Origin of the sequence: Flavobacterium yafengii, assembly GCF_030010375.1 — a bacterium.
Classification (GTDB): domain Bacteria; phylum Bacteroidota; class Bacteroidia; order Flavobacteriales; family Flavobacteriaceae; genus Flavobacterium; species Flavobacterium yafengii.
In genome coordinates this window covers 1-165,493 of the sequence record NZ_JASCRY010000006.1, presented here as the reverse complement: position 1 = coordinate 165,493, position 165,493 = coordinate 1, and the positions used below count along the sequence as shown (strand labels likewise).

The 165,493-nt window shown below is 34.1% G+C and carries 146 protein-coding genes, 4 tRNA genes, 2 pseudogenes and 1 riboswitch; of the genes and pseudogenes, 70 read left to right on the top strand and 82 right to left on the bottom strand.

Annotated elements, in window-relative coordinates; translation table 11 throughout:
* The 4 genes and pseudogenes from QLS97_RS16480 to QLS97_RS16465 all read right to left on the bottom strand — a co-directional run.
* A pseudogene (locus QLS97_RS16480) lies at positions 1-1,112 on the bottom strand (IPT/TIG domain-containing protein); the annotation flags it as partial.
* A gap of 442 nt (positions 1,113-1,554) precedes the next feature.
* Entirely contained in the window at positions 1,555-7,281 is a 5,727-nt protein-coding gene (locus QLS97_RS16475; RefSeq protein ID WP_282718192.1) for a choice-of-anchor D domain-containing protein, read from the bottom strand.
* Between the two features lie 409 nt (positions 7,282-7,690).
* Complete coding sequence (locus tag QLS97_RS16470; protein WP_282718191.1) at positions 7,691-13,321, bottom strand: T9SS type A sorting domain-containing protein; 5,631 nt, start codon at positions 13,319-13,321, stop codon at positions 7,691-7,693.
* 503 nt (positions 13,322-13,824) lie between these two features.
* Positions 13,825-17,652: a M14 family zinc carboxypeptidase gene (locus QLS97_RS16465; RefSeq protein WP_282718181.1), complete on the bottom strand. Its 3,828-nt coding sequence runs from the start codon at positions 17,650-17,652 to the stop codon at positions 13,825-13,827.
* Positions 17,653-18,098: 446 nt separating this feature from the next.
* Between QLS97_RS16465 and QLS97_RS16460 the strand changes: the two genes are divergently transcribed.
* Complete coding sequence (locus QLS97_RS16460; RefSeq protein ID WP_282718180.1) at positions 18,099-18,773, top strand: TonB-dependent receptor plug domain-containing protein; 675 nt, start codon at positions 18,099-18,101, stop codon at positions 18,771-18,773.
* Positions 18,774-18,888: 115 nt separating this feature from the next.
* On the opposite strand, the gene QLS97_RS16455 is transcribed toward QLS97_RS16460, so the two are convergent.
* The 3 genes from QLS97_RS16455 to QLS97_RS16445 all read right to left on the bottom strand — a co-directional run bounded on the left by QLS97_RS16455 (position 18,889) and on the right by QLS97_RS16445 (position 24,129).
* A complete protein-coding gene (locus QLS97_RS16455) occupies positions 18,889-19,518 on the bottom strand; it encodes an MCP four helix bundle domain-containing protein (RefSeq protein WP_282718179.1) in 630 nt (209 codons plus the stop codon).
* Positions 19,519-19,791: 273 nt separating this feature from the next.
* Positions 19,792-20,898, bottom strand: a complete 1,107-nt coding sequence (locus tag QLS97_RS16450) for a YaaC family protein (protein ID WP_282718177.1) — start codon at positions 20,896-20,898, stop codon at positions 19,792-19,794.
* 12 nt (positions 20,899-20,910) lie between these two features.
* Entirely contained in the window at positions 20,911-24,129 is a 3,219-nt protein-coding gene (locus QLS97_RS16445; protein ID WP_282718175.1) for a type ISP restriction/modification enzyme, read from the bottom strand.
* Positions 24,130-24,619: 490 nt separating this feature from the next.
* Here QLS97_RS16445 and QLS97_RS16440 point away from each other — a divergent pair, with 490 nt between their 5' ends.
* From QLS97_RS16440 to QLS97_RS16400, 9 genes are all read left to right on the top strand, one after another.
* On the top strand, positions 24,620-25,960 hold the full coding sequence (locus QLS97_RS16440) for a sigma-54-dependent transcriptional regulator (protein WP_282718173.1): 1,341 nt from the start codon (positions 24,620-24,622) through the stop codon (positions 25,958-25,960).
* A gap of 164 nt (positions 25,961-26,124) precedes the next feature.
* Positions 26,125-26,406, top strand: a complete 282-nt coding sequence (locus QLS97_RS16435) for a DUF7674 family protein (RefSeq protein ID WP_282718171.1) — start codon at positions 26,125-26,127, stop codon at positions 26,404-26,406.
* 156 nt (positions 26,407-26,562) lie between these two features.
* Entirely contained in the window at positions 26,563-26,640 is a 78-nt protein-coding gene (gene kdpF / locus QLS97_RS16430; protein ID WP_144889189.1) for a K(+)-transporting ATPase subunit F, read from the top strand.
* A gap of 19 nt (positions 26,641-26,659) precedes the next feature.
* Positions 26,660-28,381 (top strand): potassium-transporting ATPase subunit KdpA, encoded by a 1,722-nt coding sequence (kdpA, locus tag QLS97_RS16425; protein WP_282718169.1) that lies wholly within the window; start codon positions 26,660-26,662, stop codon positions 28,379-28,381.
* Positions 28,382-28,390: 9 nt separating this feature from the next.
* Entirely contained in the window at positions 28,391-30,424 is a 2,034-nt protein-coding gene (gene kdpB, locus QLS97_RS16420) for a potassium-transporting ATPase subunit KdpB (protein ID WP_282718167.1), read from the top strand.
* Between the two features lie 50 nt (positions 30,425-30,474).
* Positions 30,475-31,029, top strand: a complete 555-nt coding sequence (locus QLS97_RS16415; protein WP_282718165.1) for a K(+)-transporting ATPase subunit C — start codon at positions 30,475-30,477, stop codon at positions 31,027-31,029.
* Positions 31,030-31,186: 157 nt separating this feature from the next.
* Positions 31,187-32,269, top strand: coding sequence for a porin (locus tag QLS97_RS16410; RefSeq protein ID WP_282718163.1), 1,083 nt, complete (start codon positions 31,187-31,189; stop codon positions 32,267-32,269).
* Between the two features lie 32 nt (positions 32,270-32,301).
* Positions 32,302-33,429, top strand: coding sequence for a sensor protein KdpD (locus QLS97_RS16405; protein ID WP_282718160.1), 1,128 nt, complete (start codon positions 32,302-32,304; stop codon positions 33,427-33,429).
* A gap of 1 nt (position 33,430) precedes the next feature.
* Positions 33,431-35,155 (top strand): HAMP domain-containing sensor histidine kinase, encoded by a 1,725-nt coding sequence (locus tag QLS97_RS16400; RefSeq protein WP_282718158.1) that lies wholly within the window; start codon positions 33,431-33,433, stop codon positions 35,153-35,155.
* A gap of 463 nt (positions 35,156-35,618) precedes the next feature.
* On the opposite strand, the gene QLS97_RS16395 is transcribed toward QLS97_RS16400, so the two are convergent.
* Positions 35,619-35,695: transfer RNA gene (locus QLS97_RS16395), tRNA-Met, on the bottom strand.
* A 156-nt stretch (positions 35,696-35,851) separates the two neighbouring features.
* Here QLS97_RS16395 and QLS97_RS16390 point away from each other — a divergent pair.
* Together QLS97_RS16390 and QLS97_RS16385 are read left to right on the top strand one after the other, a co-directional pair.
* Positions 35,852-36,244 (top strand): START-like domain-containing protein, encoded by a 393-nt coding sequence (locus QLS97_RS16390; RefSeq protein WP_099716121.1) that lies wholly within the window; start codon positions 35,852-35,854, stop codon positions 36,242-36,244.
* Positions 36,245-36,299: 55 nt separating this feature from the next.
* Positions 36,300-37,139 carry an aminotransferase class IV gene (locus QLS97_RS16385; RefSeq protein WP_282718156.1) on the top strand — a complete coding sequence of 280 codons (840 nt, stop codon included), beginning with the start codon at positions 36,300-36,302 and terminating at the stop codon, positions 37,137-37,139.
* Here the strand turns inward: QLS97_RS16385 and QLS97_RS16380 are convergent.
* From QLS97_RS16380 to QLS97_RS16360, 5 genes are all read right to left on the bottom strand, one after another.
* Complete coding sequence (locus QLS97_RS16380; RefSeq protein ID WP_282718154.1) at positions 37,136-37,696, bottom strand: YqgE/AlgH family protein; 561 nt, start codon at positions 37,694-37,696, stop codon at positions 37,136-37,138. The genes QLS97_RS16385 and QLS97_RS16380 overlap by 4 nt on opposite strands.
* Before the next feature lie 117 nt (positions 37,697-37,813).
* Positions 37,814-38,086: an HU family DNA-binding protein gene (locus QLS97_RS16375; protein WP_073017033.1), complete on the bottom strand. Its 273-nt coding sequence runs from the start codon at positions 38,084-38,086 to the stop codon at positions 37,814-37,816.
* 179 nt (positions 38,087-38,265) lie between these two features.
* Positions 38,266-39,213, bottom strand: a complete 948-nt coding sequence (fmt, locus tag QLS97_RS16370) for a methionyl-tRNA formyltransferase (protein ID WP_282718152.1) — start codon at positions 39,211-39,213, stop codon at positions 38,266-38,268.
* Positions 39,213-41,108 carry a RecQ family ATP-dependent DNA helicase gene (locus QLS97_RS16365; protein WP_282718150.1) on the bottom strand — a complete coding sequence of 632 codons (1,896 nt, stop codon included), beginning with the start codon at positions 41,106-41,108 and terminating at the stop codon, positions 39,213-39,215. Before QLS97_RS16365 ends, fmt begins: the two co-directional genes overlap by 1 nt.
* Before the next feature lie 58 nt (positions 41,109-41,166).
* The gene (locus tag QLS97_RS16360) at positions 41,167-41,706 is read right to left on the bottom strand and encodes an AAA family ATPase (protein ID WP_282718148.1); all 540 of its coding nucleotides are present in this window, start codon (positions 41,704-41,706) and stop codon (positions 41,167-41,169) included.
* A gap of 148 nt (positions 41,707-41,854) precedes the next feature.
* On the opposite strand from QLS97_RS16360, the gene QLS97_RS16355 reads away from it, so the two are divergent.
* The 4 genes from QLS97_RS16355 (at position 41,855) to QLS97_RS16340 (ending at position 45,346) form a co-directional block, all read left to right on the top strand.
* Positions 41,855-42,139, top strand: coding sequence for a DUF493 family protein (locus QLS97_RS16355; RefSeq protein WP_282718146.1), 285 nt, complete (start codon positions 41,855-41,857; stop codon positions 42,137-42,139).
* 89 nt (positions 42,140-42,228) lie between these two features.
* A complete protein-coding gene (locus QLS97_RS16350) occupies positions 42,229-42,954 on the top strand; it encodes a DUF4290 domain-containing protein (protein WP_282718145.1) in 726 nt (241 codons plus the stop codon).
* 99 nt (positions 42,955-43,053) lie between these two features.
* Positions 43,054-44,364, top strand: coding sequence for a UDP-N-acetylglucosamine 1-carboxyvinyltransferase (gene murA, locus QLS97_RS16345; protein ID WP_282718143.1), 1,311 nt, complete (start codon positions 43,054-43,056; stop codon positions 44,362-44,364).
* Between the two features lie 115 nt (positions 44,365-44,479).
* The gene (locus tag QLS97_RS16340) at positions 44,480-45,346 is read left to right on the top strand and encodes a cation diffusion facilitator family transporter (protein WP_282718142.1); all 867 of its coding nucleotides are present in this window, start codon (positions 44,480-44,482) and stop codon (positions 45,344-45,346) included.
* A gap of 107 nt (positions 45,347-45,453) precedes the next feature.
* On the opposite strand, the gene QLS97_RS16335 is transcribed toward QLS97_RS16340, so the two are convergent.
* The 3 genes from QLS97_RS16335 to QLS97_RS16325 form a co-directional block, all read right to left on the bottom strand.
* Positions 45,454-47,940, bottom strand: coding sequence for a DUF5686 and carboxypeptidase regulatory-like domain-containing protein (locus QLS97_RS16335; RefSeq protein WP_282718140.1), 2,487 nt, complete (start codon positions 47,938-47,940; stop codon positions 45,454-45,456).
* 97 nt (positions 47,941-48,037) lie between these two features.
* Positions 48,038-48,451, bottom strand: coding sequence for a type II 3-dehydroquinate dehydratase (aroQ, locus tag QLS97_RS16330; RefSeq protein ID WP_282718138.1), 414 nt, complete (start codon positions 48,449-48,451; stop codon positions 48,038-48,040).
* 77 nt (positions 48,452-48,528) lie between these two features.
* Positions 48,529-49,092, bottom strand: coding sequence for a porin family protein (locus QLS97_RS16325; RefSeq protein WP_282718137.1), 564 nt, complete (start codon positions 49,090-49,092; stop codon positions 48,529-48,531).
* A 330-nt stretch (positions 49,093-49,422) separates the two neighbouring features.
* On the opposite strand from QLS97_RS16325, the gene QLS97_RS16320 reads away from it, so the two are divergent.
* From QLS97_RS16320 to QLS97_RS16305, 4 genes are all read left to right on the top strand, one after another.
* A complete protein-coding gene (locus QLS97_RS16320; protein WP_282718135.1) occupies positions 49,423-50,013 on the top strand; it encodes a porin family protein in 591 nt (196 codons plus the stop codon).
* 157 nt (positions 50,014-50,170) lie between these two features.
* A complete protein-coding gene (locus QLS97_RS16315; RefSeq protein ID WP_282718133.1) occupies positions 50,171-50,770 on the top strand; it encodes a hypothetical protein in 600 nt (199 codons plus the stop codon).
* Between the two features lie 80 nt (positions 50,771-50,850).
* Positions 50,851-51,747: a site-specific tyrosine recombinase XerD gene (xerD, locus tag QLS97_RS16310; protein ID WP_282718131.1), complete on the top strand. Its 897-nt coding sequence runs from the start codon at positions 50,851-50,853 to the stop codon at positions 51,745-51,747.
* A 181-nt stretch (positions 51,748-51,928) separates the two neighbouring features.
* Positions 51,929-53,455 (top strand): PAS domain-containing sensor histidine kinase, encoded by a 1,527-nt coding sequence (locus QLS97_RS16305; RefSeq protein ID WP_282718129.1) that lies wholly within the window; start codon positions 51,929-51,931, stop codon positions 53,453-53,455.
* A 110-nt stretch (positions 53,456-53,565) separates the two neighbouring features.
* On the opposite strand, the gene rny is transcribed toward QLS97_RS16305, so the two are convergent.
* The 3 genes from rny to QLS97_RS16285 all read right to left on the bottom strand — a co-directional run bounded on the left by rny (position 53,566) and on the right by QLS97_RS16285 (position 55,928).
* Positions 53,566-55,128: a ribonuclease Y gene (gene rny / locus QLS97_RS16300; RefSeq protein WP_131915207.1), complete on the bottom strand. Its 1,563-nt coding sequence runs from the start codon at positions 55,126-55,128 to the stop codon at positions 53,566-53,568.
* A 207-nt stretch (positions 55,129-55,335) separates the two neighbouring features.
* The gene (locus tag QLS97_RS16290; protein WP_282718127.1) at positions 55,336-55,629 is read right to left on the bottom strand and encodes a cell division protein ZapA; all 294 of its coding nucleotides are present in this window, start codon (positions 55,627-55,629) and stop codon (positions 55,336-55,338) included.
* 8 nt (positions 55,630-55,637) lie between these two features.
* The gene (locus tag QLS97_RS16285) at positions 55,638-55,928 is read right to left on the bottom strand and encodes a hypothetical protein (RefSeq protein ID WP_131915205.1); all 291 of its coding nucleotides are present in this window, start codon (positions 55,926-55,928) and stop codon (positions 55,638-55,640) included.
* Positions 55,929-56,102: 174 nt separating this feature from the next.
* Here QLS97_RS16285 and QLS97_RS16280 point away from each other — a divergent pair, with 174 nt between their 5' ends.
* From QLS97_RS16280 to QLS97_RS16270, 3 genes are all read left to right on the top strand, one after another.
* Positions 56,103-57,800 (top strand): M23 family metallopeptidase, encoded by a 1,698-nt coding sequence (locus tag QLS97_RS16280; protein ID WP_282718126.1) that lies wholly within the window; start codon positions 56,103-56,105, stop codon positions 57,798-57,800.
* A gap of 12 nt (positions 57,801-57,812) precedes the next feature.
* On the top strand, positions 57,813-60,284 hold the full coding sequence (locus QLS97_RS16275; protein WP_282718125.1) for a TonB-dependent receptor: 2,472 nt from the start codon (positions 57,813-57,815) through the stop codon (positions 60,282-60,284).
* Positions 60,285-60,393: 109 nt separating this feature from the next.
* Positions 60,394-61,116, top strand: coding sequence for a hypothetical protein (locus QLS97_RS16270; protein WP_282718123.1), 723 nt, complete (start codon positions 60,394-60,396; stop codon positions 61,114-61,116).
* 11 nt (positions 61,117-61,127) lie between these two features.
* Here QLS97_RS16270 and QLS97_RS16265 read toward each other — a convergent pair whose 3' ends face one another.
* From QLS97_RS16265 to QLS97_RS16245, 5 genes are all read right to left on the bottom strand, one after another.
* Positions 61,128-61,829 carry a hypothetical protein gene (locus QLS97_RS16265; protein ID WP_282718120.1) on the bottom strand — a complete coding sequence of 234 codons (702 nt, stop codon included), beginning with the start codon at positions 61,827-61,829 and terminating at the stop codon, positions 61,128-61,130.
* Between the two features lie 80 nt (positions 61,830-61,909).
* Complete coding sequence (locus tag QLS97_RS16260) at positions 61,910-63,757, bottom strand: ABC transporter ATP-binding protein (RefSeq protein ID WP_282718119.1); 1,848 nt, start codon at positions 63,755-63,757, stop codon at positions 61,910-61,912.
* Positions 63,758-63,837: 80 nt separating this feature from the next.
* Positions 63,838-65,565: a phospho-sugar mutase gene (locus QLS97_RS16255; RefSeq protein ID WP_282718118.1), complete on the bottom strand. Its 1,728-nt coding sequence runs from the start codon at positions 65,563-65,565 to the stop codon at positions 63,838-63,840.
* A gap of 239 nt (positions 65,566-65,804) precedes the next feature.
* Positions 65,805-66,764 carry a glycosyltransferase family 2 protein gene (locus QLS97_RS16250; protein WP_282718117.1) on the bottom strand — a complete coding sequence of 320 codons (960 nt, stop codon included), beginning with the start codon at positions 66,762-66,764 and terminating at the stop codon, positions 65,805-65,807.
* A 6-nt stretch (positions 66,765-66,770) separates the two neighbouring features.
* Complete coding sequence (locus QLS97_RS16245) at positions 66,771-67,301, bottom strand: DUF4199 domain-containing protein (RefSeq protein WP_282718115.1); 531 nt, start codon at positions 67,299-67,301, stop codon at positions 66,771-66,773.
* A 240-nt stretch (positions 67,302-67,541) separates the two neighbouring features.
* Between QLS97_RS16245 and QLS97_RS16240 the strand changes: the two genes are divergently transcribed.
* Positions 67,542-67,793, top strand: coding sequence for a type B 50S ribosomal protein L31 (locus QLS97_RS16240; RefSeq protein WP_039109118.1), 252 nt, complete (start codon positions 67,542-67,544; stop codon positions 67,791-67,793).
* A gap of 162 nt (positions 67,794-67,955) precedes the next feature.
* Positions 67,956-69,131, top strand: a complete 1,176-nt coding sequence (locus QLS97_RS16235; protein WP_282718113.1) for a GlmU family protein — start codon at positions 67,956-67,958, stop codon at positions 69,129-69,131.
* A gap of 67 nt (positions 69,132-69,198) precedes the next feature.
* Here QLS97_RS16235 and QLS97_RS16230 read toward each other — a convergent pair whose 3' ends face one another.
* Positions 69,199-69,732: a murein L,D-transpeptidase catalytic domain family protein gene (locus QLS97_RS16230; RefSeq protein WP_282718112.1), complete on the bottom strand. Its 534-nt coding sequence runs from the start codon at positions 69,730-69,732 to the stop codon at positions 69,199-69,201.
* A gap of 373 nt (positions 69,733-70,105) precedes the next feature.
* Here QLS97_RS16230 and QLS97_RS16225 point away from each other — a divergent pair, with 373 nt between their 5' ends.
* Positions 70,106-71,740 carry an ABC-F family ATP-binding cassette domain-containing protein gene (locus QLS97_RS16225; protein WP_099716090.1) on the top strand — a complete coding sequence of 545 codons (1,635 nt, stop codon included), beginning with the start codon at positions 70,106-70,108 and terminating at the stop codon, positions 71,738-71,740.
* Between the two features lie 223 nt (positions 71,741-71,963).
* Positions 71,964-73,127, top strand: a complete 1,164-nt coding sequence (locus tag QLS97_RS16220) for a hypothetical protein (protein WP_282718109.1) — start codon at positions 71,964-71,966, stop codon at positions 73,125-73,127.
* Between the two features lie 61 nt (positions 73,128-73,188).
* On the opposite strand, the gene QLS97_RS16215 is transcribed toward QLS97_RS16220, so the two are convergent.
* Together QLS97_RS16215 and QLS97_RS16210 are read right to left on the bottom strand one after the other, a co-directional pair.
* The gene (locus QLS97_RS16215; RefSeq protein WP_282718198.1) at positions 73,189-73,473 is read right to left on the bottom strand and encodes a GNAT family N-acetyltransferase; all 285 of its coding nucleotides are present in this window, start codon (positions 73,471-73,473) and stop codon (positions 73,189-73,191) included.
* Positions 73,474-73,502: 29 nt separating this feature from the next.
* On the bottom strand, positions 73,503-74,219 hold the full coding sequence (locus QLS97_RS16210; RefSeq protein WP_282718107.1) for a pirin family protein: 717 nt from the start codon (positions 74,217-74,219) through the stop codon (positions 73,503-73,505).
* Between the two features lie 113 nt (positions 74,220-74,332).
* Here QLS97_RS16210 and QLS97_RS16205 point away from each other — a divergent pair, with 113 nt between their 5' ends.
* Both QLS97_RS16205 and QLS97_RS16200 read left to right on the top strand, forming a co-directional pair.
* Positions 74,333-75,001 (top strand): alpha/beta fold hydrolase, encoded by a 669-nt coding sequence (locus QLS97_RS16205; RefSeq protein WP_282718105.1) that lies wholly within the window; start codon positions 74,333-74,335, stop codon positions 74,999-75,001.
* 41 nt (positions 75,002-75,042) lie between these two features.
* Positions 75,043-75,936 carry a lytic transglycosylase domain-containing protein gene (locus QLS97_RS16200; RefSeq protein WP_282718103.1) on the top strand — a complete coding sequence of 298 codons (894 nt, stop codon included), beginning with the start codon at positions 75,043-75,045 and terminating at the stop codon, positions 75,934-75,936.
* 129 nt (positions 75,937-76,065) lie between these two features.
* On the opposite strand, the gene QLS97_RS16195 is transcribed toward QLS97_RS16200, so the two are convergent.
* A complete protein-coding gene (locus tag QLS97_RS16195; RefSeq protein WP_282718101.1) occupies positions 76,066-76,581 on the bottom strand; it encodes a DUF2892 domain-containing protein in 516 nt (171 codons plus the stop codon).
* A 163-nt stretch (positions 76,582-76,744) separates the two neighbouring features.
* On the opposite strand from QLS97_RS16195, the gene rpmH reads away from it, so the two are divergent.
* Together rpmH and carB are read left to right on the top strand one after the other, a co-directional pair.
* Entirely contained in the window at positions 76,745-76,906 is a 162-nt protein-coding gene (gene rpmH, locus QLS97_RS16190; protein WP_007136275.1) for a 50S ribosomal protein L34, read from the top strand.
* 157 nt (positions 76,907-77,063) lie between these two features.
* On the top strand, positions 77,064-79,916 hold the full coding sequence (carB, locus tag QLS97_RS16185) for a carbamoyl-phosphate synthase large subunit (protein ID WP_282718099.1): 2,853 nt from the start codon (positions 77,064-77,066) through the stop codon (positions 79,914-79,916).
* 66 nt (positions 79,917-79,982) lie between these two features.
* On the opposite strand, the gene QLS97_RS16180 is transcribed toward carB, so the two are convergent.
* From QLS97_RS16180 to QLS97_RS16170, 3 genes are all read right to left on the bottom strand, one after another.
* The gene (locus QLS97_RS16180) at positions 79,983-80,591 is read right to left on the bottom strand and encodes a YkgJ family cysteine cluster protein (protein WP_282718098.1); all 609 of its coding nucleotides are present in this window, start codon (positions 80,589-80,591) and stop codon (positions 79,983-79,985) included.
* 312 nt (positions 80,592-80,903) lie between these two features.
* Positions 80,904-81,797 (bottom strand): dienelactone hydrolase family protein, encoded by an 894-nt coding sequence (locus QLS97_RS16175; RefSeq protein WP_282718097.1) that lies wholly within the window; start codon positions 81,795-81,797, stop codon positions 80,904-80,906.
* Between the two features lie 153 nt (positions 81,798-81,950).
* A complete protein-coding gene (locus tag QLS97_RS16170; RefSeq protein ID WP_282718096.1) occupies positions 81,951-82,583 on the bottom strand; it encodes a phosphoribosyltransferase in 633 nt (210 codons plus the stop codon).
* A gap of 293 nt (positions 82,584-82,876) precedes the next feature.
* On the opposite strand from QLS97_RS16170, the gene QLS97_RS16165 reads away from it, so the two are divergent.
* The 7 genes from QLS97_RS16165 to QLS97_RS16135 all read left to right on the top strand — a co-directional run bounded on the left by QLS97_RS16165 (position 82,877) and on the right by QLS97_RS16135 (position 89,569).
* Positions 82,877-83,830, top strand: coding sequence for an ion channel (locus QLS97_RS16165; protein ID WP_428831797.1), 954 nt, complete (start codon positions 82,877-82,879; stop codon positions 83,828-83,830).
* Positions 83,831-83,901: 71 nt separating this feature from the next.
* Positions 83,902-84,801: a MerR family transcriptional regulator gene (locus QLS97_RS16160; RefSeq protein ID WP_282718095.1), complete on the top strand. Its 900-nt coding sequence runs from the start codon at positions 83,902-83,904 to the stop codon at positions 84,799-84,801.
* Between the two features lie 36 nt (positions 84,802-84,837).
* A complete protein-coding gene (locus tag QLS97_RS16155; RefSeq protein ID WP_282718094.1) occupies positions 84,838-86,313 on the top strand; it encodes a phytoene desaturase family protein in 1,476 nt (491 codons plus the stop codon).
* A 2-nt stretch (positions 86,314-86,315) separates the two neighbouring features.
* Complete coding sequence (locus QLS97_RS16150) at positions 86,316-87,155, top strand: phytoene/squalene synthase family protein (RefSeq protein WP_282718093.1); 840 nt, start codon at positions 86,316-86,318, stop codon at positions 87,153-87,155.
* Positions 87,156-87,203: 48 nt separating this feature from the next.
* On the top strand, positions 87,204-87,644 hold the full coding sequence (locus tag QLS97_RS16145; protein ID WP_282718092.1) for a sterol desaturase family protein: 441 nt from the start codon (positions 87,204-87,206) through the stop codon (positions 87,642-87,644).
* 168 nt (positions 87,645-87,812) lie between these two features.
* Positions 87,813-88,274, top strand: a complete 462-nt coding sequence (locus QLS97_RS16140; protein WP_282718090.1) for an SRPBCC family protein — start codon at positions 87,813-87,815, stop codon at positions 88,272-88,274.
* Positions 88,274-89,569 (top strand): cryptochrome/photolyase family protein, encoded by a 1,296-nt coding sequence (locus QLS97_RS16135; RefSeq protein ID WP_282718089.1) that lies wholly within the window; start codon positions 88,274-88,276, stop codon positions 89,567-89,569. Before QLS97_RS16140 ends, QLS97_RS16135 begins: the two co-directional genes overlap by 1 nt.
* An 82-nt stretch (positions 89,570-89,651) precedes the next feature.
* Here QLS97_RS16135 and QLS97_RS16130 read toward each other — a convergent pair whose 3' ends face one another.
* From QLS97_RS16130 to QLS97_RS16090, 9 genes are all read right to left on the bottom strand, one after another.
* Positions 89,652-91,070, bottom strand: a complete 1,419-nt coding sequence (locus QLS97_RS16130) for an SDR family oxidoreductase (protein ID WP_282718087.1) — start codon at positions 91,068-91,070, stop codon at positions 89,652-89,654.
* Positions 91,071-91,094: 24 nt separating this feature from the next.
* Positions 91,095-91,706, bottom strand: a complete 612-nt coding sequence (folE, locus tag QLS97_RS16125; RefSeq protein WP_282718086.1) for a GTP cyclohydrolase I FolE — start codon at positions 91,704-91,706, stop codon at positions 91,095-91,097.
* A 41-nt stretch (positions 91,707-91,747) separates the two neighbouring features.
* A complete protein-coding gene (locus QLS97_RS16120; protein WP_282718083.1) occupies positions 91,748-92,431 on the bottom strand; it encodes an SDR family NAD(P)-dependent oxidoreductase in 684 nt (227 codons plus the stop codon).
* A gap of 49 nt (positions 92,432-92,480) precedes the next feature.
* Positions 92,481-92,765, bottom strand: coding sequence for a TIGR03643 family protein (locus QLS97_RS16115; protein ID WP_428831796.1), 285 nt, complete (start codon positions 92,763-92,765; stop codon positions 92,481-92,483).
* 112 nt (positions 92,766-92,877) lie between these two features.
* Positions 92,878-94,287: a cryptochrome/deoxyribodipyrimidine photo-lyase family protein gene (locus tag QLS97_RS16110; protein ID WP_282718082.1), complete on the bottom strand. Its 1,410-nt coding sequence runs from the start codon at positions 94,285-94,287 to the stop codon at positions 92,878-92,880.
* Between the two features lie 7 nt (positions 94,288-94,294).
* Entirely contained in the window at positions 94,295-95,602 is a 1,308-nt protein-coding gene (locus QLS97_RS16105) for a DASH family cryptochrome (RefSeq protein WP_282718080.1), read from the bottom strand.
* On the bottom strand, positions 95,578-95,712 hold the full coding sequence (locus QLS97_RS16100) for a DUF2256 domain-containing protein (protein WP_082014130.1): 135 nt from the start codon (positions 95,710-95,712) through the stop codon (positions 95,578-95,580). Before QLS97_RS16100 ends, QLS97_RS16105 begins: the two co-directional genes overlap by 25 nt.
* Positions 95,712-97,019, bottom strand: coding sequence for an ABC1 kinase family protein (locus QLS97_RS16095; RefSeq protein ID WP_282718079.1), 1,308 nt, complete (start codon positions 97,017-97,019; stop codon positions 95,712-95,714). The genes QLS97_RS16100 and QLS97_RS16095 overlap by 1 nt, the downstream gene beginning before the upstream one ends.
* On the bottom strand, positions 97,019-97,678 hold the full coding sequence (locus tag QLS97_RS16090) for a TetR family transcriptional regulator C-terminal domain-containing protein (protein WP_282718078.1): 660 nt from the start codon (positions 97,676-97,678) through the stop codon (positions 97,019-97,021). Before QLS97_RS16090 ends, QLS97_RS16095 begins: the two co-directional genes overlap by 1 nt.
* 117 nt (positions 97,679-97,795) lie before the next feature.
* On the opposite strand from QLS97_RS16090, the gene QLS97_RS16085 reads away from it, so the two are divergent.
* Complete coding sequence (locus tag QLS97_RS16085) at positions 97,796-98,710, top strand: TIGR01777 family oxidoreductase (RefSeq protein ID WP_282718077.1); 915 nt, start codon at positions 97,796-97,798, stop codon at positions 98,708-98,710.
* Between the two features lie 2 nt (positions 98,711-98,712).
* Here the strand turns inward: QLS97_RS16085 and QLS97_RS16080 are convergent, their stop codons facing one another.
* The 4 genes from QLS97_RS16080 to QLS97_RS16065 form a co-directional block, all read right to left on the bottom strand.
* The gene (locus QLS97_RS16080; RefSeq protein ID WP_282718076.1) at positions 98,713-99,252 is read right to left on the bottom strand and encodes a YceI family protein; all 540 of its coding nucleotides are present in this window, start codon (positions 99,250-99,252) and stop codon (positions 98,713-98,715) included.
* A 165-nt stretch (positions 99,253-99,417) separates the two neighbouring features.
* Positions 99,418-99,963, bottom strand: a complete 546-nt coding sequence (locus QLS97_RS16075) for an acyl-CoA thioesterase (RefSeq protein WP_282718075.1) — start codon at positions 99,961-99,963, stop codon at positions 99,418-99,420.
* Entirely contained in the window at positions 99,964-100,329 is a 366-nt protein-coding gene (locus tag QLS97_RS16070) for a 6-phosphogluconate dehydrogenase (RefSeq protein ID WP_282718074.1), read from the bottom strand.
* Positions 100,330-100,336: 7 nt separating this feature from the next.
* The gene (locus tag QLS97_RS16065) at positions 100,337-101,707 is read right to left on the bottom strand and encodes a DNA recombination protein RmuC (protein WP_282718073.1); all 1,371 of its coding nucleotides are present in this window, start codon (positions 101,705-101,707) and stop codon (positions 100,337-100,339) included.
* 136 nt (positions 101,708-101,843) lie between these two features.
* Between QLS97_RS16065 and QLS97_RS16060 the strand changes: the two genes are divergently transcribed.
* Positions 101,844-102,506: a Pr6Pr family membrane protein gene (locus tag QLS97_RS16060; RefSeq protein WP_282718072.1), complete on the top strand. Its 663-nt coding sequence runs from the start codon at positions 101,844-101,846 to the stop codon at positions 102,504-102,506.
* Between the two features lie 72 nt (positions 102,507-102,578).
* On the opposite strand, the gene QLS97_RS16055 is transcribed toward QLS97_RS16060, so the two are convergent.
* A complete protein-coding gene (locus QLS97_RS16055) occupies positions 102,579-102,944 on the bottom strand; it encodes a hypothetical protein (protein WP_282718071.1) in 366 nt (121 codons plus the stop codon).
* 171 nt (positions 102,945-103,115) lie between these two features.
* Here QLS97_RS16055 and QLS97_RS16050 point away from each other — a divergent pair, with 171 nt between their 5' ends.
* The 3 genes from QLS97_RS16050 to QLS97_RS16040 all read left to right on the top strand — a co-directional run bounded on the left by QLS97_RS16050 (position 103,116) and on the right by QLS97_RS16040 (position 105,905).
* Positions 103,116-103,700 carry a pseudouridine synthase gene (locus QLS97_RS16050; protein ID WP_282718070.1) on the top strand — a complete coding sequence of 195 codons (585 nt, stop codon included), beginning with the start codon at positions 103,116-103,118 and terminating at the stop codon, positions 103,698-103,700.
* Between the two features lie 24 nt (positions 103,701-103,724).
* Complete coding sequence (locus QLS97_RS16045; protein ID WP_099716059.1) at positions 103,725-104,180, top strand: tRNA (cytidine(34)-2'-O)-methyltransferase; 456 nt, start codon at positions 103,725-103,727, stop codon at positions 104,178-104,180.
* Between the two features lie 114 nt (positions 104,181-104,294).
* Entirely contained in the window at positions 104,295-105,905 is a 1,611-nt protein-coding gene (locus QLS97_RS16040; RefSeq protein ID WP_282718069.1) for a class I SAM-dependent methyltransferase, read from the top strand.
* A 32-nt stretch (positions 105,906-105,937) separates the two neighbouring features.
* Here the strand turns inward: QLS97_RS16040 and QLS97_RS16035 are convergent, their stop codons facing one another.
* The 4 genes from QLS97_RS16035 to QLS97_RS16020 all read right to left on the bottom strand — a co-directional run bounded on the left by QLS97_RS16035 (position 105,938) and on the right by QLS97_RS16020 (position 109,246).
* Positions 105,938-106,720, bottom strand: a complete 783-nt coding sequence (locus QLS97_RS16035; protein ID WP_282718068.1) for an ABC transporter ATP-binding protein — start codon at positions 106,718-106,720, stop codon at positions 105,938-105,940.
* Entirely contained in the window at positions 106,720-107,751 is a 1,032-nt protein-coding gene (locus QLS97_RS16030; protein WP_282718067.1) for an iron ABC transporter permease, read from the bottom strand. The genes QLS97_RS16035 and QLS97_RS16030 overlap by 1 nt, the downstream gene beginning before the upstream one ends.
* A gap of 1 nt (position 107,752) precedes the next feature.
* Positions 107,753-108,895 carry an ABC transporter substrate-binding protein gene (locus QLS97_RS16025; protein WP_282718066.1) on the bottom strand — a complete coding sequence of 381 codons (1,143 nt, stop codon included), beginning with the start codon at positions 108,893-108,895 and terminating at the stop codon, positions 107,753-107,755.
* 90 nt (positions 108,896-108,985) lie between these two features.
* Complete coding sequence (locus QLS97_RS16020) at positions 108,986-109,246, bottom strand: hypothetical protein (RefSeq protein ID WP_233206937.1); 261 nt, start codon at positions 109,244-109,246, stop codon at positions 108,986-108,988.
* On the opposite strand from QLS97_RS16020, the gene QLS97_RS16015 reads away from it, so the two are divergent.
* From QLS97_RS16015 to QLS97_RS15985, 7 genes are all read left to right on the top strand, one after another.
* Positions 109,164-109,370 carry a C1orf53 family protein gene (locus tag QLS97_RS16015; protein ID WP_240723460.1) on the top strand — a complete coding sequence of 69 codons (207 nt, stop codon included), beginning with the start codon at positions 109,164-109,166 and terminating at the stop codon, positions 109,368-109,370. The genes QLS97_RS16020 and QLS97_RS16015 overlap by 83 nt on opposite strands.
* Positions 109,371-109,372: 2 nt before the next feature.
* Positions 109,373-109,888 carry a bifunctional adenosylcobinamide kinase/adenosylcobinamide-phosphate guanylyltransferase gene (cobU, locus tag QLS97_RS16010; protein ID WP_282718065.1) on the top strand — a complete coding sequence of 172 codons (516 nt, stop codon included), beginning with the start codon at positions 109,373-109,375 and terminating at the stop codon, positions 109,886-109,888.
* Positions 109,885-110,532: a Dph6-related ATP pyrophosphatase gene (locus tag QLS97_RS16005; RefSeq protein WP_282718064.1), complete on the top strand. Its 648-nt coding sequence runs from the start codon at positions 109,885-109,887 to the stop codon at positions 110,530-110,532. The genes cobU and QLS97_RS16005 overlap by 4 nt, the downstream gene beginning before the upstream one ends.
* Positions 110,533-110,550: 18 nt before the next feature.
* On the top strand, positions 110,551-112,227 hold the full coding sequence (cobT, locus tag QLS97_RS16000) for a nicotinate-nucleotide--dimethylbenzimidazole phosphoribosyltransferase (RefSeq protein ID WP_282718062.1): 1,677 nt from the start codon (positions 110,551-110,553) through the stop codon (positions 112,225-112,227).
* 56 nt (positions 112,228-112,283) lie between these two features.
* Positions 112,284-113,090, top strand: coding sequence for an adenosylcobinamide-GDP ribazoletransferase (locus QLS97_RS15995; protein WP_282718060.1), 807 nt, complete (start codon positions 112,284-112,286; stop codon positions 113,088-113,090).
* Positions 113,075-113,611, top strand: a complete 537-nt coding sequence (cobC, locus tag QLS97_RS15990; protein ID WP_282718058.1) for an alpha-ribazole phosphatase — start codon at positions 113,075-113,077, stop codon at positions 113,609-113,611. Before QLS97_RS15995 ends, cobC begins: the two co-directional genes overlap by 16 nt.
* A gap of 46 nt (positions 113,612-113,657) precedes the next feature.
* Positions 113,658-113,921: riboswitch (cobalamin riboswitch) on the top strand.
* Between the two features lie 76 nt (positions 113,922-113,997).
* Positions 113,998-115,908: a TonB-dependent receptor plug domain-containing protein gene (locus tag QLS97_RS15985; RefSeq protein WP_282718057.1), complete on the top strand. Its 1,911-nt coding sequence runs from the start codon at positions 113,998-114,000 to the stop codon at positions 115,906-115,908.
* Positions 115,909-116,061: 153 nt separating this feature from the next.
* Here QLS97_RS15985 and QLS97_RS15980 read toward each other — a convergent pair whose 3' ends face one another.
* On the bottom strand, positions 116,062-117,513 hold the full coding sequence (locus QLS97_RS15980; RefSeq protein ID WP_282718055.1) for a S41 family peptidase: 1,452 nt from the start codon (positions 117,511-117,513) through the stop codon (positions 116,062-116,064).
* Positions 117,514-117,633: 120 nt separating this feature from the next.
* On the opposite strand from QLS97_RS15980, the gene QLS97_RS15975 reads away from it, so the two are divergent.
* From QLS97_RS15975 to QLS97_RS15960, 4 genes are read left to right on the top strand one after another with little or no spacing between them, the layout of a single operon-like run.
* On the top strand, positions 117,634-118,143 hold the full coding sequence (locus QLS97_RS15975) for an RNA polymerase sigma factor (protein WP_282718054.1): 510 nt from the start codon (positions 117,634-117,636) through the stop codon (positions 118,141-118,143).
* Positions 118,130-118,603, top strand: coding sequence for a hypothetical protein (locus QLS97_RS15970; protein ID WP_282718051.1), 474 nt, complete (start codon positions 118,130-118,132; stop codon positions 118,601-118,603). Before QLS97_RS15975 ends, QLS97_RS15970 begins: the two co-directional genes overlap by 14 nt.
* A gap of 54 nt (positions 118,604-118,657) precedes the next feature.
* Positions 118,658-119,233 carry a DUF4252 domain-containing protein gene (locus tag QLS97_RS15965; protein WP_282718050.1) on the top strand — a complete coding sequence of 192 codons (576 nt, stop codon included), beginning with the start codon at positions 118,658-118,660 and terminating at the stop codon, positions 119,231-119,233.
* A 1-nt stretch (position 119,234) separates the two neighbouring features.
* Positions 119,235-119,768 carry a DUF4252 domain-containing protein gene (locus QLS97_RS15960; RefSeq protein WP_282718048.1) on the top strand — a complete coding sequence of 178 codons (534 nt, stop codon included), beginning with the start codon at positions 119,235-119,237 and terminating at the stop codon, positions 119,766-119,768.
* An 89-nt stretch (positions 119,769-119,857) separates the two neighbouring features.
* Here QLS97_RS15960 and rclC read toward each other — a convergent pair whose 3' ends face one another.
* From rclC to QLS97_RS15935, 5 genes are all read right to left on the bottom strand, one after another.
* Positions 119,858-120,421 (bottom strand): reactive chlorine resistance membrane protein RclC, encoded by a 564-nt coding sequence (gene rclC / locus QLS97_RS15955; RefSeq protein WP_282718046.1) that lies wholly within the window; start codon positions 120,419-120,421, stop codon positions 119,858-119,860.
* Between the two features lie 71 nt (positions 120,422-120,492).
* The gene (locus tag QLS97_RS15950; protein ID WP_282718043.1) at positions 120,493-121,341 is read right to left on the bottom strand and encodes a helix-turn-helix domain-containing protein; all 849 of its coding nucleotides are present in this window, start codon (positions 121,339-121,341) and stop codon (positions 120,493-120,495) included.
* 278 nt (positions 121,342-121,619) lie between these two features.
* Positions 121,620-121,702, bottom strand: a tRNA-Leu gene (locus QLS97_RS15945).
* Positions 121,703-121,744: 42 nt separating this feature from the next.
* A tRNA-Lys gene (locus tag QLS97_RS15940) sits at positions 121,745-121,817 on the bottom strand.
* 38 nt (positions 121,818-121,855) lie between these two features.
* Positions 121,856-121,928, bottom strand: a tRNA-Lys gene (locus tag QLS97_RS15935).
* Positions 121,929-122,055: 127 nt separating this feature from the next.
* Between QLS97_RS15935 and QLS97_RS15930 the strand changes: the two genes are divergently transcribed.
* The gene (locus tag QLS97_RS15930) at positions 122,056-122,574 is read left to right on the top strand and encodes a shikimate kinase (protein ID WP_282718042.1); all 519 of its coding nucleotides are present in this window, start codon (positions 122,056-122,058) and stop codon (positions 122,572-122,574) included.
* Here the strand turns inward: QLS97_RS15930 and QLS97_RS15925 are convergent.
* On the bottom strand, positions 122,566-123,066 hold the full coding sequence (locus tag QLS97_RS15925; protein ID WP_282718041.1) for a phosphoribosyltransferase domain-containing protein: 501 nt from the start codon (positions 123,064-123,066) through the stop codon (positions 122,566-122,568). The genes QLS97_RS15930 and QLS97_RS15925 overlap by 9 nt on opposite strands.
* 84 nt (positions 123,067-123,150) lie before the next feature.
* The gene (locus QLS97_RS15920) at positions 123,151-123,537 is read right to left on the bottom strand and encodes an RNA-binding S4 domain-containing protein (protein WP_282718040.1); all 387 of its coding nucleotides are present in this window, start codon (positions 123,535-123,537) and stop codon (positions 123,151-123,153) included.
* A 79-nt stretch (positions 123,538-123,616) separates the two neighbouring features.
* Here QLS97_RS15920 and bamM point away from each other — a divergent pair, with 79 nt between their 5' ends.
* Entirely contained in the window at positions 123,617-124,597 is a 981-nt protein-coding gene (gene bamM / locus QLS97_RS15915; RefSeq protein WP_282718039.1) for a BamM family beta-barrel-assembly machinery protein, read from the top strand.
* Positions 124,598-124,662: 65 nt separating this feature from the next.
* Here the strand turns inward: bamM and QLS97_RS15910 are convergent, their stop codons facing one another.
* The 7 genes from QLS97_RS15910 to QLS97_RS15880 form a co-directional block, all read right to left on the bottom strand.
* Positions 124,663-125,616, bottom strand: a complete 954-nt coding sequence (locus QLS97_RS15910) for a transketolase family protein (RefSeq protein ID WP_282711353.1) — start codon at positions 125,614-125,616, stop codon at positions 124,663-124,665.
* A 62-nt stretch (positions 125,617-125,678) separates the two neighbouring features.
* On the bottom strand, positions 125,679-126,530 hold the full coding sequence (locus QLS97_RS15905; protein WP_099716040.1) for a transketolase: 852 nt from the start codon (positions 126,528-126,530) through the stop codon (positions 125,679-125,681).
* A 215-nt stretch (positions 126,531-126,745) separates the two neighbouring features.
* The gene (locus tag QLS97_RS15900; protein ID WP_282718038.1) at positions 126,746-127,309 is read right to left on the bottom strand and encodes a YciE/YciF ferroxidase family protein; all 564 of its coding nucleotides are present in this window, start codon (positions 127,307-127,309) and stop codon (positions 126,746-126,748) included.
* A gap of 210 nt (positions 127,310-127,519) precedes the next feature.
* Complete coding sequence (locus QLS97_RS15895; protein ID WP_282718037.1) at positions 127,520-127,804, bottom strand: rhodanese-like domain-containing protein; 285 nt, start codon at positions 127,802-127,804, stop codon at positions 127,520-127,522.
* A 21-nt stretch (positions 127,805-127,825) separates the two neighbouring features.
* Positions 127,826-128,332 carry a MepB family protein gene (locus QLS97_RS15890; protein ID WP_282718036.1) on the bottom strand — a complete coding sequence of 169 codons (507 nt, stop codon included), beginning with the start codon at positions 128,330-128,332 and terminating at the stop codon, positions 127,826-127,828.
* 37 nt (positions 128,333-128,369) lie between these two features.
* On the bottom strand, positions 128,370-129,080 hold the full coding sequence (locus tag QLS97_RS15885) for a DUF4328 domain-containing protein (RefSeq protein ID WP_282718035.1): 711 nt from the start codon (positions 129,078-129,080) through the stop codon (positions 128,370-128,372).
* A gap of 10 nt (positions 129,081-129,090) precedes the next feature.
* Positions 129,091-130,410 (bottom strand): serine hydrolase domain-containing protein, encoded by a 1,320-nt coding sequence (locus tag QLS97_RS15880; RefSeq protein ID WP_282718034.1) that lies wholly within the window; start codon positions 130,408-130,410, stop codon positions 129,091-129,093.
* A 421-nt stretch (positions 130,411-130,831) separates the two neighbouring features.
* Between QLS97_RS15880 and QLS97_RS15875 the strand changes: the two genes are divergently transcribed.
* A complete protein-coding gene (locus QLS97_RS15875) occupies positions 130,832-131,767 on the top strand; it encodes a nuclear transport factor 2 family protein (protein WP_282718033.1) in 936 nt (311 codons plus the stop codon).
* An 86-nt stretch (positions 131,768-131,853) separates the two neighbouring features.
* On the opposite strand, the gene QLS97_RS15870 is transcribed toward QLS97_RS15875, so the two are convergent.
* The 4 genes from QLS97_RS15870 to QLS97_RS15855 form a co-directional block, all read right to left on the bottom strand.
* On the bottom strand, positions 131,854-132,276 hold the full coding sequence (locus QLS97_RS15870; protein ID WP_282718032.1) for a DoxX family protein: 423 nt from the start codon (positions 132,274-132,276) through the stop codon (positions 131,854-131,856).
* Positions 132,277-132,373: 97 nt separating this feature from the next.
* Positions 132,374-132,760 carry a ribosomal maturation YjgA family protein gene (locus QLS97_RS15865; protein WP_282718031.1) on the bottom strand — a complete coding sequence of 129 codons (387 nt, stop codon included), beginning with the start codon at positions 132,758-132,760 and terminating at the stop codon, positions 132,374-132,376.
* Positions 132,761-132,792: 32 nt separating this feature from the next.
* A complete protein-coding gene (locus QLS97_RS15860) occupies positions 132,793-133,350 on the bottom strand; it encodes a YdeI/OmpD-associated family protein (RefSeq protein WP_282718029.1) in 558 nt (185 codons plus the stop codon).
* Between the two features lie 215 nt (positions 133,351-133,565).
* Positions 133,566-134,483, bottom strand: coding sequence for an alpha/beta hydrolase (locus QLS97_RS15855; RefSeq protein WP_282718027.1), 918 nt, complete (start codon positions 134,481-134,483; stop codon positions 133,566-133,568).
* Positions 134,484-134,892: 409 nt separating this feature from the next.
* Here QLS97_RS15855 and tgt point away from each other — a divergent pair, with 409 nt between their 5' ends.
* The 9 genes from tgt (at position 134,893) to QLS97_RS15810 (ending at position 143,485) form a co-directional block, all read left to right on the top strand.
* A complete protein-coding gene (gene tgt, locus QLS97_RS15850; RefSeq protein WP_282718025.1) occupies positions 134,893-136,023 on the top strand; it encodes a tRNA guanosine(34) transglycosylase Tgt in 1,131 nt (376 codons plus the stop codon).
* Positions 136,024-136,089: 66 nt separating this feature from the next.
* Positions 136,090-137,178 (top strand): LptF/LptG family permease, encoded by a 1,089-nt coding sequence (locus QLS97_RS15845; RefSeq protein ID WP_282718023.1) that lies wholly within the window; start codon positions 136,090-136,092, stop codon positions 137,176-137,178.
* The gene (locus QLS97_RS15840) at positions 137,165-138,046 is read left to right on the top strand and encodes a DMT family transporter (protein ID WP_282718021.1); all 882 of its coding nucleotides are present in this window, start codon (positions 137,165-137,167) and stop codon (positions 138,044-138,046) included. Before QLS97_RS15845 ends, QLS97_RS15840 begins: the two co-directional genes overlap by 14 nt.
* A gap of 121 nt (positions 138,047-138,167) precedes the next feature.
* A complete protein-coding gene (locus tag QLS97_RS15835) occupies positions 138,168-139,121 on the top strand; it encodes an acetyl-CoA carboxylase carboxyltransferase subunit alpha (RefSeq protein WP_282718020.1) in 954 nt (317 codons plus the stop codon).
* 140 nt (positions 139,122-139,261) lie between these two features.
* Positions 139,262-140,806 (top strand): replicative DNA helicase, encoded by a 1,545-nt coding sequence (gene dnaB, locus QLS97_RS15830; RefSeq protein WP_282711325.1) that lies wholly within the window; start codon positions 139,262-139,264, stop codon positions 140,804-140,806.
* Between the two features lie 180 nt (positions 140,807-140,986).
* Positions 140,987-141,379: a hypothetical protein gene (locus QLS97_RS15825; protein ID WP_282718018.1), complete on the top strand. Its 393-nt coding sequence runs from the start codon at positions 140,987-140,989 to the stop codon at positions 141,377-141,379.
* A gap of 7 nt (positions 141,380-141,386) precedes the next feature.
* The gene (locus QLS97_RS15820) at positions 141,387-142,025 is read left to right on the top strand and encodes a hypothetical protein (protein WP_282718016.1); all 639 of its coding nucleotides are present in this window, start codon (positions 141,387-141,389) and stop codon (positions 142,023-142,025) included.
* Complete coding sequence (locus tag QLS97_RS15815) at positions 142,022-142,813, top strand: sensor histidine kinase (protein ID WP_282718014.1); 792 nt, start codon at positions 142,022-142,024, stop codon at positions 142,811-142,813. Before QLS97_RS15820 ends, QLS97_RS15815 begins: the two co-directional genes overlap by 4 nt.
* A 3-nt stretch (positions 142,814-142,816) precedes the next feature.
* Positions 142,817-143,485: a response regulator transcription factor gene (locus QLS97_RS15810; RefSeq protein ID WP_282718012.1), complete on the top strand. Its 669-nt coding sequence runs from the start codon at positions 142,817-142,819 to the stop codon at positions 143,483-143,485.
* Between the two features lie 28 nt (positions 143,486-143,513).
* Here the strand turns inward: QLS97_RS15810 and QLS97_RS15805 are convergent, their stop codons facing one another.
* On the bottom strand, positions 143,514-144,194 hold the full coding sequence (locus QLS97_RS15805; RefSeq protein WP_282718010.1) for a DUF547 domain-containing protein: 681 nt from the start codon (positions 144,192-144,194) through the stop codon (positions 143,514-143,516).
* Between the two features lie 346 nt (positions 144,195-144,540).
* Between QLS97_RS15805 and QLS97_RS15800 the strand changes: the two genes are divergently transcribed.
* Both QLS97_RS15800 and QLS97_RS15795 read left to right on the top strand, forming a co-directional pair.
* Positions 144,541-145,800, top strand: coding sequence for an asparagine synthetase B (locus tag QLS97_RS15800; protein WP_282718008.1), 1,260 nt, complete (start codon positions 144,541-144,543; stop codon positions 145,798-145,800).
* 66 nt (positions 145,801-145,866) lie between these two features.
* Positions 145,867-146,778 carry a glutaminase gene (locus QLS97_RS15795; RefSeq protein ID WP_282718006.1) on the top strand — a complete coding sequence of 304 codons (912 nt, stop codon included), beginning with the start codon at positions 145,867-145,869 and terminating at the stop codon, positions 146,776-146,778.
* A gap of 243 nt (positions 146,779-147,021) precedes the next feature.
* On the opposite strand, the gene cphA is transcribed toward QLS97_RS15795, so the two are convergent.
* A complete protein-coding gene (gene cphA, locus QLS97_RS15790) occupies positions 147,022-149,646 on the bottom strand; it encodes a cyanophycin synthetase (protein ID WP_282718005.1) in 2,625 nt (874 codons plus the stop codon).
* 258 nt (positions 149,647-149,904) lie between these two features.
* Between cphA and QLS97_RS15785 the strand changes: the two genes are divergently transcribed.
* Positions 149,905-150,777, top strand: a complete 873-nt coding sequence (locus tag QLS97_RS15785; RefSeq protein WP_282718004.1) for a cyanophycinase — start codon at positions 149,905-149,907, stop codon at positions 150,775-150,777.
* A gap of 73 nt (positions 150,778-150,850) precedes the next feature.
* Positions 150,851-151,693: an isoaspartyl peptidase/L-asparaginase gene (locus QLS97_RS15780; protein ID WP_282718002.1), complete on the top strand. Its 843-nt coding sequence runs from the start codon at positions 150,851-150,853 to the stop codon at positions 151,691-151,693.
* 226 nt (positions 151,694-151,919) lie between these two features.
* On the opposite strand, the pseudogene QLS97_RS15775 reads toward QLS97_RS15780, so the two are convergent.
* The 12 genes and pseudogenes from QLS97_RS15775 to thrS form a co-directional block, all read right to left on the bottom strand.
* Positions 151,920-152,719 (bottom strand): annotated as a pseudogene (locus QLS97_RS15775) (endonuclease/exonuclease/phosphatase family protein).
* Positions 152,720-153,502: 783 nt separating this feature from the next.
* On the bottom strand, positions 153,503-153,808 hold the full coding sequence (locus tag QLS97_RS15770; RefSeq protein ID WP_282718001.1) for a hypothetical protein: 306 nt from the start codon (positions 153,806-153,808) through the stop codon (positions 153,503-153,505).
* Positions 153,809-153,993: 185 nt separating this feature from the next.
* A complete protein-coding gene (locus QLS97_RS15765; RefSeq protein WP_282718000.1) occupies positions 153,994-154,281 on the bottom strand; it encodes a hypothetical protein in 288 nt (95 codons plus the stop codon).
* Positions 154,282-154,476: 195 nt separating this feature from the next.
* A complete protein-coding gene (locus tag QLS97_RS15760) occupies positions 154,477-155,145 on the bottom strand; it encodes a DNA-binding transcriptional response regulator (protein ID WP_282717999.1) in 669 nt (222 codons plus the stop codon).
* Positions 155,146-155,156: 11 nt separating this feature from the next.
* On the bottom strand, positions 155,157-156,833 hold the full coding sequence (locus QLS97_RS15755) for a tetratricopeptide repeat-containing sensor histidine kinase (RefSeq protein ID WP_282717998.1): 1,677 nt from the start codon (positions 156,831-156,833) through the stop codon (positions 155,157-155,159).
* A gap of 226 nt (positions 156,834-157,059) precedes the next feature.
* Entirely contained in the window at positions 157,060-158,784 is a 1,725-nt protein-coding gene (locus tag QLS97_RS15750; protein ID WP_282717996.1) for a tetratricopeptide repeat-containing sensor histidine kinase, read from the bottom strand.
* 305 nt (positions 158,785-159,089) lie between these two features.
* A complete protein-coding gene (locus QLS97_RS15745; RefSeq protein WP_282717995.1) occupies positions 159,090-160,802 on the bottom strand; it encodes a zinc-dependent metalloprotease in 1,713 nt (570 codons plus the stop codon).
* A complete protein-coding gene (locus QLS97_RS15740; protein ID WP_282717994.1) occupies positions 160,754-161,698 on the bottom strand; it encodes a DUF5117 domain-containing protein in 945 nt (314 codons plus the stop codon). Before QLS97_RS15740 ends, QLS97_RS15745 begins: the two co-directional genes overlap by 49 nt.
* A gap of 191 nt (positions 161,699-161,889) precedes the next feature.
* On the bottom strand, positions 161,890-162,234 hold the full coding sequence (gene rplT / locus QLS97_RS15735; protein WP_091205336.1) for a 50S ribosomal protein L20: 345 nt from the start codon (positions 162,232-162,234) through the stop codon (positions 161,890-161,892).
* A gap of 172 nt (positions 162,235-162,406) precedes the next feature.
* Positions 162,407-162,604, bottom strand: a complete 198-nt coding sequence (gene rpmI, locus QLS97_RS15730) for a 50S ribosomal protein L35 (RefSeq protein ID WP_022827375.1) — start codon at positions 162,602-162,604, stop codon at positions 162,407-162,409.
* A gap of 99 nt (positions 162,605-162,703) precedes the next feature.
* Positions 162,704-163,261, bottom strand: a complete 558-nt coding sequence (gene infC, locus QLS97_RS15725) for a translation initiation factor IF-3 (RefSeq protein ID WP_369800971.1) — start codon at positions 163,259-163,261, stop codon at positions 162,704-162,706.
* Between the two features lie 16 nt (positions 163,262-163,277).
* On the bottom strand, positions 163,278-165,224 hold the full coding sequence (gene thrS / locus QLS97_RS15720) for a threonine--tRNA ligase (RefSeq protein ID WP_282717993.1): 1,947 nt from the start codon (positions 165,222-165,224) through the stop codon (positions 163,278-163,280).
* Positions 165,225-165,493: the final 269 nt, after the last annotated feature.

The following is a 165,493-nucleotide window of genomic DNA, read 5'->3' as shown; positions in this document are numbered from 1 at the left end:
GCATTATCACTGGTTACGGTCATTGTTAAAGTAACAGAAGTTCCAGCATCGGCAGCTGTTGGTGTATAAGTTGGCGTAAGTGTTGTAGCTCCTGCAGTTATATTTCCTGCTCCGTTTTCAGTCCATACGATTGTTCCGTTAGTCGCGGAAGCTCCACTTATTGTTGCCGTTGCATTTGAACAAATGGTTTGTGTTCCTCCTGCAGTTGCAGTTGGTAATGGATTAACAATTACTGTATAGGTTGCAGTTTCAGTTTGCGGTGCACAAGCATTATCACTGGTTACGGTCATTGTCAAAGTAACAGAAGTTCCAGCATCGGCAGCATTGGGAGTATAAGTAGGAGTTAGCGTTGTAGCCCCTGCAGTTATTGTTCCTGCACCGTTTTCAGTCCATAGGATTGTTCCATTAGTAGCGGAAGCTCCACTTACGGTTGCGATTGCATTTGAACAAATGGTTTGTGTTCCACCGGCAATTGCAGTTGGTAACGGATTAACAATTACTGTATAGGTTGCAGTTTGAGTTTGTGGCGCACAAGCATTATCACTGGTTACGGTCATTGTTAAAGTAACAGAAGTTCCAGCATCGGCAGCAGTGGGAGTATAAGTAGGAGTTAGTGTTGTAGCTCCTGCAGTTATATTTCCTGCTCCGTTTTCAGTCCATACGATTGTTCCGTTAGTCGCGAAAGCTCCACTTATTGTTGCGGTTGCATTTGAACAAATGGTTTGTGTTCCTCCTGCAGTTGCAGTTGGTAAGGAATCTACTGTAAAAACACCGGTACTCGTAGCAGTTCCTAAAAGAGTAACTACTGAAATAAATCCAGTTGAGGCACTTGCGCTCAGTATTGCAGTTATTTGGGAGTCATTATCGACAGTAAAAGAAGTCGCAGCTACACCATTAAAGGTGACAGAAGTCGCTCCAGTAAAATTAGTTCCAGTTATGATAACTGAAGACCCAGAATTGGTACAGGCATTAATTGGATTAAAACTCGATATGGATTGGGCAAAATTATCCAAACTGAACAGAAAAAGAATCAAAACAATCAAAAGAGAATTCTTCGAATTTAGTAATACAAAAAATGAATTTATATTGAATCTAGAGTATTTTTTTTTCATAATAGGCACACTTTTTAATCAAACAATTAATGATTTTGTAAACTGGACATAGAATAATCTATGGTTTTTACAGAAGTAAATAAAGTTTATTGTAGTGGTATTATTTGCAATGAAAAAATGAATCAAACTGTAGTCATTCTTTATATCTTATCTTTTTAGAATTGATATTCAAAAATGACAATAACTATGATTTTGTTCGGATTTTATATATTGTTTTTTTAGATGTTTTATCTTAATTGACTTAAAATTAGTGATTTATAACGATGTATTGTCTAAAAGAATCCTTTTTTCGATAAAAGGATTTTATCTCCCGACAAACTACTCGTTTTAAAAAAATTAAACTCGAAGGTTTTCTTTTTTTCCTTTTTTAGAAACAATTTTGACATAAAAAAAACTGTCTTTTCAGACAGTTTTCTCTTTTTTTAGTTTATTAATTGTGGAATTATTTTACTATTATTTTTTTAGTGAGATCTCCTTTAGACGTTTTTAGTTTTACAATATACACTCCTGAACTTATTTTTTTAATTGGAAGTTGTATGTCATATTGTCCTTGGTTTTCAATTTTCCAAGTGGTTATTGATTGTCCAATAATATTGAATAAACTTACTTCTTGAACAGTCGTGTCTAGTGTTTTGTTGTTGATTATTATTGTGTTTTTGCTTTGTGAATGGGCTACTCTTATTACATTATGAATACTGGTTTCATCGTTAACACTTAATGTCTTGTCTTTGAATCGTAATGAAAAACGAGAATGATGTTCACCTACTGTTAGATTGATTTCAAAAACTTCATTTCGGATATTATGGTATATTTTAGTTTCATCATCGTATAGAAAAATAGGCTGGTTAGCATCAAAATTTTCTAAACCGTCAATCATGAATTTTACTTTCCCAGCGGCATCCGTTTTTACACCAATAGGGTAGGAAGCATCGAGGTCAAAAAAACCTTCACCTTGAATTACCAGTTGATTTTCCCCATTCAAAAAATACATATCATTAGGAAAGTCATCGATATTTAAACCGTCATAACCGAGATCCATTTCGCTGGTCGCTTTCTCATCCATAAATCCTAACAATACCTGTCTGTGATGGTCATTATGGGAATTGAATCCTAATCGAATTTTTTTATAAGTATCATTTATTACTACATCATTATCATTGTTATTCCAGGCTTTCTCTTTACTGGATGTAGTTTTGTACATTACATTTGAGTTCAAAGCGTCATTTTCTTTATGAAAACCCCTTTGACTATTGTTGAAAATAACCGTTCCTCCAGAACCAATTTTTCCATTTACAAAAAAGCCTTGCCCAACCGGAATATAGCGGTTAGGAATACCTCTTGACGGAGTTCCTGACTGGCTGATAAAATCAACACCAGCCGCTGATGGGGCTAATCCTCCTGTTAAATTTCTAACGGCATAACCTCCTTGGTAATCACGTAAAGTATGGGTGTTGTTGCTGTCATAATGTTCCCAGAAATATAATGTTCCATCTGTGGAGGGATTTGAATTTATATTGGCTGTTATGAAAGCTTCGGCATCCAGTGCCGATGGATAAGGATTACCGGTTAATAACAGTTGATCATCACCTACAGTATTTGTTGTTATTGATCCATTATTTGGTTTTCCAATGAAAGTATAGTTTTGAGTTCCTAATGCACCACCACTTCCTTTTAAAGTGAATCCTTGCCCTACTCGTATTGGATCATTTTCAGTTATTTGAACCCAATTTGCATAATCATTAGTATAATCATCAAATTTATATAGCCAATATCTGGCTAGACTAATAGGAAATGTAGGAGCTCCGTCATATCCGCCAATCCAATTTATTGCTGTTGGTGCTATAGGATTTGTTCCATCTTTCAAACTGCCAGAAACGGTATAATTAGTGTTATTTGTAGTTGTATTTATTGGGCTGACTGGAGAGCTCCAATAATTATAATTGTATAAATTTGATTGTCCTTTTTGATCTCTTTCAATATATCCTGAGCTTGTAACGTCTAAATCGCTTTCAGCAGTTTGAACTAATTGTGACATGCCGACTAAATCAATTTTTCCGTCTAATTTTAAATACCAATCATTTTGTATTTTGGTATCATTATTCATTATGATATTTTTACCAGCATCTACCATCATTCCTAAATCAATATTGTTTGCGGTTTCTGTAATGTCATGTTTTACATGGACAATCGACCAGTCTTGTTCCATGATATCTTCACCTCTGATTTCTTTAGTGGGGCTGTTTACCGCAGTTGCAAAACTTCCATTTCGTTCTGTTAAGAATGGCATTGGTGCTTGTTGAACGTGAATGTTTTTATGGTTGTATATTTTTGTTCCAATGATATCAATTGCTGGAGTCGTCAGGTCATCAATGATATCATCTTTGTAATTATCCATTCTGTAATATCGAAGCAAATTACTAAAAGGCAAAGAAATAGGAGAGGAGGCTACGTTTTTTGGAACAATTAAACCTCTAATTTGGGAACCTGTATCTTGAATTTCCTGGTAGACCATTCTTTGTAATTGGGATTCGGTCAAGGCCAAATTGAATACTCTTACTTCATCTATTTTTCCTTTAAAATATTTTGTATTTGTGCCAGGATCTCTTCCTAAAGTAAGCAGCGATGCATCTGCTGGAATACTTCCTGTTTTAGCTTGGCTCGTCACCAAAGTACCATTTAAATATAACTTGATGTTTGATCCGTCATAAATTACGCCAACATTGTACCATTGTGACACATTTAAGGTGGTGTTAAAAAGGACTGATGTTCCATTTACAACTGCTTCTAATTTCTTGCCGGCAGTAATTCGTATTTGAAAATTATTTTGTCCTACAATGACTCCTTCTGAAGAAAATGCAGGGTTTAAATTAATCCATGCCATGAGCGATGCATTGGCTAAACCACCAAGAATTGCGGTGCTTTGTCCATAATCATTTCTTCCGTCAAAATCTAGAAATAGTTTGGTTCGGATGTCTCTTGGTGAACCAAAAGAAGCAGTATTAGTATCAAATATGTCTAGGATTCCATCTTTATCAATGTCAGTTGTACCATCAATAATTCCATTATTATTAGTATCTAAAGTTTTATAGTCATAGATTAATAATGTGTTTGCAATATCAAATGTACTTCCATTGGACATGACATCTAAATAATCAGGTATTCCGTCGGCATCAGTGTCTTTTAAATAAGTAGTAGCAGGATTTCCAGTTGCAATGCCTTGGTCTAAATTTCCATATTGAGCATTGAATGTAGCTCCGGTACCATAATCATAAATATCTAATATTCCGTCGCCAAACCCTTCAGTTATTCCGTCTCCATTAATGTCTTTACTTCTAAATGTTTCTGATTCCGGACCATCACCAACACCATCACCATTGATGTCTCCATCACCATTATTAAAACCGGGATCAATTGCATGAATATTTCCAGCTCCAGATTCGTCTACATCAAAGAGACTATCGTTATCACTATCTAAATCAATATAATTAGGAATCCCATCACCATCAGAGTCTAATGCAGGTAATGCTGCCACTGATTCGCTACTATCATGAAGTCCGTTTCCATTTGCGTCAGCCCAAGCTACATCTATTTTCCCTCTGGCATTACTTAGGCTTCCTAAACCAGCTTCAATAACATCTTCAATACCATCATTATCGGCATCAAGATCAAATAAATCTGCAACGCCATCATTGTCTAAATCACATAGAGTTTGTGAAATTATAATGTCGTCTAATGCAAGATCATTACCACCACCACCAGGTGCATTGTTGATGAAGCGGATAGTGAAGGCATTTACATTACCTAAATTTACACTAGTGGTGAATTGTTTCCAAATCCCTGTAGTACATGTATTATCTGTTACACTTCCCGCGCATCTCCCAATATCTCCTGTACTGAAAGTGGCAAGTACATTATTTGATAAGTCAACAAATTGTACAGTTATATTTGGTAAAATTGAGCTTGGAAAAGTGGATTGTGCCATTATATTTAACGCCCAAAAACTATAGGTTACCGGAAGATTAGACAGTATTCCTGTTATGGTTGTTTCATAAAATACTCCAGGAGTAAAACTGGCATTAAATACAGCCATTCTTCCGTTAGCATCTCCTGTTGTATGATCTTCCCCATTGTACCAAGCTAAATCACCATGAATGTTTTCAGGGTCACTTGCTACTGTACCGGTTATTTTACTAACTACGCAATACTCTCCGTCATCAAGTATTTTTGATGATTGAAACGGACATTCTGTAGTATTAGAACCTACAATTCCATCTTCATAGCAATAAGTTGTTGTTGCATTATAAGCAGCAGTAAAGCTTGAAGTTTTTCCTCCTGTACCAAAGGTTTCATTTAAAAACTTATAATCTACTTTATGTCCATTGGAACTATTGCAATTTATTTCCTCGGTGGCATCCAGAATGCCGTCGTTATCATCATCAATATCAAAATTGTCATAAACGCCATCCCCGTCGCTGTCAAAAAAGGTTTGGATTCCCGTGCCTTGAATGGAAAAATTATAAGGATTCTCATCAGTATCATCGTTTACAATAGAAATTGCGGCAGTTTTCAAACCTAAGGTATTAGGGTTGAAGGTAACTGAAAATGTAGTACTGCCTCCTGCAGGAATTGAAGCACTCGGACTTGTGGTAAGTGCGAAATCGCCAGCGTTAGTTCCAGAAATAGTTATGGCTCCTATGGATAAGGCTGAAGTACCCGTATTTTGAATAGTGTATGTTTTTGTGATGATTCCCGTACTGGTTTCCATTGATCCAAAGTCTGTCCAATCTGTGATGCTTGGGGTTGTGTCGCCATCAATAATTGAAATAGCATTTCCCAGAATATTTATTTCGGGTAAATTTACGGTTGCTATTATAGCTGTTCTTGCTGCAGAAATACATGATCCATTAACCGCTTCAACATAATAGGTTGTAGTTGTAGCAATAAATGGCGTAGTATAACTGAAGCCTGTTCCTAAAGTACTTCCGCCTGTAGCGACAGTATACCAAGAAATGGTTCCGGCAGAAGCTGTAGCTCCAAGTACAACAGTTCCAGAACTAATTCTAGAAGCGGGAGTCGTACCTGTAATCGTAGGAGAGGTATTTACGGTTACATTTGTTATATTATTTGTGGTAATGTTAGAACTACAGTTATTAGGAGTAGTTCCACCACTTGCCAGATTTGTAATTGTTATAGTAGTTGTACCGGAAGTTGATAGCGTGCTTGTAGAAAAACTTCCTAAACCAGCGGTTGTAACAGTCATAGATGCTGTATTTGCTGTTGCTGTATTTGCTCCTGTTAAGTTGTATGTTACAGTATAAGTTCCTACTGGTAGCCCTGCTGCTGAGGATGTTATTGATGTGCTGGCTGTGTTGCCTGGACAGATTGGAGTTGCTGATAGAGTTGACGTTAAACTATAAGTAGGACAGGTCCATGAGATAATTACTTGACCTTTATAGCCATCTCCTCCTGATTTATCTGCACCGATTCCTGTTCTAGCCCCTGCTCCAGCACCGCCTAAAGCAGTACTTGAATTTCCGTCGCTAGTGATATCTAATCCTGTTGCCCCAGCGCCACCTCCAGTAACTGCAGCACCTCCAAGCATGATAAGAGCACTATTTCCATTTGACGTTGTTCCTGCGCTTCCGCCACCACCGCCACTTGATACTCCTAATATTACACCGGTTCCACCTGCTCCTCCATAATAATTAAAACCAGAAGACCAGCCAATATTACCACTTGTGGATGCAATTGCACCACTAGCAGTTGAAAGATTACCACTTGCACCGTTACCACCATTACCGCCAACAGCTAATAATGTGGTCGTTGACCCAAACCAAGATGAGTTTCCTGCACCACCTGTGCCTGTTGAACCTACTCCGCCATTTCCAACAGTAACGGTATATGTAGTGCCTGGAATTACTGTAAGGGATGTATTTTTAACATAGCCGCCACCCGCACCACCACCACCAGCAGATGGATTTCCTGTTGCACCACCACCAGCGCCACCACCTCCCCAAGCTTCAACTTGTATGGAGGTTATCCCAGCAGGAACAGTAAATGTTCCAGATGTGGAAAAGGTTTGAGTTGTTTGTGAAATTCCAAAAAAGGTTATAAAAAGTAGGCTAATCGTAAAAACTAATTTTTTGCTTATTAAAGTAATTTTATCCATATTTTAATTACTGTATTTAATTAAGGTTCAGTTTTTTATATTTTGATAGGAATGTATTTGAGTGTGTTTTTATTAATCACAATAAATTTAAATTTATTATTGCAATTAATCAGCTTAAGTACTAATAAAATCGATAAAATACATGTTTATTTAATTATTGTAAGTTAATTACTATTTTTAAATAATTAATTTTTTTATAAGAATTTTAGCTCTTGTTGTTGTAAATAAATAATAACTGTTTTTAGAATTTTTGAATAATTTCGCATCTATTCAAAAAAATGTAATTATAAATGGTAGCTGCTCTTAATTAAGGATTTAAGATTTCAATAAATAATTTTTAGTTGGTGTAATAGTAAAAAAAAAGACTTCCCTGTTATGAGAAGTCTTTCTTAAGTTACTTTATTTTAAATTATTTGATGATAATTTTTTTATTGATATTTCCTTTAGTAGTTTTCAATTTTACAATATAAACTCCTGATGTTTTGTTTTGAATAGGGATTTTAATGCTGGTTTGTTCCTTGTCAGACAGCTCCCATTTAGACATTAATTTTCCTTGAATGTTGAAGAGTGATACAGCAGCAACTGTATTGTCATTTGCACCATTTGTTATATTCAAAACATTATTAGAACTTGTAAAGACTACTTGAATGCTATTCTCATAAATTAGATCCTTTACACCAAGTGTTTTATCTGTAAAGCGTAATGAGAAACGATCCGTAAAGTATCCTTGAGGAAGTTCTACTTCATAAAGCCTGTTTTTTATGCTATTATAGGTGTCAGTTTCTTTATCGAAAATAAAAACATTTTGGCTTTCATCAAAGTTTTCTAAGGCATCTATACCAAACGATACTTTTCCAGTAGCTTCTGTTCGAACAGCAATAGGGAAGGAGGCATCTTCATCAAAATAACCTTCTCCTTGAATTGCTAATTCATTTTCTCCATTCAATAAATACATATCGCTTGGTGAATCATCAATATTGAAAGCATCGTAGCCATTATCCATTTCACTAGTGGCTTTTTCGTCCATAAAGGCCAAAAGTACTTGTCTGTGGAAAGTTTTGTCGATAACATTAAATCCTAGACGTATTTTTTTATGGGTGTCTTTCTCAATTGGAGCATTGCTATTATCCGTCCAATGGCTAGAAGCTTTTGGACTAACAGGAATTCTATACGTTGTTTGGGAAACTCCAGCTTCATCTTCTTTATGGAAATCTCTTTGACTATTGTTAAAAGTTACTGTTCCTCCTGTTCCTGCTTTTCCAGCAACAAAGAAACCTTGTCCAACAGGAATGAACTGATTAGGGATCAACTTGCTTGCTGCACCAGATCCACTTATGAACTCTACGCCTGTGGCGCTTGGAGCGACCCCTCCAGATAGATTTCGTATGCCATAACCTCCTTGGTAATCCCGTAAAATATGGGTGTTGTTAGTTGTATAATGCTCCCAGAAATACAATGCTCCATCAATTGCGGGATCAGTAATAGATGTGCCTATTGAACCAATGTTATCGGTTATAAATTTATCAGCATCTAATGCAGATGGATAGGGATTTCCTATAAGTAACAATTGATCTGCGAGTACTGTATTTATTATAGTACCGTTATTTGGTTTTCCTAAAAAGGTAAGGTTTTGTGTTCCTACAGTTCCTGGCCCTTTTAAGGTAAATCCTTTACTTGCTGATAATATTCCTGTTTCACCTATTTGAGTCCAATTGGCATAGTCATTCGCTAAATTATCGAATTTATAAATCCAATAGCGTGCTAAACTAAATGGAGATGTTGCTCCATCATAACCGCTAACCCAAGTTATCGCTGCTGGTGCTGCAGGGTTTGTTCCATCTTTTAAAACTCCGGCTACAGTAAAAGCATTGTTATTTGTAGTGGCGTTCATTGCACCCACAGGTGAACTCCAATAGTTGTAATTATATTTGTTAGATTGCCCTTGCTGGTCTCTTTCTAATGAACCCGAACTAGTTGCATCTATGTCGCTGCCTAGTTTTTGTATCAATTGTGATCTTCCCACTAAATCAATTTTTCCATCTAGTTTCAAGTAATGGGAAACTTCAATTTTAGTTCCGTCAGTTTGTAATCCTCCAGTGGTTGTAGCAATTAAATTTGCTGTTGGTTCAACAAATAATCCTAAAACTTTTTTATTTCCTACCGAAGTAATTGTGTGCGTGTTTTTAACTTTTACAATATTCCAATCTATAATTTTTGTAGGATCTTCTATTGAAGTACTGTACGGTAAATCTTGTACCGTACTGTTTGTCCAGACTCCTATAGTTTCCCAATTTCCGTTTATAGCTGATTCATAAGGTAAAGGAGCTGTTTGTAAATCTACAGTTGTTAAATTTCGTAATGCAGCTGTATATTTATAATTAGAAATATCTTTCGCATTAGTGTACGTGTATGTTGACATTGGATAATACGCATTCAAATTTGCCCATGGAACACTACTAATATCATTCAATGTTATTGCATTAGGTACAATAGCTCCATTAGTTAGAGTAGTATTACTTAGTATTTCTTGGTTCATCACATAACGAAATTGTGCTTCAGTAAGTGCAACGTTCCAAACACGGACTTCATCAATAGACCCATTAAAAAGTGAGGTAGGTGATACACCATCGGCAGCAGCAATCAAGAAGGATTCGGTAGTTGCAGGAACGTTTGGCATACTAGTGTTAGTGATTGTTGTTACACCATCAATATACATTTTTGCAGTTGTAGTTGAACCATCATAAATGACACCTATATGATGCCATTTTCCTGATGGAATAACTGCGTTAGAAGTAATAGTATGTTTTGTCGCTCCAACCATCCAGCTCATTTCTGCTTTTCCGGCACTGTTAATACTTAAATCATATCCTTGAGAGAATGTGCTGTTTCTTTTAGAAAGGATGGTTTTATCACTGCTATTTCTATTTACCCAAGCCGAAACGGTGAAAGAAGTATTTAAGTTTAACACCTTTCCTGCGTCTAAATAGTCATCCACACCATCAAATTTTATACAACGTACAAAAGTTCTTTCTGGAGCATACCCAAAAGTAATGTATTTGGTTCCATCAAAATCATAGGTGGTTTCCAGATTTGAACCATTAACAGTCATCACACGGTATTCAGCTGTAGGATTAAAAACAGGAGTATCTGATATAAACATTAAATAATCTCCAGGAGGTGTTATAGTAGCTGTAAGCATTGTTGAAGGAATAGATACTTTGACAATAGGGACATTTCCTCCAGTTTGTATTACTTTCCAGGTTCTTCCCACAGAGACAAAACTTACATCACTGGTTAAAGTAGATGGCGAAGTTATTCCCGAACTAATATTTACGATAACAGGAGTTTGAGCTGCCAGAGTTCCTTTATTATTACCCCAAACTAAGAATTTCTTGTCCGTATCAAAGGTGTTTGTATTTGCTGTATTAGTTGTATAAATATCAGCTAAACCAATTGTGATTTCATCAGATGTATTAACACTTTTGGATTGTTTTTGATTCAGTTTTGATAGGTCATCTCTACCAATTCCAGTAATATCATTATTATAACCGGTATTTGCGGTTGCATCCCAAATGATTGCTCCAGCTGAGTTGGTATAGTTCATGGAAGTACCATTAACACCTAAGGTTATACCATATTTTATAGCCAAATAACTTTGAATATTACTTCTTTGTATATCTGTAGCTCTTGAACTAAAAGTTATTATTTCACCTACTCTTCCATCTAAACTTCCATCCCAACCTTCACTTCGACCTATCCAGAATTGAGAATTATTGACATTAGCAAATGATCCGGAATCCGTGGTAAAAGTACCTACATTATTAGCATTAAAATATAATTCTGTACCGGTTACACCAGCATTATTTCTTGCATTTATAATGCCTGGAGAACTGTATGAAGCAGTTGTGCTTTGATGTGCTACTCCGTAGCCTAATCCCAGCCCAGCCGAAGTACCTAATGCATAGGTCAAAACTTCATTATTCATTCTACTGGTATAGGCTCCATAACCAATTCCTGTTCCATCAGTTTCTTGAGCACCTGAATTTTTATCTCCGCAAAAAATATCCATACTTGCTAAAGCTGAGGTAACGGTTACATCAGGTATCATTACTGCAAAAATATCCTGACTATAAAATCCGGAGGAGCCTTTTAAATATTGTCTAGTCGCATCGTTGTCCGTATAAACTTGAGGAGCAGTATTATAATTATTTGTAAAATCAACTACTGAGTTGAAATTGATATTGTGTGTTGCAATATTTCTGTATTTTGGAGCACCAATTGAAGTAGGCTTTGTAGCATTACTGCCCCGACCTTGCGTAATCCAAGTTGTTACATCAGTATTGTCAGCAACACTAGTTGTGCCATTGAGTAAGTCAGATCTTAACCATAATTGTAAATCAGTAGTTACACCTCCGGGTCCATTTGTTAATGGTGCCGGAGATAAAATATTTACTATATAATCCTCAGTTTCTCCACTACCAAATGTAGTACATGCATCACCTGAACCATTAGCACTTCCTGAATTTCTACTTCTAACACGCATTAATGTATTACCATCAATTGCTGCCATTGGAATTATAATGCTAGTATTACCACTAGTTGAAGAAGTATAGACTTGTGTCCATTCAGATGCTTCAAAGCTTCCATTTTTATTGTAATCAATCCATACTGAAACGATTCCTGTAGTAGCTGTATTGACACTAATGTTGTAGCTGGAGCCTTTGATAATAGAAGTTGTTGGAGATCCTGTTGCGTAGTAATTATTGTAAGCATTTCCATCTGTATTCGAACAAGTGGATGTATTATTGATGGTATTGAAGGTGATATTTGTTATCGTAGGGCCATTACAAGCGCTATTGCCGGGTGTACAATAAGTAAAAGACGATGTTGTTTTATTTCCGTTTAAAGGGGAAATGGAATTGTATGATGGTCCTCCATTACACGATACGGAATTATAAGAAAAAATATAGATATAATATAAAGTCGATGCATTAAGACCGGTAGTGGCAAAAGTATTGTTATTGTCATTATCTACAACAACATTAGTACCGCCAAGAGTAGTTGATCCTATGGTATATGTTGTCGCATTTGATGGAGAAGGAGCAATGCCTGAAGTATTAAGTACTACTAAGTAATTATCTGAAGCTGGACTCGGTAGAGTAAAAGAACCATTTATAGTGCTACTTGTTGGGGTTAAAGATAAAGCAGTGGGTTGTGCAGTCGGATTTGTACAAGTTGGAGTATTATAGGTAATTCTAATTTCTCCTCGTGCTCCTGCACCTCCAGTACTAGAGCAACCACAGCTACCTCCTCCTACTGCTGATCCACTACCACCACCTCCCACGGCAGAACCTGGATTTCCAGAGGGAAAACCATTATTTGAAGCTCCTACCGCCGCTCCACCTATTCCTCCGCTATTTCCGCTATTTCCACCAGCAGAACCATTTGAATTCGTTCCTGCTGCTGTTGATCCACCAACCATAATGGTTGTTCCAATACTTCCAGTTGTAACTGCTGCTCTTAAAGCTCCATTTGCAATTGAATTTCCAACTAACCCTCCTAATCCTCCATTAGCAAATAAAGTTCCGGTAGTATTAAACCAAGTTCCTTGCCCGTTAGTTCCGTTAGCTGCACTAGTTCCTGAAGTAGATGGTGCTACAAATACGTTGTAAGTAGTTCCAGATGTAATACCAGTAAAAGTTGAACTGGTATAAGTTCCACCAGTTCCACCAGAACCACCTTTTGAATTTCCATCTGCACCACCTCCAGAACCACCACCTCCCCATGCTTGAACGGTTATTGATCCGGTTACTCCTGCAGGCACAGTCCAAGTTCCTGAGCCAGTTGTAGAAATTGTTACGGTGGTAGTTTGAGCGTCGATCTTGCTTCCCAAGAAAAGCATCATGAAGAGACTTAAAAAGGCGACTAGAGATTGGGTTTTATTTTGTTTTTCTTTTTTGGTAGCAAAGAAGGAAAGAAGATAGGTTTTTTTTGTAAATCTAAGAGAACCTGTGTTTTTTGAAAAGTAATTTTTGGCCATAAACTTTCGGGTAAGATATTTAGGCCATAAAACTACTTGTTTGTTTTTTGCGAAACAACATTTTGTTGATAAAATGTTATAATTTTTAGCTGTTTATCGGATTTTTTGTTTCACTTGTCGGTGATGTAAGTGTGGTGAAGTTATTATGGAACAATCTTGTTTCTTGTAAATCCTTAAAACTACCACTATCAGACCCCTTTGGGATTGCTCCGATAAGAGTCAAATTTGTGATAGAAATAATAGGACTATCCGTAACGAATTACAATAATAATTTTTGCCACAGATTTAAAGGGTTTTCACAGATTAAAGGAAAAATGAATTAGATGTATTGGAGAAATCCATTAAATCTGCGACAAAAAAATAAAGTTAGCCCACAAAGCGGACAGCCATATACTTTTTTATCGGACAAAAATGTTTTAATAGAAAAAACACTTTTTTGTCCACATAGCAAAAAAAAAGCTACCTCGAATCGAGATAGCTTTTTAGTATAAAATTTGAAATTATTATTGCTTAATGAAACGTTTTATTACAACTTGTCCGTTTGTAGTTATTTCTAGTAAATAAGTACCGGTGTTAATATTTGTAACTGAAATAGCTCCATTTTCAACTTTTCCTTTTGAAACTTCTTGTCCAAGTAAATTAATAACTCTGTAGGTAGCGTTTTCGGCTGACGATACATTTAAGACAGCACCTTTTACAGGGTTCGGATATATATTGATCTCTTGTAGCTTAGTAGATTCAATTAATCTGGCAGTAGAAGAAACAATATTTACAGTATAATCTTCAACTTGTCCAGCAGTAAATGTTCCACATGAAGAAGGAATTCCGTTATATCTCATAGAAACTCTCATTCTCGTTGCGCCAGTTGCCGCGGTTGCGGGAATCGTAAATATTCCGGAAACAGGTGTTGTTGTTGATGCCGCTTTTGACCATACTAGTTCCCCAGCATCTGTAAAATCGCCATCTCTATTGTAATCGATCCAAACGGCATATCCTTCTTTGTATTTTGTTGAAGTCCAAGATGGAGTGATGGTAATTGTATTGGCCGTTCCTCGAGTAACATTTGTTGAAATAGCAGTGTAATTTTCATAACCCGTTCCGCCAGTTGAAGTATTGTTGATTGTTCCGAAAACTACTTTACCAATTTTTTCACGAGTAACACTACTTCCCATGGATGCACAATACGTTACAGTGTTAGCAAGTGTTGTTATATTTACAGCATCACTAGAAGGAGAAACATTTCCTACTGCATCTTTTGCTCTTACGGAGAACGTATATGCGGTTGTAGCTGTTAATCCAGTTACAACATAAGAATTAGCGGTAACTGTTCCTAACAATGTTACTCCTTTATAAACATCATATCCAGTTACACTACTGTTATCTGTTGAGGCTGTCCAAGATAAATTGGTAGTCGTTTGAGATGTTCCGGAAGCAGTTAAATTTGTAGGTGTTGATGGGGCTATTGTATCAGCAATAGTTATTATTTGATCTTGAGTGGAAGTATTTCCATTTCCATCGTTATAGGTCCAAACAACAGTATAGGTTCCTTGAGTTGAATACGTCAAAGGGCTGGTAGTTGTTCCGGTAATAGTTCCGATACAGGCATCAGTAGCAGTAGGGGCAGTAACCGTAGCCGAAGATTGTCCGGTTACTGTAGCCAAAGAAGTCACGTCTGCAACTGCCGCAATAGTATCATCAATAAGGATAGTTTGGTTTTGGGTGGATGTATTTCCATTACCATCATCATACGTCCACAGGATAGTGTAAGTGCCTTGAATTGTATACGTTAAAGGATCAGCCGTAGTTCCAGTAATTACGCCGGCACAAGTACTAGTAGCTGTTGGAGCTGTTACTGCAATGGAACATTGTCCGGTTACAGTTGGTAAATTGGCTAAATCAGGAACAGGAGAACAAATGGATTCGATAGTAAATGTTTGACCTCCAGTTGTAGTGTCGTTACAGGTATTGTATAGTGTGACATTTGCTGTTCCGCCTGAAGCAATATCATCAGCGTTGATTATAGCAGTAAGTTCTGTTGCGCTTACAAAAGTGGTAGGTCTATCTGTTCCATTCCATCTTATAATAGATTCTCCATTAACAAAATCAGATCCATTTACCGTTAATGTAAAGGCACTGCTTCCTGATGCTATTGAGGTTGGAGAAACAGAAGATGCTGTAGGGTTTGGTTTTACAGTTACCACTACTTCATCACGATTGCTTTTTAAGGGACTAAATTTCCAATTAAAAAACGGAAAGAAAGTTCCTGAACCGCTATTAGCAGTAATTGAAACTGTTCCGTTTGTCAATGGATACGTAATTCCAGAAGTTGCAACGGTTAAGTTTGTATACGATAATTGTCTTGAAACTAATCGTAAGTTATTTTGCGCAGGCAAAAAGAAATCTAAATCGATATCTTGGCTACCAGAAGCAGTAATCAGAACTACTTTTGATTCTAACATTGTACCTGTACTATCTTGTAATTCTACAAGAATTTGACCAACTGCAGAAGCATTTACTAGTACCGACTTTAATTTTGTAGGTATAGTACAATTGAAAATCAAATATCGGTTAGCAACGGCAGTATTATTGGAAGAAGTTCCAGATGCAGTTGCAGGGCCTATATTGGCTAGAGTAATTTCGTTTTCTGTAAAATAAGAAGTATTCGTATGTAATGATGGCGTCGTATAGATAGGACCCGTTGTTATAGGAGTAGTTGCATTTGCGGAAGCATACCATTTTACAGTTCCGGTTCCGCTAGCAGATAATGCTGTGGTCTGACCTTGACAAATTGTAACGTCATTAGCAACTGCCAAACTAGAAGTTGGTACCATTGTAATATTAAGCAAAGTAGCGGATCCATTAGAAACGGTTACTGATTGTGTTTGCGAAGTATAACCCGGAGCTTCAAAAATAATAGTGTAGGTTCCAGCGATTAATACTTTATGATAATCTCCTTTAGTTGTAGATGTTTCAACCCAAGATCCCTTTAAGTCATAACCATTAATATATACTTTAGCGTGAATTGGATTTCCTGAAGCATTGGTAACGACACCATTTAAACCATAACTTGCTTGTTTTACATAGTTTAAAATAGCTTGTCTGTTGTTGTTCCAAAAGGTTGGAAGTGTTGATGCAGCAGGGAATTTGGTTGCAGATACTTCAATGGTTACCTCTTTGCTATGGTTGAAATAGTTGTTGTAATCTTGTCTTCCTCCAGCAACGGTATACCAAGCTGAGCCATTTGTAGTCCCTGGAAATTGACCGGTTCCAAACACATCATCCATATATAAATTATTTCCATCAGCAGTTTGACATAATGAGGCATATTCGGTAGAAATATATTTAAAATAGTTGTCATGAGGATGTATGTTGGCTCCGCCAGTTGTAGGATAAGTATCCCATGGAAAATTTACAACTTCAGCTCCACCGTGATAATTTGCCGCTAAAACAAAGTTACGTGTTCTTTCAAAAGCAAGAAATGCTTGGGTTTCCGGTTGGTAAACAGGATTAGTTTGTAACCCACTATCAGGATGTAATCCATTTAACGGATCAGGATAATTTCTATTTAAGTCATATCCATTTGCATTGGCTCTGGTTGCAGTATTTCCAGTAGAATTCATAATGTCATTTCCCGCTGTTTTGTATGAACCATCTGGATTTGCTAATGGACAAATGAAAATCTCGGTACCATTAATGATGTTTGCAACTTCTGAATTTGAACCATAATTGGTTAACAGATAATCTATAAATCTCAGCATGGTTGGGTAACCTGTGATTTCATCACCGTGCATTGATGAGGTATATAAAAATTCCGGTTCTGTTTCATCTGATGAAGCATTGTCAGAAATTTTAAGAATATATAATGTTCTGCCATTTGGAGTTGACCCAATAGCTTGTAGCGTACATAAATTTGGATAAGTTGTAGCCCAATATTGCATTTTTGCCACATATTCTGAATATTTTGGATAAGCGTTCCAACTGGTATCCCATGCGGCTGTAGTTCTGCTGGTTAGGGAAGTAGGTTCTTTTGGAATTTCATTATCAGTTGCAGTAACATTGTATGGTAATCCAAAAGCAAGAAATTTTTTAAATTGCTCACTGGTTGCATATGCTTCTGCTTGTAAATCTTTACTGTCAACTTTTTTATGGCTTATGGAGACAATTTTATTTATTTCTTCAAATTGACTTTGGCTATTGGCTTTAAAAGTAAAAACTACTTCTCCTTTTGCCTTTAAATATTCTTGAGCTTTTTTTAGTGTTGTTTTATTCTGGGCAAATGTTACGCCATTAAAGAACAATAAAAACAATGCTACATAGGTAATTTTTTTCATGTTGTTAAATTTAGGTGCTCAAATCTAAATTAAATATTTAATAAAAACAATTTGATAATCGATAAAATACATTATTTAACCGATTAAAAACACTTAAAGTTGTTTTTAAGTTGCTGTGAATGTTAAATAATTGAGTTTTAGATAATTTTTTTTATAAATAGCTACTCAGTAAATCTATTGAATAGATTTAATTTCATCTTTAAATTCTATTCTATATTTGTTAAAAATCAGTTAGTTATGTTTTTATTGCGGTATTTCGTGCAATATTTTAAAAATTAAATTCAGTAAAAGAGATACAATGAAACAGGTGGGATTTTATTTTTTTTTAAAACCGTATTTAACTATTTGCTGTTCAGTTACTTAATGTTTAAATCTATTTTTGGTAAAAAAAATATTTTGAGATTACTTTTTTAGTACATTTAATAAAATTTATAAATTATAGCATTATGAAAATTTCTAGAACATTGGTAGTTATATTCTTCGTATTCGTTGGTTTTGGTCATGCGCAAAATAAGCTGACGGGAAAGGTTATGGATAACAAGAGTAAACCAGTAGCAAATGCAAGGATATATTTGGATTCTATTTATTCAAATGTTTCGACAAATAGTAAAGGGGATTTTGAAGTTTTACTTCCTGAAAAAGTAGCTGCTATTAATGTGTACTCCTATAAATTTGGTTTGTTGTCTTCTAAATTTAATAATGAAAATGTAATGAATTTCATGTTTTTAGAATCGCAAAAATCCATAAAAGATCGAGCAAAAAATGGCGATAAGATTAGTATCGGTTATTCTGAAGTGGATAAGCAATATAAAGTTAATACAGCACAAAGTTTAGATGCTCAAAACGATAAAAACTCAAGTATTTATAATACTATTTATGACCTTATAAGAGGGCGCTTAGCAGGAGTTACTGTTACGAGGGACAATAGAATAACCATTAGAGGAGTGAGTTCAATTCGGAATATTGGAGATCCATTATTTGTTGTTGATGGCGTTATTGTATCAAGTATTGATTATATTTCTCCAAATAATGTTAAAAGTGTAAGTGTATTAAAAGATGCTGCTGCATCTATTTATGGAGCTCAAGGTGCGAGTGGCGTCATCCTGATTAAGACTAAGTAAGTCTTGATTGTGCTTTTAATTTTATTCATATGAATAAAATTTAAGCCTTATATCTTTTAGAATTTAATTTCTGTATATAATTTTAGATTAGAATAGAAATACTTGGAACCTATAATTAATTCATACTTTGAGGTTCAGGTATTTTTATATTTATCTTGTTTTTCTTTGCCATTAATAAATATAAGGAGATACCACCTAAAATGACCAGCAACGCAATCTGAAGTTGTCCTAGAATGTTATTGTCGTTATACAAGGTATTTGAGTTTGTCAATTTTGACTTACCCTCCTTACTTTGAATTTGCGATAGTAATTCTAGTGTTTGTAAAGCTTGATTACCAGAATGACTTACTTGATTCCAGTTTTTATTTTGGGTATCTTTATTAATAGCAGAACAAGAGGCCAAAAATGCAGCAAAGGATGTTTTTTCTTTAGAAGTTAAAACAGTTTTTAGATATAATTCATCTATGTTTTGAATGTTTTTCAATGCTGCTATAATCTGCTCCTTTTTTTGAGTGTCATTTAGTTTTGTTTCTACTGCGTTTGCTTTTATGAAATAAAGCTCATTTGCATACTGAAAGATATAGCGAGACACAACTAATCGGTCATTATAGATGGCGTTGATATTCTCATTCGTTTTTTTAGAGTTTTGTAATGTATTAAAATTACTCAATAAGATGATAAACATAACAATCAGTAAAACAAAAGCGGCTTTTATTTTATTACTATACTTTTTTAGATCTTTCATCGCAATAGCATTTATTAGTATTGCAATATAAGCTATTGTCTTGAATTGTTTTTAACTACAGCAAATATTGCTAAAAAGTATACGATTTGGTGACGATTTATTTAAGTATACAATCGAGTAACATGCAACAGTGGCGATTTTCATTTGTAGAACAACGAGATATGATGATTGCTTTTTCCATAAAAATAAATTAAAGAATTATATTGGTACATTTACTTGTATCATTTATTGCTGACAGTAGATTTATTTTGATACAGTTTTGGTTTTGATACGTTAATCTATTTTAGCCATTGGAATAGCGCATATTTGTTTAGTTATATGGCTAACCATTAAGTAGAAAAATTGATTTGGGCATGATATAATAGCTTCGTTAATTATTGATTGATATTTACCTTTTAATATTTCTTCATTTAGCGAAGGGCGGTACCTTGCAACGGTACCAAGATAGTAGGCAAATGCTAGTACAGAAGATAAACGATGTAATCTTGTCGGCTCTAAATCTAAATAAAAACGATATCCTTGACGAGTCAACATCGGTGTGAGGTTTAGTTCGGAAATATCACTAACAATTTTTGGATAACAAATATTCCAACTTGTGCCAGAGCTATGAGTATAGCTAACATTGAAGTTTGATTTAAAATGGACTCTCGATGAATCGTTTTCGATATCAAGTTTTGTTAGTTTTTTTTTAAAGACACCCTTTGTTAGCTTGTCGACTTTCATTTGATTGTCGAATCTCTTTTCATAAGATATTGTATAGTATATGGTTTTTCTATTGGCGCTTGTTCTAATTGTCAGTTCGATTGGTAAAAACCTTCTTTTGGTATTTGGGAATAATCCTAGGGCAAATCCAATCTCATGAACTTCGGGTAAACTATTTAATAGGTCTTTAAATGAAATGTCGGCTCCTGTCGTATTATCTACCTCTTTTCCAATTAATTTTGCAAATTCATGAAAAATAGATATTCCATCGCCAGCTGGGTTTATTAACTTCAATTTATCTTTATAAGTTGAAGGTAAAGAAATACCATGATGTTCCGTTTTTGTTTCCAACTTATGACCATTCATTAAAAGATAGACTTTCACGAGATTAATGAATGAGTAATATAGTAGTGTTCCTTTTGATGGCATTTTAGCACTTAGTGCTGAATTATAAAAGTCTTGCGAAAGTTGGGTAAAATAAATTGCCTTTGTTATAGAATCTCGTTTTGAGCTCCCATCCCGCTTGATTGCGCTAAGTGAATTTTCCAACCAAGCTTCGAGATAGCCCAAAGGGTCAGATGTAAGTATAAATGGAGCACCCGCCCCATTGTCAAATGGAAAATATTTTACAGATTTATAATCCCTTAGTACTTGTTCTCCTAATTCTTCTAATTTCATTGGTCAAGTTATTTACTCTAATTTTATTATATCTATTTCCTTCATAATCCTATCCGTTTCACTTAGGGCCACGATAATTTTTTGGTAGTGCAATATGTCGTCATAATTGAGTTCTCGGTTCTTGCGGTCTTTTAGCCATTTCTGAGCGGGTTGATAGCCACCGATGTAAAAGTTCCAAGCTACTTCTGGAACGTTCGCAAAATGTTGGTCATCGTTAATGTAAACGTTACCATTTTTATACACTGGTTTGGTCACGATGTTGTCCCCGTCTTCTGGATATTGGGTAATGTATTTCTCGACAGTAGGACTTTCCAGTAAATGAATTTGACGTAACTCACCGCCTAAACGAACCAATTTCCAGAATTGGTCTGCATCGGTTGGAGCAGGAACACGAGGAAAATCTATCTTTAAAAATTCTTTGTATTTTTCTCGGTATGTTGGCGAATGTAAAACCGCATAAATATAATCTAGCAAATCAATTGGTGCAAAACTTTGTCTAAACTCTGGACGGACCTCGTCACTATTAGCAAAACAAACATTACTTTCTGTTTCCTTTTCGTAGGTGAACGTCATTCTTAAGCCGTCAGCAATTTGTTTTATAATTGTTGGGTTAATATTGGGTACTCTGGTGTTGTTGCCTTCTAATGTTTGTTGTATGTTTGATTCTGGGTAGAGGTATAATGGGAATAACATTCCGCCACCTCTGTAATACATATTAAAGTCCGTAATTGTATTTGTTATAAAAGATAAATTCCAAGGCATTGAGCCAACAGCTTGCCCTTGTCTACCAATAATTAATCCCAAGTTATTTTCATTTATTAAATGTTTCATAACTTTAGGTTGAGGACTAGAATATAGTCCTCTTGAATTTCCAGTATATAAACTCCATCTTATATCAAATGGTCGGTAGGAAGTTTTAACATATTTTTCATTATCATTATTTTTTAGAGCATCATTGTACGCAGATAAATATGTCCAATCTCTTGCATCCTTAGCTCTTTTGTATTTCAATCTCCATAGATTTTCTGGAATACTTAAAATATCAATAATTTTATTTTTTTGTTCTTCTTTAGTAAAAGAAATATTTAAACCATCATTTGCACTGACTGAACCTACTGAATTTATAGTGAAAATTTCATTTACACCAAATCCTTGTTTATATTCGGATGCGCCTTCATTATTTCTTGCAACAAATAATAAAAATGGTTTTTCGGGTTTTAACTCATTAAAATTAATTGTATTTAATGAATTTTCTAATAGAAAATCATATTTTAAATCACGTTTGCCAAATAAATCATAATGAAAAACTTTTCCTAATTCGTCTACCTTTTTCGTATTAGTTTTAACAAAAATATTTATGGAAACACCTTGCATAATGTCGAAAACATTTTTGTCGGGTGACCCATCGGGACAAACTTCTTTTTTTGTACTGTTTCCGTGTAAGTCTATTGTGTAAATTTTGTCAAAACTTTGTAATAAATGCCAACGCATTCCCCTAAAAGTTGGATTGTCTAAAAAGCCATGAGGGTTAATAAAAGCTAAAACACCGCTTCCATTTTTATCAATAAAATGTTGCCCAAAACGCATAAATTTTACATAATCATCATTCAACCAATGCTTACGTTCTTTAAAATGTTCGCCATCAATGTATTTATAATCATCAATTAATTTACTAATCCATTCCCCATTATTTGAGGAAACACCACTATAAGGTGGATTACCCATAACCACCATTACTGGTGCATCACGTTTTATAGCATTAGCTTGGTCGGCTTCATCAGATAGCCAAGAACTAAAAAGCGTTCCCGTGTCGGGATGCGCTTCTTCAAGTGAGTTAGTTAAAAAAATGCGGAAACGCTGGTCATCTGTTGGTTTATATCCTGTCTCGGTCAATAGCATGTCCATTTTTAGATGGGCCATTGCGTAACTCGCCATGAGTAATTCAAAACCATTCAATCTTGGGATGAGGTCTTTGGTTACATACTTGCTCCAAATGCCTTGTTGACCTTCAAATTTTTTATGGATGTGTTTCACTACCTCAGCTAAAAAAGTTCCCGTTCCAGTGGCTGGGTCCAATATTTGCACTTTGTGTACTTCGTGTTCTACCTCAACTTCTTTTATTACGGCATTTTTTTTGGAAGCCGTTTGGGTAATTGCTTTTTTCTTGATTTTTATTTTGCTGGTGTCAGCCAAACCTTGTGGTAAATCGAATTCAGTTTTTAGAATGTCATCAACCGCTCGAACTATAAAATTTACTACGGGTTGCGGTGTGTACCAAACACCTCGTGCTTTGCGCAAAGCGGGATTATACTCCCCCAAAAATGTTTCGTAAAAGTGAACCACAGGGTCTTCCTGTTTAGTGCTTTTACCAAAGTTTTTCATAATGAGAGCCACATCACTAGCTAAGAAAATATTAACCAACTCATCTACAATCCAAGTTAAACGTGTGTCTAAATCAAAACCCGCTATGTCTTGAAATAATTTACGCAAAAATGGGTTGCTTTTAGGGATTAACTCTGCGGCTTCCATACGAGAGAATGTCGGTAAAGTTGGGTCGTGGTATCGGGCTGCAAACATGCCATAGGCGATGGTTTGAGAATAGATGTCGGCAAATGATTTGTTGTCAATATCGTGTATCAACATTTGTTGGAAGGACAGCATTTGCGATTTGATGGTGGAGCGTTTCCCTTCTTGGTCGTCATAATTTAGTGACTTCTCAATAACATCCGCCATTAATTTTGCCTTGCCCGCCATCATTTGAGCCAACTTAGTTGGTGACTTGATAGTTTGTGATACGGTTTGAGCAAAATTCTTTATTAGTTGTGTGAACTGGTCAAAGTTTTCTGGTTGTGGTACAATCGTACCATTTTCCAACTTAGCGATTGCAATTTTCGTGGTTAGTTCTCCGTCTTTATAAAAATGAAAATCCATATAATCGGTAAATACCAAATTTGATAGCCCGGATTTATAGCGGTCAAACTGTTCTTTTAGGGTTTTGCTTCCTAAGTCCACTCCAATATCTTTTGCTTCAATATAACCAACAGGAATGTCTTTACGGGTCAGTACATAATCGGGCGCACCACAAGCAACTCTTGCGGGTTCATTGGTCACCAGAATATCTGGTAAGATTGCCATGATGAGGTTTTGAAGGTCGCCACGATACGAATGTTCACGAGCGTTTCCTGTTTTATAAAGCGTTTCAACTTTGGTAAGATATTGTTGGATGGTCATTATTTAGGTAGTCGGATTTATTTTACTAATGTAGGATATTTTATTAATATTTAAGTACGGATGATTTAGTTCTAATCATTTATTTTCAGAGTTTCACTTGATACCATTTAGAAAAGAAGTATATTTTGGATATATGTTTTTTAAGGTAAATTTCGATCTTTGGAGTTTAATACGTCACTACTGGGGTTGAGGTTTGAAGAATATACTGAATTTTAAACATAAAAAAAACCTAACATATTGATTTTAGGGTTTTTGCTTTGGTAGCGAGACCAAGATTTAAACTCGGGACCCAGGGTTATGAATTTGATGTTTTTATAAAAAACCCTAGTTATTTGCCATTACATGACATGAAAATTTTGTAATTGTATGGATTTGTACTCGGTTAATATTAAAGTTTTAACCTAAAATAATGAAAATTTATTAATAGATTATAACCTCTCTAAAGAGGCAAAGATGTAATTTTGTTTATTAAATTTATATAGAGCCTGTTTTGAAAAATATACTTATTATTGACGACGAACAAAAACTTCGCGGACTTCTCGCAAGAATTATAAAATCCGAAGGTTTTGAAGTTCTGGAAGCACCGGATTTAAAAACAGGTTTCAAAAAACTCGAACATAATGATATTGATGTCGTGCTTTGTGATGTCAAACTTCCCGATGGTAATGGTGTCGATTTTGTTCAAAAAATAAAGCGAAGTTTTCCATTAGTGGAAGTTATCTTATTAACGGCTTTCGGCAAAATTTCCGATGGTGTTCAGGCAATGAAAAACGGGGCATTTGATTATATTGTCAAAGGCGATGACAATGAAAAAATCATTCCGCTCTTATACAAAGCATTGGAAAAAGTGCAATTGCAAAAGAAAGTCAAACAACTCGAAAAAAGAATCTCTGATAAATATTCCTTCGATAACATCATCGGGAAATCAAAAGCATTGGAACAAGTAATTGATTTAGCCAAAAGAGTATCCAAAACAGATTCCACTGTACTTTTAACTGGCGAAACTGGAACCGGAAAGGAAGTTTTTGCCCAAGCCATTCATGAGAACAGCAACCGTGTCGGTAAATCATTTGTGGCATTAAATTGTAGTACTTTCAGTAAGGAAATCCTGGAAAGCGAATTATTCGGACACAAGCAAGGGGCTTTTACCGGTGCTTTAAAAGATAAAAAAGGATTTATTGAAGAAGCCAATGGAGGAACCTTATTTCTAGATGAAATCGGTGAAATGCCTATAGAATTGCAGGCCAAATTATTAAGGGTTTTAGAAACTAGTGAATATATTCAAATAGGTGATACCACTTCCAAAAAATCCAATTTCAGACTAATTGCCGCAACCAATCGCGATTTAAAAACCGAAAGCGAAGAACACCGTTTCCGTTCGGATCTGTATTTTAGGTTGAATATTTTTGAAATTAAAATTCCACCTTTGCGAGAAAGGATAAAAGATATTGCGCCATTGGCTCATAGTTTTGCATCGCAATTTTCGGCTAAAACAAATAAAAAAACGGTGAGTATTGATACTGAATTTCTCCATAAACTAGAAACCTATCACTGGCCGGGAAATGTCCGGGAACTTAAAAATGTGATTGAACGTTCCGTTATTTTAGTAGATGGTGAGATTTTAAACGAAGAATTGTTGCCTTACGAAATACAACACCAAATCGATAAAACAAACAAAATAGTATCTGCTTTTTCGATGCAAAGTGTCGAAAAATTACATATTCAGAAAGTATTGAATTATACCAAAGGCAACAAAGCAGAAACCGCACGCTTATTAGAAATAGGAATTGCAACGCTTTATAGAAAATTAGACGAATACAACATTCAATAGGAAACCTATTGTTTTGAGAAAAGCCTATCATTTTGATAGGCTTTTTTTATGGCTTTTTATGGCATATAAATCACAAAGGTTTAATTGGCAATGCTTTGACGGTTATGATGGCTTTTTGGAATGTATTTTGGCATAAGCGATGAAGAACATAAAAAAACATTCTTATGAAAAATCAAGTCACCACGATTTACAAACAAGCAGAACGCTTCGCCGAAATCACCAAGACTGCAATTATTACGGGAAATATTTCCAGAGCAAAAAAATGTTTGGCACTTGCTGAACGATTATTGACAACAGGAAGCAACGAAACAAAAATGGCTATTTCCAATGTCTATCTTTTTTCGGTTTCCTCTTTTATGGAAATGCGCCATTGCAATATTTCAAATCTTTTCCCAAAATCGTTAAAGGCGGAATACATCAAGCAAATAAATACCTCAGGAGTTTAACATGTTTAATCGATTGAATTATTTGATCGATTGTCTATAATTCTAATAATCCAATAAACTACAGATATGATAATTACAATCCTTTTACTCGCATTAGCCATTTTGCTATTTGCAATTTGTTTTAAATCTGTCGAATTTTTTGAAAAAATCTAAACCATGACTGCACTATTTATTGTCGCACTGGCCGTTTTTGGCTATTTGATTTATGTATTAATCAAGCCCGAAAAATTTTAACTAAATAAACTATTTTTTTATGAACACAGAATTATTTGGTGTCATTAGTATTTTTATTATCTCTATAATTTTAGCGGTTCCTGTCGGAAACTATATTGCTAGAGTTTTTACGGGAGATAAAACATTCCTTGACCCGATTTTCAATCCAATTGAGAAATTTATTTTCAAAATCAGCGGCATCAACGCAACTGAAGAAATGAACTGGAAACAGCATTTAAAAGCGCTTTTAAGCGTCAACATGGTTTGGTTCTTTCTTTGCTTTTTTGTTTTGTTATTTCAGGGTTCAATGCCTTTAAATCCGGATAATAATCCAAACATGACTCCCGATTTGGCATTCAATACCGCTATTTCGTTTGTGGTGAATTGCAATTTGCAGCATTATTCCGGTGAAACAGGTGTTTCCTATCTGTCGCAGATGGTTTTGATGTTCCTGCAATTTGTTTCTGCGGGTGTGGGAATGGCAGCCGCAGCAATGGTTTTTACTGCAATGAAAGAAAGAACTACAGATACATTAGGAAATTTTTATAATTATTTCATCAAAAGCTGTACCCGTATTTTACTGCCGCTTTCTGCTATAGTAGCAATTGCTTTGTTATTTAGCGGAACTCCAATGACTTTTGAAGGAAAGGATACAATTACCACTTTACAGGGTGATTCTGTTTCAGTTTCCCGTGGTCCTGCCGCAGCATTTATCGGTATTAAACATATCGGAACCAATGGAGGTGGATTTTTTGGAGCCAACTCGTCACATCCATTAGAGAATCCTACTTATTTTACCAATGCGGTTGAATTGTGGGCACAATTAATAATTCCGTTTGCGATGATTTTTGCATTGGGTTTTTATCTCAATAAAAGAAGGTTATCGCAGATTATTTTTGGCGTAATGACCGTTGGATTTCTACTTTTAGTAGTGCCAACAGTTATCAGCGAAATGAACGGAAATCCAGCTATCGAAAGAATGGGGATTATGCAGTCTACAGGTGCTATGGAGGGTAAGGAAGTCCGCTTCGGACCTGCTATTTCCGGATTTTGGAGCATAGCAACAACGGTGATTTCAACAGGTTCGGTCAATAGTATGCACGATAGTTCGATGTCGGTTTCTGGTGCTATGCAGTTACTGGCCATGATGGTCAATGCGTTTTACGGTGGATGCGGAGTAGGATTTTTGAACTTTTATATTTTCATTATTCTCGCCGTTTTCATATCTGGATTAATGGTTGGTCGAACACCGGAATTTTTAGGGAAGAAAATTGAAGCCCGTGAAGTGAAAATCGCCGCTTTTATTGCTATTCTTCATCCTTTATTGATATTATCCGGAACCGCTTTGGCTTCTTATTTTGCGGCAAATGATACAGCAATGGGGTACTGGTTCAGCGGAAACGCCACTGGATGGCTCAACAACCCCGGTCATCATGGGTTTTCGGAAATGTTATATGAATATACCTCAAGCGCAGCCAATAACGGTTCTGGATTTGAAGGTTTAGGAGACAATAATCCGTTTTGGAATATCACCACAGCAATTGTTTTGTTATTGAGTCGTTTCCTTCCGATAATTGGACCTTTGGCAATCGCAGGATTATTGGCCAATAAAAAATACATTCCGGAAAGTGCAGGAACTTTAAAAACAGATACGACCATTTTTGGAGTCATGGTTTTTGCCGTAATCGCCATTATTGCCGCTTTATCGTTCTTCCCGGCGTTGGCTTTAGGACCATTGGCAGAATACTTTTCATTAAAATAATTGATCAAGATGACTAAAAATAAATCCAACTCATTATTTGAAGGTAAGCAGGTGAAAGATGCCTTAGTGCAGTCTTTTGTTAAGCTTAACCCTAAAATAATGTTCAAAAATCCGGTAATGTTTACCGTAGAAATCGGGACTGCCATTATGCTTGCAGTATGTATTGCCATTTTATTTGGCGCACAGGATCAAGGCAGTTTTACTTATAATTTCATAGTATTCTTAATTTTGTTAGCAACGCTATTGTTTGCCAATTTTGCCGAAGCTATTGCCGAAGCCAGAGGGAAAGCACAAGCCGACAGTTTAAGAAAAACACGAGAAGAAACTCCGGCGAGGCTGGTTTTAGCCAATGGCGAAATCAAAAATATCAGTTCTTCCGAATTGAAGAAAGGCGATGTTTTCATCTGTGAAGCTGGTGATTTAATTGCCACTGATGGTGAAATTATCGAAGGTTTAGCCACTATAGATGAAAGTGCCATTACTGGAGAGAGTGCTCCTGTCATTCGGGAATCAGGAGGTGATAAATCGTCTGTAACCGTTGGAACGAAAGTGTTATCGGACAAAATAAAAGTTATCGTGACAAACGAACCAGGTGAAAGTTTTTTGGATAAAATGATTGCTTTGGTAGAAGGAGCCAGTCGTCAGAAAACGCCAAATGAAATTGCATTAACCATTCTTTTGGCAGCATTTACGTTGATTTTCGTAATTGTCTGCGTGACCTTAAAACCTTTCGCGGATTATGCAAACGCACCGATAACCATTGCCGCCTTTATTTCACTTTTTGTTTGTTTAATTCCGACAACAATTGGTGGTCTGCTTTCCGCCATTGGGATTGCGGGAATGGACCGAGCCTTACGGGCTAACGTAATTACAAAATCAGGAAAAGCAGTCGAAACTGCCGGCGATATTGATGTATTGCTTTTGGATAAAACAGGAACCATCACGATTGGAAACCGAAAAGCAACATCTTTTTATCCTGCAAAAGGAATTTCGGAAGACGATTTTATCAAATCAGCAGTTTTAAGTTCACTTGCCGATGATACACCGGAAGGTAAAAGTATTGTGGAACTGGCAGGAATTGAAGTAGCGAACAAACTATCTATTGAAGGAGCAACTTTAATCAAATTTACAGCCGAAACTAGAACCAGCGGTGTTGTTTTAAAAGACGGAACCGATATTAGAAAAGGCGCTCAGGATGCAGTAAAAAACATTGCCAAAAAAGCCGGAAATCCATTTCCAGAGGATACAGCGCAACAAGTAATTGAAATATCCTCTAATGGAGGAACGCCTTTGGTGGTGGTTAAAAATAACCAAGTTCAAGGGGTTATAGAATTGCAGGATATCATCAAAACCGGAATGAAAGAACGTTTTGACCGTTTGAGAAAAATGGGGGTAAAAACGGTAATGGTTACCGGAGATAATCCTTTGACAGCCAAATTCATTGCAGAAGCTGCCGGTGTCGATGATTTTATTGCCGAAGCTAAACCGGAAGATAAAATGAACTACATCAAGAATGAGCAACAAAACGGGAAACTTGTAGCGATGATGGGTGACGGAACAAATGACGCACCCGCTTTGGCGCAAGCCGATGTAGGTGTCGCCATGAACAGCGGAACACAAGCAGCAAAAGAAGCAGGAAACATGGTCGATCTTGACAATGACCCAACTAAGTTAATTGAAATTATTGAAATAGGAAAACAATTGTTGATGACTAGAGGAACGCTTACTACGTTCTCTATTGCGAATGATGTGGCCAAATATTTTGCGATTGTTCCGGCACTTTTCATCACGGCAATTCCTGCTCTAGAAGGTTTGAACATTATGCGATTGCACAGTCCGGAAAGTGCCATTTTATCAGCAGTGATTTTCAATGCGATTATCATTCCGATATTGATTCCGCTCGCTTTAAAAGGGGTTGATTATAAACCAATCGGTGCCAGTGCTATTTTGAAGAGGAACCTATTGATTTATGGACTTGGTGGATTGATTATTCCATTTATCGGAATCAAATTAATCGATTTAGCTGTAGCATTATTCATGTAAAATCATTCCTAACCGATTTTTAAAACGGGTTAGGTTTAAAAAATAAACAAATGAAAAATATATTTTCAATACTCAAATTTACACTATTCATGCTGGTATTGCTTGCTGTCATTTATCCCATGGCGATTTTTGGAATAGCACAATTAGCTCCTAACAAAGGAAAAGGAGAAACGGTTACCGTAAACGGAAAAGTGGTGGGGTATCAAAAAATCGGACAAAAATTCGATAAATCACACTACTTTTGGGGAAGACCTTCGGCGGTGGATTACAATGCTGCCGGAAGTGCCGGAAGTAACAAAGGACCGAGCAATGCGGATTATCTGGCTTTGGTTCAAAAAAGGATTGATACATTTTTAATTGTACATTCCTATCTTAAAAAATCTGAAATCCCTTCGGATATGGTTACGGCTTCCGGTAGTGGTTTGGATCCGAATATTTCACCAAAAGGGGCGCTAATTCAAGTGAAACGAGTGGCGGCAACAAGAAAATTATCAGAAGAAAAAGTAAAAGCTTTAGTGAAAACCAAAATCAATACACCAACTGTTATGGGAACTTCAACTGTAAATGTTTTGGAGTTGAATATAGCTTTGGATGAACTGAAATAAAAGAATAAAGTATAGAACAAATTTTTTAGCCCCGATAGAAGGGAAAATCCTTTTGTTTTTTCCTTAAAAAAACAAAAGATTTGGAATGATAGCGGGATTGGCTCTTAATATAAATAATGAGGATGAGATTGCTTCGTTCCTCGCAATGAAAAAAACAATGAAAAAAATAATAGTTTCCGCTTCATTAGCTTTCGGATTTACGACAATCAATGCTCAAGAAGGTGGGAAAGAAAAAAGTCCTTTCACGTTTTCGGGTTATATAGAAACGTATTACAGTTATGATTTTGGCGGACCCGACAATCACGTCAGACCCGGATTTTTTTACAGTCATAACAAACACAATGAAGCCAATTTGAATTTAGGATTGGCAAAAGTCAATTATGCTAAAGACAATGTTCGCGGGAATTTTGCCCTAATGGCCGGAACGTATGCCGAATACAATTTGGCAGCAGAACAGGGTTTATTGAAAAATATATATGAAGCCAATGTGGGAGTAAAAATTTCTAAAAATCAAAATTTATGGATTGATGCGGGAATTATGCCGTCACATATTGGTTTTGAAAGCGCGATTGGTAAAGATTGTGCCACTTTGACTAGAAGTATTTTGGCTGATAATTCTCCGTATTACGAAGCAGGAGTAAAAATTGGATATACGTCAAAAAGTGAAAAATGGTATTTGGCTGCGATGTATTTGAACGGATGGCAACGCATCCAGAAAATTGATGGCAATCAAACACCGGCTTTTGGAACACAAGTAACCTATAAGCCAAATGCAAAAACGACGTTGAATTGGAGTACGTATGTGGGGAATGAACAACCGGATAATGACAGAAAAAGGCGTTATTTCAATAATTTTTACGGACAATTTAAAGTATCCGAAAAGACAAGTTTAACAGCTGGTTTTGATATTGGAGCGCAACAAAAAGTAACAGAAAGTGACGAGTATGATGTTTGGTTTTCACCGATTTTAATAGCGCAATACAAACCGACAACTAAAATACAATTGGCAGCAAGAGGTGAATATTATAGTGATGAAAAAGGAGTTATTATTGCAACAGGAACTCCAAATGGATTTAAAACCTACGGTTTTTCGGCTAATTTTGATTATTTACCTACTGATAATGTAATGTTTAGATTAGAGGCAAGAACATTAAATAGTAAAGATGATATCTTTTTGAAAGACAATTTGGCAAGCAATCAAAATGTATTTTTGACTACATCATTGGCTATTTCATTTTAATTTTTTCTAAAATATAAAACCCTAAATCTAAATTGGACCACGAAAAAGAAAATAATATCAAACACTTTCTTGATTTAATTCAGAAATCACGTAAAGGAAAGTTTAAAGTCTACATCGGTATGAGTGCCGGTGTAGGCAAAACTTTTCGTATGCTACAGGAAGCACATACGTTGTTGAAAAATGGGATTGATGTAAAAATCGGATATATAGAAACGCATAATCGTAAGGAAACACACGAATTATTAGAAGGTTTGCCAATCATCCCGAGACGAACACTTTTTTATAAAGGCAAACAGCTTGAAGAAATGGACGTTCAGGCCATAATAAATTTGCGGCCGGAAGTCGTGATTGTAGATGAATTGGCGCATACCAATATTGAAGGAAGCAAAAACGAAAAACGTTGGCAGGATGTTCTGGAGATTCTGGAAGCGGGAATAAATGTGGTTTCGGCAGTAAATATTCAGCATATTGAAAGTTTAAATGAAAACGTAAAAAGAATTACGAATATTGACGTTCAGGAACGTATACCTGACAGTGTTTTGAAACTAGCGGATGAGGTGGTGAATATCGATTTGACTTCAGAGGATTTGATTGCCCGTTTGAAAGAGGGTAAAATTTATACTGCGGATAAAATTCCGACTGCGCTGAATAATTTTTTTAAATCCGATCAAATTTTACAATTACGGGAATTGGCTTTAAAAGAAGTCGCCAGCCAAGTAAATCGGAAAGTGGAAAATGAAGTGCCTAAAAATGTTACAATAAAACATGAAAAATTATTGGCTTGTATCAGTAGTAACGACAAAATAGCCAAGACAATCATAAGAAAAACGGCTCGATTAGCGAGTTATTACAATAGTAAATGGTATGTTTTGTATGTAGAAACACCAAAAGAAAGTAGCGACAAAATTGCGCTCGACAAACAACGGCATCTGATAAATAATTTCAAATTAGCCACGCAGCTGGGTGCCGAAGTGATTCGAATGGAAAGTAAACAGATTACGGATGCTATTTTAGAGGTCGTCGCCCAAAAGCAAATCACCACCGTTTGCATCGGGAAACCGCATTTGAGTTTATTTAAAGTAATTTTATCGACAACTGTTTTCAATAAATTGCTTAACAACTTAACGTCATCCAATATTGACCTTGTAATTCTATCTTAAAATGAAAATTAAAACCAAATTAAACCTAGGCGTTGGCTTACTTTTTTTACTGATAATCATTCTTTCATTAGTTGGTGCTTTTTATATTTTTTCCATAAAAAAAGACACCGAAAATATTCTGAAGGCTAACTACAACACATTAGAATATTCTCGTAATATGCTTCTTTCGTTAGATGAAATTAATGTGAATGAAGAAAAGGCAATTACTATATTTGAAACTAATATTACCAAACAAATTACCAATATTACGGAGGCTGGCGAAGATAAAGCGACCTATAATTTGCAGAAAAATTTTGATTTCTTGAAAAAAAACAGAGCCGATGAAACCTTGAAAAGCCAAATCCGTCAAGACATTTTCGAGATTATGAAATTGAATATGAATGCAATAAAACAAAAAAGTGATATTGCTAAACACACAGCAGAGACCGCTAATTTTTGGATTGCAGTTACAGGAACACTTTGCTTTTTGATTGCTTTTAATCTTCTGGTGAATTTGCCCAACAATATTGCCAACCCAATAAAAGAACTCACGGACAGTATCAAAGAAATAGCCAATAAAAACTATTCGCAACGTGTGAATTTTATGAATCACAATGAATTTGGGGATTTGGCCAAATCATTCAATATCATGGCAGAAAAACTGCAGGAGTATAACAATAGTAATCTGTATAAATTGTCGTTTGAAAAGAAAAGACTGGAAACCTTAATCAACAATATGCACGATCCGATTATTGGGTTAGATAATCAGGGTTTAATTTTATTTGCCAATGATGAAGCGTTGAAAATCATGGGGTTAAAATCGGAAGACGTTATTGGAAAACTGGCATCAACGCTAGCTATTACTAATGATTTGATAAAATCTTTAATAGTCAATGATTTGGAAAATGAGAAACAGAAATCACTTCCAATGAAAATTTTTGCCGATGGAAAAGAAAGCTATTTCGAAAAAGAAACGATAAATATCACCATAAAACCAACAGGCGAAGACCAAACTATTGCTATAGGCGATGTAATTATTTTAAGGAATATTACTGTTTTTAAAGAATTGGATTTTGCTAAAACCAATTTTATAGCCACCGTTTCACACGAATTAAAGACACCTATTGCTTCAATAAAATTGAGTTTGCAGTTATTGGAAAAAGAACAAATAGGCATTCTAAATGAAGAGCAAAAACAATTGGTAGAAAGTGTCAAAGACGATAGTGAACGCTTGTTGAAAATTACAGGCGAATTGCTGGAACTTTCGCAAGTTGAAACCGGGAATATTCAACTCAATATTGAAAAAAGCAATCCTTACGAGATTATTCATTATGCCACAGAAGCGGTAAAAATACAAGCAGACCAAAGGCAAATTGTATTGATTGTAGAAGCCGAGGAAAACCTGCCTGCAGTAAAAGCCGACAGCGAAAAAACGACTTGGGTTATGATTAATTTTTTAACCAATGCTATTCGGTATTCATCGGATAACAGCAAAATAATTGTAAAACTGAAAAACGATAACCATCAAATTGCTTTTCAGGTAATTGATACCGGAAAAGGGATTGACAGTCACTATAAAAACAAGGTTTTCGATAAGTATTTCCAAATTCCGGGAAGTCACAAGTCCGGAACAGGATTAGGATTAGCCATATGCAAAGAATTTATTGAAGCGCAGGGCGGAATCATTGGAGTGGAAAGCGAATTAGGATTAGGAAGCACTTTTTATTTTAAATTAGGTATTGTTTAATTTGAACTACTTTTAGTGAAGTTTGACCGTTTTTTGATAAGATTTTTATCCAATAAAAAATTTCATTTTTCAAGAATTAAAAAGTATTTTTAATTCTTGAAAAATGAAATAATTTCTACTACTTTTAAAAGAGTCTAGCAAATCAAATTAATAAGTTTCGTCATTTTAATCTGACTCTTCCTTATCTCCTTTTTTGTAATCATTATTCAATAAAATTTTATCCTAAACTTTCATTAGTGATTGCAATAGGGGTTTTGGAAATTAAAATATTTGATTGAAGCAGAAAAGGTATACATGAAAAACTACATTTCATTTATACCTTTTCTGTTTGATGTTTATTAAAATTTGTATTTCGAATTATAAATTCCTCACTTGAGACCTCACTTGAGACGTTTAAAGTCGGTATTTTCGAAATATAATTTCAATAAAAAACCCTAACATATTGATGTTAGGGTTTTTGCTTTGGTAGCGAGACCGAGATTTGAACTCGGGACCTCAGGGTTATGAATCCTGCGCTCTAACCGACTGAGCTATCTCGCCATTATTCCGAGTGGATAACCATCCCTGAATGCGGGTGCAAATATAAAAATAAAATTAATGCCTGCAAGCATATTTTTAATAAAAAAAAATATTTTTAAAAACGCTTTTTTTTCGGAGTTATATTCTATATATTTCGAAAAAAAATAAAAGTAGCTCATGGATCAAAAAGTACGTTACGAAATCGAGTTTCCTATAAATTCTTCGCCTCAATTATTGTATCAATATATATCGACTCCTTCAGGTTTGTCTGAATGGTTTGCTGATAATGTGAACTCTCGTGGTGAGTTTTTTACTTTCATTTGGAATGATTCCCAAGAAAAAGCCAGACTTGCTTCAAAGAAAACAGGTGAAAAAGTAAAATTTAAATGGGTTGATGAGAATAGTAAAGACACAGAATACTTTTTTGAATTACATATTTTAGTGGATGAACTTACCAAAGACGTTTCTTTGATGGTAGTTGATTTTGCAGAGAAAGATGAGGTTGATGAAGCTACATTATTATGGGAAAATCAAATTTCAGACCTTAAACATCTAATTGGTTCTGTATAGTAAAATAGTATTTTATAACTTATATTTGCCCTGAATAAAATTTAGGGCTTTTTTTATGATTAATTTTAATGGGACTATCGTATCTGAGGATGCTAATATATTGACACAAAATCGCGCTTTTTTATATGGCGATGCCGTTTTTGAAACAGTAAAAATACTAAACAATAAAATCCTTTTTCTTGAGGATCATTATTTTAGGTTAATGTCTTCAATGCGTGTGGTTCGAATGGAAATTCCAATGAATTTTACCATGGAATATCTGGAAGAGCAAATACTTTCTTTAGTTGCAAAAAATCAAATGGTTAATTCTTCTCGTGCTCGAATTACTGTTTATCGAAATGAAGGTGGATATTATTTGCCACAAAACAACACGGTATCTTTCCTGATTCATGCAATAGCGCTTGAGAATACATTCTATTCAATTGAAAAAAAGCAATATGAAGTAGATTTATACAAAGACTTTTACATTACTAAACAATTACTGTCGTCTATTAAAACGACCAATAAAATCATAAACGTAACAGGAAGTATTTTTGCAAATGAAAACGGACTGGATAATTGTTTGTTGTTGAACGACAGTAAAAATGTTGTTGAAGCATTACAAGGAAATATCTTTATGCTATTGGGGAACAAATTAATTACACCTCCAGTTTCTGAAGGATGTTTGAATGGTGTTATGAGAAAACAAATTCTAAGTTTGGCTAAAAGAATAGAAAATTTAGAAGTTGTAGAGGAAGTAATATCCCCATTTGACCTTCAAAAAGCAGATGAATTATTTATTACAAATGTCATAAAAGGAATCCAACCGATAACCCAATACCGAAAAAAAGTATTTACTACCGCTATATCAGTCCAATTGACTGAAAAACTTAATGAGATGATCAGTACTACTTAATTTAAGTATGGATTTTCTGGAGCATTAGACCAGATGAGATATTCTCCACCTAATTCCATGATTTGTTCTTTCCAGAAATGTGTTGCTGATTTTCCAATTATTTTATTTTCATAGCTATTTGCGGTAATAATCCAGGAATGGCTTTCCATTTCGCTCTCTAATTGGTTTTCATCCCAACCCGTGTAGCCTAGAAAGAATCGGATGTTATCGTTATTAATTACACCTTTATTGATAAGTTCTTTTGTCGACTCAAAATCACCTCCCCAGTAAATTCCATTAGAGATTTCGATGCTATTAGGAATTAAATCCGGAATGTTATGAATGAAATAGAGGTTGTCTTGTTCTACTGGTCCACCATTATAAATCTTAAATCGCGCGTCTATATCCGGGATTAAATCATGGATGGTATATTTCAAGGGTTTGTTAATTATAAAACCCACCGATCCTTCTTCGTTGTAATCAGCTAGTAAAATTACCGATCTGTTAAATGATAGATCCCCAATTATCGTAGGCTCTGCTATAAGCAAATATCCTTTCTTTAGTTTATCTGTAATCATCGGAATATATTTTTATTAAATTTAAGTTTTTTATTATAATAATGCAAAATAAAATCGATGAAACGCATAAAAAAACCTTCCATCTGGAAGGTTTTGATTATATTGGGGGAACTAAAATTAGTTTACCGCACCTTCTAATTCTGCGCCTGCTTTAAATTTTACTACATTTTTAGCAGCGATTTGGATAGTTTTTCCTGTTTGAGGATTTCTACCATCTCTTGCAGCTCTAGCAGAAACTGACCATGATCCGAAACCTACTAAAGATACTCTTCCACCTTTTTTCAAAGTTCCGCCTACATTACCTAAAAACGACTCTAAAGCCAATTTTGCTGCAGCTTTAGTTATTCCTGCATCAGCAGCGATAGCATCGATTAATTCTGATTTGTTCATAATAATAGTTATTAATTGTTGGTTAAAAAAAATTGTTAATACACAAATTTAGTAGGAAATACGTTCCTTGCAAGTGTTTTGCTTAATTTTAGGTTATTTTGTTGATAACTTATTTCTTTTGTTAATAAAAGCAAGGTTATTTCTTGTTAAAAAGAATAAAACACCCGTTTTTATTGATGTTAATGAGCTTTTGCTTCAGCCGAAAATGTAATTCCATTAAGTAATTCTGGTGTATTCATCTTCTTTTTACCCGGAAACTGCAAACTTAACACTTGAATAAATCCATTTTCTACTGCAATCTTCATTTCTTTTTTGGTGCAAATTAGACTTCCAATCGTATAATTATGATCTTCTAAAACAATTTTAGTTTCATATATTTTTACGTTCCATTCTTCATTTTTATCTTGAATGAAACACCAAGCGGCTGGATAAGGACTTAAACCTCGAATCAGATTGTTGATTTCTAAGGCTGATTTTGTCCAATCGATCTTGCAGTTTTCTTTATTAAGTTTGTAAGCTGTTTTAATATCGGCAGTTTCTTTTTGAATAATTGTGGATACATTTCCTTTCTCAATCATTTCCAAAGTATCAATAATGGTCTTGCTTCCCAAATCCATTAATCGGTCATGCAGTTGACCTGCATTTTCGGTTTCATCAATAGGTGTTTCGGCACTTAAAATCATTGCACCGGTATCAATTTTATCATCAATAAAAAAAGTAGTTACACCCGTTTTAGTCTCTCCGTTTATTATTGCCCAGTTTATTGGCGCCGCTCCGCGATAATTAGGAAGGAGTGAAGCGTGAAGATTGAAAGTTCCTAACGCAGGCATTTCCCAAACTACTTTTGGCAACATTCTAAAGGCAACCACGATTTGTAAATTAGCATTCAACGATTTTAATTCTAATAAAAAGGCTTCATCTTTAAGGTTTGTGGGCTGTAATAAAGTAAGATTATTGGCCAGTGCATATTCTTTTACTGCTGAATATTTTAATTTTTGTCCACGACCGGCAGGTTTATCTGCGGCAGTAATAACGCCCACCACTTCGTAGTTGTTTTTTAGTATTGTGTCTAATATCCCCACAGCAAATTCGGGTGTTCCCATAAAAACAATTCGTAATTTTTCCATTATGATCTTAAAGTATATTTATTATTTGGTTTAACCAAAATAGTATTATTTTCTAATAAATCCTGAAGTGCAGCGATAACTTCTTCAGGATTATTCTTAGTTCTGTTTTGTATGTCTCTCGAATTTAAATCTTCGGATTGTAATAAAGTAATGATTTCTTTTGAAAGTGACGTGCTATCTTTTTTCTTATTTTTCTTGGTTATGCAAAAGGAACAAATTCCACAATCTAAATCTGTTTTTTCTCCAAAATAACGCAAGATAAGCTTGTTCTTGCAAACCTTTTTTTCGCTTATATAATTCAGAACGGACTGAAGTTGTTCTTTTTTTAATTGATTTTGATTTTCTAAATATTTTGAAACCCGACTGATGGTTCTTTCATCTTCCCGAACTTCATTGAAAATCAATGTAGAATCATTATTTTTCGAATGATATTCTATTATCTCTTTTCCTTTTAATTTATGTAAGACTGCTTGTATTTCGGCTTCCTTGTGATTTGATTTTTTAGCAATCAATTGTAAGTTGAAAGCAGTTTGCATTTCATAAATTCCGGGATATGTTCGCAATATTGCCAAAATAATTTCCTCATCATTTGGATTCAAACTCATGTATCGAATCACTTCTTTGGAAGGAATAAGAAATTGTAACGTGATTTTTTCAGAAAATTCTTGAGACAAATTGATAATTCCTTGTCTGTCCAGAAATTGCATCGCATTGTATGTTTTCAATGTGGGGAATTCATATTTCAAACAAAAATGATGCAAATTGAATGTAAACTGCTCGTTAATTCCTTCTCCGTAAGCAATCTGGAAATAATTACAGAGCTTGACATACATGAGATTCAAAAACTTTTTATCAGGAAGAATATTTATAAATTGGTTTTCAGCCTGGATAATATCCGAAGGGCTTGTTAGTAAAACAGCATAGGCTTTTTCTCCATTTCTTCCTGCGCGACCTGCTTCTTGGTAATAATTCTCTAAATTTTCGGGTAGTTGAATGTGAATTACGGTTTTTACATTGGCTTTGTCAATTCCCATCCCAAAGGCATTCGTGGCAATAATGACTTGAACTTCTTCATTCATCCACAACTGCATGTTTTTATCTTTTTCTTTGGACGAAAGTCCGCCATGATAATACGTTGCTTTAAATCCTAAGGCATTCAATTGTGAAGAAATTTCCAAACAAGATTTTCTGTTTCGAACATAAATGATAGATGATTCTGGATTTTTTTTCAGGATTTGTTCTATTCTGAAAAGTTTATCTTCTACTTCAAAAACCATGTAAGCAATATTTTCTCTTGCAAATGATTTCTCAAAAACTTGCACATCATGCAATCCCAGTTCAGTGATGATATCTTCTTTGACTTTTGGAGTTGCAGTGGCCGTTAATGCAAGGAAAGGTACTTTTGGGAAATGTTTTTTTAATGCGGAAATCTTCAAGTAAGCTGGTCTGAAATCATGTCCCCATTGTGATACGCAATGCGCTTCATCGATGGTAATTAAGTGTATGGGAAGGTTTTTTATTCGTTCCAAAATCCAGTCAGATTGCAAGCGTTCCGGAGATAAATAGAGGAATTTATAATTCCCGAATTGACAATTATCTAATAAATCAATCATTTCCTCGGATCTGATGCCGCCAGTTAATGCAATGGCTTTGATATTTCGCTTTTGCAAATTAGCAACTTGATCTTTCATTAATGCTACCAATGGCGAAATCACCAAACAAATTCCTTCGTTCATCATTGCCGGAATCTGGAAACATATTGATTTTCCTCCGCCGGTTGGCATCAATGCAAAGGTATCTTGACCACTTAAAACGGAATCGATAATTTCCTTTTGCAGCGACCTAAATTTGTCGTGTTTCCAATATTTTTGAAGAATAGCTAACGCTTCTTGCATAGATTACAGATTTCAATTCGTAGAAAACATCCCAAATTGTAAATTCTAAACTTGAAAATTATTTAGAAATTTCATCTAAGATAAAAAGAATTCTGTTATCCAGGGTATCTTTAGGAACTTCTATGAGTTCGTAACCGTAACTTTGATACGTTTCTGTAAGGTGATTATAGATGAGTTTAGCTTGTTCGAAGTTTTCATAACGTTCGTGATCACTAATATAAATTTCTTCCCACGGCGGAAGAATGAAGATTTTTGAGTACGTATGTTCGCGACAAGCGATGTCAAAAGTGGCAGGATAGCTATCGCCAATATAATGCATATAAGCCAAAACATCAGGAATTCCTCGGTCAATAAAAACGACTTCATGTGGCTCTTTGGAAGCATTATGAAACTGTTTTTTTCTTCCTTCAAGAAGTAATTCGCTGAATAATAGTGGTTTTTCTAGGAATAATTGCTCAATCCCTTGTTTTTTTGCTTCCAAAGTTACTTCCCGTGAAATTTCGGGATAACAACAATGTCCTTTGGCTACCAATCCATCGATGATAGTTGTTTTACCTGTTCCTGGACCGCCAATGATAACTATGATTTCTTTCTGCACCTTTAAAAAATAAGGGGCAAATTTACTTAAACTTATTGGGATTTGAAAAAATGATTGCGGTTAAAATAAGATTAGGTAAAAAATCATAATTCAAAATTCATAATTTACGTTTGAAACTGTATATTTGCCTTTATTTTTTAAATAGAAAATGGATAAGAACACTCAAGAATTTTATGATAGATTAAAAGTAGAGTTGGACATGAGCAATACATGGCCGGCTGAATACTTGTTTAAATTTATTGTGCCAACAGAAGATGATAATATTGAACGTGTTCAATTGGCTTTTGATTGTATGGGAGCTGTTATAAAAACGACAAAATCTAAGACGGGTAAGTTTACCAGTATATCTGTTGACGTAACCATGAAAGATTCACAAGAAATAGTAGATAAATACCTAGAAGTTTCTACAATTAAGGGAATTATTTCTCTTTAGATATAAAACTAAATTTTGATGCATATACAATCGAATGATTGCAAATCTTCGAAAAAGAGCATGTAAGATTAAAAAATATACATTCGAATATGAATTCAAAATATATTAAAGAAAACTCGAACGATGTGGTGCATCATTTGGAATATAATGCGGAAAGATCGCATTTGATTATTCCGGAATATGGACGCCATTTACAAAAACTAATTGATCAGGCGACTAAAATTGAAGATGATGTAGAACGCAACAAAGCTGCAAAATACATTATTCAGGTTATGGGTAGCTTGAATCCACATTTGCGTGATGTTCCTGATTTTCAGCACAAATTGTGGGATCAGATTTTTATCATGTCTGATTTTAAATTGGTGGCTGATTCTCCATATCCAATTCCATCCCGTGAAGTATTACAATTGAAACCGGATGTGTTAAGTTATCCTCAGAATTTTCCAAAATACAGATATTATGGCAACAACATAAAATACATGATTGATGTAGCCAATAAATGGGAAGATGGTGAAATGAAAAGTGCTTTAGTGAAAGTTATCGCTAATCACATGAAAAAATCCTATTTGAGTTGGAACAAAGACACTGTTAAGGATGATGTCATTTTTGAACATTTATACGAATTGTCAGACGGCAAGTTGAATTTGATTCAAAGTACAGAGGAATTATTAAATACCACTGATTTATTACGAACAAATAAGCGAGTTTCTAACAAAATCTTGCCGGTAGGACAGCCGAAAATTCTTAGCAATAAGAATGCAAAAACTGGAAAACCAAATCCGATTCACAAAAATCAAATTAGAAAACCGTTGTAAGTCAGTTATAAATTAGGAGTTATAAGTTTTGAATTTTTTCAGTATTAACTTTTAACTCGTAAATTTTAACTCATTACTAATAATTCATAACTTATCAATATGGGAATTTTTAAAATAGAAGGCGGCATTAGTCTTAAAGGAGAAATCACGCCACAAGGGGCAAAAAATGAAGCATTACAAATTTTATGTGCTGTTCTTTTAACTCCTGAAAAAGTGATTATTAATAATATTCCTGATATTATTGACATCAATAAACTAATTACGCTTTTAGGAAATTTAGGAGTTAAAATCCAAAAAACAGGATCTGGCTCTTATACTTTTCAAGCCGATGAAGTGAATATAGCGTATTTAGAAACCGAAGCATTCAAGAAAGAAGGCGGTTCTCTTCGTGGTTCTATTATGATTGTTGGACCACTTTTGGCACGATTTGGAAAAGGATATATTCCAAAACCAGGTGGTGATAAAATTGGACGTAGAAGATTAGATACCCACTTTGAAGGATTTATAAATCTTGGAGCAAAATTCCGTTACAACAGAGAAGATCATTTTTATGGTGTAGAAGCGCCTAAAGGATTGAAAGGTGCCGATATGTTACTAGATGAAGCATCTGTAACCGGAACCGCTAATATTGTTATGGCTGCCGTTTTGGCGAAAGGAAGAACAACAGTTTATAACGCTGCCTGTGAACCTTACTTGCAACAATTGTGTAAAATGTTAAACTCCATGGGAGCTAAAATAACAGGTGTTGGATCAAACTTATTGACTATTGAAGGGGTTGAAAGTTTAGGTGGTTGTGAGCATAGAATTCTTCCGGATATGATCGAAATAGGAAGTTGGATTGGTCTTGCTGCAATGACAAAATCGGAAATTACGATAAAAGATGTGAGTTGGGATAACTTGGGCGTAATCCCTAATACTTTTAGAAAGCTTGGAATTACTCTGGAACGTAGAGGAGACGATATATACATTCCTGCTCATGTAGATGGGTATGAAGTAAAAACAGATATTGATGGTTCTATTCTAACAATTGCCGATGCGCCTTGGCCTGGATTTACGCCTGATTTATTGAGCATTGTTCTTGTCGTTGCCACTCAAGCGAAGGGTGATGTATTGATTCATCAAAAAATGTTTGAAAGCAGATTATTCTTTGTGGATAAACTGATTGATATGGGAGCTAAAATCATGTTGTGTGATCCACACCGAGCTGTTGTGATGGGACACGATTTTAAATCACAATTGAAAGCCACTACAATGTCTTCTCCGGATATTCGTGCGGGAATCTCGTTATTGATTGCAGCGCTTTCAGCAAAAGGAACGAGTACCATTCAGAATATTGAACAAATAGACAGAGGGTATGAGCGTATTGACGAACGATTAAGAGCTATCGGAGCTAATATTGTACGCGCATAAATCAAATAAATAATTATAAAATATCGTTTAAGTAAACCAAATAGGATTTGAATGTAACCATTCAATACGGTTTACTTAAACGTTTTTAATTTTAATTAATCTTTAGAAAAAGAGCATGTCAATCGAACAAACAGCGATAAAGGCTACTTATTTTAGTATTGTTGGAAATACATGTCTGGCAATTATAAAAGGATTGGCAGGATTTTTTGGAAATTCATATGCTTTAATAGCGGATGCAATTGAATCTACAACAGATATTTTTGCTTCATTTTTAGTCTTATTTGGAATTAAATATTCCAATAAACCTGCGGATAAAAATCATCCTTATGGACATGGAAGAGCTGAACCATTAATTACTTTTTTGGTAGTAGGTTTTTTAATCACTTCGGCTACTATTATAGCTTATGAAAGTATCATCAACATTGGTACACCACATCAATTACCAAAACCATGGACATTAATCGTTCTTGGGGCAATAATTATTTGGAAAGAGTATTCTTTTCGATTAGTGATGAAAAGGAGCATTCAAACCAATAGTTCCTCACTGAGAGCTGATGCCTGGCACCATCGCAGCGATGCGATAACATCTGTGGCAGCATTTCTTGGGATTTCAATTGCTTTGATTTTAGGTAATGGGTACGAATCAGCCGATGATTGGGCAGCACTTTTTGCTTCAGGATTCATTCTTTATAATAGTTATCAAATATTCAGACCTGCTTTGGGGGAAATAATGGATGAACATTTATACGATGATTTAATTGAGCAAATTCGAATAGTTTCACTTCAAGTAGACGGAATTATAGATACGGAAAAGTGTTTTATTCGAAAAGCAGGAATGCAATATCACGTAGATTTGCATGCAATTGTGGATTCGAATATTACAGTAAAAGAAGGACATGACTTAGCACATAAACTCAAAGATACCTTGCGAGAGGAAATGCCGGAACTAGGTCACGTTTTGATTCATGTGGAGCCGAATTAATTTCAGTATTTAAATCATTTTGAAATTTATAAAAAACTAAAAAAGGCACAAGAAGATTATTTCTCGTGCCTTTTTTCTTGTTTTTAAATTATCTTATCGTTGCTTTTTTACTCCAATATGTTTAAAAACTTAAGCCCAAAAACTACGCCGTCACCTTGGAAACCATTTTGGTACGAACGGATATAATCTACACGAAGCATCTTAAATTTTCCAAAACCTAAATTGTCCAACCCAACTGTGACTTCAGTATAAGGTTTGTTATTGGGTGTAGACAATACATGTGCACCCAGTATTAAAGTTGACTTTAGTTTGTTCAATAATGGTATTTTATTCATGATATAGCCTTTGTCGTTGTATTCAGTATGCGCTTCAAAATAGCTGTCATTTGTACTGTTAGAGTAGTATGGCAGTAAGTTAAACACATTCAAATAACGCTCCGTTTGCCCTATGTGGGTTTGATTGCCATTGAAATGCTTGTAATCTATAAAAGCAATATTATCCGCATTCAGGAACTTTCCCGCTTTTAGATTCAAACCTAGAACTCCTTTATTTCCCAATGTCAAATCATACGTTAATCGGGTGTTGAAATGGTCAAATTCGTATTTTTTTTCATTCGCCGCAAATGCTTTTTCATAGCCTAAATAAAGGGTGGGGTATTTTTCATTTCTAATATTATATTTCCCGTCTGGTCGTGAAGAATATTTGTTTCCAAAATTGATTTTTGCAAGCAAATTAGCTTTCGTTAAATGGTGTTTTTCAAAAACTGGACTAGTGAAGTCATTCGGTGCCAAAGGGTTATTCGAAGTGTATAAATCATCCTTGCTAAACAAAGAGAAATCAGTGTTGTTGAATAATGATTTGCGTTGCTGGTATTCGATCTTTCCACCTAGGTTCACTCCATTTGCAATATCCTGGCTGTAGCCAATTGCCGCCGATTCCAGATTATACAACTTCATAAAATTGTTCTTGAATGCCAATGAACTTATCGTGTTTATAACTTTACTGATGGGTTCATTAGGATTAAATTGTTTGACGGAACTACCTCCTGTCATATATAAAGTGGCATAATTTTGATTGTTGAACCGATGGATAAATTGTCCTGTTACACGCAAACGATCTTCAGCAAAACCGTAATTGAGTTTTGTACTTATTGAAGTATATATTCCTTTACTTTCCTGATTTTTCCAGTTGGTGTATCTAAATCCGGAATCAAAGTTATAACCTTGAACGGTATTGAAACTTAAGGAACCAAGGTTTAATAATCCCTCGTAACTGAGGCTATGTTTTTCTGTGCTGTTTTTGTAAGTGTAACCGGTCAGTAACTTCAAGAGTTTGAATTTATTCCCTTTTGCATCAATGGAGTCTAAATATTTTTTAGAATTTCGAACTTTGTAAATACTGTCTTTTCGAATGTAATCACCACTTTCTTCGATTGTTAAAGGAATCGGTCTGTTGCTATTCCAAAAAATAGAATCTTTTTTATTTGAATTTATTTCGACACTTGTAATTTCATTTGTAAAAGTCTTTTTGGCAAAGGAGTTCACAAATTCATAATTACTATACACATAGGTATATTTTCCATTGAATTTTATTCCAAAGGCTCCGGCTGCAATATCAAGACTTTGGGTGTTTTTAGCCCAAATTTTGTTGTTTTTATTGTAACTGAAGTTTTGTTTTAAAGTCATTACATCAACAAATTCCTCTTTCATTCGGTATCCTTTTATATCCAAGTCAACGGCATATATGGCCCAAGAATCTTCAACAATATAAATGTAACCTTCAAAAACAGGTTCGCTGTCACGTTTTGCAGTAACTTTTATTTTATTGATCATTTGATTATTGGCATCATAAAAAGTACTTTCCAGTTTATATTTATAATAATTGAAGGCATTATTGGCAATTGGAGAAATCATACTAACTCCAAAGTCAATCGTGTTATCATAAAAATCATAAAAGGAAGATCTGGCCGTATTGTAACTGTAGCCGTTATCTCTACCGCTTACTTTTGAGGCAGTTACGACTTCTTTTAAATTATTGGGTTTTTCAAAAGTAATTTTAGAGAAAGTTTCAGACAGTGAAATAATCCCGGTTCCTGTAGAATCCAAAGAACCATTCATGTCGCCAATTTTTTGACCAAATATTTTTTTAGGGGCATTTTTTAGTTTGAAAATTCCTCTGGAATAAAAGTCGGCATTAAAACGAGCTGTTTTTTCAGTATTTTCTTTTTTGCTGGCAATCGCATTTTTTATGATAGCAAGTGCAGGATTGATTTTGGTGTTGATTACAACTTCGTTCAAAGAATAACTTTCTTCAATCATTTTAACATCAAATGAATAGGGTAATTTATCCGTCTGAATTGTTATTCTTTGCGTTTTAAAACCTAAAAATTGGAATACAACTGTTTGCTTTTCCGTTTTTTTTAAATTTAGTTCATATTTCCCTACTTCGTTTGAGGTAGTCCCATTATAGGTTTCTTCTTGAAAAATAGTAACAAATGGCAGGGGATTTCCTTTTTCATCAGAAACGGTTCCTTTTATTTGTGCATGGTTGGTAAGAGATACCAAAGAAATCAGAAGTAGGTAGTATTTTTTCATGAAAGTTTTTTCTTTCGCAAAAATATAAGAACTTTAAAAAGAGGGTATTAATTATTTGTTAAACATTTATAGGAATATTTTTATTTTAATTGGGGAGTTACAAGAAAGATTGTATGGCCAATTCATAACTTTTTAAACCAAAACCCAGAATAACTCCTTTTGCATTTCCAGAAATATACGACTGGTGCCTGAAACTTTCACGTGAGAATGTATTCGAAATATGGACTTCAACAACTGGAGTTGTTATGGCTTTAATCGCATCTCCAATACCAATGGAAGTATGGGTATAAGCACCAGCATTTAGAATAATACCATCGTAAGCGAAACCAAATTCCTGAATTTTATCAATCAATTCACCTTCGATATTACTTTGGAAATAGGTGAATTCTATTGTTGGAAATTTTATTTGTAAAGTGGTAAAATATTCTTCAAATGTTAAGCTGCCATAAACTTCTGGTTCGCGTTTTCCTAAAAGATTTAGATTTGGTCCGTTGATGATACTAATTTTCATAATTCCAGTTTTTGTAAAAATAAAAAAACCGTTCTAATTTAAAGAACGGTTTTGATAAATTTAATTTTTTATTGGAATTAAAACGTAAATCCAGCTGATACTTGAACTACTGAGTTCTTAACTTCAGCCTCTTTTGAAGCTTCGGTTAATCCTAACACGTAACGACCTTGTAGAAAAAAGTTTTTAGTGATGTTAAATCCTAAACCTCCTGCAACACCGAATTCGAATGTTTCAGCATTTTTTACATCAAAATCATTTCTTTCGCTTAACAAAAAGGAAGCTTGTGGTCCAAGATCAAGACTGACCGTTTTATTCAAATGAATTTTAGCTAGAACTGGAATAGAAAGGTAACCTAATTCATTTTTGAATTCTTCAAAAGCATTTTTATAGGTTGCACCTTGTGTAGAATACAATAATTCAGGCTGAATAGAAAAACCGTCTGTTAATTTAAGTTCAGCTACTAATCCCACATGATAACTAGTTATAGCATCAGTTTTGTAATTGTCACTGTTTATTGTAATATCACTACCGGTTTGGTTGGCATAATTTAAACCACCTTTTATTCCAAACTTTACTAATTGTGCTTGCATGTCTACAGACGCGGCAAGAAGTACTACTGCTACTAGAATTATTTTCTTCATAATTTGTTTTTTTAATATTAATAATTGAATTGGGGACTTTTACTTAAAACTATTTTGTTTAAGTATTATTGTCTAATTTTTCTTAAAAAGCATTTATGCAAAAATTAGTCCAAGAAACTATAAAATCAATATTAAATGTCCTCTTTTAGCTTATTTTTTATGTTTTTAAAATTGATAAAAATGTAATATAATGATAATCAATTAGTTGCGAATTATTTTTTTGCTGTTTTTAATCTGATTTATTTGACACTTAACGAGTTTTTCTGTTAAATAAGTCTTTCCATGTTTGATTTTTTTAACTTTGATTGTATTAATTTTAAATGATAAATCATGAAAAAAAATATTTTAACGGTAGTAATGGCATTCACTTTTGGTTTTGTGAATGCTCAAGAAAAAGCAGATATGGCATTTGGAGTAAAAGGAGGTTTGAATATTTCCACAATTACTAATGCTGATGTAGACGGAGTGAATTCAAAATCTTTAGTAGGATTTCATGTTGGTTTTTTTGGAGAATTTATGATTAGTAATACATTCGCTATTCAACCTGAAGTTTTGTACTCTGCTCAAGGAACTAAATTTGAGTTTGAGGGGTTAGATGGAGATTTGAAATTAGATTACATTACTATTCCAGTTATGGCTAAATATTATGTAGCTGATGCTTTTAGTCTGGAAGTAGGCCCTCAAATAGGTTTTCTGGTTTCTGCCAAAGCAAAATCTGGTGGAGAATCTGAGGACGTTAAGGACGAGCTTAAATCAACAGATGTAAGTTTGAATTTTGGTTTAGGATATGATATTACAGAAAATTTTATGATTGGAGCACGTTATAATTTTGGACTGACACGTTTGCAGGATGAATTATTTCCAGATGAAGATGAATCTAAAAATTCTGTTTTTCAAATTTCGATAGGTTATAAATTTTAATATTTTAAAAACATATAATTTTCAAAACCTCCCGATTTGGGAGGTTTTTTTATATAAATTCATAATTTAAATATGTTAATAACTTATGTTAGGTAGGAAGTGTAGTACTTTAGAATTAATATACTTTTATGTCGTTATTAACAATTAAACATCAAAAATGAAAAGAATTATTTTAGCAGTACTTATTACTTTCGTTGGTTTCAACGGTTATTCACAAAAAAAAGATGGTTTTAGAGTTGGCTTGGATTTAGGCGTTGTTCCTACTAATGGTGGTGGTGGCATCTTATTTTCTTTGGAACCAAAATACAATATTCAGGATAATATGAATGTTGGTTTACGAATGGGTATTGCAGCTATAGTTCGTGATGTTGAAAGTTCTAATGGAGAAATTGACAATGCTAAACTTTCAGCGAGCAGTTCATTTGTAGGAACCTATGATTATTATTTTAATAAATCTGGAAAATCTTTTGTTCCTTATGTAGGAGGTGGAGCAGGTTATTATGCTATAGGAAATGTTGAATTTAATGAAGCTGATGTTGATGCAGGAACAGAATTGCAACCAGAAGTTAGTGGTGTATTTGGCGGTTTAGTTAGAGCTGGTTTCGAATGGGGGAAATTCAGGATGGGTCTGGAGTATAATTTAGTTCCTGATACTAATTTAGAGGATTCTAATGGAGCTAATAAAGGTTCTGTTGCAAATTCTTATTTAGGAATTCATTTAGGATTTTATTTAGGAGGAGGAAAATGGGGGAAATAGTCTATTACTCCTAAAAAATACTTTTAAAACCACTCTTTGTAGTGGTTTTTTTATGCTCAAAAAAGCGTTACTTTGTAACTATGAACTGGATTTCCTGCATAAAAAGCTATCAATCATACTTAAAAATCGAACGCGGTTTGTCTAAGAATACTATAGATAATTATTCCTTTGATATTGAACGGTTGTGTCTTTTTTTGACTAAAAATAAAATTGTTGTTTCACCAATAAAAATTGGAGAAGAAACGGTGCAGCAATTTATTTATAGTGTGGCTAAAGAGGTTAATCCGCGTTCACAAGCCAGAATCATATCAGGTCTTAAAAGTTTTTTTAGTTATTTGATATTTGAAGATTATAGGGCAGACAATCCATTAGAACTTATTGAAACTCCTAAAACGGGCAGGAAACTTCCGGATACTTTATCGGTGGAAGAGATTGACAGTCTTATTTTTGCAATAGACTTAACGACTAACGAAGGCGAACGTAATAGAGCTATGCTCGAAACACTATATGGCTGTGGATTGCGGGTTTCAGAATTAGTTTCTTTGAAAATTTCCGACTTATTCTTTGAGGAAGGTTTTATTAAAATAACGGGTAAAGGAAACAAACAGCGTTTTGTTCCAATAGGTGATTTGACGCAGAAATACATTCAAATTTATAGGAATACTATTAGAACGCACATTACTATCCAAAAAGGTTTTGAGGACACGCTCTTTTTAAATAGAAGAGGAAAGCAACTGACCAGGGCTATGATTTTTACAATAATTAAAAGTTTAGCAATCAAAATAGATTTGAATAAAACGATAAGTCCGCATACTTTAAGACACTCTTTTGCAACTCATCTTTTAGAAAATGGAGCTGATTTGCGCTCTATACAGTTGATGCTTGGCCATGAATCGATAACAACAACAGAAATATATGTGCATCTTGACAGAAAATTTCTGACGGAAGTTCTAAATTCCTTCCACCCCAGAAAATAACATTTTGTTTGTAATTTAAAATTGTTTAAGAAAGAAAAAGTTTACGGATTTAACCTAAAATAAACTTTATAAATATTCAACTTAACATCTTATTAAATTGGTGCGATTTTATTGTTAATTTGGTTGTTTAATAAAAAATATAATCTAAATTGTGTTGTACTAAAATCTTATAAAAAGTAATATGGTTTTTGATTTTCCCCAAAACGAAAATTGCCAGGAGGTAAATGATTTTTACAGTAAATTATTTAATGAGATTCCAGATTTAATTTTTGAATTTGTGATTGCTCCTGACAATACCTATTTATTTCCTTTAGTGAGTAAATCGGTAAACGATTTTTTTGAGTTGTCTTCAAATCATTTTGTTGACAGTGACAAATTTCTTGTCTATGACAGGATATTTGAAGCGGATCGATTGTCGTTTTTTCAGTCATTGGTAAATGCAAAACGAAACATTATCAGATGGGATTTTGAGTTTCGGGTTTTATTGCCTGAAAAGGGATTGCGATGGCTCAAAGTTTCATCAAAACCAGAATTATATCCTGATGGGAATATTGCTTTTTATGGAAGAGTTTCGGATGTGACTGACTTAAAAGAACAGGAAATTAAACTTAAAATTTCTGAAGAACGTTTTAAATTTGCTCTTGAAGCTTCAACAGCAGGAGTATGGGATTGGGATTTAACCACCAACAAAGTTTTCTATTCTTCACAATCGATGAAAATCCTAGAGCAGGAGTCTTTGGATATTTTTGATAATCCGGAACGTTGGGACGAAATTGTGCATCCTGATGATTTAAAAAAATATTATTCTGAAATTCATGAGCATTTTGAAAATAAAATACCTTTTTATGAAAATTACCACCGCGTTTTAACGTCAAGCGGAAAATACAAATGGATTTTAGATAGAGGAAAAGTAATTGAGCGTGATGCAGATGGAAAGCCATTGCGTGTTATAGGAACGCATACTGATATTTCTTCGCAAAAAGAAAAAGAACTGGAGTTAATAAAAACAATGGAATTGTATAGCCAGCAAAATAGCCGACTATTGAATTTTTCACATATTGTATCGCATAATCTAAATACGCAAGCCGGTAATATTAAGTCACTTTTAGACATTATAGATGCCGATGAAGATTTAGAGAGTAACAAAGAAATGTTGGCTCATTTGCGCACTGTTTCGAATGATTTAAACGAGACAATAGCAAATTTGACCCAATTGGTGCTAATACAAAGTAATTCGAACATTCCAATTAAATCATTGAACTTGAATTTATATTTGAATAAGACTTTGGACTTGATCAAGAATTTAAAAAATCAAAATCAAGTTACCATTATAAAAGAGATTCCTGATGGTGTTTTTGTCGATTTTAATCCAGCATACTTAGAAAGTGTTTTGTTGAATTTTACAACAAATGCCATAAAATATTCAAATCCTAACAAGCCTGTTGAGATAAAATATTCTTTCTCATTGGAAAATGGGAAAAAAACGTTGTCGATTTCTGATAACGGATTAGGCATCGATTTGAAGAAATATGGAGATTCTCTTTTTGGGATGTATAAAACGTTTCATAAGCATGAAGAAGCCAGAGGACTAGGATTGCACATTACAAAGAATCAAATAGAATCGATGAAAGGAACTGTCTCGGTCGAAAGTGAAGTAGGAGTAGGAACTACTTTTAAAATCATCTTCAACGATAGTTTAAATGATTAATTAACGGGTTTCGATACATAAGCAAAGTATCTTTTAAAGCGATTCGTATTATAAGGCAAAAAAAAACTTCTCAGCGATGAGAAGTTTTTTTATATGTAAAATCAAATAAATTATTTAGCAATATTTACTGCTCTTGTTTCACGAATTACAGTTACTTTAACTTGTCCTGGATAGGTCATCTCCGTTTGGATTTTTTGTGAGATATCAAAAGATAAGTTAGCCGCATTTTCATCAGAAACTTTTTCGCTTTCCACAATTACACGAAGTTCTCTACCGGCTTGAATGGCATAAGCGTTTTTCACACCGCTGAACCCGTACGCTACTTCTTCAAGATCTTTTAGACGTTGAATGTAAGAATCCAATACTTGTCTTCTTGCTCCTGGTCGTGCTCCTGATATAGCATCACAAACCTGAATAATTGGCGATAATAATGATTTCATCTCTATCTCATCGTGGTGTGCTCCAATAGCGTTACAAACCTCTTCTTTTTCACCATATTTCTCGGCCCATTGCATTCCTAATAATGCGTGTGGTAAATCACTTTCAGCATCTGGTACTTTACCAATATCGTGTAATAAACCAGCTCTTTTAGCCAGTTTTACGTTTAGGCCAAGTTCTGCAGCCATAATTCCACAAAGTTTAGAAACTTCACGGGAGTGTTGCAATAAATTCTGTCCGTAAGATGAACGGTATTTCATACGTCCTACCACTTTAATCAATTCAGGGTGTAATCCGTGAATTCCTAAATCAATAACGGTACGTTTACCAACTTCTATAATTTCATCGTCAATTTGTTTAGCAGTTTTTGCAACTACTTCTTCAATACGAGCCGGGTGAATTCTTCCGTCAGTTACCAATTTATGTAGTGCCAAACGCGCAATTTCTCTACGTACAGGATCAAAACAAGAAAGGATAATAGCTTCCGGTGTATCATCTACAATGATTTCTACTCCAGTTGCAGCTTCCAGCGCACGGATATTTCTACCTTCACGGCCAATGATTCTACCTTTTACGTCGTCAGATTCAATATTAAATACAGAAACACAGTTTTCTACTGCTTCTTCTGTACCAACTCTTTGAATGGTATTGATGATGATTTTTTTAGCTTCTTGCTGTGCTGTCAATTTTGCCTCTTCAATAGTGTCTTGAATATGAGACATTGCTTTGCTTTTTGCTTCCGCTTTCAGTCCTTCTACTAATTGATCTTTAGCTTCTTCAGCAGATAAACCAGAGATAACTTCTAACTGTTGCAATTGACTTTTATGTAGTTTGTCAACTTCAGCTTGTTTTTTATCTAGATTTTCAATTTTAGTGGTGTATTCTAAAGTTTTAGATTCAAAATCATCATTTACTTTTTTAGCTTTTGATAATTCATTAGAAATTTGAGATTCTTTATCACGAACTCTTTTTTCTATTTCGGCAACTTTTTTATCACGGGATAAAATAACTTGTTCGTGTTCTGACTTTAATTCAATAAATTTCTCTTTTGCTTGAAGAATTTTATCTTTTTTTATGTTTTCAGCTTCCAGATTAGCATCTTTCAAAATGGATGATGCTTCTTTTTTTGCATTTTTAATTAAGTTGGAAATATTGCTTTTTTCTATCAATTTGGCGATACCAAAACCTCCCGCAATACCTATAATTCCTGAAATAATAATCGTTAATATGTCCATGTTTGTTAAAATTTATATAAAAAAAAAGCCTACATTAGGTTGCTTGTATAAACTCGGAAAGACAAGTTTTGAGCTAACTCGTTGTTCAAGCTTCCGTACTTAAACGGCTTGCTATAGTAACGATGATTTGCTCATTCTAAATTGTTAGTGTTGAGTTTACCAAATATGAACTAATGTAGGCAGTATCTTAGTTTTTGTAAAGAACGTTTATTTGTCGAGATATTGATCTAAAATCGCATTGATTTTTTTAATTCTTTCGATGGTTGCTTCTCCATCTATGGCATTATCAATTTGTTTTTGTTCCGTTTGTGAGGCAAATTGTAAAGCACACATTGCCAATACATCTTGCTTGTCACGAACAGCATAATTTTCTTCAAATTGCTTGATCATCTTATCAATTTTTTTAGAAGCGCTTCTTAGGCCTTCTTCCTGCGAGAAATCAACCGTTAACGGGTAGACTCTGTCTGCGATTGATATTTTAATTTTAAGCTTTTCGTCCATATCTTTTATTAATCTGATAGCTGTGCTATACAGTAATCAATTTCGCGAATTAATGAATTTATTTTAAGCTTCGTATCTCTTTTATTATCGTCACTGCCTAGTAATGTATTTGCTACTTTGAGTGTTTCATACTGCGTTTTTAGCGCTTCAATCTCTTGTGACTGAGTTTGTATTATGGATGCAGTTTTTGTTAATTCGTTTTTCAAATCTTGATTATTTTTCTCCAAACCTTTCATTTTAGTGAAAAGTTTTTCAATCTTATTTTCAAGAGTATCAATAATTTCTGCAATTGCACTCATTATATATCTTATTCATTACATAATCATACAAAGTTAGTATTCCTTTTTAATTTTGCAATATTTTATTATTTTTTTTGCATTAAATTAATTAAATATCAGTTAAACAAATGGTTACGGACTGTTTTTTTTAGTGCTGTTTTGAATACTTTTTTTATCTTAGCAAAAATGTAAACGATGAGATTTTCTGTATTTTTTTTATTTTTTTGCACTGCTGTTTTTGCACAAGTTGACTATCCAAAAGATTATTTTAGTTCACCATTAGATATTCCGATGCAATTGTCCGGGAATTTTGGAGAATTGAGACCCAATCATTTTCATGCAGGTTTTGATTTAAGAACGCAACAAAAAGAAGGATTGAAAGTATATGCAGTGGCCGATGGTTATGTGTCAAGAATAAAGATATCTACTTTTGGAAACGGAAAAACAATTTACATCAACCATCCTAATGGTTATACATCAGTTTATGGACATTTAAAAATGGCTAATGGTGAAATAGAAAACTACATCAAGAAAACGCATTACAAAGAACAATCATTTGAAATTGAAATGTTTTTTAAGCCCGATGAAATGATAGTAAAAAAAGGAGAAGTTATTGCTTTTTCTGGAAATACAGGAGCTTCAGAAGGACCGCATTTGCATTTTGAATTTCGAGATTCTAATTCAGAATTCATAATCAATCCGATGCTTTTTGGATTCAATAAATTTTTAAAAGATACTAAGAAACCAACTGTTTCCGGAGTTTATGTGTATCCTTTGGATTCGAAAACTACAGTCAATCATTCGAAACGACCTTTATTACTGAATGTTTCATTACAAAAAGACGGTACCTATCTTTCAGATAAAGTGGTGGCAAATGGTACTATAGGTTTTGGCATTTCTGCTTATGACAGCGACGATGTTTCGTTTAATAATAACGGAGTGTATAAAGTGCAGTCTTTTTATAATGGGAAACAAAACTTCGGGTATGAATTCAATACCTATTCATTTGACGACATGCGTTATATCAATGCGCTAATCGATTATTCGAGATATAAGAAAATGCAACAACGAGTTCAGAAATTATTCATGAAAAACCCATATAACTTGAGCATTATCCAAGCCGATGAAAATAAAGGAGTTTTACAAGTAACTCCAAATTTAGCATCGCTGTATCGCATTGAAGTTTCTGATTTCTTTGGAAATAAAAAAACAATAGCCATTCCTGTTCAATATGATTTATTGTCTACTACTATCAGCCCGGAGCCAGTGCAATCAAACTATTTTGTAAAAGCCAATAAAGACAGCAATTTTGCTTTAGCAAACATGTCGGTTTTCTTTCCTGCAGGAACTTTTTACGAAGATTTTGATTTGAATTTTGATGTAAAAAATGACACGTTGTTTTTACACGACGATACTGTTCCGGCTCATACTAATTTTACGGTTTCAATTGAAGACACAAAATCGACTGAAGCGCAAAGAGAAAAAATGTTCATTGGCAGAATAGAAGGAAAAAAAGTAAATTACAATCCAACCTATAGAAAGGACAGTGTGTTCAATACAAAGGTTAAAATTTTAGGGAAATATGCTTTGGTAGCAGATACTATTGCACCAAAAATAAGCATGACCGTTCCCGTAGAAGGAAAATGGATCAGCGAGCAAAAAACAATTAAGCTTTCCATCTACGATGACGTGTCAGGTATAAAATCATACAATGGCTATTTAAACGGAAAATGGGTATTATTCGAATATGATAATAAAACTAGAAAACTAATCCATTATTTCAGTGATGGAATTGTAGCTGAAGGCGCCAATGATTTAAAAGTTGTGGTGATTGATAATGTAGGAAATTCAACTACCTTTGAAACTCGTTTTTTTAGAAGCCAAAAAAAATAAAAACCAAATCATTTGAGCACTAATAAATTAATTTTTGTTTTCTTTTTTTGCTTCATAAGCCTACCTTTATTGGCCCAAACGGCTAGAATAAAAGGAGTTATTTTAGACAAAAACAATCAACCGGTAGATAACGTAAATGTTTCTTATTCCAGTATTGGCACTCAATCCAATAAAAATGGTTTTTACGATCTAAAAGTCCCTGCGAACCAAAAAGTAACACTTGTTTTTACGCATGTTTCGTTGAAAAAAATAACGATAATTTTTTCTTTGGATTCCAATGAACAAAAGGAGTTCAACCCAGTGATGAGTGATCAGGAAGAACAAATGGGTGAAGTGATTGTGACATCTAATAACAGAAAGTTAATTCAAGGGATTTCTACAATTGAGCCTGACGTCATCAGAAAGATTCCCGGAGCAAATGCAGGTATCGAAAATATTTTAAAAACCTTACCCGGAGTAAATTCTAATAACGAATTGAGTACGCAATACGCCGTGCGTGGTGGGAATTATGACGAAAATTTGGTTTATGTAAATGAAATTGAAGTCTATCGTCCGTTCTTGATTCGTTCGGGACAACAAGAAGGGTTAAGTTTTACCAATACGGATTTGGTACAAAATGTTGATTTCTCGGCGGGAGGTTTTCAAGCGAAGTTTGGAGATAAATTATCCTCAGTTTTAGATATTACGTATAGAAAACCGGTTAAATTTGGCGCAAGCCTTGAAGCTAGTTTTCTTGGCGGAAGCCTTTCTGTTGATGCAGTTTCCAAGAATAAAAAATGGTCTGCGGTTACGGGAGTTCGATATCGTAACAACAGTCTTTTGGTAAAAAGTCAAGAAACTCAAACGAATTTTACGCCATCCTTTGCGGATATTCAAACCAATATAAATTATCAAGCTTCGGCCAAATGGCAATGGAGTTTTCTTGGGAATATTTCTCAAAATAAATACCAATACCAGCCATTGACGAGACAGACTAATTTTGGAACCATAGATAATCCTATGGCACTTACTGTTTTTTATGAAGGTCAGGAAAAGGATAAATACGATACGTATTTTGGAGCTTTAAAAACAACTTTCAATGTTTCGGATAACTTCACTTTGAAATTTATCGGTTCTGTTTTTCATACTTTGGAACAAGAATATTTTGATATTTTCGCACAATACCGTTTAGGAGAAGTGGATTCCAGTATTGGATCAGAAACTTTTGGAGAAGTTGCTTTTACAAGAGGAATTGGTTCGCAGCTGAGTCATGCCAGAAATGATTTAGATGCGCTGATTGTTAATACAGAGATAAAAGGATTTCATGATTGGAAAGAAAATCAATTTGAATGGGGAATAAAATATACACTAGAATCCATTCGTGACAGAATAATAGAGTGGGAGGTAATTGATTCGGCTGGTTTCTCTTTGAATCCACCAATTATTGATTTACCTAAAAATGATCAACCGTATTCGCCTTACACAGGGCCACTTGTTCCGTATCAAAATATCCGAGCGACAAATTTTAACTCCATCAATAGATTTTCGGGTTATGGTCAATGGAGTTTGAAATCGAATATTGGTTCAAGTAAAGTTTGGTATAATGCTGGAATACGAATGCACAATTGGGAAGTTATTGGTAATACTATTATAGGAAAATCTCAAATTACTTTTAGTCCCAGAGCTCAATTTGCCATAAAACCAGCCTGGGAGAAAGATATGGTTTTTAGACTTTCAGGAGGATTGTACCATCAACCACCATTTTACAGAGAGTTGAGAGATGCGGATGGAATAGTGCAACCCAATACCAAAGCGCAACAATCTATTCATTTTGTTTTTGGGAATGATTATAGTTTTAAGATGTGGGATCGCCCTTTCAAGTTGGTTTCGGAGTTGTATTATAAATCGCTGACAGATGTAAATACGTACACGATTGACAATGTTCGCATTCGTTACGCTGCCAATAATAATGCAACAGCCTATGCGCAAGGATTAGATGTTCGCTTGAACGGGGAATTTGTTCCCGGGACAGAATCTTGGTTTAGCTTTGGTTATTTGAAAACAGAAGAAAACAGTAAAGATAAAGGATATATTGCCAGACCTACGGATCAACGATTGAAATTTGGGCTTTTGTTTCAAGATTATATGCCTAATATTCCAAGTATAAAATTGTATCTGAATTTAGTTTACAATACTGGATTGCCGGGAGGTTCGCCATCGTATGCTGATCCTTACTTATACCAAAATCGATTGAATGATTACCGCCGTGTGGATGTAGGTTTCTCCAAAGTTTTTATAGATAACACTACAAAAAAAGAGAACAATACGGGCTGGTTTAAAGACTTTAAAGAGTTGGCGATAGGATTAGAGATTTTTAATCTTTTTGACAATCAAAATGCCATTACAAATACTTGGGTTCGGGATGTGTATTCTAAAAATCAATATGCAATTCCTAATTATATGACCACCAGAGTTTTTAATGTGAAATTGACCGCAAAGTTATAACCGTTAAGAATGAGTAAAGTTTAACCCAATTTTAATTCGTTAAATCAAGTATCGAATGGCCTTACCATTTTTAAAAATGATTACATTTGAATTTTAATAGTACAACAACATGAAAAAACTACATATCACAATATTAGGAATCGCAATTTTGCTTTTAACCAGTTGTAAAGAGGAGATTGAAAAACCAAAAGTTACGTACGATGGAACAAATAGAGCAAAAGAACTGGCCAAAGCTGATTCTACTCAAATACAAATTGCCGATTTGCCACTTCAAATGGAAGGAACGGATTATTTGATTCATCCTGTTGCGGATTTAAGTATTCGTGAGAAAGGGATAAAATCGAGATATGGTTCTTCCAGCGTTAACGATTTGAGTTTTACAATATCGAACTATGGAGAATTTGAAATCACCGGTTTTTTACAGAATTTAAAATTTCAAAAAGTAGATTCGGATTCCATCAGAAAATTGACAGAAAAACCTGTTTTGATTCAAACAGCTACGTATTTAAAGTCGGTTGCTGATAAAACCAATAACCAAATTATGGTGTACACTATGGTCGACATGGATACGAATAAAGACGGAAAATTAGACACAAGTGATATTAAAGCCTTGTATTTAAGCGAAATCAGCGGTGAGAAATTCACTAAAATATCTTCTGATTTTCAGGAATTAATCGATTGGAAATTGATAGGGTCGAATAATCGTTTGTACTATAGAACCGTTGAGGATACTAATAAAAATGGCGAATTTGATAAGAAAGATGTGGTGAATTACTACTATATTGATTTGTCAAAAAAAGAATGGAAAATAATTGGTTACGAGCCAGTTTAGAAGCACTGATTTTAGATCAAAATCTCACTTTCCAAGTCTGATTTTTCTATAGTGAAATCAAATCCCAGTTGTTTTACTAATTGAATGACCAGATTTTTATACCAGTTTTCGGATTTGGGATGAATGTATATTTTTTCGATCAACTGATTGATATTTACATTGATTTTCAATCCTTCATTAATTTTTATATCGCTTTTGCCAATGTCTGTGATGATGCGTACTTCGCCTTCATATTGAAAACTTTTTCGTTTGAATAAAAAAGGAAAAAACATATCATCAAACGGAATGTGTTCTTTTTTGTAATCGATATAATTTACTTCCCCGATATATTGCTTGAGATTTATTTCTGGAACCAGCGATTCCTGCAAACGTCCGATTGTGGACTGGATTGCCAAACCTTCATTATTTTGAGTAAAAATCTGCCACATGGCAAATGATTCATATTCATTGATATGCCAGCTGCTAATCGCTACTTTTTCCCGATGTGTTTTATAATAGTTTAAAAAATCTGGATTGTCAATGGAAAGTTTTTTTATTTCCTCAAAAGTGGGTTCGCTAAAAGTGCCTTCATATTGATCTTCGAATTTATCTGATCGCGACATGAATAATTTTCCGGACATTAATAAATCTAAAAACTTAGATAAGTCAAGATATTTCCAAACAACAGTATTTGGATCTTCAGGAAGTTTTATGTTTGGATTGTTGATGTACATTTTTTTAGACTTTTAAGATTTAAAAAATAATATTATTTAAAGATTTAATGGTCACAAAAAGCTGTAATCTATATCATTTATTACTCGAAAGACTGCATGGTGACTAGTTTATTGTAAGTACCATTCATTGCAATAAGTTCGTCATGTTTTCCTTGCTCGACTATTTTTCCTTTTTGCATCACAACAATTAAATCAGCTTTTTGAATGGTAGATAGACGGTGCGCAATAACAATTGAAGTTCTGTTTTGCATCATGTTTTCCAGTGCCACTTGAACGAATTTTTCGCTTTCGGTATCCAATGCTGAAGTCGCTTCATCCAGAATCATAATCGGAGGGTTTTTCAAAACCGCTCTGGCAATGGATAATCGTTGTTTTTGTCCACCGGAAAGTTTGTTTCCGCTGTCGCCAATATTTGTATGAATTCCCAGTGGCAAGTCTTTTACAAATTCATAGGCATTCGCAATTTTCAATGCTTCGATGATTTCTGTATCGGTTGCATCCTGTTTTCCCAAAGCGATATTGGCTTTTATAGTATCATTAAATAAAATACTGTCTTGAGTAACTAATCCCATTAAATCACGAAGCGAGTGCAGGTTCATGTCTTTGATGTCAATTCCATCAATAGCGATTGTACCTTCATTTACATCATAAAAACGAGTCAATAAATTAGCAATGGTACTTTTTCCACTACCGGATTGTCCTACAAGTGCAACAGTTTGTCCTTTTTTAACTTGAAGCGAAAAGTCTTTTAAAACATTTTCGTCTTCATATCTGAAATTAATATTCTTAATTGCGATACTGTCTTCAAAAGTTAATTTTTTAATTGCATTTTCGCTGTCTGTAATCTCATTTTTTACTTCTAAAACTTCAAAAACACGTTGGGCTGCCGCTAGTCCATTTTTTACCGAATAAGAGGCTTTAGAAATGGCTTTGGCAGGAGTTAATATGTTATACGCAAGACCCATGTAGGCTAGAAATTTAGCTCCATCAAGTAATGCTTTTCCATCAGGTAATTTGTCGACAAGTACCATTTTTCCACCAAACCAAAGCAATATGCAAATAGTGATGATTCCTAAGAACTCACTTAAAGGCGTAGCTAAGTTATTTTTTTTACCTATACTGTTAGACAATTTTAAAACTCGGGTGACTGAATCATTAAATTTTTGTTTAAAATTTGATTCGGCATTGTAACTTTTAACAACTTTTAGTCCAGATAACGATTCTTCTACAATCGAAATTAGATAGCCATTTTCATATTGTACTCTTTCGGATTTGCTGCGCAGTGATTTACCAATTTTTGATATTAATAGTCCTGAAAGAGGGATAAAAATAAACACAAACAAGGTTAACTTAAAACTTATTGCAATCATACCAACAAGGGTGAATACGATGGTCATTGGCTCCTTAACAATTAATTCTAAGATAGAAAAAAAAGAATTTTGAACCTCATTTACATCACCTAACATTCTAGCCATAATATCACCTTTTCTTTTTTCGGAATAGTAGGAAACAGGTAAGTTAATGATTTTGTGATACATTGAATTTCTTAAATCCTTCAGCACACCATTTTTAAGATGCATCAAATGATTGGATGCTAAGTAATTAAACAGATTTTTGAATAGGAAAGTTATACTTACTATGGCAATAACTAACAGTAAGGCAAATTCAGGACCATTCCTTTCGGTTAGTAGTGTGATGTTGTAATATAAGTATTCTTTAGAAAATTTGATGATGTCAAAAATAGACTCTAAAACAGGTTTTTGATTGATTTTTTCAGTAGTACCAAAAAGGACATCCATCATTGGGATTAATGCAATAAAAGACAAGGTGCTAAACAGTGCGTAAAAAACATTGAATATTACGTTCCAAACCACATGAGAACGATATGGGTTTGTGAAAGGAATAATTTTTTTGAAATTTGAATCCATTTAAGTTGTTTTTTTTATCATCAAGACCCGATGACTTCTCCAATTATCGGGTCTGTCTGAAAAATCAATTTTGTTTTTAATTAATTCAATTGCATTGAAGTAATGATATTTTTTATTTTGTTATCCAAAATGCTTTCTACTTCATTGAAATCTTCAACTGAATCCAATTCCGTATTTACACTGATATAAAATTTTATTTTAGGTTCCGTTCCACTTGGTCTGGCACAAATTTTAGAACCATCTTCGGTGTAATAAATCAATACGTTCGATTTTGGAATTTCCATTTTGGTTTCCTCGTCAGTAAGCAAGTTTTTAGCTATTGAAGATTGATAATCCTCTACCATGACAACTCGTTGTCCGTTGATTTCTTTCAATGGATTCTCACGCAAATCAATCATCATCTGATTGATTTCCTGTAAACCATCCATTCCTTTTTTAGTCAATGAAACTAAGTATTCTTTGTAAAAACCGTTGTCCACATACAGTTGTAGTAATTCTTTATAAACCGTGCTTCCTTTTGCTTTTGCTTGAGCCGCAACTTCGCAAATCAATAAAGTTGCTGCAACAGCATCTTTATCACGTACGGCATCGCCTACCATATAACCAAAACTTTCTTCACCACCTCCGATGAATTCCAACTCAGGAAAATCCTTAATCATCTTGGCAATCCATTTGAAACCAGTCAAGCCAACTTTACATTCTACACCATAGTTTGTTGCTAATTCCATCATCATAGGAGTAGAAACAATCGTAGAACCCACAAATTGTTTGCCATTGATTTTACCTGCTTTTTTCCATTGTTCTAATAAGAATGCAGTCATCAAAATCATGGTTTGATTTCCGTTAAGCAACGTCATTTTACCTTCGTTATTTCTAACGGCAATTCCTAAACGGTCACAGTCAGGATCAGTCCCAATAACAATATCCGAATTCGTTTTGTCAGCCAATGCCAATGCCATTGTCAATGCTTCCGGCTCTTCTGGATTTGGAGATTTAACGGTTGGGAAATCACCATTCGGCACTCTTTGTTCTTCAACAATATTCACGTTAGGATAACCCGCTTGTGATAAGGTATCAGGAACTAATTTTATAGATGTTCCGTGCAAAGAAGTGAAAACAATATTCAGATTTTTTTTGGCTTCAGCCGAAGTTCCAAAACTCGCATTTTCGATAGTCGATTTGATAAAAGCTTCATCAACGTCCGTATCAATATAATGTATCAAATCTTCATTGGCAGTAAACTTGATTTGATTGTAATTTAAATTTTCAATAACAGTGATAATTCCCTCATCTTCCGGAGGTACAATTTGTCCACCATCTTGCCAGTATACTTTGTACCCGTTATATTCCGGTGGATTATGCGATGCCGTAAGAACAATTCCGCACTGACAGCCTAAATGTTTTACCGCAAATGACAATTCTGGAGTAGGTCTCAATTCCGAAAACAAATACACTTCAATTCCGTTAGCCGAGAAAACATCCGCAACTAATTTGGCCAACGTATCACTATTATGGCGACAATCGTAAGCAATAACCGCTTTCAAAGGCTGGTTAGGAAATGCAGTATGCAGGTAATCCGAAAGTCCTTGCGTGCTTTTTCCAAGTGTGTATTTATTGATGCGATTGTTTCCCACACCCATAACTCCGCGCATTCCGCCAGTTCCAAATTCAAGATTTTTATAAAAACTCTCTTCCAGTTCTTTAGGCGATGTAGTCATCAATTCTTTAATCGCTTCCTGAGTTACGGAGTCAAATGTTGGCGTAAGCCACTCATTGACTGCATCCAAAATGTTTTGTTTGATATCCATTCTATATGTTTTTTAGTTTCTAAATTCGTAATTAAAATTTAAATACAGTTGTTTTGTTTTAGGAGCTATATCCTGCTATCCGCTGTGTCTTTTTCTTTTTTTAAATAAAAAAAAGAAAAAGGATGCCGCTGCAAATGAAATTCACTGAACTCCTATAAAAATAAAAGTTATGTGAAGTAATCAGGGCTAGTTATAGTGTAAACGATAACTATTATCTTTAAATTTAGTTTTAGTTAAATTTATAAAAAATTAACTTCACTCGACACTTTATAACGCTCTTCATTATTTTTTGTTCGCAAAATTATTTCGCCAAGAAATCCGGCCAAAAATAATTGTGTTCCCAAAACCATTGTCGTAAGTGCAATATAAAACCAAGGATTATTTGTTACCAGACTATAGCGCATGTCATTATACATATGATATAGTTTTGAAATACCAATATATCCGGCAAGCATAAACCCAATAATAAACATTACAGATCCCATAGCACCAAATAAATGCATCGGTCTTTTTCCAAAACGGGAAAGAAACCAAATGGTAATTAAATCCAGGAAACCATTAATGAATCGTTCCATACCAAACTTCGTCTCACCATATTTTCTAGCTTGATGCTGTACTACTTTTTCACCAATTTTTCCAAAACCTGCATTTTTTGCCAAAACCGGAATGTATCGGTGCATTTCACCTGAAACTTCAATGTTTTTAACCACAATGTTTTTGTAGGCTTTCAATCCACAATTGAAATCATTCAATTCAACCCCTGAAGTTTTTCTGGCAGCCCAATTGAATAATTTAGAAGGAAGGTTTTTGGCCACTACGGAGTCGTAGCGTTTCTTTTTCCATCCGGAAACCAAATCATATTTGCCGTTGGTAATCATATCATATAATCCCGGAATTTCCTCTGGGCTGTCCTGCAAGTCCGCATCCATAGTGATAATCACATAGCCTTGCGCTTTTGCAAATCCAGCATGCAATGCTTGTGATTTTCCAAAATTTTTCATGAAACGAACGCCTTTTACATGAGGGTTTTCATTTGCAAATCCTTCGATAATAGCCCATGAGTTATCGGTACTTCCATCATCCAGAAAAATGATTTCGTACGTATAATTATGAGATTGCATCACTTTGATGATCCAGTTGTATAGTTCATTAAGCGATTCCTCTTCATTAAGAAGCGGTATGAGTATAGATAAATTCATTAATTTTTATTCTTGTGTAGATTTGCTTTTAAAGAATGCTGCCAAAATTAATCCAAAAATAGAACTGAAAACAATACTGAAAATAGATCCTTTTAATAGTTCCAATGTAGAATAAGGATTGTTTTCTTTCATTTTTGCTATAGCGTCGTTAATGGCTGATGCTGGTGTGCCTAATTTTTGCATCATATTGACAGTATATTTAATCATTAATTCACTTAAAGTCTCTTTAGCAGAAGGGTCAATAAAATTGAATAAAAGAACATTAAAAAGAGTTGAAATTAAAATACCTATTAGTGTAGCTATGAAGTAAGTCGTAAAAGCATCCTTGAAAGAGAAAACATTGTTGAGCTCTTTTTTTGTTTTCGAAAGTAAAACAATTCCCAATGTAAGATAAACCAAAATACTTAAGACTCCAATCCACCAAGAAGTAAATAAATTTAAATCAATAGCGTAAATTGTTGAAGTAATTAATGCAGAAACAATTCCAATTGTTACTCCAAAGGTTATTCCATTCTTTTTAATAATTTCATTTATCATTGTTGTTGTTTTAGAATTAATCCACAAATATAACAATTCCCAATATATTCGTAGCTAAAAATCGTTTTTTACGATTATATAAAAAAAGTGATGCAAAGATTTGTTTATTGGAAAATAATTGTAAATTTGCAAACTCAAAATAATATTGTAAAACAAAAAGTTATAAGGAGTTTATACCTTTTCTGTTAGAAGAAAAGCTTCAAGACAAATTATAATTAACAAATAAAAAAGATTAACAAGATGAAAAAAGGAATTCACCCAGAAAATTACAGATTAGTTGCATTTAAAGACATGTCAAATGACGAAGTTTTTATCACTAAATCTACTGCAGATACAAGAGAAACATTAACAGTTGATGGTGTTGAATACCCAGTTGTAAAAATGGAGATCTCTAGAACTTCTCACCCTTTTTACACAGGTAAATCTAAACTTATCGATACTGCAGGACGTATTGATAAATTCAAAACTAAATACGCTAAACACGTTAAATAATTTTAACTTGTTTTTAATTATATCAAAGCCTTTCTTTTTGGAAGGCTTTTTTTATTTTATTTATTTGAAAACTTTGTAACTTTGAAGTCAATATTATAAAAAGGGAAGTTGTTTGAGCTAATTTTAATCAACAAATAACCGAATCAACAAATAAACAATTTTATGAATTACATACTTTTTGACGGACCTTCCAGAAACGCTTTATTACCTTTTACTTTCACGCGTCCGGTTGCGGATATTCTTATTGGAATCATGACCATTCGTCAAAAATGGGAAATGCGTCTGGGTTCTACGACAACTACGTTGACAGAAGAATATTTGTCAGAGAAATTTCCAATGGTAGAATTAGAAGAAAATGTAATGATAAATGCTTCCTTTCTTCCTAATGATGTATTAGCAGAAATGGTTAGTAATTTAGAACCCAATCAAGCTATTTTTAAAGGAGATGAAGTCATTGCTTTTTATACGAATGAAGAGCAGGAAGAAGTAAATTTTGATACCTATGAAATTATTGAATATACTGATGATTGCATAACGGTTGAACATACTTGGGATATTTTTTCTAAAAATGATGCTGCGATACGAGAGGATTTTGAATACGTAACCGAGGATAGAAAATCACAGCCAATCCCAAAAAGTGTCAATGTCATTGCACCTGAAAATATATTTATAGAAGAAGGGGCAAAGTTAGAATTTGTTACTTTAAATGCTTCTGCAGGTCCTATATATATAGGTAAAGATTCAGAAATCATGGAAGGTTCAGTAATTAGAGGACCTTTTGCCTTGTGCGAAAATGCACAAGTAAAAATGGCTTCAAAAGTATATGGTGCTACAACAGTTGGGCCTTATTCCAGAATTGGTGGTGAAGTGAAAAATGTAGTGCTTTTTGCATATTCGAATAAAGGACATGATGGATTTCTAGGAGATTCTGTTCTTGGCGAATGGTGTAATATTGGAGCCGACAGTAATAATTCTAATCTAAAGAATAATTACGAAGAAGTGAAATTGTGGAGTTATGAAACGGAAGGTTTTGCTAAAACAGGACTTCAGTTTTGCGGATTGATGATGGGAGACCACAGCAAGTGCGGTATTAACACCATGTTCAATACGGGAACGGTAGTAGGTGTAAGCGCTAATATCTTTGGCAGCGGATTTCCTCGCAACTTTGTGCCTAGTTTTTCTTGGGGTGGCGCTTCTGGTTTTACCACTTATGTGACTAAAAAAGCTTTTGAAACAGCTCGATTAGTGATGAGCCGCAGAAACGTGGATTTTGATGAAAGAGAAGCCGCTATTCTAGAACATGTTTTTGAAGAATCAAAAAAATGGAGAAAAGAATAATTTCTCATTTTTAGATATAAAATAAAAAAGCCTCTTGATTGAGGCTTTTTTATTTTAAGTTAACCTTTTATTGATAAGCATAAATAAGTGACCCATTTTTTATTAAGTTAATTAGGGTGTTGGCATTGTTGTCCGGAACTGAAAAACATCCCCAACTAAATTTACTGAACATTTTTTTTGACGAATGAACAACGATGTTTCTTTTCAAAGCATTCGAATTCTTATCGCTTTCTAAACCATCTAATCTTAAAGAATATCCCCACATACCTTCATACGTCTGTAACGTAAGGTAACATCCTAATGAAGTGGCTTTACTTCCTTCAATATTGCTAAATGAACTGGGAGTTAATCCTGTTCCTGAGCCGGAACCATGATCCACATTACTGGTCAAAAGTATTTTGTTGCTTTTTAAATCAATAACATAAAGCCTGGCTTCGTTGATTGATTTTGAAAAATCAATGAGTGTAATAATATTTTTATTTTTGGCTTTAAAGCCCCATTTTGTTTGTACTTCGCAAGCTTTCTGTACAATTTCTTCATTGCTTTGGGCTACAATAAACTGGAAAGCGCACAAGAGAATAATTGTTAATGTTTTTGTCATGATCTAGTTTTTAAATTTTCATTCAACCTATAAAAGTTAGGTTTTCGGTTTACGCATCGGTTTTATTTTCTACACCATTCTCCTGTTTTTACATTGTTTAAACAGGGATTACTATTTTCATAATGATTTAGGGATTTGTTGTTTTTAAGATTTAATGTTGTTTCAAATGCAGATTGTTTTTAGTGGTTAAAGGTCTAAATATCAAATGCAAAACTATAAAAAAATACTATTATTGTGCTCCGTTTAAATTTTATATTTCTTTTGTCCAAAAAATAAATTGTTGTAAATTATTCAATTGTCCAATTCCTGAATTAATCTATCTTTGCACTTTTAAAATCTGATAATTTAATTATCTAAAAATCTTATAATCTAAATGATTACAGTTAACGATATTTCTGTGCAGTTTGGTGGCACGACACTTTTTAGTGATGTTTCTTTTGCTATAAATGAAAATGATAAAATTGCCCTAATGGGTAAAAATGGAGCAGGAAAATCGACGCTGCTTAAAATTATTGCAGGTCAAAGCAAACCTTCAACAGGTAATATTTCGGCACCAAAAGATGCTGTTGTGGCCTATTTGCCTCAGCATTTATTGACTACAGATGGTGCGACGGTGATGGAAGAAACTTCGAAAGCTTTTGGAGAAGTTTTTGCAATGAAAGCAGAAATCGATGAAATCAATGAGCAACTAACCATTCGTACTGATTACGAAAGTGATGCGTACATGAAATTAATCGAAAGAGTTTCGGACTTAAGCGAGAAATTTTATGCTATTGAAGAAATAAATTATGAAGCTGAAGTAGAGAAAATCCTAATCGGTTTGGGATTTGTACGTGAAGATTTTAGCCGTCAGACTTCGGAGTTTTCCGGTGGATGGAGAATGCGAATCGAACTTGCCAAAATCCTTTTGCAAAAACCAGACTTAATTTTACTGGATGAGCCTACCAACCACATGGATATTGAAAGTATTCAATGGTTAGAGGATTTCTTGATTAATTCAGCCAAAGCTGTTGTGGTAATTTCTCACGACAGGGCTTTTGTAGATAATATTACGAATCGTACCATCGAAGTTACAATGGGACGTATTTATGATTATAAAGCCAAATATTCTCATTATTTGGAACTCAGAAAAGACAGACGTGTGCATCAGCAAAAAGCCTATGACGAGCAACAACGCATGATTGCTGATAATAGAACTTTTATCGATCGTTTTAAAGGGACGTTTTCTAAAACGGATGCTGTTCAGTCTCGTGTTAAGATGTTAGAGAAGCTGGTTATTGTTCAGGTTGACGAGGTGGATACTTCGGCTTTGAAACTAAAATTTCCACCTGCCGCACGTTCCGGACAATATCCGGTAATTGTAAAGGATTTGTCAAAATCATATGGCGATCATGTGGTTTTTTCGAATGCAAATATGGTTATCGAAAGAGGAGAAAAAGTAGCTTTCGTAGGGAAAAATGGGGAAGGAAAATCGACGATGATCAAAGCCATTATGAAAGAAATCGAAATAAATGGTGGAAGTTTAGAGATTGGTCATAATGCACAAATTGGTTATTTTGCACAAAATCAAGCCTCTTTATTAGACGAAAATGCTACTATTTTTGAAACTATTGATGATATTGCCGTGGGTGATGTTCGAACTAAAATTAAAGATATTTTAGGGGCTTTCATGTTTCAGGGTGATGATGTGACCAAAAAAGTGAAAGTGCTTTCCGGTGGTGAAAAAACGCGTTTGGCAATGATTAAATTATTGTTGGAACCAGTGAATTTATTGATTCTGGATGAGCCTTCGAATCACTTGGATATGAAAACCAAAGATATTATCAAAGATGCATTGCGTGACTTTGACGGAACATTAATCTTGGTTTCTCACGACAGGGATTTCTTGGATGGATTGGCAACTAAAGTTTTCGAATTTGGAAACAAAAGAGTAGTAGAACATTTTGAAGATATTACCGGTTTCTTGGCAAATAAAAAAATGGACAGTATGCGAGAGATAGAAAAATAGTCTTTGGTAAGAACAGTTTATAAATACTAAAATGGCATGCGGATAACGCATGCCGTTTTTATTTAAGTCAATTTTTGAGCAGTTTTTTTGCAGTAAAACGATAGAGATTTTTGAATGTAATTTTTTATGTAAAAAAGGTTAAAGTGTTTGTTATTAAGTATTTAATTTTAAATTTTTCGTACCTTGTGTAGTAATTGAATTTCAATGTATAAAATTTTTAGTCATGAAAAAATTAATTTTATCCTTAGTCTTTTTAGCTACTACGCTGTTTAGTGTGCCTCTGTTTTCACAAATAGATAACAGACCGGTAGCTTTGGATATGCCGGGTGATAACCTTAATCTTTATGCAGTATTAGATATTTTTCAAAAATCAAAAACTTTAGAAGAATTTGAAAGAGCAATTAATGATAAAGATACCAATATTAATAATCTTGATTTGAATAATGATGGCTATGTCGATTATATTCAGGTAGTTAGTCGTAGAGAAGGCGATTCTTATTCAATAGTCCTTCGCGTAGCGGTAAATAGAATTGAATATCAGGATGTGGCTGTTATAGAAGTCAATAAAAATAGATATGGGAAGGTTGTTATTCAAATTATAGGCGATGAAGAATTGTATGGTGAAGATTATATTCTGGAACCTTCAGCAGGAGATGGATATACGCCAAATCCAGGCTATTTAGGTTATGAAAGAGCGTACACTGGTAATTATTGGAATGGAGTTTTATATGTTAACAATTGGCCAATAATAATCAATTTATTTTCTCCTTCATTTGTAGTTTATATATCTCCGTGGCGTTGGGGTTATTATCCTTCTTATTGGCGTGCATGGACTCCCATTTATTACTATAATTATTGGGATTACCACCGTCATTATTATAGAAATGATTTTTATCGCAGAGTTGGATATGTACGATATCCGCTTGCGTATTCCTATTATTATTCCAGAAGGAACAGCTCTCCGGTAGTAAGGAGAAACCGTGTGAATAATGTTTATAGAGATACGTATCAAGGAAGAGCTTTTACAAGACCGGAAGGAACGGTTCTTCCCAGAACTCGAGAACAAATGCGAGGAGATCGTTCTGTAAATCCTCGAACCTCCCGTTCGGATCAGCCCATGAGACCTACAAGACGTCAAAATGTAGAAGAAAATCGTCAACAAAGCCCTTCATCAGCGCGTCCTGTTCGGCCTGCATCGCCAACAAATCGTCAACCGGCTCCAAGAAGCCGTCAAGACAATCCTGAAACAGCTCGTCCTGCCAGATCCAATGCGCCAACGAATCGGCAACAAAACGAAGGAACTCGTTCAGCTCCATCAAGAAGACCTATGGAAAAAACAGTGCCGGAAAGAACCAATAACCCTTCTCGTGGTAAGGATAGAAATTAATTCAGGTTTTGAGTTTTTAATAAATAAAAAAGGCTTTGTTGGTAATGACAAAGCCTTTTTTTTATAATCGTATTCCGGGAGGAAGCAGTTCTTTGTAAATAGGATTTTTTTTGAAAAATACTACTATTTTTGGAAGAATAGGAACAACTTTTAATTTTCGTTCAATCGCAATTTCCATAATATTTTTTAGGAAATTAGAAATAAATTCTTCATCATCAAATGATTCGGGTATATTGATTTTTGTCAAAAATATTTTTTTCTCCTGAAAGGAATATTCAACAGAAACCAATCCTTCTTTCACTACGGTTTCAAATTGTCTTGAGAAAGTATTGTCTTTGATTTCCATAGTGATTGCTGTATTCATATTAATTGACTTTAATTCATTGGCACTTCTACCAATAATATTTTTGATTTGGTACTGATTTTAATTTCGAATTGATCAAAATCGGTTATTCCCATGGCATCTCTTGCCTTCAAAATTTGATTATTCACTTCTATTTCACCTTCAATCAAAAATAAGTAAACACCATTTTTGGGGATTTTAACCTCATATCTAGTGGTGGTATTGCTGTCGAAAATGCCTAAATGAAAATAGGTTTTTTGGTAAACCCAAAGTGCATTTCCGTCATTTTTATCATTTGGCGAAACGATGTTTACAAAGGTATTGATTTGATTTTCAATATCAAATGATTTCTGGTCATATCTTGGAGTAACGTTTTCGGTGTCAGGAAAAACCCATAGCTGCAGTGTTTTTGCTTCGTCTTTTTGGCTGGCATTCATTTCAGAATGTTCCACTCCAGAACCGGCACTCATTACTTGTACTTCTCCAAAACCAATTATACCTTCATTTCCCATGCTGTCACGATGTTTTAGTCCACCTTCGAGAGGAATAGTGATGATTTCCATATTGGCGTGTCCATGTGTGCCAAAACCTGTTCCGCCCGCAATGGTATCGTCATTTAAAACGCGTAACATTCCAAATTGTACGCGTTCTGGATTGAAATAATTTCCGAAAGAAAATGAGAAATTGGCTTTAAGCCATCCAAAATCGGCCTTGCCTCTTGTATTTGATTCAAATAGTTGTGTTGTCATAAATTATTGATAATATAAAGTAAAAAGTGAATAGGGTTTGGATAAAAAAATTAATTTTATACAAAATTCGCCATAAAAAAGCGGAATGGTGTTATAAAATCGTTAAAACAATTATGAGTAAAATTCCCGTATATCTAATGCCTGGTTTAGCGTCAAGTGCTGCTATTTTTGAGCGTATTGTACTTCCTGAAGACGAGTTTGAAATCTATTTATTAGAGTGGGAAATTCCGTTGGACAATGAATCTTTGACTCATTATGCCAAGCGGATAACGGAAAAAATAAAACATGAGAATCCGGTTTTGATTGGCGTTTCGTTTGGAGGTATTTTGGTACAGGAAATGGCAAAATATGTGGCGGCACGCAAAGTTATTATTATTTCCAGTGTACGATGTAATGCTGAATTTCCTAGAAGATTAAAAATTGCTAAAACTACTAAAGCGTATAAACTGATTCCGATGAGTTTATTTGCAAATATTGAAAGCCTGGCTAAGTTTTCCTTTGGCGAAAAAGTAAATCAAAGGCTTAAACTTTACGAGAAATTTCTCTCGGTTCGGGATATTCGTTATTTGAATTGGGCAGTGGAACAAGTGATTTTATGGGATAGAACCCTTATTGATGAAAACGTAATTCACATTCACGGAGATGCTGATGATGTTTTTCCAATCAAATATATCAAGAATTGTATCGTTGTAAAAGGAGGGACGCACATTATGATTTTGAACAAGTACAAATGGTTGAATGAAAATTTGCCTTCTATTATATTGGAAACAGAAAAGAAGTAAACGCACTTTTATAACGCTATGAAAGGCATAAAAAAGAAAAGATGAAATTGATTAATAAAGTTGCCATAATCCTTACCGTGATTTTTGCGAGCGGTGTATTTGTTTTTGCTGCTAAAAATCCGACAGAAGAAAAAGAGGTGACAAAACAAATTACGACTAATTTTCCTGTGAAACTAGATTTTGCAGGCGAAGAAACGCCTTTGAAAATATCGGATGTAAAAGAGCGTTTGGACAGAGAATTGCTGGTAAATGTAAATCTGCATGCGTCTACTATTTTGGCTATAAAAAGAGCAAATCGTGCTTTTCCGGTGATTGAGCCTATTTTAAAAAAGAACGGTATTCCGGATGATTTTAAATATTTGGCAGTTATTGAAAGTGGATTAGTAAATGTGGTTTCACCAGCAGGAGCAAGAGGAATTTGGCAATTTATGCCAGATACGGCAAAAGAGCGCGGAATGGAGGTCAATGAAAATGTGGATCAGCGCTATGATTTAGAAAAATCAACTCAAGCGGCCTGCAGTTATTTGTTGAGTGCCAAAGGAAAATTTGGAAGCTGGACTTTGGCGGCAGCTTCTTATAACGGAGGAATGACGGGTGTTAACAAGCAAATTGACATTCAAAAAGTGACTAATTACTATGATTTGTTGCTTACGGAAGAAACGTTTCGCTATGTTTTTAGAATTTTAGCTTTGAAAGAAATTATGGAGAATCCAGTAAAATATGGATTTACCATTGCTCCCGAAGATTTATATGGAAACTTGCCAACGCGAAAAATAGAAATTGACAGTTCGATTACGGATTTGGCTGATTTTGCAAAAGGGCAAGGGATTAACTATAAGATTTTAAAAATTCACAATCCTTGGCTCAGAGAAACAAAATTAATAAATGATACCGGTAAAAAATATCAAATCGAAATTCCGTTAAAAGGGTATTAACTGTTTTTTTTAACCATTAAGGCATTTAAGAAAATATAAGTGGAGTTATAAATATTTGACTTATAGGCATAAACTGAAAAAAGGGTGAAATGTGTATCATTTGACCCTTTTTCGATAATTATAAAAAAATTATATTTTCTTCATTTGTTCTTTCATCATGACAATCTGATCTTTCAACATATTCTGTTTGTCTAATTTTTTTGCTTCATTCAATAGTGTAGTAGCTTCTAATTTTCTTCTGCGGGTCATGGCTACTCCGGCTAAATTTAATTTGGCTACAGCCAAATCCATATCCATTGATAATCCTAGTTCAATCGCTTTTTTGAAAAATTTCTCTGCTTGATTGATATTGGTTTGCGAAAGCATGATTCCGTGAAGGTAATTAAAATATCCCTGTTGTTTTTGCACCAAAGCTGTTTCGGGAGTTTTGATGTAAGCCAGCCATTTTTTAGCACCCTCAAAATCCTGTTTTCTTAGTTTTAAGAAAGCAAGTAAGATGAATTCGTTTTTGAAGTAAAGAAAAATAGGAATTGCACTCAATAATATAAGGAATATTCCGTTACCGATATTTCCTTCTGTAAATTGCCAAACGCCTGTAGCTATAATAAGTCCGGCGATAATAAGTTTAATATTTCTGTGAAACATAGTGTGATTATTTTAAGATCACAAATATAGTAAAATGAATTGAAAATATTTTTACAAAACTACTTGCAAGAAAAAAAAGTCTTTGTATATTTGCACTCGGTTTTAGAATAACAGTTATTCGAAATAGGAAGACATATAAATAAGATTTTAAAGATACAAAGCAATGAGCAAAAGAACGTTTCAACCATCGAAAAGAAAAAGAAGAAATAAGCACGGATTTATGGACAGAATGGCTTCTGCTAATGGAAGAAAAGTTCTTGCGCGTAGAAGAGCTAAAGGAAGACATAAATTGACTGTTTCTTGCGAACCAAGACACAAAAAATAATGTTTGTATAAACATAAATAAGGCGTTACTTTTTTTAGTATCGCCTTTTTTTATACCTATTCGTTAAAAAAAGTTTAAGATTTACAGGTAAAGGGTTTGAGTTCAGTAACTTTAATCTTTTGAAAACAACAACTACACAACACAATAATACCATACAATGCCAAAAGATACATCTATAAAATCAGTTTTAATAATAGGTTCAGGTCCTATTGTTATTGGTCAAGCGTGCGAATTTGATTATGCAGGATCTCAATCTGCCCGTTCTATTCGTGAAGAAGGAATTGAAGTTATTTTGATAAATTCCAATCCGGCAACGATTATGACCGACCCTACCATGGCCGATCATGTTTATTTGAAGCCATTGACGACCAAATCAATTATTGAAATCCTTAAAGCACATCCTCAAATCGATGCTGTTTTACCTACCATGGGAGGACAAACAGCGCTGAACTTGTGTCTGGAAGCCGATGAAAAAGGAATTTGGGCAGATTTTGGAGTAAAATTAATCGGGGTTGATGTAAACGCCATTAATATTACCGAAGACAGAGAGCAGTTCAAAAACCTTCTTAAAAAAATAGGAGTTCCATCTGCGCCTGCAGAAATATGTACCTCTTATCTTAGAGGAAAAGAAATTGCTCAGGAATTTGGTTTCCCACTAGTAATCCGCCCTTCCTTTACTTTAGGTGGAACCGGAGCAGCTATTGTTTATAAAAAAGAAGATTTTGATGAACTTTTAACCAGAGGTTTAGAAGCTTCACCCATTCACGAAGTTTTAATTGATAAAGCTTTAATGGGTTGGAAAGAATACGAATTGGAACTTTTGAGAGATAAAAATGATAATGTTGTGATTATCTGTTCTATCGAAAATATGGATCCAATGGGAATTCATACCGGAGATTCCATCACAGTTGCACCAGCAATGACATTATCTGACACGACATTTCAAAGAATGCGTGATTATGCAATCTTGATGATGAGAAGCATCGGAAACTTTGCCGGAGGTTGTAACGTGCAGTTTGCCGTTTCGCCTGACGATAAAGAAGACATTGTAGCGATTGAAATCAATCCTCGTGTATCTCGTTCCTCTGCTTTGGCATCAAAAGCAACGGGGTATCCTATTGCAAAAATTGCTTCCAAACTCGCTTTGGGTTACAACTTAGATGAATTGCAAAACCAAATCACCAAATCGACTTCGGCTTTATTCGAACCAACTTTGGATTATGTGATTGTAAAAATTCCTCGTTGGAACTTTGATAAATTCGAAGGTGCTGACAGAACGTTGGGACTTCAAATGAAATCCGTTGGTGAAGTAATGGGAATTGGACGTTCGTTCCAAGAAGCATTGCACAAAGCGACTCAATCATTGGAAATCAAAAGAAATGGTTTAGGAGCTGACGGAAAAGGATATAAAAACTACGAACAAATTATCGAGAAACTGACTTTTGCGAGTTGGGATCGTGTTTTTGTGATTTATGATGCTATCGCGATGGGAATTCCATTGAGCCGCATTCATGAAATCACTAAAATCGATATGTGGTTCTTGAAACAATACGAAGAGCTCTATACATTAGAAAAAGAAATTTCTACGTACAAAGTAGAATCTTTGCCGAGAGAATTATTGCTAGAAGCGAAACAAAAAGGTTTTGCCGACAGACAAATCGCTCACATGGTAGGATGTTTAGAAAGCCAGGTGCATACGTTGCGTACTACGATGAACATCAACCGTGTATTCAAACTGGTTGATACGTGTGCGGCTGAGTTCAAAGCGAAAACGCCTTACTATTACTCGACTTTTGAAGCCGAAATAGAAAAAGCGGACGGAACGCGTTACGTTGATAACGAAAGTATTGTTACGGATAAAAAGAAAATAATTGTTCTTGGGTCAGGCCCAAATAGAATTGGACAAGGAATCGAATTTGATTATTCTTGCGTTCACGGTGTGCTTGCCGCCAAAGAATGTGGCTATGAAACCATCATGATCAACTGTAATCCAGAAACGGTTTCGACTGATTTTGATACAGCCGATAAATTGTATTTCGAACCAGTTTTCTGGGAGCATATTTACGATATTATTCAACATGAGAAGCCAGAAGGTGTAATCGTGCAATTAGGAGGTCAAACTGCCTTAAAATTAGCTGAAAAACTATCTAAATACGGTATTAAAATTATAGGAACGAGTTTTGATGCTTTGGATTTAGCCGAAGACAGAGGCCGTTTCTCAGAACTTTTAACCGATTTAAAAATTCCTTTCCCACAATTTGGGATTGCAGAAACGGCTGATGAAGCTTCTGCTTTAGCGGACACTTTAGACTTCCCATTATTGATTCGTCCTTCTTATGTGTTGGGTGGTCAGGGAATGAAAATTGTCATCAACAAACAAGAATTGGAAGAACATGTAATCAATTTGTTGAAAACGATTCCTGGAAATAAATTGCTTTTAGACCATTATTTGGATGGTGCGATAGAAGCGGAAGCTGATGCGATTTGCGATGGCGAGAATGTGTACATCATAGGAATTATGGAGCACATCGAACCTTGCGGAGTGCATTCTGGAGACAGTAACGCTACTTTGCCTCCGTTTAATTTAGGCGAATTTGTAATGCAACAAATAAAAGACCATACTAAGAATATTGCGTTGGCTTTGAGAACCGTTGGTTTAATCAACATTCAGTTTGCGATAAAAGACGATATCGTTTATATCATTGAAGCCAATCCTAGAGCGTCTCGTACGGTTCCATTTATTGCAAAAGCGTACGGAGAACCTTATGTAAATTATGCGACTAAAGTTATGTTAGGTCACAATAAAGTAACCGACTTTACTTTTAACCCACAATTAAAAGGGTATGCTATCAAGCAACCGGTTTTCTCTTTTAGCAAATTCCATAATGTGAACAAAGCATTAGGACCAGAAATGAAATCAACAGGAGAAAGCATCTTGTTTATTGACGACTTGAAAGACGATCAATTCTACGAATTGTATTCTAGAAGAAAAATGTATTTGAGTAAATAAAAACTTGAATTTAATATAGTGAAAAAGCCCCGTTTGGGGCTTTTTTTATGAAATATATTTAGTGTTTTAAGCGATGTTTTCGAGACCGCCCGGAAACGGTCTGTACGCATAATAATGCAAGACTTCTTCGATAGCAGTTTTTAAAGCTTCATTTATAGGAAGTATGGTAGTGGCTAGTCTGTTGTCAATTTGTGAGAGTTGCATGTAATAATCAGTAAAAACGGGTACGTAGAGTCCTTTGCTGATGGCTTCTTCGGCCGTATTGTAGTTTTCTTGTTGTCCTTCTTTGATTATTTTGCAAGTGGCTAATCGCAATTTGCCATATTTGTCTCTACTGGCGGCATACCCAAAAAGCCTGCAAATCAAACCGCGATAGCGATAATTGCTGCAACTTCCCATGTTTCTGTCAAGAACAGTGAGTGGTCGGTACAAATGGCAATTGCTATCGGATTTGTTGTTTAGCTCGACTAACATTTCCTCAGCTTTCCCGTTTAAAAATAAATGCAATGCCCACGGTAAAAACTCCAAAGGCGAAGCATTGATGTCTGGAGTGGAACAACACTTGCCGCAACCGGTGCGACACTGTAAATGAGTTTCTGATTGGAACACTGTTACTTCATTTTCAAGACGGTCAAATAATTCTTCGACCAATCGAACCTTGTGCTCTATAGACATTTTTTTTTGTAAGGTAGGCTATTAAAAACCGTTACAGGGATAATGCTGTTTTACTTGCTGATTATATTGTTTATAAATGTGCGTACCGAAAGTTGAAGTAATCGCGTTGCAAACGCTACGATGGTGCTCTAAATTAAAATTGGGACTCGTAACAAACGAGCATAAGTAGGATTGCTTGTCGTTGCGGGGTCAAAGTCGGAGACATTTGCCCAGCGTTTCCGATAAGCATGTAGGAGAGCGGGGATAATTCTTAAAAATAGATAAATGAAAAAAGCCCCAATCACGGGACTTTTAAATATCTAAATTCTGAAATTATTTCTTCTTCAATTTTTCCTTAAAAAAATCTATCGTTCGTGTCCACGATAAAGTGGCAGCTTTTTCATCGTATCTGGGAGTCGTATTGTTATGAAAACCATGATTCACTCCTTCATAGAAATAAGCGATATGTTCTACTTTGTTCTTTTTAAGTATGGCTTCAAAAGCGGGCCAACCTTCATTTACGCGCGTGTCTAAACTGGCATACTGCGCTAGGATAGGCGTTTTTATTTTTTCGGCTTCGGCAGCAGTGGGTTGTCCTCCATAATAAGGAACTGCGGCGCATAAATCTGGAATTTTTACCGCCATCATATTGGCAATCCAACCGCCAAAACAAAATCCTACCACACCAATATGTCCATTGCAATCTTTGTGGGATTTTAGGTATTCGTAGGCTGCAACGAAGTCTTCGAGCATTTCCTCACGGGTACGTTTTTTTTGTAATTCTCTTCCCGCATCATCATTTCCGGGATAACCGCCCAGTGGCGATAAAGCATCCGGTGCCAAAGTGATAAATCCTTCCACAGCGGCTCTTCGTCCTACATCTTCAATGTATGGATTTAATCCTCGATTTTCATGGACCACAATGATTCCCGGTAATTTCTTTTTGGTTCCTGTGGGTTGGGATAAAAGACCTTTAATTTTTCCTCCGCCTTTAGGAGAATCGTAGGTGATGAATTCTGATTTTAATCTGGGATCACCTGGTTTTATCAAAATAGAATCGATATAATTGGGTGTCATAAAGCTAAGAAGTGACGGAAGCGTAAGCGTTCCTACTGCAAATAAGGATAGTTTCTCGACGAATTGTCTTCTTTCGATTTTATTGTGGGCATAATCATCGTATAAGTCAAATACTTCCTGACTGATATCTTCTTTGGTTAGTTTTTTCATAGCAGTTATTTAATTCAACTAATTTAGAAAAAAAAGCAATTGTTTTAGCATTAGTGGTAATTGCAATTTTTTTAGTTTTTAATTTTGAAAAGGAGAAATCTGATTTTTCTATCATTTCAAATTTTAAAAATAAAACTGGAGCTTAAAACAACATTAATCAGCTATGGGAAGACTCAACAAGTGTATCACTTCTTCATCTTCCACTTGATTGAATTCTTCATAAAATCCGCCCACACCTCTAAAATATTTGGAAGCTATCAGATAGATAAACTCATCTGCGTTTTTTTCAAACACAGGCACGTTGTCATACGGTATTACAGGTGTAGCCACAATTATTTTTGCTGGATTTTTTTTTCGAAGCATGCTTATACTGGCAAGTAAAGTATTTCCTGTAGCGATGCCATCATCTACTAAGATTATATTTTTCCCTTTCACATCCAGTGGTTTTCTATTGCCCATATAGAGCTCGTATTTATCCTTCATTAATTTCCGCAATCGGATAATTTCATCGTCAATATATTTTTTAGGAATATTTGGATGCTTATCAAGAATCATGGAATCTGATGAGACGGCGCCTATTGCAAATTCTGTATTACTGGGATGTCCTATTTTTTTTGAAAGAACGATGTCTAAAGGAAGGTGTAAACTTCTAGCAATTACATATCCCACAGGTACTCCACCTCTGGGAACGGCAAGTACTATGGTGTCGCTATTCTGGTATTTTTTTAGTTTTTCCGAAAGCAATATACCCGCCTCAATTCTATCTTTTAACATCCCGTCATACATGATTTTAATTTTTATTTATAAAAAAAAACACACATGTAAAGGTATTGATTTTCAAATTATTACGATTATTTTTTGAAAATATTTAGTGTAAAAATTATGAATTATTAAAAAAATAAAGTTCTTGAAAGCGAACATTAATGAGAGATTTAAAACTATTTTTACAAATGAAAGAATAGTTCTGTAAAAATAAGTAGGATTTAGGAATGACTTATTTGAAAGGTAAAATCACTTCTTAATTTATAAAAGGTTTTTTGCTATTTTTACTTTGCAATAAATGAATAGCAATAACTGCAATGAAGAAAATAAATTCAAAAGCAAAGGCAGATACGAATACTGGTTTTGGAACAAATGCCAATAATTATGGTGGACGTTTTGTGAATAAAAATGGAACTGCTAACGTAGAGAAACGCGGCATGCATCTTTTGCATCGCATTAGTTGGTATCATACCATGATTGATTTGCCAAGATGGAAATTCATGTTAATTCTTTTGTTGTTTTACGTGGGTATGAATTTTTTATTTGCGTTGCTGTATTATGCCATCGGAATCGAAAATTTAAATGGGATTGATGCTTCAGGTTCAAATTGGGTTCAATTTGGTCAGGCCTATTTTTTTAGTGCACAAACTTTTACAACAGTGGGGTATGGACACATTAGTCCTTCCGGTTTTTTAACTAGTTTATTAGCTGCTGCTGAAGCTTTGATTGGGTTGTTGAGTTTTGCAATTGCTACCGGTTTATTCTTTGGACGTTTCAGTAAGCCAACCGCTTTTTTGAAATTTTCACACAATGCCCTTATCGCTCCTTATGGAGAAATGAAAGGTTTAATGATTAGAATTACACCTTTCAAAAACACTAATTTTACTGATGCTGAAGCCAAAATGACTCTTGGTATGAGTGTGGAGGAGAATGGTGCTAAAACGAACAAATTTTATACTTTAGATTTAGAATTGGAAAGAATAAATGCATTAACCTTAAGCTGGACTTTGGTACATCCCATAACCGAAAATAGTCCGCTGTATAATTTTACGGCAGCCGATTTTGATAGTATTAATGGTGAAATCCTTGTTTTTATAAAAACCTTTGATGATATGTTTAGCAATACCGTTGCCATTCGCACTTCGTATACTTTTGAGGAAGTTATTTACGGAGCTAAATTTGAACCTATGTATACGCGAAGTACTGATAATTCAAAAACAATCCTTGATTTAGACAAATTAAATGCCTTTTACAACGTCACTTTAGAATAATACAATAGTTTTCAAATTATTTCAAATTTATAATAAAATTTATTTTACATTTGTTTATTAAATTTAGACAAATGATAAACAATATAAAAAGTGTGTTTAGTATTAAAGATCTTGAAAATCTTTCAGGGATCAAAGCACATACTATACGAATCTGGGAGAAAAGATACGATATTCTTCAACCGATGCGTACAGATACTAATATCCGATTGTACGATTTGGCTAGTTTGCAAAAACTATTAAACATTACTTTGCTACATGACTATGGCTATAAAATTTCAAAAATAGCCACCTATCCACAAGATAAAATTCCATCGCTTGTACGGGAAATAATTTCGAACAAAACAGCCAAAAGTCACGCTATCAGTGAATTTAAGATGGCAATGATGAATTTTGACCAAGAGTTGTTTTTCAATACATACAATTGGTTAATTGCTGAAAAATCATTCAAGGAAATATTTCTTCAAGTCTTTATTCCTTTGATGAACGAACTCGGATTGTTATGGCAATCTGATACGATAACTCCTGCTCACGAGCATTTTATCAGTTATTTAATCAAGCAAAAATTACTGATAAATACTGAAAAACTTCAAGTTTTAAAGCAAACTAAAAACGATAAAGTTTTTGTGCTTTCCTTACCAATGAATGAAATTCATGAACTGGGGTTGATGTATTTGAATTATGAAATTCTGTTATTGGGCTACAAAACTATCTATTTGGGTGAAAGTATGCCTATTAGTAATTTGAAAGATTTGAAAAAGCATTTTGACTCGATTATTTTTATTTCGTATTTCACAGTGCAACCTGAAAGAGATATTTTGGATGAATACATCCAAAAAATGGCAGATGAATTATTAGATGAGAATACAGAGTTATGGTATACTGGACGTTTGGTGGAGTTTATCAACAAAGAAGGGCTTTCAGATAAAATATCAATTTTCAATTCCATTTCTGAATTAGTGGATGAAATTTGATTTTTTGTTTAAACTTTTTGTATATTTGCTAAACAAATGAGAGAGATAAAAAAAATTACAATTATAGGTTCTGGGTTTTCTTCGCTTGCTGCTTCCTGTTATTTAGCGCAAAGTGGTCACGATGTTACCGTATATGAAAAAAATGCAACAATTGGCGGAAGAGCACGACAATTAAAAATGGAGGGTTTCACTTTTGATATGGGACCAAGTTGGTACTGGATGCCGGATGTATTCGATCGCTTCTTTGCTGATTTTGGAAAGAAAACCTCAGATTATTACGAGTTAATAAAATTATCACCGGCGTACCGCGTGTATTACGGAATCGATGATTTCATTACAATTGCGGATAATTTAACAGATATTATATTTGCTTTTGAGAAAATCGAAAAAGGAAGTGGTACTGTATTAAATGATTTTATGGCTGAAGCCAAAAGTAATTATGATATTGCCATAAAGGATTTAGTGTATCGTCCGGGAGTTTCTCCACTAGAGTTAATAACCGTTGAAACGGCTAAAAAAGTTGGACAGTTTTTTAGCAACATCAGTAAAGATGTTCGAAAGAAATTTAAAAATCAACGATTAATTCAAATTCTGGAATTTCCCGTTTTGTTTCTTGGTGCAAAACCATCTGATACGCCTTCGTTTTACAGTTTTATGAATTATGCAGATTTTGGTCTTGGAACCTGGCATCCTAAAACAGGAATGTTTGATGTAGTTCGTGCCATGGAAAGTTTAGCGTTAGAATTAGGAGTGAAATTCGAAATGAATTCTAGTATCGAAAAGATAATCGTAAACAATAAAACAGCCAAAGGATTATTAGTAAATGGCGAAACAATTGCCTCCGATTTGATTTTGAGCGGTGCAGATTACCATCATACCGAAACATTATTGGATCAGGAACATCGCGCGTATTCTGAAAAATATTGGGACAGCCGAGTTTTTGCGCCTTCGTCATTATTGTTTTATGTAGGTTTCAATAAAAAAATAGAGAATATTTCGCATCATGCATTGTTTTTTGATGTTGATTTTTATCAGCATGCCAAAGATATTTATGATGAGCCACAATGGCCAAAGGAACCGTTGTTTTATGCCAATTTTCCATCAGTCACAGATAAAACTGCTGCTCCTGAAGGAATGGAATCTGGCTTTTTCTTAGTGCCTTTGGCTCCGGGAATCAATGATACAGAGGCATTACGAGAAGAATATTTTGAAAAAATAATAGATCGTTTTGAAACGTTAACACAGCAAAGCGTGAAAAATAATATTATATTTAAAAAATCATTTTGCAAAAACGACTTTGTTTCAGAGTACAACTCTTATAAAGGAAATGCATACGGAATGGCAAATACGTTATTGCAAACCGCTTTTTTGAGGCCTAAATTGAAAAGTAAAAAAGTAAAGAATTTATATTTCACGGGTCAATTGACCGTTCCGGGACCAGGTGTTCCACCAGCATTAATTTCTGGAAAATTAGTGTCAGAATTAATTAATAAGCAATTTTCAGAGCAATAATTATGAAGCAATTATTTGATGATGTATCTTTCAAATGTAGCAAGCTAGTTACAAAAAACTATAGTACCTCTTTCTCTCTGGCGGTTTACATGTTGTCACCGAGTATAAGAGATGCCATTTATAGTGTTTATGGATTTGTTCGTTTTGCGGATGAAATTGTAGATTCATTTCACGGTTTTGACAAAGAAAATTTAATCACTGAGTTTGAGGATGAGTATTACAAAGCAATCGAAAGAGGAATAAGCTTAAATCCCATATTGAACTCATTTCAACAAACCGTAAAACAATACAATATCTCAGATGATTTAATTCAGGCTTTCTTGAAAAGTATGAAATTGGATTTAATCAAATCAGATTATCACAGCAAAGCTGAGTATGATGATTACATTTATGGTTCTGCTGATGTGGTCGGGTTGATGTGTCTTAAGGTTTTTGTTGCAGGTGACACTGAACGATACAATCTATTAAAAGACGAAGCCATGCGATTGGGTTCTGCTTTTCAGAAAGTTAATTTTTTGAGAGATTTGAAGGATGATAATTTGGTGTTAAACCGAAATTATTTCCCTGGAGTCGATTTGAATTCATTCGATGAAAAAGCCAAAATAGCAATTATCAATGAAATCGAAGAAGATTTTAAAGTCGCTTATCAAGGAATTGTAAAGTTACCAATAGAAGCTAAATTTGGTGTTTATACTGCATTTGTCTACTATAAAAAACTCTTGAAAAAACTTGAAAACACGCCTTATCATGAAATTGGAAATGCCAGAATTCGGGTTTCTAATTATACCAAAGCGGGTCTTTTAGCACAGTCTTTTGTAACGTACAAGTTGAAATTAGTATAAAACAGAACTGATTTATAAAAAATATATTTTTAATTAAATAAAAAAATAATGATTTCCTTTTTAATCTTTTTGGGTGTTTTTCTTTTCATGGAATGTGTGACCTGGCTTACACACAAGTACATTATGCACGGTTTGATGTGGTATTTTCATGCCGATCATCACCAACCTAAATACGCTAATGTTTTTGAACGAAATGACGTTTTTTTTGTGATTTTTGCCATACCCAGCATCGTCCTTTTTTACTTCGGTGTGCAAGGCGGAATGAACTATTTATTTTTCATTGGACTCGGAATCACATTTTACGGATTTTGTTATTTCATGATTCACGACGTCTTAATTCACCAACGATTTAAGTGGTTCAAAAACACCAATAACAAGTATTTAATAGGCTTGCGAAAAGCACACAAAGTGCATCATAAACATTTAGGTAAGGAACACGGCGAGTGTTTCGGAATGTTATTTGTGCCTTTCAAATATTATAAAATATAATAATCTAATTTGGGCGTGACCACAAGGGTCGGGCTATACGTTCCCGATTTTTACAGCTGGTCTCGTTCTAAAAAAAAACGAGACCACCTATAAAAAGAGCTCCACTACCATCCCTCACGCAAACCGCAGTTCAATTCAATTTCCGATTAAAAACAACAAGTACCACAAATGAAACTCTATAAAAAAGAAACCGTTCAGCATGTAAATGCAAGTTTAGAAGAATGTTGGGCTTTTTTCTCCAGTCCACGAAATCTTCAGAAAATCACACCGGAAACAATGGGTTTCGAAATCACTGATTTCGATAATAAATCCATGTACGCAGGGCAAATAATACAATACAAGGTGTCGCCACTTTTGGGATTAAAATTGCCTTGGGTTACTGAAATTACATTCGTAAAAGAGAATAGTTATTTTATCGACGAACAACGTTTTGGACCGTATGCATTGTGGCATCACAAACACTTTTTCGAAGCTACTGAAAACGGAGTAAAAATGACTGATTTAGTTCATTATGCGCTGCCTTTGGGTTTCATCGGTCGCATTATGAACACACTTATCGTAAAAAATAAATTGAAAGCTATCTTTGATCACAGACGTGTTATGGTAGATCAAATGTTTAATGGTAAATAATGGACAAACAAGAAGTATCTTTTTTTTGGTTCAGACGCGATTTACGTTTAGAAGATAACGTTGGATTATTCCACGCTTTAAAATCCAAATATCCGGTTGTTCCGTTGTTTATTTTTGATGATTCCATTTTAGACAGTTTACCAAAAAACGATGCCAGAGTAGGTTTCATTCACGAATCACTTTCGAAAATAAATACCCAATTACAAGAATTAGGAAGTTCACTTTTAGTAAAAAAAGGAAAGACTATTGATGTTTGGAAATCTCTTTTAGAAGAATTCGATGTCAAAGAAGTCTTTTTCAACAAAGATTACGAACCATACGCCATACAACGTGACACTGTTATTTGTGACGTATTGGAAGCAAACCATACCATTTCCTATTCTTTTAAAGACCAAGTCATTTTCGAAGAAAAAGAAATCACAAAAGCCGATGGATTGCCATACACGGTTTACACTCCTTTTAAAAATAAGTGGTTAGAAAAATACAAGTCAATGGCTCCGGTTCCAGAATACGATGCCACGGATATGTTTTCTAACTTCCATAAAAATAGTTTTACTTTTCCAACTTTGGAACAAATAGGTTTTGAAGAAAGTCCTATAAAAGTAAAGCAGCATAATTTAAAATTCATTGCAAATTATCAAGATATAAGAGACTTTCCAGCGTTGGATAAAACCTCTTATCTTTCGCCACATTTGCGTTTTGGAACCGTAAGCATTCGGAAATTAGTCAATTGGGCATTTCATAAAAACGATGTTTTTTTGAGTGAACTGATTTGGAGAGAATTCTTCATGCAAATTTTATTCAGTTTCCCAAAAGTCGTTACGCAAAACTTCAAATCAGCGTATGATGGGATTCAGTGGCGCAATGATGAAGAGGATTTCAAGCGTTGGTGTTCGGGAACAACTGGATATCCTATGGTTGATGCCGGAATGCGTCAGCTCAATGAAACCGGATACATGCACAACAGAGTCCGAATGGTTGTGGCGAGTTTTCTCTGCAAGCATTTATTGATTCAGTGGCAATGGGGTGAGGCTTATTTTGCCGAAAAATTATTGGATTACGAGATGTCTGCCAATGTTGGCAACTGGCAATGGGCAGCAGGAACCGGTTGTGATGCAGCACCTTATTTCCGTGTTTTCAATCCGGAGATTCAGCAAAAAAAATTCGACGAAAAAGGAATCTACATCCGAAAATGGATAAAAGAATTCGATTTAGGATACGGAAAACCAATGGTAGAGCACGCTATGGCTAGAGACAGAGCGATTGCCACGTACAAAGCCGGAATTTTAAAATAAAAGATACAAATTGAACAGATTTATAATCTGTTCAATTTGTATTCTCCTTTTTCCAGCAGGTACAGAAAAGGATATTTGTTTACTATTTAATCAATTTCTTCAGCATTCCTTCGAAAATAAATCCATGAAACGGCAAAACAGAATACCAGTATAATTTTCCCCAAATTCCTTTTGGTCTGAAAGTCGCCGCTTGATATAAAGTATTTCCGATAATTTTAAATTCTAACCATGCTTCACCTGGTAATTTCATTTCGGCAAATAGAATTAATTTTCCCTCTTCTTTATTGGCATACAAAACGCGCCAAAAATCTAAGGCATCACCAGAATGTATATCATGACGATTCGTTCTTCCTCTTCGGGAACCTACGCCACCGTATAGTTTGTCTATGAAACCGCGTAAATCCCAAAGCCAATCCCCATAATACCAACCCGAATCGCCACCGATGGACCAGATTCTGCTAATGGTGAAATCCCGATCTATGATTTCCATTTTACGGCGGTCGATAAAACAATCTTTTTTCGGAACTTTCAAATATTCCGACATATTGCTGTTAAAACGCCCGCTGATTAAGGAATCTTTCCAGCTCGAAGCTACTTTGTCTTCGTCTACTTTTATCAAAGCACGGGAAAGCGCTTGTTTGTAAGTCATAGGCGTAACATTCAATAAAGCATTGATTCGGTTATCACTGCAAACTACTTCTACTTTCATACTGCTGACCAGTGCTGACGCGAGTCTATAAGATGTTGAAGTTACAAAATACAACCAATACGAAGATAATTTTGGCGTCATGATAGGAACAGTAAAAATCCATCGCTTTAGTTTTTTGGCTTCTGCAAAACCCAAAAGCATTTCTTTATACGTTAAAATATCTGGTCCGCCAATGTCAAAACTCTGATTGTAAGTAACGGGATTTAATAATGATTTGGATAAAAAATCAAGAACGTCTGGAATTGCAATCGGCTGGCATTTGGTATTCAGCCACTTTGGAGTTATCATAACAGGAAGTTTATTCACTAAATCCCGAATGATTTCGAACGAAGCACTGCCGGAACCCACAATAATTCCAGCTCTTAAAGTTGTCGTGGCAAAAGTTCCAATATTTAAAATTTCTTCTACTTTTTTTCTCGATGATAAATGTTTCGATAGTGATTTGTCATTGATGATTCCGCTCAAATAAATAACTTGTTTGGCTTTGGTTTCATTCAATCGTTGCACAAAATTCAATGCCGACAAGCTTTCTAATTCATCAAAATTAGCTGCAGTTCCTGACATGGAATGCATCAGGTAATAAGCCGCATCGATATCAGCTGGAATGGCTGCTACTGTTTCTTGTTTGAGAAAATCAACTTCAATTACTGTAACACTTTTTTGAAATTCTATTGGACAATAAAACCTGTTTTTATCCCTTACACAACAGATTATTTCGTGACCTTGTGCCACCAACAAAGGCAAAAGTCGTTTCCCGATATAACCTGTTGCGCCTGTTAAGAGAATTTTCATGGTTTTGTATTTAAATGATAAAAATTAACTCAGTTTATTAGAAACTAAACTGATAAATTCTTTTCTGGTTTTGTCCTTTTCGAAAGCACCGGTGAAAGATGATGTTGTGGTAACCGAGTTTTGTTTTTGAATGCCTCGCATTTGCATGCACATGTGTTGCGCTTCAATTACAACCGCTACTCCAAGTGGATTCAAAGCATCCTGAATACAATTTTTAATCTGGTCCGTCAATCGTTCCTGCACTTGCATTCTTCGAGCAAAAGCATCTACCACTCTTGGGATTTTACTTAAACCTACAATTTTACCATTTGGAATATAAGCCACGTGTGCTTTACCAAAAAACGGTAACATGTGGTGCTCACACATCGAATAAACTTCAATGTCTTTTACCACAATCATTTGTTGGTGGTCTTCGGTAAAGAGCGCCGATTTTAGTATTTCCAGAGGATCCAGTCCGTAACCATGAGTTAAATATTGCATCGCTTTGGCTACACGCTCCGGTGTTTTTTCTAGACCCTCTCTGTTTACATCTTCCCCTAAATTCTCAATTATTACTCTATAATTATCAGCTAACGATTCTGTTATTTCAATGTCGTATTGTTCAATTTTCTCGTAACTTTTCATTTCTTTTATCATGGTATGCTGTATTTCAGTTTTAAGTTTGGCTAATTATTTTTTTAGATTTTAAAAGTCACTATTCCGTAATCCATCTCGAATACTTGACCAGAAATCGATTTTGCATTTTCCGAAATCAGGAAGCCAGTCATACTAGCTACTTCTTCTGGTTTTAAATAGCCTTTCATCGGATGGCGTTCCACCATATTTTCTTTCATTCGATCATTTCTTAAAATACCTGCTGCAAGTGACGTTTCGGTAATCGTGGGAGCAATGGCATTGATGCGTACTACCGATGCCAATTCTGCTCCCAACGATTTCACTAATCCTTCAATTCCTGCTTTTGCAGTAGCAATACTAGCATGAAACGGCATTCCTAATTTTGCGGCTACCGTGCTAAACAAAACAATCGATGGATTACTTCCCTTTTTTAAAACAGGTAAATATTTCTGAATGGCTTTTACCGCGCCAATAATATTAATTTCAAAATCTTTCCTGAAATCATCTAAGCTGAGACTTCCTATGGGTTTCAAATTGATGGAACCTGGACAATAAATCAAGGTGTCAATAGTTTCTATTTCCGGAAGCGAATCCTGCAATACATCTACAGCAAAGTGCTTCAGGTTGGGATGTGTTATATCTGGTGCATTTCGGCTGATGTTGTACACCAAGTTTGTCTCTAATTGTTGTAGCAAAATAGCATTGCCTATTCCTTTACTACCACCAATGATTACTATGTTTTTCATTTTTTATATGTTGTTGTTTTAACAGATTACGGCTCACTAAACCCTAATTTTATCGCTTGGAAATCTTGTTATTATTAATTTGTCTTTGCATCGTACATTTAAAACGCCCTTCTCGAAAATCCCTCAATTTTTCATGTTTTGTTTTGCGCCCTTGCACTCTTTCACGCCACATTCTAAAACTCGAAGGTTTCATTTCGGTACGCATCAAGTCGATTACTTCTTGTTCTTTTAATCCAAATTGCATTAAAATCGCATCAAAAGTGGTTCGGTCTTCCCAAGCCATTTCTATGATTCGGTCTTTGTCTAAATCAGTTAGTTCTTTTTTTATAATCACGATATTTTTTTTAATTCAAATTGCTATTGAAGCATTATTATGCACCGTCCCCAATATCAGCTATAGTGTGTAACTTTAATATGCGGAAACTTTCCTCTTTTACTAATGGACTTTATTTCATTTTCCATAAAAAATCACTGGCAAATTTTCTCGTCCGTTCCATATTTACAATTGGTTTCGGATAACTGATGCCTATTTCGAAATCATTAAACTTCTGGTCTAAATAGGTCATTTTATACGGTTCATGTACAAATCCTCGTGGCAAATTGCGCAATTCCGGCACCCATTTCTTTATAAATTCACCATCAGGATCGTGTTCGTAACTGTTCTTTATTGGATTATATATACGTAACATATTGATTCCGGTTTCACCAGCCTGCATTTGCAACTGAGGAAAATGAATTCCTGGTTCAAAATCCAGAAACATTTGTGATAAATGTTGTGTAGCTTCCTGCCAAGGTTGCCATAAATTATGCGTAAAAAACGATACTAACATCGCTCGCATTCTAAAGTTCAAATAACCGGTTTCATTCAAGCAACGCATGGAAGCATCGATTAATGGAAATCCTGTTTGTCCCGTTTTCCAAGCTTCAATATAATTTTCATTGACTTTCTTTTTCAACGAATGAAACCCTTTATTGACACTTTCAAACTCCATGACTTCTTCCATTTCAAATTTTTGAATGAAATGAGCCTGCCAAGTCAGTCTGGATATAAAAGAATCAATTTGTTTTTTATGGCTGCACGTCAATCTGAACGTAGCTGCTTTTTGCAAAACTTGTCTGGAGGATAAATTTCCCCAAGCAATGTATGGAGATAATCTGCTGCAGCTTTTTCGTGCCAATAAAGGTTTCGAAATATGCGAGCTATAATTGTGATAGCGCTCCTCAAAGAAGTTTTGTAAATATTTGCTGGCCATTGTGCTGCCGCCTTTTTGAAAAACAGTATCCGGAATCGTTTCTAAATTTGTCTTTTCTAATGCTTTTTCGAGTTCTGTTATTGCTTCCGTATCGAGGAAATTTTCTGCTTTCGAATCAAAAATAAATTGCGGTTCATTCATGTATTTTTCCCACTTTGAAACCCAGTTTGTTCTGTTTCTCAACGCTCTAAAAATTCCATTATTGGTGTTTTCCACCCAATTGATTTGATTGTTTTTACAAAATCGTTTAAAGGTTTTGTCTCTTTCGTACGTGATTTTTAATCCTGTTTCCTGATGTGAATACACGGTTTCAATTTTGTATGTTTCCTCAAGTATATTGAAAACTTGAAGCACCTCTGACGATACCGCTAATACCTTTGTATTCGATTGTTCCAGTTGTTTATTTATATCTACAAGCGATTGCTTGATGAAATTCCAGTGTCTCGAGCTGTAATGCGAATCATTTTCTAAAGACTTTTCGAATACATAAAGCAACAAAGTGGGTGTATCTGATTTTGTGGCATTAAAAATCGCTTCGTTATCCTGTAAACGAAGATCCCTTTTAAACCAAACCACATTGATATGTTTCTTGTTTGTATTCATTTAATTTTTAAAATAATAATTGTTGTTGCAGCCATAATTTCTGAAATTTTGATTGTCCGTCGTAATTCTCGGCTTGCAATTTAATATTGAATTTTCGATCTCTTGGATCGTTGCCAACTCCTGAAACATACATCCAATTCCCGTAATTGCTGTGTACATCGTAATCAATAAGCATGGCTTCAAAATAAGCAGCTCCTATGCGCCAGTCTAACAGAAGATTCTTTGCAAAAAAAGAGGCTACATTCTGTCTTCCGCGATTACTCATCCAGCCTGTTTGTTGCAATTCAATCATGTTGGCATTTACAAATGGCTCTTGTGTATTACCGTTAATCCAATTGTTTATGTCTGATGGATTGGTTTTCCAATCGTATTTTTTGTCTAAAATTCCTTCAATTTTAAAAATCGAATTCCCGTTTTTAATCGAAACATATTTAAAATAATCCCTCCAAATCAGTTCGAAAATCAGCCAATACGTAGAATCATTTTTCCTGATTTGTTGCTCATATCTAACAATCTCCCAATAAATAGTTTTCGCCGAAATGGAACCGTTTGCCAACCAAGGAGAAAATTTCGAACTAAAATCAGTCCCAATTAATCCGTTGCGAGTCAATTTATAAACACTTAGTTTTTTGGTTTTCCAAAAATAATGCTCCAGTCTTTGTAGCGCTTCGTTTTCACCACCGCAAAAAGGAAATGCCGTTCTGGGATCTATTTCAAAATCACTAAATCCTAATGTTTCCATCGTAGGAATTACAGTTTTGTTTGTGGCCCAATTTTCTTTAGACAGTGGTTGAGCTACAAATTCAGGTCTGACTTTCGTTGATTTTTCACATTGATTCCTGAATTGTGTAAAAACATTTGGAATCGATGAAATGTCAAACGGAATGTTTGCAGGATGAAATAAGAACTGATTGTAAGTAGCTTTGAACAATACTGAATCTGGAACTTTAGATTTTATATTCTCTAAAACTTCCATTTCCTCACTCGTCCATTCTTTTTGGAAGTAAACAGAATTGATTTCATTATGAGCAATAATTTCCGGAATAGAATCTTCTGTTTTTTGATGATACACCAAAAGCGGAATATTTAATTTTTCCAGATTTTGTTTCAATGCTGTTACCGATTCAATTAGGAATTTAGCCCGGAATTTCTCTGTTTTCTTGAAACCAAATCTTGTTTGTTCAAAATGCCTTGGATCAAAACAATATACCGCAATTACAGTATCATTTTCATCAATAGCATTTGTCAAAGATTCATTATCATTGACTCTCAAATCATTTCTAAACCAAACTAACCCTTTTTGTTTCTTTTGCATTTTTCACTACAATATTTGACTTCGTCCCAAACCTTTTCCCATTTTTTCCGCCAGCTAAAAGGTCGGTTACAAACCAAACACATTTTTGAAGGCAGATTTTCCTTTTTCACTAGTTGTATTTTCGATATTCATTGACAACAATTGTCGCTTTCAAATCAAACATCAAGTTGTATAATCCAAAAAAGGTTCTGTTCATATAAATGAAATGTTTGGAACCTCTATTCCCGTTCATTTTTCTAAGATTAGTGTCTTTTGAGAATCGTTCGCCCAATTGTGCGATGCTTTCAAAAAATGCTGCGTCCGAGAAATCAAAAGTTTCGGTTTGAAAAGGTTTAGTGAAAAGTGATAATAAATCGTAAAACATTTGAGTAAAATATTCTACTTCCTCTTTGGAGTCATCCACTCTAAGGATTTCTAATTCGAATAATTTTTTGCTAAAAAGTTTCTTGTTATCAATAACTTCTTTGTTTATTAATTCGAAATAAGGAATATAGAAGTCATTAGGGATTTGTTTCATACAACCAAAATCCAGTGCTACTAATTGATTTTCATCGTTTACCAAGAAATTTCCCGGATGTGGATCAGCATGTACTTTTTTCAGTATATGAATCTGATACATATAGAAATCCCACAATGCCTGACCAATTTTGTCCGCTATTTCCTGATTGTCATTTTTATTAGTGAATTCCGAAAGATGAATTCCCGTCATCCAATCCATCGTGATAATCTTCTCTGATGAAAATTTTGGATAGTAATTTGGGAAAACTAAATTTTTGATCTTTTTGCAGGCTTCAACAACTTCTTGGCTTTGTTTTAATTCCAATAAATAATTGGTTTCTTCAATCAATTTGTCTTCGACTTCTTTGAAATACTTGTCAGAATCTTTTCCTTGAAGGTTAAACATTCTAATAGCGATTGGTTTTACCAAGGCTAAATCAGATGAAATACTATTGGCTACTCCTGGATATTGAATTTTTACCGCCAGTTTTTTACCATTTTTTACAGCAACATGAACTTGCCCGATACTTGCGGCATTTACGGAATTCGCATTGAATTCGTCAAAAATTTCATAAGGTGTTTTTCCAAAATTTGCCTTGAACGTTTTCAATACTAATGGAGCCGAAAGTGGCGGAACGGAAAATTGGGAAAGCGAAAATTTTTCAACGTAAGCCTGTGGCAAAAAGCTTTTGTCCATGCTTAGCATTTGCGCTACTTTGAGCGCGCTTCCTTTCAAACTTTTCAGTCCGTCATAGATGTCTTCTGCGTTATCTTCATTGAGTTTATCACGAGTCAAATCAGAATTGACCATTTTTTCTCCATAATATTTCAGGTAGTTTACACCAACTTTTGCACCCGTTTGCACCAGTTTTGTAGCTCTTTCAATTTTTGAAGTAGGAATGTAGTCTATTGTTTTCATTACTTGTTGTGTATTTTTTCTTTGAAAATAAATTTTCCAAAGTCTATTAAGCTATCCAGAGGTGCAATATTCATTAATTCAAAAGAAGCTTTTACAGACTTCTCAATATAGATGTCTGTTTTTTCAAAAGCTGGAGAAGAATCATCCAACCAAAATTTTAGTGTCAATAAAAGTTGAATCCAAGACGTTTCCTGAAATACTTTCTCTTGAAATTTTTGAATTTTTTCTTGTTGCGTTCTAAATTCGTCTGAGATTATTTCGATAAGATAATTTTTAAAACTGATTCTAAGTTCAGAAAGTTGCATCAGTTTTTTTAATTGATTGTTGTGTTCTTTTAAAACGAGCACTACATAACTTCTGTTCGCTGTTAGAATTTCAAAAAAAGTAAAATAGAAACTTAGCATTTTACTTTTCATATCATACGCCTCATATTCCTTGTTTTTGTTTAGTAATTCTACCGTTTTTTCGAGAAACATTTTAAAAATTTCTTTCTCGATACTTTCTATAGTTCCAAAAAACGCATAGAATTCAGCTTCCGTAAAATCATTTATTTTTGCAAAATGATATACTGATTTCGGTTTTTCACTATGATCGAGTACATAATTCATGTACAATGAAACGATTTTGTCCTTTGTTAGTATTGTTTTTTTAGCAGCCATTTTTTGTAAATTTCAAATTAAAGTATAAAGGTATGAAATGTTTAACTATATATTAATAAAGTTAAACAAAATTTAATATAATTTTATGTCATTATAAATCATTAGCTTTACACTATCATGAAAAAAAATGTTTTAATAAGCGGAGGTTCTGGATTTATCGGTAGCCATTTAACAGGTTTATTGATTGCAAAAGGCTATTCAGTATCTATCCTGAGTAGAAGTGAAAAACAAAATAAAGGAGACATTTTCTATTACAAATGGGATGTCGCAAATCAGACTATAGATGAAAATGCAGTTTTAAATGCAGATTATATCATTCATTTAGCTGGTGAAAATATTGCGGAGAAAAGATGGACGGCTAAACGTAAAGCTGCGATTATCGATAGTCGGGAAAAATCTACTCAATTGTTGTATTCTGTTTTAAAAAAGAACAATAAAAAATTGGACGCTTTTATTTCAGCTTCAGCTGTAGGGATTTATGGTGCCGTAAATGGCGAAGAAATTTGTTCAGAAAATACACCTTATGCAAATGATTTTCTGGGATATACGTGTCAGAAATGGGAAGGTGCTTTGGATTTTATTGAAAACCTAAACATTCGAACCGTAAAAATCCGTACTGGATTAGTATTAGGAAAAAATGATGGTTTTTTGAAAAAACTTATTCCGTTATTTAAGTTTCGATTGGGTTCTGCATTGGGTTCCGGAAAGCAATACATGCCATGGATTCATGTAGATGATTTGTGCAACATCTATCTTCAAGCGGTTTCAAATCCCAATATGGAAGGACCTTACAACGCAGCTATTAGTGATAATACGACTAACACTATTTTTTCTAAAACATTAGCACGTATTTTGGGATATTCTATTTGGTTGCCTAATGTTCCTGCTTTTGTATTAAAATTAGTTATGGGTGAAATGGCTGTAATTGTACTTACCGGAAGAAGAGTGTCATCTGATAAAATCGAACAAACCGGTTTTCAATTTCAATTTAAAAATCTGGAAGAGGCATTAAGGAATTGTTTAACAAAATAGAATTATTGTAAGACACAAATGAGTTGTGTGTTTACGTTTTTGGATATTTTGCTGCGCACTATAAAAGGTATGTCAATTTTAAAATCATCCGTGTTTAAAGGAAATACAGTATGGAGTTCAATTCCTTTACCCACTTTTTTAAGTGTTCCATTAATCACTATTTTTTTAGTTCGCCCGCGTATGGTTATTTTACCTGTGATTTGATATTGATTGGATTCTGAATTAAGGTTTTTCAGATCAAATTTCTCAATTTTACCTTTAAAAACAGCTCTGGGAAAACGGTTGCTTTCCATATAATTTTCATTGAAATGCTCTTGCATCAAATCTCTTTTGAATTTAAAATCTTTGATGTTCATCCAACAAGCAATCTGCCCCGTTTTAGTTATCAAAATACAGGTTGTTTTTTCATTGCTTGCTTTCACTTCTTCAAATAAAGGAATTGAAGCCTCAAAATGTATGATTCCTCCATAAGTCACCATTTTATCTTGAGCAATAGATTTAATTGCAACAATGAGTAGTACTATTAGAGTAATTTTTTTCATAGTGGTTTATGAATTAAATTACTTAAAGTTACGAAATAAACGAATAAAATGAAAGTATTGAGCCTTTGAAAAATCACTGCATCAGTTAATTTTTCAAGGATTTTTTAATCAGAAATTAAAGTATAATATTAGTAAAAAACAGCTTTACTAATGAGATAGTTGTAGTTACAGTTCTAACTTTATGTTGTATTTTTTTAAGCTTTCTAATGATTCTTTAGAGGTATAATCAAACTTTTCTTCGTGCATGTCTTTTTCCTTTTTTAAGGCGATTTGTTTGATGCAATTGCAAAAACGACGTACTTCATTGAGATTGGATAAAATTAATCCGGGAACAAGCATGCTTTTGCCTTCTTTGTCTTTGGCAACCATCGTAAAATAAGACGAATTACAATGTTTAATTTTTCCTGTTTGAATATTTTCAGCTTCAACCCGAATGCCAATAATCATGGAACTGTTACCTACATAATTGACACTGGCTTTCATCGTTACCAGTTCACCAACTTCGATTGGTTTAAGGAAATTTACCGTGTCCACTGATGCGGTTACACAATAATTCCCTGAAAATTTTGAAGCACAGGCAAAAGCAATCTGATCTAATAAAGATAAAATATAACCACCATGAATCTTACCGCTAAAATTTGTGTGAGACGGCAACATCAATTCTGAAATTCGAATATTTGAGGATGTAACGGTTTTAAAAGTACGGTTCATTTATTTTATTTTAAAAGGAGAATTCACCATTTTTACGTCTGTGATAAAGTAGCGTGTATCGCCCCACCAAGGAAATGTTCTGTAGCGTTCCACATAAGTTACCTGAACATATTTACCTTCCATATCTTTCAAATCAGTAATCACTTTTTCCTGATTGTCCATCACCGAAAAAGAGAAAATCTGTGCTCCGGAAATTCCTTGACTTATTTCACCTTCCCAAGTTTTGAATGCAACTCCTTTTCGGCTCACTTTTATTAATTCGCCTGAACGTACTCCTTCGCTGTAAGTGGCATTGTATAAAAAAGCGAAATAACCGGCAGCTGATACTACAAGTATTAATGCAATAACCATTAAAAATTTTCTCATTTTTTGTTTAGTTTAAAAGTTGATTTTCATCTTTTTCTGCTCGATTTAATATGCTTTCCGGAAGTGCTTTCTTGGCTTTAGCTCCCATTTTTTTCAATCTCTCTACACTCACGATTAAGTTTCCTTTTCCTTCTACCAGTTTATTCATGGCGCCGCTGTATTCAATTTTGCTTTCGTCTATCTTCTTTCCAATTTTGATTAAATCACCTACAAAACCTTCAAATTTGTCATACAATGCACCGGCTTGTCGTGCAATTTCAAGTGCGTTTTCCTGTTGCTTTTGGTTGGTCCACATGCTGTCAATAGTTCGCAAAGTAGCTAATAAAGTAGCAGGTGTAACAATGACAATGTTTTTCTCGAATGCTCTGTTGTACAAACTCGTATCTTCATTTAGTGCCATTGCAAAAGCAGGTTCAATTGGAATAAATAGCAATACAAAATCAGGGCTTTCTATTTGATATAAATCTTGGTAATTTTTATTGCCTAATTGCTCTACGTGACGTTTGATAGAGTTAACGTGTTCTTTTAAAAATCCAACTTTTACATCGTCATCTTCCTCATTGAAGTATTTTTCATAAGCGGTCAAAGAAACTTTAGAATCGACAATCATCTTTTTGCCGTCAGGCAGATTGATCACTACGTCCGGAAAAACGCGATTGCCATCTTCGGTAGTGAACGCTTGTTGCACTTCATATTCACGGCCTTTCTCTAATCCTGATTTTTCAAGAACGCGTTCCAAAACCAATTCGCCCCAATTTCCCTGCATTTTACTGTCACCCTTCAAAGCTTTCGTCAGGTTGAGAGTTTCTTTACTCATTTGGATATTCATTTCGCGTAAGCCTAGAATCTGTTGGCGCAAAGCCGCATGGTAATCAATGCTTTCTTTGTGGGTGTCTTCGACTTTCTTTTCGAACAAATGAATTTTATCCTGCAAAGGCGTCAAGATATTTTTCATGTTTTCCTTGTTCTGCTCGGTGAATTTATTGGACTTTTCTTCTAATATTTTGTTGGCGAGATTCTCAAATTCCTTGGTGAATTTTTCTTGCAGTTTCTCGACTTCTTCTTTTTGCTCTTTGTTGCGTTCCCAAAGATTCTCAAAATCAACTTCTTTCTTAGACAGTTGAATGGCTAAACTGTCTTTTTCGCTTCGGATGCTTTCTTTTTCAGCATTGGCGTTTTCTAATTGTTTATCAAAAGTTGTTTTATCAACAATAATCTGCTCTTTCAGTTGATTAAATTGGGAGGAAAATGCAATTAATTTTTCTTCTAAACTAATTTTTTCCGATTGGAATCGGGCGGAGAAAATGAGTTTACCAATGAAAATACCAATAGCGAGAGCAACGATGAAAATCAATAAAAACGGAAGCATATTTGACATAGAATTTCTTTTTGTAAGTTTGTAAAAATAAACAAAAGTTTCCTTCTTTCCTTTCGGAAATCAAAATAGTATCTCAAGTTTTAGCATTCATGCATTTGTAAATAGAGTTGTCAATTAATTTTATATTTTAAAAAATATGCAGGATAAATCCTTAAAATTGAATTCTGGTTTTTTTGCAATTATAGCGATTGTCAGTTGGTTTGCTGTTGTATTGCAATTGTATCTCATAATTTTGAATCGTGTGGTTTCGCTTCCGGAAACGATCGTTCGGTTTTTTAGTTTTTTCACCATTCAAACGAATATTTTGGTGGCAGTTTGTTTTGCTTTTCTTTGGCTGAAGCCAAAATCCAAATGGGGTTTGTTTTTTTTGAAACCTAAAAACACAACCGCAATTACGTTATACATCACCATTGTAGGACTGGTTTATAATGTGATTTTGCGATTTTTATGGGCTCCAACGGGGCTGCAAAAAGTAGTGGATGAGTTGTTGCATTCGGTAATTCCAATATTAGTTTTACTATATTGGATTTTGTTTGTATCAAAAAAAGAATTGGAATTCAAAAACATTTTTCCGTGGTTGATTTTTCCTTTGGGGTATTTGATTTACACGTTAATTCGAGGGGCTTTTTTTAATTTTTACCCGTATCCGTTTGTCGATGTGAATGTTTTGGGCTACAGTGCAGTATTGCTTAACAGTTTTTTTATGTTGTTGGCTTTTCTTTTTTTTGGAACTTTATTGATTGGTATTGGGAAAATGAAACGAGTAAATTCAGAATCAAACGTTTCTACTGATAGTTAAATTTTTTTAATTACGCCATAAAAAAAAGCCGGATTTCATAGCTGAAATCTGGCTTTTTTTAAAGAGAACTCACTATTCATCCAGTTTTATATTTCCCCTGTCTTCCTTATTATCCGGATGCTCATTAGGATATCGGTTTGGAATGATGTCCGAGTTATGATCTTTATTTTCTACCATTTTTTTAGCTTGTTCTTCAGAAACATTCGCAGTATCAGAACTTAAATTTTTTGGAGTGTTATCTTCATTTTGTTCTAAAGTTCCATCAATATTCCGTGCTCTTTGAACAATTTTTTGATGTCCATGATTGTCTGTTTCTACCTCTGATTTCAAATGCGATACTTCAGGATTCGTATTTTGGGCTAGATTCTGACCGCTAAATCCTTCGTTTATATTTTGCTTATTATTTGTTTTTTTTGAACCTAAATCGTTGCTTTCCATACTCTTTAATTTTAAAGCTAATACTGTTAGCTTCTATAAGATTACGCCTTTTAAACGAAGGAATTCAATCATTTAACATAGCTTTTGGTTTACACCAATAAATGTATGGCGACACTATTTTAAATCCAGAGAAAACAAAACTATCTTTGTACGCACAACTAATACACTAAAATGTCTCATTCTCATTTCATCATTCATAAGCCTTACGGGTATCTGAGTCAGTTTATTTACGAATTAAAAAGAAAAAAGAAACTGCTGGGCGAATTGTACGATTTCCCAAAAGGAACAATGGCAATAGGGCGTCTTGACGAAGATTCCGAAGGATTGTTGCTGTTGACCACAGACGGGATGATGAGCGAAATCATTCGAAGCAAAAAAGTCGACAAGGAATATTATGTCCAAGTCGATGGCATTATCAATCAGGAAGCCATTGAGCAATTGCAAAAAGGAGTCGAAATAGGTTTCAATGGCACAAAATACATCACGAAACGGTGTAAAGCATTTTTGATAAACGAGATTCCCGCTTTTGGCGCAAGAGGAAAAAAGATACGAGATGAACGTCACGGTCCCACTTCTTGGGCTTCGATAACGGTAAATGAAGGGAAGTTTCGCCAAGTCCGAAAAATGACTGCCGCTGTTGGTTTTCCTACGTTACGATTGGTTCGTGTTCGAATAGGAAACGTACATCTCAATGATTTACAGGCAGGAGAAGTTTTGGAAGTGTCTGATTTTGCAGTCGATTCGAATGAAAAATAACAATAAAAAATAACAATAATTACAATGTTAAACATCGTTTTAGTAGAACCTGAAATCCCTAATAATACCGGAAATATAGGCCGATTGTGCGTAGGCACCGAAAGCCGTTTGCACTTAATTCATCCTTTTGGATTTGTCATTAATGATAAAAACCTAAAACGTTCCGGTTTGGATTATTGGGTGCATCTTGATGTTACCGAATATCAAAATGTAGCCGAATGGAAAGCACAAATTCCTGATTTATCAAGAGTTTTCCTGATGAGTTCCCATGCCAAAAAATCATATCTGGAGACTGATTTTCAGGATGGAGACTGGTTGGTTTTTGGAAAAGAAAGTAAGGGTTTGAGTGAAGCTGTTTTAAACGAATTCCCCAACCATCTGACAATTCCTATGTCATCGTTAATCAGAAGTTTTAATATAGCAAATTCTGTTGCGTTTGTCATTGGTGAAGCAAAAAGACAAATAGCTAGTAGACTGTGATTTGTAAATTAAAAGTTGTAAAAAAGTAAGGCTATTTTGTGGTTGAAATTTCATATATTTGAATAGGTCATTCTGGATCTAATTGTGTTTTTTCTCCCTTAAAACGTACTTTTTATGATTGATAAAATTACTCTTAGAAGCACCATTTTCAAACATTTAGACGGTTTGGTTACCGCTCCCGTTGCGCATGTTTTGTATGAAAAAGGGGTACTGTCCTATATTCTTGACAAAAAAGAAGTCACGCTTTCGGAACTTTCGGAACACTTTAAAGCCAATGAAGGCTATCTCAATGTGGGTTTGCGTGTTTTGTGTTCGCAGGGATTTCTGAATTATCACATCAATACTTCCACAGACCAAATTACGTTTGCCATAAACGAAAAAAGCGCGATTGCTTTTCCTATGTTCTATTTGTATGAAGACGTGCTTGATTTACTGCATTTCACGATGCAATTTCGCACGCGATTATTAGACGATATTCCATTCGTTCGATTGGGTTTAATTTTCGATTTGTATAAAAAAAATTATGGAATTTCATTTTCGAATGATGCGCTGACCAATGAAATTCAGCATCAGATTCTAACGCATATTGAAGGTTGTTTGGTTGGACCAATATTAGTGCGATTGGGTATGAGCGGTATGTTTCATAAGTATTTTATGGAGATTTCCTTCCGTCCTGAAGAGTTTCATAAATCTCCAGAAAATTTCAAAATTATATTAGATTTCTTTGCAGATTTAGGTTGGTTTACCCAAAAAAAAGGCAATTACCAGTTTACGGAAAAGGGGTTGTTTTTTGCTAAAAGGGCTTCTGCTTATGGAGTTACGGTTTCCTATTTGCCAACTTTCAGTAAAATGGAGGATTTGATTTTTGGTAATCCAAATATTCTACGAACGGTGGCTGAAGGCGAAGATGAAATTCATGTGGACCGAGAAATGAATGTTTGGGGAAGCGGAGGTGCGCACGATACTTATTTTAAAGTAGTAGATGAGATTATCATCAAATTATTCAATTTACCAATAGAAGATCAGCCGAAAGGAATTCTCGATATGGGTTGTGGCAATGGAGCATTTATTGAACATATTTATAATGTAATTGAAAGACAAACCCTTCGCGGAAAAATGCTGGATGATTATCCTTTATTCCTTGTGGGTGCCGATTATAATCAAGCAGCGTTGAAAGTAACCCGAGCCAATTTAATCAAAGCCGATATTTGGGCCAAAGTAATTTGGGGCGATATTGGTCAACCCGATTTGTTAGCCAATGATTTATTGGAAAATTACAACATTGATTTGAAAGATTTATTGAATGTAAGAACCTTCTTGGATCATAACCGAATTTGGGAAATGCCTAAACACGTTACTAAAGGCAGAGTAAGTCATTCAACCGGAGCATTTGCGCATAGAGGAGAGCGAATCAGTAATGGTCTTGTCGAAGATAATCTATTGGAACATTTGAATAAATGGTCGCCGTACGTTCGGAAATTCGGATTGCTAATGATTGAATTGCATACGATTGCTCCAAATTTGACTGCTGCTAATTTAGGGAAAACGGCTGCTACGGCTTATGATGCCACGCATGGTTTTTCGGATCAATACATAGTTGAAATTCCCGTTTTGCACAAAATAGCTGCTGAAGCGGGATTGTATCCGGATGCTAATTTCTTTAGCAGATTCCCAGACTCAAATCTTGCAACAGTGAGTATAAATTTATTGAAAGGAAATGGTTAGTACATTTTGGACTGAATAGTAAAATGTTGGAACTAAACAATCATGAATTTTCCTTTTTCAGCATCAAAAACAATATGTTCATCTTTGAATAAGGTGTTAAAACTTCCTTTTGCAATAAAATTACAAGGCTCGTCTTGAAGCACTGTTTCCGGTGTCATAATAATCATTTCGTCACTCAATTGTATCGCCATATCAATATCATGAGTAGAAAATAAAATGCATTTTCCAGTTTCATGAGTAAGCTTTTTCAAAAGTTTGAATAAAGCCACCTTATGTAATAAATCCAAATGGGTAGTGGGTTCATCCAAAATTATTAACGGAGTATCTTGTGCCAAAGCTCGTGCAATCAATACTTTTTGTAATTGTCCGTCACTAATCTCATAATGTTTTTTTGTGGCTAAATGACTGATTTGTGTCAATGCCATGGCTTCATTAACTTTAACAATATCAATATCAGATAAAGTTCCCATCCAATTGGTGTAGGGCTGTCTTCCTAAAGCAATGAGTTCAAAAACGGTTAAATTACTGGGAGGTAATTTTTCGGTTAAAACAATACTTAGGTTTTGCGCTAAATCCAAAGGTTCATAATCAGTGATTTTATTTTCATTCAAGAAAACAGCACCGGAAAGCGGTTTCTGGATTCCAGTTATCGTTTTTAAAAGTGTCGATTTTCCAATGCCATTCGCACCAATTAAAGCAATCAGTTTTCCTTTTTTTAAAGCAATAGAAATATCCGAAGCCACAACGATTTTCTCTTTTTTATGAGAATAACCAATGCTAATTTTAGACGCTTGTAAGATGATTTTGTTTTCCATTAGGCAATCATTTTTCGTTTACTAACCAATAGCCAAATCACAACTGGAGCTCCAATTATAGAAGTTACAGCATTGATTGGCAAAGTAATCTCCAATCCGGGCAATTCTGAAATTACATCACAAATAAGCATAATTGAAGCGCCTAAAAGTAAGGTACTCCAATACAAAACCGAATGGTTACTGGTTTGAAACACTAACTTTGCTATATGAGGAACCGCTAGTCCTACAAAGGCAATTGGACCTGCATAGGCCGTGATGCTTCCTGCTAAAATGCTTGTTGCAAAAATAATAATCAATCGTGTTTTTTTGAAATTCAAACCTAAACTGCGTGCGTAATTTTCACCCAATAATAGTGCATTAAGTGGCTTGATGCTAAATAGACTTAATAATAAGCCAATTGCCACACAAATTGTCAGAATTAATATAGAAGACCAAGACAAATTGCCTAAGTTTCCCATAGACCAAAACGTGAATTTCTGCAATTGTTCAGCGGAACTAAAATACGTAAGAACGCCTACTATTGCGCTGGTAAAACTACCAAACATTAGCCCTACAATTAAGATGGCCATCGTATCGCGAAGCCTTTGGGAAACCATCAAAACAGCGAGTAATACAACTGAACTTCCTATAGTTGAAGCTAAAACCACTCCGTAAGAGGAAAGTAAAATGGTACTTAAAAAAGGTGGAAGTAAGCTCGCTCCTAATAGTACAAAAGCAACGCCTAAACTGGCACCGGAACTCAGCCCTAAAACATAAGGTCCTGCCAGTGGATTTCGAAACAGAGTTTGCATCAGCAATCCACTTATAGATAATCCCATTCCAACAAGAATTGCAGTAATGGCTTTTGGTAAACGATAATTGATGATGATATATTCCCAAGTAGACTTACTCGCTTGACCACCAGTTAAACTAGTATAAATTTCTTTAAAAGGAATCGTTATGGAACCAAAACTAATGTTTACAAAAAACAATAGAACAAGCCCCAAAGTAAGCAAGAAAAATAGAATCGTATTTCGTTTTTGATTCGCCAATTTAGTTTAGTTTTTGTGCAAAAGTAAAAGTATAGTTTGGAAGTAGTTCAGGATGGAAGATTTTAATGTAATCTTTCAAGACTAAATCTGGTCTGCTTGGTGCTAATTCATAATAAATGGTTCCTCCTGTTGTGCCTAATTTACTTTCAAAAGTATACACATTTTTAGATTTTGAAGCGTCAAACTGACTGTAATGCGGATTGCTGTTTTCAAATTCAGCAATACTTTTAAAAGAACCTGTTGCAATCCAATATTTTGCTGTTTTTGCTTTCTCCAATATTTTTTCAAAAGGCAAACTAAGACTTCCTGTTCCCTCAACATTTGCCCATAAATAATTCGCTTTGGCATCCTTCATAAATCGGGCTACCCAACTGTTTCCCTTAGCTACATACCATTGATCTTGATACATAGATCCGTATAAAACGGTTGCTGTTGGTTTTTTGGTTGCAACCAATTGTATCGCGTCATTATAATTTTTGACGATTTCATCAAAAAGCGTTTTTGCCTCTTTTTCTTTTCCAAATAAAGCCCCATAAAGCTTGATCCATTCTGCTTTTCCTAGCGGAGTTTGTTCCATCCAGTCCGCTTGTATGAGTACTTTAAGACCGCTTTTTTGTAAATTATCAATCATCGGATTGTTGTTGTCCACTCCAAAAGTCACGATTAAATTAGGCTCCAATTCAATGAGTTGCTCCATGTTTAATTTTTCATTTTGCCCTATGTTTTTAACAGCGCCACCATCAATTAGTTTTCTGGTTTTTTCAGAAGAGACATAATCGGTATGAGGAAAACCCACCAGTGATTTTTCAACTCCCAACATTTCCAAAAAAGGAATATTAGTCGTTGAGGTAACTACGATTGATTCTAAAGGAACTGAAATTGTGGTGTATTTTTGCAGACTATCAGGAATGCTGCTGTTTTTTTCTTTCAAGATATAAGTGAAATTTTTATTGGCTTCAGGCCAAGGATTTGAAACCGTCACTACTGAATATCCTTCGTATTTATTAATAGAAAGTCCCGAGGCATATTCGATTGCATTTTTTGAATCAGTACTTTCTTTTACGGTTAGGTTTTCGCTTTTTTTACATCCAACGAAAGTTGAAAAAGAGAGAACAAAAAGGATTAATTTAAAGGTGAATTTCATGATTTAATTTTTCGATAGCGACAAAGGTATACCAAATTTATAAAATTTCTTGTTTATTTTTAGCAGTAAAAAATTGAACAAATACTATCTTTACGAAATGAATAGCATTAAAGTCAAAAACTGTTCTACTTGCGGAACTCCTTTTAATTGTGGGGACACACCTGAAGGAAGTAAATGCTGGTGCAATAATTTTCCACCCATTTTTACTCCGTCAGAAGTGGTGGATTGCTTGTGTTCCAGTTGTTTTACAACTGCCTGCTCCACTAAAATTGACGAATATGTTGCAACACTATCTTCTGAAACTGCAACGGATAATAAAGCCAAAGATTTACCCAAAACGACGAATCTCATAGAAGGAATTGACTATTATTTAGAAAATGGGAACTATGTTTTTAAAGCTTGGTTTCATCTAAAAAGAGGTAATTGTTGTGGCAATGGATGTCGACATTGTCCGTATGGATTTAAAAAAATATAAAAATGATATATTTAATAACTGGCGGTGAACGCTCCGGTAAAAGTAGTTATGCCGAAAATTTAGCAAAAGGATTGTCGGATAAACCAATGTATGTGGCAACCGCCAGAAAATGGGATGATGATTTCCAAAAGAGAATCGATCGCCATCAAAAAGATCGGGACGAACGATGGATTAATATCGAAAAAGAAAAATACTTGAGCGAAATTGATTTTTCGGAAAAAGTAGCTATCGTCGATTGCGTTACACTTTGGTTAACGAACTTTTTTGTAGATACTAAAAACGATGTTTCCTTGTGCTTAGAAGAAGCTAAAGCCGAATTTGATGCTATTGCCAATCAAGAAAATGCGACAATTATTATTGTAACCAATGAAATAGGGATGGGTATTCATGCCGAAACGCATATTGGTAGAAAATTCACCGAACTTCAAGGCTGGATGAACCAATATTTAGCTGCAACTGCCGATACCGTTGTGCTTATGGTTTCTGGAATTCCTGTAACGATAAAAGGGAAAAAATGAATTTTGTAACTTCTTGGAGTGGCGGAAAGGACAGTTGTTATGCAATGATGCAAGCAATTCAGCAAGGATTTGTTCCAAAAGTGTTACTCAATATGATGAATGAAAACGGGAAAGTATCTCGTTCTCATGGATTGCCATTGTCTATATTGAATCAACAAGCCCAAAAAATGGGATTGCCTCTGGAAGGAATTCCCGCAACTTGGGGTGATTATGAAGCCAAGTTTATTGCGGTTTTAAAGATGCTAAAAGCTAAATATGATTTGGGAACAGCCGTTTTTGGGGACATTGATTTACAACCGCACAAAGATTGGGAAGATAAAGTATGTGCCGCAGCATCACTAAAAGCAATTTTACCTTTGTGGCAACAAGACCGAATTGTTTTGGTAAACCAAATGCTTGAAAACGGAATTGTGACGATGATTGTTTCTTGTAATACAACAATGGGTGAAAGCTATTTAGGTAAAATTTTGACCAAAGAATTAGCTCAAGAATTACATGAAAAAGGAATAGATCCTTGTGGTGAAAATGGGGAGTTTCATACTTTGGTAATTAATTGTCCGTTATTTTCTGGAGCGATTGAATTACCAGAATTCACTAGAATTACTTATGAAAATTATTGTTTCATCGTTTGGGAAGAAGTATAAAAACAAAATTATTTTAAGATGACTTATTTAGATGAAATTTTAAAATCCCGTCGCGACACCCGTCATTTTACGGAGGATCAAGTACCGGAAGCTGTTCTTGAAAAAGCACTGCAAGCTGGACATTGGGCGCCTTCAGTGGGTTTGACTGATGCTACAAAATATTATCTGATCAAGTCGGGTGAAATGAAGAAAGCCATTAAAGATTTGTTTTTAGATTATGATAAAAAAGCAATTTCGCTAACTGATAATGAACAACAAAAACAAGCATACAAAGACCTTAAGTTAGAAGCTATAGAAGAAGCTCCGCTGGGATTGGTCATTTGTTATGATCGTTCGGTTTTAAATAATTTTACGATTGGAACCGTCGGGAGTAATGAAGCGGTAAAGTTCAGTTCTGTTTGTGCGGCGCAAAATATTTGGTTATCCTTAACGGAACAAGGCTATTCTATGGGTTGGGTTTCAATTTTGAATTATTATCAGTTCAAGCAATTATTAGGTTTGCCTGAAAATATGGAGCCGTTGGGCTATTTTTGCGTGGGAAAACCGGCTACTGATTATGATAATCAACCCATGTTGCAACAACTGAATTGGAAACAAAAACAAGAAATTCCATTGGTTGAGGAAATTACTATTTTACATGAAAATAAGGTGGAGAAAGTATTTTTTGATGCTAAAAAAGAAACTGATGCTGCTACTTTTGCAAATACGTTACAACATAAAATCGATCAAAAAACCAAACCAACGGGTTCATTAGGAGTTTTAGAAGTGCTTGCAAAACAAATTGGGATGGTGTTTCAAACTTTAGAACCAAAAATTATAAAACCGAATCTGGTTGTTTTTGCCGCGGATCACGGAATTGCAAATCATGGTGTAAGTACTTATCCGCAGGATGTAACCAGACAGATGGTGAGTAACTTTTTGATAGGTGGAGCAGCAATCAATGTGTTTTGTAAACAAAATAAGATCCAATTAGCTATTGTGGATGCAGGTGTGAATTATGATTTTCCTATGAATACGGATTTAATTTCGGCTAAAATAGGGAAGGGAACACGCTCTTTTTTACAAGGACCTGCGATGAGTAAAACAGAAGTTGAATTGTGTTTTATGAAAGGAAGCGAAATTGTTGCCACTATTGCAAAAAAGGGTAGTAATTGTATTGGTTTTGGCGAAATGGGTATTGGTAACACAGCTACAGCTTCGGTTTTAATGAGTATTGTTTTAGAATTACCAATTGAAGATTGCGTAGGAAAAGGCACTGGTGTAAATGATGCACAGTTGATTCAAAAAATTAATATCCTTAAAAAATGTATTGATAATTACGATGGTTTGGAGGATTTGGACAGTAAATTAGCCTATTTCGGAGGATTTGAAATTATGCAAATGGTAGGTGGAATGCTTAAGGCAAAAGAGGAAAATATGTTGATTCTTGTTGATGGCTTTATCTGTAGTGTTGCTTTTTTAATTGCCTTTAAAAAGAATCCATCCATTACTAAAAATGCTATTTTTTGTCATTCTTCTGCTGAGCAAGGACACCAAAAAATATTAGATTACCTAGGAGTTCGTTCTTTGTTGCAACTTGATTTGCGATTGGGCGAAGGCACGGGTTGCGCGATTGCTTTTCCTATTATTGAGTCAGCTGTGGCATTTTTGAATGACATGGCGAGTTTTGAATCAGCAGGGGTTAGTGGTCGGTAGAGACGCACTGCAGTGCGTCTCTACGTGAGAAATAAAATCAAAAAATAATTCCAAAAATGAAAAAAGAACTCCACATATTTTTTACGGCATTAATGTTTTACACTAGGATTCCGTGTCCTGCAACCATCGATCACAATCCAGATTATTTAAATAAAGCGTCCCGTTATTTTCCATTAATTGGTTGGATTGTTGGGAGTGTGGCTTTTGGAGTATATTGTGTTTTTAATTATTTAGTTGCGCCTGAAATTGCGGTAATCTTCTCTATGATAGCTTCCGTTTTAGTGACAGGAGCTTTTCATGAAGATGGTTTTGCTGATGTTTGCGATGGTTTTGGTGGCGGTTGGACCAAAGAAAAAATCCTGATAATTATGAAAGACAGTGCCATTGGTGCTTATGGAGCAATTGGTTTAGTGCTGTTGTTAGTGCTTAAATTTCAAGGGTTGGTTCAATTAATTGATGTCTCGGATAATCCTAAATTTATAATTTATAATTCACAATTTATAATTCTATTACTCCTTGTTTCTGCGCATTCCATCAGTCGATTAGCGGCGATTTCAATTGTTTTTACCCATCAATATTCTCGTGAGGACGCTTCCAGTAAAAGCAAACCTATCGCACAAAGTTATTCTTGGAGAGAAGTAGTGGGAGCTTTCTTTTTTGGATTACTTCCATTAGTTATTTTGTCCTATTTTCAGTGGCAAATGTTTTTGGTTTTAATCCCTGTTTTTTTGACTCGATTCTTTTTAGCGCGTTATTTTCAGAAATGGATTGACGGGTATACCGGAGATTGTTTGGGCGCAACCCAACAGGTTTGTGAAGTGGTTTTTTATATATCAGTTATTGCATTATGGAAGTTTATTTAGTACGTCACACGGAAACGGTTTGTGAAAAAGGAATTTGTTACGGGCAATCGGATGTAAAAATAATGGAGCCTTATGATGCTGTTTTTCAGTCTGTTTTAAATCAATTACCTCAAGATGCAAGACTGTATTCCAGTCCTTTACTGCGCTGTGTTCTTTTGGCAAATTACATCAAAGACAATTCAGAAATTACTTCTATTAAAGAAGATTCCCGTTTAATGGAAATGAATTTTGGCGATTGGGAAATGAAAAATTGGGATGTAATTCCACCTGATGATTTTACACCTTGGATGACTGATTTTGTAAATGTTCGCGTACCCAATGGTGAATCATTTACGGATTTGCATGATCGAGTAATTGGTTTTATAAATAATGAACTTCAAACAATCAATTCAAAACCAGTAATTATTGTGGCACATGCAGGAGTGATACGAAGTTTTTTATGTAAAATTACAGATTTACCTCTAATAGCTGCTTTTCAGAATAAAGTAGATTTTGGGGCTGTAATTAAAATTGAATTATAAAATCCGCAATTATTTAGGTTATTAACTTAATATAATTTTATCTTTGCCGCCGTATTGAGGTTGAGGTTTGTTTTTTCAAACCACATTAAAAGGGAAGAGAGTGATTGAAGATTAACGATTTTTGATTTCAGATTAAAAATCCGAAATCATTATTTAAAATTCAAAAATCTCACGCTGTACCCGCAACTGTAAGCTATCAAGCTTGTTGTTATCTACAAAACCACTGAGCTAGCTGAATTTATTTCAGTTTCTTGGGAAGGTAAACAACAAGATGCAAGCCAGGAGACCTGCCTATTACATCGAGTATCAAACTTTCGGGAAAAAAGGTTTGGGTATGGGTCATTCTGTGCTTTTCTCCCAATTTATTAAATTTTTACATTTTTAAAATGAACAAAAAATTCATTCGCTTTAGTGCGATTGCATTGCTATTTGCAATGAACACGTATGCACAAGAACAAGAGCCAAAACAACTTGATGAGGTTGTTGTTTCCGATTCGAAATTTGCTTTACCAAAAGAAAAATCAGGAAAAGTTATCGTCAAAATCACTGCCGAAGATTTAAAGAAAAAATCAGGACAATCTGTAGCTTCGATTTTAAGTACAGTAGCAGGTGTTGAAATCAACGGAAATCAGAGTCGTAATGGTAAGGATTTGGGACTTTACATTCGTGGAGGAAGAAATCATCAGGTTTTAATTTTGATTGATGGCGTTCCGGTAACAGATGCTTCCGGGATTAGCTTATCGTATGATTTAAGATTGCTTCCAGTGGAGCAAATTGAAAGCATTGAGATTATGAAAGGCGCTTCGAGTACTTTATACGGTTCTGGAGCAGCTACTGGTGTAATTAATATTACACTAAAAAAAGCAGGCAAGAAAGTTATTGCAGGAAATGCATATGTGAATATTGGTACACAAACAATTGCTAAAAACGCAAATTATAGTGTGCAAGATTACAATCAGGGCTTTGCTGTAAACGGAGGTTTTGAAAAAGTAAATTACTTTGCTTCTTTAAACAGTACTGAAACTACAGGGATTTCTGAAGCAAAGCCATTAAATTCAAATACTAAATTTGAAAACGATGATTTTTCAAGACTAAATTCTTTAGTGAAAATTGGCTTTACGCCAACTAAAAAATTATCCTTGGATTTCTTTGCTAATTATGACCGAATGAAAAACGGTTTTGATGCAGGTTCATTTTCAGATGATCTTACAAATTTCAGTCTTTCGGAGCAATTTAGAGTTGGTTTTTCTCCAAAATACAAATACAATAAAGGAGAATTGGTAATCAATACCGGAGCAAATGTAATCAACCGCGATATCTTTAGTTATGGATCTTTATTTCAGGCAAAGTCAAGAAGCGTTAATGTGGATGCCTTTAATAAATATGAAATTTCATCTCAGTTATTTGTGGTTACGGGTGCACAATTTCAGTTCCACGAAATGTCAAACATAAGCGAGTATGATGCAATTACAACTGATATAGCAAAATTCAATATGATTGATCCTTATGTAACGGCGGTTTATAATTCTGATTTTGGATTAAACTTAAATGCAGGAGCACGTTATACTATTCATAGTAAATACGGAAATAATTTAGTGTATAATGTTAATCCATCGTATAGCTTCTCAGAATCATTAAAGGTATTGGCTTCTTATAGCACAGCATTTGTTACCCCAAGTTTGTACCAATTGTACTCTCCGTATGGTGATTTGAATTTATCTCCAGAGAAAGATGCCACAGCCGAAGTTGGTTTTGAAGTAAGTTTAGTAAATAAAAAATTGGTTTTAAATGCAGTAGCTTTTCAAAGGGAAGAGGAAGATGCAATAGGATTTGATTTGATGACTTATAAATACTTTAATGTAGATGGTAAAAACAAAGCAAAAGGTTTTGAAACAATGATTTCTTATGCTTTTAATGATAAAGTAAAATTCAATGTCAATTATACTTTTACGGAATTAGAAAAACAATCTCGTATTCTAAATCCAAAACATAAAGCAAATGCTTCTGTGGATGTGCAAGCAACAGCACGTCTTGCCTTTAATCTGGCGTATCAGTTTGTTTCAGACAGATATTTAGAATACACAACGTATCCAGAGCCAACTTATGATCCTGTTTTAAATTCAGAAATTTTGAAAGATTATCAATTGGTAAATGCCAATGTTCGTTATGAGTTAATCAAAAATAGATTGAATGTTTTTGGTGCAGTTGATAATATTTTGGATAAAGATTTTGTTGAAAGCAGAGGATACAGTACTAGAGGAAGAAATTTTAAATTAGGGTTGAATTTCTTGTTCTAAAAGAATATATTTTAGTTTTAGTCTTAATTCCCGTTCCCTAATTTGGAACGGGTTTTTTGTTGGATAAAAATCAGATTCTTTAATTTAGAATTATAAAAAAAAGAGGTTTTCAGTGATGAAAGCCTCTTTTTAATTTAATTTTTGAAGTCAATGTTATTCCAATGCTTTTAAAAGTCCTTCCGGAGCTTTCTCAATATACATTTGATTTTGGATTCCTCTGATTGATTTAGCATCTTTAAAAAACTCAAAATCTACACCAGTGTTTTGTTTCAACATTCTGGATGTTCCAGTTATTTTTCCAATAGCGGTACTCAATAAAGGTTCTGAAGTGTCTCCAAGAACGCCATAAGTACTAATTGTTTCTTTTAATAAATAATCCGGTTGTAATCCATTGAAATAATCTCCAAAACCGGTTGAATTCACAATTTTCAATACAATCGGCTGCATGGCATACCTGTGATTTGGGTTTCTGTTTTCGGAACCAAAAGTAGGGGAGTCGTATAGTGTAACTGATCCTACATTTTTCCCCACAGTTACATCGCCAATTTGTATTACATTGATATGAGGTTCTAATCCGTTGATTACTAACTCGCTTGCTGATGCTGTGCTTTGAGTAGTCAAGATATAAACTTTAGTTAAGTTTAAACTGTTTATTGCCGTAGTTCCAATTTTGTCAGTAAAGCTATTTATTAAAGCTGCGGGATTGTTAGTTTCGAAATACTCGTTGATTTTAGCATTCCATTGTTGTTTAGCAAATACTTGTCCTGTGAACTGTCCAGTAATCATACTCGCTAATCGTGTAGCCGTTTGCACAGAACCACCTCCGTTATAACGTAAATCCAAAACTAAGTCAGTAACTCCTTGTGATTTTAGAGAAGCAAACGCTTCATTTAATTGCGTGTCATAATTAGCATAAAAACCATTGTACATTAAATACCCTATTTTATGTGAACCCGAAGTAATTACTTTGTTGATTAAAATTGGATTCTCAGATAAAACAGTTTTCGTCAACTCTACTGATTTTTCGTTAGCAACAATAGTAGTTCCATTATAATCAGCTAGATTTAAAGTGTAAGTTTCGTTTGAACCAAACAATAGTGCCTCATAATTGTTCAAAGTAAGCTGAGTTCCATTTACGGCTGTAAAAAAATCACCACGTTTGATGTTCTTGTTCGATGCATCTGAATTTGCAATGATGTAACGTACATAACCAAATATTTCAGTAGTACTTCCAGGTTTTCTGCTCAAACCAAAATCGACACCATTATTTTTAGTGGTTCCTTGAAGTGTCCCTTCGAGTTCTAAATAGTCATCCACAATCCAACTGAAACGATCTATAGTTTTGTCTACTCTAAGCGCGTCAAACAATTCTTCGGGAACGGGATATCCTTTTAGAAACGTATTTAATTCACTTTGGTCTGCAAATCTATCATCTGATAAATTTGGAACATCTGCTTGCCATAAGTAATATTGGTTCATTCCTTTCCAAATAAAATCTTGTATGTCTAAACTGGCTGGTGGAGCAACATCATCATTGTCTTGACAGCTTTGGAAAGCGAAAACTGCTATAAGTAATAAAAGCGTAAATTTGAAACTTGTTCTCATATGTAGGTTTTAATATAATTAACGTAAAAATAGTAACTTTAGTTTTATTTTATGTTTTTTGTTACAAAAATAAAAATGAGTCGTCTACATTATATAACCAGTTTAAAAACCTAATTTTTTATGAACCAAAATGAGTTTGTGCTACTCGTCACTCCTTTTAAAGATAAAGTCTTTAGGTTGGCTAAGCGATTGCTCGTAAGTACTGAAGAAGCCGAAGATGCTACTCAGGAAGTTTTGGTGAAATTATGGAGTAAAAATGGAAATTTAGCGGGGTATAGCAGTGTAGAAGCATTTGCAATGACGATGACCAAAAATTATTGTTTGGACCAGCTAAAATCGAAAAGAACAGGGAATCTCAAAATCGTTCATACAAATTATGTTGATAGAGAACCGGGTCTCGATAAGAAAATGGAAGACTTAGACAGTTTGGATTGGGTTGGGAAAATAATGGATAAATTACCCGTTCAGCAAAGATTGATTATTCAAATGCGAGATATTGAACAATATGAATTTGAAGAAATCGCAAAAATATTGGACATGAATGAGAGTGCGATTCGGGTGGCGCTTTCAAGAGCAAGGAAAACGATACGGGATTATATGACAGAAACACACAATTATGGAATTAGTTAAAATAGAAGATTTATTAGAAAAATACTTTCAGGGAGAAACCAGTATTGCAGAGGAAAATGAATTACGTAATTATTTTTCTTCATCGAATGTTGCGCAGCATTTAGAACAATACAAACCTATATTTGGGTATTTCTCTCTTGCAAAAGGGCATCAGTTTACGCCAGAAATTCCACTACAATCTAAAAAACGTAATGTTGCGTGGATATCAATTGCGGCTTCGGTTGTTGTTTTGCTGGGAATAGGAACCTATGCTTATTACAGTGCTGATGTTGTAACTAAAAGTAAGGATTTAGGAACATATGACGATCCTGAAGAAGCTTTCAGAGCAACTCAAAAAGCATTGTCATTATTATCAGATAATGTAAATGTTGGCATAGAAAGTGTACAGTATATTCAAGAATATCAAACCACAAAAGACAAAATATTTATTAATACAAAAAAACAGTCTGGTGGTTCTTAATTGCCTTGAGTAAACTGGAAAAAAAACAATTTTAAACCATAACAATTTAAGAAAATGAAATCAACAATCAATAATAACAAAATGAACAATAATTTCAATAAGAGTAAAAAGTTTATACTGACATTAGTATTTGCATTAGTTTCAAGTACATTTTTTGCGCAAGCGGCTTTTGATAAATTCGATGGGCAGGAAGGTGTAACATCAATCATTGTCAATAAAAAAATGTTTGACTTGATGAGCAAAGTAAAAATGGATGCTTCTGATAAAGAAACACAACAATACTTGAGCTTGATAAAGAAACTGGATGATTTGAAAGTGTTTACCACTAAAAGCGCCAGAATAGAAGGCGAAATGAAAGTTGTGGCTGATAAATACATAAAAACGGCAGGATTAGAAGAACTAATGCGTGTGAATGAAGATGGCAGAAGTATTAAAATTCTAGTGAAATCGGGAGCAAGTGATTCTCAAATAAGAGAGTTGTTTATGTTCATTGAAGGTGCCAAAAATGACGATACGGTTTTAATGTCTTTGAAAGGTAATTTCGATTTGAATGAAATTTCAGTTCTGACTAATAAGATGAAAATTCCTGGTGGGGAAGATTTGAAGAAAGCAACTAAAGGAAAGAAATAAGATGAAAACAGTTTATGGATTAGCGCTGCTATTGAGTTTGTTTCTCGTGAGCTGTAACTCGGAACCAACCTTGCAAAAGTATTTTGTGGAAAATACCGAAAACAAGAATTTTATCGCCCTAGATGTGTCACCTAATATTCTGAACGTTGATAAAACAAAATTATCAATTGCACAGAGTGATGCTTTGAAGTCTTTTGACAAGATGAATGTTTTGGCTTTCAAATTAAACGATAAGAATAAAGCGGAATTTGAAATTGAACGTGCCAAAGTTAATTTGATTTTAAAAGACAAAAAGTACCAACAGCTTATGAAGTTTGGTTCAGGTAAAGAAGGTGCTTCAGTAAGCTTCGTAGGAACTGATGAGCATATTGAAGAGTTTGTGTTCTTTGCCAATAAAAAGGAAAACGGTTTTGCTGTTGTTCGAATTTTGGGCAAGGATATGAATCCAACTAATATTATGACTATGATGAGTGTTCTACAGCAGTCTAATATTGATTTGGAACAGTTGAAGCCTTTGCAACAGTTAATGAAATAAACGTATCCTTAAATAATAAAAAAGCGTCTTGATAGTATGTCAAGACGCTTTTTTGTTGGTAAAAATAGATTTATAGGTATTTAGGTTTTTTAATCCTTCAAAAGTTTTTTAGCACAGTCAGAAGCGATAATTAAACCTCCTGCCATCATGATTATGTCTTTTATAACCAATCGACCAGCGCCCGAAAGATAAGGGAAGCCATATTGAGTTGTTGGCATATCGCCACCTAAATTAGGTACCCAGGTTTCAGGAGTAGTAATTAAAAATGTCAGAGTGACTAATGCCATACCAGCTGTGAGTAATCCACCTATAAGCCCTAAGCGATTATTGAAAATACCAAATAAGGTTAAAAAGCCAATAATGATGATAGTGGTCCCTAATACATATGAAAAACTATAAGTTCCGTTTTGAGTATGCCATTCAATATTTTTTTTAACCATTTCGCCTTCTTTATTTTTATGGTCTTTATATTCCTCTGGATTATTATAAAAGAAACTCATCAACGGACTATTGGCAACAAAAGGTGCAATTCCGTCCGCTTCATATTGAAAAGCTTTAAGCCCGCCAATCCATACCATTACTATAAAAATGGCTATTCGCATTAAATTGAAAAATTGACTCTGTAGTTTTGCTAAGGTTGCTAACATGTCCATATGTTTATTATTTTAATTTACGGACAAAATTACTCTCCCCTTGTTCTAGTTACAATGGACGGATATGGATATTACCTAGACAAATCTGCTACGATTGATATCCCAACATTCTCACGAAAAGCCGTAGGAGTAATTCCGGTATGTTTTTTAAAATATCGACTAAAATAATTCTCATCATCAAAATTTAGTTCAGCAGCTATTTCTTTTATATTCTTGTAACTAAGATGAATCAATTTTTTGGACTCAAGTATAACTCTATCGTGAATTAGTCTGGATGGTGTTTTCAAAAAATGCTGTTTACATATTTTTGAAAAATTATTAGGCGAAATACCCATTTGGGCAGCATAAAAAGAAGGCTGTCTTTCTTTATGAAAATTATTTTCCAGTAATGCTTTAAATTTCATCAACGGATGATAGGTATTCTTCGCCTCATAAATGACAGTGTCCTTCGATTTAATTTTGCTGCATAACGCTAGAATCAATTGTAAATAAGCCTTTACTACTGCTTTAGAATAACTACAAGTATTTTCCATTTCAATAATCAGTTTTCCTAAAATATAATCCATTTCAATATAATCTCCTGTTTCAAGATTTATATAGGGTTGTTGGTATATATTATTAAATAAGAGACCATTACAGGCCACTTCTTTTTTATGGTATTCTATGCAATAAAAATCGCCATGAAATTGGAGTCTTCTTGTTTTAAGTGGCTGTTCTGTATTGAAATAAATAATTTGATAAGGAGTTATAAACAATGCGATTTTGCCTTCAAAAATATAGTCTACTAAATCTACGCTTACTTTTCCGCTTCCTTCTAAAAGAAAGATATTGTACATGGGTGAGCCTCCACATTGATTAATATAATCGGTGTTACATTTCTGAACCGTACAGTCCTTTTGATTTGTTTGCTTTTCTTTCATTAGTAATCTTAACTTAGTAGTTAGTATTCTTATATAAAAAATTATAGATTGCTGCCTTTTAAATATTAAATATAAGTAAATGGGAACAATTCAATTATCCAAATATTCACAATCAATGGATATTTATTTCTTAATTTGGTTCTAATCCAGTCAAGTTGCTTTATCGAACTTTTCGAGCCATAAAGATTTAATGGGATATATTTAGTGATTTTCAATTTGGATTAAAAATAAAACAGAAAAAGGACAGAAACTTTATGAAAAGTTCTGTCCTTTATTCGTGACCACGGTGGGATTTGAACCCACACGCCCTTGCGAGCACCAGCCCCTCAAGCTGGCAAGTCTACCGTTTCTCCACGTGGCCTAAAAAAAGAAAAGGTCAAGTAATAAATTACTCGACCTTTTGTGACCCGACTGGGGCTCGAACCCAGGACCCCATCATTAAAAGTGATGTGCTCTACCAACTGAGCTATCGAGTCAATGCTTCAAGGAAATTATGTGTTGATCACTAAAATTGTGACCCGACTGGGGCTCGAACCCAGGACCCCATCATTAAAAGTGATGTGCTCTACCAACTGAGCTATCGAGTCATATTCTTTCCTTGAATGCGGGTGCAAATATAAGGACTTATTTTGGAGTTTTCCAAGCAATTTTATTATAAATTTGTCTTTTTTTAACAAAATTACTCAACACCTTAATTTGTAAGGTTTTATTCAGATGAAAAAAATTATATTATTAGGTTATATGGGTTGTGGTAAGTCCACAATTGCAAATAAGTTGTCAAAAAATATCGAAATTCCTTTTGTGGATTTGGATAAAAAGATAGAAGAGAAAGTAAATTTATCCATAAATGCCATTTTTGAAAAGCACGGAGAAATTTATTTTAGAAAGTTAGAACACGAAGTTTTTATCGAATTATTACATTCGCCTGAACAATTAATCATCGGTTTAGGTGGAGGAACTCCATGTTATGCCAATAATCATGAGTTGCTAAAAGGCGATAATGTAGTATCTGTTTATCTCAAAGCGTCAATAGATACTTTATTCAATAGATTGAGCCATAATAAAAGTAAACGCCCTCTTATTGCCGATAAAAGTGACGCTGAGATGAAAGAGTTTATTGCTAAGCATCTTTTTGATAGAAGCTTTTATTACAATCAAGCGCAATACAAGGTGATTGTTGATGATAAGACAATCGATCAGACAGTACTCGATATTGTTGCAATTTTAGCTTAAATAAGCATAATTGTCATTGTTTTCATCAAAAACGACTTGGACGTGTTCTAATAATGATGTTGAAAGCGATATGCCTTTAAAATCAGCTTTTACAGGATATTTTTTGTGATTTCTGTCCACGAGCACTGCAGTTTTAAACTTTTTCAAAGGAACATCTATAAAATGCCTAACTGCATAGATTAATGTTGTGCCTGAATTTAATACATCATCAACAAGAACTAAGCCTTTATTTGCGTACTGTTCCTTTGATAAGGAAGTGTGAATTGGTAATTCGGGATTTTGCTTATTAATCTGTACTTCGCAAAGCGAAACTTTGAGAGGAGAAATGGATTCTAAGATTACGGCTATTTTTTTTGCAAATGTAAAACCGTTATTGGCAATTCCTGCGATTACGATTTCTTCTTCATCTACAAATGTTTCATAGATTTGGTAAGCAATTCTTTTTATTTTATGCTCGATTTCTTGATTTGTTAAGATGATATTTTTGCTCATTATTTTTAGTTTGTTATTTAACGGTTTACTGTTTAAAATTGAAAGAATCATTTTGGTAACTTAAAAAAGTAATGTTTAGGTTTACTAATCATCTTCATCGATGGTTATTTCATTTCCAAATTCATCGATATCTCTTCTGTCTTTTTTGGTAGGTCTTCCTGTGCCATTTTTTCGATAATGCTCTTTGGATAATTTCAGTAATTCTAAATGTTGATAGGCTTCTGCAGGAGTATCATTTCTTCGATAGATATCAACTAATTTAGCCCCAACACGGTTCTCTGGTACATCAAGAACAGTGATGATTTGGGTAATTTGGTCTTTCCGGAACGTAATTTTGTCAGTAGGGAAAACCTCTTTTGATGGCTTCGCAACAAGGCCATTTACAGTCACATGATTCTTTTTACAGGCTTCAGTAACCATATTTCTGGTTTTGTAATACCGCATGCACCATAAATATTTATCTATTCTCATAAATTTTCTAAAATCGGAGTTAAATAGTTTACAAAAATCAATCAATATTGTATCTTGCGCACTTAAAAATTTAGCTATAATGAACAAATTTAAGTATTATTTTATTCTATTAATTACAACCGTCTCTTTATTTTCATGTTCAAAGGATGATGCTGCTGAAATTGAACCACCTAGAGATTATGCAGAACAATTAGCTACTGATTTAACTGATATTGAAGAATATTTAAAAACCTATTCTATAACTGTTCTTAATCATCCTGGTTTTTCAGATGATCAAGATGTTACTTTTACAAAAATTCCAACAGGTGGAGCTGAGCCGTCTATTTATTCGTATTTGAATAGTGCTACTTTTCCTAAACTTTTGAGCAAAGAGGTAAAACTTCATGATATAACGTATAAATTATATTATTTAGTGCTACGAGAAGGTGCAGGAGAGAGACCGTCAAATGTAGATGGGGTTTTGTCTGCATACAAAGGAGATTATTTATCTCGTCAAAAAGTAGCTGAAGTAGAAACTTTTACTGCAACCCAATTTGAAGAAGTTAAGAATCCGCAACAATTTTTAAGTTTATTTAGTACGATAACAGGATGGGGCGAAACTTTTCCGGAGTTTAAAGCAGGGACGTATTCTTCTAATGCTGACGGTACCGTTTCGTATAATGATTTTGGAGCAGGAATTATGTTTCTTCCTTCGGGACTAGGATATTATAACTCAGGAAGTGCCAGTATTCCAGCTTATGCGCCTTTAGTTTTTAGTTTTAAATTATTCGCAGTTAGCAGACTTGATTCTGATGGAGATGGAATTATGAATTTTCAAGAAGATATAAACGGTGATGGTTACATGCGAGTTTTGGCAACAGGTGTCGTTAATCCTGATGATACAGATGGAGATGGTATACCTAACTTTTTAGATACCGATGATGATGGAGATGGTCTTAGTACAAAATTAGAAATTACAGGTGCTAATGGTGTTTTAATTCCTTTTGCTGATATCCCAAGTTGTGATGGAAATACGACTGATCCAGCCAGAGTAAAAAGACATTTAGTAAAGTGTAATTAAAAAATACAATTCAAAAAAAATCCAGTTCAATTGAACTGGATTTTTTTTGGTGTAAAAGGAAAAGATTATTTTCTTTTCATTACTCTTTCTACAGCTTCAACAATCGCTTGATTGTTCAATTTGTATTTTTCCATTAATTGTTCTGGTGTTCCAGATTCTCCAAAACTGTCATTTACAGCTACAAACTCTTGTGGAGCTGGACTGTTCAATGCTAAGACTCTGGAAACGCTTTCGCCAAGACCACCAAGAATATTATGCTCTTCAGCAGTAACGATACATTTTGTTTTTGCCAATGATTTCAAAATCGCTTCTTCATCCAATGGTTTAATGGTGTGGATATTGATTACTTCAGCAGAAATACCTTTAGCTTCTAATGCTTCAGCAGCAATAAGTGCTTCCCAAACTAAGTGTCCTGTAGCAATAATTGTTACATCCGAACCTTCGCTTAAAACAATCGCTTTTCCTATTACGAAAGGTTCGTCAGCTGGCATGAAATTAGGAACAACCGGACGACCAAAACGCAAGTAAGCAGGACCATGGTGATCTGCTAATGCTAGAGTAGCTGCTTTAGTTTGATTGTAATCACAAGTATTGATTACAGTCATTCCTGGTAACATTTTCATTAATCCAATGTCTTCAAGAATTTGGTGTGTTGCACCGTCTTCACCTAATGTTAATCCAGCGTGTGAAGCACAAATTTTTACGTTTTTCTCAGAATACGCCACTGATTGACGAATTTGATCATAAACTCTTCCTGTGGAAAAGTTAGCGAAAGTTCCTGTAAAAGGAATTTTTCCTCCAATAGTTAAACCCGCTGCAATTCCAATCATATTTGCTTCAGCAATTCCAATTTGGAAAAAACGCTCCGGGTGATTTTTCTTGAAATCGTCAAATTTTAAAGAACCAATTAAATCGGCACAAAGTGCAACCACATTTTCATTCTTTTGACCTAATTCAGTCATTCCCGCTCCAAAACCCGAACGAGTATCTTTACTTCCTGTATTTGTATATTTTTTCATTTTTCAATTTAGATTTTTAGCAGTATTCTACTGAACACTAATTACTGAGTTCTGAACACTTACTAGTAGTCGCTTTCGCCTTCAGTATAGTTTTGACCTAAAGCAATTTCAAGTTGCGTATCATTTGGCGCTTTACCATGCCAAGCATGACTGTACATCATAAAATCTACACCATTACCCATTTCAGTATGTAGCAACACACAAACTGGTTTTCCTTTTCCAGTTCTTGATTTTGCATCATTCATACCAGCAATAATAGCTTCAATATCATTTCCTTTTTCAATTTCTAAAACATCCCAATCAAAAGCTTCAAATTTAGCACGGATGCTTCCCATTGCCAAAACTTCGTCAGTTGTTCCGTCAATTTGTTTTCCGTTTAAATCGATTGTAGCAATAAGATTGTCCACTTTTTTTGCAGAAGCATACATAATTGCTTCCCAGTTTTGACCTTCTTGTAATTCACCATCTCCGTGAAGCGTATAAATAATATGGTTGTCACCATTTAGTTTTTTAGCTTGAGCAGCACCAATTCCTACTGATAATCCTTGTCCAAGAGATCCTGACGCAATTCTCACTCCAGGTAAACCGTCATGAGTAGTTGGGTGACCTTGTAATCTTGAATTGATCAAACGGAAAGTTGCTAATTCCGATACCGGAAAATAACCGCTTCTGGCTAAAACGCTATAGAAAACAGGAGAAATGTGTCCGTTTGAAAGGAAGAAAAGGTCTTCTCCAATACCGTCCATATCAAAACCTTCTTTGCGTTCCATTATGTTTTGGTATAAGGTTACCAGAAATTCAGTACAACCTAGAGAACCACCTGGGTGACCTGAATTGACAGCGTGTACCATTCGAAGAATATCTCTTCTGACTTGGATTGTTAAATCGTTTAATTGTTGTGTGTTAGGCTTCATTTTGTGTGTAAAAGTTAAACTGGTGCAAATGTAATTTTTATTTAGGGTTACCGCAAAAGTTTTTAGGAATATTTAATGTAAGATTCCGTTAGAATTTAAGTTGAATAAAATTACCGGCATAAGTTTGCATAATTCACAAAAAAGCCCGCATTTGGCGGGCTTTTTTGTGAATGGAGAAATACAGAATAATTGCAAATCTCCAATTACAATTATAGTTAAGTGTTGGTAATTGCATCAGCTCTGTGCGCTTGATTGTTGATGGCAGCTAAAGCGATTCCGGTTAATACTGCATCTGTTTTTTTCTCATCATCAAGACTCATCGCCAATAGGTTTGCTGCTTTGTCTTCTCCTAAAGTTTTAGCAAATGCATGCAGGGTTCCATAAGTTGCAATTTCATAATGTTTTACCTTTTGATCTGCTGCAATAATTCCGGCATCTCGAACTACGCCAATATCAGTTTGTCTTATCAAGCTATTGGTTTCTTTTAATATGCCTCCCATTGCTTCGCATTTTTTGGCAGTCGCTTCAACACCAGTTGCTTCAAATATTTTTTCCAAACGTGAAACGTGTTCTTGCGTCTCATTCAATTGGTTTTTTAAAGAGTTAACTAATTCTGGTGATGATGCGTTTTTCATCATTTTTGGCAATGTTTTAGTTAACACTTTCTCTGCCCAATAAATATCTTTCAATCCAACTTCAAATAAATCTCTCAATCCATGTGCTGCATTTGCTTGTACAGCTCCTTTACTATTTTCGTTTTTACCCATTTCAGTTCTCATAACAGTAGTTTTTAAGATTAATTTTTTATGAGGAATACTAAATGTGATATTCTCTCAAATAAACTCATTACTTAATTTTTAAGTAAGGTAAAATTAAACATATTAAAATGTAATAAACTGTTAATTAACTAATTGTAAATACGAAATGTATGATTTTTAAAGAAATTAAACTTCTGTTTTTCTTTTTGAATTGCTGTTAGATTGTCTTTTTTAAGACGTTTGAGATTGATGGTAATTCACATCCAGCCAAGAACCGCCGTTATAGGATTCAATTCCATGTGCCGTTAGAAACACTTGTGCCTGTCCACTTCTATTTCCCGATGCACAACAAAGAATTAATGGGGCTTTAAGTTCTTGTATTTCTTGCATTCTATGTGGAATCTCATTCAAAGGAATATTTATGGAACCAGCAACGTGACCGCCCATAAACTCATCATAGGAACGTACATCGACTATGGTCCCCAGTTTTTCTTTAATTATTTTTGCTACTTCCATTTTGTTATTCTTTAAAGATTATTAATCTATGATAGTATAAAGCTGTTTAGCTCTATCTAAATTTACGGATTTATTCAAAGGAATTTCTAAAAAATATTCCAGTTGCCATTTTTGGGTTTTTTGTGCTTGTTTGCTGATTGTCAAATCCCAAGGCGGATACACACGTATTCCTCGTTTTCCTTCTTTTAAGTTGATACTGATAATCCCTTGTTGACTAAGCACCGACTTTGGAAATATAAATTGACCAAATTTATCGTTGCTTTTAGTATTTATAACAAAAAAATCAATCGCGTCTGAAACCGCATATGGCTCGATGGGTCCATTTTCGCTTCTCTTCCAAAAAGTCACAAATTGTCCAATCTTAGTAGGAGTGATTTTCGACACACGAAAGAGTATTTTAACGGTGTTAAGGTCAAATTTACAGGCGCTATATTCGGTGCTTTCTTTTTCTATTTCAAGATTTCGGAGTTCAAAACCACATTTGTCAAATACAAGTTCTTTAGTCTCAATTAGGTTTTCAGGAATCATTATTAATGTTGTTGTTTGGACTTTTTTATTTGAAATACTAATTTTCTATAGGCTGTAAGTCAGTATCAGGTATGATTTTTTTTTCTTCTTCCTCATTGATTAATTCATAAAGTAAAGATTCAATTTCAGAATAATCTTTAATGACTTTTACAGTAATTATAGCTAGAGGTATACCAATTATTGAAGCAATAATACTTGCAATTGTACTTGTAGTCAACTCTTCAATTGTCTCCGCCTTCAAGGAATATTTGAAAACGAATTGTCCTAAAAATGAAGAAATAATCCATAACGCCCACCACCATCCAATGGAATGGGTAGTTAGATTTTTAGCATAATTTTCATCCTTTTTGGATAGTAAACTTTGAGTTTCCTGGTACAACTCTTTCATAATTTGGTTGGGTCTATAAAGAGATATAATTGGTACAAACCAGCAACCGGCTGCCCAACCTTCTGTGAATGATAGACTTGCAGCTTTTAGATGAAGATTATAATAAGCTCTCCTGAACCATCGTATAAAAGTAATACCCGAAATTACATATACGGTCAAATAAATCATAGCTATAATTTTTTGTCTCAAATCATTATCTGTAGCTGATTCAGTTGTGATTTGTCCGCCATTTGCCACGGTTTGCAATAAGTCATATTGTAAATAATCAGAAAGGAGTGAAATTATTTCGACTGTAAGCACAATCCATATTAGCATAATGGCAATTTTTGCTCTTTGTCCGTTGGGTCTTAAACTTTCCATTTTTGATTTCTTATTTTTTTGTCAATTTGAATGCTCCACCACCTTGCTTTAAAATCATTTGTTTTTCATTTGGCTTAAATTCTAGTTTTATTCCAGCGGCTAAAAATTCAAATTTATCTTTTTCAGTTGCTTCAAGCGGAAAAGCAGATTGTCCTGTTGCTTGTGCAAAAAGTTTTAAATTATCTTTTGTAATCGTAATCTTCATAGGGAAACCAGCATCTGAATATTCTCCTAAATAAGGATCTAAGTCTTCGGTTTTGAGTTCGATATTTTTAAAAGTAGGAATTACGAACGGCTTGTTGAAGTAACTGCTTAAAGCGGCGATAATAATGTCATTATTGTCGTATGTTTTTCCGTTTGATGTTAATGCAACGGCTATTTTGTCCTCTGTGAAATAATACAATACGGATCTAAATTCATCAATTCCTCCAGTATGACCAAATCCTTTTTTATCATAAAACGGAATTTGGAAAATCCCCATCCCATAGTTGTCTTGTAAAGTGATCATTTGTTTTAAACTACCGTCGTTGATTATTTTGTTTGCGAATAAATGGTCAATAAAAATAGTCAAATCAGTCGGATTAGAAACAATTGCGCCAGCGCCCATTGGGATTGACATATCCGTTTCAGTTTCTTTGATCCATTTTTCTGAAAAACTATAAGAATTAGATTCGTTGTTTTGGACGCTTATTTTATTTCCTACGTAAGTGTTTTTCAAGCCTAATGGCTTTGTGATTTTATCTTTAAGAATGTCTGCATATGTTTTTTTGTATGTTTTTTGAAGAATATAACTCAACAAAACATAATTTGAATTGCTATAATCTGCTTTGCTGTTTGGTTCAAAATCACTTTTCCCTTTTGCAATGATTTCAATCATTTGCCCTTCGGATTTCGGTTCGGTATTGTACTTTAAATAGTCTGGATTATTGGTAAAATTATGGATGCCGCTTCTGTGGTTTAATAAATTTCCAATGGTTATTTTCGTTGCATTTTCGATTGTTGGGAAATAGATTTCTATAGTTTGATTTAATGTTATTTTTTTCTCTTCAACAGCTTTGAATACTAATGCAGAAGTAAACATTTTTGAAATAGAACCAATTCGGTATTTGGATAAATTAGTTGCTTTTTTATTCGTTTCAATGTCTTCTTTTCCTATTGATTTAGAGTAAATAAGCGTTCCATTTTGTGAAACGGCTATACTTCCCATAAACTTATCTTTTGCTTCAAGAATTTGAAATAAACTATCCAGTTTTGCAACGTTCATTTTTTGGGAATATCCAGTAGCAAATAATAAACTGAAAAGCATTGTAATTAAAATTTTCTTTACCATAATTGTTTCAATTATATTGTTTTAAGGTTTTAGTAAAATCCCATGAAATGTCTGTTCATTTTAAAAAGATTAAAAGAATAGGATTTTAGCAATTTTCAAGTAAATATATACGATTAAACTGATATAAAATTATTTTTATAAAAAATAACTTCGTTTAAAAAGTTTGAATCAGAGTTGCTTTTTTTGCAATTATATTTTTCTGCTGAAGTTTAGAAAAGAGTAGCTCGGCTAGGATTAATCTTTGTTTTTATATTTTTTATTCATTGGTGGAAAATAATTATTTGACGGATTTGAATGTATAAAAATTTAAAAACTCAAATTATTTATTTGAAAAAAGATGAAATTTTTTAATCGTAAATATCTGATATTCAGTATTTATAATTAAATTTAATGTCTTATTAACCAAAAAAACAAACAAATTATGAAAAAATTTTTCTCAATGGTACTGTTGATTGCAGTTTGCATCACTTACGCTCAAAAGAAAACAAACGGGACTATTTATGTAGAGCATCCTGCAATTAATGTTGTTGAAGCCATGACTCAAGCTTATGTCAAGGGAGACGCTGATAAAGTTGCCAGTTTTTTGACAGACGATTTTAAATCATATAATGGTGTGAGTTCTAATAAGGATGATAAAGGATCAGACAAAGCAGCTTTTTTAAACGAGGTTAAGTTTTGGAAAGAGAACATTGATTATTTAAGTATTAAAAAATCAGAAGGTGCTTATCCAGATGCTTTAGAATATAAGGAAGCTGATAATAAAGATGTAGTTTGGGTTCAAACTTGGGACGATTTAAAGGGAGTGCACAATAAAACAGGAGTTAAAATTGATACGCCTTTGCACCGTTTATTTGTGGTAGATAAAAACAATAAAATCAAGACTATTATTAGATATAGAAATAGCAGTGTTTTTGATGAAATTGGGGATAGTTTCAACGACAGGGAAAATGGTGAAATATATAATCATCACGAAAACATTAACAGTGTGAGAAAAATGATTTATGCTTTTGAAAATAAAGACTTTGACAAAGCGTATAGTTTTTATGACGAAAAGGCGACATTTTCAGACATAAATATGCCTGTAGGCAAAAGCATCACTTTAGCGGAGCAAAAAGTAAATGATCAAAAGCTTTTTGAGAAATATGATTTAACGAGTATTGACATGGTGGGATATCCAGACTATTTGCATTATGAAATGGGGGATGCGAGAGTGGTGCAATCGTGGTGGAATTTTAGATTAACAAGAAAATCAGACAAAAAGAAAATAGTTTTACCTATATTTTTCATTGATAATTTTGATGATAAAGGTAAAATAACTTCTGAAATTGCTTACTACAGTGAAAAATTGTTAGAATAATTTGTGTGTAAAAAAGGTAACGTACTAAAGCAAGTTGTGTTTAGTGCCAACTTGTTTTAGGACGTTTTTTTATGTTCAATGATTTTTTAAATAGCTTTTCTTTTTAAAACTGCATCCATTGAATAGATACCGCTTCCTAATAAAAATAGCGCAGTATAGGACAGTAAATACATTAATGCAGATTCCATTGTTCCCAAATCGTCATTGATATGAACAATAAACACGGCAACTGCCATTGTGATAATAAGCGGAATCAACGCCAGTCTGGTCCAAAAACCTATTATAATTAATATAGAACAAAAAACCTCGGCAAAAACTGTCAAAGTCAATGATGCCGGAACACCAATGCCTATTGGGTCACCAAATTCCATAGTGCCATTCAATAACTTCATTAGTTTTGGAATACCATGACTTAGCATCAATAAACCAAGTGTTAATCGTAAAATAAGCGAAGCCCAATCTGTTGCATTAGCAGACCAAGAAGATGGGGAGAACAGTTTTTGAATCATAATTTAAAGTTTTTAGTATTGTGTTCTTACAAACGTAAGATTTTTTCACAAGAATTTGCTGTATGAAATAACTTATTTTAGTGATGGCTCGAAGTTGTTACTGTATTTTATTCTCTTGTTTTTGAGTGAATTTTTCAATGCTAATTACGGCCAAAATTCCAAGCACGTAGGCAAGCAAATCCATCCAGGCAAAAGAATTTCCAAGAACAACTTTGGCAATTTTGTAATGCTGTAATCCTAATTTTTCAACCATATTAAAATATTGTGCGGTTTCGATAGCAAATGAAAAAACTAACACAAGACCAGCTGCAACCCAAGCGGATACGTTTAGAAACGATTTTAGAAAACAATAAAGTAGAATAACTACTAAAAAATCTCCAAAATAAGGTCTTATAAAGTTGTCATGAACAAACAAAGCGATGGCTGTTTCCAGGAGAAAAAGGAATACTGTAAAAGCAAAATAAGTGCGGTTGAATTGAAGCATTTTGGTTGTTTAATTATTTAGTATTTTACTTTTTATTGCATTCGTTTTTGTTGTTCACTGATTTGTATTGTTTTTTCAAGCCTTGATAGTCTGGTTTTTTCTTGTTTTGCTGTCATTATCCAATGTATCATGACCTTTTTGTAGGAAGGTGCTTGTGCATTAAAAAAGTCCCAGGCTAATGGATTCATCTTAAATTGGCTTTCGTAATTTGGGGCAAGAGCAACCGGTTCTTTTTCGTGAGAATAAATTCTGGATTTGCTTTCTGTACGTAAATCAAATGCTTTTTGTCCTTCAGGAGTCATTAACCCGGCTTTAGTGAGTTCCTCGACTTTCTGGATGTTTATGGCACTCCAAATACTGGTACTTCTTCGTGGCGTAAAACGAATACTGTAACTTTCATTATCAATTGATCTTCGTACACCGTCAATCCAACCAAAGGAAAGTGCTTGATCCACGGATTGCGACCAAGTCATGGAAGGTTTGTCGCTACTCACTTTATAGAAACCTACGAGTAGTTCGGTTTCCTTTTTGTGGTGCTTTTCTAACCATTCTCTAAATGATGCTTGTGTTGCAAAAAAGGATAGTGTCATTTTAAAAAGATTAAATATCAGATTGATTGTGTTTACAGATAATCGTTAGCGCAGTTATGCAAAACTGCGTTAACGATTTTGGAATATAAGCGCGGTCGGGTTTTGGAATTAAATTAAGCTCATTATTCGGATTTGCCAAATCATCTCAAATACAAAACTAACTTTCCATTAAGCCAATTGCCCAAATTCATTGTAGTAGCTATTACCTGCTGGCATTATTTCTGTTTTAATAACCATTCAATTAATTCGTTATTATTCACAATACTCCAAGAATGTGGATGCCTACTATTATCAGGTTTTCTATATCCTTTATTTTGTGTAATTATCAATTCGGCTTTTGTATTCCCAAGTCTATTCAATTCGTTAATCATTGCCGAACATTCCGAAACATTCATCCCTGTGAAATCTTCTGCATATTCTTTTAACCACCAATTGACATCAGGTTCAGAGTAAATTCTCAAAGGAAGTTTTATTATATTCTTAATAGCTGTTTGAGTAGTATCACTGAATGAATAAGGTGATGTTTTGTAATAATTTTTTAACGCAATTTTTGGTGGCCCTCCCATTTCTTTTTCTAGTCTCTCAATCATGTAAACTCTTTCTTCATCTGGAATTTTGTTTACGGATAATCTAACCTCTCTTTTACTCGAATTATAATATCTTTCAAGATCAAGTGGTGAATCGATAGCAAAAACTGCGGTTGGTTTTATAGTTGCATTTTCGGCAAATTTAATTGCTGTACTACCACCAATTGAAAAACCACCAACATAATATTTAAGGTCAGTTAATTTGTGTTTTTTCTTTACATCAAGTATAATATTATTGAACGATTGTTGGCTTAAGCTATCAATCCCAAATGACAAAACGCCATCTTGAAAAGTTGGAATAATTGTCAAGAGTCCACTTTTAGCAGTAAGTTTAACTAATTCAGTTTGTTCTAAAACTCTTTCGGCCGTTTCTCCAAATCCTGGAATAATAAATATATAACCAGTCCAAGGTAGTTTTGGTGGATAAATTATTGTGTAGCAATTTTTACTAGAATCTTTCTTGTCAAGAAAGACTTTTTCTATTTTCTGTCCAAATGAATTTGTCAGAATGATAAGTGTAAAAATGGTTAATTTTAATCTTTGCATTTTAGTTGTTGTTTGACGCTTGCAGGTAAATAATATATAGGTCTGATAAAATCAGACCTATCACCCCAGAAGAAGAGAGATAAGTCTGACTAACATAAGACATTATTTCATATCAAATATATTAAAATTTTCTTACAATTTATAAGATGAATATTTTATTTGCTAGGTGCTTTTGAATTTACATGGAGACTATTTTAGTTGTCATCAGCACTTATTTGCGTGAGGGATAGCAGTGGAAATTCTTTTGTGAAGTGTAGCGGAATAAAAGATTACAACGGATAGCCCGACCTTTTTAGGGCACGCCCAAAATGATTTCCCAAATCTTAATTAAATTTTTAAATTATGTAATTATCTAATTTTCAAATTAACCTATCTTTGCCAGCCGAACAATCGGGTGAAATACGTTACTATGAAGTTTGATTTATTAAAAAAAGATCCACAGTCCAAAGCCAGAGCGGGAACTGTTACCACTGATCACGGTGTGATTGAAACCCCAATTTTTATGCCTGTAGGAACCGTAGGTTCTGTAAAAGGGGTGCATCAACGAGAATTGAAAGACGATATAAACCCAGATATTATCTTGGGAAATACCTACCATTTATACTTGCGACCACAAACCGAAATCCTGGAAAAAGCGGGAGGGTTGCATAAATTCATGAACTGGGACCGTAATATTTTGACGGATTCTGGTGGCTACCAAGTGTATTCACTTTCGGCTAACCGAAAAATTAAGGAAGAAGGAGTGAAGTTCAAATCGCATATTGACGGTTCGTACCACTTTTTTACGCCAGAGAATGTGATGGAAATTCAACGTACCATTGGTGCCGATATTATCATGGCTTTTGATGAGTGTACACCGTATCCGTGTGATTATAACTACGCAAAACGCTCCATGAAAATGACCCACCGTTGGTTAGACCGTTGCATCAATCATTTAGACACGCAGCCTTTTAAATACGGATACGAACAAACTTTTTTCCCAATTGTTCAAGGGAGTTGTTATAAAGATTTACGCCAACAATCAGCAGAATATATTGCGAATTCAAACCAACAAGGAAATGCGATTGGTGGACTTTCAGTAGGGGAACCTGCGGAGGAAATGTATGCCATGACTGAAGTGGTTTGTGAAATTTTACCGGAAGACAAACCGCGTTACCTGATGGGCGTGGGAACTCCGATAAATATTTTGGAGAATATTGCCCTTGGAATCGACATGTTTGACTGTGTGATGCCAACGCGTAACGCCAGAAACGGTATGTTGTTTACAGCAAATGGTACGATAAATATCAAAAACAAAAAGTGGGAAGATGATTTTTCGCCAATTGACGAAATGGGAATCACTTACGTGGATACTGAATATACAAAAGCGTATTTGCGTCACCTTTTTGCTGCTAATGAATATCTTGGAAAACAAATTGCTACGATACACAATCTTGGTTTTTATATGTGGTTGGTTCGTGAAGCCAGAAAACATATCTTAGCGGGCGATTTCAGACCTTGGAAAGAAATGATGGTGAAGAACATGAACCAAAGACTTTAAAAATGTTTAATCGTTTAATCGTTAATTCGGTTAAACGATTAAACAAATAACCGATTAAACTTTACTATGCTTACAATAATAGACAAATACATCCTAAAAAGATATTTAGCCACATTTGCGGTGATGCTGTTGTTGTTTATTCCCATAGGAATTGTTGTGGATGTATCCGAGAAGATCAATAAAATGCTCGAAAATAAAGTTGCGTTTTTAGAGATTGCGCTGTACTATTACAATTTTACGGTTTATTTTGCGAATTCTCTTTTTCCGATATTTTTGTTTTTATCGGTGATTTGGTTTACCTCAAAACTGGCGAATGATACGGAGATTATCGCTATTTTAAGTTCCGGGATTTCATTCACGCGCTTTTTAAGACCTTATATAATAGGCGCTTCCATAGTTTCTGTTTTTGTATTGCTGATGGGATTCTTCGTGGTTCCTGCAGCCAGTGAAGGATTTAATAATTTTAGGTATACCTATCTAAAAGGTGGAGGTAAAGAAGCTATGCGTGGCGATAACACGGATGTGTACCGACAAATTAGTGATACCGAGTTTATCTATGTAAACAGTTTTAATACAGAGTCTAAAACCGCTTTTAATTTTTCGCTTGAAAAATTTAAAAACCAGAAGTTAGTCCATAAAATTACCGCTACCAGAATAAAATGGAACCCGAAGGACAGCACCTACACCATGTATGATTATACTAAAAGAACGGTAGGTGAACTGAATGATAAAATTGAAAAAGCACCTCAAAAAGAGGCTGTTTTTACTTTTGATCTGGAGGATTTAACGCCAGTGATTTATATTGCTGAAACCCTGAGTTTAGGGAAATTAAATGCCTTTATTGCAAAAGAACGTGAGCGAGGTTCCTCTAATATCAATGTGTATTTGGTGGTGTTGTATAAAAAATATAGTGTTCCCGTATCGGCATTTATTCTTACCATTATTGCCGTTGCCGTTTCCGCCATGAAGCGAAGAGGCGGAATGGGAACTAATTTAGCCATAGGAATTGCATTGGCTTTTGCTTTTGTATTTTTTGATAAAATCTTTGGCGTATTAGCCGAAAAATCGAGTATTCCACCCATGTTAGCCGTTTGGTTGCCTAATATTGCTTTTGGAATTTTAGCCATTTATTTGTTACGTAATGCAAAACGATAAATTAAAGAGTTATTTAAACCTTCATTTGATAGTTTTTATATGGGGTTTTACCGCCATTTTAGGAGCTTTAATCACCATTACCGCCGATGCTTTAGTCTGGTATCGCATGTTTTTAGCAGGACTGTTTTTAGCCTTGTTTATCGCATTCAAAAAGATATCATTTAAAATTCCTTTAAAATCGTTCTTCAAATTGATTTTTGTGGGATTGCTGATTGCCTTGCATTGGATCTTTTTCTTCAAAGCGATTCATGTTTCTAATGTATCCATTACACTATCCGTTTTTTCACTGGGAGCGTTTTTTGCTTCCATTTTAGAGCCTGTTTTTTATGGTCGAAAAGTATTGTGGTACGAAGTATTTTTTGGTCTTATTATTATTGCTGGTCTGGCATTGATTATGAAAGTCGAAATTAACTATTTGGACGGAATGTTGTATGCCTTGGCATCGATTATATTAGGTGTTTTGTTTACGCTGATGAACGGAAAATTGATAGAAAAACACGAGCCATCCGTAATTGCTTTTTATGAATTTCTGGCAGGTGTTTTTTTTATAACTATTTATTTTTTGTTCCAACAAAAATTCACTGCTGACTTCTTTATATTGACTGCTAATAATTGGATTTTAATTCTGGTTTTAGCGTCTATTTGTACGGCTTATGCCTTTACGGCTTCGGTAAAAGTGATGCGAAAACTCACACCTTACACGGTAATGCTTACTACAAATTTAGAGCCGGTTTATGGGATTGTTTTGGCCTATTTTATTCTTGGCGGAAAAGAGAAAATGAGCTTTGAGTTTTACATCGGAGCATTAATAATTGTAATCACCGTAATCCTGAACGGAGTTATAAAACACTATCAAAAGGACAAATAAGAATAACTTTCTCAACGTTTTGAGAAGCAAACTTTTACACATAAATATAAAATTTACCTTTTTGAACGATTTAAAATTTTATATTTGCGGTTCCAAATAAAAACAAAAACGCAAAAATCCTATGGAATATTTAGATTTTGAGCTTCCAATAAAAGAACTAGAAGAACAGTTAGGCAAATGTCTTATTATTGGTCAAGAATCGGATGTTGATGTAACGAATACTTGCAAACAAATCAACAAAAAGTTAGAAGAGACTAAAAGACATATTTATAAAAACTTGACAGCTTGGCAACGTGTCCAACTATCAAGGCATCCGAGCCGTCCTTATACAATGGATCACGTGCGTGCTTTATGCGGTGATACTTTCCTGGAACTTTTTGGTGACAGAGGTTTTAAAGATGACAAAGCCATGATTGGCGGTTTAGGTAAAATTGATGGACAGTCATTTATGATTGTTGGTCAACAAAAAGGATTTAACACTAAGACACGTCAGTTCCGTAATTTTGGAATGGCAAATCCTGAAGGATATAGAAAAGCATTGCGATTGATGAAAATGGCAGAGAAATTCGGTATTCCTGTTTTGACTTTGATAGACACTCCGGGAGCTTATCCAGGATTGGAAGCAGAGGAACGTGGACAAGGTGAAGCTATTGCCAGAAACATATTTGAAATGATTCGTTTAAAAGTGCCTATTATCACAGTAATTGTTGGTGAAGGAGCTTCTGGAGGAGCATTAGGAATAGGAGTGGGTGACAAAGTATACATGATGGAAAACACATGGTATTCTGTTATTTCACCAGAATCATGTTCTTCTATTTTATGGAAAAGCTGGGAATACAAAGAACAAGCGGCCGAAGCATTAAAATTGACTTCTGCTGACATGAAAAAACAAAAATTAGTTGATGATATCATTCCGGAACCTTTAGGTGGAGCACACTATGATAGAGAGACAGCTTTCAAAACGGTGGAGCAATATATCATGAAAGGATTTAATGAATTGAAAGACTTATCAACAGAAGAATTAATAGCCCAAAGAATGGATAAATACTGTAAAATGGGCGAATATAAAGAGTAAAATCTTACAAATTAATCTTTAATCCGAAGCCTTACCGTTTCGGATTTTTTTTTGGTTATAAACAAAAAATAGTTACTTATGAACAATTATTTGTAACAACTCAATGACAATATTTTTTTAATTTTTGCTACTTTCGCTCTATGGAAAACTTCAGAAATATAAACCCTGTAAAGGTGGATAAAACAACAATTATAAGCTTAGAAAAAGGGAAATTGCCTCCTCAGGTTCTCGATTTAGAAGAGGCGGTGCTGGGTGCCATGATGATTGATAAAAAAGGGGTAGATGATGTGATTGACATTTTACAGCCTGATGCTTTTTATAAAGATGCACACAAACATATTTTTGAGGCTATTGTCCAACTGTTTACAGAAACACAGCCTATTGACTTATTAACCGTTTCTGCCCAACTTAAGAAAAATGCAAAATTAGATTTGGCAGGCGGTGATTTTTATTTAATTCAGCTGACGCAAAAGATTTCCTCCTCGGCACACATTGAATTTCACTCCAGAATCATTTTACAAAAATTTATTCAGCGTAGTTTGATCCGCATATCTTCAGAAATCATTGAAGAATCCTATGATGAAACAACAGATGTTTTTGATTTATTGGACAGAGCTGAATCTAAATTATACGAAGTAACACAAGGAAACATTAAACGTAGTTCCGAAACAGCACAGAGTTTAGTGTTACAGGCCAAGAAAAGAATCGAAGAAATTGCTGGTCAAGAAGGATTGAGTGGTGTTGCGACAGGTTTTGATAAATTAGATAAGATTACCTCAGGCTGGCAACCAAGTGATTTAATTATTATTGCAGCTAGGCCAGCGATGGGTAAGACCGCATTTGTATTATCGATGGCTAGAAATATGGCTATTGATTTTGGAATGCCAGTAGCATTGTTTTCTTTGGAGATGGCATCGGTTCAGTTGATTACCCGTTTGATTTCTTCCGAGACTGGTTTGTCATCGGAGAAATTGCGTACCGGAAAATTGGAAAAACACGAATGGGAACAACTGAGTACCAAAGTTAAGAATTTAGAAAAAGCACCTTTGTTTATTGATGATACGCCTTCATTGTCTATTTTCGATTTAAGGGCTAAAGCAAGACGTTTGGTTTCGCAACATGGTATCCGAATTATTATTGTCGATTACTTGCAATTAATGACGGCCGGCGGAAACGGAAAAGGTGGAGGAAATAGAGAGCAGGAGATTTCTACGATTTCCCGAAACTTAAAAGCATTAGCAAAGGAATTAAATGTTCCGGTTATTGCCCTTTCTCAATTGTCGCGTGCGGTAGAAACCCGTGGTTCGAGTAAAAGACCGTTGCTTTCTGATCTTCGTGAATCGGGGGCGATTGAGCAAGATGCAGATATTGTATCGTTTTTATACCGTCCTGAATATTACAAAATTGATGAATGGGATGATGATGAAGCCTCGCCAACTGCGGGTCAAGCAGAAATAATGATTGCCAAACACCGTAATGGTAGTATTGAAAACGTCCGTTTAAAGTTTATTGGACATTTAGGTAAGTTTGATAATCTGGAAGATTTCAGCGGTGGTTATGATGATTTACCGTCTAGTATGAACCAAGAAGATAATCCTTTTATCACTAAAAATCTCCCTTCGGCTAATGAAGCTTTTGGAAGTAATTTGAATGATTTGGATGATGACAGTGACGTTCCGTTTTAGAAAATTAAACAAGTCAGATATTGTTTTTTAGAATATAAAATTAAAAAGCCTGAATCAAATGAATGATTTAGGCTTTTTAATTTTACAATACATAGGATGTGTTTTGTTAAAACAATATAAAATAGTATTTTAGCTACCGATTTTTAATTTCAAAATATAGTTCACCAAAACTCAAAATCTATGTCACAAGAAACTACTTCAGAAGGGCAAATTCAAGTAAAACCTATTAATGCCATTCCATTAAAAACAGCACAAAAATGGGCCAAACGTTGGTCTAAAGAAGAAGGGGATTACAATAAACACCATCATGTCAATGCTTTTTTGATTCCAAAAGTAGATTTACTGGAAGTATTAAAAGAAGGGGTTGATGCCGTAAGAGCTTATATTGGGGTAGACGATAATAATGTAGAAAAATTAATGATTGTAGGTACAAAATATGATCCTGTAACTAAAATCTATGTAGATATGATTGCCGTTGGGGTTGGTAACGCTACTGTTCAGCAAGATGACATTTATGACTTTACGTCACCTTGTCCTCCTGACTGCGATCCTTCAAGTCCAATGTTAACCTAAATATTTCATGAACCAAATACTAGCATATACAGGATATTTATTTTTATTATTGAACTTAATCCTTTTTTTTATAAAATTTTCCAATCAGGGGAAAGCTTATAAAATATTTACATTGTACTTAGGGTTTATTTTTGTGGTTCAAATTGTGGCTAAAATTTATAGTAGTCAAAACATAAATAATCTTTTCTTATCTCATTTTTATTTTATAAGTCAGTTTGTTCTTTTAAGTTTGTTTTTTGAAACTATTTTAAAAGAGAAGTATCAAAAAAACATTGTCAAATCAGGTCTGATTTTGGGTTTATTGATTTTAGGAATCCAGTATGCCTTTGATCCGAGTCTTTTCCTGAAATTTAATTTATTTGAAATATTTATTACTTCTTTTTTTCTGATTATTTTTGCAACCTTTCATTTTTACAATATGTTGAATGAAAAAAAAGAATTTTATTATATCAATGTTGGGATTCTCATGTATTTATTTGGAAGTACGATTTTATTTCTTGTAGGGAATTTGACAACTACATTAAGCTCAAGGGTGAGTTTAATAACTTGGATTTTGAATTCTACATTATACATTATCTATCAACTATTTATTTTAATAGAATGGAAAAAAAGTTTTTTTAAAAAGGAAATTAATACCGCTTTATGAAAGTAAATACATTACAAGAAAATGAAATAATTGAAATCGTAATTTATAGTTGTGTCGCTTTTCTTTTAATGGGATTGGTTTTGATATTATTTTTCTATTTTTCAAGAAAGAAAATTATTCAAAAGGAATTAGAAAAAAAAGATTTAGAAATTCAGTATCAAAAAGAACTTTTAAGCGCTGTCATTATTACTCAGGAAGAGGAGCGCAAGCGTATTGCACAAGATTTGCATGACGATATTAGTTCTAAATTGAACATAGTTTCATTGAACAGTCATTTGCTTACCACACCTAATTTAACCGAAAATGAGGTAGTAGAAATTACGACTAACATTATTAATCTTACGACCAAAGCGCTAGATAATTCAAGAAAAATTGCACACGGTTTGTTGCCTCCTGTATTGGATAAATTTGGATTGCATGCGGGTGTAGAGGAATTGTGTTTGGAATTCAGTAGTTCCAAGACTGTAAAAGTAAATTATGAAAATAAAACGGCGTTTGATATTACTGACAATGATAAACATTTGCATGTATTTAGAATTTTACAAGAGTTGATGAATAATTCGTTGCGTCATGGAAAAGCATCCCTTATTTCGATTGTTTTTGAAAATAAGAATGAAAAGCACTGGTGTTTTTATACAGATGACGGGATTGGTTTTGAATTGAAAAATAATGAAAATCAAAAAGGTCTTGGAATGAAAAATATAGAAAGCAGAATCGCTTTTTTAAATGGTAAAATGACCTTGGAATCATCAATAAACAAAGGAATCTCAGTAGTTTTTAATTTTTAAATAATGAATAAAACTATAAAAATAATAGTAGTGGATGACGAGATTCTTTTTAGAAAAGGAATTTCTTTTTTATTGGGACGTGAAACAAATATTGAAATTATTTTTGAAGCGTCTAATGGGGATGAATTGATTTCTTTCCTCCAAAACAATAAAAATAATCATCCTGATATTATCATCATGGATTTAAAAATGCCCGTAATAAATGGGGTTGAGGCAACAAAGATTATCCGAAAGGAATTTCCGGAACTAAAAATCATTGCGCTGACCAGTTATGATTCTAAATCTTTCGTCGCTAATATGATTGATGTAGGTGCTGTTTCGTATCTGATAAAGAATACAACACCTCAAGAATTGCTGACAACAATAAAAGAAGTCGCTTCAAAAGGGTTTTATTACACGGATTATGTCATGAAAATCATTCAGTCCGATGTATTGACAAATAAAAAGACTAAGAGTAATTTTGATAGCAATTTTCTTAGTCCACGTGAGATTGAAGTGCTTAAACTTATTTGTATTCAAAAAAGTACGGTGGAAATTGCAGAACAACTTTTTATAAGTCCAAGAACAGTAGAAGGACATAGAAATAATTTGCTTTTAAAAACAGAATCCAGAAACATTGCCGGTTTAGTGGTGTATGCGGTTCAGAACGAATTGATGTTGTTGAATGATTAATTCTCTAAAAGGAATTGTTTTTTTTGAATTAGGTAACCGTCAGTAATTTTTCTGTTCTTTTGTAGGTTTTAAATCGGAGTTTGAATTCGTCTAAATCTCTTTCAAAAATTGTTTCCAATATTTTTTTTACAGATTTTTTGCCTCCAAAATCTTTTAAATAAGACAATAAAAAATCGGATACTCTAATTGTTTTAGACTCATTGTCAATTTCAGTTTCTAATTTGATAAAATCTTTGGTAAGTACAGTAAGTTGTTTTTCTATTTCTTCACAATCGAAATAATCAATAGTGTTTTTTTCTAAAATAAGACTTCTTAATGCAAAATGGATTCTGTAATCTACTTTGTTTACGGCTAAGGTTTTTATAAAATCAGAGTAGAATGGATTCGTAATATATCCATAACCAATTCTAAATTTGTACTTTCTTAAAATACCGTGTTCAATGTCATTTAATGAAAATACTGCACGTGCAATTTTGATTCTTTTCAGATTGAAAATTTCTTTTCCTAGTTTTGTATCTTTTAAGGTGATGAGGTAAAAAGCATTGTAAATATTTATCCAAAAAGTTTTTTTCAAGTCATCCGTGTTTAAACTTTTTTCAAGTTTTGTTTGTCTGATATAAAAAAGTTGTCTTCGCAACTTGATCGTATCTTTCCCTGAATTTGCAACAGAAAGAATCTCCTCTGATAAAGTGGTATAATAATTTTTCATAATGTTGGGGTATCGTCTTTATAACTTAAAAGGATTATTAGTTGAAAATAAGCTGATAACACAAGACATAGAAAGTAATGATGAGTATTATTAATAGGACGATTGCAACATTTTTAATAAGATTCTTAATATTGTCGGGGCTGTTTTTTTCGGGTGAATTCATTATTAAATTTTTCATCTTCATTGATTAGGGGATACCTGCAAATTTAGGAATAGGAAATTGTTTAGCTACACGTATTTTTACGTGTTTTATTTCTAAAGTTATTTTAGGAGCTGATTTAATAGTTAAAATTCATGTATTTGAAGTGCTTACTTTCTATCTTTGATGTATAAAAATTAAAAACCAATGTCGAAACCATTTCTATATATTCTTATCTTTTTGCTGACAATAACAGCAAAAGCTTCTTTTATTTTGTTGCCAATGGATGAAACGAGTCAACAGAATCATCTTAAAGCATACGGAATCACATATTGGTGTTTAGATAAAAATTACAAAGCCAGTTGGTTGCTTAACTATCGTGGAGGTTCTTTTTTATTACCTGATGCGGAGGAAATACGCAAGGAATGTCAAATTAGAGGAGTAAGTTTTGAAGTTATTTCTGATGGTGATGAATTGGCAATCTTGAATAAAATATCCAGTCCTTCCCAAAATATGGAATCTGTTGTACTGGAAAAAGCACCTAAAATTGCGGTTTATACACCAAAAGGAAAGCAACCTTGGGACGATGCAGTTACGATGGTATTGACTTATGCCGAAATTCCTTTTACGCCAATTTATGATGAAGAAGTTTTAAGTGATCAATTGTTATTATATGATTGGTTGCACTTGCATCATGAAGATTTTACGGGACAATATGGTAAGTTTTATGGCGCTTACAAAAATGCACCTTGGTACATCGAGCAAAAGAAAGATGCTGAAACACTGGCAAGTAAATTAGGATTTCCTAAAGTATCGCAAGAAAAAGGAGCAGTTGCTAAAAAAATCAGGGATTTTGTCATAGGTGGTGGATTTATGTTTGCCATGTGTTCTGCAACGGATAGCTTTGATATTGCGTTGGCAGCGGATGGCATTGATATTTGTGAAGCCATGTTTGATGGAGATCCAAGTGAAGGAAATTACCAATCTAAAATGAATTACAGCAATTCATTTGCTTTCAAAGATTTTACTTTAGAAAGAAGACCGGAGCAATATGAATTTTCAGATATTGATATGACTTCGAAAAGAAGAGTTCCTATGGAAAAAGATTATTTTACTTTAATGGAATTTTCGGCAAAATGGGATCCAATTCCTAGTATGTTGTGTCAAAATCATACGCAATTGGTCAAAGGGTTCATGGGACAAACCACAGCATTTGATATTCCTTTAATTAAATCGAATATTCTGGTGATGGGTACTTGTGAGGTTAATGGTGAAGCGCGTTACATTCATGGTCAAAAAGGAAAGGGAATGTTCACGTTTTATGGAGGTCATGATCCGGAAGATTTTCAGCATCAAGTGGGCGATCCACCTACGGTTTTAGATTTGCATCCTAATTCGCCGGGTTATCGTTTGATTTTGAATAATGTATTGTTTCCGGCAGCAAGAAAGAAAAAACTGAAAACGTAAAGGATTTAGGATTTAACCTTTCGACTGCGCTCAGGGTAACAGTTAATATTTACAATTGATAAGGCAATGAACTACGAGGCTATTTTACAAGAAGTATATCAAGAAGCAAAAATGATTCCAACTATTGGAAACGTTTCCACTTCAATTCCCGAATTGTCAAAAGTTGATCCGGATAAATTTGGGATACATTTGACAACTATCGATGGAGAAGATTATGGAGTTGGAGATTGTAATGAAAAATTTTCTATTCAAAGTGTGTCCAAAGCGTTAACGGTTGCATTGGCATTTTCCTTTTTGGATGAAAAAATATGGGAACGAGTGGGAGTGGAACCTTCTGGAAGTGCTTTCAATTCCTTAGTGCAATTAGAATATGAAAAAGGTATTCCTAGAAATCCATTTATAAATGCAGGCGCAATAGTTATAGCAGATATGCTTGTGACACATTTGAAAAATCCAAAACAAGATTTTCTGGATTTTATAAGATTGATTTCTGGAAGCCCAACTGTTGATTTCAATTTTAAAGTAGCGCAATCTGAAAAAGACTTTCGTTTCAGGAATGCTGCTTTGGCAAATTTTTTAAAGTCGTTTGGGAATATTTCTAATGATGTAGAAACGGTTTTGGATTTTTATTTTTATCAATGTTCCATAGAAATGACATGTAAGGAATTAGCCCATGCTTTTTTCTTTCTTGCCAATGAGGGTAAAACCAAATCAGGGGTTCAAGTTTTGGCTCAAAGTCAAGTAAAAAGATTGAATGCTCTAATGCAAACATGTGGTTTTTATGATGAGTCGGGAGAGTTTACTTATAAAGTAGGATTACCAGGAAAAAGTGGAATTGGAGGGGGAATTGCTGCTTTGTATCCGAAAAATTTTGTAGTTGCCACTTGGAGCCCACGCCTTAACGAGAAAGGAAATTCAGAGTTAGGAATGAGTGCATTGGAATTATTGACCACTAAAACGGGGATGTCTATTTTCTAGAATGTTTTTGTTTCAGACAGTAATTTTTAGCCTGATGACAGTGGTAACCTTTTTTACTTCAGTTCGAGTTCGCTTGAAAAGCGAGTATCGAGAACAAGGGAAAAAGATATAAAGGAAAGCTGGACACAAGCGAAGCGAACTGACAAAGTAATAGCTCTTGAAAAAGTCATTGGTAAAATAAAAATAGTTTAAGTTCAAAAAAAAGCTACCGTTACAGTAGCTTTTATCATTTAATGGGCAAAACTACACGATTCCGTGTTCGTTTTCTTTGTCTAAATATTCTTGTACAATATCAATGGCATTAGTCACTACATCGCTTAATGCGGTGATGAAACTTCCTTCTTCGGCACAATTTATGGCATGTTTTATCGCCTCAGTTTCTTTAGGAATAATTTCATACGTTACAGTTTTACCTGAATTTTTAATTCCATCGAGGATTAAATCAATGATTTCCTCTTCGGTTCTCCCTCTCAGGTATTTTTCTTGTCGAATGATAATATGGTCAAACATTCTGGCTGCAATAGTTGCACAATCTCTAATGTCTTCATCACGTCTGTCACCCACACCGGCAATAATTCCTATTTTTTTGGTAGCCTCAACACTTTGTAAATATTCTTCAACTCCTTTATATCCTGAGGCATTGTGGGCAAAATCAATTAGTACTTTGAATTTTTTGAACTCAAAAATATTCATACGACCGGGAGTTTGTGCCGCACTAGGAATGAAAGTTTGCAATGACAAGCTGATATCTTCGGTTTTAAATCCCCATAAATAACTGGCTAAAGTTGCTGCAAGTACATTGGCAATCATGAATTTTGCTTTACCGCCTAATGTTAACGGAACGTGAGTGGCGCGTTCAATTCGGATTTTCCATTCTCCTTTTTTGATGGTAATGTATCCGTTTTCATATACGGCTACTGTTTTACCTTCGGCGGAAAGTTTTTTGATAAAATCACTGTCTTCGCTCAAACTAAAATAAGCGACATTGCAATTCAAATCTTGACCTATTTTTATACAATGTTCATCGTCTCCATTTAAAACCGCCCAGCCATTTTTCTTGATGCTTTTTACAACTGTAGCCTTTACTCTGGCCAAATCATCTAAAGTATGAATGTCACTTAATCCCAAATGATCCTCCTGGATATTAGTAATGATTCCAATATCACAAAGACTAAAGCCCAAACCAGAACGAAGTATTCCTCCTCGAGCAGTTTCTAAAACGGCAAATTCAACCGTTGGATCTCTCAAAACATATTCGGCACTTATAGGTCCGGTAGTATCGCCTTTTTCCATCATGTGGTTTTGAATATAAATCCCATCGGATGTGGTGAATCCTACTTTGAATCCATTATTTTTTACAATGTGTGCCAAAAGTCTGGTAGTGGTAGTTTTTCCATTGGTTCCTGTAACAGCAATTATAGGAATACGACACGATTTCCCCGGAGGATACAACATGTCAATAACCGGTGAAGCAACGTTTCTGGGTAAACCTTCAGAAGGAGCAAGATGCATTCTAAAACCGGGTGCTGCATTGACTTCCAAGATTACACCACCATTTTCTTTTAACGGTTGCGTTAAATTCTCTGCCATAATATCAACACCACAAACGTCCAGCCCAATTACTCTTGAAATTCTTTCGGCGAGAAATATATTTTCCGGGTGCATCATATCGGTAACATCCACAGAAGTTCCACCAGTGCTTAAGTTTGCTGTAGATTTTAGGAATACAATTTCACCAATTCTGGGAATGGTTTCTAATGTATAGCCTAGTTTTTCCAATAAATCTTCGGTGTCTCTATCAACATCAATTTGTGTCAGTACATTTTCATGGCCATAACCTCTTCTTGGATCCAGATTTGTAGTTTCAATTAATTGCTGAATAGAATCAGTTCCATTTCCTATTACATGAGCAGGAACTCGTTTTGCAGCTGCAACTAATTTATTATCAATTACCAATATTCTAAAGTCGAATCCGGTAATAAATTTTTCTACAATGATTCGTTTGCTGTATTCTTTGGCGAAAGCCAAGCCTGAAACGGCATCTTCCCAATTAGTAACATTAATTGAAGCTCCTTTTCCATGATTTCCATCCAATGGTTTTAACACGATTGGATAGCCAATTTTTTTTATGGTCTCTGTCAAGTCATTTTCGTCAACACAAATGCTTCCACTGGCAACAGGAATTGAAGCCATGTCCAACATTTTTTTGGTAAGCTCTTTATTACAGGCAATATCAACTGCAATACTACTTGTTTTACAGGTGATTGTTGCCTGAAAACGCATTTGGTTGATTCCATATCCTAATTGAACCAAAGAATTAGTTCCTAATCTTATCCAAGGAATATTTCTGGAAACGGCTTCTTCTACAATACTTCCCGTACTTGGTCCGAGTCGAACGCGTTCCCGTATTTCACGCATTTTTTGTAAGTCGGCATTCAAATCGTAATCCGTTCCTGCGATTAATGCTTCGGCAATTGCAACAGAAGATTCTGCGGCAAAAAGACCCACATTTTCTTCGGTATAACTAAAGACGACATTATAAGTTCCGGGAGTTTTGGTTTCTCGAGTTCTTCCAAAACCAGTTTCCATACCAGCCAAAGACTGAATTTCAAGGGCAATATGCTCAATAACATGTCCCATCCAAGTGCCTCGTTCTACTCTGGAAAAAAATCCGCCACGACAACCTTCTGAACAACGGTGTTCAATCATTGTAGGAAACATAGTTTCGATACGTTCTCTAAATCCTTCTATTTTATTAGTAGGAAACTGTTCCATTTCTTCTAAATCCAATCGCATTTGGATTAATTTTTTTCTTTGTATACTCCAAATATTGGGACCACGAAGTGCTTGTACTTTAATTATTTTCATAAAACGAAAAGATTATTTTGAACTAAAAAATGGATATGTAATGACTTAATTTTAAATGTAATAGATTCTAATTTATAAAAATAGCTTATATGAGACGGTATTTTTTTTAAAAGTGTACAATGCAACTAAAGTAGTTTTTTAAAAATAGGAATCAAAATTTATTACTTTAAAAATAAACAATAAATATTGAGTTTGTGATAATTTAAAAAAAAAGCATAGTTCAATAGCTTCTTTTATCTTTTTGGTTATTTTTACAAAATGAATATACTAGGAAAACTAATAATAATAGGAGGTGCGGTAGATAAAGGTAGTTTTACTGAAACCGATTTGGATAAAAATGCAACTAACAATTTAAACTTTTTTGAAACTGGAATTTTAAAAAGGATACTAAACGAATCAAAACACAAAGAAAATTCACGAATAGAAATTATTACAACCGCTTCAATTATTCCACGCGAAATTGGTCCTGAATATGTTAAGGCGTTTGAATATTTGAATGCTAAAAATATAGATATACTTCATATCGAAAGAAGGGAACAAGCGGCAGATAAAGAAGTTTTGGCACGATTGAAAGCAGCAGATATTGTTATGTTTACAGGAGGTGATCAATTGCGATTGACTTCCATTCTTGGAGGAACACCATTTCATGACATTTTATTGGATAAATACCATAATGAAGAATTTATTTATGCCGGAACTTCAGCAGGAGCTGCAGCGGCATCTAATAATATGATTTATCAAGGCAGCAGTTCTGAAGCTTTATTGAAAGGGGAAGTGAAAATCTCTAGTGGATTAGGCTTAATTGATGGTGTTATAATCGATACCCATTTTGTTCAACGTGGGAGAATTGGCAGGCTTTTTCAAGCAGTTGTTGGGAATCCAAGAGTTTTGGGAATAGGACTTGGAGAAGATACTGGTTTGTTGATTACCAATAATACCCAAATGGAAGCTATTGGTTCTGGACTAGTTATTTTGGTGGATGGGCGTGAAATAAAAGACACTAATTTGACTAAAGTAGAATTAGGCCAGCCGATATCAATCTCACATTTGGTTACGCATGTTATGAGCAAATTCGACACTTACAATCTCGAAACACATAAAATGCACATTCAATCTTCACATTACGTATAATTTAATTTAGGTTTTGGATAATTGGTTTTGGACTTTAGTCTAATACCAAACTCAGCACCTTATTCCCAATAATATGAAACTAATCATACACGGAGGTTTTTTTTCGGAATCATCGACTAATCACGAAACTAAAGTTGCCAAACAAAATGCATTAGAGCGAATCGTAAAAGATTCGTACGATTTTTTAAAAACACATTCGGCATTAGACACCGTTGTTTATGCAGTTTCACTTTTGGAAGATGATGAATTATTTAATGCAGGAATTGGTTCCCAAATTCAAAGTGACGGAAAAATAAGAATGAGCGCTGCTATTATGGATGGTGAAACTCAGAAAATGAGTGGCGTAATCAATATCGAAGAAGTTAAAAACCCAGTTCAGGTTGCTCAAATATTGATGCAGTATGACGATAGGGTTTTAGGTGGAAGTGGAGCAACTAATTTTGCAAGAGAAAACGGTTTTGAATCTTTTTCAACCGAGATTCCACAACGTAGAGCTGAATATGAAGCAAAGCAAAAATCACTTGGAACAGGAACCGTGGGTTGCGTAGCTTTAGATACAAATGGAAAAATTGCAGTAGCAACTTCAACAGGAGGAAAAGGTTTTGAAATTCCGGGGCGCATTTCAGATTCGGCTACTGTAGCTGGGAATTATGCCAATACATTTTGTGGTGTGAGTTTGACCGGAGTAGGTGAGGACATTGTGAGTAATGCCACCGCTGCCAAAATCGTAACTCGTGTTACAGATGGTTTTACATTACAAGACGCCTTTACTAAAACGTTCATCGAATTAAAGCCATATGATGGTTTTGCTGGTGCAATTGCTATCGATAATCAGGGGAATATGTTTCATCAGGATTCACATCCCAGTATGGTTTTTGCCAGTTTTGACGGAGATAATTTTGAAGTTTTCGATTAATTTATTGGACACAGATTAAACGGATTGAACAGATTTACGCTGATTTATGTCCATTAATCTTTTTGTGTTAATATGGATTATTTAGATACAGATTCCATGAGTTTTTACCAGATTTTTTAATTATACTTTATGAAATTACTAAAGTTATTATTTTGAGCTACTAAACGATAAATATTATTTTTTTAATTCGTATAAATCCGTTTAATCTGTGTGCTATTTATTTTATTCAATTTAAAGAAAATTCAAACCAAATGGGAATATGATCGGATATTATTCTGGCTTCTTTTAGTGAATTAAAGTTTTTATGAAAAGGAATTATTCCCGAATTTATAGTATTGATTTTTGAAGTTTTGTAATACATATTGTCAAATTCAGAAGCTAGACATTTACCATTTTTACATTCTTGTTTCAAAGAGGTTTTCTGGTTGACTAAAATAGACTGATACCCCATTTTTTTCAAAGGATTGAACACGGTATGTGATTGCGGACAATTGAAATCTCCTGCAAATATTAAATTCAAGGTTGGATATTCATCGGGTAAAAACCGGAAGTATTTTATCTCTGTTTCAGGTTGTCTATTTTTAGTAATAGCATGAAAATTTACGACAGTAAACTGTTTGTTTTCATATTGAAAAGTACAAAAATAGGGTTCTCTATCAATCTCTAGATGGTATTTTTTTCGAGCCAAGCCCTGCCAATCTTTTTTAATTTGCTGGTTTTCCAAATAAAAGCATAGCGTTCCGTTTTGTATGCACTGCTGCTGGTTGGGTCACTAATTACATAATCCCATTTAGCTCCTTTGCGATTGAGTTCATCAGCTAATCGGGCTACTGCTTGAGCACCACCATAACCCGCTACAACCTCTTGAATGGCAATGATGTCATAATCACGAAGTGTATTGGCGATATAGTGTATTGTTTTGTCGGATTTAGATTTACCAAGGTTTTCTATGTTCCAAGAAAGGAGTTTGGTTTGTGAGAATGCAAAGCAAGAAATAAGTAGAAGTAGGTAAAAAAAGGGTTTCAATTTGGGAATTGTATTTTATAGTTAAAGAATAACGGAAATTTGCTGTCATTAATTGTATTGAACCTATATTTAATTATGAATATAGAATATTTCACTGAATTTTTACGGTAATATTCGTCTTTATTGTCGTTATGTTTTAACTGATTTGAAAGCAAAAATAGTGAAATAACTCTGAAATTTCTGTTGTGTATTCTTTAGCTTATGAATTTAATAATTCTTTCTTTTTCTTTCAAATCTAAACCTTTAAAAAAATAGCCTTTTATGGTTTTCTTTATTTTATCTTCTTTTCCAAATTTTATATACTAAATAAATGATACAAATAGAACCCAAAAAAATTATAGCTATATGTGCTGAAAATAATAGATTAGATTTTAAAATAATTGATGACTTCATTGATTATGCGTTTTTAATTTGCGTAAAACTACATTCTTGAAAAAAAAATATTTTACGGTTTCTCTCATTCGTGATAAAAAATAGAAAGTGTTTTTATTCAAAAATGACATTATGAGTTTTTGTATTATTTTTTATATAGATAATTTTTCCTTTTCGATGTCTGGAAAAATGCTTTACGGGGTGTTGTTTCGCGGAAATACCAGTTGTGTTTTGTATTGGATCATCAAATTTATTCAATAGATATTCGTTTCTATTTAGTATTAGTTGCTTTTCATTTAGTAGTCTATTTCTTTGTTTTTTGGGTAGTTCTTTTGAGGAATATGAGAATAATGCTATGAATAACAAGAGTCCTAGAAATATAATTTTTTTCATTTATTTTTAAAGAATATATTAGTTACAACACGCATTCACTATTTTTTTTCGAATTTTATAAACCTTCGTAAGTTGCTTTTTTGTCAACAGCTCTTTCTTTATTCCTTTATTCAGTTTTTTGCTTAGGTTTTCGGTCTTTACTTTCAAATAGGGATATCTTGATAATGAAATGGTATTGCCTTTAAGAGATTTTTTATAATGGATAAGATAATCTTTGACATAATTATCATAGTCATTGAGTTTTTCATCCCATTTATCTAGAATTGTTTCCTCTTTATTTTTTTCTGGTACGTTCAGAATGGATTTAGTTTCGTTTTTCTTCATGTCCTAAATTATTTTTTTGAAAATGACTTGAATTTTTTATATTTTCAAAAGTAAGTTTGATAAAAGTAATTACCTTACGGGAACCCTAAACCATTTAAAAAATTAAATCCCAGAATGTTATATAGGCTCTCATTGCTTATAAAATATTCTGAAATTACATATTAAGAATATTGAAATGATAATCTTTACATTTTTATCCAATTGCTAGCTATCCAGTCTGATAATTGATTTCGGTAGATTTCATTTTCCAAAGAAGGATGTTGTAAAAAACTTTCTGCTTTTTGAAAACTGGCTTTAGTTTGAGGAACTTTATATTTCTTTAGAAATTGATTGCAGAAGTGTATTACTTCTAATTCTTCTGTTTTATTAACATAAATCCTATCAAGAACTTCGATAGTTTTAGGATAATCTTCGGCATTAATAGTTTGCGAATATCCAGTAAATGCTAAGTCTTCTTTCGTGAAATCGGCCATTTTATATGATTTAAAGTTTTATTAGTCAAACCTAATATCTTTAGAAATCATTTCTTTACGGGAAACCGTAAAAGAGGCAATTATTTTAAAAAAAAAGCAATAGATTCAATTTCTACGATTTAAAATTGTTGATTTTCTTAAATGGATTCTATCGATTGTTGTGAAGTTATTTATTGTAGAAAAACAGTAATAAAATTAGACTAAGCCTAAATCTTTGGTAATGGCTATAAGATGGACATTATTACTTGCTTTAAAATATATCTTTAATCTATTGATACGTTTTTCGAGACTACTGCTCCCATTTGGAATTATTCCGGAATCTTTAAATTCTGATGAAATATCCTCAAGAGTTAAACCTTTAGATAAAGATCTCAAAAGTGAAATGTCATAGGATTCAATTTCAAAAAGCGATTTATCTCTTAATGCATAAGATATTTCAGCTGATGGTTTGATTTCTTCATTGTTATAAATGCGTTGAATCGCTTTCTTTAGCTCAGGAATACTGTTTCTTCCTTTGGATATATAAGCATTAATTCCCAAGTTATTGAAAAGTGATTTTATTCTAAAAGATTTGTCTTCTATTGAGAATACTATTGTCTTGATATCAGGTTGTACTTTTTTTACTGCCTCAATTAATTCTTCGCCTGAGTTCAACCTGTTTTCTTGATGGTCTGGTTTAAATGATAAATCACTAATTAATAAGTTATAGGGCTGATTGTCATGAAGTGCTTTTTTTATTTTTAAAAAAGCATCATCACAGTATTTGGCATGATGAATTTCTAAGATAGAAATTTCCTCCAGTGCTTGAATAACTGCTATACTAATACTGTCTAAATCTTCGGCTATTAAAACTTTATGGAACATAGAATCGAGTATTATATTGGAATAATAAATTGCACTTTAAATCCTTTATTTGATTTAGTGTCAAAAGTAATTATTCCTTTTATAGCTTGAATACGGTTTTCCACATTTTGAAGTCCATTTTTTAAATTTAATTGTTCCAAAGTTGCTCCGACACCGTTATCAGTATAATCTATTTGTAATTTGTTTTTTGTTTTTTTTAATGTTAGAACTACTAAACTGCATTTGCTGTGTTTTTTCATGTTGACCAGCAATTCTTGAATCACACGATAAATGATGATTTTTTTGTTATTATCTAATGCCATCCAATTGATTGAATCCATTCCATTGGTTATCACATTTACTTCTGGGGTATTAAAACCGGACATCATTTCTTTCAAATCAGATATGAATAATGGTCCAGTTTCCATTGAATTGTTTTCTCGGGAGATATTTCGTGTCCTTGAATAAATAGTGTCTAGATTGGAAATTAATATTTCTTTATTATGATTAGTGGATAAATCTTGAGTTTCTGCAAAAGCCATAGTGTGATACACATCGTTAGCTAATTCATCGTGAAGTTTTTTAGCTATTCGAATTTCAGTAGTATAAGAAGCTTTAATCTTTTCCCTTTTATTTCTGGCTAATAGTAGATTGGTTATAGAAATACTTATTACAGTAATTATTCCCACAACTAAATATAATATTAAATTTCTCTTTTTCTGATGTTCTGATTCAAGTACTTTTTGGGCTTTTAGTTTCAGATTCTCCTCTTTTTCTTTCTTGGAGTCGTACTTGATTTTAGCAAATTGATTCTTAGCTTTTTGTCTTACTTTAGTGATACTGTCATTAATATCGAGGTATTTCAGGGAATATTCTTTGGATTTATTTCCTGTATTGAGTTCAATTAATAATTTTAAACTGAGTAATTGGCCTTCAATGTTTTTTAGTTTTGTTGCTTTTTTATAAGTCATTAAAGCATAATCTGTGGCTAGATTTGGATTGCTTTTTTGATAAAATTCAGAAAGATGGTAATAACTTCCAATCAAACCCCAGTCATCCTTTTTTTTTACTTTTATTTCTAAGGATTGATTTAAATAGGCAAGTGCTTTTGAATTTCCTACTTTAAAATAGGAATAACCTAAATTATCGATTACTCTGGAAAATGCTTCGGAATTATTAATTACTTCTTTTTTTAAAGATAAAGGTTGTAGAATTCGTATTGCTAAATTATAATCTTCCTTTTCCATATATATAACAGCAATATTGTTTTTTATATCTGATTTTCGGAGTTCATCAGTTTTTAAATTTAATGCTTTATTGTAGTAGTAGAGTGCATTTTCATAATCATATGCATATAAATAGTTAATACCAATTATGGTATAAATATTCCATTTATATTTGGGATTCGTAGTTTTTTCTAAAAAAGGAATCGCCTCCATAGCTGTAGTTTCACTACCGGAGTAATCTCCTTGATTTTGCTGGATAGTTGCTAGATTAGATATTGAATAGATGATTTTAGAAACATCTTTTTTTTCATTACAGGCTGATTTGGCTTTATTAAAATAATAGTAGGAACTATCATATTCTGATTTCTCAAAAAATTTGTCTCCTAGATTAATTAATCGATCAATTTCAGCTGTATTGTGTTTTTTTTCGGGATTGTTTAGCGTCTTTTTTTCACACGAGTGAAGTATTAAAAAGAATGACAATGATAAAAAATAAACTATTGGGGGTAACTTTTTTAGAATCATTCTCCGAAAATAAAGAAATTAATTAAAATATAGAAACTATCTTCAATACAATTTAGAGTATAGTTTTTGAAGAAGAACTGGGATTTTCAGTTTCGATGCATCAATTAAATTATTATCAGTGTTTTAAATACTGGTATAGTTTGTACTTTGGTAGTTACTATTTGATTAAATAAATGAATTAGAATTACATTGTAATAATAAATTGAACTCTAAATCCTTTATCTGCTTTAGTATCAAAATTAATTGTTCCTTTTATAGCCTGAATACGGTTTTCAATATTTTGAAGCCCATTTTTCAAATTTAATTGTTTTAATGTTGCACCAATGCCGTTATCTGAATAATCTATTTGTAATTTGTTTCCATTCTTTTTGAAAGTTAGTACAACTAAACTGCATTGACTGTGCTTTTTCATGTTAACCAGCAATTCTTGAAGGACACGATAAACTATAATTTTTTTGTTACTTTCGATTGTTAACCAATTAATCGAATCCATTCCATTAGTCAATACGTTCACCTTATCGGTATTGAATCCAGACATCATTTCTTTTAAATGTGATACAAATAATGCCCCTGTTTCTATGGTGCTGTTTTCTCGGGATATATTTCGTGTTCTGGAATAAATAGTATCCAGATTGGTCAGTAAAATTTCTTTATTCTGGCTGGTAGATAAATCTTGGGTTTCCGCAAAAGCCATTGTATGATATACGTCATTAGCCAATTCATCATGAAGTTTTTTAGCAATTCGAATTTCGGTATTGTAAGCAGCTTTGATCTTTTCTCTTTTGTTTTTGGTCAAAAGTAGGTTAGTTACAAAAACACTTATCATAATTATAATCCCAACCGCTAAGTATAATAATATATTTCTGTTTTTTTGTTGTTCTAACAGAAGTGCATTTTCTGCCTTTTGCGTTTTTAGATTTAGATTCTCTTCTCTATCTTTCTTGGAATCGTATTTGATTTTCGCAAATTGATTCTTGGCCTTTTGTCTGACTTTATTGATGCTGTCATTGATGCGGAGGTGTAATATGGAGAATTCTCTCGATTCATTGCCTGTGCTATTCTCTATTAATAATGCTAATGATTTTAAGCGATCATCAACACTGTTTATTTTGGTTGCTTTTTCATAGGCTAAATGGGCATAATCATTGGATGGCTTGGGTTTGTTTTTTTTATGAAATTCTGAAAGATGCATATAACTCGCGATCATACCAAAGTCATCTTTTATCTGTTTTCTTATTTTCAAAGATTGATTTAAATGGTCAAGACTTTTTGAATTACCTATTTTATAATAGGAATAGCCTAAATTATCGAGTACTCGGGCATAGTTTTCGGAGTTATTAAGAACTTCTTTTTTTAGAGTCAGAGGCATAAGGGTTTGTATGGCGCGCTGATAATCGTGTTTGTCCATATATACAACGGCGACATTGTTTTGAAGAATTGCTTTTTGTAATTCGTCTGTCGCTTGTTGATAAGCTCGGTTGTAATTAGTAATAGCATTGTCAAAGTCCAAAAGGTTCTCATAATTGATCCCCAATATATTGTAAACGGCACACTTGTAATAGGGATTTGTGGTTTTTCGAAAAAAAGAAATGGCTTCAGTAGCTGTAGTTTCACTACTTGAATAATCGCCTTCATTTTGTTGAATAATGGACATTTTCAGTAATGAATAAATTATCTTTTCACTATCCGTTGTTAGATCGCAAGCTAATTTTGATTTGTTGTAATAATAAAAGGCACTGTCATTTTCTTGATTTACCAGATGTTTTTCTGCAAGAGTAAAATAGGCTGAATAATTAGTATTGGTTTTAGGTTTGCTATTATTTGGTTGTTCCTTTTTACAGGAGGATAGCGCAAAAAACATTGCCAGTAAAAGAATGATAATCGGGAAATGGAACTTTTTTTGTAGCATTTCCCGAAAATACAGAATTTAATTAGAATATGAAAACGATCTAATCAAACAATTTATATTATGGTTTTGGAGGAGGAATGGGAGTTTGCCCATTTTGTCCACCGATATCATCAGCTTGGACATCTGCGGCTATTTGTTGTTCATTATTGTTTGGAGTTGTCTCTATTTCATCATTGGTGCAAAAACCTATTACGCAATATATTATTGATAAATACCTAAAACAATAGTATTATTTAAAGCTAAATTATTCCATAAAAAAACTCCCATTCTAAAAATCAGAATGGGAGTTTTTTACGGTTAAAAAATTATTTTATGGCAAGTGCATTATCGATTAAGAAAATAAGGTTGCCACGATGTGCTCGGGTACTTTCATCTATTGAAGTTGCTGTAAGCAGCATTGATTTAATTTTTTTCAATGTTTGTCTTGCTGCAGCTTTCGAAATATCATCATAGGAGTTTCTGGAAGCATTTATATCCGAAATTTCTATAGCTTGTTTGACAAAATAAGTTTGAAGGTATTGTCTGTGCATATTTACTTTTCCAACTAAATCAGCTTTGAATATTCCGCTTACTAAATCATTCATAACTTCTGCTACTGAATACGTATTGCCATAGAGACTAGTATTAGAAATTCTTTGCAATGTTGTAGGATGCAGAATGTGCGAAAGTGCTCCATCAGTTTGCATGGATAGATATATACCACTCAATTTTGGATCCTCTGTAGAAGTGAAGAATCCAAATCCACGTCTTTGTAATTGTAAATAAGGGTATAAAGAGACGTCTGCTTCAAATGCATTTGGTGCAAATGCATATTTATTCAATACCTCAATTGCTCTTTTTTGCTCAGCTTCAGACACAGGGGTGAATGGTTTTTCAGTTGTATTTTGCCCAACATAACTTCGGTCAACATATACTCCGCCAATATAGCGACTTACTACAGCTATCATGTTTCTTCTTTGTCCGTTTAGCATGCTAAAACGCGAACGTAATTCTGCATAATTCTGTCCAGTTTTACTATATTTTACTTTGAGTTTAGGCATTACTGTATTCACTAATTTAAATCGGCTTTCGGCATATCCTATTGCATCGCTACTTAAGTCTTCAACCATGACATGTGGATCAATCGCCTTTCCGGATGCTCTCATGTCATCCGCATCATTACCAAAAGCAAGTCCTGGTTCTGTACTGCGGCTAAGAATTTTGTTTAACTCATTTTCTTCCAGTTTTTCATCAAATTCTTTGTATCCATATTCAATGGCCCAAAGATCGTATGGTCCGGGTTTTGTAGTAAAATAGTTTCCTTGTTTTGTTCGATCCAATGAAAGATTGATAGTAGGATAATCCATTACAGAGCCAATTAAACCAATTTTTTCTGTAATAGAAATGTCATTAAGTTCAGAAGCACTTAACATTTGACTTGCTTTCATATTGTGATTTAAGCCTAAAGTATGACCCATTTCATGTAAGATTAAATAATATAAAAACTCTTTATGAACTTTTAAAATAGTTTTTGGATCTTCATCATAAGCTTCTGCTATGGTTGCACCTGTCAAAAACTGACTTTTTAGTTCACTTGCCATTGTACAAAGATGTCCATCTGAATGAAAATAGGTGTTTAGATTGTTTTGATTTTGAATACTTTTCGCCGAAAACAATTCATCATAAATTGGCGATCTGCTTCCTGAACTCCATTCTACTGTAATATCAGAACCTAAAATCTGTCCTGTTCTTGGGTTGGCAAAACTGGGTCCAATTGCACCATAATTTGGATTTGCTGAAGCAACCCAACGAATAACATTATAACGCACATCTCCTGCATCCCAATCAATAGTGTCAGGTTGTATTTTCATCACAACAGCATTTTTGAAACCTGCTTTTTCAAAAGCTTGGTTCCAACGATTACCTGCCTCAACAATAGTTTGACGATATTCAACAGGTGTTGTATTTTCAACCCACCAAACAATAGGCTCTACAGGTTCGCTGAGAGCTGCCGTAGGATCTTTTTTTTCAAATACCATCGATTGATAATGTCTTTATAAGGTGTTGGTTTTATACTGGTTTGGTCGTTAATAGTTTGCCCAAAATATCCAATTCGAGGGTCATCCTGTCTGGATTTGAAATTATTCTCTGGTATTTCTAAAAATGTATGTTGCATACGAACACGAATATATCGTGCATCAGTAATGTCATCTCCACCGCCATTTAGAGGTGCTGGATTATCATAAGCCAGATCTACAACTACATCAGTATTATTAGGAAATGATCTGATGCTATGGTATTTTGATTTTGCTGAATTGAAATTACCAAGGTTGAAAATTGCTCCCCGAGGTATTCCTGGAGGCATTGTTGGTTTCACGGGATCTAATTTTTCACTTAAGAAAAGTCCGTCAGCAACAATTAAGAAACCAGTACTGTCTTGTGCTACAATTTTCTCAGCTAAGAAAATTGCTTCTGAAATATCAGTACCGGCTGTTTTACTAACGGCATTTTTTTTGTCGTAATAAAAAGCGGTGTTTACTAATCCAAATTCAATTTTGTCATTGGCTTTCTTTATGTTGAAAATACTTGTTGCACGATGCATACTTTGATTTAAAAACAAAGCCGTTGGTCCATTCATGGAATAGCTTTGATAAATAAATTCCTTATTCAGTTGGTTTTTCTTAATGTAAAGTTGCATATTTCCGGTAACCGTATCCTGATACATGGTAAACAAGCCTTCAATTTTTTTAGAGCTTTTTATTTTATCATTTATAGAAACAGTAGCAGTTTTTTTCGCCTTAATGCTATCTAATTTAGCAGCTGCAATCTCTTTTTTGTTTTTCTTCTTGCGATTGGTTTTTTCTTGAGCAAATGTGGAACTTGTAATAAATAAAAACACTAAAGAAAGAAGGAGTGTGGGTTTTAATTTAGTCATAGTATTTGAGTTTAATGAAAAATGATAGGAATCACGTCTAATTTTTTAAAAATCCTTACGAAAATAGAATAAATTTTTGAGATTAGTTATATATTTTTTAATTAGAATAGATTGTTAAAAACAAAAAAACCCCAATCTTTCGATTGAGGTTTCTATATAAGTAAGTAATCTAAATTGAGTTGATAAAACGTTTATTTTACTTTATTAAGTACTGCTTTGAAAGCTTCTGGGTGGTTCATAGCTAAATCTGCAAGAACTTTACGGTTCAATTCGATTCCGTTAGCTTTTACTTTACCCATGAATTGTGAATAAGACATTCCTTCCAATCTAGCTCCAGCGTTGATACGTTGAATCCATAAAGCACGGAAATTTCTTTTATTCACTTTTCTGTCACGGTAAGCGTAGCACATTGCTTTCTCTACCGCATTCTTAGCAACTGTCCAAACGTTTTTACGTCTACCAAAGAAACCTTTGGCTTGCTTCATTATTTTTTTTCTTCTTGCTCTTTTAGCAACTGAATTTACCGCTCTTGGCATAATTTTACTGTTTTTTTTGTAGCAGGCGCCCCGAATTAAATCAAGAGAACTTAAAAGCCATACTCCAAGGTTATTTTAAATTGTTTTAACCTAAAGATTATTTAATCAAAAGTTTTTAAAGTCGAATGTCGAAAGTCTTTAAGACCTTTGACTTTACAACTTTAAGACGTAATTAGATAATTCTTAATTGTTGTTTGATGCTTTTCATATCTGTTTTGTGAACTAGCGCTGAGTGAGTCAAAGCTAATTTACGTTTTTTAGACTTTTTAGTCAAGATGTGACTTTTAAAAGCATGCTTTCTTTTAATCTTTCCAGAACCAGTAACTTTGAAACGTTTCTTGGCGCTAGATTTGGTTTTCATTTTAGGCATTTTTTCCTAGTGTTTTAATTTATTCTTACTTACTATCTTTTAGTCTAAAGTTTAAAAGTCAGCTTATGACTTTCGGTTTTATGACTTTCGACTTTAAACTTATTTCTTCTTTTTCGGAGCAATGAACATAATCATTCTCTTTCCTTCTAAAACTGGCATCGCTTCGACTTTACCAAATTCTTCAAGATCTGTAGCTAATCTTAATAATAAGATTTGACCTTGATCTTTATAGATAATCGAACGTCCTTTAAAGAAAACAAACGCTTTCAATTTCGCCCCTTCTTTTAAGAACTTCTCAGCATTCTTTCTCTTAAATTCGTAATCATGCTCATCTGTTTGAGGTCCGAAACGAATTTCCTTAACGACTACTTGTGTAGATTTCGCTTTTAGGATTTTATCACGTTTCTTTTGCTCGTAAACAAATTTTTTGTAATCCATGATTTTACAAACCGGTGGATCCGCATTTGGTGAAATCTCAACTAAATCCAATTCAAATTGGTCAGCTAATCTTAAAGCTTCCGAAAGTTTAAAAACTCCAGGTTCAATATTTTCACCTACAAGTCTTACTTCTTGTACACCACGAATAAGGCTGTTTATTCTGTGGGCATCTTTTTTTTCTACGCGAGGTTGGTAACCTCTGTTGCTTCTTATTGCTATGACTTTATAATTTAAGTTAAACTGTAAATACTTTTAATGTTTTATTGATCTCTTCGTTTACAATAGCAGCAAATTCTTCTATCGTAACGCTGATATTCCCTTTTCCTTCTTGTCCATGACGACGGATAGAAATAGTCCCATTTTTCTCTTCTTCCTCTCCTACAATCAACATAAACGGGGTTTTTTGCATTTCTGCATCCCTGATTTTCTTCCCGATTGTCTCGTTTCTGTTGTCAATGAGGGCGCGAATTTCGTGATTTTCTAGCAAATCTAAAACTTTTTTCGCATATATTTCATATTTCTCGCTCAAAGACAATATTATAGCTTGTTCCGGCATCAGCCAAAGCGGGAAATTTCCTGCAGTATGTTCTAGTAAAATCGCAATAAATCTTTCCATTGAGCCAAAAGGAGCTCTGTGAATCATTACGGGTCTATGTAATTCGTTATCAGATCCTTTGTATGTCAAATCAAAACGTTCTGGTAAGTTGTAATCTACCTGAATCGTTCCTAATTGCCATTGTCTTCCCAAGGCATCTTTTACCATGAAATCTAACTTTGGACCATAGAAAGCTGCTTCGCCATATTCAACTACAGTATTCAATCCTTTGTCAGCAGCGGCATTGATAATCGCATTTTCTGCTTTTTCCCAGTTTTCATCGGTACCTATATACTTATCTCTATTTTCTTTATCTCTCAAAGAAATCTGAGCTGTAAAGTTTTCGAATCCTAATGAACCAAATACATATAGTACCAAATCAATTACTTTCTTGAACTCTTCGTCTAGTTGCTCAGGAGTACAAAAAATGTGCGCATCATCTTGAGTAAAACCTCTTACACGTGTCAAACCATGTAGTTCTCCACTTTGTTCGTATCTGTAAACAGTGCCAAATTCAGCGTAACGCTTTGGTAAATCTTTGTATGACCAAGGACGTACATTGTAAATTTCGCAGTGATGAGGACAGTTCATTGGTTTCAATAAAAACTCTTCTCCTTCTGCTGGAGTACTTATAGGTTGGAAACTATCGGCACCATATTTTGCATAATGTCCTGAAGTTACATACAATTCTTTTTGACCAATATGTGGTGTAACTACTTGCTCATAACCACCTTTTTTCTGAGCTTTTTTCAAGAACTGTTCAAGACGGTCTCTCAAAGCAGCACCTTTCGGCAGCCATAATGGCAAACCTGCGCCTACTTTTTGTGAAAAAGCAAAGAGTTCAAGTTCTTTTCCTAGTTTTCTATGGTCACGACGTTTTGCTTCTTCTAGTAATTCTAAGTATTCCGTTAAATCCTTTTGTTTAGGAAATGAAGTTCCATAAACACGAGTTAGTTGCTTGTTTTTCTCGTCACCACGCCAGTATGCTCCTGCAACGCTCATGATTTTCATCGCTTTGATTATTCCAGTATTTGGAATATGACCACCACGACATAAATCAGTAAACGTATCGTGATCACAAAACGTAATTGTTCCGTCCTCAAGATTGGTGATTAATTCTGTTTTGTAAACGTTATCCTTATATAGTTCTAAAGCTACTGCTTTAGAAACAGGACGCAGTTTGAATTCATGCTTCCCCCTTGATATTTCAAGAACACGATCTTCAATTTTTTTGAAATCAGCATCGGTGATTTTCTGATCTTCAAAGTCCACATCATAATAAAACCCATTGGATATTGCTGGTCCAAGTGTTAGTTTGATACCAGGATACATTTCCTCAAGAACCTGTGCCATTACGTGTGAAGTCGAATGCCAAAAAGCTTTTTTCCCGCCTTCGTCATTCCAGGTATATAATATAAGACTGCCGTCCGTCGTCAAAGGAGTTGTGGTTTCCACAGTTGTACCATCAAAAGAAGCCGAAATTACATTTCTGGCAAATCCTTCACTAATGCTCTTGGCAACATCCATAGGAGTAATCCCAGGAGCAAACTCTTTAATTGACCCGTCGGGCAAAGTAATCTTAATCATCGTTTATTATTTTAAGAATGCAAATATAGACCATTACAAAAATACATACAATATATATGTAAGGTTTGTTGCTTCAATTAGGTCTAAAAACAAAATTGATACTCATTATATATAGGTAAAGGGCAAATGTTTCCATTAGGAGCTGTTTCCCGCTATTCACTTTAAATGAAATTCACAGAACTCGGATTAAAATAAAAGTGAAGTAATCCCTAATGCGAACTTCGGTAAAGCGGAGCTTTTTGTTGTTTTGAGGAATTCAAAAAGACATC

What these genes read in the sequence shown, in the direction of transcription:
- carB (WP_282718099.1), top strand. Translation starts at nt 77,064, where the DNA reads ATGCCAAAAGATACATCTATAAAATCAGTTTTAATAATAGGTTCAGGT.
- QLS97_RS16390 (WP_099716121.1), top strand. Translation starts at nt 35,852, where the DNA reads ATGGATCAAAAAGTACGTTACGAAATCGAGTTTCCTATAAATTCTTCG.
- QLS97_RS15960 (WP_282718048.1), top strand. Translation starts at nt 119,235, where the DNA reads ATGAAAACAGTTTATGGATTAGCGCTGCTATTGAGTTTGTTTCTCGTG.
- QLS97_RS16215 (WP_282718198.1), bottom strand. Translation starts at nt 73,473, where the DNA reads ATGGAAATCAAAGACAATACTTTCTCAAGACAATTTGAAACCGTAGTG.
- QLS97_RS16265 (WP_282718120.1), bottom strand. Translation starts at nt 61,829, where the DNA reads ATGTACATCAACAATCCAAACATAAAACTTCCTGAAGATCCAAATACT.
- fmt (WP_282718152.1), bottom strand. Translation starts at nt 39,213, where the DNA reads ATGGAAAAATTACGAATTGTTTTTATGGGAACACCCGAATTTGCTGTG.
- QLS97_RS15970 (WP_282718051.1), top strand. Translation starts at nt 118,130, where the DNA reads ATGGAATTAGTTAAAATAGAAGATTTATTAGAAAAATACTTTCAGGGA.
- QLS97_RS15760 (WP_282717999.1), bottom strand. Translation starts at nt 155,145, where the DNA reads ATGTTCCATAAAGTTTTAATAGCCGAAGATTTAGACAGTATTAGTATA.
- QLS97_RS16235 (WP_282718113.1), top strand. Translation starts at nt 67,956, where the DNA reads ATGAATTACATACTTTTTGACGGACCTTCCAGAAACGCTTTATTACCT.
- kdpF (WP_144889189.1), top strand. Translation starts at nt 26,563, where the DNA reads ATGACTGCACTATTTATTGTCGCACTGGCCGTTTTTGGCTATTTGATT.
- QLS97_RS15840 (WP_282718021.1), top strand. Translation starts at nt 137,165, where the DNA reads ATGCAAAACGATAAATTAAAGAGTTATTTAAACCTTCATTTGATAGTT.
- QLS97_RS15800 (WP_282718008.1), top strand. Translation starts at nt 144,541, where the DNA reads ATGTCGAAACCATTTCTATATATTCTTATCTTTTTGCTGACAATAACA.
- QLS97_RS16200 (WP_282718103.1), top strand. Translation starts at nt 75,043, where the DNA reads ATGAAATTGATTAATAAAGTTGCCATAATCCTTACCGTGATTTTTGCG.
- QLS97_RS16290 (WP_282718127.1), bottom strand. Translation starts at nt 55,629, where the DNA reads ATGGACGAAAAGCTTAAAATTAAAATATCAATCGCAGACAGAGTCTAC.
- QLS97_RS15845 (WP_282718023.1), top strand. Translation starts at nt 136,090, where the DNA reads ATGCTTACAATAATAGACAAATACATCCTAAAAAGATATTTAGCCACA.
- QLS97_RS16180 (WP_282718098.1), bottom strand. Translation starts at nt 80,591, where the DNA reads ATGTCTATAGAGCACAAGGTTCGATTGGTCGAAGAATTATTTGACCGT.
- QLS97_RS16475 (WP_282718192.1), bottom strand. Translation starts at nt 7,281, where the DNA reads ATGGATAAAATTACTTTAATAAGCAAAAAATTAGTTTTTACGATTAGC.
- QLS97_RS15885 (WP_282718035.1), bottom strand. Translation starts at nt 129,080, where the DNA reads ATGGAAAGTTTAAGACCCAACGGACAAAGAGCAAAAATTGCCATTATG.
- QLS97_RS15825 (WP_282718018.1), top strand. Translation starts at nt 140,987, where the DNA reads ATGTCACAAGAAACTACTTCAGAAGGGCAAATTCAAGTAAAACCTATT.
- QLS97_RS15925 (WP_282718041.1), bottom strand. Translation starts at nt 123,066, where the DNA reads ATGAGCAAAAATATCATCTTAACAAATCAAGAAATCGAGCATAAAATA.
- QLS97_RS16415 (WP_282718165.1), top strand. Translation starts at nt 30,475, where the DNA reads ATGAAAAATATATTTTCAATACTCAAATTTACACTATTCATGCTGGTA.
- QLS97_RS16025 (WP_282718066.1), bottom strand. Translation starts at nt 108,895, where the DNA reads ATGAAATTCACCTTTAAATTAATCCTTTTTGTTCTCTCTTTTTCAACT.
- QLS97_RS15855 (WP_282718027.1), bottom strand. Translation starts at nt 134,483, where the DNA reads ATGCAAAGATTAAAATTAACCATTTTTACACTTATCATTCTGACAAAT.
- QLS97_RS16465 (WP_282718181.1), bottom strand. Translation starts at nt 17,652, where the DNA reads ATGAAAAAAATTACCTATGTAGCATTGTTTTTATTGTTCTTTAATGGC.
- QLS97_RS16005 (WP_282718064.1), top strand. Translation starts at nt 109,885, where the DNA reads ATGAATTTTGTAACTTCTTGGAGTGGCGGAAAGGACAGTTGTTATGCA.
- QLS97_RS16410 (WP_282718163.1), top strand. Translation starts at nt 31,187, where the DNA reads ATGAAAAAAATAATAGTTTCCGCTTCATTAGCTTTCGGATTTACGACA.
- QLS97_RS16460 (WP_282718180.1), top strand. Translation starts at nt 18,099, where the DNA reads ATGAAAATTTCTAGAACATTGGTAGTTATATTCTTCGTATTCGTTGGT.
- QLS97_RS15795 (WP_282718006.1), top strand. Translation starts at nt 145,867, where the DNA reads ATGAACTACGAGGCTATTTTACAAGAAGTATATCAAGAAGCAAAAATG.
- QLS97_RS16065 (WP_282718073.1), bottom strand. Translation starts at nt 101,707, where the DNA reads ATGTCAAATATGCTTCCGTTTTTATTGATTTTCATCGTTGCTCTCGCT.
- QLS97_RS15870 (WP_282718032.1), bottom strand. Translation starts at nt 132,276, where the DNA reads ATGATTCAAAAACTGTTCTCCCCATCTTCTTGGTCTGCTAATGCAACA.
- QLS97_RS16435 (WP_282718171.1), top strand. Translation starts at nt 26,125, where the DNA reads ATGAAAAATCAAGTCACCACGATTTACAAACAAGCAGAACGCTTCGCC.
- QLS97_RS15890 (WP_282718036.1), bottom strand. Translation starts at nt 128,332, where the DNA reads ATGATTCCTGAAAACCTAATTGAGACTAAAGAACTTGTATTTGACAAA.
- QLS97_RS16095 (WP_282718079.1), bottom strand. Translation starts at nt 97,019, where the DNA reads ATGAAAACAATAGACTACATTCCTACTTCAAAAATTGAAAGAGCTACA.
- QLS97_RS16305 (WP_282718129.1), top strand. Translation starts at nt 51,929, where the DNA reads ATGGTTTTTGATTTTCCCCAAAACGAAAATTGCCAGGAGGTAAATGAT.
- QLS97_RS16260 (WP_282718119.1), bottom strand. Translation starts at nt 63,757, where the DNA reads ATGGATTCAAATTTCAAAAAAATTATTCCTTTCACAAACCCATATCGT.
- QLS97_RS15985 (WP_282718057.1), top strand. Translation starts at nt 113,998, where the DNA reads ATGAACAAAAAATTCATTCGCTTTAGTGCGATTGCATTGCTATTTGCA.
- rpmI (WP_022827375.1), bottom strand. Translation starts at nt 162,604, where the DNA reads ATGCCTAAAATGAAAACCAAATCTAGCGCCAAGAAACGTTTCAAAGTT.
- QLS97_RS15770 (WP_282718001.1), bottom strand. Translation starts at nt 153,808, where the DNA reads ATGAAGAAAAACGAAACTAAATCCATTCTGAACGTACCAGAAAAAAAT.
- kdpA (WP_282718169.1), top strand. Translation starts at nt 26,660, where the DNA reads ATGAACACAGAATTATTTGGTGTCATTAGTATTTTTATTATCTCTATA.
- cphA (WP_282718005.1), bottom strand. Translation starts at nt 149,646, where the DNA reads ATGAAAATAATTAAAGTACAAGCACTTCGTGGTCCCAATATTTGGAGT.
- QLS97_RS16340 (WP_282718142.1), top strand. Translation starts at nt 44,480, where the DNA reads ATGTCAATCGAACAAACAGCGATAAAGGCTACTTATTTTAGTATTGTT.
- QLS97_RS16380 (WP_282718154.1), bottom strand. Translation starts at nt 37,696, where the DNA reads ATGATTACAGATAAACTAAAGAAAGGATATTTGCTTATAGCAGAGCCT.
- QLS97_RS16175 (WP_282718097.1), bottom strand. Translation starts at nt 81,797, where the DNA reads ATGAAAAAACTAACCAAAGAAGATATCAGTCAGGAAGTATTTGACTTA.
- kdpB (WP_282718167.1), top strand. Translation starts at nt 28,391, where the DNA reads ATGACTAAAAATAAATCCAACTCATTATTTGAAGGTAAGCAGGTGAAA.
- QLS97_RS16245 (WP_282718115.1), bottom strand. Translation starts at nt 67,301, where the DNA reads ATGATAAATGAAATTATTAAAAAGAATGGAATAACCTTTGGAGTAACA.
- QLS97_RS15875 (WP_282718033.1), top strand. Translation starts at nt 130,832, where the DNA reads ATGAAAAAATTTTTCTCAATGGTACTGTTGATTGCAGTTTGCATCACT.
- QLS97_RS15835 (WP_282718020.1), top strand. Translation starts at nt 138,168, where the DNA reads ATGGAATATTTAGATTTTGAGCTTCCAATAAAAGAACTAGAAGAACAG.
- QLS97_RS15880 (WP_282718034.1), bottom strand. Translation starts at nt 130,410, where the DNA reads ATGGTAAAGAAAATTTTAATTACAATGCTTTTCAGTTTATTATTTGCT.
- QLS97_RS15865 (WP_282718031.1), bottom strand. Translation starts at nt 132,760, where the DNA reads ATGCTTCAATTCAACCGCACTTATTTTGCTTTTACAGTATTCCTTTTT.
- tgt (WP_282718025.1), top strand. Translation starts at nt 134,893, where the DNA reads ATGAAGTTTGATTTATTAAAAAAAGATCCACAGTCCAAAGCCAGAGCG.
- QLS97_RS16140 (WP_282718090.1), top strand. Translation starts at nt 87,813, where the DNA reads ATGAAACTCTATAAAAAAGAAACCGTTCAGCATGTAAATGCAAGTTTA.
- QLS97_RS15820 (WP_282718016.1), top strand. Translation starts at nt 141,387, where the DNA reads ATGAACCAAATACTAGCATATACAGGATATTTATTTTTATTATTGAAC.
- QLS97_RS16080 (WP_282718076.1), bottom strand. Translation starts at nt 99,252, where the DNA reads ATGAAAAAAATTACTCTAATAGTACTACTCATTGTTGCAATTAAATCT.
- cobT (WP_282718062.1), top strand. Translation starts at nt 110,551, where the DNA reads ATGACTTATTTAGATGAAATTTTAAAATCCCGTCGCGACACCCGTCAT.
- QLS97_RS16155 (WP_282718094.1), top strand. Translation starts at nt 84,838, where the DNA reads ATGAGAGAGATAAAAAAAATTACAATTATAGGTTCTGGGTTTTCTTCG.
- QLS97_RS15895 (WP_282718037.1), bottom strand. Translation starts at nt 127,804, where the DNA reads ATGGAAGTAGCAAAAATAATTAAAGAAAAACTGGGGACCATAGTCGAT.
- QLS97_RS16470 (WP_282718191.1), bottom strand. Translation starts at nt 13,321, where the DNA reads ATGGCCAAAAATTACTTTTCAAAAAACACAGGTTCTCTTAGATTTACA.
- QLS97_RS16385 (WP_282718156.1), top strand. Translation starts at nt 36,300, where the DNA reads ATGATTAATTTTAATGGGACTATCGTATCTGAGGATGCTAATATATTG.
- QLS97_RS16110 (WP_282718082.1), bottom strand. Translation starts at nt 94,287, where the DNA reads ATGAATACAAACAAGAAACATATCAATGTGGTTTGGTTTAAAAGGGAT.
- QLS97_RS16060 (WP_282718072.1), top strand. Translation starts at nt 101,844, where the DNA reads ATGCAGGATAAATCCTTAAAATTGAATTCTGGTTTTTTTGCAATTATA.
- QLS97_RS16205 (WP_282718105.1), top strand. Translation starts at nt 74,333, where the DNA reads ATGAGTAAAATTCCCGTATATCTAATGCCTGGTTTAGCGTCAAGTGCT.
- QLS97_RS16120 (WP_282718083.1), bottom strand. Translation starts at nt 92,431, where the DNA reads ATGAAAAACATAGTAATCATTGGTGGTAGTAAAGGAATAGGCAATGCT.
- dnaB (WP_282711325.1), top strand. Translation starts at nt 139,262, where the DNA reads ATGGAAAACTTCAGAAATATAAACCCTGTAAAGGTGGATAAAACAACA.
- QLS97_RS16035 (WP_282718068.1), bottom strand. Translation starts at nt 106,720, where the DNA reads ATGGAAAACAAAATCATCTTACAAGCGTCTAAAATTAGCATTGGTTAT.
- QLS97_RS16150 (WP_282718093.1), top strand. Translation starts at nt 86,316, where the DNA reads ATGAAGCAATTATTTGATGATGTATCTTTCAAATGTAGCAAGCTAGTT.
- QLS97_RS16230 (WP_282718112.1), bottom strand. Translation starts at nt 69,732, where the DNA reads ATGACAAAAACATTAACAATTATTCTCTTGTGCGCTTTCCAGTTTATT.
- QLS97_RS16270 (WP_282718123.1), top strand. Translation starts at nt 60,394, where the DNA reads ATGAAAAAACTACATATCACAATATTAGGAATCGCAATTTTGCTTTTA.
- QLS97_RS16365 (WP_282718150.1), bottom strand. Translation starts at nt 41,108, where the DNA reads ATGCAAGAAGCGTTAGCTATTCTTCAAAAATATTGGAAACACGACAAA.
- folE (WP_282718086.1), bottom strand. Translation starts at nt 91,706, where the DNA reads ATGATAAAAGAAATGAAAAGTTACGAGAAAATTGAACAATACGACATT.
- QLS97_RS16335 (WP_282718140.1), bottom strand. Translation starts at nt 47,940, where the DNA reads ATGAAAAAATACTACCTACTTCTGATTTCTTTGGTATCTCTTACCAAC.
- QLS97_RS16160 (WP_282718095.1), top strand. Translation starts at nt 83,902, where the DNA reads ATGATAAACAATATAAAAAGTGTGTTTAGTATTAAAGATCTTGAAAAT.
- QLS97_RS16130 (WP_282718087.1), bottom strand. Translation starts at nt 91,070, where the DNA reads ATGAAAATTCTCTTAACAGGCGCAACAGGTTATATCGGGAAACGACTT.
- cobU (WP_282718065.1), top strand. Translation starts at nt 109,373, where the DNA reads ATGATATATTTAATAACTGGCGGTGAACGCTCCGGTAAAAGTAGTTAT.
- QLS97_RS16350 (WP_282718145.1), top strand. Translation starts at nt 42,229, where the DNA reads ATGAATTCAAAATATATTAAAGAAAACTCGAACGATGTGGTGCATCAT.
- QLS97_RS15810 (WP_282718012.1), top strand. Translation starts at nt 142,817, where the DNA reads ATGAATAAAACTATAAAAATAATAGTAGTGGATGACGAGATTCTTTTT.
- bamM (WP_282718039.1), top strand. Translation starts at nt 123,617, where the DNA reads ATGAACAAATTTAAGTATTATTTTATTCTATTAATTACAACCGTCTCT.
- QLS97_RS16090 (WP_282718078.1), bottom strand. Translation starts at nt 97,678, where the DNA reads ATGGCTGCTAAAAAAACAATACTAACAAAGGACAAAATCGTTTCATTG.
- QLS97_RS16210 (WP_282718107.1), bottom strand. Translation starts at nt 74,219, where the DNA reads ATGACAACACAACTATTTGAATCAAATACAAGAGGCAAGGCCGATTTT.
- QLS97_RS16040 (WP_282718069.1), top strand. Translation starts at nt 104,295, where the DNA reads ATGATTGATAAAATTACTCTTAGAAGCACCATTTTCAAACATTTAGAC.
- QLS97_RS16045 (WP_099716059.1), top strand. Translation starts at nt 103,725, where the DNA reads ATGTTAAACATCGTTTTAGTAGAACCTGAAATCCCTAATAATACCGGA.
- QLS97_RS16445 (WP_282718175.1), bottom strand. Translation starts at nt 24,129, where the DNA reads ATGACCATCCAACAATATCTTACCAAAGTTGAAACGCTTTATAAAACA.
- QLS97_RS16280 (WP_282718126.1), top strand. Translation starts at nt 56,103, where the DNA reads ATGAGATTTTCTGTATTTTTTTTATTTTTTTGCACTGCTGTTTTTGCA.
- QLS97_RS15980 (WP_282718055.1), bottom strand. Translation starts at nt 117,513, where the DNA reads ATGAGAACAAGTTTCAAATTTACGCTTTTATTACTTATAGCAGTTTTC.
- rplT (WP_091205336.1), bottom strand. Translation starts at nt 162,234, where the DNA reads ATGCCAAGAGCGGTAAATTCAGTTGCTAAAAGAGCAAGAAGAAAAAAA.
- QLS97_RS16055 (WP_282718071.1), bottom strand. Translation starts at nt 102,944, where the DNA reads ATGGAAAGCAACGATTTAGGTTCAAAAAAAACAAATAATAAGCAAAAT.
- QLS97_RS16455 (WP_282718179.1), bottom strand. Translation starts at nt 19,518, where the DNA reads ATGAAAGATCTAAAAAAGTATAGTAATAAAATAAAAGCCGCTTTTGTT.
- rpmH (WP_007136275.1), top strand. Translation starts at nt 76,745, where the DNA reads ATGAGCAAAAGAACGTTTCAACCATCGAAAAGAAAAAGAAGAAATAAG.
- QLS97_RS16250 (WP_282718117.1), bottom strand. Translation starts at nt 66,764, where the DNA reads ATGAATTTATCTATACTCATACCGCTTCTTAATGAAGAGGAATCGCTT.
- QLS97_RS15900 (WP_282718038.1), bottom strand. Translation starts at nt 127,309, where the DNA reads ATGAGAACTGAAATGGGTAAAAACGAAAATAGTAAAGGAGCTGTACAA.
- QLS97_RS15995 (WP_282718060.1), top strand. Translation starts at nt 112,284, where the DNA reads ATGAAAAAAGAACTCCACATATTTTTTACGGCATTAATGTTTTACACT.
- QLS97_RS16375 (WP_073017033.1), bottom strand. Translation starts at nt 38,086, where the DNA reads ATGAACAAATCAGAATTAATCGATGCTATCGCTGCTGATGCAGGAATA.
- QLS97_RS16225 (WP_099716090.1), top strand. Translation starts at nt 70,106, where the DNA reads ATGATTACAGTTAACGATATTTCTGTGCAGTTTGGTGGCACGACACTT.
- QLS97_RS16450 (WP_282718177.1), bottom strand. Translation starts at nt 20,898, where the DNA reads ATGAAATTAGAAGAATTAGGAGAACAAGTACTAAGGGATTATAAATCT.
- QLS97_RS16400 (WP_282718158.1), top strand. Translation starts at nt 33,431, where the DNA reads ATGAAAATTAAAACCAAATTAAACCTAGGCGTTGGCTTACTTTTTTTA.
- QLS97_RS16075 (WP_282718075.1), bottom strand. Translation starts at nt 99,963, where the DNA reads ATGAACCGTACTTTTAAAACCGTTACATCCTCAAATATTCGAATTTCA.
- QLS97_RS16020 (WP_233206937.1), bottom strand. Translation starts at nt 109,246, where the DNA reads ATGAGATTCGTCGTTTTGGGTAAATCTTTGGCTTTATTATCCGTTGCA.
- thrS (WP_282717993.1), bottom strand. Translation starts at nt 165,224, where the DNA reads ATGATTAAGATTACTTTGCCCGACGGGTCAATTAAAGAGTTTGCTCCT.
- QLS97_RS15975 (WP_282718054.1), top strand. Translation starts at nt 117,634, where the DNA reads ATGAACCAAAATGAGTTTGTGCTACTCGTCACTCCTTTTAAAGATAAA.
- QLS97_RS16355 (WP_282718146.1), top strand. Translation starts at nt 41,855, where the DNA reads ATGGATAAGAACACTCAAGAATTTTATGATAGATTAAAAGTAGAGTTG.
- QLS97_RS15765 (WP_282718000.1), bottom strand. Translation starts at nt 154,281, where the DNA reads ATGGCCGATTTCACGAAAGAAGACTTAGCATTTACTGGATATTCGCAA.
- QLS97_RS15805 (WP_282718010.1), bottom strand. Translation starts at nt 144,194, where the DNA reads ATGAAAAATTATTATACCACTTTATCAGAGGAGATTCTTTCTGTTGCA.
- QLS97_RS15815 (WP_282718014.1), top strand. Translation starts at nt 142,022, where the DNA reads ATGAAAGTAAATACATTACAAGAAAATGAAATAATTGAAATCGTAATT.
- xerD (WP_282718131.1), top strand. Translation starts at nt 50,851, where the DNA reads ATGAACTGGATTTCCTGCATAAAAAGCTATCAATCATACTTAAAAATC.
- QLS97_RS15740 (WP_282717994.1), bottom strand. Translation starts at nt 161,698, where the DNA reads ATGACTAAATTAAAACCCACACTCCTTCTTTCTTTAGTGTTTTTATTT.
- QLS97_RS15930 (WP_282718042.1), top strand. Translation starts at nt 122,056, where the DNA reads ATGAAAAAAATTATATTATTAGGTTATATGGGTTGTGGTAAGTCCACA.
- QLS97_RS15860 (WP_282718029.1), bottom strand. Translation starts at nt 133,350, where the DNA reads ATGACACTATCCTTTTTTGCAACACAAGCATCATTTAGAGAATGGTTA.
- QLS97_RS16135 (WP_282718089.1), top strand. Translation starts at nt 88,274, where the DNA reads ATGGACAAACAAGAAGTATCTTTTTTTTGGTTCAGACGCGATTTACGT.
- aroQ (WP_282718138.1), bottom strand. Translation starts at nt 48,451, where the DNA reads ATGAAAATTAGTATCATCAACGGACCAAATCTAAATCTTTTAGGAAAA.
- QLS97_RS16285 (WP_131915205.1), bottom strand. Translation starts at nt 55,928, where the DNA reads ATGAGTGCAATTGCAGAAATTATTGATACTCTTGAAAATAAGATTGAA.
- QLS97_RS15745 (WP_282717995.1), bottom strand. Translation starts at nt 160,802, where the DNA reads ATGGTATTTGAAAAAAAAGATCCTACGGCAGCTCTCAGCGAACCTGTA.
- QLS97_RS16315 (WP_282718133.1), top strand. Translation starts at nt 50,171, where the DNA reads ATGAAAAGAATTATTTTAGCAGTACTTATTACTTTCGTTGGTTTCAAC.
- QLS97_RS16240 (WP_039109118.1), top strand. Translation starts at nt 67,542, where the DNA reads ATGAAAAAAGGAATTCACCCAGAAAATTACAGATTAGTTGCATTTAAA.
- QLS97_RS16220 (WP_282718109.1), top strand. Translation starts at nt 71,964, where the DNA reads ATGAAAAAATTAATTTTATCCTTAGTCTTTTTAGCTACTACGCTGTTT.
- QLS97_RS16170 (WP_282718096.1), bottom strand. Translation starts at nt 82,583, where the DNA reads ATGTATGACGGGATGTTAAAAGATAGAATTGAGGCGGGTATATTGCTT.
- QLS97_RS15780 (WP_282718002.1), top strand. Translation starts at nt 150,851, where the DNA reads ATGAAACTAATCATACACGGAGGTTTTTTTTCGGAATCATCGACTAAT.
- cobC (WP_282718058.1), top strand. Translation starts at nt 113,075, where the DNA reads ATGGAAGTTTATTTAGTACGTCACACGGAAACGGTTTGTGAAAAAGGA.
- QLS97_RS15785 (WP_282718004.1), top strand. Translation starts at nt 149,905, where the DNA reads ATGAATATACTAGGAAAACTAATAATAATAGGAGGTGCGGTAGATAAA.
- QLS97_RS16320 (WP_282718135.1), top strand. Translation starts at nt 49,423, where the DNA reads ATGAAAAAAAATATTTTAACGGTAGTAATGGCATTCACTTTTGGTTTT.
- QLS97_RS16070 (WP_282718074.1), bottom strand. Translation starts at nt 100,329, where the DNA reads ATGAGAAAATTTTTAATGGTTATTGCATTAATACTTGTAGTATCAGCT.
- QLS97_RS16145 (WP_282718092.1), top strand. Translation starts at nt 87,204, where the DNA reads ATGATTTCCTTTTTAATCTTTTTGGGTGTTTTTCTTTTCATGGAATGT.
- QLS97_RS16050 (WP_282718070.1), top strand. Translation starts at nt 103,116, where the DNA reads ATGTCTCATTCTCATTTCATCATTCATAAGCCTTACGGGTATCTGAGT.
- QLS97_RS16195 (WP_282718101.1), bottom strand. Translation starts at nt 76,581, where the DNA reads ATGTTTCACAGAAATATTAAACTTATTATCGCCGGACTTATTATAGCT.
- QLS97_RS16165 (WP_428831797.1), top strand. Translation starts at nt 82,877, where the DNA reads ATGAAGAAAATAAATTCAAAAGCAAAGGCAGATACGAATACTGGTTTT.
- rny (WP_131915207.1), bottom strand. Translation starts at nt 55,128, where the DNA reads ATGGACATATTAACGATTATTATTTCAGGAATTATAGGTATTGCGGGA.
- murA (WP_282718143.1), top strand. Translation starts at nt 43,054, where the DNA reads ATGGGAATTTTTAAAATAGAAGGCGGCATTAGTCTTAAAGGAGAAATC.
- QLS97_RS15910 (WP_282711353.1), bottom strand. Translation starts at nt 125,616, where the DNA reads ATGAAAAAATATACAAATACAGGAAGTAAAGATACTCGTTCGGGTTTT.
- QLS97_RS15750 (WP_282717996.1), bottom strand. Translation starts at nt 158,784, where the DNA reads ATGCTACAAAAAAAGTTCCATTTCCCGATTATCATTCTTTTACTGGCA.
- QLS97_RS16255 (WP_282718118.1), bottom strand. Translation starts at nt 65,565, where the DNA reads ATGGATATCAAACAAAACATTTTGGATGCAGTCAATGAGTGGCTTACG.
- QLS97_RS15965 (WP_282718050.1), top strand. Translation starts at nt 118,658, where the DNA reads ATGAAATCAACAATCAATAATAACAAAATGAACAATAATTTCAATAAG.
- QLS97_RS16085 (WP_282718077.1), top strand. Translation starts at nt 97,796, where the DNA reads ATGAAAAAAAATGTTTTAATAAGCGGAGGTTCTGGATTTATCGGTAGC.
- QLS97_RS16325 (WP_282718137.1), bottom strand. Translation starts at nt 49,092, where the DNA reads ATGAAGAAAATAATTCTAGTAGCAGTAGTACTTCTTGCCGCGTCTGTA.
- QLS97_RS15920 (WP_282718040.1), bottom strand. Translation starts at nt 123,537, where the DNA reads ATGAGAATAGATAAATATTTATGGTGCATGCGGTATTACAAAACCAGA.
- rclC (WP_282718046.1), bottom strand. Translation starts at nt 120,421, where the DNA reads ATGGACATGTTAGCAACCTTAGCAAAACTACAGAGTCAATTTTTCAAT.
- QLS97_RS16105 (WP_282718080.1), bottom strand. Translation starts at nt 95,602, where the DNA reads ATGCAAAAGAAACAAAAAGGGTTAGTTTGGTTTAGAAATGATTTGAGA.
- QLS97_RS15905 (WP_099716040.1), bottom strand. Translation starts at nt 126,530, where the DNA reads ATGAAGCCTAACACACAACAATTAAACGATTTAACAATCCAAGTCAGA.
- QLS97_RS15950 (WP_282718043.1), bottom strand. Translation starts at nt 121,341, where the DNA reads ATGAAAGAAAAGCAAACAAATCAAAAGGACTGTACGGTTCAGAAATGT.